Source organism: Leptothrix mechoopdaensis (SeqCode) (assembly GCF_053893855.1).
On the sequence record NZ_CM132699.1, the window covers coordinates 4,422,153 to 4,649,846 of the forward strand.

Genomic DNA, 227,694 nt, shown 5'->3' on the forward strand with positions numbered 1-227,694 from the left:
CCGTAGTCCTTCGAGCCCGGCGCGCTGGCCATGCGGTCGACGACTTCCTTCTGCAGCATGAAATGCTGGTCCTCGATCGCGTCGACGTGTTCGAGCAGGTGGAACAGGATCGGGCTGGAGATGTTGTAAGGCAGGTTGCCGATCACGCGCAGCTTCTGGCCGGGGGCGCACAGCTGCGTGGCCAGGGCGCCGAAGTCGACCCGCAACACGTCGGATTCGACCACCGTCAGCTCCGGGCGCTTGCGCAGCCGGGCCGCCAGGTCGCGGTCCAGCTCGACCACCGTCAGCTTCTCGCAGCGCGCCACCACCGGGTCGGTCATCGCGCCCAGGCCCGGGCCGATCTCGACCAGCGCCTCGCCGGGCCGCGGATCGATGCTGCGCACGATGCGGTCGAGCAGGGCGGTGTCGACCAGGAAATGCTGGCCGAAGCGTTTGCGGGCGATGTGTTTCAAGCGGCGGTCCGGTGGACGTGCAGGGGGTCGGCAGGGCGGTTCACTGGCCGGGCGGTTCGCGCAGTTCGACGTAGGCGCGGGCGCGCACCTCGCGGGCCCATTCGAGGTAGGTCTCCTCGTACTTCTGCTCGCGCAGCGCCGCACGGGCGGCCTCGCGCTGCTGGCGCACGTCCAGGCTGACCTGACGGCGCTCCAGCACCTGGATCAGGTGCACGCCGAAGCGCGAGACCAGCGGTTCGGAGACCTCGTTGATGTCCAGCGACTGCATCACCTGCTCGAACTCGGGCACGAACTGGCCCGGCGAGGCCCAGCCGAGGTCGCCGCCGTTCGGCGCGCTGCCGTCTTCGGAGAACTGGCGCGCCAGTTCGTCGAAGCGGGCACGGCCCGCCGTGATGCGCCGGCGGAAGTCCTCCAGCCGGCGGATCACGGCCGACTCGTCCGCGCCCGGAGCCGGTCGCAGCAGGATGTGGCGCGCGCGGGTCTGAGTGACCGCCAGCGCGGCGTCGCGTCGCTCGACCAGCCGCAGGATGTGGAAACCGGCGCCCGAGCGCACCACCTGCGGCGCGACCTCGCCCGCCAGCAGCGGCCGGACGGCCTCGACGAACAGGTCGGGCAGGGCGTCGCCGCGCTTCAGTCCGAGCTCGCCGTTGTTGGCCTTCGAGGCGTCGGAGGTCGACTTGACCAGCGCGCCGAACTCCTCGCCCGCCTTCAGGCGCTGCAGCACGGTCACGGCCAGGGCGCGTCGCGCGGCGGTCTCGGCCGGCGTGGCGTTCTCGGGCACGGCGATCAGGATCTGGGCGATGTTGTATTCGTTGACCGCGCCGGCCTTCTCGCGTTCGCGGGCCAGCCAGTTCTCGATGTCGGCGTCAACGATGCGCATGCGGGCCTGGACGTCGCGCTCGCGAACGCGCTCCAGCACCATCCGGTCGCGCACCGTGTCGCGGAAGCGGGCGTAGTCCTGGCCTTCGGCGCGCAGCCGGTTGCGCAGTTCGGCCACGCTCAGCGAGTTCTGCGCCGCCACGCTGGCGACGGTCCGGTCGAGCTCGGCCTCGTCGATGCGCAGGCCGCTGTCGGCGGCGTGCGTCAGCTGGGCGCGTTCGTCGATGAGCTGGTCCAGGACATCGCGCAGCAGCACGTCGCGGGCCGGCAGGCGGTTGCCCGAGCGGGCCGCCTCGGCCTCGATGCGCTGCAGCCGGGCCTGCACCTCGCTGTTGGTGACCAGCTCGCGGTTGACGATGGCGACGATGTAGTCGGCACTCTGGCGCGAGGTCTCCTGGGCCGTGGCAGGCGGATTCGCGGCCTGTGCGGCGGCGCCGGTGCCCAGGCACAGGCTGGCGGCCAGCAGGGCTGCGAGCGGGATCGCCAGGGCGAGCCGGCGCGCGCCGGTGCGGGGGGTCGAGCGGTCAGGGGAGGTCATGCGCAAGGTCGTTCAGGTCGGCCGCGTCGGCGGGCTGTCGATCGGACGTCAGGGGATCGGGCTGGCGGACGTGATGGCGGAGCCGGCGCCCGGCATCAGCCCGGTGTCGGACTTCGGGTCGCGCAGCAGCGTGTAGCCGGGCACATTGTCTTTCAAGACCCCGAGCGGGTTGGTGCCCAGGCGGGACAGGCCGACCAGCTCCAGCTGCAGCATCAGCCGGGTCGTCGCCGCGCTGGCGCCGGTCGACTGGCGCAGCGCGACGACCCGGCCGATCCAGCAGCCGGCGTCGTATTCGAAGCCGACCACCGCGCCGGAGACGCGCCGGTCGGTGACGCTGTAGTCCAGCCGGCCGACACCATAGAGCGTGCCCGTGCAGCTGGACGCCGACGTGCTGCTGGCCGCCGCGCTGGCGCGTGCCTGCGCCACCGCGTTCTGGGCCGGCGTCGGTCCCTGGATCGGCCACTGCCAACCCAGCGCGACCTGTTCGCTGGCGCCGCGTTGCAGCCGGTAGCTCAGCGTCGCGGTGCGGAACGGCCCCGGCGAGTAGCTGACGCTGTTGATGCTGCGCTGCACCTGGCGCGACTCGGGGCTGTACTGCGCCGCCGATTCGAACGACCAGTTCGGGACCGTGTTCAGGCTGCCGAGCAGGTAGAGGTCCGAGTAGCCCTTGGCGACCTGGCGCGCGTCCGGCGCGGCCTTCGGTTCGCTGAGCACGTAGCGCTGGGCGATGCCCACGCTCGCCAGCTGTGCGCCGCTGCCGGCATCGAGGTAGCGCGAGCTCAGGCCGGCGGTGATCTGGTCGGCCTCCGAGACCCAGTCCACGCCGGAGAAGGCGTTCGGCGAGAACAGGCTGTGGGCGTTCAGGTCGAGCCGGGCACTGTCGAAGTTCGGCATGCCGGCCAGGTCGCGCCAGGGCGTGTGGACGTAGAGCAGACGGGGTTCGAGCGTCTGCGTCATGTCGCGCTCGAACAGCCGGGTCGACCGTTCGAAGGTCCAGGCGCTGTCCAGGCTGAAGGTCGGGATGGTCCGGCCGGCATGGCGGGTGCCGCTGGCCAGCGGATCGTCGGTCTGGTAGTGAACCGAGTTCAGGCTGGCGCGCGGCGTCAGCAGCCAGCCGTCCTCGCCGATCGCCCAGGCGAGGTCGCCGACGAGGTGGGCGCGCGACCCTGAGCGCGAGCTGTCCTGCACGCGGGTGAAGCGGTTGGCCTCGGTCTGCAGCGAGCCGCTCAGCCCGCCGTGCTGCGCCCGCCACAGCGCACCGACCTGCGGTTCGCGCTGGTAGGGCGCGACGATGGTGTCGCTCGCGGTGGTGCTTTGCAGGACCTGCCAGTGCTGGACGCGGGCGTAGAGCCACTGGTCGATCTCGGCCGCGTCGTCGGATCGCAGCGAACGGCGCTGGCGGATCTGCCCGGTCGAGCCCAGCAGCCGCGGCGTCAGCGAGTCGATGCCGCGCAGGCCGTCCTTCCAGTAGTTGTCGTCGGAGACCCGCAGCGTGCGCCAGTCGTAGGTCCAGCCGGGATCGGTCGGCGCGTCTTCGCCGCTGCCACCGCCGAGGACGCCCGCATGCCGCCAGCCGAACGACCAGCGCTGCGTGCGCGTGTCGCGGTCGTTGGGCAGCCAGGAGGACGACATCGAACCGCCTTCCCGGTCGCCCAGGTAGCGGAACTCGCTGTCGAGCGCGAAGCCACGCTTGAGCGACAGGTAGGGCGTGATCGTCGCGTCGTGCGACGGCGTCATGTTCCAGTAGTACGGCACCCCGAGTTCGAGGCTGCTGGTGCTGGCCAGGTTGATGTGGGGCGGCAGCAGGCCCGACTTGCGCGCATCGGTGACCGGGAAGCTCAGCACTGGCCAGGCCAGGATCGGCACGTCGAAGAAACGCAGCACGGCGCCGTCGGCCAGGCCCTCGTTGGCCTCGAAGTCCAGCCGGACCCGGCTGGCGCTGAGCTGCCAGGGAACGGTCTGGCCGGGCTCGGCCTCGCAGCTGCTGTAGGTGGCGCCGAGCACGACCATGCGGTCGCGGCCGAGGAAGTCGATCCGGTCGGCGCCGCCGCCGGCCTGGGTGCGGGCGAAACGGAAGGTCGGCTTGAGGAACCAGCCTTCGGACTCGCGCGTGTCGATGTCGATCTCGCTGCCGCTGTAGTAGTCCTGCCCGCGCCACATCTCGATCGAGCCGATCGCGCGCAGGCGGTCGGTCGGGTAGCGGTATTCGAGCTCGTCGGCCTGCACGGTCAGGTCGCCGCGCTGCAGCCGGACGTCCCCGCGCGCCTGCAGGCTCTGGCCGGTCTCGCCGGACAGGCGGTCGGCCTCGACCACGATGCGGTCGGCCTCGGTCGGCTGGCCGCCCGACGGTGCCGCCGTGACCGGCCGCAGTCCGCCGCGCGAGGCGCGGCGCCAGTTGACGATCCGGCAGGCCTGGGCCGGGGTGACGGCGCTGCGGGCCTCGACCGGCGCGGCGGCCTCGTCGGCTTGCGCGGGCAAGGTCGACAGCGTGGCCAGGGCGGCAGCCAGGGTGGTCAGACGGGGGAGGCGACGGCGGCAGGCAGGCACAGGGGACGGGCGCAATCCAGGGTGAAGCGCCGACGCGGACGGGCCCGGTGGAGGGCACAAGGTCCGCGAGCCCGGCTCGCTAAAATCGCTCGATTATCCCATGCGGGTCCTGATCGGCTGGTGCCTGCGCGGGGCCGTCGGAGGGGGGCTCGCCGATGCCGAGAGCCACGTCCCGATGCCCGATTCCCAGCCGTCCCCGATCGCCACGGCCGCCGCCGTCACCTGGGCCGATCCGGCCCGTCAGACCGCCTTCGAGGCCTGGTTCGGCACGCTGACCCCGCGTTACGCGCTGCAGCCGCAGACCCTTGCGCCGGCCAGCGCCGACGCCAGCTTCCGGCGCTACTTCCGCGTCCAGGGCGAGGCGGCCGGCCAGCCCGCCACCTTCATCGTGATGGACGCGCCGCCGGCGGTCGAGGACAACCGCGCCTTCGTCGACATCGGCGCGCTGCTGCGCGGCGCCGGGCTGAACGTGCCGCAGGTGCTGGACTGGCAGGTCGAACACGGCTTCCTGCTGCTGACCGACCTGGGCCGGCGAACCTACCAGGCCGAGCTGCTGTCGCTGGATCTCGAACAGGGCGCCCACCAGCGCCGCGCCGACGGGCTCTACCGCGACGCGATCGGCGCGCTGGTGACGCTTCAAGGCATCGCCGTGCCCGACACGCTGCCGCGCTACGACGCCGCGATGGTGCGGCGCGAGCTGGACATCTTTCCCGAGTGGTACATCGCCCGCCACCAGGGCATGACGCTGGACGACCGCCAGCGCGCCGGCCTCGAACGGGCCTTCGAGCAGATCACCCAGGTCTTCACCAGCCAGGCCCAGGTGCTGGTGCACCGCGACTTCCACAGCCGCAACCTGATGGTCTGCGCACCGGTCGAGACCGAAGGCGCCGGCCCCGCGCCCAACCCGGGCGTGCTGGACTTCCAGGGCGCGGTGCTCGGCCCGGTCGCCTATGACCTCGTCTCGTTGCTGCGCGATGCCTACCTCGACTGGGACGAGGCCCAGCAGATCGACTGGGCGGCGCGTTACTGGGAGCGCGCCCGCAAGGCGGGCGTGCCGGTGCCCGACGACTTCGGCACCTATTGGCGCGACCTCGAATGGACCGGCCTGCAGCGCCACCTGAAGGTGCTGGGCATCTTCGCCCGCCTGTCGCACCGCGACGGCAAGCACGCCTACCTCGACGACCTGCCGCGGGTCTGGCGCCAGGCCCATCACGTGGCCATGCGCTATTCGGTGCTGACGCCGCTGGCGCGCCTGCTGGAGGCGCTGGCCAAGGTGGAAGCCCGTGACGGCTACACCTTCTGACGCGGTGAGCGAACGCCGCCATTTCTTCGCCGACCTGTCGCTGCCGGCCGTCGTCGCCGGTTTCGTCGCGGTGCTGGTGGGCTACACCAGCTCGGTCGTGATCGTGTTCCAGGCCGCCCGCGCGCTGGGCGCGACGCCGGCCGAACTGACCTCGTGGCTGTGGGCGCTGGGCCTGGGCATGGGGCTGACCAGCATCGGCCTGAGCCTGCGCTGGCGCAAGCCGGTGCTGACGGCCTGGTCGACGCCCGGCGCCGCATTGATCGCCTCGGCCGCCGCCGGCATGGACGGCGTCACGATGGCCGAAGGCATCGGCGCCTTCATGGCCTGTGCCGCGCTGATCGCGCTGGCCGGCTGGACGGGCGTGTTCGAGCGCGTGATGGACCGCCTGCCGCAACCCATCGCCGCCGCGCTGCTGGCGGGCGTGCTGACCCGCTTCGCGCTCGACGCCTTCGCCGCGCTGCGCACCGATCTGGCGCTGGTCGCCGGCATGTTGCTGGCCTACCTGCTCGGGCGCCGGCTCTGGCCGCGCTACGCCGTGCCGGTCGTGCTGCTGGCCGGGCTGGCGATTGCCGCGACGCAGGGTCAGCTGCACCTGGGGGATGTCACCGCGCAACCCGCCTGGCCGGTCTGGACCCCGCCCGAGTTCACCTGGCGTGCGCTGGTCGGGCTGGCGCTGCCGCTGTTCGTCGTGACGATGGCCTCGCAGAACCTGCCCGGCGTGGCGGCGCAGCGCGCGGCCGGCTACGACACGCCGGTCTCGCCGGTGATCGGCACGACCGGGCTGGTCAGCCTGCTGCTGGCGCCGTTCGGCGGCTACAGCTTCAACCTGGCCGCGATCACCGCCGCGATCTGCATGGGCCGCGAGGCCCACGAGGACCCGGCGCGGCGCTACACCGCCGCCGTCATGGCCGGCGTGTTCTACCTGCTGATGGCGCTGGCCGGCGGCGCGGTCGTCGGCCTGCTCGCGGCCTTCCCGAAGGCGCTGGTGCTGGCGGTTGCCGGGCTGGCGCTGCTGGGCACGATCGGCGGCGGACTGGCCACGGCGCTGGGCGAGACGCGCTGGCGCGAACCGGCGCTGATCACCTTCCTCGTGACGCTCAGCGGCGTCAGCCTGGCCGGCATCGGCGCGGCCTTCTGGGGCGTGGTCGCCGGCACGCTCGCGGTCGCTGTGCAAAACTGGCGCGCCCGGTGAGGCCGCGCCCGCGCCGCCCGGCCTTCCCGATCCCTCCGACCTTCTTCCGATCGCACCCCCATGGACCTGCTCTTCGTCGCCGACCCGATCGAGACCTTCAAGACCTACAAGGACTCGACCTTCGCGATGATGCGGGAGGCCGCCCGGCGCGGTCACGGCATCCTGGCCTGCGAGCCGCGTGACCTGGTCTGGCAGCACGGCGGCCGGGTCGTCGCCCGCAACACCCGCACGCTGGCGCTGACCGGTGACGCCGACGACTGGTTCCGCGTCACCGAGACCGACACCGTCGCGCTCGCCGATGTCGGCGCAGTGCTGATGCGCAAGGACCCGCCGTTCGATGCCGAGTACATCTACGCCACCCACCTGCTGCAGCAGGCCGAACGCGAGGGCGCGCGGGTCTTCAACCGGCCGCAGGCGCTGCGCGACCACCCGGAGAAGCTGGCGATCCTGGAGTTCCCGCAGTACACCGCGCCGACGCTGGTCACGCGTGACGCGAACGCGATCCGCGAGTTCCACGCCGAACACCGCGACGTGATCCTCAAGCCGCTCGACGGCATGGGCGGCATGGGCATCTTCCGGGTCGGGCCGGACGGCCTGAACCTCGGCTCGATCATCGAGACGCTCAACCGCGACGGCGCGCAGACCGTGATGGTCCAGCGCTACCTGCCGGCGATCGTCGACGGCGACAAGCGCGTGCTGCTGATCGGCGGCGTACCGGTGCCGTTCTGCCTGGCGCGCATCCCGCAGGGCAGCGAGATCCGCGGCAACCTGGCCGCCGGCGGCAAGGGCGTCGCCCGGCCGCTGAGCCCGCGCGACCGCGAGATCGCCGAGGCGCTGGGCCCCGTGCTGCTCGCGCGCGGCCTGCTGCTGGTCGGCCTGGACGTGATCGGCGACAGCCTGACCGAGATCAACGTCACCAGCCCGACCTGCTTCCAGGAGATCACCGACCAGACCGGCTGCGATGTCGCGGCGCTCTACGTCGACGCGCTGGAAGCGGCCTTGCGCGGCTGAGCATCCCGATCTGAAACCCCGACGCTCATGTCGGGGGTGTGACGTGGCCCGGCTTCCACAGCGACCGGCCGCCCGCGTAGTTCCGCATTGACGCCACGGGAGCGTCGTCCGAGTATCACGGAGTCGGGCCCTGGGGCCAGTCCCGGGGCAGTTCGCGCAGGTGTCACGACGGCGTGATCGACTCGCGAACCCAACCAGGAGCTCCCCGCTGTGCAAGCCTTCCCCTATGCGGCGCCTCGCTACCAGATCCGCCTGACGCGGGTGGACGATCCTTCCCTCTCCGATCCTGCCGACCCGATGGGCCTGGCGCGTGGCCGTGTCGTCGGTCTGCGCACCGCCACGGTGTTCCTCGAACCGCAGGAAGCCGACCAGGTCCTGAGCGAATGGCTGGCCGGCGGCGACGGTGAACGGGCCGGTCGCTGGCGCGGCGACGTCGTCCCGATGTTCGAGAGCCCGGCCATCGCCACTGCGGTGACCACCTGAGCCTGAACGACACCCTGCCGTCGCTCGGGTTTCCTGCCTGACGGCGCCAGGGGCCGCCGTGTACACTTCCGCGCCTTCCGGGACATCCAAGGTCCGGAAGCCCTACCCCCACCGTTTTGCCTCGCGTGTCTGCCTTTCGGCGCGCATGACGTCCGCCCCAGGGCGCTCATGCGAGATCGATCTGACCGTCGCGTCTGCCGCACAGCGTCGATCCACAGACGGTCCGGTCCCAGATCCGTCCCAGCGAGGAGCCCCGTTGCCGGGTTACCAGGTCAAGTTCGAACAGGTCGAGGTCACAGGCGTGGCCGATCTGCACATCCGGTCGCTGAGCGACCGCCAGCAGTACGCCGATCCCGACGGTGCCGCCGAAGCCATCGGCATCTCCTCGGCGGCATGGCCGCTGTTCGGACTGGTCTGGCCGTCGTCGCAGGAACTGGCGTCCGTCGTGGCACGGCGTCCGGTGCAGGCCGACGAAGGCATCCTCGAGATCGGCTGCGGGCTGGCGCTGGCCAGCCTGGTCTGCCACCGGCGCGGCGCCCGCGTCACGGCAAGCGACTGCCACCCGCTGGCGCAGCAGTTCCTCGACGAGAACGTGCGCCTGAACGGCATGGCGCCGATGCGCTACCGGCACGGCGACTGGGCCGCGCCGCAGGAAGCCGACCTGGACCCGCAGTGCGCCCAGGGCGCGCGCCTGCAGGGCCGCTATGAACTGATCATGGGCAGCGACGTGCTGTACGAACGCGACGAAGGCGGCGTGCTCGCTGCCTTCATCGAGCGCCACGCGTCGTCGACCGGCGAGGTGCTGATCGTCGACCCGAACCGCAGCAATCGCAGCCCCTTCCACCGCCGCATGGACGCGCTGGGCTACGACCTCGACGAGACCGTGCTGCACGGTGGCGCCGATGTCCGCGCCGGCTACCGCGGCCGCCTGCTTCATTACCGCCGCAGCCTGCCGTCCTGATCGACGCCCGCTGCACACCCTCACACCTCGACACGAAGGAGCCTCATTTGGCCAAGGAAGAACTCATCGAAATGCACGGCCAGGTCACCGAAGTCCTGCCCGACTCGCGCTACCGCGTCACGCTGGACAACGGCCACATCCTGGTCGCCTACACCTCCGGCAAGATGCGCAAGCACCACATCCGCATCCTGGCCGGCGACGCGGTGTCGCTGGAACTGTCGCCCTACGACCTGAGCAAGGGCCGCATCACCTTCCGCCACATCGAGCGCCGCGCGCCTGGTACCGGTGGTCCGCAAGGTGGTTCGGGCGCCCGTCGCTCGCGCTGATCCGGTCCCTGAACCGGCGTCCTGATCGCAGGGCGTCGCACCGATCCCCCGGCCCCCCGGACCCATGACCGCCGCCGACGCGCTCCTGCTGCTGACGGCCGCCTTCGGCGCCGGTGTGCTCAACGCCATTGCCGGGGGAGGCAGCTTCCTGACCTTTCCCGCCCTGGTCCTGACCGGCGTGGCGCCCATCGCCGCCAACGCGACCAGCGCGGTGGCGGTGTCGCCGGGATACCTGGGCAGTGCCCTCGGCTTCCGGGCCGAACTGTCGGCCCTGCCGCGCGCCCTGCTGTGGCGAGAAGGCCTGATCTGCAGCGCCGGTGGTGTTGCCGGCGCGCTGCTGCTGCTGGTCACGCCCGCCAAGGTCTTCTCGGCGCTGGTGCCGTGGCTGCTGCTGTTCGCGACGCTGGTGTTCGCCTTCGGCCCGAGGCTGATGGCCGCCTGGCGGGCCCGCAGCCCGGGCGCCGAGCCGTCGCCGACCGCCTGGCCGCGCACGGCCGGCCTGCTGGTCGTGGCGGTCTACGGCGGCTACTTCAACGGCGGCCTGGGCATCCTGCTGATGGCGCTCTACACGCTGGCGGGCGAGTCGCGCATCCACACCGCCAACGCGCTGAAGAACCTCAACTCGCTGCTGCTGTCGCTGCTCAGCGTCGCGGCCTTCGCCTGGGCCGGTGCCGTGCACTGGCCGCAGGCGCTGCTGATGGCTGCGGCGGCCACCGCTGGCGGCTTTGGCGGTGCGCGCATCGCCCGCCGCTTGCCGGCGGCCTGGGTGCGCGGCATCGTCATCGTGACCGGCGTGGTGATGTCGGTCCTGTTCTTCCTGCGCTGACGCTTCAGGCGGCGCGCCAGCGCACCAGCGCCGCGTTCCAGCGTTCGCGCACCGCCGCCAGGTTCTTCGCCTTGACGTGACCGTAGCCGCGGATGCCGTCCGGCAGCTGCGCGATCTCCACCGCCAGCGCCAGCCGGTCAGCCGTCAGCCCGGCGATCAGCTGCTCGACCGTTTCGCGGTACTCGCCGACCAGCGCGCGCTCGGTGCGGCGATCCTCGGTCCGGCCGAACGGGTCGAAGGCGGTGCCGCGCAGGAACTTCAGCTTCGCCAGCCACGGCATCACGCGGTGCATCCACGGGCCGAAGGCCGACTTGACCGGCTGGCCGTTCGCGTCGGTGCGGCCCAGCAGCGGCGGCGCGAGGTGGTGGACGATGCGCACGTCGCCCTCGAACATCGCCGCGATGCGGGCGTCGAAGGCCGGATCGGCATGCAGCCGGGCGACCTCGTATTCGTCCTTGTAGGCCATCAGCTTGTGCAGGTTGCGGGCCACCGCCTCGGTCAGCCGGGTGCTGCCCAGTGGGGCCTCGGCCGCGCGAACGCGTTCGACCAGCTCGGCGTAGGCGCGGGCATAGCCGGCGTCCTGGTAGGCGGTCAGGGCCTGGACCCGGGTGGTGATCAGCTCGTCCAGCGACGGCCGCTTGACGAACTGGATCACCTGCGCGCCGCTGCTGCCGCCGGCCCTGGCGGTGACATCGGCCAGGTCGACGGCGCAGCGCCGGCCCCATTCGAAGGCCGCCAGGTTGTTGGCGACCTGCGTGCCGTTCAGCTCGATCGCCCGGCGCAGCGCGGCGCGGCTCAGCGGGATGCGGCCGTGCTGCCAGGCGTGACCCAGCAGCAGCGGGTTGGTGTAGATCGAGTCGCCCAGCAGCTGGGTGGCGAGCGTCTCGGCATCGAAGGCGACCAGCGCGTCGGTGCCGACCGTGGCGCGCAGCGCGCGTTCGCAGGACTCGGCCGGGAAGGCCCAGTCGCGGTCGTGCACCAGCGAGGCGGTCGGCGTGCGGTGCGTGTTGAGCGTCACCCAGGTGCGGCCCTCGGCCATCACCGAGACGGTCTCCTTCTTGGCCGCGACGATGCCGTCGCAGGCGATCACCAGATCGGCCTTGGCGGTGTCGACCTTGGTGGTGTGCAGCGCACCGGCGTGTTCGGCGATCTGGATGTGGCTCCAGGTCGCGCCGCCCTTCTGCGCCAGGCCGGCCGAGTCCTGCGTGACGACGCCCTTGCCGTCCAGGTGCGCGGCCATGCCCAGCAGCTGGCCGATCGTGATGACGCCGGTGCCGCCGACGCCGGCCACCACGATGCCCCAGGCCTCGCGCGCCACCGGCAGGCGCGGCTCGGCCAGCGGCGGCAACGTGTCCGGGTCGACGCGGGTGTCCTTTTTCGGCTTGCGCAGCTGGCCGCCCTCGACCGTCACGAAGCTCGGGCAGAAGCCCTTCACGCAGGAGAAGTCCTTGTTGCAGGTGCTCTGGTTGATCCGGCGCTTGCGGCCGAAGGCCGTTTCCACCGGCTCGATCGACAGGCAGTTGCTCTGCGTCGAGCAGTCGCCGCAGCCTTCGCAGACGGCCTCGTTGATGACGACGCGGCGGGCCGGATCGACCATCGTGCCGCGCTTGCGGCGACGTCTCTTTTCGGTCGCGCAGGTCTGGTCGTAGATCAGCACGGTGCAGCCGGCGGTCTCGCGCAGCTCGCGCTGCACGGCGTCGAGCGCGTCGCGGTGGCGGATCGTCACGCCGGGTGCCAGCCGTGCCTTGATGGCCGCGTCATCGGTGTAGCGGGCCGGCTCGTCGGTCACGATGACGATGCGGCGCACGCCCTCGGCGTCCAGCTCGCGGCTCATCTCAGGCACCTTCAGCGTGCCGTCGACCGGCTGGCCGCCGGTCATCGCCACCGCGTCGTTGAACAGGATCTTGTAGGTGATGTTGACGCCCGCGGCGATGCTCTGGCGCACCGCCAGCAGGCCCGAGTGGTAGTAGGTGCCGTCGCCGAGGTTGGCGAACACGTGCGGCTCGGTCGTGAACGGCGCCTGCCCGACCCAGGGCACGCCCTCGCCGCCCATCTGCGTGTAGGTGTGGGTCTGGCGGTCCATCCACAGCGCCATGAAGTGGCAGCCGATGCCGGCCAGCGCGCGCGAGCCTTCGGGCACGCGGGTGCTGGTGTTGTGCGGGCAGCCGCTGCAGAACCAGGGCGTGCGCTCGCCGGTGGTGATGTCGTGGGTCTGCAGCGCGCGGTCCTTGGCCTCGATGACGGCCAGGCGCTGGCGCATCCGGGCGGCGACGTCCTCGGGCACGCCCAGGCGCATCAGCCGCTTGGCGACGGCCTTGGCGATCAGCGCCGGCGTCAGGTCCAGCGTCGCGCGCAGCAGGCCGTTGGCGCTGGGGTTCGGGCGGCTCCACTCGCCGCCGCTGTGGTCGCCCTCGACCTCGTCGAACTTGCCGACCACGTCCGGGCGCACGTCGGCGCGCCAGTTGTAGAGCTCTTCCTTGAGCTGGTACTCGATGACCTGGCGCTTCTCCTCGACCACCAGGATCTCCTGCAGGCCGGTGGCGAAGGCACGCGTGACGGTCGCCTCCAGCGGCCAGACCACGCCGACCTTGTGCAGCCGGATGCCCACGCGCCGGCAGGTCGCCTCGTCCAGCCCCAGGTCCGCCAGCGCCTGGCGGGTGTCGTTGTAGGCCTTGCCGCTGGCCATGATGCCGAGCCGGGCGTCGGGCGAGTCGATCACGGTGTGGTTGAGCCGGTTGGCCCGCACGTAGGCCAGCGCGGCGTACCACTTGTGGTTCATCAGCCGGGCTTCCTGCTCGATGCGGTCATCGGGCCAGCGGATGTGCAGGCCGCCCGGCGGCATCGCGAAGTCTTCGGGCAGGACGATGCGCACGCGGTCCGGGTCGACCGTGACGGTGGTGGCGCTCTCGACCACTTCCTGGATCGTCTTCATCGCCGACCAGACGCCGGCATAGCGGCTCATCGCGATCGCGTGCAGGCCCATGTCCAGGATCTCCTGCACGCTGGCCGGGAAGAACACCGGCAGGCCGCAGGCCTTGAAGATGTGGTCGCTCTGGTGCGCGGCGGTGCTGCTCTTGGCGACGTGGTCGTCGCCGGCAATCGCCAGCACGCCGCCGTGGCGGGCCGTTCCGGCCATGTTGGCGTGCTTGAAGACGTCGCTGCAGCGGTCGACGCCCGGCCCCTTGCCGTACCAGATGCCGAACACGCCGTCGTGCTTGCGCCGGCCCGGGTCCAGGTCCAGCTGCTGGCTGCCCCAGACGGCGGTGGCGGCGAGTTCCTCGTTGACGCCCGGCTGGAAGACGATGTTCTGCCTGGCCAGATGGGCCTTGGCCTGCCACAGCGCCTGGTCGTAGCCGCCCAGCGGGCTGCCCCGGTAGCCGCTGATGAAGCCGGCGGTGTCCAGCCCGGCGCGGGCGTCGCGCAGCTGCTGGAGCATCGGCAGGCGCACGAGCGCATGGGTGCCGCTCATGAAGGCGCTGCCGCTCGCGAGCGTGTACTTGTCGTCGAGCGTGACGGCTTCCAGGGCACGGCGGATGGCGTCGGGCAGGGGGGCGTTCATGGCGGGCTCCAGAAGGGGCGGAAGGCACAGCGGGAAGGCTCAAAGTCTAGGCAGACTGGCCCGACAGGTGTTTTCCTTCTTTGCGCCGATCGGCTGTCAGCCAGCAAGAAATAAGATCCGAATGGCCGACCGGAGAATCAGCCTTGCCAGAATCGAACATTCAAGGGAAAACCCGCAACTCGCTGGCCGAACCCTCGACCGCGTCCGTCGAGCCGGCCGAGCCTTCCCACGCGACCGGGCTGGACCGCTACGACATCGCCATCCTGGGGGAGCTGCAGCGCGATGCGCGGCTGTCGAACGCCGAGCTGGCCTCGCGCATCGGCCTGTCGGCCGCGCCGACCTGGCGGCGCGTGCGCTGGCTGGAGCAGCAGGGCTACATCACCGGCTACCGGGCCGAGATCGACCGGCGCCGGATCGGGCTGGGCGTGCTGGCCTTCGTGCGCATCGACGCCGACCGCAACGACGCCGAGGCGACCCAGGCGCTGGAGGCGGCGATCCGCGCGCTGCCCGAGGTGCTGTCATGCCACTTCATCAGCGGCACCGGCACCTTCGAGGCCCAGGTCGTCGCCACCGACATCGACGCCTATTCGCGCTGGGTGCGCGAGACGCTGTTCAAGCTGCCGCACGTCAAGGACATGCACACCAGCTTCTCGCTCGGCGAGGTCAAGGCCGGGCAGGTGCTGCCGCTCGGGCACCTTCTCGGACCCATGCGCGGGGCCGGCTGACGGGGATCAGCGCGGCCAGAGCGCCCACAGCCGCAGCGGCTGCTTGGTGCGGCCGGCGCGGTCTTCGGCGCCATCGCCCCAGCCCCAGTAGTAGTCGGCCCGGACCGCGCCGACGATCGCGCTGCCGGTGTCCTGCGCCATCACCAGGCGCTGCAGCGGCCGGGCCGGCGGCGGGTTCAGCGACCAGGGCTGCGGCTCGGTCGAGGCCAGCCAGACGGGGGTGCCGTAGGGAATGCTGTCCTTGTCGACCGCGATCGAGCGGCCCGGCGTCAGCGGCACGCCCTGCGCGCCGACCGCGCCGATCGACGGATCGGGCAGCGCTTCCTCCCGGAAGAAGACGTAGCGCGGGTTGACGTTGACCAGCTCTCGCACCCGCTGCGGGTTGGCGCGGGCCCAGTCGCGGATCGCCGGCCAGCTGGCCTGTTCGAGCGTGAAGGCACCTTGCTGGACCAGCCAGCGGCTCAGCGGCATGAAGGGGTGGTCGTTGTTGGCGGCATAGGCCAGCCGGACCATGCGCTTGCGGCCGTCCGGCTCGGTCAGCATCAGCCGGCCGGAGCCCTGCACCTGCAGCAGCGTGGCGTCGAGCGGATCGGCGACCCAGGCAATCGCCTTGCCCTTCAGCGCGTCGAGCGCGGCCGGCAGGGTGTCGATCTGGGCCCGCGTGTACCAGGGCTTGCGCGTGGCCAGGTCGGCCGGCGGCGCGTACAGCGGCACGGTCTGACGGGGGGTGCGCACGCGGCTGGCCTCGACCAGCGGCTCGAAATAGCCGGTCATCAGGCCGTCGACCTGACCGGTCGGGCCCTCGACGCGCCAGGGTTGCAGGCGGGTCGACAGGAACTGGCGGATGCGGGTTTCGTCGGCGGCCGGGCCGATCGCGCGGGCGGCGTCGCAGACGGGGGTCCAGACGGGTGTCGTCAACCGTTCGCAGCTGCGCAGCAGCGCCGGCCAGGCCAGCGTCAGGCTGTCGTCGTTCCAGCCGGGCAGGGCGCTCCAGTCGCTGCGGACCCAGCGGCCGCGGGCGGTCGTGCGGATCGTCTCGGTGCCGGTTGCCGGTTCGGGGCTGACGACCGGCGGCGGCAGCGAGCCCGGGCCTTCGACCGGTGCTGGTGCGGGTGGCGTCATCGGCGTGGGCGTCGTGCAGGCCGACAGGGCCAGTGCCAGGCACAGGGCGAGGTGTGGAGCGAGGTGTGGGGCGAGGCGCGGGAGCCGCCTGCCTAGAATCGCGCCGCCTTCGGCCGGAGCGGGCAAGTCGACCCGCTCGGGGACGGGTTGCGAAACAGGTTGCGGGTAGCGGACAAGGCGAACGGAGCGAACAGGCATGTGGATCATTTTGCTGGAAGCCCTCGGGGCGGGCGCCCTGCTGGTGGGCATCGTCTGGTGGACGATGTTCTCCGGCCGCAAGGGCGGCGAGCGGGTCGAGGACGACCAGCAGCCCTGAGCGCCAGGGGCCGCGCCGGCCGGGGCTTCAGTCGCCGGAGACGATGGTCGGCGGCTGGGTCGTCAGGTGTTCCGGCGCCGGCCCGGCGGGCGGGCGCAGGAAGGTCATCGGCTGGCTGCGCAGCCGCGACACCAGGGCCGACTGCAGCCGGCCGCGATCCTGCAGGCGCAGGCCGCGCGAACGCATCGCCACCCGGAAGGCAAGCGCGAAGCTCACCAGCAGGTTCAGCGTGCCCACCAGCGGCACCGCCGCGACGCACCACCAGAACGCCGGCTCGCGCAGCACCGCCCAGCCCAGCGCACCGGCCGCCGCCGCGATCTGGCCGGCGCCGAGCGTGACGTGGCGGACCTCCAGCGGCAGGCCGAAGAACAGCGCCAGCGCCGGTACCAGGCCCAGCATCAGGCCCAGCGACACGTTGGCCGCCAGGCCGGAGATGTGGCCGCGCCACCAGGTCGCCCAGCGTTGCGCGCGCGACTGGCCCAGCAGCTGCACGATGCGCGGGTTCCAGGCGATGGCGCTGTCGATCCGGTGCAGCACGAAGGCGTTCTCGACCCAGCCGGCGATCAGGCTGGAGCCGAACAGCAGCACGCCGGTGAAGGCGGCGAACAGCAGCGTCGGACCGAGCAGCGTCAGGTGGGCCAGGATGGACCGTGCCTCGTCGACACCGATGGCGGCGCGGCCGAACACCGCATGCGCGGCCAGCTGCAGCGCCAGCACCACCGGCACGACGGCGGCCAGGTTGCCGACGATGCCGGCCATCTGGCTGCGGATCAGGTGCGTGACCTCGTCGACGAAGGACTCGACCTGCTCGTCGTCCAGGCTGCCGCCTTCGAGCTTGGCGGCCATCGCCGGTGCGGTCATGGCCGGCTGCTTGGTCGCCAGCGTCCAGCCCATCAGCTGGATCAGCACGAAGCTGCCGGCGTAGTTGATGCCGGCCCAGAAGCCGCCCCAGAAGGCCGAGAAGCCGAGCGCGCCCAGCGCCGACTTCATCAGCGTGGTGCCCGCCACGACCACGCCGCCGCCACAGGCCCGCCACAGCATGCGGCGGTACTCGTCGCGGTTGCGGGTGATGTAGTGCTCGCCGGTCTCGGCGCTGCGTTCGGTGACCTTGCGCGCCAGCAGCGAGTAGTGGCGCGCGAACAGCCGCCGCAGCCCGCGCCGGTCCTGCACCGCCTGCGCCAGCTCGACGACCAGGCCGGGCCAGTCGCGCTCGGGTTGCGGGCTGGTCAGCAGCGTCAGCAGGATCTCGATGCGGCGCACGCGCTCGCGCAACTGCGCGACCTCGAACACCACGTCGACCGAGACGCCGCTTTCCTCCAGATGCGCGCGCACCGAATCGGCCGCACGCCGGCAGGCCTGCAGCTGGATGCGCAGCGCGTCGGCCTGGTGCTGCAGCCGGTCGGGCGCGGCATGGCCGTCCAGGTCGGCCACGTCGGCCAGGTGCTGGGCACTCTGCGCGAGGTGATGGAAGGGCCGCTGCGCCAGCAGGCGCTCGTCCATGCGCGGGCGCAGCGTGCCCGACAGGCCGGAGGCGCGCACCTGCGCGGCCAGCAGCTGGATCGAGTCGAGCACCGCGCCGCGCCAATGCGCCGACAGGTCCTCGTCGACCAGCAGCCGGGCCAGCCGGCGCCAGGTCACCGCGTCGACCTGGGCCAGCCAACGGGCGTCGTCGCGATGGCGGAAAACCAGCTGGAACAGTTCGCCGAGGTCGGCCGTGTCGGGCGTGCCGGGCAGCAGTGCGCGGCGCAGGCGCTGGCCGAGTTCGCTGGTCAGCGAAGCCCGCGGCGCGAAGCCGAAGTCGGCCAGCAGCGCGGCGACGTCGGTGCCGGTCAGGGCCGAACGCAGCAGCTGGCGGACCGGTTCGGCGTGGTGCGGATGGCGCTCCAGCACGTTCAGCAGGTGGCGCAGCCGGCGCAGCGGCCAGGGGCTGGCTTCGCCGTTGGCCGGCTCGACGGCGCCGGGCTGGGCGCGGATGTCGGTGCGCAGCTCGTTGCGTGCGCCCGGCTGCGGCGGCGCGCTGCGCAGCCACTCGACCAGGCGGATCAGCCAGAGGTGCCGTTCAGGCCGGCTGGCGCGGGCATCGGCGGCGTTGAGCAGTGCGGTCAGGTCCCACACCCGCAGGGACCAGCGCCGTCGAAGGAGCCCGATCAATGCAGCGCGTGCGCCTGACCCAGCTCGAAGGCCGGAATGGCGGCCTCGAACCAGTGGGCGTCTTCGGTGATGCAGAAGTAGGTGCCGCGCATGCGCCCGTGCGGCGTCGCCAGGCGGGTCCAGCTGGTGTATTCGAAGCGCTCGCCGGGCCGCAGCAGCGGCTGGTGTCCCACGACGCCGAGGCCGCGGACTTCCTCGGTGTGGCCGGCGGCGTCGCTGATGAGCCAGTGGCGCCCGATCAGCTGCGCCGGGACGTCGCCGGTGTTGCTGATCACGATCGTGTACGCGTAGGCGTAGACGCCGCGCGCCGGGTCGGATTGTTCGACGAGGAATTCCGTCTTCACCGAACAGCTGAAGGAGGGTGCGCTCATGCTTCGGATCATAGACCGGTGACATTCTGGAACACCCGTCGTGTGCAATTGCTCACGTTCCTGTCGACCCGTCGGAGGCCGGCCCTGTCTCCCTAGAATTGGCGGATGCCTGCCCACACCGCCGCCCACGCGCGCATCGCGCCCTCCATCCTCTCGGCCGATTTCGCCCGCCTGGGCGACGAGGTCCGCAACGTCCTCGCTGCGGGCGCCGACTGGATCCACTTCGACGTGATGGACAACCACTACGTCCCCAACCTGACCTTCGGCCCGATGGTCTGCCAGGCGCTGAAGAAACACAGCGTCAAGCCCGACGGCACGCCCGCGCCGATCGACGTCCACCTGATGGTCAGCCCGGTCGACGAGCTGGCGCTGGCCTTCGCCAAGGCCGGCGCGAACCTGGTCAGCTTCCACCCGGACGCCAGCACGCACGTCGACCGCACGCTGCAGCTGATCAAGGGCGCCGGCTGCCAGGCCGGGCTGGTGTTCAACCCGGCCGCCAGCCTCGACGTGCTCGAGTACGTGCTCGACAAGGTCGACCTGATCCTGATCATGAGCGTCAACCCCGGCTTCGGCGGCCAGAGCTTCATCGACAGCGCGCTGCGCAAGATCGAGCGGGCCCGCCGGCTGATCGACGCCAGCGGGCGCGACATCCGCCTGGAAGTCGACGGCGGCATCAAGGTCGACAACATCCGCCGCGTCGCCGACGCCGGTGCCGACACCTTCGTGGCCGGCAGCGCGATCTTCAACGCCCCCGACTACAAGGCCGTCATCGACGCGATGCGCGCCGAGCTGGCGGCGTGACGCCCGTCGTGAGCCGGATGTTCCCGACGCTGCAGGGCCGGCCGATCGAGGCCGCCATCGTCGACCTCGACGGCACGATGGTCGACACCCAGGGCGACTTCGTCGTCGCGCTCGGGCTGATGCTGGCCGAGCTGGGCTTGCCGGGCGTCGACCGCGCCTTCGTCTCGCGCACGGTCGGCAAGGGCAGCGAGCACCTGATCCGCCGCACGCTGGCGCAGGTCGGCGCGGCCGATGTCGACGCGCTCTACGAGCCGGCCTGGGCCGCCTACCAGCGCCACTACCTGGCGATCAACGGCCGGCATTCGGACGTCTACCCGGGCGTCGCCGAAGGCCTGGCGCGACTGCGCGCACTCGGTCTGCCGCTGGCCTGCCTGACCAACAAGCCTGGCGACTTCGCCCGGCCGCTGCTGGCGCTGAAGGGACTGGACGGCCACTTCGTGCAGGTCTTCGGCGGCGACGCCTTCGCGCGCAAGAAGCCCGATCCGCTGCCGCTGATCGAGACCTGCCGGGCGCTGGGCACCGAGCCGTCGCGCACGTTGATGGTCGGCGACTCGCGCAACGACGCCGAGGCCGCCCACGCGGCCGGCTGTCCGGTCGTGCTGGTGCGCCACGGCTACAACCACGGCGAGCCGATCGACGCGGTGCCCGCGCTGGCCCACCTGGACCGGCTCGACGCGCTGGCCTTCGACTAGACTTCGCGCCCATGTTCCGCTCACGGAAACGGACCCTCGTCCGTCACCTCATCACGCTGCCCGGGTCGCATGACCGGGGAGCCTGGCCCTGGCGCCGCTGAGCCGCGCCGGCCACGTGGCCGCCTGCTGAAGGCGCCGCGCCACGTCGATCCGCACCGAGCCGTGTCCTCATGGCGCCGCGTCCGGATCCGCACCCCCGGCGGTGCAGTCCCCGAGCTTCATCCGCATCAACCGACCGCCCGGCAACGTCCCGCCCGATCGGCCTTCCAGGGCCGCGATGCGCGTGCCGATGGCGTGTCCCAGGAGCCGACACGTGATCACCGAACTTGAATTCCAGAGCCTGGCCCGCGAGGGCTACAACCGCATCCCGCTGGTCAGCGAGGCCTTCGCCGACCTCGAGACGCCCCTGTCGCTTTACCTGAAGCTGGCCGGTGGCCGGCCGCTGAGCTTCCTGCTCGAATCGGTCGTCGGCGGCGAGCGCTTCGGCCGCTACTCCTTCATCGGCCTGCCGGCGCGCACGCTGCTGCGCACCCGCGAGGGCGTCACCGAGGTCGTCACCGACGGCGTCGTGGTCGAACGCCACGAGGGCAACCCGCTCGACTTCATCGAGTCCTACCAGCAGCGCTTCAAGGTCGCGCTGCGCCCGGGCATGCCGCGTTTCTGCGGCGGCCTGGCCGGCTACTTCGGCTACGACACGGTGCGCTACATCGAGAAGAAGCTGGCCGACACGCGCCTGCCCGGCGGCATCGGCACGCCCGAGATCCAGCTGCTGCAGACCGAGGAGCTGGCCGTCATCGACAACCTCTCGGGCCGCCTCTACCTGATCGTCTACGCCGACCCGCGCCAGTCCGAGGCCTACTTCAAGGCCAAGCGCCGGCTGTCCGAGCTGGCCGACCAGCTGCGCTACAGCGTGGCGGCGCCGCAGGTCCGGCGCGGCGCGGCGCATCCGGTCGAACACGAGACCCGCCAGGCCGACTTCGAGGCCGCCGTGCGCAAGGCCAAGGAATACATCGCCGCCGGCGACTGCATGCAGATCGTGCTGGGGCACCGCGTCCACAAGCGCTACACCGAGAGCCCGCTGTCGCTCTACCGGGCGCTGCGTTCGCTCAACCCCAGCCCCTACATGTACTACTACGACATGGGCGACTTCCAGATCGTCGGTTCGTCGCCCGAGATCCTGGTGCGCCAGGAGGCCCGCGAGGTCGACGGCCGAACGCAGAAGATCGTCACCATCCGCCCGATCGCCGGCACCCGACCGCGCGGTGCGACGCCCGAGCTGGACGCGCGCCACGAGACCGAGCTGCTGGCCGACGCCAAGGAACGCGCCGAGCACCTGATGCTGATCGACCTGGCGCGCAACGACATCGGCCGCATCGCCAAGACCGGCACCGTCAAGGTCACCGAGGCCTTCGGCATCGAGCGTTATTCGCACGTCATGCACATCGTCAGCAACGTCGAGGGCGTGCTCAAGGACGGCATGAGCAGCCTGGACGTGCTGCGCGCCAGCTTCCCCGCCGGCACGCTCAGCGGCGCGCCCAAGATCCACGCGATGGAGATCATCGACGAGCTGGAGGTCAGCGAGCGCGGCATCTACGGCGGCGCCTGCGGCTACCTCAGCTATGCCGGCGACATGGACGTGGCCATCGCGATCCGCACCGGCGTCATCAAGGACCAGACGCTCTACGTGCAGGCCGGCGCCGGCGTGGTCGCCGACTCGGTTCCCGAGCTGGAATGGAAGGAGACCGAGGCCAAGATGCGCGCGGTCATCCGCGCGGCCGAGCTGGTCGAAGAAGGCTTCTGAGCGCGAAGGGGAACGACATGCTGCTGATGATCGACAACTACGACTCCTTCACCTTCAACCTCGTGCAGTACTTCGCCGAGCTGGGCGAGGACGTGCGGGTGCACCGCAACGACGAGATCACGCTGGCCGAGATCGAGGCCCTGCAGCCCGACCGCCTGGTGCTGTCGCCGGGCCCGTGTTCGCCGGCCGAGGCGGGCATCTGCATCGACAGCATCCGGCACTTCGCCGGCAAGCTGCCGATCCTGGGCGTCTGCCTGGGCCACCAGAGCATCGGCGCCGCGCTGGGCGGCAACATCGTGCGCGCGCAGGTCCAGATGCACGGCAAGACCGAGACGATCACGACCGACCGCCAAGGCGTGTTCGCCGGCCTGCCCGAGCGTTTCAACGTCGTGCGCTACCACTCGCTGGCGATCGAGCGGGCGACGCTGCCGGCCGAGCTGGTCGTCACCGCCACCAGCGCCGACGGCGAGATCATGGGCGTGCGCCACCGCACCCTGCCGATCGAGGGCGTGCAGTTCCACCCCGAGTCCATCCTGAGCGAACACGGCCACGCGATGCTGCGCAACTTCCTGGAACAAGGCCGGGTGAGCGCATGACCGGCACCACCACGATCGACCTGCGCAGCGACACCGTCACGCGCCCGACCGCCGCGATGCGCGCGGCGATGGCGCGTGCGGACGTCGGCGACGACGTCTTCGGCGACGACCCGAGCGTCAACGCGCTGCAGGCCCGCATGGCCGCGCTGGCCGGCTTCGAGGCGGCGCTGTTCATGCCCTCGGGCACGCAGAGCAACTTCTGCGCGCTGCTGGCGCATTGCCAGCGCGGCGACGAGTACCTGGTCGGCCAGCTCGCCCACACCTACCGCTACGAAGGCGGCGGCGCGGCGGTGCTGGGCAGCATCCAGCCGCAGCCGCTGACCCAGGACGCGCAGGGCCGGATGTCGCTGGCCGACATCGCCGCAGCCATCAAGCCCGACGACGCGCACTTCGCCCGCAGCCGCCTGCTGTGCCTGGAGAACACCTGGAACGGCCACGTCATGCCGGCCGACTACCTCGCCGAGGCGACCGCGCTGGCGCGTTCGCGCGGCCTGGCCTGCCACCTCGACGGCGCGCGGGTGTTCAACGCGGCGGCCGCCAATGCCGGGCCGGGCGGCGACATCACCGCCGCGCTGCGCGACATCACGCGGCACTTCGACAGCGTCTCGATCTGCTGTTCGAAGGGGCTGGGCGCACCGATCGGCTCGGTGCTGTGCGGCACGCGCGAGCTGATCGCGCGGGCCCACCGCATCCGCAAGATGGCCGGCGGCGGCCTGCGCCAGGCTGGCCTGCTGGCCGCCGCGATCGACCATGCGCTGGACCACCACGTCGAACGCCTGCACGACGACCACCGGCTGGCGCGCCGGCTGGCCGACGGGCTGGCCGGCATCGACGGTCTGGGCGTGCGCAGCGCCGCCACCAACATCGTCTTCGTCGACGTGGCCGACGGCCGCGGCCCGGCGCTGCTGGCCTGGCTGGCCGAGCGCCGCATCCTGGCCACCGGCCTGATCGGGCTGCGCTTCGTCACCCACCTGGACGTCGACGCCGCCGGCATCGACGCCACCGTGGCGGCCGTGCGCGCCTTCTTCGCGGCAGGTGCCGAGGCCGGATCCGATCCGGCCGCCGCGCGCACCGCCTCTCCTTACTGACCCCCACGAACCGAGCCCGCCATGCCCATCACCGACCATGAGGCGCTGACCCGCGTCATCGAGCACCGCGAGATCTTCCACGACGAGATGCTGGCCCTGGTGCGCCGCATCATGAGCGGCGAGATGAGCGCGCCGATGATGGCCGCGATCCTGATCGGCCTGCGCGTCAAGAAGGAGACGATCGGCGAGATCACCGCCGCCGCGCAGGTCATGCGCGAGTTCTCCGTCAAGGTCCCGGTGAGCGACCGCGCGCACCTGGTCGACATCGTCGGCACCGGCGGCGACGGCTCGCACACCTTCAACATCTCGACCTGCAGCATGTTCGTGGCGGCCGCCTGCGGTGCCCGCGTCAGCAAGCACGGCAACCGCAGCGTCTCCAGCAAGTCGGGCAGCGCGGACGTGCTGGAGGCGCTCGGCGTCAGCCTGTCGCTGCCGCCGGCGGCGATCGCCCGCTGCATCGAGGACGTCGGCATCGGCTTCATGTTCGCGCCCAACCACCACCCGGCGATGAAGAACGTCGCCCCGGTGCGACGCGAACTGGGCGTGCGCACCATCTTCAACATCCTCGGCCCGCTGACCAATCCGGCCGATGCGCCCCACATCCTGATGGGCGTGTTCCACCCCGACCTGGTCGGCATCCAGGCCCGCGCGCTGCAGCGCCTGGGCGCCGAACACGCGGTGGTCGTCTACGGCCGCGACGGCATGGACGAGGTCTCGCTGGGCGCGTCCACGCTGGTCGGCGAGCTGATCGACGGCGGCATCCGCGAGTACGAGATCCACCCCGAGGACTACGGCCTGCGCATGGCCAGCAGCCGGGCGCTGAAGGTCGAGACGCCGGCCGAATCGATGGCGCTGCTCAAGGCGGTGCTGGACAACCAGCCCGGCGCGGCGCGTGACATCGTCGTGCTCAACGCGGGCGTGGCGCTGTACGCGGCCAACGTCGTGCGCAGCATCGCCGACGGCATCGAGGCGGCCGACGCGGCCATCAGCGAAGGCCGGGCGGGCGCGAAGCTCGACGCGTTCGTGCGGCTGACCCAGTCGCTGAACCAGCCGACCCAGCCGGCCGCCTGAGGAGCGCGACATGAGTGACATCCTGCAGAAGATCGTCGCCACCAAGCACGAGGAGATCGCCGCCGGCCGTCGCCTGCGCAGCGAGGCGTCCTGGCGCGACGAGGCCGAGGCGCGCGGCGCCGACACGCGCGGCTTCGTCGCCGCGATGCGCGCCAAGGTCGCGGCCGGCCAGGCGGCGGTGATCGCCGAGATCAAGAAGGCCAGCCCCAGCAAGGGCGTGATCCGGGCCGACTTCCGCCCGGCCGAGATCGCCGCCAGCTACGCCCGCCACGGCGCGGCCTGCCTGAGCGTGCTGACCGACGTGTCCTACTTCCAGGGCTCGTCCGACTACCTGCGCGAGGCCCGTGCGGCCTGCGCGCTGCCGGTCCTGCGCAAGGACTTCATGGTCGACGCCTACCAGGTCCATGAGGCCCGGGCGATGGGCGCGGACTGCATCCTGCTGATCGCCGCCTGTCTGGACGACGCGCAGATGGCCGACCTCGAGGCGGTCGCGATGGCGCACGGCATGGACGTGCTGGTCGAGGTCCACGACGGCGCCGAGCTGCAGCGCGCGCTGCGCCTGAAGACGCCGCTCGTGGGCATCAACAACCGCAACCTGCGCACCTTCGAGGTCACGCTCGACACCACGCTGGGCCTGCTGGCCGATGTGCCGGCGGATCGCCTGCTGGTGACCGAGTCCGGCATCCTCGGGCCCGCCGACGTGCAGCGCATGCGCGCGGCGGACGTCCACGCCTTCCTCGTCGGCGAGGCCTTCATGCGCGCCGACGACCCGGGCGTGGCGCTGGCGGCGCTGTTCGCCTGAACGGGCGGGACGCGGATCAGATGCTCGACAACCGGCTGGAGGCGCCGTTGCGCGACACGTTTGCGGGCGTCTCGCCCGGCTGGCGCGGCGTGACCGATGCCTGGCTGGCCACGCCCGCTGGTGCGGCCTTGTGCGCGGCGGTCGATGCGCGGGTGGCGGCCGGTGCGGTCGTCTACCCGGCCCGGCCGCTGCGGGCGCTGGAGACCGGCGGGCCGGGCGAGGTCCAGGTCGTCATCCTCGGGCAGGACCCGTACCACGGCCCGGGCGAGGCCGAAGGGCTGGCCTTCTCGGTCGCACCGGGCGTGCGCATCCCGCCCAGCCTGCGCAACATCCACGCCGAACTGCAGCGCGAACTCGGCCATGCACCGCCGGGGCATGGCAGTCTCGCGAGCTGGATCGGGCAGGGCGTGCTGCTGCTCAACACCTGTCTCACGGTCGAGGCGGACCGCCCCGCCAGTCACGCGAAGCTGGGCTGGCAGGGGCTGACGGATGCGCTGATCGCCGCGCTGGCGGCGGATGTCGCCCCGAAGGTCTTCCTGCTGTGGGGCGCCCATGCGCAGGGCAAGCAGGCGCTGGTTGAGGAACGGGGTGGCGGGCGGCACGCGGTGCTGACGTCCAACCACCCGTCGCCGCTGTCGGCCCGCCGTCCGCCCGTGCCCTTCGTCGGCAGCGCCCCGTTCGGCCGCGCCGATGCGTGGCTGCGGGCGCAGGGTCGCCAGGGCGTCGATTGGCGGCTGCGTTGAGCGCGGCGGACCGACATCGTCCTGTCGCAGGACGGCGTCATCATCACGATCTGTCGGCGGGGTATTGCGCGAACTGAATCGCGTGATAAACTCGCGGGCTCGCTCCGGAGGGGTGCCCGAGTGGCTAAAGGGGGCAGACTGTAAATCTGTTGGCTTACGCCTACGCTGGTTCGAATCCAGCCTCCTCCACCAGAGCGGACCTCATTCGACGGGTTGTCCGGTTGACCTTGGCCAGTGCGCGGGGTTGATCGGAGGGCCTGCAGGAAGAGGTTGCGGACCGGATCGTTTGGGTCGGGCGGGAGTAGTTCAATGGTAGAACCTCAGCCTTCCAAGCTGATGGCACGGGTTCGATTCCCGTCTCCCGCTCCAGCACCTTCGGGTGGTCTGCGGTGGGTTGAAGAGTGGTGATGCCGTCGGCATCGGTTTGTGCGTCCTGCGTGCAAACCTGTGTCGATGCCCATGTGGCTCAGTGGTAGAGCACTCCCTTGGTAAGGGAGAGGTCGCGCGTTCGATCCGCGCCATGGGCACCACTTTCTTTCCTTCTCTTCTTTCTTGCTCGATCGCGTGATCGGCGCAATCAGGAGTCTGAGCATGTCCAAAGAAAAGTTTGAACGGACCAAGCCGCACGTCAACGTTGGCACCATCGGCCACGTCGACCACGGCAAGACCACGCTGACGGCGGCGATCACGACCGTTCTGTCGAAGAAGTTCGGCGGCACGGCCAAGGCCTACGACCAGATCGATGCGGCGCCCGAAGAGAAGGCTCGCGGCATCACGATCAACACCGCGCACGTCGAGTACGAGACGGCCAACCGTCACTACGCGCACGTGGACTGCCCGGGACACGCCGACTACGTCAAGAACATGATCACGGGCGCCGCGCAGATGGACGGCGCGATCCTGGTGTGCTCGGCCGCTGACGGCCCGATGCCCCAGACCCGCGAGCACATCCTGCTGAGCCGCCAGGTGGGCGTGCCCTACATCATCGTCTTCCTGAACAAGGCCGACATGGTGGACGACGCCGAGCTGCTGGAGCTGGTGGAAATGGAAGTCCGCGAGCTGCTGAGCAAGTACGACTTCCCCGGCGACGACACCCCGATCGTCAAGGGCTCGGCCAAGCTGGCGCTGGAAGGCGACACGGGCGAGCTGGGCGAGCAGGCCATCATGAAGCTGGCGGATGCGCTGGACAGCTACATCCCGACGCCCGAGCGCGCCGTGGACGGCGCCTTCCTGATGCCGGTTGAAGACGTGTTCTCGATCTCGGGCCGCGGCACCGTGGTGACCGGCCGTATCGAGCGCGGCATCATCAAGGTCGGCGAGGAAATCGAGATCGTCGGTATCCGCGACACCCAGAAGACCACCTGCACCGGCGTGGAAATGTTCCGCAAGCTGCTGGACCAGGGCCAGGCTGGCGACAACGTGGGCATCCTGCTGCGCGGCACCAAGCGCGAAGACGTGCAGCGCGGCCAGGTGCTGTGCAAGCCGGCTTCGATCAAGCCGCACACGCACTTCACCGGCGAGGTGTACGTGCTGTCGAAGGAAGAAGGCGGCCGCCACACGCCGTTCTTCAACAACTACCGTCCGCAGTTCTATTTCCGCACGACCGACGTGACCGGCTCGATCGAGCTGCCGAAGGACAAGGAAATGGTCATGCCGGGCGACAACGTGTCGATCACCGTCAAGCTGATCGCCCCGATCGCGATGGAAGAAGGCCTGCGCTTCGCCATCCGTGAAGGCGGCCGCACCGTCGGCGCCGGCGTCGTTGCCAAGATCATCGAGTAATCAGAGTCGGCCGCAGGGGTATAGCTCAATTGGCAGAGCGTCGGTCTCCAAAACCGAAGGTTGGGGGTTCGATTCCCTCTGCCCCTGCCACACCCGCCGATTGATCTGGCGGGTTGCCACCCGACTCGAACGAGGCCCGCGGGACGTCTACGCCCCGGCGGGCTTTGCTGCTGATGGCCGCGATCCCGGTGATCGTGTTGCCTGACCGTTGGAATCACATGTCCAGTCAAGAAGTCGAAACCGTCTCCACCGGCGCTGACAAGGCCAAGCTGGCCGTCGCGGCGGTGCTGGTCGTCGGCGCGATCGTGGCGTTCTACGCGCTGAGCAAGCAGGGCTCGCTGGCCCAGTGGGCTGCGTTGCTGGTGCTGTTGGCCGGCGCGGTGGCCACGTTCTTCACGGCCGAGCAGGGCAAGGCGCTGATCGCCTATGGCCGCGAGTCCGTGCGCGAGCTGCGCAAGGTGGTCTGGCCTGCGCGCAAGGAGGCCGGTCAGATGACGGCCTACGTGTTCGCGTTCGTCGTCGTGATGGCGTTGTTCCTGTGGTTGACGGACAAGACGCTGGAGTGGCTGTTCTACGACCTGATCCTCGGCTGGAAGCACTGATCGGCGCCCTTGCCGATCCAGACGCCCACCGCCACCACCAAAGACCAGGGACTCCGCGATGACCGACTCCACTTCCAGCGCTCCGACCGCTCCTGCCGCCAGCCCGATGCGCTGGTTCGTCGTGCATGCCTATTCGGGCATGGAGAAGGCTGTCGAGCGCAACCTGCGCGAGCGCATCGAGCGTTCGGGCATGCAGTCGAAGTTCGGCCGCATCCTCGTGCCGACCGAAGAGGTCGTCGAGATGAAGAACGGCAAGAAGGCCGTCACCGAGCGCCGCTTCTTCCCGGGCTATGTCCTGGTCGAGATGCTGATGGACGACGAGTCGTGGCACCTGGTCAAGAACACCAGCAAGGTCACCGGTTTCGTCGGTGGTGCCAAGAATCGTCCGACGCCGATCTCGGAGGACGAGGTCATGAAGATCGTCAACCAGATGCAGGAAGGCATCGAGAAGCCCCGGCCGAAGGTCGAGTGGGAGGTTGGCGAGGTCGTCCGGGTCAAGGAAGGTCCGTTCACCGACTTCAATGCCTCGATCGAAGAGGTCAACTACGACAAGAACAAGCTGCGCGTCTCGGTGACCATCTTCGGTCGCGCGACGCCGGTCGAGCTCGACTTCCACCAGGTCGAGAAGGTCTGAGCAGGACCTGAGTTTTCTCGGCTCCAGGCGTGAAGGACCCGTCGCCTGGGGTTGATCCACACAACGGGTCCATGACGAGGAGCTGGCGCTGCCTCGGTCCGGTCGCCGCGTTCCACGCGGAGGGCAGGTCTGAAGGGCGCGGGCGTTCGAACTCGAGGAGCCATCATGGCAAAGAAAATCGTCGGCTACATCAAGCTGCAAGTGCCGGCCGGCAAGGCCAACCCGTCGCCCCCGATCGGCCCGGCGCTGGGCCAGCGCGGTCTGAACATCATGGAGTTCTGCAAGTCGTTCAACGCGCAGACCCAGGGCATGGAACCCGGCCTCAAGCTGCCGGTGATCATCACCGCCTACGCCGACAAGTCGTTCACCTTCATCCTCAAGAGCCCGCCGGCAACGGTGCTGCTCAAGAAGGCCGCCAAGATCGAGAAGGGCTCGTCGCGCCCCCACGTCGAGAAGGTCGCCAAGCTGACCCGCGCTCAGCTGGAAGAGATCGCCAAGATCAAGGTGAAGGACCTGACGGCCGCCAACATGGACGCCGCCGTCAAGACCATCGCGGGCTCGGCCCGTTCGATGGGCATCAACGTGGAAGGGGTCTGACATGGCCAAGTTGACGAAGCGCCAGAAGGCGCAGCAGGGCAAGATCGAGACGACCAAGCTCTACGCCATCGACGACGCGATCACGCTGGTCAAGGAATTCGCCGCCGCCAAGTTCGACGAGTCGATCGACGTGGCCGTGCAGCTCGGCGTGGACGCCAAGAAGTCGGACCAGGTGGTGCGTGGCGCCGTCGTGATGCCCAACGGCACCGGCAAGACCAAGCGCGTGGCCGTGTTCGCCCAGGGCGCCAAGGCTGAAGAAGCCAAGGCCGCCGGTGCCGACATCGTCGGCATGGACGACCTGGCTGCCGAGGTCAAGAACGGCGTCATCAACTTCGACGTCGTGATCGCCTCGCCGGACGCGATGCGCGTGGTCGGCCAGCTCGGCCAGATCCTGGGCCCGCGCGGCCTGATGCCGAACCCGAAGGTCGGCACCGTGACCCCGGACGTCGCCACCGCCGTCAAGAACGCCAAGGCTGGCCAAGTCCAGTACCGCGTCGACAAGGCCGGCATCATCCACGGCACGATCGGCCGTCGCTCGTTCGACAGCGACAAGCTCAAGGGCAACCTGCAGGCTCTGCTGGACGCCCTGAACAAGTCCAAGCCGGCGACCAGCAAGGGTGTCTACCTGCGCAAGGTCGCGGTGTCGTCGACGATGGGTGTGGGCGTCCGCGTGGACGTCGGCAGCATCACGTCGGGCATGGCCGCACAGAACTGATCCTCTGATCGGATCACGGGGCGGCGCGAGTCTGGTGCGGTCCCGAAACAGATTGGTGGGCTGTCGGCCCGGCGTCTCGCGACGTGGTTCGACAGGCCATCCAAGACCGCTGGTGCAGGGCGACGGCCCCGCTTAATCGAACGCCGATCGGGGGCATGCCTCCGGGGTGCGGCAACCAGCGCAGATGGCGGTCCCGCCGCAAGGGTTTTCGTGTGAGGGTCTCGACCCTCTCGGGTGCCTGAACGGCAAGGTCGCTGAAACCGGTGCGGACCGGCCGGGGATGAAAGTCCCCGACGGCCCGCGTTTTGAAGGAGTGGACCTTGAGTCTCAATCGCAACGAGAAAGCTGCCGTTGTCGAGGAAGTGCAGGCCCAGGCGGCCAAGGCACAGACCTTGACGGTGGCCGAGTACCGTGGCCTCACCGTCGCTCATCTGGATGCCCTGCGCAAGACCGCGCGCGAGAAGGGTGTGTATCTTCACGTGCTGAAGAACACGCTGGCTCGCCGTGCTGTTGCCGGCACCCAGTTTGAAGTGGCCGAGGCCCAATTCGTCGGTCCGCTGATCTACGGCTTCTCCGAAGACGCCGTGGCGGCGGCCAAAGTCATCTCCGACTTTGCCAAGACGAACGACAAGCTGGTGATCAAGGGTGGTGCATTCGGCGGCAAGGTGCTGGACGTCAATGGCGTCAAGGCCCTGGCCAACGTGCCCAGCAAGGAAGTGCTGCTGTCCCAGCTGCTCGGCCTGCTGCAGACCCCCGTCTCCGGCCTGGCACGCGTGCTCGCCGAAGTGGCCAAGAAGCAGGGTGGCGGCGCCGAAGAGCCCGCTGCCGAAGCTGCGACGGCCTGACCCCCTCACACACGAATCAACTGCATTTAGGAGCCCAACATGGCTTTCGACAAAGACGCTTTCCTGGCTGCCCTGGACACCATGACCGTCCTGGAACTCAACGACCTGGTCAAGGCCGTTGAAGAGAAGTTCGGCGTGTCCGCCGCTGCCGTCGCCGTCGCCGGCGGTGGCGCTGCGGGTGGCGCTGCCGCCCCGGCCGCCGAAGAGAAGACCGAATTCAACGTCGTGCTGCTCGAAGCCGGCGCCAACAAGGTCTCGGTCATCAAGGCCGTGCGCGAACTGACGGGCCTGGGCCTGAAGGAAGCCAAGGACCTGGTCGACGGCGCTCCGAAGCCCGTCAAGGAAGGCATCGCCAAGGCCGACGCCGAAGCCGCCAAGAAGAAGCTCGAAGAAGCTGGCGCCAAGGCCGAACTCAAGTAATCCGGCGTGCGCGACTCGTCGCTGCGCTGAATGGCTTGAAAGGCTGGTCCTCCGGGGCCAGCCTTTTCGTGCTTGTCGGCACGAATTCCGGGGCTTTGCCCCGGAGAGCACCTGAAAACATCGCCGAGGCTATCCTCGACGGTCTTTTCAAGTGTTCTCTGAACCGACTGCGGAGAACCGGTTTGGTCGAGGTGGCGTGCAATGCGCCGTCTGTCCGCCAGCGGCTGGTAGTGGCCAGCCACCAAGCAACGGGCCGTCCCCCCAATCCACCCGGGGACGTGCGCCCGCCCAGGCCAGTCGCCGAACGATGCACCGTCCTGGCCCGATGGTGGTGTTCGACACGGAGTGATAGATGGCGCAAGCTACCCCTTACAGCTACACCGAGCGCAAGCGTATCCGCAAGAGCTTCGGCAAGCGCGCGAGCGTGCTGAACGTTCCCTATCTGCTGACCATGCAGAAGGACAGCTACGTCGCTTTCCTGCAGAAGGACGTGCCCCCGAAGCAGCGCAAGCCTGAAGGCCTGCAGGCTGCGTTCCTCTCGGCGTTCCCGATCGTCTCGCACAACGGGTTTGTCGAGATGAAGTTCATCGAGTTCAACATCGCGAAGCCGCCGTTCGACGTGCGGGAGTGCCAGCAGCGTGGCCTCACCTTCGCGGCGGCGGTGCGGGCCCGCCTGCAGATGATCGTCTACGACCGCGAGGCTTCCACGAGCCAGTCCAAGGTCGTCAAGGAGATCAAGGAGCAGGAGGTCTACATGGGCGAAGTGCCGCTCATGACCGACTACGGCTCGTTCATCGTCAACGGCACCGAGCGTGTCATCGTCTCGCAGCTGCACCGCTCGCCGGGCGTGTTCTTCGAGCACGACAAGGGCAAGACCCACAGCTCGGGCAAGCTGCTGTTCAGCGCCCGGATCATCCCGTACCGCGGCTCCTGGCTGGACTTCGAGTTCGACCCGAAGGACATCCTCTACTTCCGCGTCGACCGCCGTCGCAAGATGCCGGTCACGATCCTGCTGAAGGCCATCGGCCTGAACCCCGAGCAGATCCTGGCGAACTTCTTCAAGTTCGACAATTTCCGCCTGATGGACAGCGGTGCCCAGATGGAGTTCGTCGCCGAACGCCTGAAGGGTGAAGTCGCCCGCTTCGACATCACCGACAAGAACGGCAACGTCGTCGTCGAGAAGGACAAGCGGATCACGGCCAAGCACATCCGCCAGCTCGATGCCTCCGAGACCCAGCACGTCAGCGTGCCGGAAGACTTCCTGATCGGCCGCGTGGTGGCCCGCAACATCGTCGATGCGGACACCGGCGAGATCGTGGCCAAGGCCAACGAGGAAGTCACCGAGACGCTGCTGAAGAAGCTGCGTTCGGCTGGCATCAAGGACCTGCCGACGCTGTTCACGAACGAGCTGAACCAGGGCGCCTTCATCAGCCAGACCCTGGCCAGCGACGAGACGGCCGACCAGCTGGCCGCGCGCGTGGCGATCTACCGCATGATGCGCCCCGGCGAGCCGCCGACCGAGGACGCGGTCGAGGCCCTGTTCAACCGCCTGTTCTACAGCGCCGACACGTACGACCTGTCGCGCGTGGGCCGCATGAAGTTCAACGCCCGCGTGGGCCGCGAAGGCTCCGAAGGCGCGATGACGCTGTCCAACGCGGACATCCTCGACGTCGTCAAGATCCTCGTCGACCTGCGCAACGGCAACGGCGAGGTCGATGACATCGACCACCTCGGCAACCGTCGCGTGCGTTGCGTGGGCGAACTGGCCGAGAACCAGTACCGCTCGGGTCTTGCCCGCATCGAGAAGGCCGTCAAGGAGCGTCTGGGCCAGGCCGAGACCGAAGCCCTGATGCCGCACGACCTGATCAACTCCAAGCCGATCAGCGCGGCGCTCAAGGAGTTCTTCGGTGCGTCGCAGCTGTCGCAGTTCATGGACCAGACCAACCCGCTGTCCGAGATCACGCACAAGCGTCGTGTCTCGGCCCTGGGCCCGGGCGGTCTGACCCGCGAGCGCGCCGGCTTCGAGGTCCGCGACGTGCACCCGACCCACTACGGTCGTGTCTGCCCGATCGAGACCCCGGAAGGTCCGAACATCGGCCTGATCAACTCGCTGGCGCTGTTCGCGCGCCTGAACGAGTACGGCTTCCTGGAGACCCCGTACCGCCGCGTGGTGGACGGCCAGGCGACCTCGCAGATCGACTACCTGTCGGCCATCGAGGAAGGCAAGTACGTGATCGCGCAGGCCAACGCCAAGCTCGATGCGGACAACAAGCTGATCGACGAGCTGGTGTCGGCCCGCGAGATGGGCGAATCGGTGCTGACGCAGCCTGAGCGCATCCAGTACATGGACGTGGCGCCGACGCAGATCGTGTCGGTGGCGGCCTCGCTGGTGCCCTTCCTGGAGCACGACGACGCGAACCGCGCGCTGATGGGCGCCAACATGCAGCGCCAGGCCGTGCCGGTGCTGCGTCCCGAGAAGGCCTTCGTCGGCACCGGTGTCGAGCGCGTCGCCGCGGTCGACTCGGGCACCGTCGTGACGGCCCGCCGGGGTGGCGTGGTGGACTATGTCGACACCAACCGCATCGTGATCCGCGTCAATGACGCGGAGACCGTCGCGGGCGAGGTGGGCGTCGACATCTACAACCTCATCAAGTACCACCGCTCGAACCAGAACACGAACATCCACCAGCGTCCGATCGTCAGCCGCGGCCACCAGGTCGGTGCCGGCGACGTGATCGCCGACGGTGCGTCGACCGACCTGGGCGAGCTCGCGCTCGGCCAGAACATGCTGGTCGCGTTCATGCCCTGGAACGGCTACAACTTCGAGGACTCGATCCTCATCAGCGAACGTGTCGTCGCCGAAGACCGCTACACCTCGATCCACATCGAGGAACTGGTGGTCATGGCCCGCGACACCAAGCTGGGCCCCGAGGACATCACCCGCGACATCCCGAACCTCAGCGAGCAGCAGCTGGCTCGTCTGGACGAGTCGGGCATCGTCTACATCGGCGCCGAGGTCAACCCCGGCGACGTGCTGGTGGGCAAGGTCACGCCGAAGGGCGAGACCACGCTGACGCCGGAAGAGAAGCTGCTGCGCGCGATCTTCGGCGAGAAGGCGTCCGACGTGAAGGACACCTCGCTGCGCGTCGACCAGGGCACCAGCGGCACCGTCATCGACGTGCAGGTCTTCACCCGTGAAGGCATCACCCGTGACAAGCGCGCCCAGCAGATCATCGACGACGAGCTGAAGCGCTTCCGCCTGGACCTCAACGACCAGCTGCGCATCGTCGAGGCCGACGCCTTCGACCGGATCGAGAAGCTGCTCAACGGCAAGGTCGCCAACGGCGGTCCGCGCAAGATCGCCAAGGGCACGGTGATCGACAAGGCCTACCTGGCCGACGTCGAGAAGTACCACTGGTTCGACATCCGCCCGGCCGAGGACGAGGTCGCCAACCAGCTCGAGTCGATCAAGAACTCGCTCGAGCAGACCCGCCACAGCTTCGACCTCGCCTTCGAGGAGAAGCGCAAGAAGCTGACGCAGGGCGACGAGCTGCCCGCCGGCGTGCTGAAGATGGTCAAGGTCTACCTGGCCGTCAAGCGCCGCCTGCAACCCGGCGACAAGATGGCCGGCCGTCACGGCAACAAGGGCGTCGTCTCCAAGATCACCCCGATCGAGGACATGCCCTACATGGCCGACGGCACGCCTGCCGACATCGTGCTGAACCCGCTGGGCGTGCCCTCGCGGATGAACGTCGGACAGGTGCTGGAAGTCCACCTGGGCTGGGCCGGCAAGGGCATCGGCCAGCGCATCGGCGACATGCTGCAGGAACAGGCCCGCGTGGCCGAGATCCGCAAGTTCCTGGACGAGCTCTACAACCAGTCCGGTGGCAAGCCCGAGACGCTCGACGACCTGACCGACACGGAAGTGCTCGAGATGGCCTCGAACCTCGCCAAGGGCGTGCCGTTCGCGACGCCGGTCTTCGACGGTGCCAAGGAAGAAGAGATCCGCGGCATGCTGAAGCTGGCCTACCCGGACGACATCGCCGCGCGCAAGGGCCTGACGCCCACGCGCACCCAGGCCTGGCTGTGCGACGGCCGCACCGGCGAGCAGTTCGAGCGCCCGGTCACGGTCGGCTACATGCACGTGCTGAAGCTGCACCACCTGGTCGACGACAAGATGCACGCCCGTTCGACCGGCCCGTACTCGCTCGTCACCCAGCAGCCGCTGGGCGGCAAGGCGCAGTTCGGTGGTCAGCGCTTCGGTGAGATGGAAGTGTGGGCGCTCGAGGCCTACGGCGCAGCCTACGTGCTGCAGGAAATGCTCACCGTGAAGTCCGACGACGTGAACGGCCGCACGAAGGTGTACGAGAACATCGTCAAGGGCGAGCACTCGATCGACGCGGGCATGCCCGAGTCGTTCAACGTGCTGGTGAAGGAAATCCGTTCGCTCGGCATCGACATCGAGCTCGAGCGCAACTAAGCACAGGGAATAGGAGAGCCCCATGAAAGGTTTGCTGGACCTGTTCAAGCAGTTCACCCCGGACGAACACTTCGACGCGATCAAGATCGGGCTGGCTTCGCCCGAGAAGATCCGTTCGTGGTCGTTCGGTGAGGTGAAGAAGCCCGAGACCATCAACTACCGGACGTTCAAGCCCGAACGCGACGGCCTGTTCTGCGCCAAGATCTTCGGCCCGATCAAGGACTACGAGTGCCTGTGCGGCAAGTACAAGCGCCTGAAGCACCGTGGCGTGATCTGCGAGAAGTGCGGCGTCGAAGTGACCCAGACCAAGGTCCGCCGTGACCGCATGGGCCACATCGACCTGGCCGCGCCGTGTGCGCACATCTGGTTCCTGAAGTCGCTGCCGTCGCGTCTGGGCCTGGTGCTCGACATGACGCTGCGCGACATCGAGCGCGTGCTGTATTTCGAAGCCTACGTGGTGACCGACCCCGGCATGACCCCGCTGAAGAAGTTCAGCATCATGTCCGAGGACGACTACGACACGAAGCGCCGCGAATACGGTGACGAGTTCGTCGCGATGATGGGTGCCGAAGGCGTGCAGCAACTGCTCGCCGAGATGGACCTCGACGTCGAGATCGACAAGCTGCGCAACGACATGACCGGCAGCGAGCTGAAGGTCAAGAAGAACTCCAAGCGCCTCAAGGTGATGGAGGCCTTCAAGAAGTCGGGCATCAAGCCGAGCTGGATGGTCATGGACGTGCTGCCGGTGCTGCCGCCGGACCTGCGTCCGCTGGTGCCGCTGGACGGCGGTCGTTTCGCGACCTCCGACCTGAACGACCTCTACCGTCGCGTCATCAACCGGAACAACCGTCTGGCTCGACTGCTTGAGCTGAAGGCGCCGGAAATCATCGTGCGCAATGAGAAGCGCATGCTGCAGGAAGCCGTCGACTCGCTGCTCGACAACGGCCGCCGCGGCAAGGCCATGACCGGTGCGAACAAGCGCGCGCTGAAGTCGCTGGCCGACATGATCAAGGGCAAGAGCGGCCGCTTCCGCCAGAACCTGCTTGGCAAGCGCGTCGACTACTCGGGCCGTTCGGTCATCACCGTGGGCCCGACCCTCAAGCTGCACCAGTGCGGTCTGCCCAAGCTGATGGCGCTGGAGCTGTTCAAGCCCTTCATCTTCTCGCGCCTGGAAGCGATGGGCATCGCCAGCACGATCAAGCAGGCGAAGAAGGAAGTCGAGTCCGGCACGCCGGTGGTCTGGGACATCCTTGAGGAAGTCATCAAGGAACACCCGATCCTGCTGAACCGCGCCCCGACGCTGCACCGCCTGGGCATCCAGGCGTTCGAGCCGGTGCTGATCGAAGGCAAGGCGATCCAGCTGCACCCGCTGGTCTGCGCAGCCTTCAACGCCGACTTCGACGGTGACCAGATGGCCGTCCACGTGCCGCTGTCGATCGAGGCGCAGATGGAAGCGCGCGCCCTGATGCTGGCGTCGAACAACGTGCTGTTCCCGGCCTCGGGCGAGCCGTCGATCGTGCCGTCGCAGGACGTCGTGCTGGGTCTGTACTACGCGACCCGAGAGCGCACCAACGGCAAGGGCGAAGGCCTGATCTTCTCGGACACGGTCGAGGTCCAGCGCGCGCTGGACAACAGCGTGGTCGAGCTGACCACGCGCATCAGCGTGCGCCTGACCGAGTGGCTGCGCAACGAGGACGGCGAAGGCTTCACGCCCAAGACGACCCTGACGCACACCACCGTCGGCCGCGCCCTGCTCAGCGAGATCCTGCCCAAGGGCCTGCCCTTCAGCGTCATGAACAAGGCGCTGAAGAAGAAGGAGATCTCACGGCTGATCAACACCGCCTTCCGAAAGTGCGGCCTGAAGGAGACCGTCGTCTTCGCCGACAAGCTGCTGCAGAGCGGCTTCCGGCTGGCCACCCGCGCGGGCATCTCGATCGCCATCGACGACATGCTCGTGCCCAAGCAGAAGGTCGAGCTGATCGAGCGCGCCGAGAACGAGGTCAAGGAGATCGAGCAGCAGTACGTCTCGGGCCTGGTGACCGCCGGCGAGCGCTACAACAAGGTCGTGGACATCTGGGGCAAAACCGGCGACGAGGTCGGCAAGGTCATGATGTCGCAGCTCTCGAAGGAGAAGGTGCTCGACCGCAACGGCAAGACGGTGGACCAGGAGTCGTTCAACTCCATCTACATGATGGCCGACTCGGGCGCCCGCGGTTCTGCCGCCCAGATCCGCCAGCTGGCCGGCATGCGCGGCCTGATGGCCAAGCCTGACGGCTCGATCATCGAGACGCCGATCACCGCGAACTTCCGCGAGGGTCTGAACGTTCTGCAGTACTTCATCTCCACTCACGGCGCCCGCAAGGGTCTGGCGGACACGGCGCTGAAGACGGCGAACTCGGGCTACCTGACGCGTCGCCTGGTCGACGTGACCCAGGATCTGGTCGTCATCGAGGACGACTGCGGCACCGACCACGGCATCAACATGCGTGCGCTGGTCGAAGGCGGCGAGGTCATCGAGTCGCTGCGCGACCGCATCCTCGGCCGCGTGACCGCGATCGACGTCATCCATCCCGAGACGCAGGAAACCCTGATCGTCGCGGGCAAGATGCTCGACGAGGACGCGATGGACGTGCTCGAGGCGGCTGGCGTCGACGAGGTCAAGGTCCGCACCCCGCTGACCTGCGAGACCCGCTTCGGCCTGTGCGCCAAGTGCTACGGCCGTGACCTGGGTCGCGGCGGCGTGGTCAACACCGGCGAAGCCGTCGGCGTGATCGCGGCGCAGTCGATCGGCGAGCCGGGCACGCAGCTGACGATGCGGACCTTCCACATCGGCGGCGCGGCCTCGCGTGCGGCGGTGGCGTCGAGCGTCGACGCCAAGTCGGACGGCATCATCGGCTTCAACAGCACGATGCGTTACGTGACCAACGCCAAGGGCGAACTGGTGGTCATCTCGCGTTCCGGCGAGATCGTCATCACCGACCCGCACGGCCGCGAGCGCGAGCGCCACAAGGTGCCGTACGGCGCGACCCTGAACGTCAAGCCCGACCAGACCATCAAGGCTGGCACGGTGCTGGGCAACTGGGATCCGCTGACCCGCCCGATCATCACGGAGTTCGCCGGTCACCTGACCTTCGAGAACGTGGAAGAGGGTGTCACCGTCGCCAAGCAGGTCGACGAGGTGACGGGTCTGTCGACGCTGGTGGTCATCGACCCGAAGCGCCGCGGCGCCGCCAAGGTGGTCCGTCCGCAGGTCAAGCTGCTGGACCCGAGCGGCCAGGAGATCAAGATCCCCGGCACCGACCACTCGGTGACGATCGGCTTCCCGATCGGCTCGCTGATCCAGGTCCGCGACGGCCAGGACGTGATGCCCGGCGAGGTGCTGGCGCGTATCCCGGTCGAAGGCCAGAAGACGCGCGACATCACCGGCGGTCTGCCGCGTGTGGCCGAGCTGTTCGAGGCCCGTTCGCCCAAGGACAAGGGCATCCTGGCCGAGATGACCGGCACGGTGTCGTTCGGCAAGGAGACCAAGGGCAAGGTTCGCCTGCAGATCACCGACCCGGACGGCAAGGTCTACGAGGAACTCGTGCCCAAGGAGAAGAACATCCTGGTGCACGAAGGCCAGGTGGTGAACAAGGGCGAATCGATCGTCGACGGCCCGGCCGATCCGCAGGACATCCTGCGCCTGCTGGGTGTCGAGGAACTGGCGCGCTACATCGTCGACGAGGTCCAGGACGTCTACCGTCTGCAGGGCGTGAAGATCAACGACAAGCACATCGAGGTGATCGTTCGCCAGATGCTGCGTCGCGTGCAGATCACGAACTCGGGCGACTCGACCTACATCGTCGGCGAGCAGGTCGAACGTTCGGAGCTGTTCGACACCAACGACCGCCTGCGTGGCGAAGGCAAGCTGCCGGCGACCTACGCCGACGTGCTGCTGGGCATCACCAAGGCGTCGCTGTCGACCGACTCGTTCATCTCGGCCGCTTCCTTCCAGGAAACGACCCGGGTGCTGACCGAGGCCGCGATCATGGGCAAGCGCGACGAGCTGCGCGGCCTGAAGGAAAACGTGATCGTCGGTCGCCTGATCCCCGCCGGCACCGGCCTGGCCTACCACCAGGCCCGCAAGGCGAAGGACGAGATGGACGACCAGGAACGCCGCCTGATCGCCATGCAGGAAGCGCAGGACGCGCTGGCTGCGGTCGACGCCGCGACCCTGGGCGACGCCGCCGAATAAGCGATGCCACCCCTGCCGCCGATCCCCCGATCGGCGGCTCCCGAAGGGCCGCAACAGCGGCCCTTTTTCTTTTCTTGAAGCAATGCTTGCGTGATGCGGCGCAGCAAGCCATAATGGCTGTCTCAGTCGCGGAGTGGAGCAGTCTGGTAGCTCGTTGGGCTCATAACCCAAAGGTCGCAGGTTCAAATCCTGCCTCCGCAACCAAGAACACAAGTCAGATGCCGGTTCAACCGGTGTCCGCCGCAAGAGAGCCACCCGCGAGGTGGCTTTTTTGCGTCCATTCCTTGCGTCTTTCTTGGCGGCCACGTCCGATGTGGCGGACGCCATTTCCCGGGACACGACATGAACCAGCCCGATCCGAGTCCGGTCCGCCTCGTGGATTGCACCTTCGAGCGCCATGCCGAAGCCATTCTTGCGATCCTGAACGATGCGATCGTGAACTCGACGGCGCTGTACGACTACCGGCCGCGCACGATGGCCAACATGGTCACGTGGTTCGACGTCAAGCGGCAGGGCGGCTTCCCGGTGATCGGTGTCGAGGACGCCGCCGGCGTGCTGCTCGCCTTCGGCAGCTACGGCACCTTCCGCGCGTTCCCGGCTTTCAAGTACACGGTCGAACACTCGGTCTACGTGCACACCGACCATCGCGGCCGGGGCCTGGGCGGGACGGTGATGCGCGCGCTGATCGAGGCGGCCCGGGCGCGCGACGTCCACGCGATGGTCGGCGCGATCGACGCCAGCAACGCCGGCAGCATCGCGCTGCACGAGCGACTGGGCTTCCGCCTCATCGGCACCTTGCCGCAGGTCGGCTTCAAGTTCGGTCGCTGGCTGGACCTCGCGCTCTACCAGCTGCTGCTGGAGACGCCCGCCGAGCCGGTTGACGGCTGAACGCGCAGGCTCAGGACAGCACCGGCCAGCTCAGGCCGTCTTCGTCCGTCTTCGGATGGGGCTCGGTCACCAGCATGCGGCTGGCGTCCGACAGCAGCAGGCGGCGGCACAGCTCGCGCGAGAGGTTCATCTGGATCTCGATGAACTGGTCGACGTCACGTTCGCGCAGCTGCTGCAGGTTCAGCGGCGAGATCTCGATCGCGCGGCAGTCGGTCACCGCCCGGATCGATGCGCTGCGCCCGGAGGTCGAGATCAGCGCGACCTCGCCGAAGCAGTCACCCGGCAGCAGCAGGCCGACTTCCAGCTCGCGGTCCGACCAGCTCTTGCGCACGCTCGCCTCACCGGACACCAGCACGTACATGTAGAGCGCTTCGTCGCCCTGCAGGAAGAAGTGGTCACCGGCCGGGACGTCGATCGTCCGGGCCTCCGACAGCACCACCGCCAGCGCGGCATCCGAGATCCGGTCGAAGACCGGCATGTTCTTCAGCAGGGCAATGGGGTCGGTCGTCATCGGGCAGCTCGTGGCAACTCTCGGGAGCCGTCGCGGCAGAGGCGCCGGCTGCGTGATGGTGAACACGACGCAACGGTCGGTGAGCCCCTCAGGCTCCGCCGAAGATGATAAACCCAAGCCTCGCTGATACCATTTCCCAGATGGGGCATGGCCGTCCGGCGCCTGCAGCATCGCCCCCCGCCTGACCCTCGCTTCGCGCCTCGACGCGACCCCCCTGCGCCCTACACCCGTGGATGAAATTCCGTCATGGCTTGCATTGCAATCGTCGGCGCGGGTCCATCGGGTGCGGCGGCCGGACGCCATCTGGCGCTGCGCGGCCATGCGGTCACGCTGATCGATCGGGCGCGTTTCCCGCGTGACAAGACCTGCGGTGACTGGCTGACGCCGATCGCCTTGCGTGAACTGGCCGCGCTGGGCCTGGATGCCGATGCGCTGGAAGCCAGGGTGCCGGGCCACGCGCAGGTGCTGCGCAGCACGCTGGTGTCGCCCGACGGCCACCGCAGCGAGCAGCCGGCGAGCCAGCCCGGGCGCTGCATCCGGCGTGAACACCTCGATGCCCTGCTGGTCACGCAGGCGCTGCAAGCCGGTTGCCGACTGGAACAGCGCACCGTCCGCCGGATCGACCGGCGTGATCCGGAATGGGCCGGCTACGACCACGTCATCGACGCGCGCGGCGCCGGCTCGGCCCGCGCCAACGCGGTCGGCCTGCGGACCTACTGGACCGTGCGCCGCCACCCCGAGACGCTGGCACTCGCCGACGAGGTCGGGCTGCACACCGACGCCCGCCACCGGCGCGGCTACGGCTGGATCTTCCCGGTCGAGGTCGACGCGCAGATGCTGACCTTCAACATCGGCGTCGGACTCTGGCAGCGCGACAGCCGACCGGGCGCGACCGTGCACGACTACCTGGCCCGCTTCCTCGAACACAACCCGGTGACACGCCGGCTCGCGCCGCACCGGCTGGGCGAGACGCGCCGGCACGGCTACCCGGTCGCGCTGGGCGGCTGGTGGCAGGACGTGGTCGACGACGGCGTCTTGCGCATCGGCGACGCGGCCGGTCTGGCCGACCCGCTGACCGGCGACGGCATCGGCAACGCGCTGACCAGCGGTCGCCTGGTCGCCGAGGCGATCGACGCGGCCCGGGCGGGCGCCTCAGGAAACGGACCGGACGCCGCCGCGCTCTGGCGGCGCCGCCATGCCGAACACCTCGCGCCGGAACTGCGGCGTGCGCTGCTGCTGCGCCATCTGCTCGTCAGCACGACGGCGAAGAACCTGGCCACCGCCGTGCTCGACCGCGGTCCGGCGAGCTGGCGGGAGCGACTGCATGGCGCCGTGTTCGGCAGCTCCAGCTACCGGGCGCTGATGTCGACCGGAGCCGCCCGCGCCGCGCGGGGTGTCGTCGCATGACCAGCGGGACACCGGTCGCCAGCCTGCCGGCGCGTGCGCCTCGGGCCCTGCGTCGAGCCCGCGTCGACGATCCGGCGCGCCACTACCTGCGCGCGACGCTGGGCTGGACGCTGGCGCTTTATGCCGTGCTGGCGCTGGCGTTGACCGGCTGGCTGGCGCCGGTGTGGCTGCTGCCGGCGGTGCCGCTGGTCTATGTCCGGCTGGCGCTGGCGCTGCATGAGCTGATGCACCTGCGCGGCGCCGGTCGCGTGCCGGCCTTCCACCGGCTGGCGATGATCTTCGACACGCCCTTCGGCCTGGGCTACCGCGAACACCGCGCCATCCACCTGGCCCATCACCGCCACAACGCCGGCCCGGACGATCCGGAGTGGTTCCAGATCGCCGGCGGCCACGTGCGGGCGCTGCTGCAGGCGATGGTGGTGCCGGAACGTTCGGCCTGGCGCTGGATCGCCCGGCACGGCCTGAGCCGGCCGCTGGCCCGCCAGGCGGCGCTGCGCAGCGTCGCCTTCGTGGCCGTGGCGGCGCTGAATCCGCCGGTCTTCCTGGCCTACTGGCTGGTGCTGCGGCTGAGCATCGGCGTGTCCGGTTTCATCTTCCACCACCTGCTGCACCAGCGCGACGGCCGGCACGGCACCTACGCGCTGCCGGCGCCACGCTGGCTGGTGACGCTGGGCCGGCAGGTCTTCGGCCACGAGCCGATGCAGATCCTGCTGCGCCACCGCGAGCATCATCTCTGGCCCGGCCTGCGGGTCTGGGAACTGCCTGAACTGCCGCCGGCCTACGTGTTGCCCTGCCGGGCGGCGGCGTCCGAAACCCGTCTGGAGAGCTCCCCTTGAAGTGCGTCAAGTGCCACGCCCTGCTGGCCGACGGTGCCCGGTTCTGCTCGGACTGCGGCGCGCCGCAATCCCAGGAGTGCCCCGCCTGCTCGACGCCCGTCCAGGCCCACGCGCGCTTCTGCCATGCCTGCGGGCTGGCGCTGACCCCGGCGGCGGCCGCCACCCGACCGGCGCCGCTGGCGACCGCACCGGCCCCGCTGACCGACCTGACCGCGCCCGCGCCGCTGTCGACGCTGACCCAGCCCGGCGCGCTGGCCCCGGCCCCCGCCGGACGCACACCCTGGCCGCGCCGCCAGGAGTCCGACGAGGTCGGCGAGCGGCGCCACATGTCGGTCATGTTCTGCGACCTGGTCGGCTCGGTGGAGATGGCACGCCGCCTGGATCCGGAGGACCTGCGCGAGCTGGTGCGCGCCTACCGCGAGACCTGCGCCGAGGTGATCGAGCGCCACGGCGGCACGATGGCGCAGTTCCACGGCGACGGCATCGTCGTGTACTTCGGCTACCCGGTCGCGCACGAGGGCGACGTGCGCCGCGCCGTGCAGGCCGGTCTGGACATCGTGCAGGCGCTGACCGCGCTCGCGCCGGAGGTGAGGCTGCGCCACGGCGTCGACCTGGCGGTGCGCATCGCGGTCAACACCGGCCTGACGCTGGTCGGCGACCCGGACGCCAGCGCCGGCATCGGCCGGCTGGCGCTGGGCGACACGCCCAACGTCGCGGCCCGGCTGCAGCAGGTGGCCGAGCCCGGCACGGTGGTCGTCAGCGAGGTCACGCAACGCCTCGTGGCCGGTTTCTTCCAGATGACCAGCCTGGGCCGACAGGTGCTCAAGGGCATCGCCGAGCCGATCGAGGCCTTCCGCGTCGAAGGGGCCAGCGGCGCGCGCCATCGGCTCGAAGCGGCGGCCAAGCAGCACCGGGCGCCCTATGTCGGCCGGGCCGGCGCGATTGCCGCGCTGGCGCGGTCCTGGGTGGCGGCGCAGGAAAGCCCGGGCCATGCCGTGCTGCTGACGGGTGACCCGGGCGTCGGCAAGTCGCGCCTGCTGTCGGAGTTCCGCGAGTCGATCGTCGACAGCGGCTGCGACGTGGTCGAGTGCTACTGCTCGCCCGACTACGCCCACACCGCGCTCTACCCGCTGGTGGCCGCCATGCGCGAGCGCCTGGGCATCGAGCAGGCCCGCACGCCCGAGGCGGCGCAGCAGGCCCTGCACGACGAGCTGCAGCGCCACGGCTGCGAGATCGAGACGGCGCTGCCGCTGCTGGCGCGCCTGTTCGGCCTGGCGCCGCAGCCGGGTCAGGAGCCGCTCACGCTGCACCCGCTGACGCAGAAGCAGAAGACGCTGGTCGCGCTGGTCACGCTGCTGACCTCGCGCGCGTCGCTGCGGCCGACGCTGATGGTGGTCGAGGACCTGCATTGGGTCGACAGCACCACGCTGGAGCTGCTGGGCAACCTGCTGCGCGAGCTGCCGTCCAGTCGTGTGCTGCTGCTGATGACCTCGCGGCCCGGCTTCTCGCCGCCGTGGCTCTATGGCGAGCACCTGACGCTGATCCCCGTCAACGTGCTGTCGGCGTCCGACACCGAGACGCTGATCCACCGCGTCGTCGGCAACAAGCGGCTGCCGCCCAAGGTCCTGTCGCTGCTGGTCGACAAGACCGACGGCAACCCGCTCTACGTCGAGGAGATGACGCGCATGTTCCTGGACTCGGGGGCGCTGCGCGAATCGGCCGGCGGCTACGAGATCGACGGCCCGCTGCCCGAGTCGATGGTGCCGGCGTCGCTGCAGGACCTGCTGATGGCCCGGCTCGACCGCATCCAGCCGGAAGCGCGCCGCGTGCTGCAGCTGGGCGCGTGCATCGGCCGCGAATGGACCTTCGAGCTGCTGCTGGCCGTGCTGCCCGACGAGGAGCGGCTGCTGACGCTGGGCGTCGAGCAGCTGATCGGCGACGGCATCGTGTTCGCGACCGACGGCGGCTTCACGATCAAGCACGCGCTGATCCAGGACGCCGCCTACGACTCGCTGCTGCGCCGCACCCGCCAGACCTACCACGAGCGCATCGCGCTGGCGCTGCAGGCGGGGGTCGGCGGCGCGGCCTTCCCCGAGCGCATCGCCCAGCACTGGACCAAGGCCGGCCAGCCGGCGCGCGCCTTGCCGCACTGGCTGCAGGCCGGCCAGCTCGCCGTGGCGTCATCGGCGACGACCGAGGCCGAAAGCCACCTGCGCCACGGGCTGGAGGCGATCGAGCACCTGCCGGCGTCCGACGAACGTGATCGTCAGGAACTCGCGCTGCTGTCGCCGCTGGGCGTCGCGCTGACGATCCAGCAGGGCTGGGCCGCACCGGCCGTCGCGGCGGTCTACCAGCGCGCCAAGCTGCTGTCCGAGCGGGTCGGCCCGAACCCGCAGCTGTTCTGGGTCCTGTGGGGCCTGTGGGCCTTCTACCTGGTCAAGGGCGAGCAGCACCGCGCGATCGAGTTCGCCGAGCGCATGGCCGGCATGGCCGACAGCATGGACAGCGCCTCGCTGCGGCTGGAGGCCGACTTCGCGCTCGGCCTGAGCCACTACTACATGGGCCGGCTCGACAGCGCGCAGCAGCTGCTGGCCGCGTCGATCGCGCAGTACGTGCCCGAACGTCATCGGAGCCAGGCCCACCTGACCGGCCAGGACGTCGGCGTGACCGCCCGCGCCGTCGCCGCGATGGTCCTGTTCCTGCGCGGCGAGACCCGCGCCGGCCTGAGCCAGACGCGCCAGGCCGTCACGTTGGCTTCCGAGCTCAAGCACCCGTTCAGCCACGCCTACGCGCTGGGTTGCGCGACCTGGCTGGATGCCTTGCGGCGCGACCCGGAGGCGATGGCCGACCACGCCACCGCGACGATCGAGCTGTCGAGCGCGCAGTCGCTCGGCTTCTGGACCGTCTGGGGCTCGATCTTTGCCGGCCGCGCGCTGGTCGACGAGGGCCAGGCGGAGGCCGGCGCGCGCCACATGGACCAGGCGCTGGCGACCTACCGCAGCATCGGCAGCGGCATGGTCGTGCCGCACTTCCTCGTCCTGCAGGCCGAGGTCGAGGCCGGCATCGGCGAGGTCGACCGCGCGCTCGAACGGCTGGACGAGGCCCGCCGCGTGATCAGCGCCGGCGGCGAGTCCTTCATGTCGGCCGAGATCGAGCGGCTGGAAGCCCAGGTGCGGCTCGACCGCCTGCGAGCCGGTGCGCCGATCGACGCCTCCACGCTGGCCGACATCGAGCAGCGCTACCGCCGTGCGCTGGCGATCGCGCTGCAGCAGGGCAACCGCGTCTTCGCGCTGCGCGCCGCCTGCGGGCTGGCGCCGCTGCTGGCCGCCCAGGGCGACCTGGCCGCCGCACGCGGGCTGATCGACGGCGCCATCGCCGCCTTCCCCGATCCGACGCCGACCCACGACCTCGAACAGGCCCGCAGCCTGCTGCAGGCGCTCGCGTCCTCCTCGTCGCGCTGACACGCACCTTCCACACCCGAAACCTCTCCGAGCGAGCCATGAGCCAAGAACGCTGGACCGACGATCAACTCCAGGCGATGCGCCAGGTGGCCGACCCGCTGGCCGATGCGGTGGTCGCGCGCATCTACGAGACCGACTCGGTCAGCGGCGTCAACCGCCTGCTGGCCAACCTGTCGCGGCCGGACCGCCCGCTGGCGCCGGCCATCCAGGCGCTGGTCGACCAGTACATGGCCGAGACGGCGGTGCTGCCGAGCTGGGCCGATCCGGCGCTGATCGAGGCCTGCGAGGGCTTCTTCTCCAGCCACGGCACGCTGTCGTCGACCATCCTGTGCTGCGCCAGCCTGCCCGAGTGTTACCTCGACGCGATGGACGCGCCGGTGCTGGCGTCGACCACGCAGCTGCTGCAGCACGTCGAACGCCGCATCTTCGAGACCGCCTACATGGTCGTCACCGTGATGCAGCCCGGCGGCATGCGCGACGGCGGGCTCGGCCTGCGCTGCGCCCAGCGGGTCCGGCTGATGCACGCGGCGGTGCGCCACCTGCTGCGCGCCGACTACGCCGCCGCCCAGGCCGCGACCGCGGCCGGCACGCCGCGCCGGCCGCGCTGGGACATGGCCCACGGCGAGCCGATCAACCAGGAGGCGATGGCCTTCGTGATCCTGACCTTCTCCTACGTCGGCCTGCGCTCGCTCGAACGGCTGGGCTACCACCCGGCGCCGGAGCTGCGCCGCGCCTACATGCACACGTGGAGCGTGATCGGCCATGTCATGGGCGTGCGCGAGGACCTGCTGGCCCACACCTACGAGGAAGGTCAGGACCTGTTCGAGCGCATCAAGCGGCGCCGCCGCGGCGCGTCGCCCGAAGGTCAGGCGCTTACCGCCGCGATGCTCGACTGGATGGTCAAGACGCTGCCCGGCCCGCTCGACCCGCTGCCCAAGATGCTGCTGTGCCAGCTGATGGGCGACGAGGACGCCGCGCTGCTGGGCATCGTCCAGACCGCGCACGAGAACGAGGAAGAGAAGGTCTTCGCCAAGATCGCCAACGCGGTGATCGACGTCGTCGAGGCGCTGAAGGAACTGCCGGTGGTGCGGCGCTTCTCGGAGCTGCTGTTCCGCTACTTCACCCGCGCGATCTGGAGAGAACACCCGGAGTGGGGCCAGGAAGCCTTCGGCTTGCCACCCGCGCTGCAGGAAGCCTGGCGTGTCAACGAGGGCTGACCGCCCGCGGCTGCGTGCCGTGGCCCTCGACCTCGACGGCACCCTGCTCGACGAGCGCATGCAGATCCTGCCGGAGAACGTCGCCGTGCTGCAGGCCGCACGCCAGCGCGGCATCGAGGTCGTGCTGGTCACCGGTCGGCACCACATCGCCACCCGCGCCTTCCACCAGCAGCTCGGGCTGGACACGCCGGCGGTCTGCTGCAACGGCATCTACCTGCACGATTTCGCCCGCGACACGCCGGTGCGTGGCGAGCCGCTGCCGGTCGCCGACCGGCTGGCGCTGCTGGCGCTGGTGCGCCGCCACGGCCTGCATGCGCTGGCCTACCTGGGTGACCGCTTCTGCTTCGAGACCGGCGAGCCGGTGCTCGACGAGGTGATCGCCTGGGCCGCGACCCTGCCCGAGCCGGTGCGCCCGCGCTTCGAGCAGGTCGACGACCTCGAACCGGTGCTGGCGCAGGCGCCGCGCGTCTGGAAGATGGCCGTCAGCCTGCAGGACCCGGCGACGCTGCCGGCCGTCGCACGCGCCGTCGAGGACGAACTCGGCCTGGGCACCGTCCAGACCGGCCCGCTGCGGCTGGACATCGGCCGGCCCGGCCACAGCAAGGCCAGCGGCCTGCTGCACTGGCTGGCCACGAAGGGCATCGCGGCCGAACACGTCGTTGCCTTCGGCGACAACCACAACGACATCTCGATGCTGCAGGCCGTCGGCCACGGCGTCGCGATGGCCGGTGCGCCCGAGGCCGTGCAGGCCAGCGCCGACGAGGTCTGCGGCAGCAACGAGGCGCCGTCGATCGCCGCCGTGCTGCAGCGCCTGCAGGCCGAAGGCCGGCTCGGCTGAGCCGGCTTCCCGCGCCGGCCCTGCCGTACCCTCCCGACCGATCCTTCCACCCGATTCCGACATGAGCACCGATCTCCCCACGTCCGACGACCCCTGGGCGCCCGCCCGCCTGTACACGCTGGAGAACGCCGCCGGCCTGCGCATCCAGGTGCTCGACCACGGCGCGACCTGGGTCTCCTGCAGCGTGCCGATGATGGAAGGCAGCCGCCGCGAGCTGCTGATCGGCTGCGCCAGCCTGGCCGACTACGTGGCACAGAAGGCCTACCTCGGCGCGACCGTCGGCCGCTACGCCAACCGGATCCGCGACAGCCGCTGCACCGTCGACGGCCAGGTCTTCCCGCTCGCGCCCAACGAAGGCCCGAACCAGCTGCACGGCGGGCCGGACGGCTTCGACCGCCGCACCTGGACGGTCGAGTCGCACACGCCGCAGCGGCTGGTGCTGAGCCTCGTCTCGCCCGACGGCGACCAGGGCTGGCCCGGCGAGGTGCTGGCCCGCGTCAGCTACACGCTCGGCGCCGATCTGGCGCTGGAGATCGCCTTCGAGACCACCACCACGCGCGCCTGCCCGGTCAACCTGACCCACCACGCCTACTTCAACCTCGACGGCGATGCCGGCGCGTCGACCCGCAACGTGCTGCAGCACCACCTGCAGATCCTGGCGCCGTCCTGGCTGCCGGTCGGCGCCGACCTGCTGCCGGCCGGCGAGCTGGAGCCGGTCGACGACACCGGCTTCGACCTGCGCGAACTGCGCCGCCTCGACCAGGCCATCGCCGCCGAACCGGCGCTGCAGGTCGGCAAGGGCTTTGACCACGCGTACGCGCTGGACCCGGCCTGCGCCGACGCGCTGCGGGCGGCCGTGCGCCTGCTGTCGTCCGACGGCCGCGTGGCGATGTCGCTGGCGACCGACCTGCCGGCGCTGCAGGTCTACAGCGGCCAGGGCCTCGCCGGTCACCCGGCCCGCGACGGCAGCGCCTACCCGGCCTATGCCGGCATCGCGCTGGAGCCGCAGTACCTGCCCGACAGCCCCAACCACCCGGTCGCCCCGCCGCACTGGCCGGACGTCGTCCAGCGCCCCGGCGAGCGGCGCCGGCACGTCAGCCGGCTGTTCTTCGACGTCGGCTGAGCCGGGTTCACGGGATCACGGGCTCACGGGCCCGACGCGCTGACCTCGACATCCTCGGCCAGCAGCGGATCCAGCCGAGCCAGCGCCGCCACCACGTCCGACTCGGTCACGATGCCGACCAGCCGGTTGTCGGCGTCGACGATCGGCAGGTGGTGGTGCCCGGCGCTGCGGAACAGCGGGATCAGGTCGACCAGCGAACGGTCGATGCGCGCCACCCGGACCCGCCGCGTCATGATGTCGGCGACCTGACCGGGCGGCTGGCCGGTGTCGGCGCCGCCGCCCAGGGCGCGCATCGCCGACACCCGCGCCTCCAGCCCCGGCCCGTCGCGCGCCTCGGCCGCCCGCATGAAGTCGGCCTGCGTGACGATGCCGACCACCGCGCCATGCAGGTCCACCACCGGCAACGCCTTGATGCGGTGATGGCGCAGCAGCGCCCAGGCCTCCGGCAGCGGCGTGCGCCAGCCGACCGTCACGGGGTCGCGCGACATCACCTCGGCGCAGCTCAGCCGGGCCAGCCGGCGCTGGTAGCCCAGCAGGCGGGCGTCGTGCAGCAGCGCCTTCAGGTCCTCGCGGTCGATGTCCAGCACCTGGTTGCCGCGCGCCAGCAGCGTGTCGATGTCATCGGCCTCGGCACGTGCTTCGGCGCGGGCCTCGGGCGTGGCCGGCTCCGGCGCGGTGCGGGCTGGCGGGCGGTGCGGGTAGGGCCGGCCGGTCGCGTGGTTCCAGGCGATGCCGGCCAGCACCAGCAGCAGCGAGTTCAGCGCCACCGGCTGCAGCGCGAAGGACGGGTCGGTCACGCCCGTCAGCGACACCAGCAGCGCCGACGCGCCGCCCGGCGGGTGCAGGCAGCGCAGCGCGAACATCAGCCCGATCGCCCCGGCGACGGCCAGCGCCACCCGCAGCTCGACCGGCGCGACCAGGTGCACGCAGGCGATGCCCACCAGCGCCGACAGCGTGTTGCCGCCGAGCACCGGCCACGGCTGCGCCAGTGGGCTGGTCGGCACGCCGAACACCAGCACGGCCGTGGCGCCCAGCGGCGCGACCAGCCACGCCACCGCCGGGCCGCCGACGCGGTGCGACAGCCAGGCCGTCAGCAGGATGCCCAGGAAGGCGCCGGCCACCACGCGCAGCCGCTCGATCACGTCGGGGCCGTGGATCGGGTTGGGTGTCTTCATGTGGCGGGCAGGGCGTTCTCGACCGCATCGGCGTCGCGCCGCAGGCGAACCGCCAGCGCCACGGCCAGGGCCAGCCGGCGCAGCGCCCACGGGTTCAGGTCGGCCTCGGGCGGGGCGGTCAGCGCGACATCGTCCAGCCAGGGCTCGGGGGCCTCGTCGTCCGCGCCGGCCGCCGGTGCGGTCGGCGCCAGCAGGATCGCCTCGATGCGTTCCGTGGCCGCTTGCAGGGCCGGCTGCATGCGCACCGGATCGAGCCGCTCGGCGCGTTGCAGCAGCAGCGTCTTGACGGCGGTCAGCTGGGCCTGCAGCTGGAAGCTGTGCGCCAGCATCCGGCCGAGTGCGACGAGCGGCGGGCGCACCGCGCGGGGTTCGGCGAGCGAGCGTTCGGTCGCCTGCACCAGCGCCGACAGGCTGTCATGCGCCTCGCGGCGGGCCAGCCGCCACGCCAGCTCCGGCTGGTCGTCGACCGCCTGCGCGAGTTGCCAAGGCCCCAGCCCGAGCGCCAGACGGGCGTGGCGCGCCTGCGCCTTGCGCGTGCGCCGCACCAGCGCCGCCAGCTGGCCACGTTCCCACGACGGCAACACGTAGCTGAACAGCCAGGCCAGCGCCGCGCCGATCAGCGTGTCGGCGATGCGCTCGGCCAGGTCGAAGGCCAGGCTTCCGCCGCCCAGCAGATGGGCCTGCACCAGACCGAGCACCGTCGCGGCCACGGCGGTGACCCGGTAGCGCCGCACCGCGAAGGCGTGCGCGACGGCCTGCGCCAGCGTCACCACGCCGACCAGCGCCCAGGGCGGCACGCGGGCCCACAGCAGCGCGGCGGCCAGCACGCAGCCCAGCAGCGTCCCGGCGACGCGGTGGTTGCGGCGCTCCAGCGTCTGCGCCAGGCTGCCGCGCAGCACCACGACGATCGTCAGCAGGATCCAGTAGTCGTGCGAGCCCCAGGGCAGCACCAGCGCCAGCAGGCTGCCGGTGCCGATCGCCAGCGTCGCCCGGATCGCGTGGCGCAGGGGCGGCGCGTCCCAGCGCCAGGCCGCCACCAGCGGCTGCCACGACCAGGTCGTCGGGCTGACGAAGGTGCGCCAGGCGGTCCGCACGATGGTCAGGTCCGGGGCGGTGTCGCCACGCGCCAGCAGCACCATCGCCCGCACCTCGTCGCCCAGGTGGCCGACCCGGTTGGACAGGCTGTGCGCCAGCAGGTCGACCGGTGCCGTCCAGAGCGGGCCGCCGGGCCGGATCGGGTCGACCCACGCCGAAGGCTGGCGCCCCAGCAGCAGCGCGTCGGCCACGTCGTCGATCACATCGGCCAGGCCGGCCAGCCGCTCTCCCAGCTGGCCGAGCGACGGCGCCACGTCGGGCCGCGAGCGCAGCGTGTCCAGGTCCAGCTCGCAGGCCAGCAGGTGGTCGCGCATCTCCAGCGCCTGCAGCAGCAGCGCGGCCAGCTGCTGGCGGCGCGGCGTGCGGGGTGATTCCAGCAGCAGGTCACGGGCGGCCTGCAGCTGGTCGGTCAGGGCCGACTGGCCGCGCAGCAGCTCGCCGATCAGCGGCCGGCGTGGCGGCCGTGCCGTGTCGTCAGGGGGGCCGAACTGGCGCGCCTGCGTGCGCACCAGCGCCGCCAGCGTCAGCAGCGTGTCGGCCAGCACCCGTTCGCGGTAGAGCCCGTTGAGCAGCGCGTTGGCCAGCGTCGCCCAGACCAGGAACAGCGCCGCGCCGAGCCCGAACGACAGGCTGGTCGCCAGCAGCGTATGGCTCTCCGGGTGACGCGGCACCGCCATCGAGAAGATCGCCGCGAACATGATCGACACGACGATCGGCAGGCCGCGTCGCCCCCAGGCGCCGGCCAGGAAGGCGATGAAGGTCACCGTCATCAGCAACGCCGTCAACGCCAGCGGCTGTTCGTGCAGCGCCTGCACGGCGGTGAACACCGGCCAGCCGATCAGCGCGGCCGGCAGCAGGTGCCAGAACTTCCCCCGCTTCGGCGCCGCCTGGTCCGGTGGCGTGCAGACGATCACCCCGACCGACGCCACCGACGCCGCAAACGCCCCGGCCAGCAGGTGCACCAGCGTCGAGATCACCAGCAAGCCCAGCGCCGCCGACACCCCGTTGAGCACCAGATGCCCCAGGACCACCCGCGCCACCGCCCGCAGCCGCGGACGTTCCCGCCACCCCTCCGGCATCGGACGTGTCATCGGCGGCAGGGCAGCGGTCATCGGGCAGGCGGAATGGCGTCATGACGACGGGTCGGAGACGGTAGCACCGGCCTTTTCCGATGTGCCGCGTGGCCCGGCACGTCGTGGCCGGGATGCCATCAGTGAATCGTGTTGATGGGCAACGATGCCGATGGAGCGTTGGCCACCAACCCGTCGGACACCGGAGGTGTCCGACCTACCGAAAACGTCGAACGCCGTGGCCGTTGGACGCATCGCGTTGTGGGTTTCATCTGAGCGGCGATGTGAACGGCGTCGCATGTCGTGCCGTCGCCATCGGGTGAATCGTGTTGATGGACAACGGCGCACGGCATTTGGGCGGGGTCGTATCGGACGATCAGGTCGAAAGGGCAATGGGGACGTCGAATGGCAATGCCGATGGGGCGTTGGCCACCAACCCGTCGGACACCGGAGGTGTCCGACCTGCCGAAAACGTCGAACGCCGTTGCCGGCGGGCGCGTCGCGATGTTGGTTTCGACCGATCGGCGATATGAACGGCGTCGCATGTCGTGCCGTCGCCATCGGGTGAATCGTGTTGATGGACAACGGCGCACGGCATTCGGGCCGGGGTCGTGTCGGACGAACGGGGCGACGCGCAACGATGCCGATGAACGACGTTGCCGATGGGGCATGGGCCGCCGACAGGTCGGACACCGGAGGTGTCCGACCTGTCGGGAACACGTCGAACGCCGTTGCCACCGGGCGAATCGCGGCGATGGGCGGCGGGTCATGTCCTTCGGTAGGTCGGACACCTCCGGTGTCCGACGGGCTGGTGCCGATGGGGCTGTGCCGGGGGGACGTCGGGCGCGCGGGATGCCTGTCAGGTTCGGTCGCGGCGGACCATCGTGATGGCGTCGAAGGGGCAGCGGACGGCGCACTTGGCGCAGCCGGTGCAGTCCTGCGGGTCGTGCAGCGTGGAGGTCTTGCGGGCGTCGGGGCCGTGGACCTGCAGGGTCAGCAGGTGGGCGTGGCAGGTCGGCACGCACCAGCCGCAGCCGGTGCAGCGGCTCGCGTCGATGACCGGGAGGGCGATCGACGCGGGGCGGGGGGGTGCGGGTGGGGTGGGCATCGGGCAGGACGGGGCCGGAGCGGCGATTCTGGGCCGCCCCGACCGTGCCGGATGCCGGCGTCAGTCCTGCATCGAGCCGGGCATGCGCAGCGGGGTGGCGGCGCCTTCGGGGTCGAGGTTGACGCGCAGGTAGACCGCCCCGCTCATCTGCGTGAACTGCGAGGCGTTGTCCAGCGCCAGCCGGCTGCCGAGCGCCAGCTGCGGGCCGAGGCGGTATTCGGCCGCGCCCTGCAGCGCGATCGTCAGGCCGATGGCGCTGCGGCCCGGGTGCACCGCCTGGGTCGCCTGGCCGAGCGTGACCGCGTTGGTCAGCTGCTGCTGGGCGGCGCCGTCGAGCGGGTAGTAGGGGGCGCTGTCCTCGCGCCAGGCCTGCAGGCCGGGGGCGACGTTCAGGCCCCAGCGCAGCCCCGCACGCTGGCCGACCATCGAGATCGGCGCGGTCAGCGACACGCTCTGCTGCGGGCTGAAGTAGCCGCCGTGGCCGAGCGTGAAGTGGCGCAGGTTGTAGGCGTGGTGGGCATAGGCGAGGTCGAGACCCCAGTCGAGCTGGTGTCCGGGTTCGTCGATGCCGCGCCAGCGGGTGCCGGCGCCCAGCTCCAGGCGGGTGTTGTCGCGCACGCCCCGGCCGGACAGCAGGTGCAGGCCGGCGCGTGCCTGCAGCTGCAGGCCGTCGTCGCCGCGCCAGTTCAGCGAACCCTGCACGCCGGTGGCCGTGACGCCGCCCCAGGTCTGGCCGCTGCGCGGGTCGCGCACGCCGGCCCAGGACAGCACGCTGTCGGTGACGGCACGGCGCGACAGCTCGCCGCCGTAGCCGAGCCGCGCGCCCCACTGGCCGCCGACCCGGATGCCGCCGACCGCGTTGACGACCGGGAAGCCCAGCGGCGTGACGCCGATGTCACCGGAGACGTGGCGGCCGGCCAGCCCGACGCTCAGGCCGACGCCCGACGCCGAGACCGATTCGCCGCTGCGGGTGCCGCCCAGCGCCTGGCTGCCGAACTGGGCCGATTCGCTGTCGCCCAGGCCGGGTGATCCGGCTTCGAGCAGCGTGGGGACGGCCTTCAGCGTCAGCAGGCCGATGTCGCCGACCGGCAGCTGGAAGCCCACCGGCGCGCGCAGCTCGACCAGCTGCGAGGTGCCGCTGTCGCCGCTGCGCCAGCGCAGCGCGGCGCCGCCTTCGAAGGCACGGGTGCCGCGTTCGGCCAGCACCTCGGCCAGTTCGTCGTTCAGGCCCTTGGGCAGGGACTGGCGTGGCGTGACGACCAGCGGTGTCGCGACCGGGGCGGCAGAAACGGCTGCGGCGGGAGCCGCTTCGACCCCGCCCGCGCCGGGCGCTGGCAGGTCGGCCAGCAGGTCGCCCTGGGCCGCGACACGGGCCGGGCGCGGGCCGGCGTCCCAGGCGCCAGCGGCGTCGCGTGGTGCGCCGACCGGCGAGCCGGACGGCGCACCGGCCGCCGCTTCGGCGCTGTCACCGCGCAGCCAGGCGTCGGTGCTGGCGGCGCCGGCCGAGGCGGGCACCGGGGCGGCGGCCAGGGTGGCCGGCGGCGTGGCGCGCAGCGGGCGGGCGCCGGTGCTGCCCAGCGACTGCGCGGTGGTCGTCGTGCCGCTGGCGGCGGTCGGGGCGGACAGCAGCGGATCCAGCGCCGGCATCGTCGGCGGCAGCGCGTTGCCGAGCGGCCGGCCCCAGGCCGCATCCGGGTCGACCGGCCGTTCGGTCGTGCCACGTCGCGCCGGAGCCCGGCCGCCGGCCGCGCCAGACGACGTGGCCGGACGCTGTGCCGCGATGGCCGCGCGCAGGTAGTCGGCGGCCAGCCGCAGCTCGCCCCGGGCGCGGTGGTGGCGGGCGTACTCCGCCAGCACGCGCGGGTTGTTCGGCGACAGGCGCGCGGCCTCGTCCAGCGAGGCCAGCGCCAGCGGCGCATCGTCGGCGGCGGTCGCGGCGCTGGCGCGGGCCAGCCAAGCGTCGAGGCTGGCAGGTTCGACGGCCAGCACGGCGTCGATCACGTCCAGCGCCTGACCGGGTTCGCCGACGGCGACGTGCAGCCGCGCCAGTGCCAGCGCCAGCCGGGTGTCGCCGGGCCGTTCCTGCAGCATCGGGTCGAGCTGCTCGTAGGCGGCGGCGGTGTCGCCGGCCTCGCGCAGGCGGTCGACCTGACGCAGCGTGTAGGCCACGCGCAGGCCGTCGAGCTGGTCGCGCTGGGCCGGGCTCAGGCGCTGGCTGGCCAGTCCGGGCAGCAGGCTGGCGAGTTCGGCGTCCTGCCGGGCGCTGTCGAGCAGCTGGGCGTATTGCAGCCGGGCGCCCGGGTCACGCGAGCCGGCCTGGCCGCGGTCCTGGGCCAGCGCGCTGCGCAGCAGCTGCAGGCCGCGCGCGGTCTGGCCGGCGTCGCCGTAGGCCTTGCCGACACGGGCCATCAGCTCCGGGTCGCGGCCGGCATCGTTCTGGGCCCGCTGCAGCGCCGCCAGCGCGGCCACGCCCTGGCCTTGCGCGCCCAGTTCGGCCGCCTGTGCCAGGCCGAGCTGGACCCGCAGCTGGCGGTGCAGCCGGGCCATCTCCGGGCGACGCTCGGCCGGCGCGATGCGGTCCAGCGCCTGCAGGCCGGCGACCGGCTTCTGCTGGTCGGCATGCCATTGCGCCAGCGCCCACCAGGCATCGGCGCGGGTCGGGTTCTGCGCGGCCAGGTCGTCCATCAGCCAGCGCGCGTCGTCGACGCGGCCCTGGGCCGACTGCAGCTGCGCCAGGCTCAGGCGCAGCCACGGGTCCTGCGGGTTCAGGCGCAGCGCCTCGTCAAGCTGCGATTCGGCCCGCGCCAGGTCACCTTCCTGACGCGACACCGCCGCGTCCTGCTGCAGCAGCAGCGCCAGCAGCGGCTCGCGTCCGCCGACCGCCTTGGCGCGCGGCTCCGCCAGCGCGCCGATCGCCACGCGGGCCTCGTCGCCACGGCCCTGGGCGTGCATCGCCCGGACCCAGCCACGCCAGGCATCGGCCTGCGGCGGATCGAGCGCCAGGGCGGTCCGGTAGTGGCCCTCGGCGGCGGCCCAGTGGCCGAGTTCGGCCTGGACGTCGCCGGCCTCGACCCACGGCAGCGGGTCGCGGGCGTCGAGCGCGGTGGCCTGCCGCAACGTGTCCAGCGCGTTCTGGTGACGGCCGGCGGCGCGCGCGGTCTCGGCCTGCTGCAGCAGCACGCGGACCTGGGCGGTGACGTAGGGGCGCTGCCACGGGCTGCGGGCCTCGCCGCTCAGTGCGACGGCCTGCCCGAGCAGCTCGCGGGCCTCGCCGTAGCGGGCCTGCCGCAGCCGCACGACGCCCAGACCGCCGAGCGCGTCGCTGTCCTTCGGGCGGGCCTGCAGCAGCTGGGTGAAGCGGTTGGCGGCGGCGTCCAGGTCACCGCCCTGCAGCGCGTCGAAGCCTTGCCGGCGGCTGCGCACCAGCGGGTCGCGCTCGCGTGCCTCGGCCAGGCGGCGGGCCTCGTCGCTGCCCTTGAGCAGATCGTCCAGGCGACCGCGCACGGCGCTGTCCTCGCCGGCCTGTTCCAGGTGTTCGCGCAGCAGCGCCGAGTCGGCCGGCTTGAGGGTCAGCCACAGCAGCGCCTGTCGCCAGGCCTCGCGGGCTTCCTGGCGCTGGGCCGGGTTGGGCGTCGAGGCCGAGACCACGCCGCCGGCATCGGGCGCCTGGCTCAGTGCGGCCAGCCGGGTGATGGCGTCGCGGCGGGTCGGCTCGCGATAGCTCAGCACCTTGGCCAGCGCCAGGCGGGTGCGCACGTCGTCCGGTTCGGCCTGGGCCAGCCGTTCGAGGCCGCGCCGGGCGTCGTCCCAGCGGGCGGTGCCGGCCAGCGTCTGGTAGTACTCGACCGCCAGCGCGCCCTGCGGGTTCGGGTCCGCCAGCAGCAGCTCGTACTGGCGGACGGCGGCGTCGTACTGGCCGGCGCTGGCGAGCTGGCGGGCCTTCTGCAGCTGGGTGCCGTCGGCCGCCTTGCCGTCGCGCTGGCGGGCCTCCAGGCGGCGCAGGCCGGGGTGGTCCGGATGGGCGCGGCGCAGGCTCGCCAGCGTGTCGCGGGCGGCCTCGTCCTGACCCAGCTCGACCTGGGCCTGGGCCAGCCCGACCAGGGCCTCGGCGTGCTGCGGCTCGAAGGCCAGCAGCTTGCGCCAGGCGGCGGCGGCGAGGTCGGCGCGTCCGCGTTCCTGCCAGCCACGGGCCTGGGCGATCAGGGTGCGGACGGCCGGGCTGTCGGCCGGCGCGGCCGATGTGGATGGCGCCGTCGGCGTGGCCGGCGCAGCGGCCAGGCTCAGCGGCGAGAACAGGCCTGCCAGGGCCAGGGCGGAAGCCAGGGCGTTGAGTCGCGGGGTCATGGGCGGGGCTCCGGGGCGGGGCGCATCAAGGGCGGGCAGGGGTCGGTTCGGGCATCGGCGCTTCGGCGGCGGCCAGCCGGCGGGCGGCCAGGCGGCGCAGCATCGAGGCACCCAGCAGCGCCAGCAGCACGGCCAGCAGCAGGCTCAGCGCGGCCAGCAGCAGCGGCTGCAGTGCCAGCGCATAGCGCAGCCGGTCGAACAGGCCGACGTTGCCGACGTGGTAGGTCGTGCCGGCGTCCAGGCTGCGCAGGCCGTCGGACTCGATCAGCGTGGCGCTGCCGTGGGTCCGGGCGATCAGCGACGGCTCGATGAACAGGCTGGTGACGCTGCGCAGCCGCGTGCTGTCGGTGCCGGTCAGCACGACCACGCTGCGACCGCTCGACAGCGGCGATTCCAGCCCCATCAGCGCGGCACCGCCGGCGGCGCTGCGCCAGGTTGGCAGCGGGCCGTTGTCCTGACCGGGCAGCAGACCGACCAGCCGGCGCCACAGGCCGGGCGGTGGCGGCTCGGTCGTGGTGTCCAGGTGCATCGGCAGGTGCTCGGCCCAGTGACGCAGCAGCGGCTGGCGGGCCGGCGTGCCGATCACGACCAGGTCGCGGTCCTGCAGGGACAGCGTGTCCAGGCCCTGCACCACCTGCACCGCGACGCTGGCCAGGCCGGTGCTGCGGCCGGCATGGCCCATCAGGTCGAGGTAGACGTCGATCTCGGTGGCATCCGGCGCATCCGGCAGCAGCACGGTGGTGCCGGCCAGGTCAGCCAGGCGGCTGAACGGGAAGGCGCTGTTGGCGAAGGCCGCCAGGTCGGGCATCGCGAGGAAGTGCGGCACGGCCGAGAAGTCGATCGTCGAACCGCCGTCGACGCCGGTGCGCTGCTGGCCGCTGGCCTGGGTCGACGCGCAGGGGTCGTCGACCGGCGAGTCGTAGTCGAACTGCAGCCGCAGGCGGCTTTCCGGCAGGCCGGCGACCAGTCCGCCCGGGATGGCGACGCGGCTGTGGCGCTGCTCCAGCGCGTCCACGCCGGCACCGCTGCTGCGTCGGCCGATGCCGTCGGGCAGCGCGTAGCGGCCGGCCGGTTCGAGCGCGAAGCTGCGCACCGGCACGTCGTTGAAGGCCACGTTCAGGGCCGAACGGTCGGCCTGGGGCGGCGGCGTGTGGTGCCAGCGCAGGTCCACCGGCACGCTGGCCTGACGCGGGAAGTGCAGGTCCGGCGGCAGGCGCAGCGTCAGGTCCAGCGGCGCCGGGTGCGGGCCGACGCGGGTCAGGCGGGCGCCCGACTCGATCTCGTCGAAACGCACCGCCCGGTCGGTCGGCAGCCAGCGCGGCGCGTCGTAGGGCTTGCGTGCGGCCAGCAGCTGGGGCGGGCCGACGCGCAGGCGCTCGCCCTTGACGTCGCCCGGCCGGCCGAGCTGGCCGAGGCTCAGCGCATCGGCGGCCCACTTCAGCTCGTCGGCGTCGCGGCCCAGCACCAGCAGCAGCTTGGCGCCGGGCTGGCCCGGGTGTTCGACCACGCTCAGCGTCGGGCCGTCGATCGGCGGCAGCGTCACGCCGGGCACCCCTGTCTGCGAGGTCGCCAGCACGACCGCATGCGAGGCCGGCAGCGCGCCGCCGAGCTGGCTGTGGAAGGCGGCGCCCCGGTAGCTCGCCTGCGCGCCGAACCACGACGCCAGCACGCCGGCGGCCTGCAGCAGGCGCGGACCCGGCCGCTCGGGCAGGACCATCGCCAGGTCGAGCCGGCGGTTGTCGCGGTCGTCGAAGAACGGCGCCGGCAGCAGCGCCAGGTCGGCGGCGACCGGCAGCGGCGCGACCGTCATCGTCAGCACCGACTCGGGTTGCAGCTGCGCCCACAGGCGGTCACGGTCGAGCCGGTTGCACAGCCGCTCGCGCGGCATCACCAGCGCCAGGCCGATGCGGTTGTGGTCGCTCAGCAGGCGCGGGTCGATCTCGATGTCGCGGCTCATGCGGGCGAGGTTGCCGTCGCGCTCGACCGGCAGTTCGGCGACCGGTTCGTCGTTGACCGTCACGTTCAGCATCGCGCGCTGCAGCGCCAGCTCGCTGGACAGGCCCAGCTCCAGGCGCAGCACCAGCCGGGTCACGACCTCGTCGGCGCGGACCGAGAACGGCACCGTCTGGCCGCCGTCGAGCGGCTGCAGCCGGCGCGGCTCGGTCTGGCCGAGCTGGCGCAGCGTCAGCGCGACCGGCCGGGCGGCGACCAGGTTGCGGCCCGGCTGGGCAAGGCCGGGCGGGGCGACCGACAGCAGCAGCGCGAGCGCGGTGGCGGCCAGGGCGGCCGGAAGGGTCTTGGACGTGATCGTCATGGTGCGGTCCTGCGGGGTCACTCAGGCGTCCGGGCCTTCGGCGGAGGCCGGGCGGTCCTGGCGACGCCAGGGCAGCAGCTGGGCGCAGCCGCGCAGGCCGTGGGCCATGACGCGGAACATCGAGATGAAGGGGCGGTCGTCGGTGCGCTGCGGCGGGCGCGTCAGCCAGGCGTCGGCGCGCGCGAAGGTGCACTGCACCAGCATCGATTCCTGGGCCAGCGACATCGGCCCGAAGCGCAGCCGCAGCTGGCCGCCCTGGGCGTCGATCACCCGGGCGTCAAAGGCCGAGGCCACGCCGCGCCGGTACAGCACCACCTGCACGGCGTGGTCGGGCGCCAGCTCGACGGCCTCGTCCGGCCGCAGCCGCAGGCCGCCTTCGGAGACGTCCGAGGTGCGCGCCGCCAGCTCGCGGCCGTCGGCCAGGCGCAGCGTCGCGGGGATGTCGAGCGGCACGCGGTGCGAGCCGCGCACCTGCCGCGCCTCAGCGGCGGCGGCCAGTGCCGAGCCGAGGATGACGATGTTGTAGACCGTCCAGACCAGGTTCAGCACGATGGTCTCGATCTCCGGCTCCGGCCACCAGAACAACCTCAGCAGGCCGACCACCATGCCGGCCAGGTTCAGCAGCAGCAGGAACAGGTAGGGCCGGGCGATCTGCCAGTCGACATAGCGCGAGGCCACCAGGCCGCCCTTGGGCGTGACGTTGAACGAGCCGGCCTTCGGGTTGATCAGCGCCAGCGTGGTCGGCCGCAGGATGTACCAGGCCAGCACGGTCTCGTAGACCTCGGCCCAGAAGCTGTGGCGCCAGCGGCCCTGCACCCGCGAGTTGGTCATGTTGGCGTGCACCAGGTGCGGCAGCGCCATCGCCGCGATCATCAGCGCCGAGGCGTTGATGACGTGGGCCTGCACGAACAGGTAGGCCAGCGGCGCGGTCAGGAAGACCAGGCGCGGCAGGCCGTAGAAGAAGTGCAGCATCGCGTTCACGTAACAGAGCCGCTGCGCCAGGCTCAGGCCGCGTCCGAGCAGCGGGTTGTCGATGCGGAAGATCTGCGCCATGCCGCGGGCCCAGCGGATGCGCTGGCCGACGTGGGCCGACAGGCTCTCGGTGGCCAGGCCGGCCGCCTGCGGCAGGTTCAGGTAGGCGGTGGTCCAGCCGGCGCGGTGCAGCTTCAGGGCGGTGTGGGCGTCCTCGGTGACGGTCTCGACGGCGATGCCGCCGATCTTCAGCAGCGCCTCGCGGCGCAGCACCGCGCAGGAGCCGCAGAAGAACGCGGCGTCCCACAGGTCATTGCCGTCCTGCACCAGGCCGTAGAACAGCTCGCCCTCGTTGGGCACGCGGCGGTGGGTGCCCAGGTTGCGCTCGAACGGGTCGGGCGAGAAGAAGTGGTGCGGGGTCTGCAGCATCGCCAGCTTGCGGTCCTTCAGGAACCAGCCGACCGTCATCTGCAGGAAGGAGCGGGTGGGGATGTGGTCGCAGTCGAAGATCGCGATCAGCTCGCCCGAGGTCTGCTTCAGCGCCGCGTTGATGTTGCCGGCCTTGGCGTGGCGGTTGTCGGCCCGGGTGATCCAGCGCACGCCGGCCTGTTCGGCGAACTCGCGGAACTCCTCGCGCCGGCCGTCGTCGAGGATGCAGACGTTGATCTTGTCGCGCGGCCAGTCCAGCGCCAGCGCCGCCAGCACGGTCGGCTTCACGACCTTCAGCGGCTCGTTGTAGGTCGGGATCAGCACGTCGAGGGTCGGCCACAGGTCCAGGTCGGCCGGCATCGCGACCGGCTTGCGGCCGAGCGGCCAGATGGTCTGGAAGTAGCCCAGCACCAGCACCACCCAGGCGTAGATCTCGGCGGCGATCAGGCCGTAGCTGAAGAAGGTGTCGAGGCCGGCGCGGTAGTCGATCGTCTCGGCCAGCCGCCAGTACAGGTAGCGGCTGGACATCACCAGCGACAGGCAGGTCAGCGCCAGCGTCGCGGTCCGGCCGGGCCAGCGCTTGATGACCATCGCGATCAGCAGCGTCGCGACCGCGAAGACGGCCTGCTCGATCAGGTTCAGCGGCGCGGCCGTCACCACCAGCAGCAGGAACACCGCCACCAGCAGCAGCGGCAGCAGCCACAGCGGGCGCAGCCCGGCGGGCGACCGGTCGCGGGGGACGCGGGCTGGACGAACCTTTGCGGCCGGCGGATGGGAGTCGGAACCGTGGTGGGACATGGCGGCAGGCGGCTGGCGGCGGCGGTTGCGACGACACGGGCGGGGCGGCTCGCGCGTCGGGTCAGGAAAAGACGGCCGCACCCGTCCGTCACGGCGTGCGCGTGGCACGGCCGTGTCGGGCGCGATGGGCGTGGTGGGCGGTGGTGTCCGGGCTCGGCGCAGGGCCGGGCCGGTGTCGATCAGCCCAGGCTGCCGTCGGGCAGGCCGTAACGGGCCGTCGCGACCCGGGCGAAGGCTTCGCCTCGGGTGGCGGGCACGCGCACGGTGTCGGGTGTGCGGACGACGGCTGGCGTGGCTGGCAGCGGGGCCGCGTCGGGCAGGTCGGGTGCCGCGAACTCGCGGTAAGCCTCGCGGATCGCACCGACCTGTCGGAACAGGTGGTTCAGGTCATCGTGAGCATCCATCAGGAAATCCTTCGCATCAGAGGCCTGCGGGCCGTGTCCAAGCGCCCGGCCTTGTGGTCGGGCAGCCCCTTCGATGCGGACAGGGCCTGGAGGCTCGCCTTGATCGGTCGCGCATGGCGCGCCGGCCCGAACGGCCTCTCTGGTCCCGGTGTTTCCGGGCAACCCTGCCTCACGGGATTCGTGATGCCGCAACTGCGATATCCGATCCCTATTTGAAACAGTCTGTTAACAAATGTGAGTTTATCGCCCCGAACCCAGGCGACGAGGAACGGAATGCAATCGATCGTGTAACGAGGGGGGGTCGATCCGCTCAGGGTTCCCTGAGGTTTCGGATTTCTCAGATTCGGCCGAAATCCTGTTGCATTTCGTGCCGTGAATGCAACAGCCGGTTGGATGTGAAAACCCGAATCGCCAGCAGGGATGTCACGGCGCGCTCAGCCGCGCCAGCCGATCCGCCGCGAGATCGCCTGCGCCGCGTCGCGCAGCGGGGCCAGCAGCGGGCTGGCGGCGTCGGCCGGCAAGGCGGCGCTCGGGCCGATGGCGACCAGCGCCAGCACCATCGCGCCGAAGCCGTCGAACACCGGCGTGGCGACGGCGCTGACGCCCGGCATCGAGCCGTCGACGCGCGCGGCCCAGCCCTGGTCCCGGACCTGCGCCAGCGTCGTGGCGAAGGCGGCATCAGGCGTGCGGCCGTTCTCGGCGTGCAGCACGGCGGCGACCTCGGCGGGCGGCCGGTGCGCCGCGAACAGGAGGCCCGAGGCCGTGCCGTCGAGCGACACCACCGTGCCGTGGCGCATGTTGACGTGCACGGCGGTCGGGCCTTCCTCCAGCCGGACGATGGTCGGCCCCCGGTTGCCCCAGACGGCGATCGCGACCGTGTGGCCGACCTGCTGCGCCAGCGCCGGCAGTTCCGCGCTGGCCAGCCGCACCGGGTCGAACTGCTGCAGGCTGATCAGCCCGAGCTGCAGCGCCAGCGGCCCCAGGCCGTAGTGGCCGCTGCCGGCGTCCTGCACCACCAGCCCGAGCTTGCCGAAGCTCACCAGGTACGGGTGCGCCTTGGCCGGGACCATGCCGGCCTCGCGCGCCAGGTCCTTCAGCGCCATCGGCCGGCCGACGTGCGCCAGCGCGATCAGCAGCTGGCCGCCGACCTCGACGCTCTGGATGCCGCGCGGGCCTTTCGACCCGCTCGGGCTGCCGCCCTCGGGGTCCGGCTCGGCGTTTCCGGGGGCTTCGAGGGGCAGGGCGGGGTCGGTCACGGGGAGGCTCGGGTTTTCACGTAGACGAATCAGTTAGACATTAGCAAACGACTTGCCTAAGATCAAGCCTTGTTCGGTAAAGGCGAACTCGTTAGACATCAACGAACTCCGCCGCCGCCCCTCTCATCCAACCCGACGCCCCCACCATGAGCACCAAAGCCTTCGCCAGCCAGGCCGACCTCGTCGAGAAGCAGGTCAGCTTCACCCGCCTGTCCGAGAACGCCTACGCCTACACAGCCGAGGGCGATCCGAACACCGGCGTGATCGTCGGCGACGACGCGGTGATGGTGCTGGACACCCAGGCCACGCCGGTGATGGCGCAGGACGTGATCCGCCGCATCCGCGAGGTCACCGACAAGCCGATCAAGTACGTCGTGCTGAGCCACTACCACGCGGTCCGCGTGCTGGGCGCTTCGGCCTATCAGCCCGAGCACATCGTCGCCAGCCGCGACACCTACGACCTGATCGTCGAACGCGGCGAGCAGGACAAGGCCAGCGAGATCGGCCGCTTCCCGCGCCTGTTCCGCAACGTCGAGAGCGTGCCGGCCGGCCTGACCTGGCCGACCATCACGTTCACCGGCCGCATGAGCATCTGGCTGGGCAAGCTGGAAGTGCAGCTGATCCAGCTGGGACGCGGCCACACCAAGGGCGACACGGTGGCGTGGCTGCCCGAGCAGAAGATCCTGTTCTCGGGCGACCTGGTCGAGTTCGACGCCACGCCCTATGCCGGCGACGCCTACTTCCAGGACTGGCCGAAGACGCTCGACAACATCGCCGCACTGCAACCCAACGCGCTGGTGCCCGGCCGCGGTGCCGCGCTGACGACGCCCGCGCAGGTCCAGGCCGGCCTGCAGGGCACGCGCGACTTCATCTCCGACGTCTGGACGAACGTGAAGGCCGGCGTCGAAGCCGGCAAGACGCTCAACGCCGTCTACAAGGACACCTACGCGGCGCTCAAGCCGAAGTACGGCCACTGGGTCATCTTCGACCACTGCATGCCCTTCGACGTAACGCGCTGCTACGACGAGGCCACCGCCCACGCCGACCCGCGCATCTGGACGGCCGACCGCGACCGCCAGATGTGGGAAACGCTGGAGGGCTGAGCCGTGCTCTCGACCTACACCTACCCGAAGTTCAGCTCGCCCCGCGCGCCGGAACTCGACCAGCCCGCCATCACGCGCCGGCCGGTGGTGGTGATCGGCGCCGGCCCGGTGGGCATCTCGGCGGCGATCGAGCTGGCGCAGCAGGGCCAGCCGGTGCTGCTGCTGGACGACGACGACACCGTCAGCATCGGCTCGCGCGGGCTGTGTTACGCCCAGCGCACGCTGGAGATCCTCGACCGCCAGGGCTGCGGCCAGGCGGTCGTCGACAAGGGCGTGACGTGGAACGTGGGCCGCACCTTCCTCGACACCGAGGAGGTGTTCCGCTTCGACCTCGTGCCCGAGCCCGGCCATGAGCGGCCCGGCATGGTCAACCTGCAGCAGTACTACCTGGAGGAATACCTCCTGCGGCGCGCCGCCGAACTGCCGGCGATCGAGCTGCGCTGGAAGCACAAGGTGGTGGCGGTGACGCCGGACGGGTCATCGAACGGGCAGGGCCCCGGCGCACGCCTGCAGGTCGAGACGCCCGATGGCGCCTTCACGATCGACGCCGACTGGCTGGTCGTGGCCGACGGCGCGCGCAGCCCGATCCGCCGCATGCTGGGGCTGGAGATCGAGGGCCAGGTCTTCAAGGACCGCTTCCTGATCGCCGACGTCGTGATGAAGGCCGACTTCCCGGCCGAGCGCTGGTTCTGGTTCGACCCGCCCTTCCATCGCGGCCAGAGCGTGCTGCTGCACCGCGAGGCCGACAACGTCTGGCGCATCGACTTCCAGCTCGGCTGGGACGCCGATCCGGAAGAGGAGAAGAAGCCCGAACGTGTCATCCCGCGGATCCGCCAGATGCTGGGCGACGGCCCCGAATTCGAGCTGGAGTGGGTCAGCGTCTACACCTTCCAGTGCCGTCGCATGCCGCGTTTCCGGCATGGCCGCGTGCTGTTCGCGGGCGACGCGGCGCACCAGGTCTCACCCTTCGGTGCGCGGGGCGCGAACTCGGGCATCCAGGACGTCGACAACCTCGGCTGGAAGCTCAAGGCGGTGATCGACGGCCGGGCGCCCGAGGCGCTGCTCGACAGCTATTGCCACGAGCGTGGCACGGCGGCCGACGAGAACATCCGCAACAGCACCCGCTCGACCGACTTCATCACGCCCAAGAGCCGCGTCTCGAAGACCTTCCGCAACGCCGTGCTGGGGCTGGCGCGCCAGCACCCGTTTGCCCGCGCGCTGGTCAATTCCGGCCGCCTGAGCGTGCCCACGCTGCTGGTGGATTCGCCGCTGAACACGCCCGATGCCGAGCCCTTCGACGGCTGGATGGTGCCGGGCGCACCGCTCAGCGACGCACCGGTGATCCGCAACGGCCAGGCCGACTGGCTGCTGCGCCAGGTCGGTGGCGGCTTCACGCTGCTGGTCTTCGGCGATGCAGGGATCGAGCTGCCGGCGACGCCGGTCCCGCTCGCGCTGCGGCGCATCCGCCAGCCCGGCTCGCCGGTGCTGGCCGGTGACCTGATCGACAGCGAGGGGCTGGTCAGCCGCCGCTGCGACGCCCGCCCCGGCACCGTCTACCTGATCCGCCCGGACCAGCACGTGGCCGCCCGCTGGCGTGGCTACGACGCTGCCGCGCTGCAGGCCGCGCTGGCGCGTGCCTTGTGTCTGCACTGAGCCTGCACCGAGCCGAAGGAACACCGCCATGAACGCCGCAACACCCCACCTCGTCACCACGCCGAACTTCGGCATCCCCGGTGAACGGTTCGTCCGCGCCTACACGCCCGGCGACGACTTCTACGAGGCCCTGATCGACAGCCACCGCGACCTCAGCGACGAGCAGAGCGAGATGCTCAACGCCCGCCTCGTGCTGCTGCTCGCCAACCACATCGGCGACCTGCGCGTGCTGCGCGAGGCGCTGGCCGCCGCGCGCGACGGCGTCGTCTGAACCGACTGGAGCAACCCATGAAGATCGATCGCATCCACCACGTCGCCTACCGCTGCCGCGACGCCAAGGAAACCGTCGAGTGGTACGGCCGCATGCTGAAGATGGACTTCCTGCTGGCCATCGCCGAGGACCTGGTGCCCAGCACCAAGGCGCCGGACCCGTACATGCACGTCTTCCTCGATGCCGGCGCCGGCAACGTGCTGGCCTTCTTCGAGCTGCCGACCCAGCCGCCGATGGGCCGTGACCCGAACACGCCGACCTGGGTCCAGCACATCGCCTTCCGGGTCCAGGACCGCGAGGAACTGCTCGCCTTCAAGGCCCATCTGGAGGCCGAGGGCGTCGACGTGCTCGGCGTGACCGACCACGGCGCCTTCCACTCGATCTACTTCTTCGACCCGAACGGCCACCGCGTTGAGCTGGCCTGCCCGGATCCGGACGAGGCCGAGATGCTGCGCCGCATGGACGAGGTCAAGTGGCAGATGCTGGAGGACTGGAGCAAGACCAAGCGCGCACCCAAGCACGCCGCCTTCTTCCACCAGCGGGAGTTCAAGCAGTGAGCGACTTGCACACGACGCCCGTCGATGCGCTGGACGAGAGCCACGATGCGGCGCTGGCCAGCTGGGTCGATTCGGCCAACGCGGCCGACACCGACTTCCCGATCCAGAACCTGCCGTTCGGCCGCTTCCGCCGGCCCGGCGATGCGGCCTTGCGCGTCGGCGTGGCGATCGGCGACCAGGTGCTGGACCTGCGCCTGGCCGCGTCCGCGCCGGGCTGGTCGGCCGATGTCCAGCCGGCGCTGGCGCTGCTGGGTGCGGGCGACCTGAACGCGTTCATGGCGCTGGGCCGCGCGCCGCAACGCGCCGTCCGGCTGGCGCTGAGCCGCGCCTTGCGGGCCGGCTCGCCGATGCAGCCGGCGCTGACGGCTGCACTGCTGCCGCAGTCGCAGGCCGCGATGGCGCTGCCGTGCGAGATCGGCGACTACACCGACTTCTACACCGGCATCCACCACGCCACCACGGTCGGCACGCTTTTCCGGCCCGACAACCCGCTGCTGCCGAACTACAAGTGGGTGCCGATCGGCTACCACGGCCGCAGCTCGTCGATCGTCGTCAGCGGCACGCCGGTGCGCCGGCCGCAGGGCCAGATCAAGGGGCCGGACCATGCCGAGCCCATCCTCAGCCCGAGCCGCCGGCTCGACCACGAGCTGGAACTCGGTGCGGTGATCGGGCGCGGCAACGCGCAGGGCGAGTCCATCCCGATCGGCGAGGCCGAAGGTCACCTGTTCGGCATCGTGCTGCTCAACGACTGGTCCGCCCGCGACGTGCAGGCCTGGGAGTACCAGCCGCTCGGCCCCTTCCTGGCCAAGAACTTCGCCAGCACGGTCTCGCCGTGGATCGTCACGATGGACGCGCTGGCGCCGTTCCGCGCGCCCTTCGTGCGGTCGGCCGACGACCCGCAGCCGCTGGCCTACCTCGACTCGCCGGCCAACCGCGCGGCCGGGCAACTCGACCTCGTGCTGGAGGTGCTGATCCAGACCGCCGCGATGCGCGCCGCCGGTCTGGCGCCGCACCGGCTGTCGATCGGCCGCACCGTGGAGGCCGCCTACTGGACCTTCGCGCAGCTGGTCACCCACCACGCGATCGGCGGCTGCAACCTGCGCAGCGGCGACCTGCTGGGCAGCGGCACGCTGTCGGGCCCGTCGCCCGAGCAGGGCGGCTCGATGCTGGAGCTGAGCGCCGGCGGCAAGCGCGCGCTGACGCTCCCCGGCGGCGAGACCCGCACCTTCCTGCTGGACGGCGACACGGTGATCCTGCGGGCCTGGGGCGAACGGCCGGGCGCCCGCCGCATCGGCCTGGGCGAGTGCGCGGGCACGATCCTCCAGGTGACAGCGTGAACGGCGCGGCGGTGTCAACATTGCGCGGATGACGTCCTCTGCGCCCCTCGACCGCCGCGTTCCTTCCGAGACCACCGGCATCCTTCTCCTCGTGGCCGCCGTGGTCTGCTTCGGCGGGCTCGACACGACCGGCAAGATCGCCGCCGCATCCGTGCCGGTGGCGATGGCGATCTGGGTCCGTTACGTGGTCCAGAACATCCTGTCGCTGGCCGTCATGTGGCCGCGCCACGGCCGCGAGCTGTTCCGCACCGCCCAGCCCGGCGGCCAGCTGCTGCGCGCCTTGCTGCTGGTGGGCTGTAACGGCCTGGCCTTCCTGTGCCTGCGCACGATGCACGTCGGCGAGTTCACCGCCGTGATGATGCTGACGCCGCTGCTGATGACCGTCGTTGCGGCCCGCGGCCTCGGCGAGCACGTGTCGATCTGGCGCTGGCTGTGCCTGCTCGGCGGCTTCACCGGCACGCTGCTGGTGATCCGCCCGAGCCGCGAGCTGCTGCACCTGAGCACGCTGCTGCCGCTGGTGCTGGTGGTGATCAGCGCGGCCTTCCAGATCCTCACCCGCACACTCGCCCGCACCGACCTGGCGGCCACCACGCACGTCTGGTCCGGCCTGGGCGGGCTGGCGCTGACCTCGCTGGTGCTGCCCTGGGCCTGGCAATCGCAGCCGCTGTCGATGTGGCTGCTGATGGGCCTGATGGGCGTCTTCGGCGGTGTCGGCCACTACCTGCTGGCGCTGGCCTACACGCGGGCCGGCGTCGCGACGCTGACGCCTTTCCTGTACCTGCAGGTGCCCATCGCCACCTTCGGCGGCTGGCTGGTGTTTCACCACCTGCCCGACGGCATCGCGATGACCGGCATCCTGATCGTCTGCGCCTGCGGCGTGTTCGGCACCTGGCTGGTCGCCCGCGAACAGCGGGCGGCGGCCAGCCGCAAGGCCGAAGACCCGGCCGCGCTGGTGCCGGCCGGCGAAGCCGGCTGAGTCGCCCGCCGCTCTTCCCGCGTTCCCCGTTCTCTGTCCCCGACTCCTGCGAAAGACAGCCCATGCGCTACCTGCACACCATGGTCCGCGTGACCGACCTCGAGACCTCCCTGCGCTTCTACCGCGACGCCCTCGGCCTGGACGTGATCCGCACCCACGAGGCCCCGGCCGGCCGCTTCACGCTGGTCTATCTGGCCGCACCGGGCCAGCCCGATGCCCAGGTCGAGCTGACCTTCAACTGGGACCCGGAGGTCTACACCGGCGGCCGCAACTTCGGCCACATCGCCTACGAGGTCGAGGACATCCACGCCACCTGCCAGCGCCTGGTCGACCACGGCGTGACGATCCTCCGCCCACCCCGCGACGGCCGCATGGCCTTCGTGCGCTCGCCCGACAACATCTCGATCGAACTCCTGCAGTCCGGCCCGGCCCTGCCCCCGGCCGAGCCGTGGGTGTCGATGCCGAACGTCGGGACGTGGTGAGGCGTGCGTCGCCGAAGGGCGACGGGGAATGAACCCCTCACCCTACCCTCTCCCGCAAGGGGAGAGGGGTTCTTGCAGCGTGTTGATCGGGGTTCTTGAAAGTGGCTCAGTCGATGAGCCAGTCCAGGCACCGGGACGACCCGTTAGCGCGACGCCCTTGCAAAGTGGTCATCCCTCTCCCCTTGCGGGAGAGGGACCGAGGGTGAGGGGTCTCGCGCCAGGCGCGCCAGCCTTCCGGCCAGCAAGTGCGTCGCCGGAGGGCGACGGGGGATGGACCCCTCACCCTACCCTCTCCCGCAAGGGGAGAGGGGTTCTTGCCTCGTGTTGATCGGGGTTCTTGGCGGTGGCTCAGTCGATGAGCCAGCCTAGACGCCACGACGCCCCGTTAGCGCGACACCCTTGCAAAGTGGTCATCCCTCTCCCCTTGCGGGAGAGGGACCGAGGGTGAGGGGTCTCGCGCCAGACGCGCCAGCCTTCCGGCCAGCAAGTGCGTCGCCGGAGGGCGACGGGGGATGGACCCCTCACCCTACCCTCTCCCGCAAGGGGAGAGGGGTTCTTGCTTCGTGTTGATCGGGGTTCTTGAAAGTGGCTCAGTCGATGAGCCAGTCAAGAGACCACGACGCATCTTCAGCGCGACGACCTTGCAAAGTGGTCATCCCTCTCCCCCTGCGGGAGAGGGAACGAGGGTGAGGGGTCTCTCGCCAGACGCGCCAGCCTTCCGGCCAGCAAGTGCGTCGCCGGAGGGCGACGGGGGATGGACCCCTCACCCTACCCTCTCCCGCAAGGGGAGAGGGGTTCTTGCTTCGTGTTGATCGTGGTTCTTGAAAGTGGCTCAGTCGATGAGCCAGTCAAGACGCCACGACGCCCCGTTAGCGCGACGACCTTGCAAAGTGGTCATCCCTCTCCCCTTGCGGGAGAGGGAATGAGGGTGAGGGGTCTCTCGCCGCCCGCTCTCACTCCGGATCCACGAACCGCCGGGCGATCTCGACGAAGTGGTCCTGCACGGCCAGGAAGGCGTCGACCAGTGACGGGTCGAAGTGCGAGCCGCGGCCGTCGCGGATGATCTGGACGGCCTGTTCGTGCGAGTACGGCGGCTTGTAGATGCGGCGGTTGATCAGCGCGTCGTAGACGTCGGCCAGTGCCATCAGGCGGGCCGACAGAGGGATGGCCTCGCCGGCCAGGCCTTGCGGGTAGCCGCTGCCGTCCCATTTCTCCTGGTGCGACAGCGTGATCTCCTTGGCGAAGCGCAGGAACGCCAGTTCGGTGCCCAGGCTCTGCTCGGCCGTCACCAGGGCCTCGTGGCCCAGCGTGGTGTGCGACTTCATGACCTCGAACTCTTCCGGCGTCAGCTTGCCCGGCTTGAGCAGGATGCGGTCGGGGATGCCGACCTTGCCGATGTCGTGCAGCGGCGCAGACTTGTAGAGCAGCTCGATGTTGCGTTCGGTCAGCAGCGCGGTGCTGGCCGGGTAGCGGTCCGGGTGGTCGCGCAGGTGTTCGGCCAGGCACTTGACGTAGTGCTGGGTGCGGCGGATGTGGTTGCCGGTCTCGTTGTCGCGGGTCTCGGCCAGCGAGGCGATGGCCTGCACCGTGACGTCCTGGGTCAGGCCGATCTCGCGGGTGCGTCGCGCCACCTCGTCCTCCAGCCGGGCGTTCTGCTGGCGCAGCGCGTCGGCGGCGGCCTTGAGCTGCAGGTGGGTGCGCACGCGGGCCAGCACGATCGGCGGGCTGATCGGCTTGGTGATGTAGTCGGCCGCGCCGAGCGCCAGGCCGCGTGTCTCGTCCTCGATCTCGACCTTGGCGGTCAGGAAGATCACCGGGATCAGCGCGGTGTCCGGGTCGGCCTTGAGCGCCTGGCAGACCTCGTAGCCGTCGATGCCCGGCATCATGATGTCCAGCAGGATCAGGTCGGGCCGCTGCGCCCGCGCCAGTGCCAGCGCCCGTTCGCCGTTGTGAGCCACCCGCACGCGGTACTTCTCGTGCGACAGCAGCGCGGCCATCAGCTCCAGGTTCTCGGGCGTGTCGTCGACCACCAGGATGGTCGAGTGGGCGTGCGGGATCAGGGTGTCGATCGGCATGTCGGGTGTCCGGGCCTCGGGCCGTCAGGACGGCGTGTCCAGGTCGGGGCCGAGCTGCTCGCGCAGCATCGTGCGGGCCTCGTCGAAGGCATAGCGGCTGATCGCGTGGGTGAAGCGGTGGTGCTGTTCGCCCAGCGCGGCCGACAGCAGCGCGGCGTGGTGCGCGGCGGTGTCCTGGGCCTCGGCGTCGCCCTCGTCGAGCTGGCGGTCGAGCAGCCGCGCGACCTCGCGCAGACGGGCCCGGTCGATCGCTGCGGCGGGCGTAGGCGGTTCGGCCGGATCGTCGGGCAGCTGGCGGGCCAGGCCGTCGAGCAGCGCGGCCAGCGCGCCGGCCAGCCGCTCGCGCAGCGGCTCGATCGTGGCCAGCGGCACGCCGGTTGTCAGCGCCTGTTCGAGTTCGGTCGCGTGTTGCTGCAGGGCCGTCGCGCCCAGGTTGCCGGCCACGCCCTTGAGCGCATGGGCGAGCCGCTGCGCCTCGTCGCGCCCGGCCTTGTCGCCCTGCGCGGCGCGGTCGAGCTGCGCGCCCAGGCGCTCGGCGACATCGGCATGGCTGGCGATGAACTTGCGCAGCAGCGACCGGTAGAGCGCCTTCTTGCCGCCGCTGCGGCGCAGGCCGACGGTGGCGTCCAGGCCCGGCACGTCCAGTACCGCCGCGTCGTCATCGTCGCGTGGCGGACGCGGCGCGCTGGCGATCGGGCGCGACGGCGCGGCGCGCGGGGCGCGGGCGATGCCCGGTGCGATGTGGGCCAGCAGCACCTGGGCCAGCTTGTCGGGCTCGATCGGCTTGGCGAGGAAGTCGTTCATGCCGGCATCCAGGCAACGCTGGCGGTCCTCGGCCATCGCGCTGGCGGTCATCGCGACGATGCACAGCTGGCCTCGATCGGGCATCGCGCGGATGGCGCGGGTCGCGGCCAGGCCGTCCATCACCGGCATGTCCAGGTCCATCAGCACCAGGTCGTAGTCGTGCAGTCGGACCTGCTCGGTCGCCTTCAGGCCGTTGTCGACCACGTCGACGCGCAGCCCGGCATCGACCAGCAGCTCGCGCGCGACCTGCTGGTTGATCTCGTGGTCCTCGACCAGCAGCACCGAGGCGCCGCGAATCGCCAGCAGCATCTGGTCCAGCGGGGCCGGTGACGGCGCCACGTTCGGGCCGACCGCACCGGGCGCACGCCGCATCACCTGCATCAGCGCGTCGAACAGCATCGAGCCGTTGACCGGCTTGACCAGCACACCGGCGAAGCCCTCGGCCTCGGCCTGAACGTGGATCTCCTCGCGGCCGAAGGCGGTCACCAGCAGGCGCTGCGGCTGGGTCGACAGCCCCAGCCGTTCCACGCGGCGGGCGGTCTCCAGGCCGTCCATGCCGGGCATCTGCCAGTCGATCAGCGCCAGGTCGTAGGGATCGCCCTCGGCGTCGGCGCTGGCGAGCGCCTGCAGGGCGGCCGCACCGCTGTCGACCGCGCTGGCCTGCAGGCCGATGGCCTCCAGCAGGTCGCACAAGGTCAGCCGCGCGGTGGCGTTGTCGTCGACCACCAGCGCGCGGCGGTTGCGCACGTCGGGTTCGGACATCTGCCAGGCCTGGCGGTTCTGGCTCAGGCCGAAGCGGGCGGTCAGCCAGAAGGTCGAGCCGACGCCGGGTTCGCTGTCGACGCCGACCTCGCCGCCCATCAGCTCGGCCAGCCGGCTGACGATCGCCAGGCCCAGTCCCGTGCCGCCATAGCGCCGGCTGGTCGAGCTGTCGGCCTGGTGGAAGCTCTGGAACAGGCCGGCGCGCTGTTCGGGTGTCAGGCCGATGCCGGTGTCGCGCAGCTCGAAGCGCAGCATGACGTGCCCGGCGGAATCGTCTTCGCCTTCACCCTCGGTTCTGGTCGACGGCAGCCGGCTGACCTTCAGCTCGATCTCGCCCTGCTCGGTGAACTTGACCGCGTTGTTGCCGTAGTTCAGCAGCATCTGGCTGAGCCGCAGCGGGTCGCCGACGAGGTGGTCGGGCACGTCGCGGCCGACGGTGAAGACGAGTTCCAGCCCCTTGGTGGCGGCACGTTGCGCGATCAGCGTCGAGAAGTCGTCCAGCACGCGCGAGAGCTGGAAGTCGATCTGCTCGATGTCGAGCTTGTTGGCCTCGATCTTCGAGAAGTCGAGGATGTCGTTGATCAGCCCGAGCAGCTGCTGGCTGGACTGGCCGATCTTGCGCAGGTAGTCGCGCTGGCGCTCGTCGCTGGCGGCCTTCAGCGCCAGGTGGCCCAGGCCGATCACGGCGTTCAGCGGGGTGCGGATCTCGTGGCTCATGTTGGCCAGGAAGTCGGCCTTCAGGCGGGCCGAGTTCTCGGCCGCGGCCTTGGCCTCGCGCAGCTCGGTCTCCTGTTCGAGCAGCCGCGCATTGGCCTGCGACAGCGCGGCGGTGCGGCTGGCGACGCGTTCCTCCAGCGTCGTGTTGAGCGCGCGGATCTCCTGTTCGGCCATCACCCGCGCGGTGACGTCGCGCAGGATGGCGGTGTAGAAGACCTCGCCGTCGACCTGCAGGCAGGCGATCGAGGCCTCGACCGGGAACTCCTCGCCGTTGCGGCGCAGGCCGTACACGACGGCGTTGCGGCTCATCGCGCGGGCGGTCTCGCCACTGTCGCGGAAGCGTTCGAGGTGCTCGACGTGGTGACGCCGGAAGCGCGACGGCAGCAGCTGTTCGAGCGGCTGGCCCATCGCCTCGTCGATCGGCCAGCCGAACATCGCCGAGGCGGCGCGGTTGAAGCCGACGATGCGCTGCTGGCTGTCGACGGTGATGATCCCGTCCATCGCCGCGTGGATCATCCCTTCCAGCCGGGCATTGCTGTTGCGCAGCGCCTGCTGGCCGTGTGTCAGCCGCGCGCCCATGCGGTTGAAGCTGCGGGCCAGGTCGCGCAGCTCGGCCGGGCCACGTTCGGGCACCGGCTCACCGGCGTGTTCCGAGGCGCTGATGCGGCCGACCGCGTCCTGCAGCGCCCGCAGCGGCCGGGTGAAGGCCAGCCGGATCAGCCGCGACAGCAACCCGACGACCAGCACCAGCACCAGCAGTCGCAGGCCCAGCGTGCGGGCCGAGCGGTGGTCGACCAGGCGGTCCTGCAAGGTCAGGTCATGGGTCAGGTAGACGACGCCGCCGCTCTCGCTGCGCAGCCGGCGCTCGTCGCCGGCGATCTCGAAGGGCAGCATCAGCGACAGGCGGCGGCCGTCCTCGTTGACCTGCAGGTCGAACATCCGGCCACGCGAGACGCGCTCGAAGCGCACCGGGTCATAGCCTTCCAGCACGGCCATCGCCGGCTGGCCGTTCCAGGCCAGGCGCTGGCCCACGGCGACCCGGCCGCCCGGGTCCACCAGCGCGACGGTGGCCACGCGCTCGTCGGTCGACACCGCCGCGACCTCGGCCGCCACGCGCGTCGGGTGATCCTCCAGGCTGTTCTGGGCGACCAGCGCGAGCCGTTCGGCGTCCCGCACGATGGCGACGCGGGCATCGTCGAGCACGTCCTCATGGCCGTGCTGGCGTTCCTCGACCCACGCCGCCCACAGCATCAGCAGCAGCACGGCGGCCAGGCCCAGCGGCAGGGCGACCGAGGCGGAGTAGGTGCGTTTCATGCCGGTGTCGCCAGCGAGGCCGGCAGGAAACGGGCATCGAGCAGCGGTCCGAGCGTCATCGGCCGGCCAGGGCGTGACCCCGCCGCGCCCAGCCGCAGCAGGCCGTGGGCCTGCATGCGGCGCATCAGGTCGGCCGCCGAATGCTGGAGCGCCCCGCCGGGCGCCAGCAGCTCGCGGTTCTCGGCCAGTCCGGGGATGCGCAGGCCCATGAAGACCTCGGGGACGTCGGCGGCGGCCATCTGCAGACGCGGGGCCATGCGCATGGCCGCGTCGACTGGCTGCGCGGCCTGGTGCTGGCGTGCCCCAAGCAAGGCCGAGACGACCTGGCGCAGCGACTCGGCTTGCGGGTCCAGCACCTCGCGCCGGACCGCCAGCACGTCGACGATCAGGTTCGGGATCGCCCGCGAATCGAACAGGCGCACGCCGCCCATGGCCTCGATCCGGCTCGACCAGGGCTGGGCGCTGACGACCAGATCGGCCTCGCCTTGCTGGTACGCCTCGGCGCTGCGGTCGAGGGTGATCGGCAGGGTCCGGATCGCCGCGAGGTCCAGGCCGGCGGCCTCCAGCAGGCCGTCGAGCATCAGCGCGCCGGTGGCGCCGGTCTCGACCGCGATGCGCTTGCCCTTGATCTCGGCCAGCGCCATCGGCCGGCGGGCGTAGACCGCGTCGGCGCCGGCGGAGATGTCCAGCACCATCACGACGGCCAGGTCGATGCCGGCCTCGCGGGCGGTCAGGACCTCGTCGAGCGTCAGCTGGCAGGCGTCGAGCTGGTGGGCGGCCAGGGCGCGCAGGCTGTAGGTGTTGGCCGGCAGCTCGATCAGCCGGACCTTCCGGTCGTCGAGCCAGCCCAGCTCGCGCGCCAGGAAGGCGTATTCGTAGGTCGGGAAGACGATGCTGCCCAGGCGCAGCGGCCCGATCGGCTCGCTGCACGCCGTCAGCCAGCCCGCGCAACCCAGGCCCCATGCGCCGGCCAGCAGCCGGCGTCGACCGATGCGGGTGGCGGCGGTCGGAGCGGTCGGCGGGGCGGCGTTCATCAAGTCGGTGGACGGGTCGGGCCGAGGGAGTCTATCCAGCTTGGGTTCTTTCGTGGCTCGTGCCGACCGGCAGAATCTGACGATGTCCACACGCCACGATCCACCTCAAGCCGACGCCCCCTGGGAGCATCACCACCGCTTCGATGCCGGCAACGATGCGGCCGAACGCTGCACCCGCCAGGTGGTCGTCATCACGCTGCTGATGATGCTGGCCGAGATCGTCGCCGGGCTGGTCTACGGCTCGATGGCGCTGCTGGCCGACGGCATCCACATGAGCTCGCACGCGCTGGCGATCGGGCTGAGCGCGCTGGCCTACGCGAGCGCGCGACGCCTGGCCGACGACCCGCGCTATGCCTTCGGCACGTGGAAGATCGAGGTGCTGGCGGGCTACACCAGCGCGGTGCTGCTGGTGGTCGTCGCGCTGATGATGGCGGTCGGCTCGGTCGAGCGCCTGCTGTCGCCGGAACCGATCCGCTACGTCGAGGCGATGGTCGTCGCGGCGGTCGGGCTGGCGGTCAACCTGGTGTGTGCGCTGATCCTGGGTGGGGCGCATGGGCACACGCACGGGCATGCGCACGGTCATCCGCATGACCACGGTCATGCCCACGGCCACGCACATGGCCATGACCACGGCCCGGCACCCGACCTCAACCTGCGCTCGGCCTACGTCCACGTGCTGACCGATGCCGCGACCAGCGTGCTGGCGCTGGCCGCGCTGGCGGCGGGCTGGTTGTGGGGCTGGTCATGGCTGGATCCGGTGCTGGGGCTGGTCGGGTCGGTCGTCGTGCTGCACTGGGCCCGGGGCCTGCTGGCCGATGCCAGCCGGGTCCTGCTGGACCGCGAGATGGATCACCCGGTCGTCGACGAGATCCGCGAGGTCATCGCGGCGCATGGCGGCGACGGCGTCACGCGGCTGACCGACCTGCACGTCTGGCGCATCGGCCGCGCCGCACACGCCTGTGCGCTGGTGCTCGTCACCGACGACCCGGCGCTGACCGCCGCCGAGGTCCGGCGCTGGCTCGCGGTGCACGAGGAGATCGTGCACGCGACCATCGAGATCCACCGCGCGCGACACCGGCACTGACCCGGCGGCAGACAAAAAAATGGCCTCTCGACGAATCGTGAGGCCATGCACCCAATCGAAGGGAACTGCCAGGTGCAAAAAACCGTGCCCATCGCGACGGCCGGACGGTGGCCTTCGGTGGGAAATGAACCCATTATCCGGGGCGAACCTCGGCGTCTTCGTGACGATGTTGGCGATCTGGCCGCTGCCACGGCCGGCCGGAATGGCTCTCCTTCTCGGCGGCGGCGTCCGCAAGATTGACGTTCATCAATCTGGAAGAGATGGTTTTCAGCGGTGCCGGACGCGCCACCACCTGATCCGGGGGTGATATTTGCCGGATCGGGTCATCGGTTGCTCGCCTGTTGGGCGATTTGTTCAGTTCCGGCGATTGACCGGCAGGTCCGAAGGCGGTGCTGTTTTCACCGTCGCGGGCGTGTTCCAGCGCGTTCGGCGTGAAGGATGTCACGAACGACATCCCCCAATTCTGAACTCAAGCTTGATGAGTCCGCGATGTCGGCCGGTGCCACGCGGTTGCTGCACCACAGGCGGGCTCGGTTGTCGGTCGGATCGTCCGGCGGCGCGATGTCGGAGACGGCGAGTCGGTCAGGTTCGGGTGTGGACGCCCGAAGTCTGGATGGTGGGTCTTAAGGCCCACATCATGACGGCGCACCTCAGGCGTGGCAGGTGCCGTCGTGCGAGGGCGCCGCGAACAGGTGGCCCTGGCCAAGGTCGCAGCCGATGGCCTCCAGAACCGCGCGCTGGGCGGGCGTCTCGACGCCGTCCGCAACCGCCCGCAGGCCCAGCTGATGGGCCTGCTCGACCAGACCTTCGCAGCGCGCCAGCGCCTGGGCGTCGTGTTCGATCCCGGCGAGCACGCTGCGGTCGATCTTCAGGATGTCGGCCGCCAGTCCGTGGCCTGGCATCCCGCCCATGAGCGCACCGACGTGGTCGACGGCCAGCAGCAGCTGGTGACGGGTCAGGCCGAGCCGGTCCAGCGTCGCCCGCCATCGCATCAGGCTGTCCGGAGCGGCCAGGAACCGGCTTGCCGACACCGTGATCGCCAAGCGCTGCGGGGTGGCGCCGGCGCTGTCGGCGGCCCAGCGTTGCAACTGCTCGGCGGCACGTTCGAAGAGCCAGTCGTCGAGCGGGTGCATCAGGCCGGCCTGCCCGGCCAGCGGGAACAGGTCGTCGACCCGCCGCACGCCCCGGCTCGGGTGGCGCCAGCGCAGCACGACCTCGTGGTGCTGGACCCGCCCGTCGCCCAGTCCGATGACCGGCAGGAAGGCGAGCCCGCACGTGTCCTGATCGATTGCCTGGCGCAGGTCATCGATCAAGGGCGGTCGCGCGGTCAAGGCGTGTGAACGGGAGAGGTTCATGACACCGGCCAGTGTCGAACGTGGCACACGTCACGGTCGCTGCATCAGCCCGGATTTGCCACCGCTGTTCACCCCATGTGGGCGTCGCGCCCGGGCATCGGCCCGACGGCTGCGGGCGGCAGGTTGGGCGCAGGCAGGGATGGTCCTGCTGCTGATGGCGAGTGGCGGGCGCAGCATCGGGGGTTCACCACCTGAACGTCCTCAACCCGTCAACGATTGGAGCCAGACGATGAAGTTCGAGACCCTCGCCGTGCACGCGGGCTACCAGCCCGACCCGACCACCAAGGCGGTGGCCGTGCCGATCTACCAGACGGCGGCCTATGCCTTCGACAGCGCGCAGCATGGCGCCGACCTGTTCGACCTGAAGGTGGCGGGCAACATCTACACGCGCATCATGAACCCGACCCAGGGCGTGCTGGAGGCGCGTGTGGCGGCGCTGGAGGGCGGCATCGCGGCGCTGGCGCTGGCCTCGGGCCAGGCGGCGGTGACCTATGCGATCCAGACCATCGCCGAGGCCGGCGACAACATCGTCTCGTCGACGGCGCTGTACGGCGGCACCTACAACCTGTTCGCGCACACGCTGCCGCAGTACGGCATCCAGACGCGCTTCGCCGACCACCGCGACCCGGCCAGCTTCGAGCCGCTGATCGACGCGCGCACCAAGGCGATCTACGTCGAGTCGCTCGGCAACCCGCAGGGCAACGTGACCGACATCGCCGCGCTGGCCGACATCGCGCACCGCCACGGCGTGCCGCTGATCGTCGACAACACGGTGCCCAGCCCCTACCTGTGCCGGCCGTTCGAACACGGCGCGGACATCGTCGTGCATTCGCTGACCAAGTACCTGGGTGGCCACGGCAACTCGATCGGCGGCGTCATCGTCGACTCGGGCAAGTTCCCGTGGGCCCAGCACAAGGAACGCTTCAAGCGCCTGAACGAGCCGGACGTCAGCTACCACGGCGTCGTCTACACCGAGGCGCTCGGCCCGGCCGCCTACATCGGCCGCGCCCGGGTGGTCCCGCTGCGCAACATGGGCGCGGCGATCTCGCCGTTCAACGCCTTCCTGATCCTGCAGGGCATCGAGACGCTGCCGCTGCGCATGGACCGCATCTGCGACAACGCGCTGGCGGTGGCGCGGCACCTGCAGGGTCATGCGCAGGTCGGCTGGGTCAACTTCGCCGGCCTGCCCGATCACCCGGACCATGAACTGGCCCGCACGCTGATGGGCGGTCGCGCATCGGGCCTGCTGACCTTCGGCGTCAAGGGTGGGCGGGCAGCCGGCGAGCGCTTCCTCGATGCCCTGCAGCTGTTCACGCGGCTGGTCAACATCGGCGACTGCAAGTCGCTGGCGACGCATCCGGCCTCGACCACGCACCGCCAGCTCTCGCCCGAGGAGCTGGCGCGTTCGGGCGTCGGCGAGGACACGGTGCGGCTGTGCGTGGGCATCGAGCACATCGACGACCTGATCGAGGACCTCGACCGCGCGCTGGCCGCATCGGCCTGATCGCGCCATGAAAAAACCCCCGCCAGGTTCGCACCTGGCGGGGGTTCCGGGTTCGGGCCGGCCCGGTGTTCACCGGGGCCGGCGCGGCTGCATCACTGCAGCTTGATCTCGACGTCCACGCCGGCCGGCAGGTCCAGCTTCATCAGCGCGTCGACGGTCTTGTCCGTCGGGTCGACGATGTCCATCAGGCGCTGGTGGGTGCGGATCTCGAACTGGTCGCGCGAGGTCTTGTTGACGTGCGGCGAACGCAGGATGTCGAAGCGCTGCATGCGGGTCGGCAGGGGCACGGGGCCCTTGACGATCGCGCCGGTGCGCTTGGCCGTGTCGACGATTTCCAGAGCCGATTGGTCGATCAGCTTGTAATCGAAGGCCTTCAGGCGGATGCGGATCTTTTGCTTTTGCATGGTGATTCCTTAAAGAGCAGGGTGGCCTTGCGGCCTCCGGTACAGGTCGCCGGACAACCCCATCGGGATCGCCCGGCAGCCATGCAAAGACTTACTCGATGATCTTGGCAACGACGCCGGCGCCGACGGTGCGGCCGCCTTCGCGGATGGCGAAGCGCAGGCCTTCTTCCATCGCGATCGGGGCGATCAGCTTGACGGTGATCGACACGTTGTCGCCCGGCATGACCATTTCCTTGTCCTTCGGCAGCTCGATCGAGCCGGTCACGTCGGTCGTGCGGAAATAGAACTGCGGACGGTAGTTGTTGAAGAACGGCGTGTGGCGGCCGCCTTCTTCCTTCGACAGCACGTACACCTCGCCGGTGAAGTGCGTGTGCGGCTTGATCGAAGCCGGCTTGCACAGCACCTGGCCGCGCTGCACGTCTTCGCGCTTGGTGCCGCGCAGCAGGATGCCCACGTTGTCGCCGGCCTGGCCCTGGTCCAGCAGCTTGCGGAACATTTCCACGCCGGTGCAGGTGGTCTTCTGGGTGTCGCGGATACCGACGATCTCGATTTCCTCGCCGACCTTCACCACGCCGCGCTCGATACGGCCGGTCACCACGGTGCCGCGACCCGAGATCGAGAACACGTCTTCGACCGGCATCAGGAAGGCGCCGTCCACGGCGCGCTCGGGCGTCGGGATGTAGCTGTCCAGCGCGTCAGCCAGCTTCATGATGGCCTGCTCGCCCAGCTCGCCCGTGTCGCCTTCCAGCGCCAGCTTGGCCGAGCCCTTGACGATCGGGGTGTCGTCGCCGGGGAAGTCGTACTTGCTCAGCAGCTCGCGGACTTCCATTTCCACCAGCTCCAGCAGCTCGGCGTCGTCCACCATGTCGGCCTTGTTCAGGAAGACGATGATGTAGGGCACGCCCACCTGGCGGCTCAGCAGGATGTGCTCGCGGGTCTGGGGCATCGGGCCGTCAGCGGCCGAGCACACCAGGATCGCGCCGTCCATCTGCGCGGCGCCCGTGATCATGTTCTTGACGTAGTCGGCGTGTCCCGGGCAGTCCACGTGCGCGTAGTGACGGTTGGCCGTCTCGTACTCGACGTGCGCGGTGTTGATCGTGATGCCGCGAGCCTTCTCTTCCGGCGCCGCATCGATCTGGTCGTAGGCCTTGGCCGTGCCGCCGAACTTCTTCGACAGAACGGTCGTGATCGCCGCCGTCAGCGTGGTCTTGCCGTGGTCGACGTGGCCGATGGTGCCGACGTTGACGTGCGGCTTGGTCCGTTCAAACTTTTCTTTAGACATGTCAGATTCCTGATCAAAGAACAATGCCCGTGGGCGGTTTTAGGTCTCTCGCGGCGCTGTGGATCCCCCGGGCACGGGCAATCGGGGGCAGACGCTGCGGAGACCGCACGAGGTGCGGCCGCCCGTGAAGGCGGCCGCAGGAACTGCTTACTTGGCGCGCGCGGTGATGATCGCGTCAGCCACGTTGCGGGGAGCTTCGCTGTAGTGCTTGAACTCCATCGTGTACGTGGCGCGGCCCTGGGTGGCCGAGCGCAGCGAGGTCGAGTAGCCGAACATTTCCGACAGCGGGACTTCGGCCTTGATGACCTTGCCACCGCCCGGGATGTCGTCCATGCCCTGGACCATGCCGCGACGGCTGGACAGGTCGCCCATCACCGTGCCGGCGTAGTCTTCCGGGGTCTCGACTTCCACGGCCATCATCGGCTCGAGGATGACCGGGCTGGCCTTGCGGCAGCCGTCCTTGAAGCCGATCGAAGCCGCCATCTTGAAGGCGTTTTCGTTCGAGTCCACGTCGTGGTACGAACCGAAGGTCAGCGTCACCTTGACGTCGACCACCGGGAAGCCGGCCAGCACGCCGTTGGGCAGCGTGTCGATCAGGCCCTTCTCGACCGCGGGGATGAACTCGCGCGGCACCACGCCGCCCTTGATCGCGTCGACGAACTCGAAGCCCTTGCCGGCTTCCTGCGGCTCGACGGTCAGCACGACGTGGCCGTACTGGCCCTTGCCGCCCGACTGGCGAACGAACTTGCCTTCGACGTCGGTGACCTTCGAGCGGATGGTCTCGCGGTACGCGACCTGCGGCTTGCCGACGTTGGCTTCCACGCCGAACTCGCGCTTCATGCGGTCGACGATGATTTCCAGGTGCAGCTCGCCCATGCCCGAGATGATGGTCTGGCCCGATTCCTCGTCGGTGCGCACGCGGAACGACGGATCTTCCGCAGCCAGGCGACCCAGCGCGATGCCCATCTTTTCCTGGTCGGCCTTGGTCTTCGGCTCGACGGCCTGCGAGATCACCGGCTCCGGGAAGACCATCTTTTCCAGCGTGATGATGGCGTCCGGATCGCACAGGGTCTCGCCCGTGGTGACGTCCTTCAGGCCCACGCAGGCGGCGATGTCACCGGCCAGGATCTCCTTGATTTCCTCGCGCTGGTTGGCGTGCATCTGCAGGATGCGGCCGATGCGTTCCTTCTTGCCCTTGATCGGGTTGTAGACGGAAGCGCCCGAGGCCAGAACGCCCGAGTACACGCGCACGAAGGTCAGCTGGCCGACGAACGGGTCGGTCATCAGCTTGAAGGCCAGCGCAGCGAACTTCTCGCTGTCATCGGCCTTGCGGCTGGTTTCCTGCTCGTCGTCATCCGTGCCCTTGACCGGGGGGATGTCCACCGGCGAGGGCAGGAAGTCGATGACGGCGTCGAGCATGCGCTGCACGCCCTTGTTCTTGAACGCGGTGCCGCAGAGCATCGGCTGGATCTCGGTCGCGATCGTGCGCTGACGGATCGCCAGCTTGATCTCGTCCTCGGTCAGCTCGCCGGTCTCGAGGTACTTGTTCATCAGCTCTTCGCTGGACTCGGCGGCGGCCTCAATCATGCTTTCGCGCCACTTCTGCGCGTCAGCCACGAGTTCGGCGGGGATGTCCTGGTAGTCGAACTTCATGCCCTGGGACGCCTCGTCCCAGATGATGGCCTTCATCTTGATCAGGTCCACGACGCCCTTGAAGTTCTCTTCGGCACCGATGGGGATCACGATGGGCACGGGGTTCGCCTTCAGGCGCGTCTTCATCTGGTCGACGACCTTGAAGAAGTTCGCGCCGGTGCGGTCCATCTTGTTGACGAACGCGAGGCGGGGCACCTTGTACTTGTTGGCCTGGCGCCAGACGGTTTCCGACTGGGGCTGCACGCCACCCACGGCGCAATAGACCATGCACGCGCCGTCGAGCACGCGCATCGAGCGCTCGACCTCGATCGTGAAGTCCACGTGTCCGGGGGTGTCGATGATGTTGAAGCGGTGCTCGGGGTAGGACAGGTCCATGCCCTTCCAGAAGCAGGTCGTCGCGGCCGACGTGATCGTGATGCCGCGTTCCTGTTCCTGCTCCATCCAGTCCATCGTGGCCGCGCCATCGTGGACTTCACCGATCTTGTGGTTCACACCCGTGTAGAACAGGATGCGCTCGGTGGTGGTGGTCTTGCCGGCGTCGATGTGAGCCGAGATACCGATGTTGCGGTACCGCTCGATGGGGGTCTGGCGAGCCATGGTGTCACTCCAAATACGAAGGCCGCCCGTGCCGGTCGATCGGACCGGGTGGGGCAGCCGGGGGGTTCAAGGTCGGGTCGACCGGATCAGAAACGGAAGTGCGAGAACGCCTTGTTGGCTTCAGCCATGCGGTGCACTTCGTCGCGCTTCTTCATCGCGCCGCCACGGCCTTCGCAGGCTTCCAGCAGCTCGTTGGCGAGGCGCTGGGCCATCGACTTCTCGCTGCGCTTGCGGGCCGATTCCTTCAGCCAGCGCATGGCCAGGGCCATCCGGCGGATGGGGCGAACTTCCACGGGAACTTGGTAGTTCGCACCACCGACACGGCGGGACTTCACTTCGACCATGGGCTTCACGTTGTTCAGCGCGGTCAGGAAGATCTCCATCGGATCCTTGCCTGCCTTCTTCTCGACCTGCTCCAGCGCACCGTAGATGATGCGTTCGGCGACGGCCTTCTTGCCCGATTCCATGATCACGTTCATGAACTTGGACAGGTCCACCGAACCGAACTTCGGGTCCGGGAGGATCTCGCGCTTGGGTACTTCGCGACGACGTGGCATTTCAATTCCTTTCGAGGCTTCAGCGGGTTGCGGCGTTGCGCGTCTTGCGCCTTCGCTGCCACCGAGATGTCACTCACAAGCCTGGACATCCGCTTACTCGACAGACACGCCCCACACGGGTCGGCTGCCGCTGGTTCCGTCGGACGCGCATCGTGACGATGTCGCGTGACGGGCTGATGATCAGTCGATCACTTCTTCGGGCGCTTGGCGCCGTACTTCGAACGCGACTGCTTGCGATCCTTGACGCCTTGCAGGTCAAGCGAACCGCGCACGATGTGGTAACGCACACCCGGCAGGTCCTTCACACGGCCGCCGCGCACGAGCACGACGCTGTGTTCCTGCAGGTTGTGGCCTTCACCGCCGATGTACGAGATGACCTCGAAACCGTTGGTCAGGCGCACCTTGGCGACCTTCCGCAGCGCCGAGTTCGGCTTCTTCGGGGTCGTGGTGTACACGCGGGTGCAGACGCCGCGTCGCTGCGGGCAGTTCTGCATCGCAGGCGACTTGGATTTCGTGGGCTCGACCTCACGGCCGTGGCGCACGAGCTGATTGATGGTTGGCATGGGTAACTTGTTCCCGTTTGAAGTTACGTGGTGGTTCTTCTCGTCCGGTGCCAGGGGCCTGACCAGCAGAAAAGCCTGCAGGCGGCGCGTGGCCGTCGCAGGCTTCGGGGCAAGGCCCTGACTTCTGTTGCCGGCGCCCTTGGGGGTGGCTGGATGTGCATCCAGCTGTCGTCCATGGACCGAGCGAAAAGCTCGCGATTATAGGGGGCTGCTCAAAAACGTGGCAAGGCGGGGCGTCCGGAGCGGCCGGGTGGCGGGGCGTCCTCTAGAGTGCGGACATGAACGAGCCCGTGCTGCCACCGTCCGCCGACCTGCGTTTCCCGTCGATCGAGGCGTTGCGAGCCTTCGAGGCCGCCGCCCGGCTGGGCAGTTTCGAGCGCGCGGCCGACGAGCTGGCCGTCACCGCCAGCGCCGTCGGCAAGCGCATCGCGACGCTGGAGGACCTGCTCGGCGCGGCCTTGCTGGCGCGTGGTGGGCGAGCGCTCACCCTGACGGCGCTGGGCAAGGAGTACCTCGGCCAGGTCCGCGCCGCGCTCGGGCTGCTGGCCGCCGTGCCGCTGCACCAGAGGGCGCGACAGCGCCGTCGCACCTTGCGGGTCAGCGCGCCGCCGACGTTCTCGCGCCACGTGCTGGTGCCGGCGCTGCCGGGCTACACGGCCGCGCATCCGGAGGTCGAGCTGGAGGTCGTGCTGTCGATCCCCTTCCTGCAGGACGGCGCGGCGGTCGAGGCCGACGTCGAGGTCCGCCACGGCCCGCCGGGCTCGCCCGGCATGGCGTTGCTGATGGACGAGGCGGTGCTGCCTGCGGCCAGCCCGGCGCTGATCGAGCGTCACGGCCGGCCGCGCCTGCCGGGCGACCTGGCGGGCTGGCCGCTGCTGCGCACGCCGGTCGAGCCGTGGCAGCCGTGGTTTCGCGCCGCCGGGCTGGACTGGCCCGAGCCGGCCGAGGGCCCGCGCCTGGTCGACCTGGGCCTGACGCTGGAGGCGGCGCTGGCCGGGCAGGGCGTCGCGCTGGTGCGGCCCTCGCTGGCGCGCGGCTGGTTGCGGCGCGGTGAACTGCGGGTGCTGTTCGACCTGCCGGCGCATCCGGCCCAGCAGTACCAGGTGCGGGTCCGGCCGGGCGATCTGGCGGCGGCGGCCTTTGCCGACTGGCTGGCGGCAGCCTGCGCCGCGGCGGTGGCCGAGGGCCGCGCCGCGCTTTCCGGTCCGGCCTGAATTTCTTTCCGGCGAGCAGGACAGGGCGCTCGCTAGCATCGCGGCGCTCGCCCTACCCACATCGACAAACCCCCGAGGAGACCCGCCATGCCCGTGATCACCAACATCGAGGACCTGCGCGTGCTGGCCGAGAAACGCGTGCCGCGCATGTTCTACGACTACGCCGATTCGGGCTCGTGGACCGAGGGCACCTACCGCGACAACGAGAGCGCCTTCGCCCGCATCAAGCTGCGCCAGCGCGTGGCGGTGAACATGGAGAACCGCAGCACCGCCGTCGAGATGATCGGCCAGGCCGCGAAGATGCCCGTGGCGATCGCGCCGGTCGGCCTGACCGGCATGCAGCACGCCGACGGCGAGATCCACGCCGCGCGCGCGGCCGAGAAGTTCGGCATCCCGTTCACGCTGTCGACGATGAGCATCTGCTCGATCGAGGACATCGCCGAACACACCACCGCGCCGTTCTGGTTCCAGCTCTACATGATGCGGGACCGCGAGGCGATGGCCCGCATGATCGACCGCTGCAAGGCCGCCAGGTGCAGCGCGCTGGTGCTGACGCTGGACCTGCAGGTGATCGGCCAGCGCCACAAGGACCTGAAGAACGGCCTGACCGCCCCGCCGCGTCCGACGCTGGCCAACATCGTCAACCTGATGACCAAGCCGCGCTGGTGCCTGGGCATGGCCGGCACGCGCCGCCACACCTTCCGCAACCTGGTCGGCCACGTGAAGGGTGTCAGCGACATGCGCTCGCTGTCGGCCTGGACCAACGAGCAGTTCGACCCGCGCCTGTCCTGGGCCGACGTGGCCTGGGTCAAGGAACGCTGGGGCGGCAAGCTGATCCTCAAGGGGATCATGGAGGTCGAGGACGCCGTGCTGGCCGCGCAGGCCGGGGCCGACGCGATCGTGGTCAGCAACCATGGCGGCCGTCAGCTTGACGGCGCACCGGCCAGCATCGACGCGCTGCCGGCGATCGTCGAGGCGGTCGGCTCGAAGATCGAGGTCTGGATGGACGGCGGCATCCGCAGCGGCCAGGACGTGCTCAAGGCCTGGGCCCTGGGCGCGCGCGGCACGATGATCGGCCGCGCGATGGTCTACGGCCTGGGCGCGATGGGCGAGGCCGGCGTCACCAAGGCGCTGCAGATCCTGCACAAGGAACTCGACGTGACGATGGCCTTCTGCGGCCACACGCAGCTCACCAACGTCGACCGGACGATCCTGGTGCCGGGCACCTATCCGGTGGCGCCGCGCGACTGACGCGCGACGGAGTCCGGCCCCTGCCCGGAGCGCCCGCTCAGAGCGTCGGTGCCGCCCCGAAGACGCGGCCCGAGTGCTCGCGCATGGCGTGGAACTGGATGTCGGGCACGCGTTCCTGCGTGACCCGCAGGTCCGAGCTGTACTGCACCAGGAAGGCCGGCGCGCCGACCACGTCGTAGGCGATGCGCAGCGGTTCGGACTCGATGAAGCGCTTGAGCTTGGCCTCGTCCGCGCAGGTGATCCAGCGCGCCAGCGTGAAGCGGCAGGGGTCCAGCCGGGCCTCGACGCCGTATTCGCTCTTCAGGCGGTGCAGCACCACCTCGAACTGCAGCTGGCCGATCGCGCCGAGCATCAGCGAGCCGCCCGAGACCGGGTTGAAGACCTGGATCGCGCCTTCCTCGCCCAGCTGCTGCAGGCCCTGGCGCAGCTGCTTGCTGCGCAGCGGGTCCTTGATCTCGACGGTGCGGAAGCTCTCCGGCGCGAAGAAGGGCAGGCCGGTGTAGTGCAGCGCCTCGCCCTCGGTCAGCGTGTCGCCCAGCTGCAGCACGCCGTGGTTGGGGATGCCGATGATGTCGCCGGCCACCGCCTCGTCGACCAGCTCGCGGCGCTGCGACAGGAAGCTCACCACCGTCTGCGGGCGCATCTCCTTGCCGTTGCGCACGACCTTCAGGCGCATGCCACGGGTGAACTTGCCCGATGACACGCGCACGAAGGCGATGCGGTCGCGGTGGGCCGGGTCCATGTTGGCCTGCACCTTGAAGACGACGCCGCTGAACTTCGCCTCGTCGGGCTCGACGGTGCGCTCGATCGCGGTGCGCGCGCCGGGCGGCGGGGCGAGTTCGACCAGCGCGTCCAGCACCTCGCGCACACCGAAGTTGTTGATCGCCGAGCCGAAGAACATCGGCGTCTGGCGGCCCGACAGGAACTCGGCGTGGTCGAAGGCGGGCGCGGCGTCGCGCACCAGTTCCATCTCGCCGAGCGCCTGTTCGTAGGGCGCGCCGAACCGCTCGGCATGGACGGGGTCCTGCAGGCCGTGCAGGGTTTCCTCGTCGCCGCCGACGCGGTCCTCGCCCGGCGCGAACAGCCGCATCTGGTCGGCGCGCAGGTCCATCACGCCGCGGAAGACCTTGCCCATGCCGACCGGCCAGGTGAAGGGCACGACGGTCATGCCCAGCTCCTGCTCGATCTCGTCCATCAGCGCGAGCGGGTCCTTGACCTCGCGGTCCATCTTGTTGATGAAGGTCAGGATCGGCGTGTTGCGGGCCCGGCAGACCTGCAGCAGCCGGCGGGTCTGCGGCTCCACGCCGTTGGCCGCGTCGATCACCATCAGCGCCGCGTCGACGGCGGTCAGCACGCGATAGGTGTCTTCCGAGAAGTCCTGGTGGCCGGGGGTGTCGAGCAGGTTGATGACGCAGTCGCCGTATTCCATCTGCATGACCGACGAGGCCACCGAGATGCCGCGCTGCTTCTCAATCTCCATCCAGTCGGACGTGGCGTGGCGGCTGGCCTTGCGGGCCTTGACCGAGCCCGCGATCTGGATCGCGCCCGAGAACAGCAGCAGCTTCTCGGTCAGCGTGGTCTTGCCGGCATCGGGGTGCGAAATGATCGCGAAGGTGCGGCGGCGGCGGATCTCGCGGGCCAGCGGATCGGTCAGGGCGTCGGAGGTCTCGGTGGTCATGGCGGCGCGCGGGCTCGTGGCCTGCTGGGTCGGGTGTCGGGGGTCGTCGGGGCGAACCCGCGATTCTCGCAAAGCGCCCGCCGGGCGCGCACGGGTCAGGCGGGCGGCGCCTGCCAGTGGTCGAGCGACAGCTCGGCGCTGCCCTTGGCGGTGCTGACGAGGATGTGGCCGTCCTGGATCGTGGCCGACAGCCGCATCGAGCGGTCGGCCAGGGCGGTCAGGGCGTCGCAGGCGGCTTCGTTCAGGAAGTCGACCGTCAGGTTGCGGTGGCGCGCCAGCGTGTTCTTGTTGTCGGCCCACCAGGCCTCGGCCTTGCGCGCGCCGTAGGTCAGCACGGTGACGCGGTCGGCGCGGCCGCAGGCCTTGCGGATGACGCGCTCGTCGGGCAGGCCGACCTCGATCCAGTGCAGGATCGCGCCGGTGTCGTCGCGGGCCCAGAGCGCGGGCTCGTCGTCGGTCGAGATGTCGCCGGCCAGCGCCAGGCGCTCGTCGGCGTTGAGCATGAAGGCGAGGATGCGCACCATCAGGCGCTCCTCGGTCTCCGACGGATGCCGTGCGATCGTCAGCGCGTGGTCGGCGTAGTAGCCGCGGTCGATGTCGGCGATGGCCAGTTCGGCCTTGTGGATGGTGGAGCGGATGGCCATCGGCGGATTCTAGGTGGGGGGTCCGAGGTGACAGCCCGGGAAGCCCGGCGCCGCTACGATGCCGGCCCGACCGCCATCCAACGACCGCCAACCCCGCATCCGGAGCCCGCCATGATTCTCGAAGTCGCCGACATCCGCATCCAGCCCGGCCGCCAGGCCGAGTTCGACGCCGCCATCCAGCATGGTCTGGCCACCGTCATCGCCCATGCGAAGGGCTTCCACGGCTTCAAGGTCCACAAGGGCATCGAGTCGCCCGAGCGTTACCTGCTGACGATCTGGTGGGCCACGCTGGAGGACCACACCGTCGGCTTCCGCGAGTCGCCGGCCTTCGCGCAGTGGCGCGCCATCGTCGGCCCGTTCTTCGCGCAGCCGCCGGTGGTCGAGCACTTCGACCTGCTGGCGAAGTCGGTCGACTGACGACCGGCCGACCCGCAGCGGCGCCTTCCGCCGCACCATGAAAAAGGGGCCCGAAGGCCCCTTTGTCGTGTCAGCCAGATGCGATCACAGGCGCTCGAAGATCGCCGCGATGCCCTGGCCGCCGCCGATGCACATCGTCACCAGCGCGTAACGCTGCTGGGTGCGCTGCAGTTCGTACAGGGCCTTGACGGCCAGGAAGGCGCCCGAGCAGCCGACCGGGTGACCCAGGGCGATGGCGCCGCCGTTGGGGTTGACCTTGGCCATGTTGAACTCGAGGCCGCGCGCCACGGCGATGGCCTGGGCGGCGAAGGCTTCGTTGGACTCGATGACGTCGATCTGGTCGAGCGTCAGGCCGGCCTTCTTCAGGGCGATCTTGGTGGCCGGGATCGGGCCTTCGCCCATCACGTCGTTGGGCACGCCGGCGACGGCGTAGGACACCAGGCGGGCCAGCGGCTTGTGGCCGTCGGCCGAGGCGCGGGCGGCGTCGCCCAGCACCAGGAAGGCGGCGCCGTCGTTGATGCCCGAGGCGTTGCCGGCGGTGACCGTGCCGTCCTTCTTGAACGCCGGCTTCATCTTGGCCAGCGACTCCATCGTGGTGCCGGCCTTGACGTGCTCGTCGGTGTCGAAGGTGACCTCGCCCTTGCGGGTCTGCTTGACGATCGGGACGATCTGGCTCTTGAAGCGGCCTTCGGCGATGGCCAGCGCGGCGCGGCGGTGCGACTCGACGGCCACGGCGTCCTGCTCCTCGCGGCTGATGCCCCACTTGGTCACCAGGTTCTCGGCGGTGATGCCCATGTGGCCGACGCCGAACGGGTCGGTCAGCACGGCGACCATCGCGTCGATCATCTTGGCGTCACCCATGCGGGCGCCCGAGCGCATCTGCGGCGACAGGTAGGCGCCGCGGCTCATGACCTCGACGCCACCGCCGACGCCGTAGTCGCAGTCCGACAGCAGGATGTTCTGCGCCGTCGTGACGATGCCCTGCAGGCCCGACGAGCACAGGCGGTTGACGGCCATGGCGACCGAGTCCATCGGCAGGCCGGCCTGGATCGAGGCGACGCGGGCGACGTAGGCGTAGCGGCTTTCGGTCGGGATGCAGTTGCCGACGGTGACGTAGTTGATCGACTTCGGGTCGACGCCCGAACGCTCGACCGTGGCCTTCATGACCGCGCCGGCCAGATCGGCCGGTTCCATGTCGGCGAGCGATCCGCCGAAAGTGCCGATGGCGGAACGGGCTGCGCCCAGAACGACGACGTCGCGCTTGCTCATGTGAGTCTCCTGCAGGGGAACGGGAACGGGGGATGGGACGGGGACGGGTACGGTTGAACCGGTGTCGGCACCTTACGTCGGCCCGGGTACAGCGACCTGACGAAGGGCAACATCATGCCGCAAGGGATGCGCGTCCCGGGTCACGTACCGGTGACGAAAACGATATGGGCCCGGCTCATGTTGCGGCGCAGCGACCATGCGGGGCGTGACTGGGCATCTCGTTCGCCGCAGGCCCCTCCCGTATGCTTTTGGCATGAACCCGACCGACCGGCCTTCGCTCGTCTCCCGCCTGCTGCCCGCGCTGCCCCCTGCGCTGCCGGCCTGGAGCGTGTTGCTGCCCGCCGTGGCGTTGCTGCTGCTGGTGACCCTGCAGCTCGCCGGCGCCCAGGCCTGGTGGGGCGTGCTGCTGGCCTCGCTGGGGCTGGTCGCGGCGGTGCTGTCGGCGGTCCACCATGCCGAGGTGGTGGCCCACCGGGTCGGCGAGCCGTTCGGCACGCTGGTGCTGGCGCTGGCGGTGACCGTCATCGAGGTGGCGCTGATCGTCTCGCTGATGCTGGCCGGCGGTGCCTCGGCCAGCGCGCTGGCGCGCGACACGGTGTTCGCCGCGGTCATGATCGTCTGCAACGGCGTCGTCGGCCTGTGCCTGCTGGTGGGCGGCATCCGCCACGGCGTGCTGGCGTTCCGGGTCGAGGGCACCAGCCCGTCGCTGGCGGTGCTGGCCGCGCTGTGCACGCTGACGCTGGTCCTGCCGGTGTTCACCACCAGCACGCCGGGGCCGACGTTCTCCGGGCCGCAGCTGGCCTTCGCCGGGATCGTCTCGCTGGCGCTCTACGGGGTGTTCGTGTTCGTCCAGACCGTGCGGCACCGCGACTACTTCCTGCCCGCCGATGCCGACGACCTGGCCGACGCCAGCGCCCATGCCGAGCCGCCGTCCACCAGCGTCGCCTGGGTGGCGCTCGGGCTGCTGATGGTCTGCCTGATCGGCGTCGTGGGGCTGGCCAAGACGCTGGCGCCGAGCCTGGAGGCCGGCGTCAAGGCCCTGGGCGCGCCGCCGTCGCTGGTGGGCGTGCTGGTGGCCCTGCTGGTGCTGCTGCCCGAGACCTGGGCGGCCGTGCGCGCGGCGGCCCACAACCGGCTGCAGACCAGCCTGAACCTGGCGATTGGCTCGGCGCTGGCCAGCATCGGCCTGACCATCCCGGCGGTCGCCGTGCTGTCGCTGTTCTACCCGCACCCGCTGGTGCTGGGCCTCGCGCCCAGCGCGATCGTGATGCTGGTGCTGACCTTCCTGGTCGGCACGCTCACGCTCGGACGCGGCCGCGCCACCGTGCTGCAGGGCGCCGTCCACCTGGTGCTGTTCGCGGTGTTCCTGTTCCTGGCGGTCTTTCCCTGAGCGCTCTCAGGGCATCAGCCCGTGGGCGCGTGCGTAGTGCAGCAGCTCGACCGCGTTGCCGACGCCCAGCTTCTGGCGGATCTGCGTCTGGTGGTTGGAGACCGTCTTCTCGCTCATGCCGAGCTGGCCGGCGATCTCGTCGAAGGGCATGCCGGTCAGCAGGCGGCGCAGCACCTCCAGCTCGCGGGCGGTCAGGTCATGGTGCGGCGGGCGCAAGGTCGGCTCGCCGTGGCCCGGCGGCATCACCAGCTCGCCGCGCAGCACCCGGCGCAGGGCGTCGATCAGGGCCTGCGGGTCGGCGCTCTTGGAGACGAAGCCGCGGGCGCCGGCCTGCAGGCACTGGCTCACCAGCGCGGCGCTGTCGTGCATCGACACCACCAGCACCTGCAGCGGCAGGCCGGCGCGCACGATGTGGCGCAGCAGCTCCAGCCCGCTGCGACCGGGCATCGACAGGTCCAGCACCAGCGCGTCGATGCGCCCGCGCAGCGGCCCGGCCAGCGCGGCCAGGGCCTGTTCGGCGTCACCGAACTCGGCGGCGACCGACAGGTCGTCCTCCAGCTCGATCAGGCGGGCATAGCCGGCCCGGACGATGGCGTGGTCGTCGACCAGCGCGAGGCGGGCGGGCTGTGGCGTCGGGAGCAGGGGCGTGTTCATCGGGAGCGTCAGGTTGGCGGTTTCCAGCCCAGGCGGGCCGACAGGCGCAGGCCGGGTCGTGCGGCATCCGGCGTGTTCTCGGCCGGTTCGAGGCGCCACTGCCCGCCGAGGGCCCAGACGCGCTCCTGCATGCCGCCCAGGCCGTTGCCGCGCTGGCGGGCGCCGCCGAGGTCGACCAGGCCGATGCCGTCGTCGCGGACCGACCAGTCCAGCGTCGGCTCGGTGTCGTGCGGGTGCAGCGTCAGCGTCAGCTCGACCTCGCGGGCCTGCGCGTGTCGGGCGGCGTTGGTCAGGGCCTCCTGGCTCAGGCGGTAGACGGCCAGCACCAGCTCGCGCGGCAGGCGCGTGGCCTCGGCCAGCGCCGGGTCCAGCGGCCGATCGGTGGGGCGGGCGTCGGCGCCTGACTGCCGCAGGCGCAGCGTCCAGCGTGTCGATGCGGCCGCACCGTCGCGTGTGCTGCTGGCTTGCCAGCCGGCGACCAGGCCTTCGAGCAATTGCACCAGCCGGGCCAGCGGCAGACGGGCGTCCGTCCCTTCGCCATCGCCGTCGTCGTCGGCGGCGGCCGGACCGAGCGGGCGCAGGCGCACCAGCAGGTCGCGGATGTCGCGCTGGACCTCGGCGCAGCGTTCGGCCATGCCGGCGACGACCTCGTGCAGATCCGGCTGGTCGTCCAGCCGGCGTCCGAGCCAGGCGGCGTCCAGCCGCAAGGCCGTCAGGCGCTGGCCGAACTCGTCGTGCAGCTCGCGCGCCAGGTGCTGGCGCTCGTCCTCCTGCAGCGTCAGCACCTGCTGGCTCAGCAGCCGGCGTTCGGTCTCGGCGGCATCGAGGGCGCGCACCAGCTCGCGCAAGGCGGTGGCGATCGACTCCAGCTCGCGGATCGGCATGCGCGGCAGCTCGCGCACGCCGGCGGCGTCCTGGTGTTCGAGCCGGCCGATGGCGGCCAGCAGCCCGGTCAGCGGCGCGAAGGCGCGGCGCACGTTCCAGGCCATCGCCAGCAGCAGCGCGCCGATGCAGCCCAGCAGCAGCGCCAGCGCGCCGGCCAGGTTGTTGAGCGCCTCGACCCGCTCGCTCTCGTGCGAGGCCGCCAGCGACACCACCCAGCGGGTGCCGTCGGGCCGCGCCACGGCCCAGGTCGCGCGGCGGCCGTCGGGCGCCGACAGCATCTGGCGGTGCAACTGGTAGAGCCAGCCCAGCGGCGCCGGATCGGGCGGTGCCGGCAAGGGCCGCAGGATCACCCGGCCGTGGCCGTCGACGATGTGCAGCGTCAGGTGACGCAGGCCCTCGGCGGCCAGCGTCTCGCGCAAGGCGGCCAGCGCGCTGCGGTCGTCGACCTGATCAAGCGAGCCGAGTCGCGCCATCACGCTGGCCAGCGACATCGCGGCGTCGACCTCTTCCTCGATGTTCTGGTTGACGCGTGCCAGCCCCAGCACCGCTGCCAGCAGCAGCGCCGCCAGGCCGGCCGCGAAGACGCGCCGCATCACCAGGCGGGGCAGGTCGAAGGGGGGCGTCCAGCTCATCGGCGGCGATGGTGCCCGAGCCGGTCGCGCGCTGTCGCGCCGGGATAATCCCGGGCTGCTCCTTGCACCGAGAGTTCCCATGCCCACCCTGGACGATCCCCGCCACGACCGCGAAGCCGGCACCCGAGAGGCCACGCTCGACACCACCCGCATCGACGACGTGCGCATCCGCGCGGTGCGCCCGCTGATCAACCCGGCGCTCTTGCAGGAACGCCTGCCAGTGCCCGAGGCCACGCTGGCGCTGGTCGAACGCAGCCGCGCCGGGCTGGCCGACATCCTGCACGGCCGCGACGACCGGCTGATCGTGGTGGTCGGCCCCTGCTCGATCCACGACCACGACCAGGCCATCGCCTACGCCCGCTTCCTCAAGCACGAGGTGCCGCAGCTGAGCGACGCGCTGGCCGTCGTCATGCGGGTCTACTTCGAGAAGCCGCGCACGACGGTCGGCTGGAAGGGCTACATCAACGATCCGCACCTGGACGGCAGCTTCGCGATCAACGAGGGTCTCGAACGGGCCCGCCGGCTGCTGCTGGAGATCGGCGAGCTGGGCCTGCCCACCGGCACCGAGTTCCTCGACCTGCTGAGCCCGCAGTACATCGCCGACCTGATCAGCTGGGGCGCCATCGGCGCGCGCACGACCGAGAGCCAGACCCATCGCCAGCTGGCCTCGGGCCTGTCCTGCCCGGTCGGCTTTAAGAACGGCACCGACGGCAACCTGAAGGTCGCCAGCGACGCCATCCTGTCGGCCAGCGCGCCGCATGCCTTCATGGGCATGACCAAGATGGGCCAGGCCGCGATCTTCGAGACCCGCGGCAATGCCGACTGCCACGTCATCCTGCGCGGCGGCAAGACGCCCAACTACGGCGCCGAACACGTGGCAGCCGCCTGCGACACGCTGCGTGCATCGGGCCTGCGCGAGCAGGTCATGGTCGACTGCTCGCACGCCAACAGCAGCAAGCAGCACCGCCGCCAGATCGACGTCGCGGCCGACATCGCCGCGCAGATCACGGCCGGCGAACGCCGCATCACCGGCGTGATGATCGAGAGTCACCTGCAGGAAGGCCGGCAGGACCTGGTCACCGGCCAGCCGCTGTCGCACGGCGTGTCGATCACCGATGCCTGCATCAGCTGGGCCCAGACCCAGCCGGTGCTGCACCAGCTGGCGCAGGCGGTGCGGGCGCGCCGGGCGCGCGGCTGATCAGGCCCGCAGGCCGAGGAGGTCCGCCGCGACCGACTCGGCCACCTCGATGCCGTCGACGCCGGCCGACATGATCCCGCCGGCGTAGCCCGCGCCCTCGCCGGCCGGGTAGAGGCCGCGGGTGTTGAGGCTCTGGTGGTCGCGGCCGCGGTTGATGCGCAGCGGCGACGACGTGCGCGTCTCGACGCCGGTCAGCACCGCGTCGTGCATCGAGAAGCCGCGGATCTGGCGTTCGAAGGCGGGCAACGCCTCGCGGATCGCCTCCAGCACGTAGGGCGGCAGGCTCTCGCGGCCGGGCTCGCTCAGGTCGGTCAGGTTCACGCCCGGCTTGTAGGACGGCAGCACGTCGCCGAAGTCCTGGCCGCGACGGCCCTGGCGCCGGTTGGCGATGAAGTCGCCCACCAGCTGGCCCGGTGCGATGTAGCCGCCGCCGCCCAGCTCGTAGGCGCGCGACTCCCAGATGCGCTGGAAGGCCATGCCGTCCAGCGGGTTCACGGGGCCGTCGTGGCGGCCGTCTTGCCGGTAGTCCTGCGGGTCGATGCCCACGACGATGCCGGCGTTGGCGTTGCGCTCGTTGCGCGAGTACTGGCTCATGCCGTTGGTGACCACCCGCATCGGCTCGGACGTCGCCGCCACCACCGTGCCGCCCGGACACATGCAGAAGCTGTAGACCGAGCGGCCGTTGCCGGCGTGGTGGACCAGCTTGTAGTCGGCCGCGCCGAGGATCGGGTTGCCGGCGTTCGGGCCGAAGCGCGCACGGTCGATCACGCCCTGCGGATGCTCGATGCGGAAGCCCACCGAGAACGGCTTGGCCTCCATCGCCACGCCCCGGCCGTGCAGCATCGTGAAGGTGTCGCGGGCGCTGTGGCCGAGCGCCAGCACGACGTGGTCGGCGCGAATCTGCTCGCCCGATTCCAGCGTCACGCCGCGCACCTGGCGCATGCCCTTCGCGTCGGTCTCGACCTGGAGGTCGACCACCTTCTGGCGGAAGCGGATCTCGCCGCCCAGCAACTCGATCTCGGCGCGCATCTTCTCGATCATGCTGACCAGCCGGAAGGTGCCGATGTGGGGCTTGCTGACGTAGAGGATCTCGTCGGGCGCGCCGGCCTTGACGAACTCGGTCAGCACCTTGCGCGTCAGGTGGCGCGGGTCGCTGATCTGGCTCCAGAGCTTGCCGTCGCTGAAGGTGCCGGCGCCGCCTTCGCCGAACTGAACGTTCGATTCCGGCTCCAGCTGCTGACGCCGCCACAGGCCCCAGGTGTCCTGGGTGCGTTCGCGCACGACCTTGCCGCGTTCCAGCACGATCGGCCGCAGGCCCATCTGCGCCAGGATCAGCGCGGCGAACAGCCCGCACGGTCCGAAGCCGATCACCAGCGGGCGCAGCCGGCCGTCAGCGCTGCCGAAGTCGGCCGGCGCATGGCCGATGAAGCGATATCGCGTGTCCGGGCTGGCCTTGACGTGCGGATCGGCCGCGAAGCGCGCCAGCGTCGCCGCTTCGTCCAGGCCGTCGGCCAGCGTGCAGTCGACCGTGTAGATCAGCAGGATCGCCGTCTTCTTGCGCGCGTCATAGGCCCGCTTGAAGACGCTGAAGTCCGCCAGGTCCGCATCCCGCGCCAGCCCCAGGCGCGCGACGACGGCGGCGCGCAGCTCCGGCTCGGCGTGGTTCAGCGGCAGGCGCAGTTCGGTGATGCGGATCATGGCGATGTGAAGGCTGGGGCTCAGAAACGACAAGACGGCCATGAGGCCGTCCTGATGCATCGAGGGATGCGTGGCGCGTCAGCGCCGCCGCATCAACCGCCCTTCTTCGGACGCTTGCCCGGGTTCTTCTTCGAGCGGGTGTGCGCACCACGCTCCAGGCTCACCTTCTGGCCGTGCGGCGCCGTGAAGGCGACACCGGTCGGGGCTGCGGGACGGGGGGTGGCCTTGCGGTCGGCTTCGGTGATGATCTTGTTGCCCATGACTGGCTCCGGGGGTCTGTTGAGGTGAAAAGAGCGAGTGCTGCAGACCCGCGAACCCTCGATTAGGCCACAAATCCGCATGGGCCCGCCGCCAGACGGGCCAACGGGGCTCATTTCATCCGGTACGCCCGCACGATCCGCGGCTGGTCGACCGGGGCGCTGAACTCGCCGCTGCTGCTGTTGACGACCGCGACGCTGCGCAGCGCCTGCACCGTGGTGTCCATGCCCTCCAGCACGCGGCCGAACACCGCGTAGCCATCGGCGGTGGACGTGGCGTTCAGCGTCGAGGAGTTGTCGACCACGTTGATGAAGAACTGGCTGGTCGCCGAGTCGGCGGCGGTCGAGCGGGCCAGCGCCAGCGTGCCGCGGGTGTGCGACAGCGTCGTCAGCGTGGTGCGTTCGAGCGTGATCGCGGCATTGGTCGTCTTGGCGCCCGTCAGGGTGTTGCCGCCGCCCTGGACCATGAAGCCGTACATCACGCGATGGAACAGCGTGTCGGTGTAGAAGCCGCCGTCGACATAGGCGAGGAAGTTGGTCGACGACCTCGGCGCCTTGTTCGATTCGAGCTCCAGCGCGATGTCGCCCAGCGTGGTCTGCAGGCAGACGATCGGCAACGTTCCGCCGACGCTGGTGGGCAGCGCCGTGGCGGTGCAGATCGTGCGCAGCAGCGGCAGGCTGACGTGGCCGGCGGCGTCCTTGGCGTAGAGGCGCACGGTCGTCGTGGCCGTCGTGGGCGGCGACGGCAGCGTGAACGCGAGGGCGGGCGATGCCTGGAAGCAGGCGTCGCCGTCCAGCGGCGTGCTGGTGTCGGTGGCCGGGCGCAGGCAGTAGCCGGTGATGCCGACGCTGTCGACCGCCTGGGCCGTCACGGTGACCACGCCGGCCGCCGCTGCGCTGACGCTGGCCGACACCACCGACGGCGTGCCCAGGTCGATCGTGTGGACGTAGGCCGCGCTGACGTTGCCGGCGTCGTCGCGGGCATGGGCCTCGTAGCGGCCCACGTCGCTGGACGGCGAGGTCACGCTGATCTGCGGATTGGCGGTGAAGCAGGCATCGGTCGAGGCCGGCGGCGTTGGCGACACCGTCGTCGCCCCGGACGAGACCGCGCGCAGGCACCAGCCGGTCACGCCGACGTTGTCGGTGCCGGCAATCTGCAGCGAGATCTTGCCGGCGCTGTTCGCGACCACGCTGACACCGCTGACGACCGGAGGCTTCAGGTCCAGCAGGAAGGGGCGGGCGACGCTGACCTTGCCGGCCGCGTCGCGGGCATGGACGCGGTAGGCCTGCTGGTCCGTCGGCTCGTCGACGACGAGTTCGTTCGAGGCCTGGAAACACGCATCGGTGGCCGCCGGTGCGGTCGTCGACGTGCTGGTGCTGAAGCAGGTGCCGGTGACACCCTGGTCGTCGGCGACCGTGGCGACCAGCTTCACCTTGCCGCCGCCCATCACCGTGCGGGTGACGGCGCTGACGACCGGCGCGCCGGTGTCGAGCGCGTAGGCGTCGATCGTCTGTTCGAACGAGGCGCTGACGTTGCCCGCCGCGTCGCGGGCATAGCCCCGGTAGGCCACGACGCCGGTCACGGCCGTCACCGTGGCGATGTCGCCGCTGCCGAAGCAGGCGTCCGTCGCGGCAGGCCGCACCGTGTCGCTGCGCAGGCAGACCGCCGTGGCGTCATCGCCGGACACCGTGCTGATGCGCACGCTGACCTTGCCCATCGACAGCGAGACGGCACTCAGACCGGTGACGGTCGGCGCCTGGGTGTCGGTCTTGGGCGTGACGATCGGCGTGGGCGTGGGCACGACCGACGGCGGCGTCGAGGTGCTGGTGCTGTTGCCGCCGCCGCAGGCGCCCAGCAGCAGGGTCAGCAGGCTGGCGGTGCAGACCCGCAGGTGAGCGGAGCGGGTTTTCGGGAGGTGTCGCGGCTGTGCGGTCATGGCGGATTCGAAGAGGTGTCAAACCCGCAGAAGATGCAGGTTTGACGGCCTTTCCACCATGCCGGCTAGATGTGCGTCACCTACCGGTTTGAGCCGATGACAACGGCCTTGCCGGGCCTCACATGCTGCGCCGGTACTGGCCACCGACCTCGAACAGCGCGTTCGTGATCTGGCCCAGCGAGCAGCAGCGCACGGCATCCATCAGGACCTCGAAGACGTTGCGGTTCTCGATCACGGCCTGCTGCAGCCGCGCCAGCTGCGCCGGTGCCTCGGCCGCGTGGCGGGCGTGGAAGTCGGCCAGGCGCTGCAGCTGGGACTGCTTCTCTTCCTCGGTCGAGCGGGCCAGCTCGATGTGCTCGGGCACCGGCTCGCCATGCGGGTTGCGGAAGGTGTTCACGCCGATGATGGGGTACTCGCCGGTGTGCTTGAGCATCTCGTAATGCATCGACTCTTCCTGGATCTTGCTGCGCTGGTAGCCCGTCTCCATCGCACCCAGGACACCGCCGCGCTCGGCGATCTTCTCGAACTCGGCCAGCACGGCTTCCTCGACCAGCTCGGTCAGCTCGTCGATCACGAAGGCACCCTGGTTCGGGTTCTCGTTCTTCGCCAGGCCCCACTCGCGGTTGATGATCAGCTGGATCGCCATGGCCCGGCGCACGCTCTCCTCGGTCGGCGTGGTGATGGCCTCGTCGAAGGCGTTGGTGTGCAGCGAGTTGCAGTTGTCGTAGATCGCGATCAGCGCCTGCAGCGTCGTGCGGATGTCGTTGAACTGGATCTCCTGCGCGTGCAGGCTGCGGCCGCTGGTCTGGATGTGGTACTTCAGCTTCTGGCTGCGTTCGTTGGCGCCGTACTTCTCCTTCATCGCGACGGCCCAGATGCGCCGCGCGACCCGGCCCAGCACGGTGTATTCCGGGTCCATGCCGTTGGAGAAGAAGAAGCTCAGGTTGGGCGCGAAGTCGTCGATGTGCATGCCGCGCGCGAGGTACGCCTCCACGAAGGTGAAGCCGTTGCTGAGCGTGAAGGCGAGCTGGCTGATCGGGTTCGCGCCGGCCTCGGCGATGTGATAGCCGCTGATCGAGACCGAGTAGAAGTTGCGCACGTCGTGGTGCACGAAGTACTCGGCGATGTCGCCCATCACCTTCAGGCTGAACTCGGTCGAGAAGATGCAGGTGTTCTGGCCCTGGTCTTCCTTGAGGATGTCGGCCTGCACCGTGCCGCGCACGTTGGCCAGCACCCAGGCGCGGATCTTGGCCGCCTCGGTGTCGGTCGGCTCGCGGCCGTTGTCGGCCTTGAACCTGGCGAGCTGCTGGTCGATCGCCGTGTTCATGAACATCGCCAGGATCGACGGCGCCGGGCCGTTGATCGTCATGCTGACGCTGGTCGTCGGCGAGCACAGGTCGAAGCCGTCGTAGAGCACCTTCAGGTCGTCCAGCGTCGCGATGCTGACGCCCGAGTTGCCGACCTTGCCGTAGATGTCCGGGCGCGGATCCGGGTCGTTGCCGTAGAGCGTGACCGAGTCGAACGCGGTCGACAGGCGCTTGGCCGGCATGCCCTCGCTGACCAGCTTGAAGCGCCGGTTGGTGCGGAAGGCGTCGCCCTCGCCGGCGAACATGCGGGTCGGGTCCTCGCCCTCGCGCTTGAAGGCGAACACGCCGGCGGTGTAGGGGTAGCTGCCGGGCACGTTCTCCAGCATCAGCCACTTCAGGATCTCGCCGTGGTCCTCGTAGGTCGGCAGCACGACCTTGCGGACCTTGTTGCCGCTCAGCGTGGTGTGGGTCAGCTGCGTGCGGATCTCCTTGTCGCGGATCTTCACGACGTACTCGTCGCCCGCGTAGGCGGCCTGCATCTGCGGCCATTGCACCAGCAGCTTGCGGGCGTCGGCATCGAGCCGGGCCTCGCGCTGATCGGCCAGATCGGCGACGGCGTCGCGGGCGCGGTGCTTCTCGGGGATCGCCTCGAACAGCATGCGCGCGCTCTCGCGCAGCTGCTGCACCTCGCGGGCCAGCCGGGCCTGCGCGCGGGCGCGGGCCTTGTAGCCGCGCACGGTGTCGCTGATCTCGGCCAGATAGCGCACCCGCGCACCCGGCACCACCGGCGTCTGGTGCGTGCTGTGGCGGGTGTCGACGAGCGGCAGGCGGCCGTCGTCCATCGCCAGGCGGGCGTCGATCAGGCGCGCCTTCAGTGCCTGGTAGAGCGCCGTCACGCCGTCGTCGTTGAAGCGGCTGGCCATGGTGCCGAAGACCGGCATCTGCTCGGGCCGCACGCCGAAGGCCTCGCGGTTGCGCTGCACCTGCTTGGCGACATCGCGCAGCGCGTCGGCCGCGCCCTTGCGGTCGAACTTGTTGATGGCGACGAACTCGGCGAAGTCGAGCATGTCGATCTTCTCGAGCTGGCTGGCCGCGCCGAACTCGGGCGTCATCACGTAGACCGGCACGTCGACCAGCGGCACGATCGCCGCGTCGCCCTGGCCGATGCCGGAGGTCTCGACCACGATCAGGTCGAAGCCCGCCACCTGGCAGGCGGCCAGCACGTCGGGCAGCGCCGCGCTGATCTCGCTGCCGGTGTCGCGCGTGGCCAGCGACCGCATGTAGACACGCGGGCCGTTGCGCCACGGCCCGGTCGCGTTCATGCGGATGCGGTCACCCAGCAACGCGCCGCCGCTCTTGCGCCGCGACGGGTCGATGCTGATGACGGCGATGCGCAGGCGGTCGTCCTGATCGAGCCGGAAACGCCGGATCAGCTCGTCGGTCAGGCTGGACTTGCCCGCGCCGCCGGTGCCGGTGATGCCGATGACCGGCGCCTTGTCGGCCTGGGCGGCCTCGCGCACGGCGGCGGCCAGCGCCGGATCGGCCCGGCCGTTCTCGAGCGCGGTGATCAGCTGCGCCAGCGCGCGCCAGGCCTGTTCGGTGTGGCCCTGCAGCGCGTCCACCGAGGCCGGCGCGTGCGGCGACAGGTCGACGTCGCAGCGCATGACCATCTCGCCGATCATCCCTTGCAGGCCCATGCGCTGGCCGTCCTCGGGGCTGAAGATGCGCACGCCGTGGTCGGCCAGGTCGCGGATCTCGGCCGGCACGATGACGCCGCCGCCGCCGCCGAAGACCTGGATGTGGGCGCCGCCGCGCGCGCGCAGCAGCTCGACCATGTACTTGAAGTACTCGACGTGGCCGCCCTGGTAGGAACTGACCGCGATGCCCTGCGCGTCTTCCTGCAGCGCAGCCGTGACGACCTCGTCGACGCTGCGGTTGTGGCCCAGGTGGATCACCTCGGCGCCCATGCCCTGCAGGATGCGCCGCATGATGTTGATGGCCGCGTCGTGGCCGTCGAACAGGCTGGCCGCCGTCACGAAGCGCACCTTCTGGGTCGGGCGATAGGCCGCGAGGGCCTGGTAGTCGGCGCTGAGCTGGGTCATGCGGAAAGTCTCCTGGGTAGGGTCCGGGGCGGGCGCACTGTGCCGGCGAAAACTGATTCTAAGTTGACGTTTACGTAAACGTCATGCGAAGCGCGGGATAGTCCGGGGGGCCAGGCGGATGGCGGGGGGGCTGCACGCTTCTGGTGCGCATGCTGCGGTTCCGGGCTGCGGCGCGATGCGCTTCGGTGCGTGCGGCCGGCGGCGGGCAGGTCGGGCGTGACATCCGTCATGCCGCGCCCGCTGCCATCGCCCGGGACGGCCTGGCACGGCTCCTGCAACGTTCAGCAGGAGTCCGCCTCCGGGCGGCCTCGTTAGGTGGGACATTTTTTGGACAACGGCGTCCGATCGTCCCGGCCGGGTGGCGCAAGCCTCCCGATCGGACCAACGATCGCGACGCCGCCTTTTTTTGGAGTCGCCAGCGCCGCCGTCTGGCTGATGAAACTGAACCATGCGTGGCGTCCAGGCATCGGTCCGTGCCGGGGTGACACCTCGCTCGCTTGGGTAGTTCAAAACGGCGCAGAATCCGGCCGCCGCCTGTACCAGCCTGGCAACGGTGGCACACAGCGCGAGGGGACACCTTGGGGATTCCGTGCAAGACGGCAGCCGGTCACGCCGAGCTCGTGGCGAGTCAGCGCCACCTGTCGCAGCGCCATCGGGCGATGCTGCTGCTGGTCGATGGCCACCGTGACGTCGACGAGGTCCTGCGCCTGGCACGGCAGCAAGGCGTGTCCCGGGGCTACCTCGATGAACTGCAGGCGCTCGGCCTGATCGTCGTCTGCGCACCCCTGCCGCAAGTCGCCGAGGAACCACTCGGCTGGCCCCATCCCAGCACCAACTTCCAGTCGGACGTGTCCGGCCCCGACGGCCTCGACACCATCGGCCTGGCTCCCCCGCCAACCCGCACCCGCCACGCCGAACTGGTCGAGCAGGACGCCAGCCTGTCGCAGGCCCGCAGCCTGATCCAGCAGGCGCTGCTGTCGCAGGCACCGGTCAGCGGCGCGGTGACGCTGCTGCGCGTGCGCCGCGCCCGCCACCGGCGTGACCTGATGGCGCTGTTGCCGGAAGTGCAGGCGCGCCTGTCGCGGCCGCATCGGCTGGCCGAGGCACGCCAGCTGATCTCGCAGGTCGAACGGCTGCTGGCAGGCTGACCTAACACGGCCGGCGCGCGGCCGGCAGCGGGGCAGCCCCGCAGCAGGCGCTCACCGACCGGCCGTTACGATCGGCCCCCCCGCCGATCACCCGACAGTCCTTGCGCCGCGGCCTTCCATGAGTTTTCTCGCCCTCGACATCGGCAACACCCGCCTCAAGTGGGGCCTGTACGACGCGGCCTTGCCGGGCGCCACGTTGCGCGCCCACGGCGCCGTCTTCCTCGAGACCATCGACCAGCTGGCCGAGACCGACTGGGCCCGCCTGCCGCACCCGACGACGATGCTGGGCTGCGTCGTCGCCGGTGACGCGGTGCGCCGGCGGGTCGAGGAACAGCTCGAACTCTGGGACCTGACGCCGCAGTGGGTCGTCCCGCAGGCCACCGGCGGCGGCATCCTCAACCGCTACGAACACCCGACCCGGCTCGGCAGCGACCGCTGGGTCGCGATGGTCGGCGCCCGCGCCCGCCTGCAGGCCGCCACGCCTGCCGGCCAGCCGGTGCCGCCGGCCGTCGTCGTGATGGTCGGCACGGCGGTGACGGTCGACGCGCTCGACCCGGCCGGCAGCTTCCTCGGCGGCCTGATCCTGCCGGGCTTCGGCCTGATGCTGAAGGCGCTCGAATCCGGCACCGCCGGCCTTCGCGTGCCGACCGGCGAGGTGCAGGACTTCCCGACCAACACCAGCGACGCGCTGATGAGCGGCGGCGCCAGCGCGATCGCCGGCGCGGTCGAACGCATGCACCGGCAGCTCGCGCTGCGCAGCGGCGTCACGCCCCGCATCCTGATGAGCGGCGGCGCCGCCGTGAAGCTCGCGCAGCTGCTGCACGACCTCGAGATCGAGGTCATCGACACGCTGGTGTTCGAGGGCCTGCTGCGCCTGGCGCAGGAACGCGGGCTGGCGCTGGTCGGGTGATCCGGTCGAGCTGAGGCCCGGTCAGCCGTCCGCGCTCGCCCGGACCGCCGCCACCAGATCCACCTCCACCGCCGCATCCTTGGGCAGCTGGTAGACGCCGACCGACGTGCGGGTGTGGCGGCCGGCGTCGCCGAGGACCTCGTGCAGCAGGTCGGAGGCGCCATCGGCGACCTCGCTGTGCTGCGTGAAGTCGGGCGCGCACTGGACGTACACCGTCAGCCGCAGCACCTGGGCGACGCGGTCGAGCGAGCCGAGTTCGCGCCGCAGCAGCGTCAGCGCGCGCAGCACGCCGATGCGGGCGGCCAGGCGCGCCTGGTCGAGCGTGACGCCCGCGCCGACCCGGCCGCAGACGAGCACACGGTCGCCGACCCGGGGCACCTGGCCGCTGATCCAGACCTGGTCGGCGTGGCGCAGCAGCGAGACGTAGTGGCCGCCGATGCGCAGCTCGGCCTGCGGGTCGAGGCCGACCTCGGCGGCCCGGCGCTCGAACCGTTGATCGGGCGTTTCGTTCGTGTTCATCGGGTGTTCCAGCCGTTCTGGAAACGGCGCGTCAGGGCGGCCGGTGCGCGAACCAGCTGCGCGCCAGGTGCGTGGCCGCGACCAGCAGCGCCAGCAGCACGAAGGTCCAGCGCCAGGCCGGGCCGATCGGGCGCGGGGATTCGTCCGGCGGGGCGGCTTCGTCCGGGCCTGACCCGGTGGCGTCGTCCGGCAAGGCCAGCGCGCCGCCGTCGAAGTCGGCCAGCGCGCGCCGGGCGGCATCGACCTCCTCGGCCGGCACCAGCACCCGCACGCCGCCGGTGGCCTGGGTCATCCACGGGTCGGCCTGGATGAAGTTGGCATCGGCCACGCGCGGGCTCAGGCCGATCGAGGCCAGCATGCCCTGCATCAGGTGCGCCTCGGTCGGCGTGGCACAGGTGGCGATGCGGACGAAGTCGCCACCTTCGCCCGGACGACCGGCGCGGTCGGCCTCGTGAGCGCTCATGGCCGGCGCCGCCGGGTCGCGCGCTCGGCGTGCTGTTGCGTGTCCTGCGCCAGCCGCAGCCGCGTCAGGCGCTCGATCAGGTCGAGCGGCAGCGGCTGGTCGAGCGGGAAGCGCAGGTTGCCCTTCTCGCCGGCATACCGGGCGGCTTCCTGCACCAGCGCGTCGTCACCGCGCACCGGCGGGTAGAAGCCGATGTGGCGCTGGAAGGCGGCGAAGTAGACCAGCACGCCATGCTGGCGCAGCGCCGGGATGCGGTAGCTGATGACCTCGGCGGCGTCCGGCGCGGCACGGCGGGCGGCGGCGCGGACCTGTTCGAGCAGTGGCCGCACGGCGGCCGGCTGCGCGGCGATGTAGTCGTCGATCGGGGTGGCTGTCGCGGGTGTCGACATGGGCCGCCCGCGCGCCTCAGGGCGTGGCCTTGGCGGCCGAGGGCATCAGCGTCGCGCTGAGGGCGGCGCTCATGTCGCGGTCCAGCGTGCTGACGCCCTTGATGACCCAGCGCCCGCCGTTGCGCCACAGCGTCTGGGTGTTGGCCAGGCGGGTCGACGTGCGGGTGTCGACCACGCGTACCTCGATGCTCGCCTCGGTGCCACCTTCGATGACCCAGGGCAGGCCGATCTCCAGGCGTGGCCCGAGTTCGCGCACGACCACCAGCAGCAGCAGCGCCGGGGCGTCCGGACCGTAGCCCGGCAGGCGCTGCAGGTCGGCGTCGTTGGACAGCGCCTGCGTGGCGGCCAGGCGGCGGATGCTGCTGACCGCCAGGCAGTCGGTGCGATCGGCGAAGTCCCGGATGCCGCGCAGCGCGGCGGCTTCGCGCCGGGCCGGTTCCTTCTGGTCGCTGCGCCACTGCGGCGCCCAGTAGATGACGGTTGACACCGGCGGCGAACCCGGCTGGCACAGCGGCCCGCGCAGCAGTTCACCGCTGGACTGGACCTGCGTGGCGGCGCAGCCGGTCAACGAGGCCGTGGCCAACGCGAGCATGGCGGTGGCGGCCAGCGAGATGAGGCGGGCCGTCATGCCGTCGGCTCCAGCAGTTCCAGCACCTCGTCGCCGGCGGCGTCCACGGTGCCGGTCGAGCGCCAGCCCAGGTGCCGGTAGAAGCCGTGCGAACGCGTCGCCGGATCGGACGAACAACCCAGGAACAGCCGGCGATGTCCCTCGTGGCGCAGCTCGGTCACCATCAGGTCGAGCAGGTGCCGACCCAGGCCGCGGCCTTCCCAGTCGGGCAGCAGGGCCAGCACGACGATCTCGCCACTGTCGGGCGCGCCGAAGCAGTAGCCGACCAGCCGCTCGCCGTCGAAGGCGAGGTGACCGGGAAGACTGCCATCGGCGATGCCGTCGCCCCAGGTCGTCTCGGTCACGCCGATCGCGGCCAGCTGGGCCATGGAAAAGCGGTTTTCGCGGGTGCGACCACGCAGGTCGACGCAGGCCGGTGCGTCTTCGGGCCGGGCCACCCGGAAGGTCAGGGATTCAAGGGTCATGCCGCGATTCCAGCAGACCCCCGTGACAGCCGCATCGGGGCAAGCCACACGACTCGAATGTGTGAGTCGTGCCTTCGGTTCAGGTGACGGGCGCTGTCGCGTGCGTTCAGCGGGCCTGGTCCTGGGCCTGGATGAAGGCGCGCCGGAAGGCCATCGGGTCGGAGATGCCGGCGATCGGGGCCTGCGGGCTGCCGGCGCCGGCAATGATCAGCGTGCCGTGATTGAACAGGCGGCCCAGGATGTCCTGGTCGACCTGGATGCTCTCGACCTTGTTGATGTTGATCTCGACCGTGCTGCGCCGGATCAGCCCGAACTTGACGATCACGCGCCGGGTCGTGACGGCCAGTTCGGTGGTCTTGTAGCGGATCCAGGCCTTGATCAGGAAGATCAGGCCGATCCCGAAGACCGGCAGCAGCAGGACCCCCAGGGCCAGCAGGTGGGCCAGCGACCACAGGCTGATGCGGCCCATGTGGACGATGCGTTCGTCCTGGATCAGGGCACCTTCGACGTAGCTTGTCATGGAGAGGAATCGGGTTGGGGGATGGACGGGAGCCGGCCGAGCTGGCGGTCATGCAGCCGGGTCAGCAGCAGCAGGGCGCAGACCGAGCCGATCAGCGCGAAGAACATGTCGGACTGGGTGTCCCACGGGTCGCCTTGCGTGCCGAGGAACTCGTCGGCGCCCTGACCCAGCGCCAGCGCCGCAGCCCACTCGATCAGCTCGTAGGTCGCGCTGATGGCCAGCACGATGCAGACCACCAGGAAGACCAGCATCCGGCGGCCCTGCACATGGCGCCCGCGCAGCAGCACCTCGCGCGCGGCCAGCGCCGGCACGAAGCCCTGCATGAAGTGGCCGATCTTGTCGTAGGGGTTGCGGTGCAGCCCGAGCCAGTCGGCGATCTGGAAACCCAGCGGCACGCGTGCATAGGTGTAGGCGCCGCCCAGCATCAGCACGCAGGCGTGCAGGAAGATGCCGGCATACAGCAGCGTGGTCAGCGGGTGACGCGAGCGGGTGCTGACCAGCAGCGGCACGACGACGAACACCGGCGCCACCTCCATCCACCAGGTCGCCCGGTCGTAGGGCGAGGCCCCGGACCAGGCCAGCAGGCCGACCAGCGCGAACAGGGCGATCGACAGCGAGCGATCGGAAGGCGTGGCCGCGTTCAAGCTGTCAGCCCGGAATCTCGGCCTCGACCAGCTGGGCCAGCAAGGTCAGCGATTCCTGCCAGCCGAGGTAGCAGGCCTCCGGCGGGATCACGTCGGGAATGCCGGCCTGCGTGACCTCGAGTTCGGCGCCACAGAACACGGCCCGCAGCGTCACCGTCACGGTCATCGTGCCGGGCAGGTTGGCATCGTCGAAGACATCGGACCGCACGATGCGCTCGCCCGGCACCAGCTCGACGTAGGTGCCGCCGAACGAGTGGCTCTGGCCGTTCGAGAAGTTCGTGAACGACATCCGGTAGGCCCCGCCGACCTTCGCATCCAGCTCATGCACCTGCGCCGTGAACCCGTGCGGCGGCAACCACTTGACCAGCGCCCCGGCATCGAGAAACGCGCGATAGACCCGCTCGGGCGGTGCGCGCAGGACGCGGTGGAGGCGGATGGTGCTGGGCATGGTGAGGGCTCCGGTCAGGTCAGGACGAACTGGAGTCTAGGTGCCGCGCGGGGCTTCGCGCGGCGTCAGCGGCAGGCCCTGCAGGCGGCCATCTCCCTGCACCCGCAGCACCTGCGAGATCACCACCTGGTAGCCCGCCAGCCATTCGGCTTGCCGACCCTTGGCCTGGCGGTGGACGGGGTGCTGCATCAGCTGCTGCAGGGCTTCGAGCGATTCCCAGTGGTAGACGTTGGCGACCAGGCCGGTGGCCGGGTTCTCCCAGGCTTCCTCGCCGAGGTAGCCGGGAATGGCCCGGGCCGCTTCGGCGATCTGGGCGTCGAGGCGGTGGAAGTCGTCGTCGAACTGGCGCTTGGCGAAGGTGAAGGTGGCCGTCCAGGTCATGACCGAGGTCTCACAGCACGTAGCGAGACAGGTCCTCGTTGGCGGCGAGGTCGGCCAGGCGGGCGTCGACCAGCGCGGCGTCGATCGTGACGGTCTGGCCGGCGCGCGCGGGGGCGTCGAAGCTGATCTCGTCGAGCAGGCGTTCGAGCACGGTCGACAGGCGGCGCGCGCCGATGTTCTCGGTGCGCTCGTTGACGTCGCAGGCGATCTGGGCGAGCCGGCGGATGGCGTCGGGGGCGATCTCCAGCGTCACGCCTTCGGTGGCCAGCAGGGCCTGGTACTGCTTGATCAGGCTGGCGTCGGTGCGGGTCAGGATGGCCTCGAAGTCCTCGACCGACAGGGCCTGCAGCTCGACCCGGATCGGGAAACGGCCTTGCAGTTCGGGGATCAGGTCGCTGGGCTTGGACAGGTGGAAGGCGCCCGAGGCGATGAACAGGATGTGGTCGGTGTGGACCAGCCCGTGCTTGGTCTGCACGGCGGTGCCTTCGACCAGCGGCAGCAGGTCGCGTTGAACGCCCTGGCGGCTGACCTCGGCGCCGCTGCCGCCGCCGTCGTGGTGGCGGCTCGCGACCTTGTCGATCTCGTCGAGGAAGACGATGCCGTTCTGCTCGGCATTGGCGACCGCGCGGCTGCGGATCTCGTCCTCGTTGACGAGCTTGCCGGCCTCCTCGTCGATCAGCAGCTGGCGGGCCTCGGCGATCCTGACCTTGCGGGTGGTGCGGCGGCCCTGGCCCATCTGCGCGAACAGGCCCTTGAGCTGATCGGCCATGCCGTCCATGCCGGCCGGCGCCATCACGTCGATCGTGGGCTTGGGGTCGGCCAGATCGATCTCGATCTCCTTGTCATCGAGCGTGCCCTCGCGCAGGCGCTTGCGCATGACCTGGCGCGCGGTGCTGTCCGGAGCGGGCGCGGGCGGCGGCGCGGGTTCGGCGGCGAAGCCGAACAGGCTGTCGGGTGCGCGTGCGGCGCTGCGCGGCGGCGGCACGAGGGCGTCGAGGATGCGGTCCTCGGCGGCGTCCTCGGCACGGCTGCGCAGCGCGACGACCTGGCGCTCGCGTTCCTGCTTGATCGCGCTCTCGACCAGGTCGCGCACGATGCTGTCGACGTCCTTGCCGACGTAGCCGACCTCGGTGAACTTGGTGGCCTCGACCTTGATGAAGGGCGCATCGGCCAGCCGAGCCAGGCGGCGCGCGATCTCGGTCTTGCCCACGCCCGTCGGGCCGATCATCAGGATGTTCTTCGGCGTGATCTCGGTGCGCAGCGCGCCTTCGACCTGCTGGCGCCGCCAGCGGTTGCGCAGCGCGATGGCGACGGCGCGCTTGGCACCGTGCTGGCCGACGATGTGGCGGTCCAGCTCGGCGACGATCTCTTGCGGGGTCAGGGCCATGGTGGGCTCGATGGGCTCGGTCAGTTCGGGCTCAGTCCAGCGTCTCGATGACGTGGGACTGGTTGGTGTAGATGCACAGGTCGCCGGCGATTTCCAGCGAGCGCTTGACGATCTCGGCCGGGCTCTGCTGCGTGTGCTCGTGCAGCGCGCGGGCGGCGGCCTGGGCGTAGGCGCCGCCCGAGCCGATCGCGACGATGCCGTGCTCGGGCTCCAGCACGTCGCCATTGCCGGTGATGATCAGCGAGGCGGTCCGGTCGGCCACGGCCAGCATGGCTTCGAGCTTGCGCAGCACCCGGTCGGTGCGCCAGTCGCGCGTCAGCTCGACGGCGGCTCGAACGAGGTGGCCCTGATGTTTCTCCAGCTTGGCCTCGAAGCGCTCGAACAGCGTGAAGGCATCGGCGGTCGCGCCGGCGAAGCCCGCGAGCACCTGGTCGCGGTAGAGCTTGCGGACCTTGCGCGCGCTGGACTTGACGACGATGTGGCCGAGCGTGACCTGGCCGTCGCCGCCCATCGCGACCTGGCTGCCGCGACGCACGCTGAGGATGGTGGTGCCGTGGAAGGATTCCATGGGAAGGGCGCCGGTGCGGCCGGCGCGGTGCGGGGGTTCGGGAAGGGCCGGCGGGGACAGACAGGCTGGGGCAGGCTGAGGCAAGCCAAGGCGGGCAGGGTGCCCGCCGGGTGCGCTCAGATGTTGCGCACCGTCACGCGGGCATGTTCGGTAATGCCCATCGCGCCGCAGAACAGCGCGACCAGCCGGTGCGCATCGATGAAGCTGACGCTGCGGTTCTCGGTGCGGCGTGCCAGCACCCAGTTCAGCAGGTCGCCGGCGGCGATGAAGTCGATGCGGATCAGTCGGGCGCAGGACACCTGGATCACCGAGGCCGTGCCGGCCTTGGCCTCCAGGCCCTTCAGCAGGCCGCCGATGTCGCCGACCAGCTGGCCGTTGAGCTCGACGGTCGACAGCATCGGCACGCTTTCCTCGGCTGCATCGACGTCGGAGAAGTTCAGGCTGCCGTCCGCCGGCTGGGTCGGCGGCGAGACCGTCACGCCGCTGCCGCCGGACACGCGCAGCGAGCAGCGGGCGTTCGACCAGGACGGCGGCGAGACCTCGTAGGTCAGGCAGTAGTCGATCGCGGCCTGATCGAAATCCGGTGCGCGATTGGCCAGGCGCAGCGACTCCAGGCGCAGCAGCCAGAAGGCCGGATCGGCGTTGCGGCTGTTCGGCGGCGCCAGTTCGGCCAGCAGGGCGAAGAACTTCTCGCCGCCGATCCAGCGCATCTCGATCGGTTCGTTGGACCAGTCCGTCAGCAGCTTGGTCAGCGCGGCGCTGGCCTGGGCATCGATGCGGCGCATCTGGCGCCAGTCCAGCACCCACGGCAGCGGCATGTGCAGCAGCTGGTTGCGCAGCTGGCCGACGGCGGCCACGTCGAGCACATCGGGGGCGATCCAGCCGATCGAGCCATCGATCTGCGACGGCTTGCGCGCGGTGCGCGGCGCGTCGTCTGCGGCGGCCTCGGCCACCATGCGCGGCAGCGAGAACCACTGCGGCGGCGACCAGCCGAAGCGCTGCACGTAGTCCATCGCCAGCGCGTCGAACTTGGCCTGCAGGCCGGTGGCGCGGTAGAGGTCGAACAGCGCGAACCAGGTCTCCGCGTGTTGCGAACGCTGTCCGCCGGGGGCGATCAGGTTCTGCAGCGTGCGCTCGCACTGTTCGAAGTCGGCATTGGCGAAGGCGATCACCGCCTCGTCGAGCTCGGGGTCGTGGGCCAGCTCGGTGACCTCGACGGCGAAGGCGTTGGACCCTTCACCCAGGCCCATCAGCGGCGACAGCGCGGAGACGCCCTTGCTCATCATCTGGGCCGGTGCGCCGGACTTCGCCTCGGGATCGGGCAGATGCAGCTGCAGCGAGCCTTCGAGCATCTCCATCGGGGTGGTCGGCTTGAAGGCATCGGCCACGTGGGCCGGCGTCATCACCTGCGGCGCCGTCGTGGCCGAGAAGAACGAGTCCGACATCGACGGCGTGGTCGAGCGCATCACCGCCGCACCACTGCGACGACCGCCGGACTCGCCGACCATCATGCGTTCGATCGCGTCGATCTTGTCCTTGACGTCGCCATCGGCGCGCGCACCGCTGTCCTGCGTGCGGACCTCGGAATCGTCCAGGTGCGACAGACCCTCCAGGCCGGCGATGCCTTCGCCGGTCAGGCCTTCGCGTCGGATCTTGCGCAGCATGTCGAACTCGCGCTTGCGCACGAAGTCGTTGCGGCGCTTGCGCTCGATCATGGCCTTGAGCTCGGTCTTGGCCTGATCGTCCTCTTTCTGCTCTTGCGGATTGCCGTTCAGGTCTGCCCAGTCGGTGGTCGGGTTGAGCGCGAACCGCACCACCTTGCGGAGGAAGCCGCTCTTCTGGGGTTCCTTGGGTTCAGACATGAGGGCTGTGCGATGCCGCGCGCGAAGGGCTGATCGGAGGGTGGCTGCGGCGGGTGCGGGGGATCAATCGCCGAAGAGTTTCTGCTTCAGCTCCCGGCGCTGTTGCGCTTCGAGAGAAAGTGTAGCGGTGGGTCGTGCGAGCAAGCGGCCGAGGCCGATGGGCTCACCTGTTTCATCGCAGTAACCGTAGTCACCAGATTCGATGCGCGACAGCGCCTGCGAGATCTTCTTGAGCAGCTTGCGCTCGCGATCGCGGGTGCGCAGCTCGAGGGCGTGTTCTTCCTCGATCGTGGCGCGGTCGGCCGGATCGGGAACGATCGAGGTGTCCTCGCGCAGGTGCTCGGTGGTCTCGCCCGCGTTGCTCAGCAGGTCGTTCTTCTGGGCTTCCAGGCGGACGCGGAAGAACTCGAGCTGCTTCTCGTTCATGTACTCGCTGTCGGGCATCGCGAGCAGCTCGGGCTCGCTCAGATCGCGACCCGCCTTGGTCTTCCAGGCATTGGCGAGTTTCGGGTCGGCTTTCTGGGCCGCACGGGTGGCTTCGTTCACGGGCATGGGACGACTCGAGGAGGTTGGCAGGTTGGAGGGCGCTGCGACCACCAGGGCGGTCGAACTGCGGACATCTCGGGCCGAGCCGGATGTGTTTCTGATGCTTGTGTCGAGCCGTCGGCGCCCCCGTCGTGGACGGGGCACCAACCGGTCTCAGGCGCCGGCATCGACGAGGGCCCAGGCGGGCCGTCGCGATGTTCCTGGCCCCTTCGGGCGCGCGGATTGTAGCCACGCAACCTAGGCGCGCTCCGGGAGTTCAGGGTGCGCGTCATGGCAACGTGGCGCCCATCACACCAGGCAGTGTTCCAGCCCTTGCTGGAACACCTCGCGAGGCAGGTCGATGCCGATGAAGACCATCTTGCTGCCGCGCTCCTCGCCGGCGGCCCACTTCGGGCCGAGGTCGCTGCCCATCAGCTGGTGCACACCCTGGAAGATCACCTTCCGGTCGGTGCCCTGCATCAGCAGAACGCCCTTGTAGCGCAGCATCTTCGGGCCGTAGATCTGCACGATCGAACCCAGGAAGTCTTCCAGCTTGGCGGGACTGAAGGCCCGGTTCGAGCGGAACACGAAGGACTTCACGTCGTCGTCGTGGTGGTGATGGTGCGGGTGGTCGCAGTGCTCGCCATGCACGTGGTCATGGTCATGGTCGTGATCGCCATGGGCGTGTCCATGACCGTCGCCGGACAGGAACTCCGGGTCGATCTCGAGCTTGGCGTTGAGGTTGAAGCCGCGCAGGTCGAACACCTCGGCGATCGGCACCTCGCCGAAGTGGACCCGGCGCTGCGGCGCCCGCGGGTTCATGTGCTTCAGGCGATGGGCCAGCGCGTCAACGGCGGCCGCATCGGCGATGTCGGTCTTGCTGATGAAGATCTGGTCGGCGAAACCGACCTGGCGGCGAGCCTCCTGGCGGTCGTCGAGCTGCTGCTGGGCATGCTTGGCGTCGACCAGCGTCAGCACCGAGTCGAGCAGGTAGCTCTCGGCGATCTCGTCGTCCATGAAGAAGGTCTGCGCGACCGGTCCCGGATCGGCCAGGCCGGTGGTCTCGATCACGACCCGGTCGAACTGCACCTCGCCCTTGCGGCGGCGCTGGGCCAGGTCGGTCAGCGTGGCGCGCAGGTCCTCGCGGATCGTGCAGCAGATGCAGCCGTTGCTCATCTGGATGATCTGCTCCTCGGTTTCGGCCACGAGGATGTCGTTGTCGATGTTCTCCTCGCCGAACTCGTTCTCGATCACCGCGATCTTCTGGCCGTGGGACTCGGACAGCACGCGCTTGAGCAGCGTGGTCTTGCCCGAGCCGAGGAAGCCCGTGAGGATGGTGGCGGGGATGAGGCCGGTGGACATGGAGACGACTTTCGCAGATGGGAACGGGGCCGGCGCGCTCTGGCGCGGATCGACCCCCTGACATGGGGATCATGCACTGTCTGTCAAGGGTTGGGTGTCGTCAAGGCGCCCACGAACGCCTGCCGGACGTCTGTCTTGTAACGACCATCGGGTATTCTTTACGGGTCTCCACTTCCGGCGCCGTGCCGTGTCCGAACCTCAGCCAGGTTCGCGCCATTCGCGCGAATCGGGGCGCTCCAGCCCCCAAGACCGGCGCTCGCTGTTCGAGCGCGTCCTCGAGTTCATCTCGCCCGGCCCGGACTCCACCGACGAGCTGATCGAGACCCTGGCCGAAGCCGAGCATCGCGAGCTGATCGACCCCGAGTCGCGCGCCATGCTCGAGGGCGTCATCCGCATGGCCGCCCTCACCGCCGGCGACGCGATGGTCGCCGCGCCGCGGATGGACCTGCTGGACATCGCCGCCCCCTACGACGAGCTGCTGGCCACCGTGATCGAGTGTGCGCACTCGCGCTTCCCGGTCTACGACGGCGAGCGCGAGAACATCATCGGCATCCTGCTGGCCAAGGACCTGCTCAAGCTGCAGCGGGCGCCCGAGCTGAACCTGCGCACGCTGCTGCGGCCGGCCGTGTTCGTGCCCGAGTCCAAGGGCCTCAACGAGCTTCTGCGCGACTTCCGCTCGAACCGCAACCACCTGGCGCTGGTGGTCGACGAGTTCGGCCGCGTTGCCGGCCTGATCACGATCGAGGACGTGCTCGAGGAGATCGTCGGCGAGATCGAGGACGAGTTCGACGACAAGGACGCCGAGTCCGGCATCTACACGCTGGCCGATGGCAGCCAGCGGGTCGCCGGCGATGCCGACATCCAGGCCGTCGCCGAGACCTTCGCCGTCACCTTGCCGGCCGACGGCTTCGAGACCATCGGCGGGCTCGTCGCGCACCAGCACGGACAGGTGCCGCGCCGGGGCGAATCGGTCGAGGTCGCCGGGCTGCTGTTCACCGTGATGCTGACCCGTGGCGGCGCGGTGCGCTGGTTCAAGGTGACGCGGGCGCCGTCCGGGGCCCGTGACGAAGCCGGTTGACCGGCGACGGCTCGCCTCTTCGTCCCGTTCCATCCCCCTTCCTCTTTCCGCATGAACCTGCGACCCGCCCCAGCGGCGCCCTGGCCGCTGCGCCTGACGATGCCTGCCGCGCTGCTGTGCGGCTGGGCCCAGGCGCTGGCACTGGCGCCGGCGAACCTGCCAGGCCTGCAACTGCTGGCACTGGCCGGTTGGCTGTTGCTGGTCGTGGCCGGCCGGGCCGGTGTCGGGCGGGCGGCGTTGCTGGGCCTGCTGGGCGGGACCGGCTGGATGGCCGGCAGCTTCTGGTGGCTCTACATCAGCATGCACGACTACGGCGGCCTGGCTGCGCCGCTGGCCGCCCTGGCCGTGCTGGCGCTGGCCGCCGCGCTGGCGCTGTTGCCGGCACTGGCGCTGGCGCTGTGGCGCCGCGGGCGGCGCGACCACCCGGGTCTGGATGCCGTCCTGTTTGCCGCGCTGTGGCTGACCATCGAGCTGGCGCGTGGCGAGTGGTTCACCGGCTTCCCGTGGGGCGCCACCGGCTATGTGCATGCCGACGGCCTGCTGGCGGTGCTGGCGCCGTGGCTGGGCGTCTACGGCATGGGCGCCTGCGCGGCCGGGCTGGCCGCCTGGCTGGCGGGCGAGGCCGCACGCTGGCTGGCGGGCCGACGTGATCGGCGCGTCTGGCTGGCGCTGTCCGCGCTGGCCGTCGCGGCGGCGGGCTGGGGGCCGGCCTGGCGCGGTCCCGACTTCACGCAGCCAGCCGGACGGCTCGGCGTCACGCTGCTGCAGGGCAACGTCAGCCAGGACGAGAAGTTCAGCGCCGAGCGCCTGCCCGAGGCGCTGGACTGGCACCTCCACGCGCTGCTGTCGGCCCGCACCGAGCTGGTCGTCGCACCGGAGACGGCGATCCCGCTGTTGCCCGACCAGCTGCCGGACGGCCTGTGGCGCCAGCTGACCGATCGGGTCGCGGCCGGCGAGCGGCATCTGCTGGTCGGTCTGCCGCTGGGCGACTTCGAACACGGCTACACCAACTCCGTCGCCGGGCTCGGACCCGCCGGCACGCCGGCCTACCGTTACGACAAGCACCACCTCGTGCCCTTCGGCGAGTTCGTGCCGCGCGGTTTCCGCTGGTTCGTCGACGCGATGAACATCCCCCTGGGCGACTTCAACCGGGGTCCGCTGGTGGCGCCGGCCTTCCATGTGCGTGGCGTCGCCGTGGCGCCCAACATCTGCTACGAGGACCTGTTCGGCGAGGAACTGGCCGCCCGCTTCGTCGGCGAGCCGGCCGAGGTGCCCGGCGTGCTGGCCAACGTCAGCAACATCGCCTGGTTCGGGCGCAGCGTCGCGGTGCCGCAGCATCTGCAGATCTCGCGGCTGCGCAGCCTCGAACTCCAGCGGCCGATGCTGCGCGCGACCAACACCGGCGCGACCGTCGTCATCGACCACCGCGGCGAGGTCCGCCACGCCCTGCCGCCGCACCAGCGCGGCGTGCTGGTCGGCGAGGTCGCGGCCCGCAGCGGCCTGACGCCGTTCGCCGCCTGGGCCGGTCGATTCGGCCTCTGGCCGGCGTGGCTGTTGGCCACCTTCACGGCCTTTGTATTGATGCGGGGAACTCTTCGCCGGGATCGGGTTCGACACGCATTGACGCGAACTGGTTGACAGGGCATGCCCTGAAGACTTGTCGTGCCGCTAAAATCTCGGGTTCCGTGTGTTCCGCATGCGGCTCGAACCAACCGCCGTCACCACCGCTGCCACCAGGACCAACAATGATCCGTCTGACCTCCGCCGCCCTCATCGCTCTGACGCTGGCTGCTTGCTCCAGCACCCCGCCGGCTCCGGCCCCCGCTCCCGCCCCGGCTCCGGCGGCGGCTCCGGCCCCCGCCCCGGCTCCTGCTCCGGCTGCCCCGGCTGCTGCCCCCGCCGCTCCGGCTGCCGCCGCGACCAGCAACAACGCCGCCGCCGCCCTGGCCCCGCACCTCGACCCGAACAGCGACCTGTCGAAGAAGCGCAGCATCTACTTCGACTTCGACCAGTTCGTGATCCGTGCCGAAGACCGCCCGGTCGTCGAGCTGCATGGCAAGTACCTGGCTTCCGCCTCGGCCGTCAAGGTCGTGATCGAAGGCAACGCCGACGAGCGCGGCAGCAGCGAATACAACCTGGCCCTGGGCAACAAGCGCGCCCAGGCCGTCGTCCAGTCGCTGAAGCTGCTGGGCGCCCGTGACGACCAGCTCGAAGCCGTCAGCTACGGCGAAGAGCGTCCGGTCGCCACCGGCCACGACGAAGCCTCGTGGGCCAAGAACCGCCGCGCCGACGTCAAGTACCGTTGATGCGGATGGTCGGGACCTGACGCCTCGCGCAGGTTCCGCCTCACTGCCCGAACGGCCGGCTCGTCCGGCCGTTTCCTTTGGTGCTCCGCCGCACGACACGTGACGCGCGGGGCCATGACCGGAAATCCGCGCGATGGCTTTGCTGACCCTGCTCGATGCCAGCCTGGCCTATGGCCACGTGGCGCTGCTCGACCACGCCGCGATGTCGGTGGAGACCGGCGAGCGCCTGGGCCTGATCGGCCGCAATGGCAGCGGCAAGTCGTCGCTGCTGAAGATCCTGGCCGGACTGGAACTGCCCGACGACGGCCTGCTGCAGGTCCAGCAGGGCCTGCGCCGCGTCTATGTCGCCCAGGAGCCGACCTTCGAGCCCGGCGCGACCGTGTTCCAGGCCGTCAGCGACGGCGTGGCCGAGGCCCGCGACCTGCGCGAGCGCTACGAGAACCCGGGGCCGGACGACGACCTCGACGCGCTGCAGAGCCGCATCGAGGCGGTCGATGGCTGGACCTGGGAGCAGCGCGTCGACGAGACCCTGCACCGCCTGCAGCTCGACCCGGATCGGCTGGTCGACGCGCTGTCGGGCGGCCTGCGCAAGCGCGTCGCGCTGGCCCGTGCGCTGGCGGCCGCGCCGGACGTGCTGCTGCTCGACGAGCCGACCAACCACCTCGATCTCGACGCCATCCTGTGGCTGCAGGAGCTGCTGACCAGCTTCCGCGGCGCGCTGGTCGTCATCACCCACGACCGCGCCTTCCTGGACGCCGTCTCGACCCGCATCGTCGAACTCGACCGGGGCGTGCTGCGCAGCTACCCGGGCCGCTTCTCGGCCTATGAGGCGACCAAGGCGCGCGAGCTGCAGGACGAGGCGCTGGCGCAGGCCCGCTTCGACAAGCTGCTGGCGCAGGAAGAGGTCTGGATCCGCAAGGGCGTCGAGGCCCGCCGCACCCGCAGCGTCGGCCGCGTGGCCCGGCTGGAGAAGCTGCGCGAACAGCGCGTCGCGCGCCGCGACGTCGTCGGCAAGGCCAAGCTCGAACTCGACGCCGGCATGCGCAGCGGCAAGATCGTGGCCGAGCTCGAAGGCGTCTCGAAGGCCTACGGCGAACGCACCATCGTGCGCGGCTTCGACTACACCGTGCTGCGCGGCGACAAGGTCGGCCTGATCGGGCCGAACGGCGCGGGCAAGACGACGCTGCTCAAGCTGATCCTCGGCCAGCTCGCGCCCGACAGCGGCACGGTCCGGCTCGGCACGCAGATCCAGGTCGCCTATTTCGACCAGATGCGCGAGGTGCTCAACCCCGAGGCCACGCTGGCCGACACCATCAGCCCGGGCAGCGAATGGGTCGAGATCGGCGGCACGCGCAAGCACGTCATGGGCTATCTCGGCGACTTCCTGTTCGCGCCCGCCCGGGCCAACTCGCCGGTCAAGAGCCTGTCGGGCGGCGAGCGCAACCGCCTGCTGCTGGCGCGCCTGTTCGCCCGGCCGGCCAACGTGCTGGTGCTCGACGAACCGACCAACGACCTCGACATCGAGACGCTCGAACTGCTGGAAGACCTGCTGCAGGACTACCCCGGCACCGTCTTCCTCGTCAGCCACGACCGGACCTTCCTGGACGCCGTCGTGACCAGCACGTTGGTCAGCGAGGGCGACGGCGCCTGGCGCGAGTACGAGGGCGGCGTGGAGGACTGGCTGCAGCAGTCGAAGCGGGCGGCGGCCCTGGCGGCCAAGGATGCTGCGAAGGACGCCGCCAAGGTGACGGCTTCAGCGCCCGCGCCTGCGCCCGTGGCGGCGCCGGCTACGGTCGTCGCCCGCCGCAAGCTCAGCTACAAGGAACAGCGCGAGCTGGACGAACTGCCCGGCCGCATCGCGGCGCTCGAGGCCGAACAGAAGGACCTGTCCGAGCAGCTCGCCGGCAGCGCCCTCTACACCGAGGCGCCGCAGCGCGTGGCCGAGGTGCACGCCCGTCACGCGCAGATCGACGACGAGCTGATGGCGCTGCTGGAGCGCTGGGAAGCCTTGTCGGCGCCGGCGCGCTGACCGTCAGGCGGTTTCGGCCAGCAGCAGCTTCAGGTCGGCGGCCAGGTCGGCCGCCGGCATGCCGTTGCGCACGTAGAGGCGGATCCGCCCGCGCGGGTCGAAGACGTAGGACGCGGCGGTGTGGTCCATCGTGTAGCTGTCCGGCGTCTTGCCCGGTGCCTTGCGGTAGGCGACCTTGAAGCGGCGGGCGGTCGCGAGCGTCTGCGCCGCGTCGCCGCGCAGCGCGACCCAGTCGGCGCCGAAGCTCGCGACGTAGGGGCGCAGCAGCTCGGGCGTGTCGCGTTCCGGGTCGATGGTGATCAGCACGGCGACCAGCCGATCGCCGCTGGCGCCCAGCAGCTGGCGCGTCTCGGCCAGCATCGCCAGCGTGGTCGGGCAGACGTCCGGACACTGCGTGTAGCCGAAGAACACGACCGGCAGGCGGCCCCGGAAGTCGGCCAGCGTGCGCATCCTGCCGTCGACGTCGGGCAGTTCGAAGCGGTCGGCGTAGTCCGCGCCGGTCAGGTCGACGGCCTTGAAGACCGGCCTGGGCGGGTCGTCGCATCCGGCCAGCCAGAACGGCAGCGTCGCCGCGCCGGCGAGCAGCTGGCGGCGATCGGCGTCAACAGCGTTCAGCGCTGCCACGGCAGCAGGTAGTGGTCCAGCAGCAGCGCGGCGAACAACAGCGAGAGGTGCCAGATCGAGAACCGGAAGGTCTCGCGCGCCAGCGCCTCGCTGTAGTGGCGCCAGAGTCGCCAGGCGTAGTGGATGAAGCGCAGGCCCAGCACCAGCGCGGCGGCCAGGTAGAGCCAGTGGCTCATGCCGTGCACGAAGGGCAGCAGCGTCGCGGCCAGCAGCACGAAGGTGTAGAGCAGGATCTGCAGCCGCGTGAAGTCGTTGCCGTGCGTGACCGGCAGCATCGGCAGGCCGGCGCGGGCGTAGTCCTCGGCGCGGTAGAGCGCCAGGGCCCAGAAGTGCGGCGGCGTCCACAGGAAGATGATCAGGCAAAGGATCATCGATTCCGGGCCGACGTCGCCGGTCAGCGCGGCCCAGCCCAGCACCGGTGGCATGGCGCCCGAGGCGCCGCCGATGACGATGTTCTGCGGCGTCAGCGGCTTGAGCACGACGGTGTAGATCACCGCGTAGCCCACGAAGGTGCCGAAGGTCAGCCAGGCGGTCAGCGGGTTGACCCATTCGTGCAGCACCAGCATGCCGGCGCCGCCGAGCAGGCCCGAGAACACCAGCGCCTGCCGGCGGCTCAGTTCGCCGCTGGCGGTCGGGCGCCAGGCGGTGCGCTTCATGCGCGCGTCGATGTGCTGCTCGATCAGGCAGTTGAACGCCGCCGCCGCGCTGGCGACCAGCCAGATGCCGACGGTGCCCCACAGCGCGAGGCGGGCCTGTTCCAGGTCGGGCAGGCCCGGGACGGCCAGCAGCATGCCGATGGCGGCGCAGAAGACGATCAGCTGGACGACCCGCGGCTTGGTCAGCGCGAGGTACTGTCGCCAGGGCGAGAGAGACGGCGCGGCGGCGCTCGGGGTGGCGTTCATGCGGATTCAGCGGTAGCCGCCGGCCAGCGGCCGACGGGTTCGGGGGAAAGGGTGCGAGGCGAGGCGGCCATCAGCGCCGCCAGCACGCCGACCAGCGCGGCAGCCCCGGCGGTGTGGGCCAGTGCGGCGATCAAGGGCCAGCCCAGCACGACGTTCGACAGGCCGCTGGCGAACTGCCAGGCCGCCAGGCCGAGCAGCCACGTGGCATAGGGGCGCGCCCGGCGGTCGTTGGCGCGCCGCAGCGCGACGGCCAGCGCCACCATCGCGGCCAGCACGACGAAGGCGGCCAACCGGTGCGTCACGTGGATGGCGGTCAGCGTCGCCAGCGACAGGTGGTGACCGTCGGCGTTCAGGCCCAGGGCCGGGCGCCAGGCAAAGGCATGGTCGAAGTCCATCTCCGGCCACCAGCTGCCTTGGCAGGTCGGGAATTCGGTACAGGCCAGCACGGCGTAGTGGGTGCTGACCCAGCCGCCGAGCGTGACCTGCGCGATCACCAGCAGCAGCACCGCCAGCACGGCACGCCGCAGCGGCGTCCCGAGGTCGACCTGACTGGGCCAGAGCCCGTCGCCCGGCAGGCGCGATTCCGGCGTCGCCAGTCCGGCCGTGTAGCGCTGCGCCTGCACGGCCAGCAGCGCCAGCAGGCCGATGCCGCCGAGCAGGTGCAGCGTGACGATGCCGGGGTTGAGCTTCATCGTCACCGTCAGCGCCCCGAAGGCGCCTTGCAGGCAGACCCAGAACAGGCTCAGCGTTGCCCACGCCGGCGAGATCGGCAAGCGGTCGCGCGCCGCGGCGGCCGTCCGACGGGCGGCCCACCAGGTCCAGGCGCACAGCACGATCAGCAGGGTGCCCACGCCGGTGGCGAGGTAGCGGTGGATCATCTCGACCCAGGCCTTGCCGCGGGTCACCGGGCCGGTCGGCATGGCGGTCTGCGCCGCGTGGATCTCGTCGCGGGCGCCGATCGGACTGACGCTGCCGTAGCAGCCCGGCCAGTCGGGGCAACCGAGACCGGAGTCCGACAGCCGGGTGTAGGCGCCGAAGACGATCAGGTCGAAGGTCAGGAACAGCGCCAGCAGCGTCAGCGCGCGCAGGCGCTGCGGCGTGCCGGCATGGCGCTGGCGGCGCAGCAGCCACAGCAACGGGCCGGCCGCCAGCGCCAGGCCGATGGCGGCCAGCGTCAGCACGGGGCTCAGGTCGACCAGCTGGGGATCCATGTCGATCGCCTCAGAGCGTGTCGCGGCCGGGGCGGTCCCACGACGCGGCGGCACGCAGCAGGCGGTCGAGGTCGCGGCGGACCTTGGCCGGGTCGAAGTCGACCGGCATGCGCATCATCCACTGGCCGTGCGGGTCGACCAGGTAGAGGTGCTCGCCGAGCTGGCGCCCGGCTTCCGGTTCGAGCCAGCTGGCCAGCTGGCCGTCGATGGCGCGCAGCACGGTGGCCTGGGCCATCGCGGGGAGCACCGCTTCGCGCGGTGCCTGACCCGTGACGAGCCAGACACGGTCGACCCGGTCCTTGTCGCGGCCCAGGCCCTCGCGCAGCTGGCGCTGGGCATAGAGCAGCTTCTCGCAGGTGGCGTCGCAGGCGCCGTCGGCGACGACCACCAGCAGCCATTGGCCCCGCAGCGAGCGCGGGTCGACCGGCTGGCCGGCGAGGTCCTGCAGGCTCAGCTGCGCCGGCGCCGGCAAGGCCCGCGGCGGCATGATCAGCGTGCTGTAGTTGGTGTGCGACTGCGGCCGGATCACGTAGTAGGTGAAGTAGGACGCGATCACCGGCGCGGCGCACATCAGCAGGATCAGCAGCATGCGCAGCCGGCCGCTGCGGGTGCGCTGGTCCGGATCGATCGGCTGGGCCGGCAGGCTGTGCACCGTCAGGCCGAGCGGCGCATCCTCGTCAGGCCGGGGCGCGGCGACGCTGCTGGAGTCGTGGACGGATGAGTTGGAACCAGACATAGAGTCCTGCGCACAGGGCGCTCAGGGCGAACCATTGGGCGGCATAGCCCAGGTGCTTGTGGATGTCGACGGCCGGCAGCGGCCAGTCGCGCAACAGCGGTGCCTCGTCGGCCGCGACCGGGTCGGTCTGCAGGATCGAGGCCGGCCGCAGCGGCAGGCCCAGCGCCGAGGCATGGGCGGCGAGGTCGAGATTCTGGCGGATGGCGCCTTGCCCGGCATCGCCGAAGTCGTACAGCTTGGACGGCGGCGGGGCAATCCGGCCTTGCAGCGTGACGTCACCGGCGGGCGTCGGCACCGGTGCCAGCCGCGTGCGGTCCTGCGCGTCGCGCGGGATCCAGCCGCGCACCACCATCACGGCGTCGTCCGGTCCGAGCAGCAGCGGCGTGACGACGTGGAAGCCGGGCCGGCCCTGCATCTGCCGGTTCTCCAGGTAGACCGTGCCGTCGTGACGCCAGCGCCCGTGCAGCGTGACCAGCCGGTCGTGGAAGGCCGGGTCTGCGGCGCGTCCGGCCGGCCATTCGGCCTGGGCCAGCGGCGGCAGGGCGTGGCGGCTGTCGATCTGCTGCTGCAGCCGCGTCTTCTGGTCCGCCCGGTCGAGCTGCCAGATGCCGAGCCGCGCCGTCACCGCGCAGACCGTGATCGCGGCGACCAGCACCACGAATCGGCGCCGTCGCTCCGCGCGCGACGGCTTCGGCGGAGGGGGGGTGGAATAATCTGGCGCCATGAAACTCATCATCGGACTGGCCTTCGTCGTCATTCTCGGAGCGCTGGCCTCGGCCGGTGTCTTCATGCTCAGGCGCCCTCGCGAGGACGCGGGTCAGGACGAGCGGGGCCGCATGGCACGCGCGCTGACGGTGCGCATCGCCGCGTCGGTGGCGATCTTCCTGTTCGTGCTGCTGAGCTGGTTCATGGGCTGGATCCATCCCACGGGCGTTCCGCTCAAGCCGATCTGATCCCTGATTCGCCAACGAAAAGAGCGCCCGCGAGGCGCTCTTTTCACATGTCCGGATGCTTCGCTGGCCGCAAGGCCAGCGTGGCCTCACAGCCAGTAGACGACGATGTACAGGCCGAGCCAGACGACGTCGACGAAGTGCCAGTACCAGGCCGCGCCTTCGAAGCCGAAGTGGCGCTTGGCGCTGAAGTGGCCCTTCTGCAGGCGCAGCGTGATGAACAGCAGCATCAGCATGCCGACGAACACGTGGAAGCCGTGGAAGCCGGTCAGCATGAAGAAGGTCGAGCCGAAGACGCCCGAGGACAGCTTCAGGTTCAGCTCGCTGTAGGCGTGCGAGTACTCGTAGCCCTGGAAGCCCAGGAAGACGATGCCCAGCAGCACGGTGACCCACATCCAGCGGATGCACTTGGCGCGCTGGTCGGCGATCAGCGCATGGTGGGCGATGGTCAGCGTCACGCCCGAGGTCAGCAGCAGCGCGGTGTTGATCGTCGGGATCGGCCACGGGCCCATCGTCGAGAAGGCATCGATCGTGCCGGCCGGCGAGGCCGTCGCACCCGCCGCGACGCTCGGCCACAGGGCCTTGAAGTCGGGCCACAGCAGCGAGTTCTCGAGGCTGCCCAGGCTCGGCACCGACTGCACGCGCAGCCAGTACAGCGCGCCGAAGAAGGCGGCGAAGAACATCACCTCGGAGAAGATGAACCAGGCCATGCTCCAGCGGAAGGAGACGTCGATGCGGTCGCTGTACAGGCCGCCTTCGCTCTCGCCGGCCGCCTGGCCGAACCACTGGCGCAGAACCACCGCGACCCAGACCAGGCCCAGCAGCAGGGAGTAGGCCCCCCAGCCGTGACCGTTGACCCACTGGCCCGCGCCGAGGATCACGAAGAACAGGCCGATGGCCATCATGACCGGGTGCCGCGAGGGTTCCGGGACGTAGTAGTAGGGCGTGGCGCCCTTGCTCGCTGCCGACATGTCTAGCTCCTGAAACTGGCTGATGTCTGTGGTTGTCTGTAGAGGCGAACCGGCGGGTTCGGTCGGATGTCGGTTCAGGTGGCCGCGCCGCTGGCGACGATCCACTTCACCAGCATGACCAGGCCCAGCACGAAGAGCAGGGCGGCGATCACGCCGGCGATGATGACGTGGACCGGGTTGAGCCGATTCACGTCGTTCTGGTAGTCACGGCCGCGGCGGATGCCGAGGAAGGACCAGGCCACGGCGGTGGCGGTCTGGCGGAACGACAGCTTGCGCTGTGCGGCCGCCTTGAGGTCGGCGCCGGGCGCGGCGGTGTCGTCGGGGGTGTTGCTCATCACGATCCCGGCGTCGCCACCGGGGCGATGGAAGGACTCACGGCGGCGCTGCTGCCGTTGGCGCCCTTCACCTTGGCCCCGACCTCGAAGAAGGTGTAGGACAGGGTGATGGTGGTCACGTCCTTGGGCAGCTTCGGGTCGATCACGAACACCACCGGCCACGACTTCGCTTCACCGGGCTTGAGCGTGTACTCGTTGAAGCAGAAGCACTCGAGCTTGTTGAAGTGCGGCGTCGCGTTCTGCGGTGCATAGCTCGGGATCGCCTGGGCCGCCATGGTCCGGTTCTGCACATTGCGGAACTCGTACAGGACGGTGGTGATCTCGCCCGGATGGACCTGCACCGAACGTTGTGCCGGCTTGAAGTCCCACGGGCCGCGGGCGTTGGCGTCGAACTCGACGGTGATGGTGCGGCTGCGATCGACCTGGGTGTTGCGCAGGGCCTCGTCGCGCGACGACCGGCCGGCCTGTCGCGTCTCGGCCAGCGACAGGACGTTGATGCCCATCGATTCGCAGATCGCGCGGTACAGCGGCACGAGCGCGTAGCCGAAGCCGAACATCAGGCAGGCGATCAACGCCAGCTTGCCCATCATCCGCACGTTGTCCAGCTGCAGGGCGTTCGAACGGCCCTGGGCGGTGGTGCGAGTCTCGCGCGTCATCAGGTTCACTTCCCCAGCAACATGACCTTGGCGAAGAAGCCAAGGAAGAACACCAGCGCGACGCTCGCCAGGATCAGGCCGAGCTTGCGGTTCTGGCGGCGCTTGTCGTCGGGCAGGTTGGACATGGTGCGGTACTGCGGTGGAAGTCGATGGGCGGGAGACACGCGTCACGCCGTAGCGTTCAGCCGATCACCTTGGTGGCGGTCGCGTCCAGCTTCGGCGGGGTCTCGAAGGTGTGGAACGGCGCCGGCGACGGGATTTCCCACTCGAGGCCTTCAGCGGCTTCCCAAGGCTTCTGCGGCGCCTTCGGACCCTGACCGCGCATCATCGGGATCACGACGAACACGAAGAAGTAGACCTGGCACAGACCGAAGCCCAGGCCACCGATCGACGCCACGGCGTTGAAGTCGGCGAACTGCAGCGGGTAGTCGGCGTAGCGGCGGGGCATGCCGGCCAGGCCGAGGAAGTGCATCGGGAAGAAGGTCAGGTTGAAGAAGATCATCGACAGCCAGAAGTGGATCTTGCCGCGCGTCTCCGAGTACATGACGCCGGTCCACTTCGGACCCCAGTAGTAGACGCCCGCGAACATCGCGAACAGCGAACCCGCCACCAGCACGTAGTGGAAGTGCGCCACGACGTAGTAGGTGTCCTGCAGCTGGATGTCGATCGGGGCCATCGACAGGATCAGGCCGGTGAAGCCGCCCATCGAGAACACGAAGATGAAGCCGACGGCCCACAGCATCGGGGTCTCGAAGGTCATCGAGCCGCGCCACATCGTGGCCACCCAGTTGAAGACCTTCACGCCGGTCGGCACCGAGATCAGCATCGTCGCGTACATGAAGAACAGCTGGCCGGTCAGCGGCATGCCGGTCGTGTACATGTGGTGGGCCCACACGATGAACGACAGGATCGCGATCGAGGCGGTCGCGTAGACCATCGAGGCGTAGCCGAACAGCTTCTTGCGGGCGAAGGCCGGGACGATCTGGCTGATGATGCCGAAGGCCGGCAGGATCATGATGTAGACCTCGGGGTGACCGAAGAACCAGAACACGTGCTGGTACAGGATCGGGTCACCGCCGCCGGCGGGGTTGAAGAACGTCGTGCCGAAGTGGCGGTCGGTCAGCGTCATCGTGATCGCGCCTGCCAGCACGGGCATCACCGCGATCAGCAGGTAGGCCGTGATCAGCCAGGTCCACGCGAACATCGGCATCTTCATCAGCGTCATGCCGGGGGCGCGCATGTTGAGGATGGTCACGATGATGTTGATCGAACCCATGATCGACGACGCGCCGAGGATGTGCATCGCGAAGATGCCGGCGTCCATCGAGGGGCCCATCTGCAGCGTCAGCGGCGCGTAGAGCGTCCAGCCGGCCGCCGGTGCGCCACCGGGCATGAAGAAGCTCGCCACCAGCATGATGGCCGCCGGGATCATCAGCCAGAAGCTGAAGTTGTTCATCCGGGCGAAGGCCATGTCGGAGGCGCCGATCTGCAGCGGCAGCATCCAGTTCGCGAAGCCGACGAAGGCCGGCATGATCGCGCCGAACACCATGATCAGCCCGTGCATCGTCGTGAACGAGTTGAACAGCTCGGGGTTCACGTACTGCAGGCCCGGCTGGAACAGCTCCAGGCGGATCAGCAGCGCGAGGATGCCGCCGACCATCAGCATGGCAAAGGCGAACAGCAGGTACAGCGTACCGATGTCCTTGTGGTTGGTCGCGAAGACCCAGCGACGCCAGCCATGCGGCGCGTGGTGGTGGTCGTCGTGTCCGTGTCCGTCGTCGTGGGCGTGGCCACCGGGGTGGAGAACTGCGCTCATGGGTCTGATACCTCTCGGTTGAGCCTGGATTACTTGCGAGCCGCGAGGACGTCGGCCGGCTGCACGATCTGACCGGTCTTGTTGGACCAGTTGTTCTTCGTGTAGGTGATCACGGCGGCGATCTCGGTGTCGGACAGGGCCTTCCACGACGGCATCGCGCCGTTGTTCTGGCCATTGAGCAGGACGGCGATCTGCTTGGTCTTGTCGGCGTCGAGCACGACAGCAGCAGCGTCCAGCGGCTTGATCGGGCCGGCGCCCTTGCCGTTGGCCTGGTGGCAGGCCTGGCAGTTGGCGGCATAGACCTTCTCGCCACGTGCGACCAGGTCGGGCAGGGCCCAGACCTTGGCGGGGTCATCGGCCTTGGCGGCCAGCTTCTTCTTCTCGCCGGCGACCCAGGCGGTGTAGTCCTCTTGCGAGAGCACCTTCACGTGGATCGGCATGTAGGCGTGTTCCTTGCCGCACAGCTCGACGCACTGGCCGTGGAAGTCGCCGACGACCTCGGCGCGGAACCAGGTGTCACGCACGAAGCCGGGGATGGCGTCCTGCTTGATGCCGAACTGCGGCACGGTGAACGAGTGGATGACGTCGTCGGCCGTGGTGATCAGGCGGATCTTCTTGCCCACCGGCACGACCAGCGGGTTGTCGACCTTCAGCAGGTAGTCGTCGATGTCGGCGGGCTTGCCCGAGTCCGACATCACGCGGTGGCTGACGTCCAGCGTCGACAGGAAGCCGATACCTTCGCCTTCGCCCTTCAGGTAGTCGTAGCCCCACTTCCACTGGTAGCCGGTGACCTTGACGGTCAGGTCGGCGTTGGTGGTGTCCTTCTGCGCGACCACCGTCTTGGTGGCCATCGCGCCCATGCCGATCACGATGATGAAGGGCACGACCGTCCAGGCGATCTCGACGGCGATGCTCTCGTGGAAGTTGGCCGGCTTGTGGCCCTTGGACTTGCGATGCTTGATGATCGAATAGAACATCACGCCGAAGACCGCGATGAAGATCACCGTGCAGATGATCATCATGATCCAGTGCAACTGGTGCAGGGTCTCGGACATCTTGCTCGCGCCGACCGGCAGGTCAAGCTGTCGGACGGCGGGGCCGCCGGGCAGGTCGTTCACCGCCCAGGTCGCGGGCGCGGCCATCGCGGCAAACGCGGCCAGGCTGGCATGGGCCAGGTGCCGTCGCAGAGCATTCATGGTCTTCATCGTCTTCACTTTCCGTTCATCACCCGGTGGGCGCCCGGACATCGCCGGGCCAGCCGCACTGCGCTTGAGAGTTGCCTGACCATCCACGCCGCCCCGACGGCCGGGGCGTTGCAGGATCACTGTGCCCCAGGCCTGGAGGCCGAGGCATCCAGATCGGTCCGGATGCCTTGGCAGGGCACTGGGTGCGCCTGGGGCACGCAACACCTCGCGCCGTGCCACCTCTGACACGAAGCGGCCCGCGACGATGCGCGGGCCTTGGTGGGGATCAAGTCAAGGGCATGCAGCACTTGATCAGGATCATTGCGTCGCCTTGCAGCTCAACCCGTGAATTCTACGAGGGGCCAACCGGCTCGCAAAGAATGTTCACAAGTCGAAGGGTCGTGTGGCGTCATGCACCGTCCGACAGGTTGCGTCGGCGCGTCATTTCGCGCATCGAATCGAGCGAGATCGCGGTCTCCGCACTGACTTTTGCCCGTGTCACAGGCCGGAAGGCGTGGCCATAGATGATTTCGAATGTCAGTGTCAGGCGGCCGTCAGGACCGGCCAATGCGCGACCCAGTTCGAGCAGCAGCGCCTCGCGCCAGCGACGCGTCCGCAGCCCCGGATGCCGTTGCGGATGGGTGTTGCGGCCGAGCGTGCGCAGTTCGGCGAGCATCGCTCCGGCGTCGGCCCAGGTCAGCTTCAGTGTCTCCATGTCCATGACCGGATCGGCGAACCCGGCCTTCACCAGCTCGTCGCCCAGGTCATGCATGTCGATGAACGGACTGGCCGGTTCGCCCCAGCCGGCGGCCGCCCAGATCGGCCGCAGCTCGCGCAGCGTGTCCGGGCCGAAGCACGAGAACATCAGGAAGCCGTCGACCCGGATCGCCCGGTGCCACTGCGCCAGCAAGGCTGGCAGCGGATCGGCCCAGTGCAACATCATGTTGGCCCACAGCAGGTCGACCGGCGGCGCGTCGGGCGCCTCGCGGCTGGCGACCTTGTCGATCAGGCCGCGCCACCAGGGCTTGCCGGGGGCCGTGACCGGGCGGGCGCGGACCGCCGCATCGTCCGCGTCGACCTGCCAGAACCGGGCCTGCGGGCAGGCGGCCCGCAGCGGGTCGTCGCCATCGGCGTGTTCGCGCCACCAGTCCAGGACCTCGCCCGGCGGCTGTCGGACCAGGCTGAGCCGGTCGGCCATGCGGCGCGCGATCTCGCCATGCAGCCACGGTTGCGGGGCACCGTCCCGACGGTGGCGGCGCAGGCGCCGGACGGCGGCGGCATCGAGCAGCGTCCTGCCGTCCTGACCATGCGGAACGGCCGCCTCCGCGGGTTGTGCAGGGGCCTGCGAGGGGGCCGGTTGGGGGGGCTGGACCATGGTGGCGCGGCAGTATAGTGAGCCGCTCCATGGCCCCGACACCCTTGCGGAACGCCCCGTTCCAGACGCGCTTTTCCGCTGCGATCGCATCGGCGCGGGGTTGGCTCGGCGGGCTCGCGGGGCATGCCTGCCTGCTCTGCGACGCGTGGACGTCCACGGTCTTCTGCCCCGATTGCCTCAGCCGCCACGCGGCGCCGCGCTGGCGTTGCGGTCGCTGCGCGATCGGCTTGTCGACCGGGCTCGCGGACCGGCTTTCGCAAGGCCGGGACGCGGGGCCGGTCACCGACGACGCGATCTGCGCCGATTGCCGGATCGAGCCGCCGCCCTTCGATGCGGCCTGGGCGGCGCTCGACTACGGGCCGCCCTGGGACCGCCTGATCGCCGCGTTCAAGTTCCACGCCTCGCCCGAACTGGCCCGGCCGCTGGCCGCGTTGATGCGCCGGTCGATGCCGGCCGGCGCCGAGCGTCCGGCCGAGCTGGTGCCGGTGCCGCTGACCGCCGAACGCTGGCGCGAGCGTGGCTACAACCAGGCCTGGGAACTGGCGCGGCGACTCGGTCCGGCGCTCGGCCTGCCGGTGCGCGACGGGCTGATCGAGCGGCTGGTCGGCGGCGAGCACCAGGCCGCGCTCGGCGGCGAGGCGCGACGGCGCCAGGTGCGCGGTGCCTATGCCGTGCCGCCCGATGCGCGCTCTGCGCTGGCCGGGGTCCATGTCGGGCTGGTCGACGACGTGATGACGACCGGCGCGACGCTGGCCGAATGCGCTCGCGTGCTGCGCCGCGCCGGCGCCGGGCGCGTCACCGTCTGGGCGCTCGCACGCACGCCCGATGATTGACCGGCTGACGGCTCGGCATACTGCGCGGCCGTTCCGATCGCCCCGTGCCCGCTCGGGTTGAAGCCATGTTCCACATCGTCCTCGTCCACCCCGAGATCCCGCCCAACACCGGCAACGTGATCCGGCTGGCAGCCAACACGGGTTGCACGCTGCACCTGATCGAGCCGCTCGGTTTCTCGATGGACGACAAGCTGCTCAAGCGCGCCGGGCTGGACTATCACGAGTACGCGCCGGTGCGTCGCCATGCCGACTGGGATGCCTTCCTGCGCGCCGAGGCGCCCGATCCGGCGGCGATGTTCGCCTTCACCACCCGGGGCAGCCGGCCTTTTGGCGAGGTGATGTGGCCGGTCGGTGCGTGGTTCGTGTTCGGCTGCGAGACCGCCGGTCTGCCCGAGGCCATCCGCGTGCGCTTCGAGCCGGCCCAGCGCGTGCGCCTGCCGATGCGGCCGGGGCAGCGCAGCCTCAACCTGAGCAACGCGGTGGCGGTGACGGTGTTCGAGGCCTGGCGCCAGCACGCTTACGCCGGCGCCGGCTGAGGCCGGATCGCCCCCGGCGGCCCTACTCGTTGCGGGCTTCGCGCTGCATCAGCAGGCCGACGGCGGCGCGCGGCGCCATGCGGCCCTGCAGCACCGCGACGACGGCCTCGGTGATCGGCATCTCGACGCCGCACTGGCGGGCGCGTTCGAGCACTGTGTGGGCGCTGTAGACGCCTTCGGCGACATGGCCGAGTTCGGCCAGGATCTGGTCGAGCGTCTGGTCCTGCGCCAGCAGCAGGCCGACGCGGCGGTTGCGCGACAGGTCGCCGGTGGCGGTCAGCACCAGGTCGCCCAGGCCCGACAGGCCCATGAAGGTCTCGGCCCGTGCGCCCAGCGCCAGCCCGAGCCGGGTCATCTCGGCCAGGCCCCGGGTGATCAGCGCGGCGCGCGCGTTCAGGCCCAGCGCCATGCCGTCGGCGATGCCGGTGGCGATCGCCAGGACGTTCTTGACGGCGCCGCCGACCTCGACACCGACGGGGTCGTCCGAACCGTAGACGCGCAGGCTGCCGCCGTGCAGCGCGGCCACGGCGGCCTCGCGCAAGGCGGCGTCCTGGGTGGCGGCGACCAGGGCGGTCGGTTGCTGGCGGGCGACCTCGAGCGCGAAGCTCGGGCCCGACAGCACGCCGCAGCGCAGGGCGGGCGCAACCTCGCGGGCGATCTCGTGACCGAGCCGGCCGGTGCCCGCCTCGAAGCCCTTGCTGAGCCAGAGCGTCGGCAGGTGTTCGGGGATGCGCGCGAGCATGCCGCGCAGGCCGGCCATCGGCGTCGCGACGATCACCAGCCCGCCGCCCGAGGCCGGATCGGCATGGGCCAGCGCGGCGGCCAGGTCGGCGCCGTGGCGCAGCGAGCCGGGCAGCTCGACGTCGGGCAGGTAGCGCTGGTTGCGCTGCGACCGCGCCATCTCGGCGACCTGGTCGGCGTCCCGGCCCCACAGCAGCGTGGGATGGTGGCGGGCGGCCTGGGCGGCCAGCGCCGTGCCCCAGGCACCGGCTCCGAGCACGGTGATCTGCATGCTGCGTGGAATCTTGGGGAGTGAAGGCGGAAGGGCGGGACGCCGGAGCGTCGTCACGCGGCGGTGGCGCGGCGCCACCGCCGGGGCGGCATCAGGCGTTGCCGGCGGCCTGGCCTTGCTGGGCCTCGTACATGGCCTGGAAGTTCACTTCGGCCAGGTGCACCGGCGGGAAGCCGGCGCGGCTGATGACGTCGGCGACGACGGCACGCAGGTAGGGGTAGACGATGCCGGGGCAGGCGATGCCCAGGATCGGCTGCATCTGCTCGGGGTCGATGTTGCGGATCTCGAAGATGCCGGCTTCCTTGGCCTCGCACAGGAACAGCGTGCGCTCGCCGAGGGTGGTCGTCACGGTGGCGGTGACGGCGACCTCGAACATGCCTTCGGCGATCGGGGCGACCTCGACCTGCAGGTTGATGTCGACGTTGGGCTGGCCCTGCTCGACCAGGATCTGCGGCGAGTTGGGCTGTTCGAGCGACAGGTCCTTGAGGTAGACGCGCTGGATCTGGAAGACGGGCGTGTCGCCCGCTGCGGCTTGTTCGTCGGCCATGGTGTGAGGTCTCGGTCGGTGGGACGGTCGTGAAGACGGGGCTTGCGCCCGGGGACCGGACGGGTCGCCTCGGACGGCGGCGGATTATGGCAGTCGCTCCCGGCCGGTCCGGCGGGCCCGCGACCGGCCTGCTGTCCGCCGGACGCGACAGGGCGGCGGGTGGCCCGAAATGGAAGCGTGATCCAGTTCACGAGATTCCTGTTCAGTTTTTCTGAACTGAAAAAACCGATTCGACAAAGCCGCGAGCCCCCAATCCTTATGAATACCTTCGGGCATTGGGTCAAAACTCGCTGTTTCTGCCGACTGCCGGCGATCCGAAAATTACGCGTCGTTAAGATAAGAAATCCCTAAGGTGGATTTCACGCCCGGCGACGACGCCTGTGCCGCGCTCCTTTAGCGAGCAATCCTTATATTCATCTGAACTCGCCGGCGATTCTGTCGCTGTCGGTCCGCGTGCGGCCCCCGGCTCAGGTATTTCTCATTGATGCAGCCGCACTTAATATCCTTTCACTGGCTGCCGATAACCCACCCGAGGGTCTCTTCGGCAAGCCTGGTGAGGGGCAGAACATGACATTGACGGATATCGGTTTCTGGAACGTGACGCGGACCGCGGCCCGGTTGCTGGCCGGTCTGGCGCTGACCTGCGGGTTGGCCAGCCAGGCGGGCGAGGCGCCGGTCGAGGTCTGCTCGCCGGCCCATGCGGTGACGATCGCGCCGGGCGTGACCCGGACGGTCGCCGCCTATCCGATGCCGGCGGTCTCGATGCAGCGCGCCGATGGTCAGCGGGTCCAGCTGGCGGACGTCCTCAACGACGGCCGGCCGGTGCTGCTGAACTTCATCTACACGTCGTGCAACACGGTGTGCCCGGTGACCAGCCAGGTGTTCCAGCAGACCCGCGAACTGCTGGGCAACCAGCGCGAGCAGGTCAACATGGTGTCGATCTCGATCGACCCCGAGCAGGACACGCCGCGCAAGCTGGCCGCCTACGCCCGTCGTTACGCGACGGCCGGATCGTGGACCCACCTGACCGGGACGGCGGCCGACGCCGTGGCGGTGCAGCGGGCCTTCGCGGCCTGGCGTGGCGACAAGATGAACCACCAGCCGGTGACCTTCCTGCGGATCTCGCCAGGCCAGCCCTGGATCCGCCTGGATGGTTTCGCCAGCCCGGAACAGCTCGTGGCGGAGTACCGCCGCGCTGCGGGTTCCGCATCCTGAGTTCCGTCGCGGCCGCCTGAGCCGCTTCCCTGCAGCCGCCGGCCTGTCGGCGGACTGCCCCTCCCGTTCCTGAAGTTCCAGCGTTCTCGAGCCAGCCAGCGCACCCGTTCCGGGTCGGCGCGAGGGTTCGTTCGTCCTGTCATTCTCCAAGGGGTCATCTGTGAAGAAGAGCAAGCAGTTTCATCCGACCGCGGTCCGCAAGGCCGTCGCCGTCCTGGCCACCCTGACGGCCGCCGCCAGCGTGCACGCCGGTCCGGGTTTCGGCGATGCGTACAACAAGAACAAGGTGCCCTTCATCATCGGCACCTACTTCGCCAACAGCCCCGCCGGCCAGCGCCTGTGGGTGCCGATGCTCGACGCCGCCGGCAATCCGGTGCTCGACGCGGCCGGCAAGCCCAAGCTGGCGCCGCAGGCCTATGACCCCGCCAACCAGGCGTCCTACGACGCGGCCGTCAAGGCGCTGTATCCGGCCGGCTACCCCGGCACCGGCAAGGCGCTGCGCAAGTTCGTCGACCCGCTGCCGCTGCCCGAAGGCCATGCGCTGACCCAGCTGGCCGGCAACGCGCCGCAGCTGAGCGACATCAGCCAGGGCGTCGTGGCCAAGTACCTGCCCGTTGCCAAGCCCGTGAAGTGGGTCAACCCGCAGGGCGTGGTCACCGGTGACGACTACTACGAGATCGCCTCGGTCGAATACAGCGAGAAGTTCCACTCCGACCTGAAGAAGGCCACCACGCTGCGTGGCTATGTCCAGATCGACCCGTTCGCGACCTATGGCTGGACCGCGCCGGCCGGCTGGACCAGCAAGGCCGTGCCGCTGACCTACCCGGACGGCAAGCCGATCCTGGTGGCCGCCGTCGACGCCAAGGGCAAGCTGATCCCCGGCGCCGCGAAGGTGCAGGCCAAGGCGGTCGACAACCCGCACTACCTCGGCCCGGTCATCCAGGCGACCCGCCATGTGCCCACCCGCGTCAAGTTCCTGAACCTGCTGCCGGTCGGCCGCGCCGAGACGATGGCCGGCTTCCGCAAGGAATGGAACGGTTCGGCCTGGGTCGACGTCGCCAACAAGGACATCAAGCTCGACGCCACCGGCCGCCCGCTGCGCCACGGCGACATCTTCCTGCCGCTGGATCCGTCGATCGCCGGCTCCGGCGTCGGCCCGGACGGCATCACCGAGTACACCCAGAACCGCGTCAACATCCACCTGCACGGCGGTGACAACCCGTGGATCAGCGACGGCACGCCGCACCAGTGGATCACCCCGGCCGGCGAGCTGGACGCGAACGATCCGTTGTCGATGATCGCCACGCTGGGTGGCACGGCGGCCGACCCGACGCTGGTCGACGAGTACACCCGCGGCCCCGGCGCCAAGAACGTGCCGGACATGAACGACCCGGGCCCGGGCGCCATGACCTACTACTTCCCGAACGGCCAGACGCCGCGCATGGAGTGGTACCACGATCACACCTACGGCGTGACCCGCCTGAACGTCTACGCCGGCCTGGCCTCGGCCTACCTGCTGACCGATGCCAGCGAGCAGGCGATGGTCGGCACCTCGCTGCCCGGCGCCGACGCGACCATTCCGCTGATCCTGCAGGACAAGACCTTCGTCCCCGACGACATCGCGCTGCAGGACGCGCGCTGGAACACCCGTGCCTGGGGCGAGCCCGGCGACATGTGGTTCCCGCACGTCTACGAGACCGTCCAGGACCCGAACCAGGACACCAACTTCAACGCGGTCGGCCGCTGGCACTGGGGCCCGTGGTTCTGGCCGTCGTTCCCGTCCGCCAACCAGCTGCCGTCCGGCGCCTTCGGTGATGTCTCGACGACGCCCGAGGCGTGGATGGACACGCCGGTCGTCAACGGCGTCGCCTACCCGACGCTGACCGTCGAGCCCAAGCCGTATCGCCTGCGCATACTGAACGCGTCGAACGACCGCAGCTTCACGTTCAACCTGTTCGTGGCCACCGACAAGCTGGCCGACGGCAGCACCAACCCGCTTGGCGCGACCGAAGTCTCGATGATCCCGGTGGGCTCGCGCGCGGTCTGTGCCGACCCGAACTCGACCCGCACCGACGCCTCCGGCTGCGTGCCCGCCAACTGGGCCCAGGACATCTACGGCCACAACGGCGGCGTGCCCGATCCGGCCACCCAGGGCCCGACCCTGATGCAGATCGCCAGCGAAGGCGGCTGGCTGCCCGGCGTGGCCTCCAAGGACCCGGCCCCCATCAGCTACCTGCTCGACAAGGGCCGCGCAGCCGTGCTGAACGTCGACTGGGGCACCAGCGGCCTGCACCTGGGCAACGGCGAACGCGCCGACGTGGTGGTCGACTTCTCGGCCTACTGCGGCAAGACGCTGATCGTCTACAACGACTCCGGCGCCCCGGTGCCGGCGGCCGACCCGCGCAACGAGTACTTCACCGGCTACGGCGACAACTCGAACACCGGCGGTGCCGAGGACACGCTGCCCGGCTACGGCCCGAACTCGCGCACGATGATGCAGATCAAGGTCGCGGCCTGCGGCTCGCCGATCACCGGCTCGAACGTCACGGCCGCCGCCGATCCGGCCCTGCTCGACCCGGCCATCAAGGCGGCCTACAAGGGTGTCCAGGAGACGCCCGTGGTGGCCCAGTCGGCCTACAACGCCGCCCTGCAGCCCAACCCGCTGTGGACCGACGACAAGGCCTTCGCGAACATCTACACCGGCTCGCTCAAGCAGCCGACCTTCGACTTCGTGCCCGGTTCGCCCGAGGTCTTCAACTCGGTCAACGTCGTCGACGCCGGCTCCGGCTACCTGACCCCGCCGGTCGTGTCGCTGAGCGCGCCGCAGACCGCCGGTGGCGTCCAGGCCACCGCGACCTCGTCGCTGAAGATCGACAAGCTGCACGTCATCAGCGGCGGCGCCGGCTACCGCGTCGCGCCGACCCTGACGATCACCTCGCTGGGCAAGGGCAGCGGCGCGGCCGCCAGCTCGCGCCTGAAGGTCAGCAACGTCCATGTCACCAGCGGTGGCAGCGGCTACGCGGCGGGCGGCCTGAGCGGCGTCGCCGTCAACAACGGCGGCAGGTATGCACCGGGCCTGGCCAGCGTGCCGGTCACCAACGGCGCCGGCACGACCGGCAACGCCTATGCGGCGGGCACGACCTTCCGCGTCGCCATCAGCGCCCCGGCGGCCGGTGGCGTGCAGGCCACCGCCGTCGTGCGCACCGGCTCGGTCCGCATCGGCCGCGTCAACTACCTGCAGGTCCAGGGCATCACGATCACCAACCCCGGCTCGGGCTATGTCACGCCGCCGACGGTGAGCGTGTCGGTCGTGACGGGCACGGCCGTCCGCGCGGCCACGCTGGGCACGCCGACGACCGCCATCGTGGCGCCGACGGTGACCTTCCCGGCCCCGGCCGGCGGCCTCGCCGCCACCGGCACGGTCGTGTTCGACGCGGTCAATGGCGTCGTCACCGGCGTGACCCTGAACTCGAACGGTTCGGGCTACTCGCAGGCCAACCCGCCGATCCCGCAGTTCAACGGCGGCTCCGTCGTCACGGCGGCATCGGCCACGACCACGGTCGGTGCGGGCACCACGGCGATCTTCGCCAAGCCCACCGGCACCGACGGCGCCGGCAACCCCGGCCGCCAGGCGACCGGCACCGCCGTCGTCGACGCGACCGGCGCCATCATCGGCGTGGCCATCACCGACGGCGGTTCGGGCTACACCTCGATGCCCAGCGTGACCTTCAGCCGTCCCGCCGGCACCACCGGCGCCAACGCGGTGGCGACGACCTACGGCAGCGTCAGCGAACTGGTGCTGGACGTGCCGGATCCGACCAACCCGTCGTCCTCGGGCGGCGGCGGCTACGACAACCTGTTGACGGCGGCGGCCGATCCGGCCGGCATCGCCGGTCTGACGATCACCTTCCAGACCCAGCCGGCGGTCGTGCCGGCGGCGGCGGGCTTCGCCTCGGCCATCGCCACGGCCGGTGCTACCGGCAAGGTCTTCGACATCACGCTGGGCAACCACGGCACGGGCTATGCCGCCTCGACCCCGACGGCGCCTTCCGCGACCGTGACCGTGGCCGCGCCGGGCCCCCTGCCGACGGCGCTGGCGGCGGCGACCACCTGGCCGCAGGCCGTCCCGGTGCAGGGCACGGCCGCCATCGACACCGCCAACGGCGGTGCCGCGACCGGCAAGTACCTGGTCAAGACCAAGGCGATCCAGGAGCTGTTCGACCCGACCTACGGCCGCCTGAACGCGACCTTCGGTGTCGAGATCCCGTACACCAGCGCGCTGACGCAGACCACGATCCCGCTCGGCTATGTCGACCCGGTGACCGAGGAGTTCGCCGACGGCGAGACGCAGATCTGGAAGATCACCCACAACGGCGTGGACACCCACCCGATCCACTTCCACCTGCTCAACGTGCAGCTGGTCAACCGCGTGGGCTGGGACAACTTCGTCACCCCGCCGGAAGCCAACGAGCTGGGCTGGAAGGAAGTGATCAAGATGAGCCCGCTGGAGGACGTGATCGTCGCCGTGCGTGCCAAGAAGCCGACCATCCGCACCGCCAGCGCGGACGGCACGTTCCGCCAGGGCGCCGGCTTCGGCCTGCCGCTGAGCATCCGTCGCCGCGACCCGTCGCAGCCGGACGGCGCGATGAGCGGCTTCACGCAGATCGATCCCAACACGGGCCTTCCGGCACCGGTGGCCAACGAGGTCAACAACTACGGCTGGGAATACGTGTGGCACTGCCACATCCTGGGCCACGAGGAAAACGACTTCATGCGGCCGATCAAGTTCAACGCCAACGAGGTGACGCCGCTGGCGCCCACCAGCGTGGCGCTGGACAGCAGCCGCACGCTGCTGACCTGGAACGATGTCTCCGACACCGAGACCGCCTACCGCGTCGAGCGGGCCACGAGCACCACGGGCGTCTTCACGCCGGTGGCCGCCGAGACCCAGCTGCTGCCGGCCAACAGCACCCAGGCCACGGTCGTGGCGCAGACCGGTGACGTGCGCTACCGCGTCACGGCGGTCGGCAATGCCGGCGGCACGCTGTCGGTGGCCGACGGCTTCAACGGCGAGGCCTCGACGGTCCTGGTGGTGGCCGCACCGCCCGCGGCCCCGAGCGGCGTCAGCGCGGTCTCGGCCGGCGCCACCAGCGTCACGCTGACGTGGACCGACAACGCGACCAACGAGTCCGGCTGGTCGGTCCAGCGCGCCACCGTGACCGGCGGCGTGACGGGCGCCTTCGCCAACGTGGGCGTCGCAGCGCCGGCGGGCACGGCTGGCACGGGCAGCGTCACGCTGACCGACACCGGCCTGACCACCGGCACGACCTACGTCTACCGCGTCGCGGCCCAGAACGCCGGCGGCCTGTCGGCCTACGTCCAGTCCGGCCAGGTCACGCCGACGGCACCTGCCGTGAACTTGCCGGGCAATGTGCTCAACCTGCAGAACGGCAGCGATGCGGCGGGCACGAACGGCAACAACAATGGCAACAACACGGCCAGCAGCAGCACCAACCTGAGCTGGACGGCACCGAACGTCACCGCCACCCGCGGTGCCGCGACGTCCTACCTGATCGAGTCGTGCAGCTACACCCGGGTGAGCCCTGCGTCCACCTGCACCAACTTCACGACCGTGGGCACGACGTCGAACCTGGTCTACCCGGTGACCATGAACGGCGCCGTCAACACCACCCGCTACATCTTCCGCGTCACGGCGGTGAACGGCGGTGGCACCAGCGCCCAGAGCAGGACGATCACCGTCAACCCGTGATCGACGCCGGGCGGGCAGGCTGCAAGGCCTGCCGCCCGGTGTGCCGGCCCGGCCCCGATGGGCCGGCCGGTCTCGCCTGACCAGGCCCGCGCGGGTCGCGTGCGTGGTCAGTCGAGCTACCCGTCATCCGATTCCCAGAAGGCCCACGACATGTCCACCCGTCAACGTTTTCCCGCCCTGAACCTGCTGGTGCGCGGCATGCGCGCCGCCCTGCTGGTCGGCGCCGCCGTCATCGCCCCGCTGGCCGATGCGGCCGACGCCACCGAAGCCGCCGTCGCCCCGCTCGCCACGCTCAAGGACAAGACCAGCTACGCCACCGGCGTGATGACGGCCCGCAACCTGCTGAAGAACGAGGTGCCCTTCGACGTCGAGCTGCTGGTCCAGGGCCTGCGCGACGCCATCGCCGGCGGCCCCATCCGAATGGACGAGAAGGAGCTGAAGGTCGTGCTGCAGTCGATGCAGGCCGACATGCAGCGCCACCTGTCCAACGACCTGCGCGTCAAGGCCAGCCTGAACCAGGAGAAGGGCAAGATCTTCCGCACCGACTACGCGAAGAAGGCCGGCGTCGTGCAACTGCCCGGCGAGCTGATGTACCGCGTCGTCGAGGCCGGCAAGGGCGACAAGCCGACCGAGCTGAGCAAGGTCGTCGTCAAGTACCGCGGCACGCTGATCGACGGCACCGAGTTCGATGCCACGCCCGAAGGCAAGACCGTCACGCTCAAGCTGACCGACGTCATCACCGGCTGGCGCGAGGCGCTCAAGCGCATGCCCGCCGGTTCGACCTGGGAGGTGGTGGTGCCGCCGACCATGGCCTACAGCAACCGCGGCGCCGGCCCGATCGGCCCGAACGAGACGCTGGTGTTCTCGATCACGCTGGTCGCGCTGGTTGAGTGAACGGCAACCGATCCCGAACCGCATCGTGAACCCCCTGCACACGCTCATGGCCACGCGGCCCGCGCCGTTGCGGCGCCTGGCCGCCGGCCTGCTGCGGCTGGCCGCCATCGCCGCGCTGGTCGCACCCGGCGCACCGCTGCGGGCGCAGGCCGCCGAGCCGGGCGCCACGGCCGCGCCGTCGACGCTGGCCCTGCCGGCCGCCAACCAGCGCGCCCGCGAGGAACGCCAGCGCCTGAGCGCGCGGGTCTGGCGCGCGGACGGATCGGCCGAGGCGCTGGCCGACCCGGTGCCCGGCCTGTCGAGCGATCCGGCCGTGATCGAGCAGGGGCGCCGCCTCTACCGCGATGGCCTGCGTGCCGACGGCCGGCCGCTGCAGGGCGTGCGGCTGGACGGCCAAGTGGCCCTGAGCGGTGCCGCCGCCGCCTGCGTGCTGTGCCATCGCGGCAGCGGCCTGGGCGCGGTCGAGGGCAGCAACCAGGTCCTGCCGATCACCGGCCGCTACCTGTTCGACCAGGACCGCCGTGCCGTCACCCAGATGAACCTGCGCGCCCGCAAGGCGATGAGCCCGCGCCACGAGCCCTACACGCTGGAGACGCTGGCCCGCGCGCTGCGCAGCGGCATCCACGAGAGCGGGCGCGAGCTCGACCCGCTGATGCCGCGCTACACGCTGTCCGATGCCGAGGTGCGCGCGCTGGCGAGCTACCTGCGCGGCCTGTCCAACCGCTGGTCGCCGGGTGTCACCGACCACCAGCTGCAGATCGCCACCGTCATCACGCCGGACGTCGACCCGCGTCGCCGCCGGATCTTCCTGGACACGCTCAACGCCATCGTCGAACAGAAGAACGGCAACATCGTCCACGGCCAGCGCAGCATGTCCAGCGGCGCCGAGATGGTGCTGCAGACCGATCGCCAATGGCGCCTGCACGTGTGGGAGCTGAGCGGCCCGGCCGAGACCTGGCAGGCCCAGCTCGACGCGCAGCTGCAGCGCCAGCCGGTCTTCGCGATCACCTCCGGCCTGGGCGCCGGCAGCTGGTCACCGGTCCACCGCTTCTGCGAACGCCAGCAACTGCCGTGCTGGTTCCCGAGCGTGGCGGCGGTGCCGCCCGAGAGCGAGAACGGCGGCTACAGCCTCTACTTCTCGCGCGGCGTGGGCCTGGAGGCCGATGCGCTGGCGCTGGCCCTCGCGGCCGAGGTGCGCCAGGGCCGTCGACCCGGCCAGGTGCTGCAGGTGCTGGCCGACGCCGACGTGCGGCACGCGGCCGGTGAGCCGCTGGCCGAACAGCTGGGCGCCGCCGGCATCGCCTCGCGCACCGTGAACACGGTGACGGCCGGCGGCGACACGGCGGTGCTGCGCGCGGCCCTGTCGACGCTGAAGTCCGGCGACCGGCTGGTGCTGTGGCTGGCGCCGCAGCAGCTCGCCGCGCTCGACGGCATCGCCCTGCCGGCCGGTGTCACCGTCTATGCCTCGGCAACGCTGGGCGGCGGCGAGCGCCCGCCCGTCCCGGCGGCCTGGCGCAGCGCGCTGCGCGTGATCTCGCCCTACCAGCTGCGCGAGCGCCGCGAGCGTGGCCTGACCTACTTCCGCGAGTGGTTCAACGTGCGCGGCGTGAAGGTCGAGGATGAGCTGCTGCAGTCCGAGATCTACTTCGCGATGAGCTACTTCAACGACACGGTCGTGGAGATGCTGGACAACGTCCACCGCGACTACCTGATCGAACGCGGCGAGAACATGCTCAGCCTGCGCGAGTCGGCCAAGGCCGAGGACGAGGCCCGCGAGCTGTCGCTGACACGCCAGCACGCCGTGCCCGCCAGCAGCCGCCCGCTGCGCCAGATGGCGTCGCGGCCGATGGTGCCGCGAGCCGGCGCCCGCGGTGCGCAGCCGATGGCGCCGGCGCCGGCCGAACCCGACGAGTCCCGCGCCGCTCCGGCGTCCGCGCCGGAAGGCACCTCCGTCTATCCCCGGCTCAGCCTCGGCCCGCAGCAGCGCCATGCCAGCAAGGGCGCCTACATCCTGCGGGTCGATGGCGCCGAACCGGTTGTCGAGACCGACTGGGTCGTGCCCTGAGGCGACGACCCGCCCGTAAAACCATTTTTTCCCCCTCCCGCACCCCACCCGCCGGCCCGTGTGCCGGCCCCACCCAGGAACCACCACCATGAAGAAGACCCTGCTGATCGCCGCCGTCCTGGCGCTGCCCCTGTCCGTGTTCGCCGCCGATGGCGGCAAGCGCGGCGAACGCGAGGAAGGCGTCAAGGCCGCCGCTGCGGCATCGGCCCCGGCCGAGGCGGCCCACCACAAGGCCAAGGACCCGGTCGCCGTGGCCCAGCACCGCGACGCGCAGATCAAGGAAGTGCGCAGCGCCAAGGAGCGCGGCAGCCGCATGGGCGCCTGCCGCAAGGAAGCGCAGGACCAGGGCCTGGGCGACGCCGACATGAAGCAGGCCATCGCGGACTGCCTCAAGCGCGGCCAGTGACCCTCAGGGCTCCGTTCGAGGCGTGTCCTCTGGCGTTCCGGGTGGCGGCAGTGGCTGCACGGAACCCGGCGCCAGAGGACGTGCGCCCCGCAGCGTGCGGGGCACCACGTTGGGCACGCCCGGCATCGCCGGGTTGAAGCCCTGCGGCGGCGCGGCCGGCCGGACGGCGGCGGCGCGGTTCTCCGGCCCGTCCACCTCGGCCAGCACCGCGTCGTCCGGCGCGGCGGGCGAGATGCCCCAGGGACGCGCATGGATGCGCGTGTCCGTGCCGCTGTCGAAGGCCCGTTCGCGCGCCGTCGACGGGTCTTCCCGACGCAGGATGTGCGGCGTCACCGACAGCATCAGCTCGGTGTCGCCGAGGTCCTCGTTGTCGTGACCGAACAGCCGCCCGGCCACCGGCAGCGTCGCCAGGCCCGGCAGGCCGGTGCTGGACGAGCGGTCGCGCCGGCTGATCAGGCCCGCGAGCCACTGCGTCTCGCCATCGCGCAGCCGCATGCTGGTCTGCGCGTTGCGCGTGCCGATCTGGTAGGCCTGGCCGCTCGCGGTCGCGATGGTCTGCGCGATCCGGCTGATCTCCAGGTCCAGCTTGAGCGAGACCTCGTCGTCGCCGTGGATGCGCGGCTCGACCTCGATCTTCAGGCCGACGTCGATGTACTGGACCGAGCCGGTCAGCGTCGCGGCGGACGCGGCCGTGTTGGTGCCGCCCGCGCCGCCATTGCCCGCTGGCGAGGCGGCCGCGACCAGCGTCGTCGTGATGCTCGGCACCTTGTCGCCCACCATCACGCGGCCCTTCTCGCGATCGCGCACGCGCACCCGGGGTGATGCCAGCACCGAGCCGTCGACGTCCTGCCAGCGCAGCTTCAGGCTGGCCGCCAGCGGCGTGAAGTTCCAGCTGTCGCGGCCGGCCGCACGCCAGCCGCCGACCGTGCCGGGGGCCAGGCTCAGTGACAGGCCTTCGGGCCAGGTGATGCCCAGGTCGCTCAGGCGCTGGCGGCTGACCTCGACGACCTCGAAGTCGACCATCACGTCGCCGCCGGAGCGGTCGTTGGTGCGGATCAGCTGCTCGGCCAGCGCCAGCCGCTCGGGCGTGTCGCGCAGCACCAGCGCGTTGCTGCGCACCTCGGCCACCATCGCCGGGTTCTTCAGCATCGTCTTGACCAGCGCGCCCATCGCGGCGGCATCGGCATGCCGGATCGGCACCACGCGCACCTGCAGCAGCTCGTACTCCATGCGCTTGGCGGGCGTGTCCGGGAACATCACCAGCGTGCGAGCGTCGATCGGGCGCATCGCCAGCTGCTGGGTCGCCATCACCAGGTCCAGCACCTCGCGCACGCTGGCCTGCTCGACGAACAGCGTCACCTTCAGCTCGCGGCCGACGGCGTTGTCCAGGTTCAGGCGCAGGCCGGTGCTGCGCTCCAGGCTGTCCAGCGCCAGGCGCAGTGGCACGTCGCGCAGGCGCAGCGTCAGGCGGCTGTCGAGGATGCGGGTGTCGAGCGCCTCGCCCCGGGCCGGTGCGCCCGCCAGCACCAGCAGGCCCGCCAGCGTCGCCAGCAGGCGGCCGCGCCAGCGCTGGCGTGGGGAGCGGGTCCGGTCGATCGGGGACATGGGCAGGGCGACGGCGCGAGTACGGGAACGGGACGGAAGCGGGATCGGCGATTGTCCGGGCAGGCCGCGATGCCGGAAGCGCCGGGCGGACTGCCTGCCCGCCCCTTCAAGGCAGTTTCACACGGGCCCCGCGACGGGTTGCAGGCTGGCCACCGGCTCGGGCGCCAGCAGCGTGCCGTCGCGCAGGCCGCGCCAGGTCGCCAGCAGCAGGCCCAGCACGACCAGCGAGGTCGCCGCCAGCATCAGCGGCCCGAACACCGCCATCGGGCTGCCCGGGCGGGCCAGCGTCAGCGTCAGCGCGGTGAAGGCTGCCAGCGGGAAGGACATGCCCCAGTGCGGCAGGCCGAAGGGCTGGGCCAGGATGCGCGCCGACTGCGTCAGCACCCACGCCAGCGTGAACAGGCTGACGCCCCAGCAGCCCCAGCCCAGCGCGGTCGGCGCGCCGGCCTGCAGCAGCACCAGGCCGATGACGGCCGGCGGCGTGATCAGGATCAGGTTGCTCGGCATCAGCCGGTCCGGCCACGGGCCGTGGACCGCCACGCGCACCAGCATCAGCGTCAGCAGCACCGGCCAGAACAGCACGCCGATGCCGAACTGCGCCATCGCCCAGTCGCCATGCCCCAGCCCGAGTCCGGCCAGCGGCGGCACCACGTTGCCGACCACCGGGATCAGCAGCGCCGGGGTGAAGACCGGCCAGTGCAGGCCGCCGGGCTGGTTGCCGCGCCACCAGCGCGTCAGCGTCCACAGCGTCGCCAGCCACAGGCCGATGCTGCCGGTCCACCAGGCCACGTCGATGACGGCGCGCAGCAGCGGCGCGTCCTCGCGGCCCGGGTGCAGCAGCGCCCAGGCCAGCGTCGCCAGCAGCAGCAGCGCGGCGGGCATCGCGGCCATGAAGACATGCCGCACGGGATGGGCCCGGTCGGCCGCCCAGGCCTGCGGATGGCGGCGCAGCCGCAGCACGCTGGCGACGGCCAGCACCGCGAAGACCACCAACGCCAGCACGCCGGCCAGCCCGGCGATCGGCCCGGTCAGCTCGCCCATCAGCGGCTCGGCGCGCAGCCAGGCCAGGCCCAGGCCGCACAGGCCCATGACGATCGAGAACCAGGCGGGGGCCAGGTGTTGAAGGGCGTTGGGGCGGGCGGTCATGGTCGGCGGGAAGGCGGTTTGGAGGCGGCGGAAAGGCGTCGGGAAGGCGAAAACCATAGCAGCAGAAAAATGTCGCCGTCCGATGGACTGAAACGCGGCGCGGCGGTGTTTCCCGCATGTCACCCTCGACACCTGGAGATCACCATGACCGCGATGAACCCGATCCGCCCGGCCCTGCGCCGCCTCGTCCTGTCCGCTGCCGTGCTGGCCGCCGCCGCGACGCTGGCCGCCTGCGGCTCGATGTCCGCGATGCACGCGGCGCATCACCCGGCACCCGCCACCAAGATGGACGGCATGCTGGTCGGCGCCAACCAGATGACGCTCTACACCTTCGACAAGGACGCCGTCGGCACCGGCAAGAGCGTCTGCAACGGCCCTTGCGCCAACAACTGGCCGCCGCTGATGGTCAGCGGCTCGGCCATGCCGATGGGCGACTGGAGCATCGTCACCCGCGACGACGGCGCCAAGCAGTGGGCCTACAAGGGCGCGCCGCTGTACTACTGGGTCAAGGACATGAAGCCGGGCGACAAGACCGGCGACGACTTCAACAAGGTCTGGCACGTCGCCCGGCCGTGATGCCGGCCTGACCTGCCACCGCGCGCCCGCCCGTCCCGATGTCCCTGCTCGACGACGCCCTGCCGCACCTGCCGCGCCTGCGCCGCCATGCGCGGCTGCTGTGCGGCGACGCGACCCGGGCGGACGATCTCGTGCAGGACACGCTCGAACGGGCCGCCCGGCAGGCCTCGCACTGGACGCCGACGGCCGACCGCGCCGGCTCGCTGCGGGCCTGGCTGCTGACGCTGATGCACCACCTCTACCTCAACCAGCTGCGCGCGCTGCGACCGCATCTGCACGAGGTCTACGACGCCGATCTGCACGATGCCGGCCATGAGCCGGCGGCGCTGTGGCAGACCCGGCTGGACCTCGAACGGGCGCTGGCGCAGCTGACGCCGGCCGCCCGCGAGGTGCTGCTGCTGGTCGGCGTCGAGGAGCTGTCCTACGAGGAATCCGCCGCCGTGCTGGGCGTGCCGGTCGGCACCGTGATGTCGCGGCTGGCGCGTGCGCGCGAGCGGCTGCGCAGCCTGATGGCCGAGCCCGACCGGCGCGGCCGACCCGCCACCGGCGGCGCCCCGGCGCTGCGCGTCATCAAGTGAACGACCGAAGCTGAAGCGATGGACAAGCGACCGCCCCCGATCGACGCCACGACGCTGCACGCCCTGGTCGACGGCCAGTTGCCGCCGGCCGAGGCCGAACACATCACCCGATTGCTGCAGGACCAGCCCGAGGCCGCCGCCGACGTGGCCGACTGGCGCGCCCAGCGCGACGGCCTGCGCGCGCTGCACGCCGGGCTGCTCGACGAGCCGGTGCCGGCGCGGCTGCTGGCGGCGCTGTCGCCTGCGGCCACCGAGGAGCCGCCCGCCACCCGGAAGCGGACGCCCGACGCGCCTGCCCATGCGCCTGCCCACACGCCCGGCCGCGCCGCGCTGGCGCTGGCCGCGTCGGTGCTGCTGGCGGTCGGCATCGGGCTGGGCTGGACCTGGCGCGGCGGCGTGCCTGCGACGCCCGATCGGCTGGCCCGCACCGAGCCGACGCCGGCCTTCGTGCGCGATGCCGGTGTCGCCCATGTGCTCTACGTGCCCGAGCAGCGCCACCCGGTCGAGGTCGGCGCCGAGCAGCAGCAGCACCTCGTGCAATGGCTCAGCAAGCGGCTCGGCCAGCCCTTGCGCGTGCCGGTGCTGGTCGAGCAGGGCTGGACCCTGGTCGGCGGCCGGCTGCTGCCCGCCGGCGAGGCGGATCCGGGTGACGGCAGCGGCGCGCTGGCCCGCGCCCAGTTCATGTACGAGGGGCCGGGCGGTGCGCGGCTGACGCTGTATGTCGCCGTCACGCCGGTGTCTGGCGGGTCGGACCGGGCCGGCGCCACCGCCTTCCGGCTCGGCGCGACGCCGGGCGCGCCGGCTGGCCAGGCGGTGCCGCGCAGCCTCTACTGGGTCGACGGCCAGCTGGGCTACGCGCTGACCGGCACGCTGTCGGCCGAGGCGCTGCTGACGCTGGCGCAACAGGTGCATCGCCAGCTGGCCGGCTGAAGCCGGCAGGGATGAACCCGGGGGCAGCCGGGAAGCCGGTCGATGGCAAACTCGCCGACCGTCCACGCGGTGCCGGTCGCCGTCGCTGGCGAAGTCCGGGACCCGCCGCGGTCCAACCCCGTCCCACCAGGAGTCTTCACGATGCAGACCCGTCGCGAGATGCTCGGCCGCAGCGCCGCCGTCGCCGCCATGCTCGGCAGCCTGGGCCTGTTGCCCGGCACCGCCCAGGCCGCCTGGGCCACCACCGCCTTCGAGGCGAAGAACCTGGCCGATGCGCTGAAGGCACTCGGTGCCGGCGCACCGGTCGAGAGCAAGGAAGTCACGCTGCAGGCGCCCGACATCGCCGAGAACGGCGCCGTCGTGCCGCTGGGCTGTTCGACCAACCTGCCGGGCGCACGCCGCCTGCTGCTGCTGGTCGAGAAGAACCCGGCCGCGCTGTGCGCGGTGTTCGACGTCAGCGAGTCGATCGACGCCAGCGTCAACACCCGCGTGAAGATGAGCCAGACCTCCAACGTCTACGCCGTCGCGCTGATGGCCGACGGCAAGGTGCTGTACGCGGCCAAGGAAGTGAAGGTCACGCTGGGCGGCTGCGGCGGCTGAGGCCGCTGAGCACACGTCCCACGCCCGCGCTCGCACCCGACAACACCGCATTCCAGGAGCATTCCCATGGCAGACCCGATGCGCATCCGCGCCCAGGCCACCGGCGACAAGGCCACCGTCCGGATCCTGATGAGCCACGAGATGGAGACCGGCCAGCGCAAGGACGCGGCCGGCAAGGTCATCCCGGCGTGGTTCATCCAGGAGGTCAGCGCCAGCCACAACGGCAAGGTCGTGCTGACGGCCCAGTGGGGCCCGTCGATCGCGAAGAACCCGTTCCTGCAGTTCAACATCAAGGGCGCCAAGAGCGGCGACAAGGTGTCCGTGACCTGGCTCGACAACCGGGGCGACCGTCGCACCGACGAGGCCCTGATCGTCTGAGGAGACTCGTGATGACGCATCCGATCCGCCTGGGCGCGTTCGCCCTGGCGCTGGCCGCTGCGGCGGGCGCCGCGATGGCGCAGAAGTCCACCGCCGACGGCATCGCCGAGTACCGCCGCATGCTGGAAGACGGCAACCCGGCCGACCTGTTCGAGGCCAAGGGCGAGGACCTCTGGACCCAGAAGCGCGGCCCGAAGAACGCCACGCTGGAAGCCTGCGACCTGGGCAAGGGTCCGGGTGTCGTCAAGGGCGCCTTCGTCGAGCTGCCGCGCTGGTTCGCCGACACCGGCCGGGTGCAGGACCTCGAATCGCGCCTGGTCACCTGCATGGCCACGCTGCAGGGCTTCAACGCCGACGAGATCGCGCGCACGCCGTTCGGTCGTGGCGAGATGGCCAACGTCACCGCGCTGGCGACCTGGGTGGCGGCCTCGTCGCGCGGCCTGCGCTTCAACCTGCCGACCGCCCACGCCGAGGAACGCCGCACCTACGAGCTGGGCAAGCGCGCGTTCTTCTACCGCGGCGGCTCGCACGACTTCGCCTGCGCGACCTGCCACGGCGTCGATGGCCAGCGCATCCGGCTGCAGGACCTGCCCAACCTGACGAAGAACCCCGGCGACGGCATCGGCTACGCGGCCTGGCCGGCCTACCGCGTCAGCAACGGCCAGATGTGGAGCATGCAGCTGCGCCTGAACGACTGCTTCCGCCAGCAGCGCTTCCCGTACCCGGGCTTCGGCTCGGAGGTGACGATCGCGCTGTCGTCCTACATGGGCGTCAACGCCCGCGGCGCGGTCTCGATCGCGCCGTCGATCAAGCGCTGAGGAGCGGACCCGATGTCGAAGCTGCCGACCAAGATGACGACGAACCTGGCGATCACGTGGCTGGCGATCACGTGGCTGGCATTGGCGGCTCTCGCTGGCTGCGCCACCGGCCCGAGCCCGGCCGAGCTGGACCGCCAGGCCGCCGCGATGATGAAGGCCTCGTTCCGCGACGAGGGCATCGCCCGGGTCGACCGGCTGGACCAGGACCTCGCCAACCAGGCCTGTACCGAAGCTGGCACCGGCACGCCGCCGCCGGCGGTCACGAAGGCGATCGAGGCGGCCGGTCTGGCGAGCGTCAAGCCACCGACCGATGGCCGCTACCTGGGCGACTGGAAGGCCGGTGAACGGCTCGCCCAGAGCGGTCGCGGCATGACCTGGACCGACGCCAGCGCGGCGGCCAAGGACAACGGCGGCAATTGCTACAACTGCCACCAGATCAGCCGCGAGGAGATCGCCCACGGCACGATCGGGCCGAGCCTGCTGAACTACGGCCGGCTGCGCGGCGTCAGCGATCCGACCAGCGCCGAGGCCCGTCCGGTGGTCGAGTACACCTGGGGCAAGCTGTGGAACGCGCGGGCCTACAACGCCTGCTCGCAGATGCCGCGCTTCGGGCACAAGGGCCTGCTCGACGAGCAGCAGCTCAAGGACCTGATGGCGCTGCTGCTCGACCCGAAATCGCCGGTCAACCAGTGAGCCTGCCCCGGCGCGACTTCCTGCAGGTGCTCGGCGCGGCCGCCGCCGCCGGGCTGCCGCTGGCACGCCATGCCGAGGCCGATGCGGCCACCGCGCAGCAGGGGCTGTACGACACGAAGCCGTTCGGCAACGTCAGCTTCCTGCACATGACCGACTGCCATGCGCAGCTGCTGCCGATCCACTTCCGCGAGCCCGGCGTCAACCTGGGCATCGGCTCGATGCAGGGCCAGCCGCCGCACCTGGTCGGCGAACAGCTGCTGCGCCGCATGGGCGTGCGGCCCGGCACCGCACTGGCTCACGGACTGAGCCACCTCGACTTCGAACGCGCCGCGCGCCGCTACGGCCGCGTCGGCGGCTTCGCGCAGCTGCGCACGCTGGTGCGGCAGCTGCGGGCCGAGCGACCGGGCGCGCTGCTGCTTGATGGCGGCGACACCTGGCAGGGTTCGGCGACCGCCCTGTGGACCCGCGGCCAGGACATGGTCGACGTCTGCAAGCTGCTGGGCGTCGACATCATGACCGGCCACTGGGAGTTCACGCAGGGCATGGCGCGGGTGCAGGAGATCGTCGAACGCGACTTCGCCGGCCAGGTCGACTTCATCGCCCAGAACGTCAGCACCGCCGATTTCGGCGACCCGGTCTTCAAGCCCTGGGTGATGCGCACGATCAACGGCGTGCCGTGCGCCATCGTCGGCCAGGCCTTCCCCTACACGCCGATCGCGAACCCGCGCTACCTCGTGGCCGACTGGCGCTTCGGCATCCAGGAGGAAAGCCTGCAGGCCAGCGTCGACGAGGCCCGCGCCCAGGGCGCGCAGGTGGTCGTGCTGCTGAGCCACAACGGCATGGACGTCGACCTGAAGCTGGCCAGCCGGGTGCGCGGCATCGACGCGATCTTCGGCGGCCACACGCACGACGGCGTGCCGCTGGCCATCCCGGTGAAGAACGGTGGCGGCACGACGCTGGTGACCAATGCCGGCTCGAACGGCAAGTTCCTCGGCGTGATGGACTTCGACGTCGGCGGCGGCCGGGTGCGCGACTTCCGCTACCGGCTGCTGCCGGTGTTCGCCGACCAGATCGTGCCGGACGCCGAGATGAGCGCGCTGATCGAGAAGATCCGCGCCCCGCATGCCGCGAAGCTGGCGCAGACGCTGGCCGTCAGCGACGGGCTGCTGTACCGGCGCGGCAACTTCAACGGCAGCTGGGACCAGCTGATCTGCGATGCGCTGATGGCCGTGCAGGACGCCGAGATCGCGTTCTCGCCGGGCTTTCGCTGGGGCACCACGCTGCTGCCCGGCCAGGCCATCACGCGCGAGCGGCTGATGGACCAGCTGGCGACGACCTACTCCTGGGCGACCGTCACGCCGATGACCGGCGAGGCCCTGAAGACGGTGCTCGAAGACGTCTGCGACAACCTCTTCAACCCCGACCCGTACTACCAGCAGGGCGGCGACATGGTCCGCGTCGGCGGGCTGACCTACAGCTGCAGCCCGAACGAGGCGATGGGCCGGCGCATCGGCGACCTGCGCCTGAACGGCAAGCCGATCGAGGCCGGCAAGACCTACCGCGTCGCCGGCTGGGCGCCCGTCGCCGAGGAGGCCCGCGACGCCGGCCTGCCGATGGTCTGGGACGTCGTCGAGACCTGGCTGAAGTCGCAGCGCGGGCGCGTCACGCCGCGCCGCATCAACACGCCGCGCCTGATCGGCGTGGACCGCAACCCGGGGCTCGGCTGAGGCCGCGCCCGACCACGAAGGACACGTCATGAACGCCATGCCGAACCTGATCCGCCACCTGCGGCACGTCGCCCTGACGCTGCTGCTGGCCGTCTCGGCCGGCGGCGCCTGGGCGCAGGACCTCGTCGTCTATCACATCGCCGATGCGGCGGCGCAGGCGCTCGGCGGGCTGCGCAACGTCAAGAACCACCTCGACACCGACCCGAGCGCGAAGATCACCGTGGTCACGCACGGCCTGGGCGTCGACTTCCTGATGCAGGACGCGATGGACCGCAACGGCAACCCCTACGAGATCGCGGTGCAGCAGCTGGTCGCGCGCGGCGTGACCTTCGAGGTCTGCGAGATCACGCTGCAGAACCGCAACCTCAAGCGCAGCCAGTTCATCGCCGAGGCCGGCTTCACGCCGTCCGGCGTCGTGCGGCTGGCCAAGCTGCAGAAACAGGGCTACGCCTACATCCGGCCATGAGGCGGCCCGGGTCGATGCTGGCCGCCGCGCTGGCGGCCCTGACCGCCCTGACGGGCCTGGGCGCGGCGACGTCGTCCCGTGCCGCCGGCAACGCCGCTGCCGTGCCGTCGGCCCCGTGGCGCGATTGCGAGGCCGTGCATTGCCCCTGGCTGGTGACCCTGCCGGCCGGCAGCTTCCTGATGGGCTCGCCCGAGAAGGAACCGGCGCGGCTGGTCGACGAAGGTCCGCAGCGCCGCGTCACGGTGGCGCCGGTCGCGATCGGCCAGCATGAGGTGACCTTCGCGCAATGGGACGCCTGCGTCGCGGCCGGCGGCTGTCCGGCTCAGCCGCGCGACCAGGGCTGGGGGCGCGGCGACCGGCCCGTCATCCACATCGACTTCGAGCGCGCGCAGCGTTTCGTCGCCTGGCTGTCGGGTGTCACCGGCCAGCGCTACCGCCTGCCCAGCGAGGCCGAGTGGGAATACGCCGCCCGCGCCGGCACCACCACGCCGTTCGGGCTGGGCGAACGCATCGACCCGTCGATCGTCAACATGGCCGGCGGCTTCACCTACAACGGCAGCGTGCGCGGCATCGACCGCCAGCGCACCGTGCCGGTCGGCAGCCTGCCGGCCAACGCATGGGGCCTGCACGAGATGCATGGCAACGTGCTGGAGTGGACGGCCGACTGCTGGCACGACGACTACCGCGGCGCCCCGAAGGACGCGCGGGCCTGGCTGAAGGGCTGCAGCCAGCCCGACCGCCACGTGCTGCGCGGCGGCAGCTGGTACGACCGCGCCAGCGACCTGCGTTCGGCCTTCCGGGGCGGCATCTACCCCGGCAACGAACCGGCGACCGGCCTGCGCGTGGCGCGCGAACTCAAGCCCTGAGCGGCGCCGGCGCGGTCTCCGATCCGGCCGGCGTGATGGCCTGCAGCCAGCGCCGGTCGTGATCGGCGAGGTAGTTCTCGGCGTGTTCGATCATGAAGTAGCGGAACGCCTCGGCCGCCGGTGACAGCACCTTGCTCTGCAGGTGCACCACGTTCCAGGTCCGGATGATGGGAGTGCCGACCGCCGCGACCAGCTCCAGCAGACCCGCCTGCAGCTCCAGGTGCAGCGTGTGCAGCGACAGGAAGCTCAGGCCCATGCCGGCCATCACGGCCTGCTTGATGGTCTCGTTGCTGGGCATCTCCATGGCGATGCGCGGCTCGACGCGCTGCTCGGCGAAGTAGCGGTCCATCAGCGCGCGCGTGCCCGAGGCGCCTTCGCGCGCGATCAGCACATGGCTGGCCAGCGCGGCGGCCGGCGGGTGGCCGACACGCAGGATCGGGTGGCCGGGCGGCGCCACGAACACGTGCGGATGGGCCGCGAACGGCTCGGCCCGCGTCGCCAGCTCGCGCGGCGGGCGACCCATGATGGCCAGGTCGCATTCACCGTTCTCCAGCAGCGTCACCAGCGCGTCGCGCGTGGGCGTGACCTGCAGGCGCAGGTCGACACCCGGGTGCTCCAGCCGGAAGTCCGCCAGCAGGCGCGGCACGAAGTACTTGGCGGTGCTGACCATGCCGACCGTCAGCAGGCCGTCCTCCAGCCGGCGCAGCCGCGCCATCGCGTCCTCGGCCTCCTTCAGCACCGCCAGCAGGCGGCGGGCGTAGACCAGGAAGTACTCGCCGGAGGTCGTCAGCACGACCTTGCGGCCCTGCCGGTCGAACACGGGCAGGCCGAGCATGTCCTCCATCTCCCGGATCTGCTGGGTCACGGCCGGCGGGGTGACGTGCAGCTCTTCGGCAGCGCGGGCGAAGCTGCCGAGCCGGGTCACGGCGACGAAGGCGCGCAGCTGTCGGATCGAGACGTTGAGCAAAGTTTTCCTTAGTCGACCGCAAACAATTCGCGAATTTACTGAAGTGTGACGCATCCCTAACCTGCGGTCTCGCCTTGTCCAACCGCTGTCCAGCAGCTGGAACAAGGGCCCCGGACACCACAGACCAGGAGACCGTCACCGTGAACACTGCAGTCGACACCGGCGTCATCACCGACGCGAAGAAGCGCTACAGCGCAGGCGTCCTCAAGTACCGCCAGATGGGCTACTGGGATGCCGACTACGTGCCCAAGGACACCGACACGTTGTGCCTGTTCCGCATCACCCCGCAAGATGGGGTCGACCCGATCGAGGCGGCTGCGGCGGTGGCCGGCGAGTCGTCGACGGCGACGTGGACCGTGGTCTGGACCGACCGCCTGACGGCCTGCGACAGCTACCGCGCCAAGGCCTACAAGGTCGAGCCGGTGCCCAACAACCCGGGCCAGTTCTTCGCCTGGGTGGCCTACGACATCATCCTGTTCGAGGAAGGCTCGATCGCCAACATCACCGCCAGCCTGATCGGCAACGTCTTCAGCTTCAAGCCGCTGAAGGCCGCCCGGCTGGAGGACATCCGCATGCCGGTGGCGCTGGTCAAGACCTTCAAGGGCCCGCCGACCGGGCTGGTGGTCGAACGCGAGCGGCTCGACAAGTTCGGCCGCCCGCTGCTGGGCGCGACGACCAAGCCGAAGCTGGGCCTGTCGGGCCGCAACTACGGCCGCGTGATCTACGAGGGCCTCAAGGGCGGTCTCGACTTCATGAAGGACGACGAGAACATCAACTCGCAGCCCTTCATGCACTGGCGTGACCGTTTCCTCTACGTGATGGATGGCGTCAACAAGGCCAGCGCCGCGACCGGCGAGGTCAAGGGCAGCTACCTGAACGTGACCGGCGCGACGATGGAAGACATCTACGAGCGCGCCGAGTTCGCCAAGGAGCTGGGCTCGGTCGTGATCATGGTCGACCTGATCATCGGCTGGAGCGCGATCCAGTCGATCGGCAACTGGGCCCGCAAGCACGACATGATCGTGCACATGCACCGCGCCGGGCACGGCACCTACACGCGGCAGAAGAACCACGGCGTGTCCTTCCGCGTCATGGCCAAGTGGCTGCGCCTGGCCGGCGTCGACCACCTGCACACCGGCACGGCGGTCGGCAAGCTCGAAGGCGATCCGATGACGGTGCAGGGCTACTACAACGTCTGCCGCGACAGCCACACGAAGCAGGACCTGCCGCGCGGCCTGTTCTTCGACCAGGACTGGTGCGACATGAAGAAGGTCATGCCGGTGGCCTCCGGCGGCATCCACGCCGGCCAGATGCACCAGCTGATCGACCTGTTCGGCGACGACGTGATCCTGCAGTTCGGCGGCGGCACGATCGGCCACCCGGCCGGCATCCAGGCCGGTGCGGTCGCCAACCGCGTCGCGCTCGAATGCATGGTCAAGGCCCGCAACGAGGGTCGCAACATCCAGGTCGAAGGCCCCGAGATCCTCCGCAAGGCGGCCCAGTTCTGCACGCCGCTGAAGCAGGCGCTCGATACCTGGGGCGAGATCAGCTTCAACTACGCCAGCACCGATACCAGCGACTACGCGGTCACGCCGTCGACGTCCGCCTGATCACCGAGCCGAAGGAGACAAGCCATGCTCACGAACCCCACCGGCCGCATCACGCAAGGCCAGTTCAGCTTCCTGCCCGAGCTCACCGACGACGAGATCGCGATGCAGATCCAGTACGGCCTCGACAAGGGCTATGCCTGGAGCGTCGAGTACACCGACGACCCGCACCCTCGCAACACCTACTGGGAGATGTTCGGCATGCCGATGTTCGACCTGCAGGACGCGGCCGGCGTGATGCTGGAACTGCAGCAGTGCCGGGCCACCTTCCCGAAGCACTACATCCGGCTGATGGCCTTCGACTCGACCCGCGGCATCGAGTCGATCACGATGAGCTTCATCGTCAACCGCCCGCCGGAAGAAGCCGGCTTCGGCCTGGTGCGGCAGGAAATCGGTGGCCGCTCGATGCGCTACACCGTCCACAGCTACGCCACCGACCGCCCCGAAGGCCAGCGGTACTGAAACCGTCTGACGTCCGGAGCAGCCGATGAACACGCCTCTCTACGCGATCCCGGGTCAGCGCGCCGCGCTGGCCGAGACGTCTGCGGTGACGTCCGCCGCGCCCGCGACGGCGGTCGACACCGACCCGCTGTCGCGCGCCCGCAGCGTTGCCGAGGTGCTGGCGCACAGCCAGGTCGAGTCGGTCATGGACATGCTCGACCGCGACCTGGTGGGGCTTGCGCCGGTCAAGCAGCGCATCCGCGACATCGCCGCGCTGCTGGTGATCGACCGGCTGCGGCGCAACCTCGGGTTGGCGGCGCAGGCGCCCAGCCTGCACATGTGCTTCACCGGCAACCCGGGCACCGGCAAGACGACCGTGGCCATGCGCATGGCGGAGATCCTTCACCGGCTCGGCCACTGCCGCAAGGGCCATCTGGTCGCGGTGACGCGAGACGACCTGGTCGGCCAGTACATCGGCCACACGGCGCCCAAGACCAAGGAAGTGCTGAAGAAGGCGATGGGCGGCGTGCTGTTCATCGACGAGGCGTATTACCTCTACCGGCCCGAGAACGAGCGCGACTACGGGCAGGAGGCGATCGAGATCCTGCTGCAGGTGATGGAGAACCAGCGCGACGACCTGGTCGTGATCCTGGCGGGCTACCAGGACCGCATGGACACCTTCTTCCAGTCCAACCCGGGCCTGAGCTCGCGCATCGCGCACCACCTCGACTTCCCCGACTACAGCGTGCCCGAGCTGCTCGACATCAGCGGCCACATGCTGGCGGCGCAGCACTACCGCTGGGGCGACGGCGCGCGCGAGGCCTTCGACGACTACCTGCAGCGGCGCAGCCGCCAGCCGCATTTCGCCAATGCCCGCAGCGTGCGCAACGCGCTCGACCGGGCCCGGCTGCGCCAGGCCAGCCGCCTGTTCGCGCAACGCGACCGGGTGCTCGGCGAGGCCGACCTGTGCACGCTGGACGTGGCCGACATCCGCGCCAGCCGGGTGTTCCAGGCCGGCAGCTGAATCGACAACGACAACGACACGAGGAGACCGACATGACCCTGTCCAACCGCAGCACGCTGACGCAGTACCTGATCGAGCAGCGCCGCCGCTTCCCGTCCGCCAGCGGCGACCTCAACGCGCTGGTGCTGGAGGTGGCGCTGGCCTGCAAGTCGATCGCCCGTTCGGTGGCCTTCGGCGAGCTGGGCGGGGTGATGGGCGACGCATCGGTCGACGCGGCGCAGGGCGGGGCGGTCAACGTCCAGGGCGAGGTGCAGAAGAAGCTCGACGTGCTCAGCAACGAGGTCTTCGTGCGCATGAACGAATGGGCCGGGCATCTCGCCGGCATGGCCTCCGAGGAGATGGAGGCGCCGTGCCAGATCCCGGCGCAGTACCCGCGTGGCAAGTACCTGCTGGTGTTCGACCCGCTGGACGGCTCCAGCAACATCGACGTCAACGTGTCGGTCGGCAGCGTGTTCTCGATCCTGCGCGCGCCCGAGGACGTCATCGCCTCCGGCCGCGACGTGGTCGAGGCCGACTTCCTGCAGCCCGGCGCCGCGCAGGTCGCCGCCGGCTACGCGATCTACGGCCCGACGACGATGCTGGTGCTCAGCGTGGGCAACGGCGTGGCCGGCTTCACGCTGCATCCGAACCTGGGCGAGTTCGTGCTGACGCACCCGGACATCCAGGTGCCGCCGGACACGCGCGAGTTCGCGATCAACGCGTCCAACAGCCGCTTCTGGGAACCACCGGTCAAGCGCTACGTCGACGAGTGCCTGGCCGGCGCGACGGGGCCGCGCGGCAAGGACTTCAACATGCGCTGGATCGCCAGCATGGTCGCCGAGGCGCACCGCATCCTGATGCGCGGCGGCGTCTTCCTGTACCCGCGCGACACCAAGGATCCGAGCAAGCCGGGCCGGCTGCGCCTGCTCTACGAGGCCAATCCGATCGGCTTCATCATGGAACAGGCGGGTGGACGTGCGTCGACCGGCCGCCAGCCGGTGCTGGGCGTCAAGCCCACGGGCCTGCACCAGCGCATCGGGCTGGTGTTCGGCTCGCGCCACGAGGTCGAGCGCATCGAGCGCTACCACCACGAGCCGGTCAAGAACGACTTCAACACGCCGCTGTTCGCCGAGCGGTCCCTCTTCAGGGACTGACGAGGGACACAGGCCGGCCATCGCGCCGCCGCACCACAGAACCACAAGACCCAGACAGGACCCAGGAGACACCATGTCCGAGCGCCATCCGATCATCGCCATCACCGGTTCGTCCGGCGCCGGCACCACGTCCGTGACACGGACCTTCGAGAACATCTTCCGGCGCGAGAACGTCACCGCCGCCGTCATCGAGGGCGACAGCTTCCACCGCTACGACCGGCTCGAGATGAAGAAGCGCCAGGCCGAGGCCGAGCGCGACGGCAACCGCAACTTCAGCCACTTCGGCCCCGAGAACAACCTGTTCGCCGAGCTGGAGCAGCTGTTCCGCTCGTATGGCGAGACCGGCACCGGCATGCGTCGCAAGTACCTGCACAACGCCGAGGAAGCCGCCCCGTACCGGCAGGATCCGGGCACCTTCACGGCCTGGGAGGAGATCCCCGGCGGCACCGACCTGCTGTTCTACGAGGGTCTGCACGGCGCGGTCGTGACGCCCGAGGTCGACATCGCCCGCCACCCGGACCTGCTGATCGGCGTGGTGCCGGTCATCAACCTGGAGTGGATCCAGAAGCTCTGGCGCGACAAGAAGCAGCGTGGCTACAGCACCGAGGCGGTGACCGACACGATCCTGCGGCGCATGCCCGACTACGTGAACTACATCTGCCCGCAGTTCACCCACACCCACGTGAACTTCCAGCGCGTGCCCTGCGTGGACACCAGCAACCCGTTCGTGGCCCGCGACATCCCGTCGGCCGACGAGAGCATCTGCGTGATCCGCTTCGCCAACCCGAAGGGCATCGACTTCCCCTACCTGCTCAACATGATCAACGACAGCTTCATGTCGCGCGCCAACACCGTCGTGGTGCCGGGCGGAAAGATGGAGCTGGCGATGCAGCTGATCTTCACGCCCTTCATCTGGCGAATGATGGAGCGGCAGCGCAAGCACAGGCTCATGGACTGAGCCACCGCCCACCGACTTCACCTACCGACGCCACCCTTCGTCTTCCTCCTTCTCGACCGGGAACCCGCTGCATGAACGCCCCGCTGAACCTCACCACCGACATGGCCAACGCGTTGCGCGCGCTGGCGATGGATGCCGTCCAGAAGGCCAACTCCGGCCACCCCGGTGCGCCGATGGGCATGGCCGAGATGGCCGTCGCGCTGTGGGGCCGGCACCTGCGCGTCAACCCGGCCGATCCGGGCTGGCCGGACCGCGACCGCTTCGTGCTGTCCAACGGCCATGCGTCGATGCTGCTGTACGCGCTGCTGCACCTGAGCGGCCATGCCCTGACGATCGACGACCTGAAGGCCTTCCGCCAGCTGCACAGCCGCACGCCAGGGCACCCGGAGGTCGGCATCACCCCGGGCGTCGAGACCACCACCGGCCCGCTCGGCCAGGGGCTGGCCAACGCGGTCGGCATGGCGCTGGCCGAGAAGCTGCTGGCGCAGGCCTTCAACCGGCCCGGCCACGCCATCGTCGACCACCGCACCTATGTCTTCCTCGGCGACGGCTGCCTGATGGAGGGCATCAGCCAGGAGGCGATCTCGCTGGCCGGCGTCTGGGGCCTGAACAAGCTGATCGCGCTGTACGACGACAACGGCATCTCGATCGACGGCCCCGTGCAGGGCTGGTTCGCCGACGACACCGCGCTGCGCTTCAAGGCCTGCGGCTGGAACGTCATCGGCACGGTCGACGGCCATGACGTGGCCGCCGTCGATGCGGCCATCGCCCAGGCCCGCCAGAGCGCCGAGCGGCCGACGCTGATCATCTGCAAGACCCGCATCGGCCAGGGTTCCCCGAAGCGCGCCAACACCGCCAAGGCCCACGGCGAGCCGCTGGGCGCCGACGAGATCGCCGCCACGCGCGCGGCGATCGGCTGGCCGCATGCGCCGTTCGAGATCCCCGAGCCGGTGCGCAGCGCCTGGGACCTGCGCGGTCGCGGCGCCGCGCTGCAGCGCGACTGGACCGCCCGGCTGGCGGCCTACCGCGAGGCCCATCCGGCACTGGCCGCCGAGCTGGAACGGCGCCTGTCGGGTCGTCGCCCGATCGACTTCGAGGACGTCGTCTTCAGGACCATCACGGACTTCGCGCGCGGCGCAGAGACGGTCGCCAGCCGCAAGGCCTCGCAGCAGGTGCTGGCCGCGCTGGGCCCGGCCCTGCCCGAGCTGATCGGCGGCAGCGCCGACCTGACCGGCTCCAACCTGACCGACTTCCCCGGCAGCGGCGCGGTCAAGGGCGGCAGCTTCGAGGGTCGCCATGTCCACTACGGCGTGCGCGAGTTCGGCATGGCCGCCGCGATGAACGGCCTGGCGCTGCACGGCGGCTTCATCCCGTATGGCGGCACCTTCCTGACCTTCAGCGACTACAGCCGCAACGCCATCCGCATGGCCGCGCTGATGAAGCAGCAGGTCATCCACGTCTTCACGCACGACTCGATCGGGCTGGGCGAGGACGGCCCCACACACCAGCCGGTCGAACACGCGGCCAGCCTGCGGCTGATCCCGAACCTGGACGTCTGGCGGCCGGGCGATGCGGCCGAGACCGCCGTGGCATGGGCTCATGCGCTGAGCCAGCGCGACCGGCCGAGCGCGCTGCTGCTGAGCCGCCAGAACCTGGCGCCGCAGACCCGAACGCCCGAGCAGGTGGCCGAGGCGCATCGCGGCGCCTACGTGCTGAGCGACCGGGCCGGCGCCCGCGCCGTGCTGATCGCCAGCGGCTCCGAGCTGGGTCTGGCGATGACCGCGCAGCAGCACCTCGACGCGATGGGCCTGCCGGTGCGCGTCGTCTCGATGCCGTCCAGCAGCGTGTTCGACCGCCAGGACCTGCGCTGGCAGCAGGCCGTGCTGGGCGATCCGCGCCTGCCGCGCTTCGGCATCGAGGCCGGCATCTCGCGCTTCTGGCGCCAGTACGGCTGCGTCGACGCGCTGGGCGTGGACAGCTTCGGCGAGTCCGGCCCCGGTCCTTCCGTCTATGCCCACTTCGGCCTGACCGTGCCGGCGCTGGTGGCACGTGTCCAGGCCTGGCTGGATCAGGAGAGCACCCATGAACACGCCTGAATGGCCGGTCGAGGCGGTCAGCTTCGATCTGGACGGCACGCTGATCGACACCGCCGGCGAGATCGCGGCGGCGGTCAACGCGACGCTGGCCGAGTTCGACGTCGCGCCGCGCACCCAGGCCGAGGTCACCGCGCTGATCGGCGACGGCCTGCGCGCGCTGATGCTCAAGCTGATGGCCCGCCTGCTGCTGGACCAGCCGGCGCTGGCCGACCGGCTGCGGCCCGAGGCCGCACTCGCCAGCCTGGAACGTCACTATGCGCTGCGGGTCGGCTGCAGCGCACGCGCCTACCCCGGCGCGGCCAGCGCGCTGCAGGCGCTGCGCTCGGCCGGCGTGCGCACCGCCTGCGTCACCAACAAGGACGGTCGCCACGCCCGCATGCTGCTGGAGGCCACCGGCCTGATCGAGCACCTCGACCTGGTCGTCGCCGGTGACACCCTGCCGCACCGCAAGCCGCACCCCAGCGTGCTGCGCAGCGCGGCCGCCTGGCTGGGCGTGGCGCCGCACCGGCTGGCCCATGTCGGCGACTCGGTCACCGACCTGCAGGCCGCCCGCAATGCCGGCGCATCCGACTGGGCCGTGCCGCATGGCTACAACGGCGGCGAGCCGATCGCGGCCGCGTCGCCGGGCCGGCTGTTCGACGACCTGCCCGCCGTCGCGACCTTCGTGCTGGCCGGGCATGCGAGCGACAGGCTCGCGGCCTGAGCCACTGCCGGCCCCACGCACACACCTCAACCTGTTTCCGGAGTGCCCCGCATGGCCCTGATCTCGCTGCGACAACTGCTCGACCACGCCGCCGAACGCGGCTACGGCGTGCCCGCCTTCAACGTCAACAACATGGAGCAGATCCACTCGATCATGCAAGCCGCGCAGGCCACGCGCAGCCCGGTGATCCTGCAGGCCTCGGCCGGGGCGCGGAAGTACGCCGGCGAGGCCTACCTTCGGCACCTCGTGCTGGCCGCGATCGAGACGCACCCGGACATCCCCGTCGTGCTGCACCAGGACCACGGCGCGTCGGCGGCGGTCTGCGTGCAGGCGATCCGCTCGGGCTTCTCCAGCGTGATGATGGACGGCTCGCTGCGCGAGGACGCCAAGACGCCCGCCAGCTACGACTACAACGTGCAGGTCACGGCCGATGTCTGCCGCATCGCCCATGCGGTGGGCGTGTCGGTCGAGGGCGAACTGGGTTGCCTGGGCTCGCTGGAGACCGGCACGGCTGGCGAGGAGGACGGCGTCGGCGCCGAGGGCCAGCTGAGCCATGCGCAGATGCTGACCGACCCGGCCGAGGCACGCGACTTCGTCGCCCGCACCGGCGTCGACGCGCTGGCCATCGCGATCGGCACCAGCCACGGTGCCTACAAGTTCACCCGCCAGCCGACCGGCGACATCCTGGCGATCGACCGCATCGCCGCCATTCACGCGGCGGTGCCCGACACCCACCTCGTGATGCACGGCTCGTCGAGCGTGCCGCAGGAATGGCTGGCGCTGATCCGCGAGTACGGCGGCGACATCGGCGAGACCTACGGCGTGCCGGTCGAGGAGATCGTGCGCGGCATCCGCAGCGGCGTGCGCAAGGTCAACATCGACACCGACATCCGACTGGCGATGACCGGCGCGATGCGGCGCAGCTTCGCGCAGCAGCCGTCGGAGTTCGACCCGCGCAAGGCGCTGCAGGCGGCGACCCAGGCCGCGCGCGGCATCTGCGAGGCGCGCTTCCAGGCCTTCGGTTGCGAAGGCCAGGCCGACCTGATCAAGCCGGTGTCGCTCGACCGCATGGTCGTGCGCTACCGCTGAGCCCGGCGCGGCACGGGGCCCATCGCATGGCCGGCAAGGACGGGCTGCGCGCGCTGCTGTGGGACGTCGACGGCACGCTGGCCGAGACCGAGCGCGACGGCCATCTCGTCGCCTTCAACGCGGCCTTCGTCGAACTCGGCCTGCCGTGGCGCTGGGACGAGCGGCGGTATGCCGCGCTGCTGCGCATCACCGGCGGGCGCGAGCGGCTGCTGCACGACATGGCCGATCGGGACGACGCGCCCGCCGATCCGGCCGAGCGGGACGCGCTGGCGCGTGCGCTGCACACGATCAAGAACCGGCGCTATGCCGAACAGGTCGACGCCGGCCTGGTGCAGCCGCGCCCCGGCGTGCTGCGGCTGATCACCGAGGCGCGCGAGGCCGGCGCGCTGCAGGCCATCGTCACGACGACCAGCCGGGCGAACGTCGACTCGCTGCTCGGCCGCATGCTGGGCCCGGGCTGGCACGACACCTTCGCGGCCTGCGTCTGCGGCGAGGACGTCGAACGCAAGAAGCCCGATCCGCAGGCGCACCGGCTGGCGCTGGCGCGGCTGGGCTTGCCGGCTCGGCAGGGGCGTCAGGGGGTTCAGGGGATTCAGGGGATTCAGGCGCTGGCGCTGGAGGACAGCGAGGTCGGCCTGCAGGCCGCGCGCGCTGCGGGCGTCGACGTGCTGCTGACGCCGAGCGTCTTCTTTCCGGCCACGCCTGCCAGCCGGGCGGCGGCCTGGGCCACCTGCGTCGACCTCGACCAGGGCGGCCCGATGTTTTCGGGGGCAGTGAGCTGGGCGGGCCTGTGCGAGCAGGCCGGCTGCAGAACACTGCCGGGACGCGCCTGAAGCCGGGGGGACCGGCGCGGCGACGTTCCGTTGGCACGGCAGGGCGCCCGGGTGGCGTCCTGCCGTTTTTTTGCTCAGCGCACCTTGCCGAGCAGCGTCTGCATGTCGTCGAGCATGCTTTCGAGCACCGGCGTCTGCTCGTCGTTCATGCCCAGGCGCTGGGTCAGTTCCTGCTGCATGAAGCAGACGGTCATGCGCACGTAGGCGCTGTCGAGCGCCTTGCGCACCGCCGCCATCTGGCTGGCGATGTCCATGCACGACTCGCCGCCTTCGATCATCCGCTGGATGCCGCGCAGCTGGCCTTCGGCCCGCTTCAGGCGGTTGAGCAGGTCGGTCCTGGCGCTTTCGTCCTGCAGTTGGGCCATGGCGCGGTCCTCCAGTTCGTTCAGTCCGTGTTCAAGGTTGGGCATTTTCCATGCTCCGTCGCGTCCCGCGAACGTTTGCGTGTGTCACCCGTCTCGAACCGGTGGCTCCCCGTTCACGCCGACCGGGTTGGCGTGTCACATGCCACGTCCGGCACGCCCGCCCGGCGCAGCAACCAGCCCAGCGGGCAGACGTTGGTGAACCCGAACTGCAGCAGGTTGGCGCCGACGAAGGCGGTGAAGGCCAGCGCCCAGCGGCTGAGGAACAGCGGGCTGCCCTCGATGCCCAGCGCGAGCGAGATCAGGATGAAGCTGCCCGCGAAGATGCGGATCAGGCGGTCGACGGTCATGGTGTGCTCCGGGGTTGGAAGACGCTGAAGTAGAGGACGGGGATCACGACCAGCGTCAGCAGCGTGGACACCGCGATGCCGAAGATCAGCGTGATCGCCAGCCCGTTGAAGATCGGGTCGTCGAGGATGAAGAAGGCCCCGACCATCGCGGCCAGGCCGGTCAGCACGATGGGCTGCGCCCGCACCGCCGCCGACTGCACGACCGCCTCGGCGAGGTCGACGCCGCGGGCGAGCTGCAGCTCGATGAAGTCGACCAGCAGGATCGAGTTGCGCACGATGATCCCGGCCAGCGCGATCATCCCGATCATGCTGGTGGCCGTGAACTGCGCCCCCAGCAGGGCATGGCCGGGCATCACGCCGACAAGGGTCAGGGGGATCGGCGCCATGATCACCAGCGGCGTCAGGTAGCTCCTGAACTGGGCCACCACCAGCAGGTAGATCAACACCAGGCCGACGCCATAGGCCGCGCCCATGTCGCGGAAGGTCTCGTAGGTGACCTGCCACTCGCCGTCCCACTTGATGGCGTACTGGCGGTACGGGTCGGCCGGCTGGCGGATCCACCACTCGCCGAGCGCGCCGGTGCCGGGCAGGGCGGCTTCGGCCAGGCGGCTGCGGATGGCGGCCAGGCCGTACAGCGGCGAGTCGAGCCGGCCGGCCATGTCGCCGACCACGTAGCTGACGCCCTGGAGATCCTTCGTGAACAGCGGCCGGTCGATCGTGCCGCGTTCGACCCGCACCAGCGCCGACAGCGGCACCAGCTGGCCGTTGGCCGCGCGCAGCGGCAGGCGCAGCAGGGCGTCCAGGCCGACCTGGGCCGACAGCGGCAGCTGCAGCCGCACGGGCACCGCGCGGTGGCTGCGGCCGTCGTGCAGGAAGGCCGCGTCGACGCCCGACAGCGCGCCTTGCACCGTCTGCGCGATGGCCGCCACCGGGATGCCCAGCGACTCGGCGCGGCTGCGGTCGATGCGCAGGAAGGCGCGGGGCGACTGCCCGGCGGCGTCCGCCACGGAGGTGTCGACGCCGACGATGTCCGGCGTGGCGCGGAAGGCCTCGGCCAGCCGCAGCGCGAGCTGCTGGCGGCCGGCCTCGTCCGGGCCGTAGACCTCGGCCACCAGCGGGCTTTGCACCGGCGGGCCGGGCGGCACCTCGACCACCTGGACGCGCGCGCCCCAGCTTGCGCCGATGCGTTCCAGCGCCGGCCGCAGGCGCTGCGCGATGGCGTGGCTCTGCTCGTGGCGATGGGCCTTGTCGACCAGGTTGACCTGCAGGTCGCCCTGTTCGGCATCGGCGCGCAGGTCGTACTGGCGCACCAGGCCGTTGAAGGTGATCGGGCTGGCGGTGCCGGCGTAGCCCTGCAGGTCGCGCACCTCGGGCTGTCGCGCCAGGAAGGCGCCCATCGCCTGCAGCGCGGCGGCGGTGTCCTCGCGCGGCGTGCCGGCGGGCATCTCGACGACGACCTGGAACTCGCTCTTGTTGTCGAACGGCAGCATCTTCAGCACGACCCATTGCAGGCCGGCCAGGCCGATGCTCAGGGCCAGCGCCGCCGCGATGCCGCCGGCCAGCAGCCAGCGCTTGCGGGCGCTGGCCAGGAAGGGCGCCAGCACGCGGGTGAAGGCGGCCGGCAGCTTCGCGGCCAGACCGGTGGGCGCGGCGTGAACGGGGCCGTGCGCCTTCATCAGGCGCGCGGCCAGCCACGGCGTCACGCTGAAGGCGATGGCCAGCGAGATCGCCATGCCCAGGCTCGCGTTGATCGGGATGGGCGCCATGTACGGGCCCATCAGGCCGGTCACGAAGGCCATCGGCAGCAGTGCGGCGATGACGGTCAGCGTGGCCAGGATGGTCGGCCCGCCGACCTCGTCGACCGCGCCGGGGATGAGCTGCAGCAGCGAACGATCCGGGTGCAGCTGCTGGTGGCGGTGGATGTTCTCGACCACCACGATCGCGTCGTCGACCAGGATGCCGATCGAGAAGATCAGCGCGAACAGCGACACCCGGTTCAGCGTGTAGCCCCAGGCCCAGCTGGCGAACAGCGTGGCGGTCAGCGTCAGGATCACCGCCGCGCCGACGATCACCGCCTCGCGCCGGCCCAGCGCCAGGCCGACCAGCGCGATCACCGAGCCGGTCGCGAAGGCCAGTTTCTGGATCAGCTTGGCGGCCTTCTCGCCGGCCGTGATGCCGTAGTCCCGCGTGATGTCCAGCCGCACCTCCGCCGGCACCAGCGTGCCGTGCAACGCGGCCAGCCGCTCGCGCGCGGCGGCGGCCACCTCGACCGCGTTGGCGCCGGGCTTCTTGGTCAGCGTCAGCGTCAAGGCCGGATGGACCGATCCGGTCGCCAGGTCGGAGGCCGATCCGGTCGCCGCGCCCGGCGTCATCCAGACCTGCCGCGACGTCTGCGCCGGGCCGGCCGTGACCTCGGCCACCTCGCGCAGGTAGACCGGCTTGCCGGCGTGTACGCCGACGACCAGGTCGCCGACGTCATCGGCCGAACGCAGGAACTCGCCGGTCTCGACCGTCAGCCGCTTCGAGCCGCCACCGGGCTGCGGCTCCAGCACCGCGCCGGCCGGCATCGACAGGCTGGCGGCCGACAGGGTCTCGCGCAGGCGCAGCAGGTCGACGCCACGTTCGCGCATCCGGTCCGGGTCCAGTGCCACCTGCACGGCCTGGCCGGGGCCGCCGATCAGCTGCACCTCGCGACTGCCGGGCACCCGCTTCAGCTCGGTCTCCAGGCCGTGGGCGATGCGCTCCAGCTCGAACGCCGAGCCGCTGCCGTCGACCGGCGCGTCCGGGCGCCACAGCGTCACCGCCAGCACCGGCACGTCGTCGATGCCCTTGGGCTTGACGATCGGCGGCAAGGTGCCCAGGCCGGCGGGCAGCCAGTCCTGGTGGGCGTTGAGCACGTCGTAGAGCCGCACCAGCGCCTCGGTGCGTGGCACGCCGACGGCGAACTGCACCGTCAGCAGCGCCAGGCCCGGGCGCGAGACGCTGCGGGTGTGCTCGATGCCGGCGATCTGGCCCAGCACCTGTTCGGCCGGCCGCGCCACCAGCGCCTGCACGTCGGCCGCGCTGGCGCCCGGGAACGGGATCAGCACGTTGGCCATCGTCACGTTGATCTGCGGCTCTTCCTCGCGTGGCGTCACCAGCACCGCGAACAGGCCCAGCAGCAGCGCCACCAGCGCCAGCAGCGGGGTGATCGCGTTGTCCTGGAAGGCGGCGGCCAGGCGGCCGGCCACGCCCAGGCGCGGCGCGGCCTCGGTCGGAGCGGCGGCAGCGGCGGCAGCGGCAAGGGAGGGGGTCGGGGTATCCATCGCGCGCTTTCAGTTCGACGGCCGGGCACCGGCCAGGCCGGCCTTGACCGCATCGGCGGCGATGCGTTCACCGGCGCGCACGCCGCTCAGCAGCGTCACCCGGTCGCCTTCGACGCGGCCGGTGCGCACGGCGCGCAGCACGTAGCGGTCACCGTCGGCGACGTAGACGGCATCCAGCTCGCCACGTTGCAGCACCGCCGTGCGAGGGGCGCTGAGGTGGGCGGCGGTGGCCGGATCGGCGGTTGTGGCTGGATCGGCCGGGGCGTCGAAGCGCACCCGCACGCTCTGTCCCGGGGGCAGGCCGGCGGCGTCGGCCGAGGCGAGGTCCAGCCGCCATTCGACGGTCTGCGTCACCACGTCGGTGCCCGGCAATTCGCTGCGACGCAGCGGCTTCAGACGCCGGCCATCGGACAGCTCGACCTCGACGCGGCCGGCCGCACGGGCCTGCGCCGCCAGCGAGGCCGGCAACGCGATGACCGCCCGCAGCGCGCCGGGGGCGTAGAGGGTCGCCACCGGCCGGCCCGGCGCGGCCAGGTCGCCGGCGTCCAGATGCGTGGCCAGCACGATGCCGTCGAACGGTGCGACGACGCTGGCGTGGCCGCGCGCCAAGGCGGCCTGACCGCGCCCGGCCTGGGCCTGGGCGAGCGCGGCATCGGCGGCGCGCGACTGGGTCTCGGCCTGGTCCAGCGCCGCCTGGCTGACGAAGCCCTGCGCGCGCAGCTCGCGGCTGCGCGACAGCTCGATGCGGGCCAGCCGCGCCGCCGCGTCGGCCTGGTTCACGGCGGCGTCGCCCTGGGCCAGCGCGGCGTCGGTGCTGCGCTCGTCGATGCGCGCCAGCAGCTGGCCGGCGCGGACCCGGTCACCTGCCTTGACCGCCAGCACGACCACGTTGCCGCCGACCTGGGCCGCGACGGTCGCCTGCCGCACCGCCTGCAGGCTGGCGTCGAACACGAGCGATCCGGCCACGCGGCGGGATTGCATCGTCAGCGTCGGCACGTCGAACGTGACGGCGTCGGCAGCCTGCAGGGCGAACGGCGCCAGCAGCGCGGCGGCAAGGACAGTGGCTCGGAACATGGGTCATCTCCTGATACCCCATATCCTATCCGCATACGGTTATGGGTATCAAGCGAGAGGGTCATCCGAAGTCGCGGACGCGTGCCTTCGGGCACAGTACGTGCTCGTTCTCCAGCGGTTCTTCAGCCGACCACGACCACAACACCAGGAGCCCCGGCATGCCCGACATCCACACCCGCCCGCACCCGGACGCCGCCGTCGCCGCCGCCCTCGACCGCCTGCCGCGCGAGCGTCTGCCCGAGCTGCTGCGGCAGATCCCGAAGGCCGAGCTGCACATCCACATCGAGGGCTCGCTGGAGCCCGAACTGATCTTCGCGCTGGCCGAACGCAACGGCGTGACGCTGCCCTACCCGAGCGTCGAGGCGCTGCGCGCCGCCTACGCCTTCACCGACCTGCAGAGCTTCCTGGACATCTACTACGCCGGTGCCAGCGTGCTGCTGCACGAGGCCGACTTCCACGACATGGCCTGGGCCTACCTGCAGCGCGCGGCGGCCGACGGCGTGCGGCGCGCGGAGATCTTCTTCGACCCGCAGACCCACACCGAACGCGGCGTCGCGATCGGCACGGTCATCGCCGGCCTGAGCGCGGCGCTGACCCGCGCGCGCACCGAGCTGGGCGTCGACGGCGACCTGATCCTGTGTTTCCTGCGCCACCTGAGCGAGGAAGCCGCCTTCGAGACGCTCGAAGCCGCGCTGCCCTACCGCGCCCACTTCATCGGCGTCGGCCTGGACAGCAGCGAACGCGGCCACCCGCCGAGCAAGTTCGAGCGGGTCTTCGTACGCTGCCGCGAGCTCGGCCTGCACGTCGTCGCCCATGCCGGCGAGGAAGGTCCGCCGGCCTACATCGTCGAGGCGCTGGACCTGCTGAAGACCGAACGCATCGACCACGGCGTGCGCTGCGTCGAGGACCCGTCGCTGGTCGCCCGGCTGGCCGCCGAACGCATGCCGCTGACGGTCTGCCCGCTGTCCAACGTCAAGCTGTGCGTCTACCGCACGATGGCCGAACACAAGCTCCCGGCCCTGCTGGACGCCGGCCTGTGCGCCACGATCAACAGCGACGACCCGGCCTACTTCGGCGGCTACATGAACCAGAACTGGCTCGAAACCTTCGCCGCCCTGCCGCAACTCGGCGCCCGCGAGGCCTGGCAACTCGCCGCCAACAGCTTCGAGGCCGCCTTCGCCGACACCACCCGCAAGGCCGCCTGGCGCGCCGAGGTCGACCGGGTGGTGATCGGGTTGGCGGGGTGATGCTTGCGGCGCGTCAGCGCGGCGTCGCGATGCGCGCGCCGAGCTCGATGCCCAGGGCCTTCATCACCGCCAGCAGTGTCTTCAGCGTCGGGTTGCCATCGCCGCTGAACGATCGGTAGAGCTGCTCGCGCGACAGGCCCGTCTCGGCCGCCACCCGGGTCATGCCCCGAGCGCGCGCCGCCACCCCGAGCGCCTGCGCGATGTAGCCGGCGTCCTGGGTCTCGAACGCGTCTTCCAGGAAAGCGACCACGGCGGCATCGGATGTCAGCGCCTCGGCCGGATCGAAGGGGGTGGTGCGTTCGCTCATCTCAGATGACTCCTGTTTTCGGCAAGCTGCCGCGCGCGTTCGATGTCGCGCCGCTGGCTGGACTTGTCTCCGCCACACAGCAGCAGGATCAGCGTCTGGCCACGCTGGACGAAATACACCCGATAGCCCGGGCCGACGTGGATGCGCAGTTCGCTGATCCCATGGCCTACCGGCTGGACGTCGCCCGGCAGGCCGTGCGCGAGCCGGTGGATCCGACCGACGACGACACCCCGGGCGTTGTCGTCGCGCAGCCTGGCCAGCCAGAGGCGAAAGGTTCCGGTCTGTTCGACGGTGCGCATGGCAGTGTAGTCTTTGGACGACGATGGGTGAGGCACCCACGATCGTCAGGGCCACTGCCGGACCCGTCTTTCCCCCTTTGGGGCGTGCCGATGGGGGATCTCAGCCCTCCACCCTCAACCACACCGTGAACTCCGCCCCGCTGCGGCCGTCGCTGCGGTTGGCGGCGCGCAGGTCGCCGCCGTAGCGTTCGACCAGGCTGCGGCTGATCCACAGGCCCAGGCCGGTGCCGTCCTTCTTGCGGGTCACGAAGGGTTGGAAGAGCTGGTCCATCAGCTCGGCGTCCAGGCCGCCGCCGGTGTCGGCCACGGACAGGGTGACCCAGTCGGTCGGGCTGCCGGTGGCGTCGGGCTGGTGGACGTCGCGGCTGGCGAGGTTCAGCGTGCCGCCTTCGGGCATCGCGTGGATGGCGTTGACCATCAGGTTGATCAGCACCTGCTGCAGCTCGTTGCGGTTGACGGCCGGACGGCCGCGCGCGCGCAGGTCGCGTTCGACGGTGATGCGGGTGCGGCCGGCGAGGTGGCCGGTCAGCACGAGGCAGTCCTCGACCACCGCCGCCGTGTCCAGCGCCGTGACGTAGCCGGCGTATTCCGACGGCCGGGCGAACTGCAGCAGCTGCGTGACGATCAGGCGCATGCGCTCGATCTGGGCGTCGATCAGGCGCAGCTCGTCGTCCGAGGCCCGCGCGACCTCCGGCGGCAGCTGGCTGCGCAGCAGGTCCAGGTTGCCCTGGATCACCGCGATCGGGTTGTTCACCTCGTGCGCGATGCTGGCGGTGAGCTGGCCGATGGCGGCGAGCTTCTCGCTGCGCAGCAGCTGCTTCTGGGTCGCGGCCAGCTCGCGGTTGCTGGCCTCCAGCGCGGCGGTGCGCTGGGCCACCTTGGCGTCCAGCTCGGCGTTAAGGCCCTCCAGCGCGCGGGTCTTGTCGGCGATCAGGTCGAGCAGCGCGTCCAGGTGACGCGCCAGCCGGCCCAGCTCGTCGGTGCTGTCGACCGCGCCGACGCGGGCCTCGGCCGCGCCGGACTCGATGCGCCGCAGCGTCGCCTCCATCTGCTCGACCGGCCGGAAGATCGTGCCGGCCCAGCGCAGCGAGACGAAGGCGGCCACCACCATCACTGCGAAGAAGATGATGCCGATGCCGGCCAGCATCCCGTACTTGAGCCAGATGAAAGGCCGTTCGAGGTAGCCGACGTAGAGCATGCCGACGCGCCGCCCGCCGCCGTCGGTGATCGGCTGGTAGGCCGAGACGTACCAGTCGTTGACGACGAAGGCGCGGTCCAGCCAGGTCGAGCCGCGCACCAGCACGGCGTCGCGCACGGCCTGCGAGACGCGGGTGCCGATCGCACGTTCGTCCTGCGCCGGGCCGAACAGCCGGACGTTGGTGCTGACGCGCACGTCGTCCAGGAACAGCGTCGTGGTGCCGCGGCTGCCGAAGGGCAGGGAGCCTTCGGGGTAGACGATGGCGTTGATGTGGTCGATCAGCGGCAGGTTGCGGTTGAGCAGCCGGCCGGCCTGCACGTGGCCGAGCAGGCGGCCGTCCGGTGCCCGGACCGGGTGCGTGGCCAGCATGACCATCGCGCGGTCGATGCGCTGCTGCGGGCCGGGCGCGGCGTCACGGGTCGGCAGCACGTCGACGCCGACCCGTTCACCCAGGCGCGGCGCGATGGCGGCAAAGGCGGCGGCGTCCAGCACCTCGATGCGGGCCAGCGCGCGCACGTCACCGGCGCCGGGCCGGGCGCGGCTGTCGGCCGGTTCGTCCTGCTCGCGCGGGCCCTGGTCGGTCAGCAGCAGGCGGCCTTCGGCGTCGCGCAGGTTGACGAAGTCGAGCGACTGCGCATCGCGGACTTCCTGCAGCAGCGCGACCAGGCGTTCGCGGCCCGGGTCACGCGCGCCATCGGCCAGCGTCAGGTGCAGCGCATGCGAGCCGGCCACCGCGCCGGCACTCGCGGCCAGCTCGGCCTGCACGCGCTCGAAGTAGCCCTGGGCGACGGCCAGATCGGCGCGCACCTTGGTGATCAGCATCCGGTCGAACGCGACGTCGCCCCACCACAGCAGCAGCACGCCCAGCAGCGGCAGCACGCCGGCCAGCGGCAGCAGCACCAGCGCCAGCAGCTTGGTGCGGATCGAGCGCCGCAGCGCGGCCTTCCAGCGCGACGGCATGGTGGCGATCAGGGGGCGTCGGCGGCCGGTGCGGGCAGCGTGCCGTCGGCGGCCCATTCGGCCACCCGGCGTTCGAGCGTGCGGCGCGAGATGCCCAGCCGCTGCGCCGCCTCGGTCTTGTCATGGCCGACCGATTCGAGCACCGCCAGGATGTGGCGCTTCTCCAGCGTCTGCAGGTCCAGCGGGGCCTCGTCGACCGGGCTGGCGGCGCCCTCGTCGCGGCGCGGCGCGGGCGCCACCGCCGGTGCGCTGGCAGGCCGCGGGCGCGGCAGGCTCTGGTAGAGGGCGCTGACGTTGAGCGCGCCGACGATCAGCGAGCGCTCGATCAGGTTGCGCAGCTCGCGCACGTTGCCGGGCCAGTCGTACTGGCGCAGGTAGCGCATCTCGTCGTCGGTGACCTCGATCGGCGCGACGCCCAGGCGCGGCGCCAGCGTGTCGATGAAGTGCGCCACCAGGTCGGGGATGTCCTCCTTGTGCGCGCGCAGCGGTGGCAGGCGCAGCTCGACCACCTGCAGGCGGTAGTAGAGGTCGGCGCGGAAGCGGCCGTCGCGCACGTCGTCCAGCAGCGGCCGGTTGGTCGCCGCGACGATGCGCACGTCGACCGGCACGCTGCGCTCGCTGTCGGGCGCGCGCACGCGGCGGTCCTCCAGCACGCGCAGCAGCGTGGCCTGCAGCTCGGCGGGCAGCTCGCCGACCTCGTCGAGGAACAGCGTGCCGCCGTGGGCCATCACGAACAGGCCTTCGCGGCCGGGGCCCTGGCCGCCGTGGCCGAACAGCTCGGCCTCCAGCTGGGCCGGCGCGCTGGTCGCGCAGCTGACCGGCACGAAGGGCGCGACGGCGTGGGCGCTCAGGCGGTGCAGCGCGAGGGCGGCCAGTTCCTTGCCGGTGCCGGACTCGCCCGTCAGCAGCACGGTGGAATCGACCGTCGCGACCCGCCGCAACGCCGCCTGCAGGCCCTTGATGACGATCGACTGGCCGACCAGCCCGTCGGCCGGCGGCGTGCGCTGCGTCAGGTTGCGGCGCAGCACCCAGTTCTCGCGCCGCAGCTGGGCCCGTTCCAGGCCGTGCCGCACGGCGCCCAGCACCTGGGTCAGCCGGAAGGGCTTGAGCAGCATGTCGCCGGCACCGGCCCGCAGCGCCTCGATCGCGGTGTCCAGGTCGGCGAAGGCGGTGATCAGCACGACCTCGGCGGTGATGCCCTGCTCGCGCATGTCCTTGAGCAGGTCGATGCCGTTGCGGCCGGGCAGGGCGATGTCGAGCAGCACCAGGTCGTAGCGGTGGCTGCGCAGCAGTGTCTCGGCCTCCTCGGCCGAGCCGGCGCCCATGACCTCGCGCACGCGCGGGGCCAATGCCTTCTCGAGGAAGTGGCGCATGCCGGGTTCGTCGTCGACGACCAGGATGCTGGCGCGCGGCCAGTGGTCCGTGGTGTCCGGTTCAGTCGGGACCATGCAGGTCAGCCAGGGTGTTGAGGTTGTCGAAGGCGCCGATGTCGTCGAAGCGCACGAGAGTCAGGCGGCGGCTGGCGGCCCAGCGCAGCACGCGCCGTTCGCCGCCTTGCAGGGCGTCGGCCAGCGGCCCGGCCAGCTCGCGGCGCATCAGGCAGAAGACCGGTTGGGCGCGCAGCGGGGCGGTCGGTGCAGATGGGGGCCGCGCCTCGGGGTCGGGCGTCGCCGCCATCGCCAGCTCGGCGTCATCGGCCAGCATCGCGGCGGCCAGGCGCGCGGCCAGGTCGAGCGGGAAGGTCGGGCTGTCGCACGGCACCGTCAGCAGCCAGGGTGTGCGCGCCAGGGTCAGGCCGGTCAGCCAGCCGGCCAGCGGACCGGGCCGCCCGGTCACGCCATCGGGCAGCGCATCGGGCCAGACCGGCCAGCCCCAGGCGCGGTAGTCGTCGAGGTGGCGGTTGGCGTTCAGCGCCAGCGTGCCGACCTGCGGCGCCAGGCGTTGCGCCGCGCGTTGCGCCAGCGGTGTGCCGGCGTGGGCCTGCAGGCCCTTGTCGAGCCCACCCATGCGCCGGCCCTCGCCGCCGGACAGCACCAGGCCGGTGATCCGGTGGCGCAGGTCATCGGTCGGGGTGGCGTCGTTCATGGCCGCGCAGCATAGCGGCGCCCTGTGGCGCTTCCGGTCGCGCCGACCCGGGCCTTTCCCGGAGGCTCTGAGACAATCCGCGCCCCCCGAGCCGCCGGCGCGCCCACGCCGTCGGACTTCACCCTCCATCCCCGGGCCATGTCGAGGAACACCATGTACAAAAACCTCCCGGGCGCACGCCGTGCGTTCACCTCCCGCACGTTCGCCGTGCTCGCTGGCGTCGCCGCGTTCGCCGCCCTGTCGGCTCCGGTCGATGCGGCGATGGCAGCCGACGCGCCGCCGCTCAAGGTCGCCTTCGTCTACGTCAGCCCGGTCGGCAGCGCCGGCTGGACCTACCAGCACAACATGGGCCGGCTGGACATGGAACGCCGGCTCGGCGATGCGGTGCAGACCACCTATGTCGAGAACGTCGCCGAAGGCCCGGACTCCGAACGTGTCATGCGCGACCTGGCCGGGCAGGGCTACCAGCTGATCTTCGCGACCAGCTTCGGCTACCTCGAACCGGCGCTGCGCGTGGCGCAGGACTTCCCGCAGGTGAAGTTCGAGCACATGGGCGGCTACAAGACGGCGCCCAACGTCAACATCTACAACGCCCGTTTCCACGAGGGTCGCTGGCTGGCCGGCTACCTGGCCGGGAAGATGAGCAAGACCGGCATCAGCGGCTACGTCGCCGGTTTCCCGATCCCCGAAGTCGTGATGGGCATCAACGCCTACGCGCTGGGCATGCGCGCGGCCAACCCGAAGGCGCAGGTCAAGGTCAGCTGGCTCAACACCTGGTTCGACCCGGCGCGTGAGCGCGAGGCCGCGCAGGCGCTGATCGCCCAGGGCGCCGACACGCTGACGCACCACAGCGGCTCGACCGCCATCCCGCAGCTGGCCGAGGAGAAGGGCGTGATGCTGCTGGGCTACCAGAGCGACATGAGCGCGATCGCGCCGACGGCGCAGCTGACCAGCGTCACGCACGTCTGGGGCGAGCGCTACGCCAAGGTCGCCACCGACGTGCGCGCCGGCCGCTGGAAGCCGCAGCCCTACAACGGCGGGCTGCGCGAGGGCGTCATCAAGCTGGCACCGTTCAACAAGAAGATCCCCGCCGATGTCGTCCACCAGGTGCGCGAACGCGAGCGGGCCATCGCGATGGGCAAGCTGCAGCCCTTCGGCGGTCGCATCGTCGACCAGTCCGGCAAGGTCCGGCAGGCTGGCGGCACGATGAGCGACGCGGCGCTGTCGAAGATGGATTTCCTGGTCGACGGCGTCGTCGGCACGATTGCCAAGCCCTGACGAGGCGCAAGCCCGCGTCGAACAGCGCCCCGGCTGCTGGTTGACCCGGAGGCGTCGCCAGCGGGGGCGGGTATAGCGTCCGCCTTCTGGAGTGCCAGCATGAACGACGCTTCCGATCCGCCGGCTGCGGCCGCACACGATCCCGATCTCGCCCCGCGCCTGACCGACCTGCCCGCGATCGAGGCGGCGGTCTGGCGCGAGCTGGCCAACGCCGTCGTCAGCCGCGCCGGGCCCGGCCAGCCGGGGCATCCGTGGCGCCGCGCCGCCTTCGCGACGATCGGCCCGGACGGCCCGGAGGTGCGCAGCATCGTGCTGCGCGGCCTGCAGGCCGACCGCTGCGAACTGGTCTTCTATGCCGACGCACGTTCGCCCAAGGTCGCCCAGCTGCAGGCCGACCCGCGCGGCCAGATCCTGTGCTGGAGCGAGCCGCTCGGCTGGCAGGTGCGGCTGCGCTGCAGCGTCGACATCGCCACCGACGGGCTGGACGTCACCGCGCGCTGGGCCCGCATCCGCCACCGGCCTGCCGCCCACGACTACCTGTCGCCGCTCGCGCCCGGCTCGCCGCTGGACGCCCCGCAGGTGCCGCTGGCCCCTGAGCGGGTGCGCGAGTCCTTCGCCGTGCTGACCGCCCGGGTCGACGCGATCGACTGGCTGGAACTGCACGCCCAGGGCCATCGGCGGGCCCGTTTCGAGGACGGCTGCGCGCCGCAATGGCTGGTGCCCTGAGACAGGGATCGGCCGGGCCGGTGACAATTCGACACGCGGCATCCGCCGCTGCCCGAACGCCGTTTCCGGCGCCCGGCCCGAATCCTTGCAACGGCCTTCAACCGCCGCCCCGACCGTGTCCTCGTCTCCGTCCCTGACCTCGCTTCCGACCTCTTCCGGCCACGGCCCCAACCCCGTCGCGCTGCGGCTGGGCTACGCCGGCCTGGCGCCCTTCGTGCTGGGTGCGCTGCTGACGATGCTGATCCCCGCCGACCTGTACGAAGGCGCGGTGCTGGACTTCGTCTTCCACGGCCTGATGGCCTACGCCGCCGCGATCGTGTCCTTCCTGGGCGGCATCCACTGGGGCCTGGGCATGCGCTCGACGGTGCCGTCGCCGGTGCCGTTCGCCTGGGGCGTGGCGCCGTCGCTGCTGGCGTGGTTCGCGATGCTGCTGCCGGCCCACGCCGGGCTGGTCATCGCCGGGCTGTCGCTGGTCGCGTGTTACCTGGTCGACCGCCGCACCTACCCGGCGCACGGCCTGGGCCACTGGATGACGCTGCGCTTCCGGCTGACGCTGGTCGCCAGCCTGAGCTGCTTCCTGGCGGCGGCCAGCTACTGAACCCGGGCAAGCCACATGGTCCGCTACCACGTCGAACTCGCCGATCTGCATGCCCACCACTACCGCGTCACGCTGACGCTGGCGCAGCCCGCGCCACGCCAGCGCCTGACGCTTCCGGTGTGGATCCCCGGCAGCTACCTGGTGCGCGAGTTCTCGCGTCACCTGAGCGGCCTGGAAGCCCGGCAGGGCGGTGAGTCGCGGGCCCTGCGCCAGCTCGACAAGTGCAGCTGGGAGGTCGACTGCAGCGGCCGCGCCGCGCTGGTCGTGACTTGGCGGGTCTACGCCTTCGACGCCTCGGTGCGGACCGCCTGGCTGGACAGCCAGCGTGGCTTCTTCAACGGCACCAGCCTGTTCCTGAGCCCGGCCGGCCGCGAGGACGACCAACACGTCGTCACGCTGGGCCCGTTGCCGGACGGCTGGCAGGTCTCGACCGGCCTGAGCGGATCGGCCAAGAAGGGTTACGCCGCGCCCGGCTATGACGCGCTGGTCGATCACCCGTTCGAGCTGGGTCCGTTCTGGACCGGCCGCTTCGAGGCCTGCGGCGTGCCGCACGAGTTCGTCGTCGCCGGGGCCGCGCCGGGCTTCGACGGCGAGCGTCTGCTGGCCGACACCAAGCGGATCTGCGAGGCCCAGATCCGCTTCTGGCACGGTGACCAGCCGCCGCCGTTCGAGCGCTACGTCTTCCAGCTCGCCGTGGTCGACGACGGCTACGGCGGGCTCGAACACCGCAACAGCACCGCGCTGATCGCCGGCCGGCGCGACCTGCCGCGTCGCGGCCAGGGCAGCGGCGACCTGGGCGAGGGCTACGTGACGCTGCTCGGGCTGATCAGCCACGAGTACTTCCACACCTGGAACGTCAAGCGCCTGAAGCCGGCCGAGTTCGTGCCCTACGACCTGGGCCGCGAGAACCACACCGAGCTGCTGTGGTTCTTCGAGGGCTTCACCAGCTACTACGACGACCTGTTCCTGCTGCGCGCCGGGCTGATCGACGAGGCCCGCTACCTCAAGCTGCTGGCCAAGACGATCAACCAGGTGCTGGCGACACCCGGTCGGCACGTGCAGAGCGCGGCGCAGGCCAGCTTCGACGCCTGGCTGAAGTACTACCGCCCGGACGAGAACACCGCCAACGCGACCGTCAGCTACTACACCAAGGGCGCGCTGGTGGCGCTGGTGCTGGACCTGCGGCTGCGCGGCGAGGGCCGCGGCACGCTTGACCAGGTCATGCGCCGGCTGTGGCAGCGCAGCGGCGCGGCCGACGGCCATGACGGCCCGGTCACGCACGACGACATCGCCGAGGCGCTGCAGGCGGTCGGCAAGCGGCGCGATCCGCAGGCCTGGGCGCGCGAGCTGGACGCGCTGGTGCGCGGCACCGACGAACTGCCGCTGGCCAGCCTGCTGGCCGACGTGCTCGGCTACGCCTGGCGCCACGAGCCGCCCAGCGTCGCCCAGCGCCTGGGCGCCCGGGTGGCCGACGGCAGCCTGAAGGTCCAGGCGGTGCAGACCGGCAGCGCCGCCGAGCAGGCCGGCCTGGCGGCGGGTGACGAGCTGCTGGCGCTGGCCGGCTGGCGGCTGGCGCGGCTGGACGACCTGCTGCTCTACGGCGGCCTTGACCAGCCGCAGACGCTGCTGGTGGCACGCGACCGCCGCGTGCTGACGCTGACCCTGCCGGCGTCTCGCCCGGCCGGTCTGGTGGCGCTGTCGCCGCAGGACAAGCCGTCCGCGCCGACGCAGCGGCGCCGCAGCGCCTGGGCCGCGCCAAGCGTCGCCTGACCGCCGCATGAGCCGTCGCTGGCACCGTCTGACGCCCGCCCTGGCCGGCGCGCTGCTGCTGGCCCTGGCGGGCCATGCCTGGCTGCTGGCGGTGGTGCGCGAGTCGCTGCGGGCGGTCGACCTGCGCGCCCCGGCGATCCAGCGGGCGGAGGTCCGCTTCGACCGCGTGCTGGCGCCCGCCGCGCCGGTCGAGGTGCAGGCCGCCCGCGCCGCGCCGGCCCCGGTGCGGCGATCGGCAGAGGCCCGTCCGGCCCCGGTTGCGGCACCGGAGTCACCGGCGTCCGCGCCCGAACCCGCCCGGGCAGCGTCAGAGGCGCTGGCCGGCGTCGCCGAGCAGGTCCGCCAGGATGCCGAACGAGCCGCTCAGGCGGCGCTGGAAGCGCAGCTGGCGGCCTCTGCGGCCGAAGCCGCCGCGAGTGCCGCGCAGGTGGCCGCACAGGTGGCCTCACAGGCCGCTGCCCAGGCCGCTGAACGGGCGGCTTCGGCCGCCGCGCCGACCGCCCGGCCCGGCGTGCCCGAGTTCGTCTGGCCGGCCTCGACCCGCCTGAGCTACCGCCTGACCGGCTGGTATCGCGGCGAGGTCAGCGGCCGCGCCGAGGTCGAATGGCTGCGCGTCGATGCGCAGCGCTACCAGGTCCACCTGACGGTCTCGATCGGCCCGGCCTTCGCGCCGCTGATGACCCGGCGCATGAGCAGCGAGGGCCGCATCACGCCGGACGGGCTGGCGCCGCAGCGCTACGAGCAGCTGACCAAGCAGATCGTCGGCCGCGACCGCCAGGTCACGATGGCCTTCGACCCGGCCGGCATCCGGCTGGCGCGCGGCGAGTCGGTGCCGTGGCAGGCCGACGTGCAGGACACGGCGAGCCAGTTCATCCAGATCATCTGGCTGCTGCGCACGCGGCCCGAGCTGACCCGCACCGGCCAGGCGATGGCGTTTCCGCTGGCCTTGCCCAACCGGGTCGACGCCTGGGTCTACGAGGTCACCGAACGTGTCACCGAGCAGACGCCGGTCGGACCGCTCGAGACCCTGCACGTCAAGCCGCGCCGCCGCGCCGAGGGCGGCAACCTGACCGCGCAGATGTGGTACGCCCCGGCGCTGCAGATGCTGCCGGTGCGCATCCGCATCGAGCAGGACGCCGAAACCTGGGTGGACCTGAGGTTGGAGCGCGCGCCCGAGCAAGGAAGCTGAATCCTTCGCTGGCTATAGTCATCCGCTTCAAGCTGCACCCCCAGGAGACCCGTCCCCCATGAGCACCCCGACCTACGAGAACATCCTCGTCGAGACCCGTCCCGGCGCGGGCGAGATGCGCTACGGCTGGATCACGCTGAACCGGCCGAAGGCGCTCAACGCGCTGAACGATCCGCTGATGGACGAACTCGGCGCCGCGCTGCTGGCGCTCGACGCCGACGACAGCGTCGCCTGCATCATCCTGACCGGCAGCGAGAAGGCCTTCGCGGCCGGCGCCGACATCGCGCTGATGCACCCGTTCGACTTCCCGAACGCCTATCGCAAGGGCCTGATCTCGCGCAACTGGGACACCCTGCGCCAGGTCCGCAAGCCGGTGATCGCGGCGGTGGCCGGCTTCGCCCTGGGCGGTGGCTGCGAGGTGGCGATGGCCTGCGACCTGATCATCGCGGCCGACACCGCCAAGTTCGGCCAGCCCGAGATCAAGCTGGGCATCATCCCCGGCGCCGGTGGCACGCAGCGCCTGCCGCGCGCGGTGGGCAAGAGCAAGGCGATGGACCTGGCCCTGACCGGCCGGATGATGGACGCCACCGAAGCCGAACGCGCCGGCCTGGTCGCCCGCGTGGTGCCGGCCGCCGAACTGCACGCCGAGGCCGACAAGATCGGCCAGACCCTGTCGGGCTACTCGACGCTGGCGCTGATGGCGGTCAAGGAGAGCGTCAACCGCGCCTACGAGTCGCCGCTGACCGAAGGCCTGCTGTTCGAGCGCCGGCTGTTCCACGCGCTGTTCTCCAGCGCCGACCAGAAGGAAGGCATGGGCGCCTTCCTGGAGAAGCGCCCGCCGACGTTCACGCATCGCTGAACGGCGTCGCCACCATGAAGAACGCCCCGCAGTGCGGGGCGTTTTCGTTGGGGCAGGGCGTGGGCCGATCAGGACTTGGCCGCCGCCAGGATCCGCCGTTCGACCTCGGTCGCCGGGATCGCGCCCGGGGCGCGGGTGCCGTCCTCGAAGACGATCGCGGGCGTGCCGTTGACCTTGAACTTGCGCGCCATCGCGCTGTTGCGGTCGATCGCGGCGACGTCGCAGCCGGCGCCCATCGCCTTGGGGGCGCGCACGCCGTCGACCATCCAGTTGCGCCAGGCGCTGGTGTTGTCCTTGGCGCACCAGATGTCGCGCGACTTCTCGGGCGAGTCGCCGCCGAGGATCGGGATCACGAAGGTGTAGACCGTCACGTCCTTGACGTTGATGAGGTCCTTCTCCAGCTTCTTGCAATAGCCGCAGTTCGGGTCGGCGAACACGACGATCTTGCGCGTGCCCTTGCCGTTCTTCCAGACGATCGCGTCCTTCAGCGGCAGGCTGGCGAAGTCGACCGCGGTCAGCTTGGCGATGCGGTCCTCGGTCAGGTTGCGGCGCGTCGCCGTGTCGATGATCTCGCCCTGGATCAGGTAGGCGCCCTTGCCGTCGGTGTAGACGATGTCGGTGCCCAGGCGCAGCTCGAACAGGCCGGGGACCGGCGCGGCGCGGATCTCGTCGATCGGCGGCAGGCTGGGGTAGCGCTCGGCGAGGTTCTTGCGGATGTCGGCCTCGTCGGCCCGGACGGCGCTGGCCAGCAGCGCGCAGAACGACAGGGCGAGGGCGGCGTAGGTGCGCAGCTTCATGGAGGTGTCCTGGTGAGGTCGGGTCGAGACCGGGGGTCAGACTTCGATGGTAGTGGTGCGGTTCCGTCCCTGGCCAGGCCAGGGTGTGACGGGTGACCGCCGTTCAGGCGTCGAGCGCCCGTGCGGTCAGCCAGCGCTTGACCGGACCGAGCCGGTCGACGGCCGACATGCCGGCGTTGCGCAGGTTGCGCAGCGGTGCGTCGTGGGCCGCGAACAGGTGCAGCAGGCCGTCGGTCAGCGTGCCCATCGCCCGGGTCGGCGCCTGCCGGCGGCGCACGTAGCGGCGCAGCGTGCGTTCGTCGCCGGCGGCGCGCCAGGGCGTGTCGGCGCGGGCGGCGACCAGCACGTCGACCAGCGCGCGCACATCGCCCAGGCCCAGGTTCAGGCCCTGACCGGCAAGCGGATGGACGGCATGCGCCGCGTCGCCCAGCAGCACCCAGCCGGGGCCGCACCAGCGCTGCGCCTGCGCCAGCATCAGCGGCCAGGCGACACGCGGGCCGGCCAGCCGCAGGGTGCCGGCGGCACCGCCGCTGGCCTCGTTCAGCGCGGCCTCGAAGGCGGCGTCGTCGAGCGCCTGCAGCTCGGCCACGCGCGCATCGGGCAGCGACCAGACCAGCGCGTACGAACACGTCGGCTCAGGCCGGTCGAACGGCAGCAGCGCCAGGATGTCCGGGCTGCGGAACCACTGCCGCGCGACGCCCTGGTGCGGCGCATCGGCGACCAGCCGGGCGGCGATCGCCTGGTGGCCGTAGCCGTGTTTCTGCCAGTCGGCGCCGAGCGCCGCTCGGGTCAGCGAATCGCGGCCCTCGCAGACCGCCAGAAGCGGCCGGGTCGGGTCGGGCGTCGATCCGGCCGGCGCCGGCTGCACGCGCGGGTCCTCGGCCTTCAGGCGCTGGACATGCGGCGCGAAGTGCAGCGCCTGCGCCAGCGCCTCGTCCAGCGCGGCGGCGTCGACGATCCAGGCCAGCGCGTCGACGGCCTGGGTCCAGGCGTCGAAGCCGAGCCGGCCGCCGTCGTCGCCGCGCACGTCCATTGCCTCGACGGGGGTGACGGCATCGGCCGGCAGCGCGTCCCAGACCCGCAGCTCGCGCAGCAGCGCGGCCGACGCGGCGTTCAGCGCATAGGCCCGCACGTCCGGCCCGCGACGGGCGGCCGGCGAGCCCGCATCGAGCCCCGCCAGACCGACCTGCCAGCCCTGCCGGCTGAGCGCCAGCGCGAGGCAGGAACCGACCGCGCCCTGGCCGCGGATGCACACGTCGAGGGGGCGGGAAGCAGCGCTGTTCATGGCGCGGGATTGTAGGGAGCGATCCCGCCGCGGCCGGCCTGGCGACAGGCTGGCCACAATCGCCCGAGGCCGGCGCTTGCGCTGGATCAGCCCGCAGCCCGTGAACCCGGAAGGCCCATGAACACGCACGAAATCAACGATGACCACGACGACGACGGCAGCAGCGCCGCCCGCATCGCCAGCCTGCACGTCCACCCGCTGAAGTCCGGTGCCGCACTCGCCTTCGACGCCGTGCGGCTGTCGACCACCGGGTTCGAGCACGACCGGCGCTGGATGCTGGTCGATCCGTCCGGCGATTTCCACAGCCAGCGCACCCACCCGCAGATGGCGCTGCTGCGCGCGGTCGTCGCCGACGGCCGGCTGCAGGTCAGCGCGCCGGGCCGGCCGACGCTGTCGGTGCCGGTCGAACCCGCTGGCGACACCGCCGTGCCGGTGCAGGTCTGGGGCGACCGCTTCGACGCCCGATCCGTCGACATGGCCGCTGACCCTGTGGCTGAGCGCTGGTTCAGCGACTTCCTCGGCGAACCCGCCCGGCTGGTCGTCACCGACCCCGCCATGCACCGGCCGTCCAACCGCGCCCGCACCGGCGAGATCGAGGCGCTCAACGGCTTTGCCGACGGCTACCCGATCCTCGTGCTGTCGACCGGCTCGCTGGCCGAGCTGAACCGCCGGCTGGCCGACCAGGGCAAGCCGGCCGTCGAGATGGCGCGCTTCCGGCCGAACCTCGTGCTGGACGGGCTCGACGCTCATGCCGAGGACCACCTGCACGAGCTGCACATCACCACCGACGACGGCCCGGTCGTGCTGAGGCTGGTCAAGCCCTGCCCGCGTTGCCCGATGCCCGACGTCGACCCCGCCACCGGCGTGCGCGGCAGCGAACCCGGCCTGACGCTGGCCGGCTACCGCGCCGACGCGCGGCTGGACGGCGCCATCACCTTCGGCATGAACGCGGTGATCGTCGAGGGCATCGGCCGCACGCTGCGCGTGGGTCAGCCGGTGCGCGGGACGGTGCGGTTCTGAGCCCCGAGCCCTGAACCGGCTTCAGTCGCCCTTCTCGGCGCGTCGGCGCGGCTTGCGGTCCTTCGGCAGGCGCCGCTCCGGTCCGCCCAGCGCGTCTTCCAGCACCTCGGCCAGATGCCACGCCGCGATGTCCAGCTGCTCGACCAGCACGGGGTCCCAGCGCTGCGCGTAGGTCCGGCCGGCGCGGTCGTCGAGCTTGTGGGTCGGCGGGTAGAAGCCGTCCGAGCGGGCGATGCGGCAGGACGCCTCGGCCCAGTCGATCGGCGACGAGCCAGGCTCGGGCGGCGTGCGCGGTGCCGACACGTCGCGGCGCAGCGCCGCAGGGCCGCCGGGGCGTGTCTCGATCAGGCCGGAGTCCCAGAGCGCGTGCAGGTTGGTGCCGTGTTCCAGGCCCTTCCAGCTGATCTGGTAGCCGTTGCCGCCGCGGTCGTCGGCCCGTCCGGCGTGCAGCGGCTGGTGCAGGTCGGCCACCAGGTGGACCAGGTAGCGCAGCGCCTGCAGTCGCTCGTCGTCGTCCGGTTCCAGCGCCAGCACCTTCGTTTGCCGGTTGGTTGCCTCGACCGCGCAGCGGCCGTGCAGGCAGTGTTCGGCCGGCTTGTACTCGCAGGTCTCGGCCGGCAGGTTGACGTAGTGCCAGGGTGACGTCGCGGCGGTGCGGTGCTCATCAGCCCAGTTCGCGACCTCGGCCAGCCGCGTCGCGTCGACCCGCGCCAGCAGCCGGCGCGCCTCGGCATCGGCCGCCGGGCTCAGGCGCGACTGGGCCAGGCCGGCCACGAGTTCATGTCCGGCGCGGCCCCAGGCATGTGCGGCGGGCGTGGCGAACAGGGCAAGGGCGGTCAGGACGCCCGGCAATGCGGTGGACTTCATGCCCGCCAGTGTCGGTCCAGCCGTTCGGCGCCAGGGGCACAAACCTACAATCCGCGTCTTTGCCGTCGCCCGCCCGGGCGATGCCGACCCGAACACCCCGAGATCCCGACATGAGCCTCAAGTGCGGCATCGTGGGCCTGCCCAACGTGGGCAAGTCCACCCTCTTCAATGCGCTGACCAAGGCCGGCATCGCCGCCGAGAACTACCCGTTCTGCACCATCGAGCCCAACGTCGGCGTGGTCGAGGTGCCCGATCCGCGGCTGGGCAAGCTGGCCGAGATCATCTCGCCCGAGCGCATCGTCCCGGCCATCGTCGAGTTCGTCGACATCGCCGGCCTGGTCGCCGGTGCCAGCAAGGGTGAAGGCCTGGGCAACCAGTTCCTGAGCCACATCCGCGAGACCGACGCGATCGTCAATGTCGTGCGCTGCTTCGAGGACGACAACGTCATCCACGTCGCCGGCAAGGTCGACCCGATCGCCGACATCGAGGTCATCCAGACCGAACTCTGCCTGGCCGACCTCGGCACGGTCGAGAAGAGCCTGCACCGCTACAACAAGGCCGCCCGCTCCGGCAACGACAAGGAAGCCGCCGCGCTGGTGAAGGTGCTGGAGAAGTGCCAGGCCGCGCTGGACGAGGCCCGCCCGGTGCGCTCGATCGAGTTCAGCAAGGAAGAGCAGGCGATCGTCAAGCCGCTGTGCCTGATCACCGCCAAGCCGGCCATGTTCGTCGGCAACGTCTCCGAGACCGGCTTCGAGAACAACCCGCTGCTCGACCGCCTGAAGGCCTACGCGGCGGCCCAGAACGCGCCGGTGGTGGCGATCTGCGCCAAGACCGAGTCCGAGCTGTCCGAGATGGACGACGACGACCGCGCCATGTTCCTCGCCGAGATGGGCCAGGACGAGCCCGGCCTGAACCGCCTGATCCGCGCCGCCTTCAAGCTGCTGGGCCTGCAGACCTACTTCACCGCCGGCGTGAAGGAAGTGCGCGCCTGGACCATCCACATTGGCGACACCGCCCCCAACGCGGCCGGCGTGATCCACACCGACTTCGAACGCGGCTTCATCCGCGCCCAGACCATCGCCTACGACGATTTCATCGCCTACAAGGGCGAACAGGGCGCCAAGGACGCCGGCAAGATGCGCGCCGAAGGCAAGGAATACATCGTCAAGGACGGCGATGTCATGAACTTCCTGTTCAACGTCTGAGGCCGACGTCCGGCCCGGCCCGCCCTCATCGGGCCGCTGGCGACGGCGGCGGACACAGGATGTTCACGAGCCGTTCGAGGAAGACGTTTTCCTGCATCGCGTGCCGACGCATGCACACGCTCAGGTGGCGCATCGCCCAGTCCTCTTCAAGCCGGAGGATCGCGACCTGCTCGCGGTCGGGCTGTTCGATCGCCGTGCGCGGCACTATGCCCAGGCCGGCGCCTGAGGCGACCAGCCGGGCCACTGCCCGGTAGCCCGAGACCTGCACACGCACGTCCAGCCGGCCGCCCAGCGCCGCCGCGTGGTTCATCAGGAAGGTGTGCAGCGCAGCGCCCTGCTGCAGGCTGATGAAGGGCAGGCCGAGGCAATCGGTGAACGAGGCCGAGCGGCGACCCGCCAACGGACTGCTCAAGGGCGCCAGCAGCACCAGCTCATCCTCCCGGTAGGCCCGGGATTCGAGCTCGGGGTGGTTGACCTCGACGGCCACGACGCCCAGGTCGGCACGGCCGGCGGCCACGGCGGCGACGATGTCCGTGCTCAGGCGTTCCTCCAGCGTGACACGCACGGACGGGTGGGCGGCAAAGAAGCGCGCCAGGTCATCGGGCAGGTGCGAGCTGATCGCGTTGTTGTTGGCGAAACAGGTGACATGCCCCATCAGGCCCTGCGAGTAGGGCTGCAGGTCGGCATGCATCTGATCGAGTTGCGCCACGCAGCGCTGGGCATGTTCGAGCATCACCAGGCCGGCCCGGGTCAGCTCGACGCCGCGTGAACGGCGTTCGAACAACGGCGTGCCCAAGGCTTCCTCCAGGCCCTTGAGCCGCAGGCTGGCCGTCGACGGCGCCAGGTGACAACGCTGCGCGCCGCGCGACACGCTGCTGGTCCGGGCCACGGCCAGGAAGACCCGCAGATCGGTCAGGTCGTAGTGGCCCGGGGTGAGTCGAGGTTTTGTCATTCACGAAAGCATATCTTGTGAGTTCTCGCTGGGACAAAGTCTCCGTCGGGACGAACATGGCTGTACGGACCTGATCGGTCTGAGTTTTCGTGAATACCGAAACCTGGAGTGCTTCCATGATGTTCAAGTCCCTGGCCTCCGCCGCGCTGGTCTGCGCCGCGATCCTTCCCTTGTCCGCCTGTGGCGGCGCCAATGCCCAGACGTCGCCCCAGGCTTTCAGCCTGTCCAGCCCCGATCTCGCGGGCGGCGTGTTCCCGCCCATCCACCTGGCTGACGGCTTCGGCTGCACCGGTGGCAACCTGTCGCCCGAACTGGTCTGGCGCCATGCACCGGCCGGAACGCAGTCGTTCGCCCTGCAGGTTCACGATCCCGATGCCCCCACCGGCAGCGGCTTCTGGCACTGGACGGTCTACAACATCCCCGCGACCGCCACGGGCCTGGCGCGCGGTGCGGGTGGCTCGACCGGCAGCCTGCCGGCACCGGCCTTCGGCGGGCGCAACGATTTCCACGACACCGGCGTCGGCGGTGCCAACGGCAACTACGGCGGGCCGTGTCCGCCGGTGGGTGATGCACCGCATCGCTACGTCTTCACGCTGTACGCGCTGTCGGTGCCGGACCTGCACGCGGCGTCCGGCATCCCGCGCACCGGCACGGCGGCCCTGCACGGCTTCGTGCTGAACCGCGGTCTGGGCGACAAGATCCTGGGCAAGGCCAGCTTCACCGCCAGCCATGGCCGCTGAAGCCTTGCCTTCGGCCGCGTCGATGCGGCCTCTGGACGGCGTGCTGGTGGTCTCGATCGAGCAGGCGCTGGCCGCCCCGATCTGCACCAGCCGGCTGGTCCAGATGGGCGCGCGTGTCATCAAGGTCGAGCGCGCCGAGGGCGACTTCGCGCGCGGCTATGACCGGGTGGCCAACGGCGAGTCGTCCTACTTCGTGTGGACCAACCACGGCAAGGAGTCGCTGGTTCTCGACTTCAAGCGGCCCGAGGACGCCGCCCTGCTGGAGCAGCTGCTCTCGCGTGCCGACGTGTTCGTGCAGAACCTGGCGCCGGGGGCGCTGACACGGGCGGGCTTCGACAGCGAGGCGCTGCGCCAGCGCCATCCGAGGCTGGTCACCTGCGACATCTCGGGCTATGGCCTGGACGGCCCGGCCAGCGGGCTCAAGGCCTACGACCTGCTGGTCCAGTGCGAGAGCGGACTCGCCGGGATCAGCGGTTCTCCCGAGGCCTGCGGCCGCGTGGGCGTGTCGATCTGCGACATCGGCGCAGGACTCAACGCCACCATCGGCGTGCTGTCGGCGCTGGCGCAGCGCCAGCGCAGCGGTGTCGGCTCGGGTGTGTCGGTGTCGCTGTTCGACGCCGCCGCCGACTGGATGACGGTGCCCTACCTGCACGAGGTCCACGGCGCGGGCGCGCCGACCCGGCAGGGCCTGAGGCATCCGTCGATCGCCCCTTATGGCGCCTTCGTCACGGCCGAAGGCCGGCAGGTCGTCATCGGCATCCAGAATGAACGCGAGTGGCGGTCCTTCTGCGCGGTGTTCCTGCAACAGCCTGCGCTGGCCGATGACGTGCGGTTCATCGGCAACGACGCGCGTGTCCGCAACCGGGCTGCCCTCGACGCCCTGGTGGGCGAGGTGTTCGGGCGGCTCGGCATCGCCGAGGTCCTGACGCGGCTGGTGGACGCCGGCACGGCCCACGGGCAGGTTCGCTCGGTGGCCGAGCTGGCGACACACCCGGCCTTGCGGACCTGGCCGATGCAGGTCGGCGATGTCGAGATCCAGGTGATCGCGCCGCCGGTCCGCACCGCCTGGGACACCCCGCGCTTCGGGCCGATCCCGTCGATCGGCCAGCACGGCGCCGCGCTGCGCCGCGAGTTCTCGCCCCTGACTCAGGAGACCACACATGAGTGACATCGACATCGACACGTTGCGGCAGTGGGTCGGACGCGGATCGGTCATCACCGACACCCTGTCGCCACGCCAGGCCGGCCTGATGTGCGCCACGCTCGGGCTGTCGCCCGGCCACGCCGGGTCCGGCATGCCGCTGCCGCCGCTCTGGCACTGGATCTACTTCCTCGAAGGCCAGCCCGCTTCGGCACTGGGGCCCGATGGACACCCCGCGCGCGGCGGCTTCCTGCCGCCGGTGCCGCTGCCGAACCGGATGTGGGCGGGCGGCGACATCGTCTTCCATGCCGTCCTGACGCTGGGTTCGACGGTCGAGAAACGTTCCTGCATCGAGTCGGTCGAGCACAAGCGCGGCCGCAGCGGCGAACTGGTCTTCGTCACCGTGCGCCACGAGTTGTGGCAACTCGGGCAGCTTGCCCTGACGGAGCGGCATCACATCGTCTACCGGGAGCGTGTCGCGGCCGGCGATGGCACTGGTGTGAGCGCGGGCCACCCGCCGCCGGACCTGCCCGAGGCGACGGCGATCGGCGAGCCTTTCACGCCGGACTCGACCCTGCTGTTCCGGTACTCGGCGCTGACCTTCAACGGCCATCGCATCCACTACGACGCCGACTACTGCCGCGAGGTGGAGGGCTATGCCGGGCTGGTCGTGCACGGGCCGTTGATCGCCACCCGACTGGCCGCTCATGCCCGTCAGACGGGTCGACGGGCGCTCAAGCGCTTTCGCTACCGGGGCCTGAGTCCGGCCGTCCTCGGCCAGCCGCTGCTGCCCCACGCCGGACCGGGCGACGACGGTGGCTTGACCGTCTGGATGACCTTGCCCGACGGCACCGTGGTCATGCGCGCCCACGCCACGTTCTGAAACCCTGATGACGGGAGACCTGTCCATGCACGTCAACTCACGTGACCCCTTGCGCCGCTGGCTGGCGGGCCTGGCCCTGCTGGCCGTGATCGGACCGGCTGCCGCGCAGCCGGTCGCCTATCCCGCCAGACCCATCACGCTGGTCGTGCCCTTCGTGGCCGGCGGCACCACCGACATCGTCGGCCGCATCGTCGCCGAGGGCCTGGGGCAGCGGCTGGGTCAGACCGTCGTGGTGGACAACCGCGGCGGGGCCGGCGGCAACATCGGTGCGGCCGTCGTCGCGCAGGCGCGGCCCGACGGCTACACGCTGCTGATGGGCTACAACGGCACCAACGCGATCAATCCGGCGCTCTACCCGAAGCTGTCGTGGGACCCGGTGACGAGCTTCGAACCGGTCTCGATGGTGGCCCGGGTCAACAACGTCGTCGTCGTCCATCCCGGCCTGCCGGTGGCCACGCTGCCCGAGCTGATCGCCCATGCGAAGGCGCACCCGGGCGACCTGAACTACGGCTCGGCCGGGTCGGGTTCGGTCTTCCACCTGGCCGGCGAGATGCTGGAGCAACAGGCCGGTGTCCGCCTCGTCCACGTGCCCTACAAGGGCGCGGCGCCCGCCCTGACCGACACGATGGGCGGACAGGTCCAGCTGATGTTCGCCTCGATCCCGGCGGCTCTTCCGTTCATCCGGTCCGGCCGGCTGAAGGCCATCGCGGTGACGGGCGCACGTCGCTCGCCGCTGTTCCCGCAACTGCCCAGCGCGAGCGAATCCGGCTACCCGGGGATGGTGGTCGACTCGTGGTTCGGCGTCTTCGCGCCCAAGGGCCTGCCGGTCGATGTGCGTGACCGGCTCGTCAGCGCGCTGCACGCCGTCCTGTCGGATCGGGCCACCGTGGCGCGGCTGCAGGAGCAGGGCGCCGACCCGGTGTCCTCGACGCCGCGTGAGCTGGCCGAGCTTCTGGCGGCCGACCTGAAACGCTGGAAGCAGGTCGTGGCCACGGCCGGTGTCGTGCTGGACTGAGCGGCGCTGGCATGATGCGGCGCCTCGGAACCCTGCCAAGCGCACCCCCGGCCATGGCCACCAAGAAGATCACCCGCATCGAAGTCCAGCGCTGGAAGTCGGCCAGCAACTCGCACGGCCTCGTCGACATCGGCTTCGACGGCCTGTTCATCCAGCAATTTCCGCCCGACGACCGCGAGCCGATGCACGTGCTGAGCATGAGCGAGCCCGACGCCCGTGCGCTGTTCATGTTGCTCAAGGCCCAGCTGGCCGAGTTCGACGGGCGCAAGGCGCGCAGCCAGCGCTGATCACGGAAAGCGGCGGGGACGGCGGGGCCGCGTGCCTCAGCCGACCCGATACGTCTGCAGGTGGATGCTGGTCTCGGTTGCGCCGATGCCCTTGATCAGCCGGACGCGCTCCAGCACGGCGGCGAGTTCCTGCAGGTTGGCCGCGCGCAGCTCGGCCAGCAGGTCCCAGCGGCCGTTGGTGTCGTGCAGCGCCGCCACGCCGGGCTCGCCCAGCAGCGTGGCGATCACCGCGCGGGTCTGGTTGCCCTCGATGGCGATGCTGGTCCAGGCGCTGATCTGGGTGGTCTCGACATCGGGCTTGAGCCGCACCGTGTAGCCGACGATCACGCCGGCGTCCTCCAGCCGCGCGAGGCGGTTGCTGACCGTGCCGCGCGAGACGCCGAGCCGGTGCGCGAGGTTGGCGATGCTCTCGCGGGCGTTGGCGCGCAACAGGCCGATCAGCTGCAGGTCGACGGTGTCCATGCGGCACCTCCTTTGTGCAGATTGTCAGCGGCGCCTGTCGTTCTGCCAAATTCCTGTCGAAAACGCAGCGTTCTGCCGTCTGGCGGCTGGCACGCCAGCCTCGAAGAATCGTCTCCAACCGTTCGACCCGCTGTCGAACCCCCTTCCGGAGACACCCATGACCCCCTTCCTCACGCCCGGCGACGTCGCCCGCATCGTCGCCGCCCAAGGCATCGCCGGCACCTTCGAGCGCCTGGCCGGCTACCTGGAGGCCGACTACCGCCGCTGGGCCGACTTCGACAAGACGCCGCGCGTGGCGGCCCATTCGCGCGACGGCGTGATCGAGCTGATGCCGATCGCCGACGACACGCTCTACAGCTTCAAGTACGTCAACGGCCACCCGGCCAACACCCGCGCCGGCCTGCCGACCGTGATGGCCTTCGGCGTGCTGGCCGAGGTCGCCACCGGCCTGCCGCTGCTGCTGTCGGAGCTGACGCTGACGACGGCGCTGCGCACCGCCGCGATGTCGGCGCTGGCCGCCCGCACGCTGGCGCGGCCCGGCAGCCGGCGCATGGCGCTGATCGGCAACGGCGCGCAAAGCGAGTTCCAGGCGCTGGCCTTCCATCACCTCGTGGGCATCGGCGAGATCGCGCTGTTCGACGTCGACCGCGCCGCCACCGCCCGGCTGCAGCGCGCGCTGGCCGGCGTGCCGGGGCTGCGGCTGATCGCCTGCGACAGCGTCGACCGGGCGGTGCAGGGCGCCGACATCGTCACCACCGTCACGGCCGACAAGACCCGCGCGACCATCCTGCGCCCCGGCCACATCGCGCCGGGCATGCACCTGAACGCGGTCGGCGGCGACTGCCCCGGCAAGACCGAGCTGGACGCGGCGATCCTCGAACGCGCCAGCGTGTTCGTCGAATACGAGCCGCAGAGCCGCATCGAGGGCGAGATCCAGCAGATGCCGGCCGATTTCGCGGTGACCGAGTTCTGGCGCGTGCTGACCCGCCAGGCGCCGGGCCGGCGGCGCGACGACGAGGTGACGGTGTTCGACTCGGTCGGCTTCGCGCTGGAAGACCACTCGGCGCTGCGCTGGCTGCGCGACAGCGCCCGCGAACTCGGCCTGGGCGAGCCGCTGGCGCTGGTGCCCGAGCAGCAGGACCCGAAGGACCTGTTCGGCGTGCTGGGCCTGGACCTCGGCGCGGCCGGCCACCGCGCCGCCTGACACCGGCGCTCACGGTTCGTTCCGACGGGTGCTTGGGATAGCCGTTACGCTGTCGGGCCACGTCCCGCCTGTCGTTCACAGATGCCCACACCCGCGCCCACGCCCGATTCGACCGCCGCCACGCCCTCGTTCCGCCTCGGCCGCAACGGCCGACGCCTGTTGATCGGTGTCGCCAGCCTGGCTGGCCTGGCGCTGCTGTGGACGCTGCTGATCGGCGTCTGGCTGCCCGGCTTCGTCAAGACCCGGGCCGAGGCCGCCGCCAGCGACGCGCTGGGCGTGCCGGTGACGATCGAGCGCATCGAGATCGCGCCGTGGCAGGTCGCGCTGACGGTGCAGGGCCTGCGCATCGGGGCGGCCGACGCGCCGCTCGCGACGCTGGGCCGGCTGCATGCCGACGTCGCGCTGCGCCAGAGCCTGTGGCTGCGCGCGCCGGTGGTCGAGCGCCTGTCGGTCGAGGCCCCGGCGCTGAACGTCGAGCGGCTGGACGCGCAACGTTTCAACTTCAGCCCGATCGTCGACCGCCTGCGCGAACGCGCCGCCGCCGAGCCGCCCAAGCCGGCCGGCGAACCCGCCCGCTTCGCGCTGCACAACCTGCAGCTGAGCGAAGGGGCGCTGCATTACCGGGATGGCCGCGACGGGGCCCGCGTCATCGAACACCGTGTCGAGTCGCTGCGGCTGGCGCTGCCGATGTTGTCCAACCTGCCGGCCGATGTGGCGACCGAGGTGCAGCCGCTGCTTGAGGCCCGCATCGACGGCAGCGACTTCAAGCTGGGCGGCCACGCGCGCCCGTTCGCGGCCGAACGCCCGGCCGACCTGAAGCTGGCCTGGCGCGACGTGAAGCTGGCCGACTGGCTGAGCCTGCTGCAGGCGGTGTTGCCGCCGTCCTTGGCACCGACCCGGCTGGAAGGCGCCGTCTCCACCGACCTGGACGTGGCCTTCGAGACCCGCCCCGCGCCGCAACCGCCCGAGCTGCGCGTGCGCGGTCAGCTGGCGATCGACGGCTTCGCGCTGGCCTTGCCCGGACTGGGCGTGGATGCGGCCTGGCAGCAGCTGCGCATCGAGGCCATCGACACCCAGCCGCTGGCCGCCCAGCACACGGTCGGCCGCATCGCCTTCGACGGCCTGAAGCTCGACCTGGTGCGCCAGCCGGCCGAGGCCCAGGCGGCTGTGGCGCCTGCGCCCGCTGCGGCGTCGGCGCCCGAAGGCCAGCCACCCGCGCCCGCGCTGGCCTGGAAGCTCGACGAGTTCGCCTGCCGCGACTGCGCCGTCCACCTGCGCGACGACACGCTGCAGCCGCCCCTGCGGCTGGCGCTGGACGAACTCGGCCTGACGCTGAAGCAGCTGGCCCAGCCGGCCCAGGCGCCGTGGGCGTTCGAGCTGGTGACCCGCGTGCTGGCCAGCACGGGCAATGCGACCAACGCGACCAACGCGGCAAGCGCCAAGGGCGCGCCGCCGGCCGGCCGCCTGACCCTGACGGGCGAGCTGAGCGGCCTGTTGCCGCCGGCCGAGCCGCTGAAGCTGCAGGCCACCATCGGCGTCGACGCGCTGGACCTGCGGGTGCTGCAGGCCTGGCTGGACCCGGTCGTGAACCTGAAGCTGGTCGGCGCCCAGGTGTCGACCCAGGGCGAGCTGACGCTGTCGGCGCCGGCCTCGCCGCTGGTCGACGCGGCGGCGATGAAGGCGGTCGACGTCCGTTACGCCGGCCGCTTCAGCCTGGACGGCCTGCAGACCCAGGACAGCGTCACCGGCGCCGACTTCGTGCGCTGGCGGCGGGTCGGGCTGGACGGCCTGGACGCGCGCTGGCAAGGCGCCGGTGCGGCCGGACGTGGCCAGCTCGACGCCGACTTCGGCCGCATCGCGCTGGACGGCCTGCAGGCCCGCGTGATCCTGCACCCGGACGCCCACCTGAACCTGGCCGACATCACCCGGCGTGAACGCGGCGCGGCGCCGCAGTCGATCACGACGCCGCAGCCGGCGGCCTTGGCGGCACAGCCCAGGCCCGAGCCGGTCGGCCCGTCCAACGGCCCGGTGCTGAACCTGCGCTGGCAGGGCGTGGCGCTGCGCGACGGCAGCGTCTTCTTCACCGACAACTTCATCAAGCCCAACTACTCGGCCCGGCTGACGCAGCTCAAGGGCGAGCTGTCGGCGCTCAGCTCGGCCGCGCCCGAGCCGGCCCGGCTGTCGCTGACCGGTGCGCTCGACGACGGCGCGCCGCTGCGCATCGCCGGCCGGGTTCACCCGCTGGGCGCGCGGCTGTCGACCGACATCGAGGCCTCGGCGCGCGGCATCGCGCTGACCCGCATGAGCACCTATGCCGAGCGTTACGCCGGCTACGCGATCGAGAAGGGTTCGATGTCGGTCAACGTGCGCTACCAGATCGAGCAGGGCAAGCTGCAGGCCGAGAACCAGCTCTTCCTCGACCAGCTGACCTTCGGCGACAAGGTCGACAGCCCCGACGCGACCTCGCTGCCGGTGCGCCTGGCGGTCTCGCTGCTGAAGGACCGCAACGGCGTCATCGACATCCGCATGCCGGTCTCGGGCACGCTCGACGACCCGCAGTTCTCGGTCGGCGGCGTGATCTGGAAGGTGGTCGTCAACCTGATCGAGAAGGCCGTCACCGCGCCCTTCGCGATGCTGTTCGGCGGCGACAGCAACGAGGCCAGCGCGCTGGCCTTCGCGCCCGGATCGGCCGAACTCGACGACGCCGGCCGCGAGCGGCTGGACGCGCTGGCGCAGCGCCTGATCGACAAGCCGCAGCTGAAGCTCGAAGCGACCGGCCGGGCCGATCCGGCGCTGGACGGCGCGGCGATCCAGGCGGCGCATGCCGAGGCGATGAAGGCCACGGCGGCCGCTCCGGCGGCATCGGCTGCTGCATCGGCCACCGCATCAGCCGCAGCCGCTGCATCCGCTGCATCCGCCCCGATCCCCGCGCTCGAACCCGCCGCGCTGGAGCGCGCGTTGCGTTCGCTGGCCGATGCCCGCGGAGACCGCGTGCTGGCCTACCTGGCCGCGAAGCTGCCGGCCGAGCGGGTCTTGCTGAACCGCTCGCAGATCACCGCCGAGCGGCCGTCCGGCGACACCGTCGCGACCTCGCGGGTGCAGTTCGAGCTGCGCTGATCAACGGCCGCTGAAGGGTGTCAGGTCCGGGCGTCAGCCCGGACGCCGCACCGGCACGCACAGCTCGAAGCTGAAGCGGCCGGTCTGCGGGTCGTAGGTCGAGTCCTTGCCCATGTACTCGAACGGCGAGCCGGCGATGGTCAGGCCGCTGGCGGGCAAGGTGCGCGAGAACATCGTCGACCAGGCTTCGCCGATGCTCGACGGGTCGGCCTCGAAGCGCTGCACCAGGTGCAGGCCACCGGGCAGCGTGAAGGCGAAGACGCCGTCACCGGCCGGCACCGGCGTGTCGGCGTCGACCTCGACCGCCGCGTCGTAGCGGCAATCCTCCGGCGGGGTGGTCGACGGGTCGCTGCGGCCGATGCCGACCATCGGCCGCCCGGCCAGCCCGCTGGCGATCAGCCAGGGCCGGAAGGTCTCCTGCCAGAAGCGGCCGACGCCCTCGCCGTAGGGGCCGATGTGGCGCATCGCCAGCAGCCGTGCCGGGGCGCGTTCGATCACGCGGATGTCATGGCTGAAGTCGGCGCGGATGTCGTCGCTCATGGCGTTCTCCTGCGGGCCCGGGGGACTCACTGCGGCTTGAAGCCGCTGGCCGTGATGACGCGGCTCCAGACCTTGGCGTAGGCCGCCTCGCGCTCGCCGAGCTGGCTGGCGCTCATCAGGCCGACGCTCAGGCCCATCGCGGTCAGGCGCTCGCGCACGTCCGGCTGGGCCAGCACCTTGCCGAGGGCGGACGAGAAGCCGTCGATGGCGGCGCGCGGCGTGCCGGCCGGCGCGAAGACGCCGTAGTACGGCACGTCCTCGAAGCCGGCCAGACCGAGTTCGGCGAAGGTCGGCACGTCCGGCAGTGCGGCCTGCCGGGCGCCGCCGAGCACGGCCACGACGCGGATCTTGCCGGCCTTGTGGTTCTCGATGAAGTCGGGAATCGAGCCGACGCCGGCCGCGATCTGGTTGCCCAGCATGTCCGTCATCATCGGCGCGCTGCCGCGGTAGGGCGCGGCGACGAGGTCGAGCTCGTACTTGCGGCCGATCACCTGCACCAGGAACTCGGGCACCGAGGCCGGTGCCGGCACGCCGATGGCGCCCTTGCCCTGACCCTGCGTGCGCACCCAGGCGACGTACTCGGCCAGGCTGCGCGCAGGCGTGCCGCCGGACAGCGCGAGTGCGTTGACGAAGGTCGCGAAGCCGGCCACCGGCACGAAGTCGCGCGCCGGCTCATAGCCCGGGTTGCGCACCACCAGCGGCAGGATCGAGATGGTGTGGTCGTGGCTCAGGAACAGCGTCGTGCCATCGGCCGGTGCGGCCTTCAGCGCCTGCGCGGCCAGCTGGCCGCCGGCACCGGGCTTGTTCTCGACGATGACGGTGACGCCGAGCTGATCCTTCAACCGCTCGGCCAGCAGCCTCGCAATCGCGTCGGTGCCGCCACCGGCAGGAAAGCCGACCAGCAGGCGCACGGTCTTGCCGTCCTGTGCGCGGACAACGCCCGGCAGGGCGGCGCCGGCCAGCGTCGCGCCCGCCAGCGCGAGCAGGTCACGGCGGCGGGAAAGTGAAGACTTGCGCGTGTCCATCGGCATCTCCGTCGATCAGCCTTCGCGCCGCAGCGCCGGGAACAGCACCACGTCGCGGATGCTGGGCGAGTCGGTCAGCAGCATCATCAGGCGGTCGATGCCGATGCCGCAGCCGCCCGTCGGGGGCATGCCGTATTCGAGCGCGCGGATGAAGTCGGCGTCGAAGAACATCGCCTCCTCGTCGCCGGCGTCCTTGTTGGCGACCTGGGCGTGGAAACGCGCGGCCTGGTCTTCGGCGTCGTTCAGCTCGGAGAAGCCGTTGCCGAACTCGCGGCCGGTGATGAACAGCTCGAAGCGTTCGGTGATGGCCGGGTTGGCGTCGCTGGCACGCGCCAGCGGCGAGACCTCGACGGGGTAGTCGATGATGAAGGTCGGCTGCCAGAGCTTCTCCTCGACCACCGCCTCGAACAGGCCGAACTGCAGCTGCGCGAGCTTCCAGTGCGCCGGCGGTTCCTCGCCCAGGGACTTCAGGCGGGCGTGGATCGCGTCGGCGTCATCGGCCTCGGAGGGGCTCAGGCCGGCATGCACGACCAGCGAATCGCGCACCGACAGCCGCGCGAACGGCTCGTCCAGGTGTACCGGCTTGCCCGCATAGCTGACCCGCGCCGAGCCGGTGGCCTGCTGCGCGGCGTGGCGCAGCAGCTGCTCGGTGAAGTCCATCAGGTCGTGGTGGTTCCAGTAGGCCGCATAGAACTCCATCATCGTGAACTCCGGGTTGTGCCGGACGCTGATGCCTTCGTTGCGGAAGTTGCGGTTGATCTCGAACACGCGCTCGAAGCCGCCGACCACCAGGCGCTTGAGGTAGAGCTCGGGCGCGATGCGCAGGAACATCTCCTGGTCCAGCGCGTTGTGGTGGGTGATGAAGGGCTTGGCGTTCGCGCCGCCGGGGATCGGATGCAGCATCGGCGTCTCGACCTCCAGGAACTGGTGCTGGAGCATGAAGCCGCGGATGCTGGCGACCGCGTTGCTGCGGGCGCGGAAGCGGGCCCGCGCGCCGTCGTCGGTCATCAGGTCGACGTAGCGCTGGCGGTACTTCTGTTCCTGGTCGGTCATGCCGTGGAACTTGTCGGGCAGCGGGCGCAGGCTCTTGGTCAGCAGGCGCAGCGTCGTGACCTTGATCGACAGCTCGCCGGTCTTGGTGCGGAACAGCGTGCCCTCGGCGCCGAGGATGTCGCCCAGGTCCCAGTGCTTGAAGGCGGCCAGCAGCTCGGGGCCGACGTTGTCCTGGGTGATGTAGAGCTGGATGCGCGGGTTGCCGTCGGTCGAGCCGTCCTGCAGCGTCGCGAAGCAGGCCTTGCCCATCACGCGCTTGAGCATCATCCGGCCGGCAACGCAGGCGGTGACGGGGTTGGCCTCCAGCACGTCGTTGTCCTGGCCCTCGTGACGCACGTGCAGCGCGGCGGCGTGGTCGCGCGGCTTGAAGTCGTTCGGGAAGACCGCTGCGCCGGAAGCCCGGGCCTGCTCGCGCAGCGCGGCGAGTTTCTCGCGGCGTTCGGCAATCAGCTGGTTGTCGTCGGCGGCGGGCGCGGGGTGCGGGCTGTTCGGTGCGGGCGTGGAATGGGGGTTCGAAGCGGTCATGGCTAACTCGTTGTGGCGTCTGCAATTTTAGGGTTGCGACGAGGCCGCTTCGGGTGGCTTCCTAGAATCGCGCGTCCTGCCGGCCCGTTCCTCGCCTACGTCGCCTACGTCGTCTTCCTCACCTTTCGCGTCTTCCGCTCCTTGCGCCTCTCCCGCCCATGCCCACCCACCCGGTCGCCCTGCCGCGCGCCACGCTGACGCTGCTGGCCGGCGCGTTGCTGGCGCAGGCCTTGCCGCTGCTGCTGGGACCGTGGCTGGCGCGGCTCTACAGCCCGCAGGACTACGGGCTCTACACGACCTTCGCGGCGGTGGCGGCCAACCTCGCGGTGGTCGCCTGTGCGCGCTACGAATACGCCCTGCCGATGGCCCGCGACGAGGCCGAGGCCGAGGCCCTGCTGGCGCTCGCGATGCGCGTGCTGATCGGCGTTTGCGCGCTGTCGGGCCTGCTCGGCGCGCTGGCCGCGCTGGGCGGCTGGCTGCCCCATGCGGGCTGGCTGGCGCTGGCCGTTGGCGCGGCCGGAGCGGCCCAGCTCGGCACGATGTGGGCGACGCGCCGGCAGCGCTACACGCCGCTGGCGGTCAGCCGGGTGGTGCAGCACGGCGGCGGCGCGCTGGTGCAGCTCGGATGCGCGCTGGCGTGGCTGGGCGCGGCGGGTTCGCTGGGCCTGGTGATCGGGCCGGTCGTCGGCGCCGTCGCCGGTGCCGCCTTGCTGGCGCTGTGGGGCGGTGGCATCGCCTGGCGGCGCGTCGTCGCCGTCGATGTCACGACGCTGCGCGCCGTCGCGCACCGGCACCGCGAGTTCCCGCTGCTGAACACGCCGCATGCCTTTCTCGGGGCCTTGCAGGACACCGTCACGGTCGCGCTGATCGGCGCCTGGGCGGGCGATCCGGCGGTCGGCCTGTGGGGGCTGTCGCTGCGCTACCTGAAGGCGCCGGCCTCGCTGGTCGGCGGGGCCGTGTCGCAGGCCCTGTACCCGCGCTTGACCCGCGCGGCCAGCGGCGCCGAGGCCCGCCAGGCGGTCCGCCAGGTCATCGCCGTGCTCGGCGCGATCGCCGCTTTCATCGCGCTGGTGCTGCTGCTGGCCGGGCCGGCGCTGTTCGCCTGGGCCTTCGGCGAACGCTGGCGCGAAGGCGGCGAGCTGGCGCGGGCGCTCGGGCCCTACATCGGCCTGCACTTCATCGCCTCGCCGATGGCGGTCGTCACGATGGCCTGGCAGGCGCAGGCCTGGGCGCTGCGGCTGGCGCTGGTCGGACAGCTGCTGTTCGTGCTGGCGCTGGGCATCGGCCTGTGGCTGGGCGGGCTGCGCGGTGCGGGCTGGTGCCTGTCGGCGACGATGTGCGGTTACTTCGGCTACTACCTTCACGCGCTGTGCACCTGGCCCGACCCGCCGGTCGGGGCCGCCGCAGCGTCCAACCCGGTTCCCGCATCGGTCCCCGCATGAGCCTGCCCGACCTGTCCCGCATCCCGCCCGGCCGGGCCCTGCTGATCTTCGGCGACGCCTCCAGCGTTCACACGCAGCGCTGGGCGCGCGAGATGGTCGCGCGCGGTCATGTCGTCGTCGTGGGCACGCGCCTGCCGGCCGAGATCGAGGGCGTCGCCGCCGTCGTGCCGCTGCAGCCCGGCCGCGACGGCGCCGGCTGGTTCCGCGCGCTGCCGACTGTGCGCCGGCTGGCCCGCACGCTGCAGCCGCGCATCGTGCACGGCCACTACGTCACCGGCTACGGCCTGTGGGCGGCGGCCTGCGGCTGGGGGCCGGTGGTGCAGACGGCCTGGGGCTCGGATGTCCTGGTGACGCCGCGCGAGAGCGCGCTGATGCGCCGCATCGTCGGCTGGTCCTTGCGCCGGGCCGACCTGATGACGGCCGACTCGCAGGACGCGCTCGACGCGATGGGCCTGTATGGCGACGGTGCCGTCGCGCCGCGCCACGAGATCCTGTGGGGCGCCGACACCGACCGGTTCGTGCCGCCGGACCGGCCGACGGCCGGCAAGGCCGATGGCCACGGGCCTTTCCGCATCCTCAGCCTGCGCAGCTGGGAGCCGAACTACAACCTCGACGTGCTGATCGACGCGCTGGCGCAGGTGCGGGCGGCGCGGCCGGGCCGGGCGATCGTGCTGGAGCTGCTCGGCGGCGGCCCCGACGGCGCGGCGCTGCAGGCCCGCGCGGCAGCCGCCGGCCTGGGCGCCGAGGCGGTCCGCTTCACCGGCCGGGTCGGCGATGCGGCGATGGTCGTGGCGATGCAGGCGTCCGACGTGTCGGTGACGGTGCCGAGCAGCGACGCGACCTCGGTCTCGCTGCTGGAGTCGCTGTCCTGCGGCCTGCCGATCATCGCCAGCGACCTGCCGGCCAACCGCCGCTGGGTCACGCCGCAGGCCGGCGTGCTGGTGCCGCCGCGCGACGTGGCCGCGCTGGCGGCGGCGCTGCTGGCGCTGGTCGACGACCCGGTGGCCTGCCGCGTGATGGCGCGCCACAACCGCGAACTGGCGCTGCGCGAGGCGTCCCGGCGGGTCCAGATGGACCACATGGACGCGCTGTACCGCCGCCTGCCGCCGAGCGGCCCGCGCGGCCTGCTGGAGACCGTGCGATGACGACCGAGATGACCGATCCCCACGTGGCCGCCGCGCCGCCGCGCATCGTCAGCGTCATCGCGCCGTGCCGCAACGAACGTGGCCACATCGTCGACTTCTGCCGCGCGCTGACGACCCAGCACCTGCCCGACGGCCATGCGCTGGAGGTGCTCATCGCCGACGGCCAGAGCGACGACGGCACGCGCGAGCTGCTGGCCGACTGGTGCCGCGGCGACCCGCGCTTCCACCTGGTCGACAACCCGGGCCGGATCGTCTCGACCGGCCTGAACCGCTGCCTGGCGCAGGCCCGCGGCGAGGTCATCGTGCGCATGGACATCCACACCCGCTACGCCAGCGACTACATCGCGCAGTGCCTGGCGGCGCTGGCGCGCAGCGGCGCGGACAACGTCGGCGGCCCCTGGGTGGCGCAGCCGCCGACGCCCGAAGGCTGGCCGGCCGCCATCGCGGCGGCGTTCCAGTCGCGCTGGGTGGCCGGCGGCGCCCGCTCGCGCGACCGGTCCTACGAAGGCGAGGTCGACACCGTCTACCTGGGCTGCTGGCCACGCGCCAGCTTCGATCGCCACGGCGGCTTCGACGAGCAGCTGGTGCGCAACCAGGACGACGAGCACAACCTGCGCATCCGGCGCGGCGGCGGAAGGGTCTGGCAGAGCGGGCGGATCCGCTCGGTCTACCAGTCGCGCAGCACGCCCGGCCAGCTGGCGCGGCAGTGGCGCCAGTACGGCTACTGGAAGCCGTTCGTGATGCGCAAGCACGGCCAGGCGGCCTCGTGGCGACACCTCGCGCCGGGCCTGTTCGTCGGCGTCGAAGGGCTGCTGCTGCTGGCCTCGGCGCTGTCGGACGTCGCGCTGCTGGCCTTCGTGGCGCTGGCCGTCCTCTACCTGCTGGCGGTCGGCGCGACCTCGCTGCTGGTCGCGCGCGAGGCCGGCTGGGCGCTGCTGCCGCGCCTGCCGGTCGTCATCGGCCTGTACCACCTGGCCTATGGCGCGGGTTCGATCCGGGGCTGGGCCGACGTGCTGCGTGGCCGTCAGCCCGACCCGTCGTTTGGCACGCTGACGCGCTAGAAGGCCGATGAACACGAACATCCCGCCGGACCGCTCCGGCGCACCCGAGCTCAGCGAGCCCCAGGCCGTCGCCGAACGCTACGCCCGCCGCCCGTCGCACGACCCGCGCTACAGCCTGCTCGACCGCGCCGCGCTGGCCGAGCAGCAGGGCCGCGTCCGCGCCTGGGCCGGCCTGTGGGCGGACCATCTCGCCGAGCTGCCCGACTGGCCGATCACCGAGGTCGGTTGCGGCGACGGCGGCAACCTGCTCGACGCGATCCGGCTGGGCGCGCAGCCGGCCCGCCTGCGCGGGCTGGAACTGCTGAGCGAGCGTGTCGCGCTGGCCCGCGCACGCCTGCCGGCCGCCGTCCGCATCGACGCGGGTGACGCGCTGGCCGCCGACATCGCGCCGGCCAGCCAGCAGGCGGTGCTGCAGTTCACCGTCTTCTCGTCGCTGCTCGACGATGCCTTCCAGCAGCGCCTGGCCGACACGATGTGGCGCTGGGTCCGGCCGGGCGGTGGCGTGCTCTGGTACGACTTCGCGTTCGACAACCCGCGCAACCCGGACGTGCGCGGCGTGCCGATGCGGCGCGTGCGCGCGCTGTTCCCGCAGGCCGACATCACCGTCCGCCGCGTCACGCTGGCCCCGCCGCTGGCGCGCGCCGCCTGCCGCATCCACCCCGTCCTGCACGGCCTGCTCGATGCCGTGCCGCTGCTGCGCACGCACCGGCTGGCGTGGCTGCGCAAGCCGGCGTGAGCGGTCGAGAATCCGACGCCGACATGAACATCTCCTTCCCGACCGGAGCCGCACGATGAGCCGCTGGCGTGGCCACCTGAACCGCTGGCGTCGCCGCCTGCTGCGCGCGCTGCATTTCCGCATCGTGTTCGGCGAGTTCTCGCGCGGGCGCTGGCTGCCGAACACGCGCATCTCGCCGTCGACCTGCATCGAGCACGAGGACCGCCTGGTGCTGGGCGACCACGTCTACATCGGCCACTTCAACCTGATCGAGGCCAGCGCGGGCGTGGTGATCGAGGAGGGCGTGCAGATCACCAACCACGTCAGCATCGTCACGCACAGCTCGCACCGCAGCCAGCGCCTGCTCGGCCGCGCCTTCGTGAACTGGCCCGACGGCGTGCCGGCGCCGGTGGAGGCGCCGCCCGAGCCCGAGCGCGACTGGATCTCCGGCAAGCCGCTCGACCGCCCGCGCCAGCCGCCTGGCTGGATCGGCGGCTCGGTCCACATCGGCCCCTACTGCTTCATCGGCCCGCACAGCCTGATCGAGGCCAACTCGCGCCTCGGCCGCGGCTGCATCGTCTGCGCCGGCAGCCAGGTGCGCGGCGACTTCGCCGAGTTCTCCGTCCTCGAAGGCGCCCCGGCCCGCGTCATCGGCGACAGCCGCCGCGCCGACAAGCGCCTGCTGATGCGGCATCCGGAGCTGCAGGACCTGTATGCGGCGTGGGCGGGGGATGAGGTCTGACAGCGACGGCACTTCCGCCAGCGGCACGCCGGGGGTCCCCGCCATCGGCGAGCGACTGTCAGTGGGCACCGCCAACTACCAGGACGTCGCGGTCGACGCGGTGCAGGGTGCCGTGCAGTTCGCGAGCCAGTCGTCGGTGGCGACGCTGGTGGGCGCGCTGGCGAACGGCACCGTGCTGTGCGCCGGTGGCGGGTCGGTGGACGTGAGCCTGGGAGCGGGTGGCAATCGGATCCTCGACCAGGTCGGCGAGAACGCCACGCTGGTGTTCCGCCAGTGCGTGCAGTCGGGCTACACCTTCGACGGCCGGCTGGTGCTGGGCCTCAACGCCGTGCCGACCGGCAGCGTGGCGAGTGGCAGCTACACGATTGACGCGACCTTGCTGATGACCGACTTCTCGGCCGATGACGGTCGGGTCCGCCTGCAGGCCAACGGCCTGCTCAGCCTGCGGTCGACCCGTCGCAGTGCCGGCACCGGCAACGACACGGTCAGCACGTCGGCCCTCGCGCTGAGCGTGACGCCGTCCGGCAGCAGCACCAAGGTCTACGCGCTGCACGGTTATCGCGCCGACCTGGTGCTCACGGCCGGAGACCTGTTGGCGACCTACGGCGGCACGCTGACCTCGTCTCGGCTGGGCAACCGCTCGGTGGTCTTCAGCACGACGACGCCGTTCCTGACCGTCGCTGGTGGACTGTTCCCGTCGGCCGGCGTGGCCATCGCGCTGGGCAGCAACGGCAGCAAGGCGACGTTGACGGTCCTGGACGCGACACGGGTCCGGCTGGACGTCGACACGACCGGCGACGGCACGGTCGAGTCGACCGTCACCCGCAACTGGGCCGGCATCCTCTGACCCCCGGTCGGTCGGCGGATCTGCGCACGGGGTGCGCTCGATAAAATCGACCGATGCCCGCCGCCCCCCAGAACTTCCTGCCCTTCGCCCTGCCCGAGATCGGGGACGAGGAGATCGCCGAGGTCATCGACACGCTGAAGTCCGGCTGGGTCACGACCGGGCCGAAGGCGCGGCGCTTCGAGCAGGACTTCGCCGCCTTCCTGGCCGCCGGGGACCGGGGTGGCGATGCGCGCGAGATCCACTGCATCGCCGTCAACAGCGCGACCGCCGGCCTGCACCTGGCGCTGGAGGCGATGGGCATCGGCCCGGGCGACGAGGTCATCACGACCACCCACACCTTCACCGCGACGGCCGAGGTGGTGCGTTACCTGGGTGCCGACGTGAAGCTGGTCGACATCGACCCCGCCACGCTGAACATCGACGTGGCCGCGATCGAGGCGGCGATCACGCCGCGCACCAAGGCGCTGATCCCCGTCCACTACGCCGGCCTGGCCGCCGACATGCCGGCCTTGCTGGCACTGGCGCAACGTCATGGCCTGAAAGTGCTGGAAGACGCCGCCCATGCCCTGCCGACGACGGTCGGCGGCGCGCTGGTCGGCACGCTGGCCAGCGACGCGACGGTGTTCAGCTTCTACGCCAACAAGACCATCACGACCGGCGAGGGCGGCATGCTGGTCACGCGCGATCCGGCCATCGCGGCGCGGGCCCGGGTCATGCGCCTGCACGGCATCAATCGCGATGCCTTCGACCGCTTCACCGCCAAGGTGCCGAGCTGGTACTACGAGATCGTCGCGCCGGGCTTCAAGTACAACCTGACGGACATCGCCGCCGCGCTGGGCCTGCACCAGCTCCAGCGGGCCCACGGCTTCCAGCAGCGCCGCACCGTGCTGGCGGCGCAGTACGACGCGCTGCTGGCCGACCTGCCGATCGTGCGGCCGCCGCAGCCGGCCGCCGGCGAGCTGCACTCGTGGCACCTCTACGTCGTGCGGCTGGCCGATGACGCGCCGATCGGCCGCGATGCGCTGATCGAGGCGCTCTACGCCGACGGCATCGGCTGCAGCGTCCACTACATCCCCCTGCACCTGCACCCCTACTGGCGCGAGCGCTACGACCTGAAGGCGGCCGACTTCCCGCACAGCCAGCACGCCTACGAACGCATGCTGAGCCTGCCGCTCTACACCCGCATGGGCGAGGCCGACGTCGACCGCGTGGTGCGCTCGCTGCGCCGGGCCTTCGAGCGTTGAGCCCCCTCTGGCCGCGCCTGCTCAAGCGGGCCTTCGACCTGTGCGTGGCCAGCGCCGCGCTGCTGCTGCTGTCGCCGCTGCTGCTGGGCGTGGCCGTGGCCGTGCGGCTCGATTCGCCCGGGCCGGTCTTCTACCGGCAGGAACGGGTCGGACGCGGCGGGCGCATCTTCCGCATCCACAAGTTCCGCACGATGGCGGATGCGCCGCCAGGCAGCGGCCTGCCGCTGACCGTTGGCGACGACGCCCGCATCACCCGCGTGGGCCGCTTCCTGCGCCACAGCAAGTGGGACGAGCTGGCGCAGCTGATCGACGTCTGGCGCGGCGACATGAGCCTCGTCGGCCCGCGTCCGGAGGTGCCGCGCTACGTCGCGCGCTACCCCGAGGCGCTGCGCGCGAAGGTGCTGTCGGTCAAGCCGGGCATCACCGACGACTGCTCGCTCGACTTCCGCGACGAGTCCGACTGGCTGGCGCGTTCGGCCGATCCGGAGCGCACCTATGTCGACGAGATCCTGCCGATCAAGCTGGCGCTGCAGGCCCGCTACGTCGACCATGCCGGGCTGCTGACGGACCTGCGCATCATCGGCCGCACCGCCGCGATCCTGCTCGGCCGGATCGGCCGACGCCGCGCCGCACCACCGCCGCTGGCCGCCCGCCCAGCCGACCCTTCCCCGACTGCCGCCGATGATCTGGAACGCCCTCGATGAGCTGCTGAGCCGCCTGCGCCCGCACCGCGAGGCGCTGGTGCTGGCCTGCGACGCCGCCGTCGTCGCGGTCTGCTGGCATGTCACCTACCTGTTCCGGCTCGGCTTCGAGCGCTGGCACAGCGCCCGGCCCGCGTACGACGTGTGGGTGCTGCTCGCCCTGGTGGCGCTCTACGCGGCGGTGTTCCTGCTGCTGCGCGTGCCCAAGGGCATGTGGCGCTTCTCGGGCTTCGGCGAGATCCAGCGCCTGACGCTGGCCTGCGGCATCGCCGGCCTGATCGGCGCGACCGCCGTGCTGATGGCGCAGCTGGTCGAGGTGCCGCGCGCGGTGCTGGCCCTGCACCCGGTCGTCACGCTGATGGGGCTGGCGATGCTGCGCATCGGCTACCGCATGGTCTACGAGCACCTGCGCTCGCGCTTGAACGGCCGCGACGTCGAACATCGTCGCGCGCTGGTGATGGGCGCGGGCGATGCGGCGCGGCTGCTGATCGCGGGCATCCAGCACCAGGGCTGGCGCGTGGTCGGCCTGCTGGACGACGACCCGGCGCGGCTCGGCACGCGGGTCGGCAACGTGCCGGTGCTGGGGCCGCTGGACAGCGCCGACCGCTGGGCCCAGCGCCACGACATCACCCACCTGATCGTCGCGATGCCATCGGCCACGCCGGGCGAACGCCGCCGCGCGCTGGACCTGGCATCGGCCACCCGCCTGCCGGTCGTCACGGTGCCGAGCGCGGCCGAGCTGCGCGAGGGCCGCACGCTGAGCTCGGTGCGCGACATCGAGCCCGAGGACCTGCTCGGCCGCGAGCCGGTGCAGCTCGACGAGGGCGGCATCTCCGAGGCGCTGTCCGGCAAGGTCGTGCTGATCACCGGCGCGGGCGGCTCGATCGGCTCGGAGCTGTGCCGCCAGGTCGCGCGCTACGGTCCGCGCCGTCTCGTGCTCTACGAGCTGAGCGAGTTCGCGCTCTACCGCATCGAGCAGGAACTGGGCGAGCAGTTCGGCCACATCCCGCTGGTGCGGCTGGTCGGCGACGTGCGCGATGCCGACCATCTGCGCGAGACCTTCGCGCGGCATCGCCCGCAGGTCGTCTTCCATGCGGCGGCCTACAAGCACGTGCCGCTGATGGAGGAGGAGAACGCCTTCTCGGCGCTGCGCAACAACCTGCTCGGCACCTGGCGCGCGGCGCAGGCGGCGTGCGAGGCGGGCGCCGAACGTTTCGTGCTGATCTCGACCGACAAGGCCGTCAACCCGGCCAACGTGATGGGCGCGACCAAGCGCGCGGCCGAGATGGTGGTGTCGCGGCTGGCGGCGCAGGCGGCCTCGCACGGCTGGCGCACGCGGCTGATGGCGGTGCGCTTCGGCAACGTGCTGGGCTCGTCGGGCAGCGTGATCCCGAAGTTCAAGGAGCAGATCGCGCGCGGCGGGCCGGTGACGGTCACACACCCGGACATCACGCGCTTCTTCATGACGATCCCGGAAGCCGCGCGGCTGGTGGTGCAGGCCGCCGCGATCGCCGAAGGCGGGCAGGTGTTCGTGCTCGACATGGGCGAGCCGGTGCGCATCGTCGACCTGGCGCGCGACCTGATCCGCATGAGCGGCCACGCGCCCGAGGACATCCCGATCGCCTTCAGCGGCCTGCGCCCGGGCGAGAAGCTCTACGAGGAACTGCTGGCCGATGCCGACGCGACCCTGCCCACGCGCTTCGAGCGCCTGCGCATCGCCCGGCTGGACGCCCAGCGCGGCGACGACGTCCAGGCCCTGATCGACTGGGCGGCGGGCCGCAGCACGGCGCCCGACGACGAGGTGCGGGCGCGGCTCGCGCAGGTCGTCACCGAGTTCCGGCCGGGCGGGCACTGAGCCTGCCCCGTTCCCGCCTCAACGCCGTTCGAGCAGCGGCTTCAGGAAACGCCCGGTGTGGCTTTCCGCGCAGGCCGCGATGGCCTCGGGCGGGCCGGCGCACAGCAGGCGTCCACCGCCGGAGCCGCCTTCCGGGCCCATGTCGAGCAGCCAGTCGGCGGTCTTGATGACATCGAGGTTGTGCTCGATCACGACGATCGTGTTGCCCGCGTCGCGCAGCTGGTGCAGCACCTTCAGCAGCAGCTGGATGTCGTGGAAGTGCAGGCCGGTGGTCGGCTCGTCCAGGATGTAGAGCGTGCGGCCGGTGTCGCGCTTGCTGAGTTCGAGCGCGAGCTTGACGCGCTGCGCCTCGCCGCCCGACAGCGTGGTCGCCGCCTGGCCGAGCTGGATGTAGCCCAGGCCCACGTCCAGCAGTGTCTGCAGCTTGCGGGCGATGGCGGGCACGGCGCTGAAGTAGGCGTGTGCGTCCTCGACCGTCAGGGCCAGCACCTCGGTGATGTTCTTGCCCTTGTAGAGGACCTCGAGCGTCTCGCGGTTGTAGCGCTTGCCGTGGCAGACGTCGCAGGGCACGTAGACGTCGGGCAGGAAGTGCATCTCGACCTTCAGCACGCCGTCGCCCTGGCAGGACTCGCAGCGCCCGCCCGAGACGTTGAAGCTGAAGCGGCCCGGGCCGTAGCCGCGTTCGCGCGCGGTCGGCACCTCGGCGAACAGCTCGCGGATCGGCGTGAACAGGCCGGTGTAGGTCGCCGGGTTGCTGCGCGGCGTGCGGCCGATCGGGCTCTGGTCGACGTTGATGACCTTGTCGAAGGCCTCGATGCCCTCGATGGCGTCGTGCGCCTCGGGCTCGGCATGGCTCTGGTAGATCTTGCGCGCCACGGCGGCGTAGATCGTGTCGTTGACCAGCGTGCTCTTGCCCGAGCCCGACACGCCGGTGATGCAGGTGAACAGGCCGACGGGAATCGCCGCGTCGACGCCCTTGAGGTTGTTGCCGCGTGCGTTGCGCACCTTCAGCCAGCCGCCCTCGACATCGGCCGGCGGCGGCGCGCGGCGCGCCGGAACCTCGATGCGCAGCACCTGCGCCAGGTAACGCCCGGTCAGCGAGGCCGGGTCGTCGGTGACCTGCTGCGGCGTGCCTTGCGCCATCACCTGTCCGCCATGCACGCCGGCGCCCGGGCCCATGTCGACGACGTGGTCGGCGGCGCGGATCATGTCCTCGTCATGTTCGACCACCAGCACGCTGTTGCCCAGGTCGCGCAGGTGCTTGAGCGTGCCGATCAGGCGTTCGTTGTCGCGCTGGTGCAGGCCGATGCTGGGCTCGTCCAGCACGTACATGACGCCCGACAGGCCCGAGCCGATCTGGCTGGCCAGGCGGATGCGCTGGGCCTCGCCGCCCGACAGCGTGTCGGCGCTGCGGTCCAGGCTCAGGTAGTTCAGTCCGACGTCGTTGAGAAAGCGCAGCCGCGAGCGGATCTCGCGCACGACCTTGTCGGCGATCTCGGCCTTGGCGCCCTTGAGCCGCAGGCCCTCGAAGTAGGCCAGGCACTCGGCCAGCGTCGCATGCTCGACCTCGTAGATGGCGCGGTGCGGCGTGCCGGCCGCCGTCTCGGCCGCGTCGACCAGCACGACGTGGCGGGCCTCGCGCCGCAGACGCGCGCCGCCGCAGTCCGGGCAGGGCTTGTTGGCCTGGTAGCGGGCCAGGTCCTCGCGCACGGCGGCCGAGTCGGTCTCCTTGTAGCGCCGGGCCAGGCTGGGCAGGATGCCCTCGAAGGGGTGCGCACGCTTGACGCTGCGCTTGCGGCCGTTGGTGCCTTCGGCCTCGTAGGTGAAGGTGATCTCGTCCTCGCCCGAGCCGTGCAGCAGGATCTGGCGGTGACGCGCATCCAGGTCCTCGAAGGGCGTGTCGATGTCGAAGCCGTAGTGGGCGGCGACGGTCTCCAGCAAGGAGAAGGTGTAGCCGTTGCGGCGGTCCCAGCCCTTGACGGCGCCCGAGGCCAGGCTGAGCGACGGGAAGGCGACGACGCGGTCCGGGTCGAACACGGTGACGTGGCCGATGCCGTCGCAGCTCGGGCAGGCGCCGACCGGCGAGTTGAACGAGAACAGTCGCGGCTCCAGTTCCGACAGCGAATAGCTGCAGACCGGGCAGGCGAACTTGTTCGAATAGAGGTGCTCGCGGCTGGCGTCGAGATCCAGCGCGATCGCGCGGCCCTCGGCGATGCGCAAGGCGGCCTCGAAGCTCTCGGCCAGGCGTTGCTGCGCGTCGGGACGGGCCTTGAGGCGGTCGATCACGACGTCGATGTCGTGTTTCTCCGCCTTCTTCAGCTTGGGCAGGTCGGCCGCCTCGTGGATCTGGCCGTCGATGCGGAAGCGCACGTAGCCCTGCGCCTGCATGCTCTCGAACAGCTCGGTGAACTCGCCCTTGCGGTCGCGCACGACCGGGGCGAGCACCATCAGGCGCGTCTCGGCCGGGAAGGCGAGCACGGCGTCGACCATCTGGCTGACGTTCTGGGCTTCCAGCGGCAGACCGTGGTCAGGGCAGTGCGGCGTGCCGGCGCGGGCATAGAGCAGGCGCAGGTAGTCGTGGATCTCGGTGATCGTGCCGACCGTCGAGCGCGGGTTGTGGCTGGTCGCCTTCTGTTCAATGGAGATGGCGGGGCTGAGGCCGTCGATCACGTCGACGTCCGGCTTGTCCATCAATTGAAGGAACTGGCGCGCGTAGGCTGACAGGCTCTCGACGTAGCGGCGTTGGCCCTCTGCATACAAGGTGTCGAAGGCCAGACTGGACTTGCCCGACCCGGACAGCCCGGTGATCACCACCAGCGCATGCTTGGGCAGATCGAGGTCGATGTTCTTCAGGTTGTGCGTGCGCGCACCCCGCACGCTGATGGTGGGCGAGAGCGCGCCACGCGTGCCACGGAGCGCAGGGGCTGCGGCCGTATCGGATCTGTCTGCGGAAGTCATGGAAGGCACTGCACCCAGCGTTCGAAAGGCAACCGGCCATGATACCGAGGGGGCGGCAGGCGGCGAGGCTCTACTGGCAGGCTGGCCGGCAGAGGGCTCGCGCATGTGCTGTGGGGGCCTTTCGCAGGGCGCCGCAGACGTCCTCGAACATTTTTCGGCGAGGGGCTTGCGCGCCACGGAAGATCCATTGCATAATTGCTGTCTTCGCTGATCGCGACAACTTCTGAGTTGCAGCAGTCAGCGGGCGAAGCGAGAGCTTCGGTGCTCAGAGTGCCGTCCGATGCCGCAAGGCTCGTGAGTGCTTAGGGTTCCGAGGGTGGTCTTCGAGTCAGTCGACAAAAACTTCAAACGAAGCTGTTGACAGGATCGAAAAGACGACAGATACTTCCGCTTCTGCGCTGCAAACAGCGGTTTGCAGCAAACAACGCAAGTTGACCGACGCGAAAGCGAAGTTGATGAGTCGTTGAGCTCTTTAAAAATTTACAGCCGATAAGCGTGGGCGTTTGAAGGCGAATGCCAAGTCCTGGGTAAAACTGGGATGTCAAACGCTCACGGAAGAAGTGAATGTTAAGTCACTTCAATTCCGTTGAGTGAAATCAAGATCGAACTGAAGAGTTTGATCCTGGCTCAGATTGAACGCTGGCGGCATGCTTTACACATGCAAGTCGAACGGTAGAGGGGCAACCCTTGAGAGTGGCGAACGGGTGAGTAATGCATCGGAACGTGCCCAGTAGTGGGGGATAGCCCGGCGAAAGCCGGATTAATACCGCATGAGACCTGAGGGTGAAAGCGGGGGATCGCAAGACCTCGCGCTATTGGAGCGGCCGATGTCAGATTAGCTAGTTGGTGGGGTAAAGGCCTACCAAGGCGACGATCTGTAGCTGGTCTGAGAGGACGACCAGCCACACTGGGACTGAGACACGGCCCAGACTCCTACGGGAGGCAGCAGTGGGGAATTTTGGACAATGGGCGCAAGCCTGATCCAGCCATGCCGCGTGCGGGAAGAAGGCCTTCGGGTTGTAAACCGCTTTTGTCAGGGAAGAAATCTTCTGGGCTAATACCCTGGGAGGATGACGGTACCTGAAGAATAAGCACCGGCTAACTACGTGCCAGCAGCCGCGGTAATACGTAGGGTGCAAGCGTTAATCGGAATTACTGGGCGTAAAGCGTGCGCAGGCGGTTATATAAGACAGATGTGAAATCCCCGGGCTCAACCTGGGAACTGCATTTGTGACTGTATAGCTAGAGTACGGTAGAGGGGGATGGAATTCCGCGTGTAGCAGTGAAATGCGTAGATATGCGGAGGAACACCGATGGCGAAGGCAGTCCCCTGGACCTGTACTGACGCTCATGCACGAAAGCGTGGGGAGCAAACAGGATTAGATACCCTGGTAGTCCACGCCCTAAACGATGTCAACTGGTTGTTGGGAGGGTTTCTTCTCAGTAACGTAGCTAACGCGTGAAGTTGACCGCCTGGGGAGTACGGCCGCAAGGTTGAAACTCAAAGGAATTGACGGGGACCCGCACAAGCGGTGGATGATGTGGTTTAATTCGATGCAACGCGAAAAACCTTACCTACCCTTGACATGCTAGGAATCCTGCAGAGATGTGGGAGTGCTCGAAAGAGAACCTAGACACAGGTGCTGCATGGCCGTCGTCAGCTCGTGTCGTGAGATGTTGGGTTAAGTCCCGCAACGAGCGCAACCCTTGTCATTAGTTGCTACGAAAGGGCACTCTAATGAGACTGCCGGTGACAAACCGGAGGAAGGTGGGGATGACGTCAGGTCCTCATGGCCCTTATGGGTAGGGCTACACACGTCATACAATGGCCGGTACAGAGGGCTGCCAACCCGCGAGGGGGAGCCAATCCCAGAAAACCGGTCGTAGTCCGGATCGCAGTCTGCAACTCGACTGCGTGAAGTCGGAATCGCTAGTAATCGCGGATCAGCTTGCCGCGGTGAATACGTTCCCGGGTCTTGTACACACCGCCCGTCACACCATGGGAGCGGGTTCTGCCAGAAGTAGTTAGCCTAACCGCAAGGAGGGCGATTACCACGGCAGGGTTCGTGACTGGGGTGAAGTCGTAACAAGGTAGCCGTATCGGAAGGTGCGGCTGGATCACCTCCTTTCTGGAAAATGCATTCAAATTCATGCGCCCACACTTATCGGCTGTAGATACGACAGTGTAAGAAGATTGGGGTCTGTAGCTCAGTCGGTTAGAGCACCGTCTTGATAAGGCGGGGGTCGTTGGTTCGAATCCAACCAGACCCACCACTCATTCGAACGGGGGATTAGCTCAGCTGGGAGAGCACCTGCTTTGCAAGCAGGGGGTCGTCGGTTCGATCCCGTCATCCTCCACCAAAATCTTCTTCATGATCGGTGCAGACCTAAGCGTCGACCAGGCAGCGCGAGCTGAAACTGGGGTGTTTAGGTCTGCCATCGAAAGTTGGCTGTTGTTCTTTAACAATTCGTAGAGTCGAATCAGCGTCAGTAGCGGAAAGCTGCAACCGGTAAAGGGGTTGCAGCACCGTGCCGCTACTGACTATTGATTGCGTCACCAGACATCAATGAAGCGACGTAAGTCGTGAGAGTTGAAAGTACGGCAAACGTAAATACTCAAACACATGCCTCGATAGTCGATCGAGGTGGTGTAGTCCTTGACGACGTTCACGAGGTGGATGTCAAAGTTATAGGGTCAAGTGACTAAGTGCATGTGGTGGATGCCTTGGCGATTACAGGCGATGAAGGACGTGATAGCCTGCGAAAAGCTTCGGGGAGCTGGCAAATGAGCTTTGATCCGGAGATATCCGAATGGGGAAACCCACCCGCAAGGGTATCAACATCTGAATACATAGGGTGTTGAGGCGAACCCGGCGAACTGAAACATCTCAGTAGCTGGAGGAATAGACATCAACCGAGATTCCGAAAGTAGTGGCGAGCGAAATTGGAAGAGCCTGCATGATTTAGCAACCGACTTATCAGAACGGAATGGAAAGTCCGGCCATAGCGGGTGATAGCCCCGTATGAAAAAAGTTGGTTGTGGAACTGGGCATGCGACAAGTAGGGCGGGACACGTGAAATCCTGTCTGAAGATGGGGGGACCATCCTCCAAGGCTAAATACTCGTAATCGACCGATAGTGAACAAGTACCGTGAGGGAAAGGCGAAAAGAACCCCGGGAGGGGAGTGAAATAGATCCTGAAACCGCATGCATACAAAAAGTCGGAGCCTCGAAAGGGGTGACGGCGTACCTTTTGTATAATGGGTCAGCGACTTACATTCAGTGGCAAGCTTAACCGTGTAGGGAAGGCGAAGGGAAACCGAGTCCGAATAGGGCGATTGAGTCGCTGGGTGTAGACCCGAAACCAGGTGATCTATCCATGGCCAGGATGAAGGTGCGGTAACACGCACTGGAGGTCCGAACCGACTAGTGTTGCAAAACTAGCGGATGAGCTGTGGATAGGGGTGAAAGGCTAAACAAACCTGGAGATAGCTGGTTCTCTCCGAAAACTATTTAGGTAGTGCCTCAAGTATTACCATCGGGGGTAGAGCACTGTTATGGCTAGGGGGTCATGGCGACTTACCAAACCATTGCAAACTCCGAATACCGATGAGTACAGCTTGGGAGACAGAGCACCGGGTGCTAACGTCCGGACTCAAGAGGGAAACAACCCAGACCGCCAGCTAAGGTCCCTAAAATTGGCTAAGTGGGAAACGAAGTGGGAAGGCTAAAACAGTCAGGATGTTGGCTTAGAAGCAGCCATCATTTAAAGAAAGCGTAATAGCTCACTGATCGAGTCGTCCTGCGCGGAAGATGTAACGGGGCTCAAGCCAGTTACCGAAGCTGCGGATCACAGCAATGTGATGGTAGGAGAGCGTTCTGTAAGCCTGTGAAGGTGGCTTGTAAAGGCTGCTGGAGGTATCAGAAGTGCGAATGCTGACATGAGTAGCGTTAAAGGGGGTGAAAAGCCCCCTCGCCGTAAGCGCAAGGTTTTCTACGCAACGTTCATCGGCGTAGAGTGAGTCGGCCCCTAAGGCGAGGCAGAGATGCGTAGCTGATGGGAAACAGGTGAATATTCCTGTACCGATGTGCAATGCGATGTGGGGACGGAGAAGGTTAGCTCAGCCAAGTGTTGGATATCTTGGTTCAAGCCTGTAGTCATGGCCCTTAGGCAAATCCGGGGGTCTAAGATGAGGGGTGATAACGAGACGGCTTGCCGTCGAAGTGAGTGATACCCTGCTTCCAGGAAAAGCCACTAAGCTTCAGTTGCACACGACCGTACCGCAAACCGACACTGGTGCGCGTGATGAGTATTCTCAGGCGCTTGAGAGAACTCTGGAGAAGGAACTCGGCAAATTGACACCGTAACTTCGGAAGAAGGTGTGCCTTGAGTCAGTGAAGTTGAACAAACGGAGCTAAAAGAGGCCGCAGAGAATCGGTGGCTGCGACTGTTTATTAAAAACACAGCACTCTGCAAAGACGAAAGTCGACGTATAGGGTGTGACGCCTGCCCGGTGCTGGAAGATTAAATGATGGGGTGCAAGCTCTTGACTGAAGTCCCAGTAAACGGCGGCCGTAACTATAACGGTCCTAAGGTAGCGAAATTCCTTGTCGGGTAAGTTCCGACCTGCACGAATGGCGTAACGATGGCCACACTGTCTCCTCCAGAGACTCAGCGAAGTTGAAATGTTTGTGATGATGCAATCTCCCCGCGGAAAGACGGAAAGACCCCATGAACCTTTACTGTAGCTTTGCATTGGACTTTGAACAGATCTGTGTAGGATAGGTGGGAGGCTTTGAAGTACGGTCGCTAGACTGTATGGAGCCGACCTTGAAATACCACCCTGGTGTGTTTGAGGTTCTAACCTTGGCCCGTTATCCGGGTTGGGGACAGTGCATGGTGGGCAGTTTGACTGGGGCGGTCTCCTCCTAAAGTGTAACGGAGGAGTTCGAAGGTACGCTAAGCACGGTCGGAAATCGTGCTGATAGTGCATAGGCATAAGCGTGCTTGACTGCGAGACTGACAAGTCGAGCAGGTACGAAAGTAGGACTAAGTGATCCGGTGGTTCTGTATGGAAGGGCCATCGCTCAACGGATAAAAGGTACTCTGGGGATAACAGGCTGATACCGCCCAAGAGTTCATATCGACGGCGGTGTTTGGCACCTCGATGTCGGCTCATCTCATCCTGGGGCTGTAGCCGGTCCCAAGGGTATGGCTGTTCGCCATTTAAAGAGGTACGTGAGCTGGGTTTAAAACGTCGTGAGACAGTTTGGTCCCTATCTTCCGTGGGCGCTGCAGATTTGAGGAAGCCTGCTCCTAGTACGAGAGGACCGGAGTGGACGCACCTCTGGTGTACCGGTTGTCACGCCAGTGGCATCGCCGGGTAGCTAAGTGCGGAAGAGATAACCGCTGAAAGCATCTAAGCGGGAAACTCGTTCCAAGATAAGATCTGCCGGGGCCTTGAGCCCCCTGAAGAGTCGTTCAAGACCAGGACGTTGATAGGCTGGGTGTGGAAGCGCAGTAATGCGTTAAGCTAACCAGTACTAATTGCTCGTGAGGCTTGACCCTATAACTTTGAGATCGCTTCGATCGTCAAAGCAGTAAATACGTTCCGTACTCTCTGGTACGCAATCAATATCGATTCGACTCTATGAATTGGCTGAAGCACCTCGCATCCCTTCGATGCGATAAACGCTCCAGCAACAAGTTATGCCTGACGACCATAGCGAGGTGGTCCCACTCCTTCCCATCCCGAACAGGACAGTGAAACGCCTCAGCGCCGATGATAGTGCGCATTCGCGTGTGAAAGTAGGTCATCGTCAGGCTACTATCCCCCAAACCCCCTCAGTGCAAACTGCAGGGGGTTTGTTCTTTTGGGGAATGGATTGCAAGATCGCGGCAGATACAGCTCTGCGTCGGCCTGAACAGGCCGGCCGCCTTGACGCCATGACGCTGCCCGACGAACTCCGACGCCTTCAGATCGCCTTGCCGGCCTGCCCTCGGGCGTTGCTGGCGTTGCAGGTTCTTCTCCAGGACGAACACGCACACGCCCAGGCTTGCGCCGACGTGATCGCGTCCGACATGGCCTTGGCCGCCGAAGTGGTGAAGACGGTCAATTCGGCCATGTTCGGCCTGCTGCGACGTGTCGATCACGTGGGCGAGGCCTTGCGCTATCTCGGAACCGCCCAGGTTGCCGCCATCACCTTGCAGACCGCCCTGCGCCGCGCCTTTCCGCCGAACCCCTTGATCGACCGGATCTGGGACCACGCCGCGCGGATGAGTTGGACCATGGGGCAGGCCGCCCGACAACTCGACGTCGACCCGTGGCTGGCTCACAGCTCGGGCCTCTTTGCCTGGACCGGTGCCGCCGTCTTCGCGTCTCGTTCCGACCTGTTTCCGGCCGGCTATGCCCCGCTCCATCAGGCGATGGCCAACGATCCGCCCGCCCTGGCGGCTGCAGAAGTGGATGCGATCGGCGTGGGCCACCACGCCGTCGGGTCGGCCCTCTGCGCGCAATGGGGCTTGTCGAACCAGGTCGTGCGTTACGTGCGCGCCCGTGCCACGGCGCCGGGAGACTGGGCAGGTCAGGAGATCCCCGTTCGCCGCCTGCTGGTGCTGGGGCGCGCGGTCGAAGAGGAACTGCTCTCCGGCAAACCCTCCGAGCCTCCCGGCGAATGGCTGGACCTTTGCGGCTGGACTCCCGATCAGTTGGGCACGCAACTGCTGGCTGCGCGCACGCTGCGACAGGCGCGGTCGGGCATGACACCCTGAACGGGCGGGTTCACAGGAAGTCCGGCACGGACATTGCGCTGGACGAGGCACAGACCTTCTGCGACAAGTGGAAGCCCCAACGTCCCTCGGAGCCTTGCCATGCCGAGCGAAGTCCCGCCGCTCTCCCACATCCGCCTGACCTCGCACCCTGGCCAGTCCGCCAGCGACACTCCGGTGATCCACTGGGGCGAGGCTGACCCTCAGAGGCGCGGACCGGTGATCGGCACCACCACCCACCGCAGCCATCGCAACGTCATCGGGACGCACAGCGGCAGCTATGGCGTCTACCGGGCGCTCGCCGTCGCGGCCGGCAACCTCAGCAAGGGTCATCGGGCCGACCTGACCAACACGGCGCCAACCTCGCCTGTCGGGCCGCACCCGCAATGGGCTGACCCGCAGAAGATCGTCTCGATCGATCCCTGGGGCGCCTCGGTGGCACACGTCTATGCGGACCAGATCGCGCAGGGCTGGGACATCCGCCCGTCGATCGCGATCACCCAGGCGCACATCGACTTGCCCGAGATCCGCCAGGCCATGGCCTTCCAACGGCTCAGGGCCGACGGCGCGGTGCTGCTCGACAACGGCTCGGCCGTCGTCACCAAGGTGGCCGTCGAACCGGTCTGGTGGCTGCCGGGTGTGGCGGCCCGCTTCAACGTCAGCGAGGCCGACCTGCGCCGCACGCTGTTCGAGGAAACCGGCGGCATGTACCCCGAGCTGGTGACACGCAGCGACATTGAGGTGTTCCTGCCGCCGATCGGGGGTCAGACGCTCTACATCTTCGGCCGCATCCAGGATCTGGCCGATCCGTCCGTGACGCTGACCGCCCGTGTCCACGACGAGTGCAACGGCTCGGACGTGTTCGGCTCGGACATCTGCACCTGCCGCCCCTATCTGACCCACGCGATCGAGGAATGCATCCTCGGCGCCCAGTCGCAGGCCCACGGCGGGCTCGGCGGCGTCGGCCTGATCGCCTACAGCCGCAAGGAGGGCCGTGCGCTCGGCGAGGTCACGAAGTTCCTGGTCTACAACGCCCGCAAGCGGCAGGTCGGCGGAGACTCGGCCGACAAGTACTTCCTGCGCACCGAATGTGTCGCCGGCGTGCAGGACATGCGCTTCCAGGAGCTGATGCCCGATGTGCTGCACTGGCTCGGCATCCGCAAGATCCACCGGCTGGTCAGCATGAGCAACGACAAGTACGACGCGATCACCGGCAGCGGCATCGAGGTCGGCGAGCGCGTGAAGATCCCCGACGCCCTGGTGCCGGCCGACGCGCGTGTCGAGATCGAGGCGAAGATCGCCGCCGGCTACTACACGACGGGCGATGTGCCCGACGAGGCGGCACTCGCCTCGGTCAAGGGGCGCGATCTGCGTTGATGTCATGACGTATGCCAACCCTGTCCCGCCGGACGCCGACACCGCACGAGCCCTGGATCACCTGCGTGACCCGGCCGAGATCCGGCGCCGATGCCACGCGATCGCCGGACATGTCGAGGCGGGACGGTCCGGGCACTTCACGCTCGACCCGTCGCGCCTGGATGCGGTGGCGCGCCGCATCGCGAACCTGAGCCTCGCGCGCTTCCCGACCCTGCAGATCCCGTATCACAGCCGCTGGCGGCACTTCGAGGCCGGAGGCGTCGACCGCAAGAGCCGTCTCGACGAACGACTGGCCGGCCTGAGCGCCCGGGATGCCGCCCGTGCGCGGGTGGACCTCACGGTGATCAGCGTGTTGCTCGATGCCGGTGCCGGCCCGGCCTGGCGCTACCAGGAGCCGGCGACCGACGCGATCCTGACCCGCAGCGAAGGGCTCGCGGTGGCCAGCTTCGACGCCTTCCTGGCGGGCCAGTTCTCGTCCGATCCGGACCAGCCGTGCCGTGTCGACGCCGAGGCCTTGATGGCCTTGCAGCCCTGGCACCTCGCCACCGTCTTTCAGGTTCACGACGACAACCCGCTGGTCGGGCTGGACGGACGCACCGCCCTGCTGCACCGCCTCGGTGCGACGTTGCACCGGATCGCACAAGCCGAGGGCGGCGACGCCCGGCCCGGTCGCCTGTTCGACGCATTGACCGCCGGCAAGTCCGACGGCGACCGCAGCGTCGCGGCGGCCGACATCCTGCGGGCGCTGCTGGACATGACCAGCGCCATCTGGCCAAGCGGCCAGTGGCTCGGCCTGCGCGACGGTGGCACGCCGGCCGACCAGCCGCTCGGCGATGTCTGGCCACACGAGGCGGCCGGCGGCAGCGGGCTGGATGCCGGGCGGGTGCCCTTCCACAAGCTGTCCCAGTGGCTGAGCTACTCGCTGCTGGAGCCGCTCGAATGGGCCGGCTGCACCGTCACCGGGCTGGATGCGCTGACAGGCCTGCCCGAGTACCGCAACGGCGGCCTGCTGCTGGACGGCGGCGTGATCGTGCCGCGCGACCCCGCCGCGCTCGGGCGGCTGCACACGCCCGCCGACCCGTGGGTGATCGAATGGCGGGCCCTGACCGTCGCCCTGCTGGACCGCCTCGCGCCCCTCGTCCGTGCCGAACTGGGCGTCAGCGCCGAGCAGTTGCCGCTGGCCTGCATGCTCGAAGGCGGCAGCTGGGCCGCCGGTCGGCAGATCGCCGCCGAACGCCGCCTGGGCGGACCGCCGCCGGTGCTGATCGACAGCGACGGCACCCTGTTCTGAACGCCCCGACGGACCCGATCGAACCTTCCCTGGAGACCCCCGTGAGCACCACCGCCCCGACCCCGCAGGTCCACGTCATCGATCACCCGCTGATCCAGCACAAGCTGACGCTGATGCGCCAGAAGGACCGCTCGACCAGCAGCTTCCGGCGCCTGCTGGGCGAGATCAGCATGTTGATGGCCTACGAGGTCACGCGCGACATGCCGACCCGGCTGATCGAGATCGAGACCCCGCTCGAAACCATGATGAGCCCGGTCATCGAGGGCCGGAAGACCGTGTTCGTCGTCGTGATGCGCGCGGGCAGCGGCTTTCTCGACGGCATGCTGGAAGTGGTGCCTGGCGCGCGGGTCGGCCACATCGGCCTGTACCGCGACCCGAAGACGCTCGGCGC

General features: G+C 70.3%; 192 protein-coding genes, 7 tRNA genes and 3 rRNA genes (2 of these 202 running past the window's edge). 118 read left to right on the forward strand and 84 right to left on the reverse strand.

Going from position 1 to position 227,694, the window contains the following annotated elements:
* The 3 genes in view from rsmA to ACWA7K_RS19335 are tightly spaced (at most 48 nt apart) and all read right to left on the reverse strand, a layout consistent with a single transcriptional unit that may run on beyond the window.
* Positions 1–452 carry the 5' portion of a 16S rRNA (adenine(1518)-N(6)/adenine(1519)-N(6))-dimethyltransferase RsmA gene (gene rsmA / locus ACWA7K_RS19325; protein WP_456163363.1) on the reverse strand. It extends 331 nt beyond the left edge of the window, so only the first 452 of its 783 coding nucleotides appear in the window; its start codon is at positions 450–452; its stop codon lies off the left edge, out of view.
* A 40-nt stretch (positions 453–492) separates the two neighbouring features.
* Positions 493–1,869 carry a peptidylprolyl isomerase gene (locus ACWA7K_RS19330; RefSeq protein WP_456163365.1) on the reverse strand — a complete coding sequence of 459 codons (1,377 nt, stop codon included), beginning with the start codon at positions 1,867–1,869 and terminating at the stop codon, positions 493–495.
* Between the two features lie 48 nt (positions 1,870–1,917).
* Positions 1,918–4,347, reverse strand: a complete 2,430-nt coding sequence (locus ACWA7K_RS19335; protein WP_456163367.1) for an LPS-assembly protein LptD — start codon at positions 4,345–4,347, stop codon at positions 1,918–1,920.
* Positions 4,348–4,591: 244 nt separating this feature from the next.
* Here ACWA7K_RS19335 and ACWA7K_RS19340 point away from each other — a divergent pair, with 244 nt between their 5' ends.
* From ACWA7K_RS19340 to ACWA7K_RS19370, 7 genes are all read left to right on the forward strand, one after another.
* The gene (locus ACWA7K_RS19340; RefSeq protein ID WP_456168877.1) at positions 4,592–5,719 is read left to right on the forward strand and encodes an aminoglycoside phosphotransferase family protein; all 1,128 of its coding nucleotides are present in this window, start codon (positions 4,592–4,594) and stop codon (positions 5,717–5,719) included.
* A 4-nt stretch (positions 5,720–5,723) separates the two neighbouring features.
* Positions 5,724–6,911 carry a benzoate/H(+) symporter BenE family transporter gene (locus ACWA7K_RS19345; RefSeq protein ID WP_456163369.1) on the forward strand — a complete coding sequence of 396 codons (1,188 nt, stop codon included), beginning with the start codon at positions 5,724–5,726 and terminating at the stop codon, positions 6,909–6,911.
* 60 nt (positions 6,912–6,971) lie between these two features.
* Positions 6,972–7,922 (forward strand): glutathione synthase, encoded by a 951-nt coding sequence (gene gshB, locus ACWA7K_RS19350; protein ID WP_456163371.1) that lies wholly within the window; start codon positions 6,972–6,974, stop codon positions 7,920–7,922.
* Between the two features lie 210 nt (positions 7,923–8,132).
* Positions 8,133–8,405, forward strand: a complete 273-nt coding sequence (locus ACWA7K_RS19355) for a hypothetical protein (RefSeq protein ID WP_456163373.1) — start codon at positions 8,133–8,135, stop codon at positions 8,403–8,405.
* 256 nt (positions 8,406–8,661) lie between these two features.
* Entirely contained in the window at positions 8,662–9,366 is a 705-nt protein-coding gene (locus tag ACWA7K_RS19360; RefSeq protein WP_456163375.1) for a class I SAM-dependent methyltransferase, read from the forward strand.
* 47 nt (positions 9,367–9,413) lie between these two features.
* Positions 9,414–9,692: a translation initiation factor IF-1 gene (gene infA, locus ACWA7K_RS19365; protein ID WP_456163377.1), complete on the forward strand. Its 279-nt coding sequence runs from the start codon at positions 9,414–9,416 to the stop codon at positions 9,690–9,692.
* A 64-nt stretch (positions 9,693–9,756) separates the two neighbouring features.
* Positions 9,757–10,518 carry a sulfite exporter TauE/SafE family protein gene (locus ACWA7K_RS19370; protein ID WP_456163379.1) on the forward strand — a complete coding sequence of 254 codons (762 nt, stop codon included), beginning with the start codon at positions 9,757–9,759 and terminating at the stop codon, positions 10,516–10,518.
* Positions 10,519–10,522: 4 nt separating this feature from the next.
* Here ACWA7K_RS19370 and ACWA7K_RS19375 read toward each other — a convergent pair whose 3' ends face one another.
* Positions 10,523–14,077 (reverse strand): indolepyruvate ferredoxin oxidoreductase family protein, encoded by a 3,555-nt coding sequence (locus ACWA7K_RS19375; RefSeq protein ID WP_456163381.1) that lies wholly within the window; start codon positions 14,075–14,077, stop codon positions 10,523–10,525.
* A 143-nt stretch (positions 14,078–14,220) separates the two neighbouring features.
* Between ACWA7K_RS19375 and ACWA7K_RS19380 the strand changes: the two genes are divergently transcribed.
* Positions 14,221–14,802 carry an Lrp/AsnC family transcriptional regulator gene (locus ACWA7K_RS19380; protein WP_456163383.1) on the forward strand — a complete coding sequence of 194 codons (582 nt, stop codon included), beginning with the start codon at positions 14,221–14,223 and terminating at the stop codon, positions 14,800–14,802.
* 6 nt (positions 14,803–14,808) lie between these two features.
* Here ACWA7K_RS19380 and mltA read toward each other — a convergent pair whose 3' ends face one another.
* From mltA to apaG, 3 genes are all read right to left on the reverse strand, one after another.
* On the reverse strand, positions 14,809–15,924 hold the full coding sequence (gene mltA / locus ACWA7K_RS19385) for a murein transglycosylase A (protein ID WP_456163385.1): 1,116 nt from the start codon (positions 15,922–15,924) through the stop codon (positions 14,809–14,811).
* A gap of 343 nt (positions 15,925–16,267) precedes the next feature.
* A complete protein-coding gene (locus tag ACWA7K_RS19390) occupies positions 16,268–18,355 on the reverse strand; it encodes a site-specific recombinase (RefSeq protein ID WP_456163387.1) in 2,088 nt (695 codons plus the stop codon).
* A 32-nt stretch (positions 18,356–18,387) separates the two neighbouring features.
* Entirely contained in the window at positions 18,388–18,762 is a 375-nt protein-coding gene (apaG, locus tag ACWA7K_RS19395; RefSeq protein ID WP_456163389.1) for a Co2+/Mg2+ efflux protein ApaG, read from the reverse strand.
* Positions 18,763–18,867: 105 nt separating this feature from the next.
* On the opposite strand from apaG, the gene rpe reads away from it, so the two are divergent.
* From rpe to ACWA7K_RS19510, 23 genes are all read left to right on the forward strand, one after another.
* Positions 18,868–19,563 carry a ribulose-phosphate 3-epimerase gene (gene rpe, locus ACWA7K_RS19400; RefSeq protein ID WP_456163391.1) on the forward strand — a complete coding sequence of 232 codons (696 nt, stop codon included), beginning with the start codon at positions 18,868–18,870 and terminating at the stop codon, positions 19,561–19,563.
* 17 nt (positions 19,564–19,580) lie between these two features.
* The gene (gene gph, locus ACWA7K_RS19405) at positions 19,581–20,255 is read left to right on the forward strand and encodes a phosphoglycolate phosphatase (RefSeq protein ID WP_456168879.1); all 675 of its coding nucleotides are present in this window, start codon (positions 19,581–19,583) and stop codon (positions 20,253–20,255) included.
* 313 nt (positions 20,256–20,568) lie between these two features.
* The gene (trpE, locus tag ACWA7K_RS19410; protein ID WP_456163393.1) at positions 20,569–22,056 is read left to right on the forward strand and encodes an anthranilate synthase component I; all 1,488 of its coding nucleotides are present in this window, start codon (positions 20,569–20,571) and stop codon (positions 22,054–22,056) included.
* 17 nt (positions 22,057–22,073) lie between these two features.
* Positions 22,074–22,652 carry an anthranilate synthase component II gene (locus ACWA7K_RS19415; protein WP_456163395.1) on the forward strand — a complete coding sequence of 193 codons (579 nt, stop codon included), beginning with the start codon at positions 22,074–22,076 and terminating at the stop codon, positions 22,650–22,652.
* Positions 22,649–23,740 carry a low-specificity L-threonine aldolase gene (gene ltaE, locus ACWA7K_RS19420; protein ID WP_456163397.1) on the forward strand — a complete coding sequence of 364 codons (1,092 nt, stop codon included), beginning with the start codon at positions 22,649–22,651 and terminating at the stop codon, positions 23,738–23,740. The genes ACWA7K_RS19415 and ltaE overlap by 4 nt, the downstream gene beginning before the upstream one ends.
* A gap of 21 nt (positions 23,741–23,761) precedes the next feature.
* Positions 23,762–24,811, forward strand: coding sequence for an anthranilate phosphoribosyltransferase (gene trpD / locus ACWA7K_RS19425; RefSeq protein ID WP_456163399.1), 1,050 nt, complete (start codon positions 23,762–23,764; stop codon positions 24,809–24,811).
* A 10-nt stretch (positions 24,812–24,821) separates the two neighbouring features.
* Complete coding sequence (trpC, locus tag ACWA7K_RS19430; protein WP_456163401.1) at positions 24,822–25,613, forward strand: indole-3-glycerol phosphate synthase TrpC; 792 nt, start codon at positions 24,822–24,824, stop codon at positions 25,611–25,613.
* Between the two features lie 20 nt (positions 25,614–25,633).
* Positions 25,634–26,356 carry a uracil-DNA glycosylase gene (locus tag ACWA7K_RS19435; RefSeq protein ID WP_456163403.1) on the forward strand — a complete coding sequence of 241 codons (723 nt, stop codon included), beginning with the start codon at positions 25,634–25,636 and terminating at the stop codon, positions 26,354–26,356.
* A 106-nt stretch (positions 26,357–26,462) separates the two neighbouring features.
* A tRNA-Tyr gene (locus tag ACWA7K_RS19440) sits at positions 26,463–26,548 on the forward strand.
* A gap of 103 nt (positions 26,549–26,651) precedes the next feature.
* A tRNA-Gly gene (locus ACWA7K_RS19445) sits at positions 26,652–26,725 on the forward strand.
* 86 nt (positions 26,726–26,811) lie between these two features.
* A tRNA-Thr gene (locus ACWA7K_RS19450) sits at positions 26,812–26,886 on the forward strand.
* A 61-nt stretch (positions 26,887–26,947) separates the two neighbouring features.
* Entirely contained in the window at positions 26,948–28,138 is a 1,191-nt protein-coding gene (gene tuf, locus ACWA7K_RS19455; protein ID WP_456163405.1) for an elongation factor Tu, read from the forward strand.
* Between the two features lie 14 nt (positions 28,139–28,152).
* A tRNA-Trp gene (locus tag ACWA7K_RS19460) sits at positions 28,153–28,228 on the forward strand.
* A 128-nt stretch (positions 28,229–28,356) separates the two neighbouring features.
* Positions 28,357–28,740, forward strand: coding sequence for a preprotein translocase subunit SecE (secE, locus tag ACWA7K_RS19465; RefSeq protein WP_456163407.1), 384 nt, complete (start codon positions 28,357–28,359; stop codon positions 28,738–28,740).
* Positions 28,741–28,798: 58 nt separating this feature from the next.
* Positions 28,799–29,374 (forward strand): transcription termination/antitermination protein NusG, encoded by a 576-nt coding sequence (gene nusG / locus ACWA7K_RS19470; RefSeq protein ID WP_456163409.1) that lies wholly within the window; start codon positions 28,799–28,801, stop codon positions 29,372–29,374.
* Positions 29,375–29,539: 165 nt separating this feature from the next.
* Positions 29,540–29,971 carry a 50S ribosomal protein L11 gene (gene rplK, locus ACWA7K_RS19475; protein WP_456163411.1) on the forward strand — a complete coding sequence of 144 codons (432 nt, stop codon included), beginning with the start codon at positions 29,540–29,542 and terminating at the stop codon, positions 29,969–29,971.
* A gap of 1 nt (position 29,972) precedes the next feature.
* Complete coding sequence (gene rplA, locus ACWA7K_RS19480; RefSeq protein WP_456163413.1) at positions 29,973–30,686, forward strand: 50S ribosomal protein L1; 714 nt, start codon at positions 29,973–29,975, stop codon at positions 30,684–30,686.
* 320 nt (positions 30,687–31,006) lie between these two features.
* Positions 31,007–31,531: a 50S ribosomal protein L10 gene (rplJ, locus tag ACWA7K_RS19485; RefSeq protein WP_305751394.1), complete on the forward strand. Its 525-nt coding sequence runs from the start codon at positions 31,007–31,009 to the stop codon at positions 31,529–31,531.
* A 39-nt stretch (positions 31,532–31,570) separates the two neighbouring features.
* Entirely contained in the window at positions 31,571–31,951 is a 381-nt protein-coding gene (gene rplL, locus ACWA7K_RS19490) for a 50S ribosomal protein L7/L12 (protein ID WP_305751393.1), read from the forward strand.
* A gap of 352 nt (positions 31,952–32,303) precedes the next feature.
* Positions 32,304–36,431, forward strand: a complete 4,128-nt coding sequence (rpoB, locus tag ACWA7K_RS19495; RefSeq protein ID WP_456210227.1) for a DNA-directed RNA polymerase subunit beta — start codon at positions 32,304–32,306, stop codon at positions 36,429–36,431.
* Between the two features lie 22 nt (positions 36,432–36,453).
* On the forward strand, positions 36,454–40,665 hold the full coding sequence (rpoC, locus tag ACWA7K_RS19500; RefSeq protein ID WP_456163417.1) for a DNA-directed RNA polymerase subunit beta': 4,212 nt from the start codon (positions 36,454–36,456) through the stop codon (positions 40,663–40,665).
* Positions 40,666–40,792: 127 nt separating this feature from the next.
* Positions 40,793–40,869 (forward strand) — tRNA-Met (locus ACWA7K_RS19505).
* A gap of 138 nt (positions 40,870–41,007) precedes the next feature.
* Complete coding sequence (locus ACWA7K_RS19510; protein WP_456163419.1) at positions 41,008–41,553, forward strand: N-acetyltransferase family protein; 546 nt, start codon at positions 41,008–41,010, stop codon at positions 41,551–41,553.
* A 10-nt stretch (positions 41,554–41,563) separates the two neighbouring features.
* Here the strand turns inward: ACWA7K_RS19510 and ACWA7K_RS19515 are convergent, their stop codons facing one another.
* Positions 41,564–42,064 carry a Crp/Fnr family transcriptional regulator gene (locus ACWA7K_RS19515; protein ID WP_456163420.1) on the reverse strand — a complete coding sequence of 167 codons (501 nt, stop codon included), beginning with the start codon at positions 42,062–42,064 and terminating at the stop codon, positions 41,564–41,566.
* Positions 42,065–42,310: 246 nt separating this feature from the next.
* On the opposite strand from ACWA7K_RS19515, the gene ACWA7K_RS19520 reads away from it, so the two are divergent.
* From ACWA7K_RS19520 to ACWA7K_RS19545, 6 genes are all read left to right on the forward strand, one after another.
* Positions 42,311–43,471 carry an NAD(P)/FAD-dependent oxidoreductase gene (locus ACWA7K_RS19520; RefSeq protein ID WP_456163422.1) on the forward strand — a complete coding sequence of 387 codons (1,161 nt, stop codon included), beginning with the start codon at positions 42,311–42,313 and terminating at the stop codon, positions 43,469–43,471.
* Positions 43,468–44,307 carry a fatty acid desaturase gene (locus tag ACWA7K_RS19525; protein ID WP_456163424.1) on the forward strand — a complete coding sequence of 280 codons (840 nt, stop codon included), beginning with the start codon at positions 43,468–43,470 and terminating at the stop codon, positions 44,305–44,307. The genes ACWA7K_RS19520 and ACWA7K_RS19525 overlap by 4 nt, the downstream gene beginning before the upstream one ends.
* Entirely contained in the window at positions 44,304–47,768 is a 3,465-nt protein-coding gene (locus ACWA7K_RS19530; protein ID WP_456163426.1) for an AAA family ATPase, read from the forward strand. The genes ACWA7K_RS19525 and ACWA7K_RS19530 overlap by 4 nt, the downstream gene beginning before the upstream one ends.
* A gap of 38 nt (positions 47,769–47,806) precedes the next feature.
* The gene (locus ACWA7K_RS19535; RefSeq protein WP_456163427.1) at positions 47,807–48,985 is read left to right on the forward strand and encodes an oxygenase MpaB family protein; all 1,179 of its coding nucleotides are present in this window, start codon (positions 47,807–47,809) and stop codon (positions 48,983–48,985) included.
* Positions 48,986–49,004: 19 nt separating this feature from the next.
* The gene (locus ACWA7K_RS19540) at positions 49,005–49,823 is read left to right on the forward strand and encodes a Cof-type HAD-IIB family hydrolase (protein ID WP_456163429.1); all 819 of its coding nucleotides are present in this window, start codon (positions 49,005–49,007) and stop codon (positions 49,821–49,823) included.
* A gap of 61 nt (positions 49,824–49,884) precedes the next feature.
* The gene (locus tag ACWA7K_RS19545; protein WP_456163431.1) at positions 49,885–50,946 is read left to right on the forward strand and encodes a galactose-1-epimerase; all 1,062 of its coding nucleotides are present in this window, start codon (positions 49,885–49,887) and stop codon (positions 50,944–50,946) included.
* A gap of 23 nt (positions 50,947–50,969) precedes the next feature.
* On the opposite strand, the gene ACWA7K_RS19550 is transcribed toward ACWA7K_RS19545, so the two are convergent.
* The 8 genes from ACWA7K_RS19550 to ACWA7K_RS19585 form a co-directional block, all read right to left on the reverse strand.
* Complete coding sequence (locus ACWA7K_RS19550) at positions 50,970–52,121, reverse strand: HPP family protein (RefSeq protein ID WP_456163433.1); 1,152 nt, start codon at positions 52,119–52,121, stop codon at positions 50,970–50,972.
* Positions 52,118–54,328, reverse strand: coding sequence for an FUSC family protein (locus tag ACWA7K_RS19555; RefSeq protein ID WP_456163435.1), 2,211 nt, complete (start codon positions 54,326–54,328; stop codon positions 52,118–52,120). The genes ACWA7K_RS19550 and ACWA7K_RS19555 overlap by 4 nt, the downstream gene beginning before the upstream one ends.
* A gap of 817 nt (positions 54,329–55,145) precedes the next feature.
* Complete coding sequence (locus ACWA7K_RS19560) at positions 55,146–55,394, reverse strand: ATP-binding protein (protein ID WP_456163437.1); 249 nt, start codon at positions 55,392–55,394, stop codon at positions 55,146–55,148.
* A 60-nt stretch (positions 55,395–55,454) separates the two neighbouring features.
* A complete protein-coding gene (locus ACWA7K_RS19565) occupies positions 55,455–59,738 on the reverse strand; it encodes a cellulose synthase subunit BcsC-related outer membrane protein (RefSeq protein ID WP_456163439.1) in 4,284 nt (1,427 codons plus the stop codon).
* A gap of 25 nt (positions 59,739–59,763) precedes the next feature.
* Positions 59,764–62,052, reverse strand: coding sequence for a cellulose biosynthesis cyclic di-GMP-binding regulatory protein BcsB (bcsB, locus tag ACWA7K_RS19570; protein ID WP_456163441.1), 2,289 nt, complete (start codon positions 62,050–62,052; stop codon positions 59,764–59,766).
* A 21-nt stretch (positions 62,053–62,073) separates the two neighbouring features.
* A complete protein-coding gene (bcsA, locus tag ACWA7K_RS19575; protein ID WP_456163443.1) occupies positions 62,074–64,251 on the reverse strand; it encodes a UDP-forming cellulose synthase catalytic subunit in 2,178 nt (725 codons plus the stop codon).
* Positions 64,252–64,430: 179 nt separating this feature from the next.
* Positions 64,431–64,655 carry a hypothetical protein gene (locus ACWA7K_RS19580; RefSeq protein WP_456163445.1) on the reverse strand — a complete coding sequence of 75 codons (225 nt, stop codon included), beginning with the start codon at positions 64,653–64,655 and terminating at the stop codon, positions 64,431–64,433.
* 434 nt (positions 64,656–65,089) lie between these two features.
* Positions 65,090–65,911: an IclR family transcriptional regulator gene (locus ACWA7K_RS19585; protein WP_456163447.1), complete on the reverse strand. Its 822-nt coding sequence runs from the start codon at positions 65,909–65,911 to the stop codon at positions 65,090–65,092.
* 146 nt (positions 65,912–66,057) lie between these two features.
* On the opposite strand from ACWA7K_RS19585, the gene ACWA7K_RS19590 reads away from it, so the two are divergent.
* From ACWA7K_RS19590 to ACWA7K_RS19620, 7 genes are all read left to right on the forward strand, one after another.
* Entirely contained in the window at positions 66,058–67,014 is a 957-nt protein-coding gene (locus tag ACWA7K_RS19590) for an MBL fold metallo-hydrolase (RefSeq protein WP_456163449.1), read from the forward strand.
* 3 nt (positions 67,015–67,017) lie between these two features.
* Positions 67,018–68,667 carry an FAD-dependent oxidoreductase gene (locus tag ACWA7K_RS19595; protein WP_456163451.1) on the forward strand — a complete coding sequence of 550 codons (1,650 nt, stop codon included), beginning with the start codon at positions 67,018–67,020 and terminating at the stop codon, positions 68,665–68,667.
* A 28-nt stretch (positions 68,668–68,695) separates the two neighbouring features.
* Entirely contained in the window at positions 68,696–68,938 is a 243-nt protein-coding gene (locus ACWA7K_RS19600) for a DUF2783 domain-containing protein (protein ID WP_456163453.1), read from the forward strand.
* A gap of 17 nt (positions 68,939–68,955) precedes the next feature.
* Positions 68,956–69,495 (forward strand): VOC family protein, encoded by a 540-nt coding sequence (locus ACWA7K_RS19605; RefSeq protein WP_456163455.1) that lies wholly within the window; start codon positions 68,956–68,958, stop codon positions 69,493–69,495.
* Entirely contained in the window at positions 69,492–70,832 is a 1,341-nt protein-coding gene (gene fahA / locus ACWA7K_RS19610; protein WP_456163457.1) for a fumarylacetoacetase, read from the forward strand. The genes ACWA7K_RS19605 and fahA overlap by 4 nt, the downstream gene beginning before the upstream one ends.
* Before the next feature lie 28 nt (positions 70,833–70,860).
* Positions 70,861–71,808: a DMT family transporter gene (locus ACWA7K_RS19615; RefSeq protein ID WP_456163459.1), complete on the forward strand. Its 948-nt coding sequence runs from the start codon at positions 70,861–70,863 to the stop codon at positions 71,806–71,808.
* Between the two features lie 62 nt (positions 71,809–71,870).
* The gene (locus ACWA7K_RS19620) at positions 71,871–72,290 is read left to right on the forward strand and encodes a VOC family protein (RefSeq protein WP_456163461.1); all 420 of its coding nucleotides are present in this window, start codon (positions 71,871–71,873) and stop codon (positions 72,288–72,290) included.
* Between the two features lie 953 nt (positions 72,291–73,243).
* Here the strand turns inward: ACWA7K_RS19620 and ACWA7K_RS19625 are convergent.
* Genes ACWA7K_RS19625 through ACWA7K_RS19635 form a run of 3 tightly spaced genes read right to left on the reverse strand, consistent with a single transcriptional unit; the run spans position 73,244 to position 78,996 of the window.
* Entirely contained in the window at positions 73,244–74,365 is a 1,122-nt protein-coding gene (locus ACWA7K_RS19625) for a response regulator (protein ID WP_456163463.1), read from the reverse strand.
* A gap of 24 nt (positions 74,366–74,389) precedes the next feature.
* On the reverse strand, positions 74,390–77,962 hold the full coding sequence (locus ACWA7K_RS19630; RefSeq protein WP_456163465.1) for a response regulator: 3,573 nt from the start codon (positions 77,960–77,962) through the stop codon (positions 74,390–74,392).
* On the reverse strand, positions 77,959–78,996 hold the full coding sequence (locus tag ACWA7K_RS19635; RefSeq protein ID WP_456163467.1) for an ABC transporter substrate-binding protein: 1,038 nt from the start codon (positions 78,994–78,996) through the stop codon (positions 77,959–77,961). The genes ACWA7K_RS19630 and ACWA7K_RS19635 overlap by 4 nt, the downstream gene beginning before the upstream one ends.
* Positions 78,997–79,078: 82 nt before the next feature.
* Here ACWA7K_RS19635 and dmeF point away from each other — a divergent pair, with 82 nt between their 5' ends.
* Positions 79,079–80,080: a CDF family Co(II)/Ni(II) efflux transporter DmeF gene (gene dmeF, locus ACWA7K_RS19640; RefSeq protein WP_456210229.1), complete on the forward strand. Its 1,002-nt coding sequence runs from the start codon at positions 79,079–79,081 to the stop codon at positions 80,078–80,080.
* Positions 80,081–80,213: 133 nt separating this feature from the next.
* Here dmeF and ACWA7K_RS19645 read toward each other — a convergent pair whose 3' ends face one another.
* Both ACWA7K_RS19645 and ACWA7K_RS19650 read right to left on the reverse strand, forming a co-directional pair.
* Entirely contained in the window at positions 80,214–80,534 is a 321-nt protein-coding gene (locus tag ACWA7K_RS19645; protein WP_456163471.1) for a hypothetical protein, read from the reverse strand.
* Between the two features lie 196 nt (positions 80,535–80,730).
* Positions 80,731–81,435: an EAL domain-containing protein gene (locus ACWA7K_RS19650; RefSeq protein WP_456163473.1), complete on the reverse strand. Its 705-nt coding sequence runs from the start codon at positions 81,433–81,435 to the stop codon at positions 80,731–80,733.
* A gap of 229 nt (positions 81,436–81,664) precedes the next feature.
* On the opposite strand from ACWA7K_RS19650, the gene ACWA7K_RS19655 reads away from it, so the two are divergent.
* The gene (locus ACWA7K_RS19655; RefSeq protein WP_456163475.1) at positions 81,665–82,939 is read left to right on the forward strand and encodes an O-acetylhomoserine aminocarboxypropyltransferase/cysteine synthase family protein; all 1,275 of its coding nucleotides are present in this window, start codon (positions 81,665–81,667) and stop codon (positions 82,937–82,939) included.
* Between the two features lie 92 nt (positions 82,940–83,031).
* Here the strand turns inward: ACWA7K_RS19655 and rpsJ are convergent, their stop codons facing one another.
* From rpsJ to rpsL, 5 genes are all read right to left on the reverse strand, one after another.
* The gene (gene rpsJ, locus ACWA7K_RS19660; protein WP_019561663.1) at positions 83,032–83,343 is read right to left on the reverse strand and encodes a 30S ribosomal protein S10; all 312 of its coding nucleotides are present in this window, start codon (positions 83,341–83,343) and stop codon (positions 83,032–83,034) included.
* A 91-nt stretch (positions 83,344–83,434) separates the two neighbouring features.
* Positions 83,435–84,625: an elongation factor Tu gene (gene tuf, locus ACWA7K_RS19665; protein ID WP_456163478.1), complete on the reverse strand. Its 1,191-nt coding sequence runs from the start codon at positions 84,623–84,625 to the stop codon at positions 83,435–83,437.
* Positions 84,626–84,772: 147 nt separating this feature from the next.
* Complete coding sequence (gene fusA, locus ACWA7K_RS19670) at positions 84,773–86,875, reverse strand: elongation factor G (protein WP_456163480.1); 2,103 nt, start codon at positions 86,873–86,875, stop codon at positions 84,773–84,775.
* 86 nt (positions 86,876–86,961) lie between these two features.
* Positions 86,962–87,432, reverse strand: a complete 471-nt coding sequence (rpsG, locus tag ACWA7K_RS19675; protein ID WP_130481885.1) for a 30S ribosomal protein S7 — start codon at positions 87,430–87,432, stop codon at positions 86,962–86,964.
* A 188-nt stretch (positions 87,433–87,620) separates the two neighbouring features.
* Positions 87,621–87,995 (reverse strand): 30S ribosomal protein S12, encoded by a 375-nt coding sequence (rpsL, locus tag ACWA7K_RS19680; protein ID WP_130482345.1) that lies wholly within the window; start codon positions 87,993–87,995, stop codon positions 87,621–87,623.
* A 278-nt stretch (positions 87,996–88,273) separates the two neighbouring features.
* Here rpsL and ACWA7K_RS19685 point away from each other — a divergent pair, with 278 nt between their 5' ends.
* Both ACWA7K_RS19685 and ACWA7K_RS19690 read left to right on the forward strand, forming a co-directional pair.
* On the forward strand, positions 88,274–89,209 hold the full coding sequence (locus ACWA7K_RS19685; RefSeq protein WP_456163483.1) for a LysR substrate-binding domain-containing protein: 936 nt from the start codon (positions 88,274–88,276) through the stop codon (positions 89,207–89,209).
* 87 nt (positions 89,210–89,296) lie between these two features.
* Positions 89,297–90,460: an alpha-hydroxy acid oxidase gene (locus ACWA7K_RS19690; RefSeq protein WP_456163485.1), complete on the forward strand. Its 1,164-nt coding sequence runs from the start codon at positions 89,297–89,299 to the stop codon at positions 90,458–90,460.
* A 37-nt stretch (positions 90,461–90,497) separates the two neighbouring features.
* On the opposite strand, the gene ACWA7K_RS19695 is transcribed toward ACWA7K_RS19690, so the two are convergent.
* Both ACWA7K_RS19695 and ACWA7K_RS19700 read right to left on the reverse strand, forming a co-directional pair.
* Positions 90,498–92,138, reverse strand: a complete 1,641-nt coding sequence (locus ACWA7K_RS19695; RefSeq protein WP_456163487.1) for a peptide chain release factor 3 — start codon at positions 92,136–92,138, stop codon at positions 90,498–90,500.
* 95 nt (positions 92,139–92,233) lie between these two features.
* Positions 92,234–92,782, reverse strand: coding sequence for a YaeQ family protein (locus ACWA7K_RS19700; RefSeq protein ID WP_456163489.1), 549 nt, complete (start codon positions 92,780–92,782; stop codon positions 92,234–92,236).
* Between the two features lie 111 nt (positions 92,783–92,893).
* Here ACWA7K_RS19700 and ACWA7K_RS19705 point away from each other — a divergent pair, with 111 nt between their 5' ends.
* A complete protein-coding gene (locus ACWA7K_RS19705; RefSeq protein WP_456163491.1) occupies positions 92,894–93,199 on the forward strand; it encodes an antibiotic biosynthesis monooxygenase family protein in 306 nt (101 codons plus the stop codon).
* Between the two features lie 84 nt (positions 93,200–93,283).
* On the opposite strand, the gene ACWA7K_RS19710 is transcribed toward ACWA7K_RS19705, so the two are convergent.
* On the reverse strand, positions 93,284–94,468 hold the full coding sequence (locus ACWA7K_RS19710) for an acetyl-CoA C-acyltransferase family protein (RefSeq protein ID WP_456163493.1): 1,185 nt from the start codon (positions 94,466–94,468) through the stop codon (positions 93,284–93,286).
* A 253-nt stretch (positions 94,469–94,721) separates the two neighbouring features.
* Here ACWA7K_RS19710 and ACWA7K_RS19715 point away from each other — a divergent pair, with 253 nt between their 5' ends.
* Complete coding sequence (locus tag ACWA7K_RS19715; protein WP_456163495.1) at positions 94,722–95,858, forward strand: calcium:proton antiporter; 1,137 nt, start codon at positions 94,722–94,724, stop codon at positions 95,856–95,858.
* A gap of 6 nt (positions 95,859–95,864) precedes the next feature.
* Here the strand turns inward: ACWA7K_RS19715 and ACWA7K_RS19720 are convergent, their stop codons facing one another.
* On the reverse strand, positions 95,865–96,512 hold the full coding sequence (locus ACWA7K_RS19720; protein ID WP_456163497.1) for a response regulator: 648 nt from the start codon (positions 96,510–96,512) through the stop codon (positions 95,865–95,867).
* Positions 96,513–96,520: 8 nt separating this feature from the next.
* Positions 96,521–98,029, reverse strand: coding sequence for a histidine kinase (locus ACWA7K_RS19725; protein ID WP_456210231.1), 1,509 nt, complete (start codon positions 98,027–98,029; stop codon positions 96,521–96,523).
* A gap of 79 nt (positions 98,030–98,108) precedes the next feature.
* Between ACWA7K_RS19725 and ACWA7K_RS19730 the strand changes: the two genes are divergently transcribed.
* Positions 98,109–99,227 (forward strand): 3-deoxy-7-phosphoheptulonate synthase, encoded by a 1,119-nt coding sequence (locus ACWA7K_RS19730; protein ID WP_456163501.1) that lies wholly within the window; start codon positions 98,109–98,111, stop codon positions 99,225–99,227.
* Here the strand turns inward: ACWA7K_RS19730 and ACWA7K_RS19735 are convergent, their stop codons facing one another.
* The 4 genes from ACWA7K_RS19735 to icmF all read right to left on the reverse strand — a co-directional run bounded on the left by ACWA7K_RS19735 (position 99,228) and on the right by icmF (position 106,528).
* On the reverse strand, positions 99,228–100,925 hold the full coding sequence (locus ACWA7K_RS19735; protein ID WP_456210233.1) for an NAD(P)/FAD-dependent oxidoreductase: 1,698 nt from the start codon (positions 100,923–100,925) through the stop codon (positions 99,228–99,230). It abuts the gene before it with no gap.
* A gap of 92 nt (positions 100,926–101,017) precedes the next feature.
* A complete protein-coding gene (locus ACWA7K_RS19740) occupies positions 101,018–101,185 on the reverse strand; it encodes a hypothetical protein (RefSeq protein WP_456163504.1) in 168 nt (55 codons plus the stop codon).
* Positions 101,186–101,295: 110 nt separating this feature from the next.
* A complete protein-coding gene (locus ACWA7K_RS19745) occupies positions 101,296–103,119 on the reverse strand; it encodes a peptidylprolyl isomerase (RefSeq protein WP_456163506.1) in 1,824 nt (607 codons plus the stop codon).
* A 118-nt stretch (positions 103,120–103,237) separates the two neighbouring features.
* Positions 103,238–106,528, reverse strand: a complete 3,291-nt coding sequence (icmF, locus tag ACWA7K_RS19750; RefSeq protein ID WP_456163508.1) for a fused isobutyryl-CoA mutase/GTPase IcmF — start codon at positions 106,526–106,528, stop codon at positions 103,238–103,240.
* Positions 106,529–107,148: 620 nt separating this feature from the next.
* Between icmF and ACWA7K_RS19755 the strand changes: the two genes are divergently transcribed.
* Complete coding sequence (locus tag ACWA7K_RS19755; protein ID WP_456163510.1) at positions 107,149–107,676, forward strand: hypothetical protein; 528 nt, start codon at positions 107,149–107,151, stop codon at positions 107,674–107,676.
* 118 nt (positions 107,677–107,794) lie between these two features.
* Complete coding sequence (locus tag ACWA7K_RS19760) at positions 107,795–108,586, forward strand: type III pantothenate kinase (RefSeq protein WP_456163512.1); 792 nt, start codon at positions 107,795–107,797, stop codon at positions 108,584–108,586.
* A 21-nt stretch (positions 108,587–108,607) separates the two neighbouring features.
* On the opposite strand, the gene ACWA7K_RS19765 is transcribed toward ACWA7K_RS19760, so the two are convergent.
* The 14 genes from ACWA7K_RS19765 to ACWA7K_RS19830 form a co-directional block, all read right to left on the reverse strand.
* Positions 108,608–109,105, reverse strand: a complete 498-nt coding sequence (locus tag ACWA7K_RS19765) for a RidA family protein (protein WP_456163514.1) — start codon at positions 109,103–109,105, stop codon at positions 108,608–108,610.
* Between the two features lie 31 nt (positions 109,106–109,136).
* Positions 109,137–109,568: a hypothetical protein gene (locus ACWA7K_RS19770; protein ID WP_456163516.1), complete on the reverse strand. Its 432-nt coding sequence runs from the start codon at positions 109,566–109,568 to the stop codon at positions 109,137–109,139.
* Positions 109,565–109,957, reverse strand: a complete 393-nt coding sequence (locus tag ACWA7K_RS19775; protein WP_456163518.1) for an iron chaperone — start codon at positions 109,955–109,957, stop codon at positions 109,565–109,567. The genes ACWA7K_RS19770 and ACWA7K_RS19775 overlap by 4 nt, the downstream gene beginning before the upstream one ends.
* Positions 109,958–109,973: 16 nt before the next feature.
* Entirely contained in the window at positions 109,974–110,585 is a 612-nt protein-coding gene (locus ACWA7K_RS19780) for a hypothetical protein (RefSeq protein WP_456163520.1), read from the reverse strand.
* A complete protein-coding gene (locus ACWA7K_RS19785; protein WP_456163522.1) occupies positions 110,582–111,049 on the reverse strand; it encodes an N-acetyltransferase family protein in 468 nt (155 codons plus the stop codon). The genes ACWA7K_RS19780 and ACWA7K_RS19785 overlap by 4 nt, the downstream gene beginning before the upstream one ends.
* 106 nt (positions 111,050–111,155) lie before the next feature.
* The gene (locus ACWA7K_RS19790) at positions 111,156–111,569 is read right to left on the reverse strand and encodes a PH domain-containing protein (RefSeq protein ID WP_456163524.1); all 414 of its coding nucleotides are present in this window, start codon (positions 111,567–111,569) and stop codon (positions 111,156–111,158) included.
* Positions 111,566–112,213, reverse strand: coding sequence for a DUF2238 domain-containing protein (locus ACWA7K_RS19795; protein WP_456163526.1), 648 nt, complete (start codon positions 112,211–112,213; stop codon positions 111,566–111,568). The genes ACWA7K_RS19790 and ACWA7K_RS19795 overlap by 4 nt, the downstream gene beginning before the upstream one ends.
* A 4-nt stretch (positions 112,214–112,217) precedes the next feature.
* Positions 112,218–112,661: an SRPBCC family protein gene (locus ACWA7K_RS19800; protein ID WP_456163528.1), complete on the reverse strand. Its 444-nt coding sequence runs from the start codon at positions 112,659–112,661 to the stop codon at positions 112,218–112,220.
* A gap of 36 nt (positions 112,662–112,697) precedes the next feature.
* Positions 112,698–113,042: an antibiotic biosynthesis monooxygenase family protein gene (locus tag ACWA7K_RS19805; protein ID WP_456163530.1), complete on the reverse strand. Its 345-nt coding sequence runs from the start codon at positions 113,040–113,042 to the stop codon at positions 112,698–112,700.
* Positions 113,043–113,052: 10 nt separating this feature from the next.
* Positions 113,053–114,429, reverse strand: coding sequence for an ATP-dependent protease ATPase subunit HslU (gene hslU, locus ACWA7K_RS19810; RefSeq protein WP_456163532.1), 1,377 nt, complete (start codon positions 114,427–114,429; stop codon positions 113,053–113,055).
* Positions 114,430–114,460: 31 nt separating this feature from the next.
* Complete coding sequence (gene hslV, locus ACWA7K_RS19815; protein ID WP_130481859.1) at positions 114,461–114,997, reverse strand: ATP-dependent protease subunit HslV; 537 nt, start codon at positions 114,995–114,997, stop codon at positions 114,461–114,463.
* Between the two features lie 116 nt (positions 114,998–115,113).
* Complete coding sequence (locus ACWA7K_RS19820) at positions 115,114–116,859, reverse strand: hypothetical protein (RefSeq protein WP_456163534.1); 1,746 nt, start codon at positions 116,857–116,859, stop codon at positions 115,114–115,116.
* 63 nt (positions 116,860–116,922) lie between these two features.
* On the reverse strand, positions 116,923–117,411 hold the full coding sequence (gene dksA, locus ACWA7K_RS19825) for an RNA polymerase-binding protein DksA (protein ID WP_456163536.1): 489 nt from the start codon (positions 117,409–117,411) through the stop codon (positions 116,923–116,925).
* A 282-nt stretch (positions 117,412–117,693) separates the two neighbouring features.
* Positions 117,694–118,746: a CobW family GTP-binding protein gene (locus ACWA7K_RS19830; protein ID WP_456163538.1), complete on the reverse strand. Its 1,053-nt coding sequence runs from the start codon at positions 118,744–118,746 to the stop codon at positions 117,694–117,696.
* 187 nt (positions 118,747–118,933) lie between these two features.
* Here ACWA7K_RS19830 and ACWA7K_RS19835 point away from each other — a divergent pair, with 187 nt between their 5' ends.
* The 4 genes from ACWA7K_RS19835 (at position 118,934) to ACWA7K_RS19850 (ending at position 124,159) form a co-directional block, all read left to right on the forward strand.
* Complete coding sequence (locus ACWA7K_RS19835; protein WP_456163540.1) at positions 118,934–119,824, forward strand: HlyC/CorC family transporter; 891 nt, start codon at positions 118,934–118,936, stop codon at positions 119,822–119,824.
* A gap of 51 nt (positions 119,825–119,875) precedes the next feature.
* Positions 119,876–121,462 (forward strand): apolipoprotein N-acyltransferase, encoded by a 1,587-nt coding sequence (gene lnt, locus ACWA7K_RS19840; RefSeq protein ID WP_456163542.1) that lies wholly within the window; start codon positions 119,876–119,878, stop codon positions 121,460–121,462.
* A gap of 107 nt (positions 121,463–121,569) precedes the next feature.
* Entirely contained in the window at positions 121,570–122,130 is a 561-nt protein-coding gene (gene pal, locus ACWA7K_RS19845) for a peptidoglycan-associated lipoprotein Pal (protein WP_456163544.1), read from the forward strand.
* Between the two features lie 133 nt (positions 122,131–122,263).
* Positions 122,264–124,159 carry an ATP-binding cassette domain-containing protein gene (locus ACWA7K_RS19850; RefSeq protein WP_456210235.1) on the forward strand — a complete coding sequence of 632 codons (1,896 nt, stop codon included), beginning with the start codon at positions 122,264–122,266 and terminating at the stop codon, positions 124,157–124,159.
* A 3-nt stretch (positions 124,160–124,162) separates the two neighbouring features.
* On the opposite strand, the gene ACWA7K_RS19855 is transcribed toward ACWA7K_RS19850, so the two are convergent.
* From ACWA7K_RS19855 to ACWA7K_RS19875, 5 genes are read right to left on the reverse strand one after another with little or no spacing between them, the layout of a single operon-like run.
* On the reverse strand, positions 124,163–124,783 hold the full coding sequence (locus ACWA7K_RS19855; protein ID WP_456210237.1) for an SCO family protein: 621 nt from the start codon (positions 124,781–124,783) through the stop codon (positions 124,163–124,165).
* A complete protein-coding gene (cyoE, locus tag ACWA7K_RS19860; protein WP_456163550.1) occupies positions 124,771–125,685 on the reverse strand; it encodes a heme o synthase in 915 nt (304 codons plus the stop codon). Before cyoE ends, ACWA7K_RS19855 begins: the two co-directional genes overlap by 13 nt.
* Entirely contained in the window at positions 125,682–126,896 is a 1,215-nt protein-coding gene (locus ACWA7K_RS19865; RefSeq protein ID WP_456163552.1) for a COX15/CtaA family protein, read from the reverse strand. Before ACWA7K_RS19865 ends, cyoE begins: the two co-directional genes overlap by 4 nt.
* A 10-nt stretch (positions 126,897–126,906) precedes the next feature.
* Positions 126,907–127,632, reverse strand: coding sequence for an SCO family protein (locus ACWA7K_RS19870; protein ID WP_456163554.1), 726 nt, complete (start codon positions 127,630–127,632; stop codon positions 126,907–126,909).
* Positions 127,574–128,290 carry an SURF1 family protein gene (locus tag ACWA7K_RS19875; RefSeq protein WP_456163556.1) on the reverse strand — a complete coding sequence of 239 codons (717 nt, stop codon included), beginning with the start codon at positions 128,288–128,290 and terminating at the stop codon, positions 127,574–127,576. The genes ACWA7K_RS19870 and ACWA7K_RS19875 overlap by 59 nt, the downstream gene beginning before the upstream one ends.
* 64 nt (positions 128,291–128,354) lie before the next feature.
* Between ACWA7K_RS19875 and ACWA7K_RS19880 the strand changes: the two genes are divergently transcribed.
* Positions 128,355–128,585 (forward strand): DUF2909 domain-containing protein, encoded by a 231-nt coding sequence (locus ACWA7K_RS19880; protein ID WP_456163558.1) that lies wholly within the window; start codon positions 128,355–128,357, stop codon positions 128,583–128,585.
* Between the two features lie 86 nt (positions 128,586–128,671).
* On the opposite strand, the gene ACWA7K_RS19885 is transcribed toward ACWA7K_RS19880, so the two are convergent.
* From ACWA7K_RS19885 to ACWA7K_RS19915, 7 genes are all read right to left on the reverse strand, one after another.
* On the reverse strand, positions 128,672–129,553 hold the full coding sequence (locus tag ACWA7K_RS19885) for a cytochrome c oxidase subunit 3 (protein ID WP_456163560.1): 882 nt from the start codon (positions 129,551–129,553) through the stop codon (positions 128,672–128,674).
* A gap of 74 nt (positions 129,554–129,627) precedes the next feature.
* On the reverse strand, positions 129,628–129,888 hold the full coding sequence (locus tag ACWA7K_RS19890; RefSeq protein ID WP_456163562.1) for a DUF2970 domain-containing protein: 261 nt from the start codon (positions 129,886–129,888) through the stop codon (positions 129,628–129,630).
* The gene (locus ACWA7K_RS19895; RefSeq protein ID WP_456163564.1) at positions 129,888–130,544 is read right to left on the reverse strand and encodes a cytochrome c oxidase assembly protein; all 657 of its coding nucleotides are present in this window, start codon (positions 130,542–130,544) and stop codon (positions 129,888–129,890) included. Before ACWA7K_RS19895 ends, ACWA7K_RS19890 begins: the two co-directional genes overlap by 1 nt.
* A 5-nt stretch (positions 130,545–130,549) precedes the next feature.
* Complete coding sequence (locus tag ACWA7K_RS19900) at positions 130,550–130,669, reverse strand: cytochrome oxidase small assembly protein (RefSeq protein WP_456163566.1); 120 nt, start codon at positions 130,667–130,669, stop codon at positions 130,550–130,552.
* Positions 130,670–130,725: 56 nt separating this feature from the next.
* On the reverse strand, positions 130,726–132,360 hold the full coding sequence (gene ctaD / locus ACWA7K_RS19905; protein ID WP_456163567.1) for a cytochrome c oxidase subunit I: 1,635 nt from the start codon (positions 132,358–132,360) through the stop codon (positions 130,726–130,728).
* Between the two features lie 29 nt (positions 132,361–132,389).
* Positions 132,390–133,565: a cytochrome c oxidase subunit II gene (coxB, locus tag ACWA7K_RS19910; RefSeq protein WP_456163569.1), complete on the reverse strand. Its 1,176-nt coding sequence runs from the start codon at positions 133,563–133,565 to the stop codon at positions 132,390–132,392.
* A gap of 388 nt (positions 133,566–133,953) precedes the next feature.
* Complete coding sequence (locus tag ACWA7K_RS19915; RefSeq protein ID WP_456163571.1) at positions 133,954–134,919, reverse strand: biotin synthase; 966 nt, start codon at positions 134,917–134,919, stop codon at positions 133,954–133,956.
* A gap of 227 nt (positions 134,920–135,146) precedes the next feature.
* On the opposite strand from ACWA7K_RS19915, the gene ACWA7K_RS19920 reads away from it, so the two are divergent.
* Positions 135,147–135,752 (forward strand): ComF family protein, encoded by a 606-nt coding sequence (locus tag ACWA7K_RS19920; protein ID WP_456163573.1) that lies wholly within the window; start codon positions 135,147–135,149, stop codon positions 135,750–135,752.
* 65 nt (positions 135,753–135,817) lie between these two features.
* On the forward strand, positions 135,818–136,288 hold the full coding sequence (locus ACWA7K_RS19925) for a tRNA (cytidine(34)-2'-O)-methyltransferase (protein WP_456163575.1): 471 nt from the start codon (positions 135,818–135,820) through the stop codon (positions 136,286–136,288).
* 22 nt (positions 136,289–136,310) lie between these two features.
* On the opposite strand, the gene ACWA7K_RS19930 is transcribed toward ACWA7K_RS19925, so the two are convergent.
* On the reverse strand, positions 136,311–137,300 hold the full coding sequence (locus ACWA7K_RS19930; protein WP_456163577.1) for an NAD(P)H-dependent glycerol-3-phosphate dehydrogenase: 990 nt from the start codon (positions 137,298–137,300) through the stop codon (positions 136,311–136,313).
* Positions 137,301–137,391: 91 nt separating this feature from the next.
* The gene (gene secB / locus ACWA7K_RS19935) at positions 137,392–137,847 is read right to left on the reverse strand and encodes a protein-export chaperone SecB (RefSeq protein WP_456163579.1); all 456 of its coding nucleotides are present in this window, start codon (positions 137,845–137,847) and stop codon (positions 137,392–137,394) included.
* Between the two features lie 567 nt (positions 137,848–138,414).
* On the opposite strand from secB, the gene ACWA7K_RS19940 reads away from it, so the two are divergent.
* The 5 genes from ACWA7K_RS19940 (at position 138,415) to ACWA7K_RS19960 (ending at position 148,197) form a co-directional block, all read left to right on the forward strand.
* Entirely contained in the window at positions 138,415–139,062 is a 648-nt protein-coding gene (locus ACWA7K_RS19940; protein ID WP_456163581.1) for an SCO family protein, read from the forward strand.
* Between the two features lie 160 nt (positions 139,063–139,222).
* Positions 139,223–144,832 carry a fibronectin type III domain-containing protein gene (locus ACWA7K_RS19945; RefSeq protein WP_456163583.1) on the forward strand — a complete coding sequence of 1,870 codons (5,610 nt, stop codon included), beginning with the start codon at positions 139,223–139,225 and terminating at the stop codon, positions 144,830–144,832.
* 150 nt (positions 144,833–144,982) lie between these two features.
* Entirely contained in the window at positions 144,983–145,726 is a 744-nt protein-coding gene (locus ACWA7K_RS19950) for an FKBP-type peptidyl-prolyl cis-trans isomerase (RefSeq protein ID WP_456163585.1), read from the forward strand.
* A gap of 25 nt (positions 145,727–145,751) precedes the next feature.
* A complete protein-coding gene (locus ACWA7K_RS19955; protein ID WP_456210239.1) occupies positions 145,752–147,791 on the forward strand; it encodes a cytochrome C in 2,040 nt (679 codons plus the stop codon).
* A gap of 88 nt (positions 147,792–147,879) precedes the next feature.
* On the forward strand, positions 147,880–148,197 hold the full coding sequence (locus ACWA7K_RS19960) for a hypothetical protein (protein ID WP_456163589.1): 318 nt from the start codon (positions 147,880–147,882) through the stop codon (positions 148,195–148,197).
* 3 nt (positions 148,198–148,200) lie between these two features.
* Here ACWA7K_RS19960 and ACWA7K_RS19965 read toward each other — a convergent pair whose 3' ends face one another.
* Complete coding sequence (locus ACWA7K_RS19965) at positions 148,201–149,802, reverse strand: type II secretion system protein GspD (RefSeq protein WP_456163591.1); 1,602 nt, start codon at positions 149,800–149,802, stop codon at positions 148,201–148,203.
* A 117-nt stretch (positions 149,803–149,919) separates the two neighbouring features.
* Entirely contained in the window at positions 149,920–150,948 is a 1,029-nt protein-coding gene (locus tag ACWA7K_RS19970) for an SLAC1 anion channel family protein (protein ID WP_456163593.1), read from the reverse strand.
* A 153-nt stretch (positions 150,949–151,101) separates the two neighbouring features.
* On the opposite strand from ACWA7K_RS19970, the gene ACWA7K_RS19975 reads away from it, so the two are divergent.
* The 10 genes from ACWA7K_RS19975 to ACWA7K_RS20020 all read left to right on the forward strand — a co-directional run bounded on the left by ACWA7K_RS19975 (position 151,102) and on the right by ACWA7K_RS20020 (position 158,580).
* Positions 151,102–151,524: a COG4315 family predicted lipoprotein gene (locus tag ACWA7K_RS19975; protein WP_456168881.1), complete on the forward strand. Its 423-nt coding sequence runs from the start codon at positions 151,102–151,104 to the stop codon at positions 151,522–151,524.
* Positions 151,525–151,562: 38 nt separating this feature from the next.
* A complete protein-coding gene (locus ACWA7K_RS19980) occupies positions 151,563–152,102 on the forward strand; it encodes an RNA polymerase sigma factor (protein WP_456163595.1) in 540 nt (179 codons plus the stop codon).
* Between the two features lie 18 nt (positions 152,103–152,120).
* Complete coding sequence (locus tag ACWA7K_RS19985; protein ID WP_456163597.1) at positions 152,121–153,032, forward strand: anti-sigma factor family protein; 912 nt, start codon at positions 152,121–152,123, stop codon at positions 153,030–153,032.
* 141 nt (positions 153,033–153,173) lie between these two features.
* The gene (gene soxY, locus ACWA7K_RS19990) at positions 153,174–153,632 is read left to right on the forward strand and encodes a thiosulfate oxidation carrier protein SoxY (protein WP_456163599.1); all 459 of its coding nucleotides are present in this window, start codon (positions 153,174–153,176) and stop codon (positions 153,630–153,632) included.
* A 66-nt stretch (positions 153,633–153,698) separates the two neighbouring features.
* On the forward strand, positions 153,699–154,010 hold the full coding sequence (soxZ, locus tag ACWA7K_RS19995; protein ID WP_456163601.1) for a thiosulfate oxidation carrier complex protein SoxZ: 312 nt from the start codon (positions 153,699–153,701) through the stop codon (positions 154,008–154,010).
* Positions 154,011–154,021: 11 nt separating this feature from the next.
* Positions 154,022–154,828 carry a sulfur oxidation c-type cytochrome SoxA gene (gene soxA, locus ACWA7K_RS20000; protein ID WP_456163603.1) on the forward strand — a complete coding sequence of 269 codons (807 nt, stop codon included), beginning with the start codon at positions 154,022–154,024 and terminating at the stop codon, positions 154,826–154,828.
* Positions 154,829–154,861: 33 nt separating this feature from the next.
* Positions 154,862–155,521, forward strand: coding sequence for a sulfur oxidation c-type cytochrome SoxX (soxX, locus tag ACWA7K_RS20005; protein ID WP_456168883.1), 660 nt, complete (start codon positions 154,862–154,864; stop codon positions 155,519–155,521).
* Entirely contained in the window at positions 155,518–157,248 is a 1,731-nt protein-coding gene (gene soxB, locus ACWA7K_RS20010; RefSeq protein WP_456163605.1) for a thiosulfohydrolase SoxB, read from the forward strand. The genes soxX and soxB overlap by 4 nt, the downstream gene beginning before the upstream one ends.
* A gap of 28 nt (positions 157,249–157,276) precedes the next feature.
* Entirely contained in the window at positions 157,277–157,714 is a 438-nt protein-coding gene (locus ACWA7K_RS20015) for a DsrE family protein (RefSeq protein ID WP_456163607.1), read from the forward strand.
* Positions 157,711–158,580, forward strand: a complete 870-nt coding sequence (locus ACWA7K_RS20020; RefSeq protein ID WP_456163609.1) for a formylglycine-generating enzyme family protein — start codon at positions 157,711–157,713, stop codon at positions 158,578–158,580. Before ACWA7K_RS20015 ends, ACWA7K_RS20020 begins: the two co-directional genes overlap by 4 nt.
* Here ACWA7K_RS20020 and ACWA7K_RS20025 read toward each other — a convergent pair.
* The gene (locus tag ACWA7K_RS20025) at positions 158,570–159,547 is read right to left on the reverse strand and encodes a LysR family transcriptional regulator (RefSeq protein ID WP_456163611.1); all 978 of its coding nucleotides are present in this window, start codon (positions 159,545–159,547) and stop codon (positions 158,570–158,572) included. The genes ACWA7K_RS20020 and ACWA7K_RS20025 overlap by 11 nt on opposite strands.
* 140 nt (positions 159,548–159,687) lie before the next feature.
* On the opposite strand from ACWA7K_RS20025, the gene ACWA7K_RS20030 reads away from it, so the two are divergent.
* From ACWA7K_RS20030 to ACWA7K_RS20070, 9 genes are all read left to right on the forward strand, one after another.
* The gene (locus tag ACWA7K_RS20030; protein ID WP_456163613.1) at positions 159,688–161,157 is read left to right on the forward strand and encodes a form I ribulose bisphosphate carboxylase large subunit; all 1,470 of its coding nucleotides are present in this window, start codon (positions 159,688–159,690) and stop codon (positions 161,155–161,157) included.
* A gap of 24 nt (positions 161,158–161,181) precedes the next feature.
* Complete coding sequence (locus ACWA7K_RS20035; RefSeq protein WP_456163615.1) at positions 161,182–161,616, forward strand: ribulose bisphosphate carboxylase small subunit; 435 nt, start codon at positions 161,182–161,184, stop codon at positions 161,614–161,616.
* 25 nt (positions 161,617–161,641) lie between these two features.
* Positions 161,642–162,619: a CbbX protein gene (gene cbbX / locus ACWA7K_RS20040; RefSeq protein ID WP_456163617.1), complete on the forward strand. Its 978-nt coding sequence runs from the start codon at positions 161,642–161,644 to the stop codon at positions 162,617–162,619.
* Positions 162,620–162,651: 32 nt separating this feature from the next.
* Positions 162,652–163,752 (forward strand): class 1 fructose-bisphosphatase, encoded by a 1,101-nt coding sequence (locus ACWA7K_RS20045; RefSeq protein WP_456163619.1) that lies wholly within the window; start codon positions 162,652–162,654, stop codon positions 163,750–163,752.
* A gap of 73 nt (positions 163,753–163,825) precedes the next feature.
* Positions 163,826–164,710: a phosphoribulokinase gene (locus ACWA7K_RS20050; protein WP_456163620.1), complete on the forward strand. Its 885-nt coding sequence runs from the start codon at positions 163,826–163,828 to the stop codon at positions 164,708–164,710.
* Positions 164,711–164,781: 71 nt separating this feature from the next.
* Positions 164,782–166,806 (forward strand): transketolase, encoded by a 2,025-nt coding sequence (gene tkt, locus ACWA7K_RS20055; RefSeq protein WP_456163622.1) that lies wholly within the window; start codon positions 164,782–164,784, stop codon positions 166,804–166,806.
* Positions 166,793–167,509: an HAD-IA family hydrolase gene (locus tag ACWA7K_RS20060; protein WP_456163624.1), complete on the forward strand. Its 717-nt coding sequence runs from the start codon at positions 166,793–166,795 to the stop codon at positions 167,507–167,509. The genes tkt and ACWA7K_RS20060 overlap by 14 nt, the downstream gene beginning before the upstream one ends.
* Before the next feature lie 51 nt (positions 167,510–167,560).
* Positions 167,561–168,598, forward strand: coding sequence for a class II fructose-bisphosphate aldolase (fba, locus tag ACWA7K_RS20065; RefSeq protein ID WP_456163626.1), 1,038 nt, complete (start codon positions 167,561–167,563; stop codon positions 168,596–168,598).
* A gap of 26 nt (positions 168,599–168,624) precedes the next feature.
* The gene (locus ACWA7K_RS20070) at positions 168,625–169,431 is read left to right on the forward strand and encodes an HAD family hydrolase (RefSeq protein ID WP_456163628.1); all 807 of its coding nucleotides are present in this window, start codon (positions 168,625–168,627) and stop codon (positions 169,429–169,431) included.
* Between the two features lie 74 nt (positions 169,432–169,505).
* On the opposite strand, the gene ACWA7K_RS20075 is transcribed toward ACWA7K_RS20070, so the two are convergent.
* From ACWA7K_RS20075 to ACWA7K_RS20090, 4 genes are all read right to left on the reverse strand, one after another.
* On the reverse strand, positions 169,506–169,796 hold the full coding sequence (locus ACWA7K_RS20075; RefSeq protein ID WP_456163630.1) for a metal-sensing transcriptional repressor: 291 nt from the start codon (positions 169,794–169,796) through the stop codon (positions 169,506–169,508).
* A gap of 113 nt (positions 169,797–169,909) precedes the next feature.
* Positions 169,910–170,143 (reverse strand): YgaP family membrane protein, encoded by a 234-nt coding sequence (locus tag ACWA7K_RS20080; protein ID WP_456163632.1) that lies wholly within the window; start codon positions 170,141–170,143, stop codon positions 169,910–169,912.
* The gene (locus ACWA7K_RS20085) at positions 170,140–173,448 is read right to left on the reverse strand and encodes an efflux RND transporter permease subunit (RefSeq protein ID WP_456163634.1); all 3,309 of its coding nucleotides are present in this window, start codon (positions 173,446–173,448) and stop codon (positions 170,140–170,142) included. The genes ACWA7K_RS20080 and ACWA7K_RS20085 overlap by 4 nt, the downstream gene beginning before the upstream one ends.
* A 9-nt stretch (positions 173,449–173,457) precedes the next feature.
* The gene (locus ACWA7K_RS20090) at positions 173,458–174,522 is read right to left on the reverse strand and encodes an efflux RND transporter periplasmic adaptor subunit (protein ID WP_456163636.1); all 1,065 of its coding nucleotides are present in this window, start codon (positions 174,520–174,522) and stop codon (positions 173,458–173,460) included.
* A gap of 158 nt (positions 174,523–174,680) precedes the next feature.
* Here ACWA7K_RS20090 and ACWA7K_RS20095 point away from each other — a divergent pair, with 158 nt between their 5' ends.
* Complete coding sequence (locus ACWA7K_RS20095; protein WP_456163638.1) at positions 174,681–175,769, forward strand: adenosine deaminase; 1,089 nt, start codon at positions 174,681–174,683, stop codon at positions 175,767–175,769.
* Between the two features lie 13 nt (positions 175,770–175,782).
* On the opposite strand, the gene ACWA7K_RS20100 is transcribed toward ACWA7K_RS20095, so the two are convergent.
* From ACWA7K_RS20100 to mobA, 5 genes are all read right to left on the reverse strand, one after another.
* Complete coding sequence (locus tag ACWA7K_RS20100) at positions 175,783–176,076, reverse strand: addiction module antidote protein (RefSeq protein WP_456163640.1); 294 nt, start codon at positions 176,074–176,076, stop codon at positions 175,783–175,785.
* A complete protein-coding gene (locus tag ACWA7K_RS20105; RefSeq protein ID WP_456163642.1) occupies positions 176,073–176,375 on the reverse strand; it encodes a type II toxin-antitoxin system RelE/ParE family toxin in 303 nt (100 codons plus the stop codon). Before ACWA7K_RS20105 ends, ACWA7K_RS20100 begins: the two co-directional genes overlap by 4 nt.
* A gap of 100 nt (positions 176,376–176,475) precedes the next feature.
* Positions 176,476–178,533 (reverse strand): sensor histidine kinase, encoded by a 2,058-nt coding sequence (locus tag ACWA7K_RS20110; RefSeq protein WP_456163644.1) that lies wholly within the window; start codon positions 178,531–178,533, stop codon positions 176,476–176,478.
* A gap of 8 nt (positions 178,534–178,541) precedes the next feature.
* A complete protein-coding gene (locus ACWA7K_RS20115) occupies positions 178,542–179,981 on the reverse strand; it encodes a sigma-54-dependent transcriptional regulator (RefSeq protein WP_456163646.1) in 1,440 nt (479 codons plus the stop codon).
* Positions 179,968–180,618, reverse strand: coding sequence for a molybdenum cofactor guanylyltransferase MobA (gene mobA, locus ACWA7K_RS20120; protein WP_456163648.1), 651 nt, complete (start codon positions 180,616–180,618; stop codon positions 179,968–179,970). Before mobA ends, ACWA7K_RS20115 begins: the two co-directional genes overlap by 14 nt.
* Positions 180,619–180,771: 153 nt before the next feature.
* On the opposite strand from mobA, the gene ACWA7K_RS20125 reads away from it, so the two are divergent.
* From ACWA7K_RS20125 to ACWA7K_RS20150, 6 genes are all read left to right on the forward strand, one after another.
* On the forward strand, positions 180,772–181,896 hold the full coding sequence (locus tag ACWA7K_RS20125; protein ID WP_456163650.1) for a BMP family ABC transporter substrate-binding protein: 1,125 nt from the start codon (positions 180,772–180,774) through the stop codon (positions 181,894–181,896).
* 99 nt (positions 181,897–181,995) lie between these two features.
* Entirely contained in the window at positions 181,996–182,622 is a 627-nt protein-coding gene (locus ACWA7K_RS20130) for a pyridoxamine 5'-phosphate oxidase family protein (protein ID WP_456163652.1), read from the forward strand.
* A gap of 115 nt (positions 182,623–182,737) precedes the next feature.
* A complete protein-coding gene (locus ACWA7K_RS20135; protein ID WP_456163654.1) occupies positions 182,738–183,220 on the forward strand; it encodes a DUF3429 domain-containing protein in 483 nt (160 codons plus the stop codon).
* 15 nt (positions 183,221–183,235) lie between these two features.
* Positions 183,236–184,990, forward strand: a complete 1,755-nt coding sequence (locus ACWA7K_RS20140; protein WP_456163656.1) for a M61 family metallopeptidase — start codon at positions 183,236–183,238, stop codon at positions 184,988–184,990.
* Positions 184,991–184,997: 7 nt separating this feature from the next.
* Entirely contained in the window at positions 184,998–186,179 is a 1,182-nt protein-coding gene (locus tag ACWA7K_RS20145; protein WP_456163658.1) for a DUF3108 domain-containing protein, read from the forward strand.
* Between the two features lie 58 nt (positions 186,180–186,237).
* Entirely contained in the window at positions 186,238–187,038 is an 801-nt protein-coding gene (locus ACWA7K_RS20150; protein WP_456163660.1) for an enoyl-CoA hydratase, read from the forward strand.
* A gap of 68 nt (positions 187,039–187,106) precedes the next feature.
* Here ACWA7K_RS20150 and ACWA7K_RS20155 read toward each other — a convergent pair whose 3' ends face one another.
* Together ACWA7K_RS20155 and ACWA7K_RS20160 are read right to left on the reverse strand one after the other, a co-directional pair.
* Positions 187,107–187,835, reverse strand: a complete 729-nt coding sequence (locus ACWA7K_RS20155; RefSeq protein ID WP_456163662.1) for a DsbC family protein — start codon at positions 187,833–187,835, stop codon at positions 187,107–187,109.
* A 103-nt stretch (positions 187,836–187,938) separates the two neighbouring features.
* Positions 187,939–189,120 (reverse strand): FAD-dependent monooxygenase, encoded by a 1,182-nt coding sequence (locus ACWA7K_RS20160; protein ID WP_456163664.1) that lies wholly within the window; start codon positions 189,118–189,120, stop codon positions 187,939–187,941.
* A 117-nt stretch (positions 189,121–189,237) separates the two neighbouring features.
* Here ACWA7K_RS20160 and ACWA7K_RS20165 point away from each other — a divergent pair, with 117 nt between their 5' ends.
* The gene (locus ACWA7K_RS20165; protein ID WP_456163666.1) at positions 189,238–190,140 is read left to right on the forward strand and encodes an MOSC domain-containing protein; all 903 of its coding nucleotides are present in this window, start codon (positions 189,238–189,240) and stop codon (positions 190,138–190,140) included.
* Between the two features lie 21 nt (positions 190,141–190,161).
* Here ACWA7K_RS20165 and ACWA7K_RS20170 read toward each other — a convergent pair whose 3' ends face one another.
* Entirely contained in the window at positions 190,162–191,007 is an 846-nt protein-coding gene (locus tag ACWA7K_RS20170) for a S1/P1 nuclease (RefSeq protein ID WP_456163668.1), read from the reverse strand.
* Between the two features lie 110 nt (positions 191,008–191,117).
* Here ACWA7K_RS20170 and ychF point away from each other — a divergent pair, with 110 nt between their 5' ends.
* Positions 191,118–192,212 carry a redox-regulated ATPase YchF gene (ychF, locus tag ACWA7K_RS20175; protein WP_456163670.1) on the forward strand — a complete coding sequence of 365 codons (1,095 nt, stop codon included), beginning with the start codon at positions 191,118–191,120 and terminating at the stop codon, positions 192,210–192,212.
* A gap of 25 nt (positions 192,213–192,237) precedes the next feature.
* Here ychF and ACWA7K_RS20180 read toward each other — a convergent pair whose 3' ends face one another.
* Complete coding sequence (locus ACWA7K_RS20180; protein WP_456163671.1) at positions 192,238–193,164, reverse strand: LysR family transcriptional regulator; 927 nt, start codon at positions 193,162–193,164, stop codon at positions 192,238–192,240.
* A gap of 116 nt (positions 193,165–193,280) precedes the next feature.
* On the opposite strand from ACWA7K_RS20180, the gene ACWA7K_RS20185 reads away from it, so the two are divergent.
* The 5 genes from ACWA7K_RS20185 to ACWA7K_RS20205 are packed head-to-tail and all read left to right on the forward strand — an operon-like array spanning position 193,281 to position 197,230.
* Entirely contained in the window at positions 193,281–193,904 is a 624-nt protein-coding gene (locus ACWA7K_RS20185; protein ID WP_456163673.1) for a YbhB/YbcL family Raf kinase inhibitor-like protein, read from the forward strand.
* On the forward strand, positions 193,894–195,072 hold the full coding sequence (locus ACWA7K_RS20190) for a CaiB/BaiF CoA transferase family protein (RefSeq protein WP_456163675.1): 1,179 nt from the start codon (positions 193,894–193,896) through the stop codon (positions 195,070–195,072). The genes ACWA7K_RS20185 and ACWA7K_RS20190 overlap by 11 nt, the downstream gene beginning before the upstream one ends.
* Positions 195,065–195,928 carry an FAS1-like dehydratase domain-containing protein gene (locus tag ACWA7K_RS20195; RefSeq protein ID WP_456163677.1) on the forward strand — a complete coding sequence of 288 codons (864 nt, stop codon included), beginning with the start codon at positions 195,065–195,067 and terminating at the stop codon, positions 195,926–195,928. The genes ACWA7K_RS20190 and ACWA7K_RS20195 overlap by 8 nt, the downstream gene beginning before the upstream one ends.
* 25 nt (positions 195,929–195,953) lie before the next feature.
* On the forward strand, positions 195,954–196,943 hold the full coding sequence (locus ACWA7K_RS20200; protein WP_456163679.1) for a Bug family tripartite tricarboxylate transporter substrate binding protein: 990 nt from the start codon (positions 195,954–195,956) through the stop codon (positions 196,941–196,943).
* A gap of 53 nt (positions 196,944–196,996) precedes the next feature.
* Complete coding sequence (locus ACWA7K_RS20205; RefSeq protein ID WP_456163681.1) at positions 196,997–197,230, forward strand: hypothetical protein; 234 nt, start codon at positions 196,997–196,999, stop codon at positions 197,228–197,230.
* Between the two features lie 36 nt (positions 197,231–197,266).
* Here ACWA7K_RS20205 and ACWA7K_RS20210 read toward each other — a convergent pair whose 3' ends face one another.
* Positions 197,267–197,692 carry an Lrp/AsnC family transcriptional regulator gene (locus tag ACWA7K_RS20210; protein WP_456163683.1) on the reverse strand — a complete coding sequence of 142 codons (426 nt, stop codon included), beginning with the start codon at positions 197,690–197,692 and terminating at the stop codon, positions 197,267–197,269.
* A gap of 157 nt (positions 197,693–197,849) precedes the next feature.
* Here ACWA7K_RS20210 and ACWA7K_RS20215 point away from each other — a divergent pair, with 157 nt between their 5' ends.
* Positions 197,850–198,896 carry an ornithine cyclodeaminase gene (locus ACWA7K_RS20215; protein ID WP_456163685.1) on the forward strand — a complete coding sequence of 349 codons (1,047 nt, stop codon included), beginning with the start codon at positions 197,850–197,852 and terminating at the stop codon, positions 198,894–198,896.
* Between the two features lie 81 nt (positions 198,897–198,977).
* Complete coding sequence (locus tag ACWA7K_RS20220) at positions 198,978–202,013, forward strand: DUF748 domain-containing protein (RefSeq protein ID WP_456163687.1); 3,036 nt, start codon at positions 198,978–198,980, stop codon at positions 202,011–202,013.
* A gap of 33 nt (positions 202,014–202,046) precedes the next feature.
* Here ACWA7K_RS20220 and ACWA7K_RS20225 read toward each other — a convergent pair whose 3' ends face one another.
* From ACWA7K_RS20225 to lysS, 3 genes are read right to left on the reverse strand one after another with little or no spacing between them, the layout of a single operon-like run.
* Complete coding sequence (locus tag ACWA7K_RS20225; RefSeq protein WP_456163689.1) at positions 202,047–202,553, reverse strand: AraC family transcriptional regulator; 507 nt, start codon at positions 202,551–202,553, stop codon at positions 202,047–202,049.
* A 26-nt stretch (positions 202,554–202,579) separates the two neighbouring features.
* Positions 202,580–203,584, reverse strand: coding sequence for a Bug family tripartite tricarboxylate transporter substrate binding protein (locus ACWA7K_RS20230; protein WP_456163691.1), 1,005 nt, complete (start codon positions 203,582–203,584; stop codon positions 202,580–202,582).
* 9 nt (positions 203,585–203,593) lie between these two features.
* Complete coding sequence (gene lysS, locus ACWA7K_RS20235) at positions 203,594–205,156, reverse strand: lysine--tRNA ligase (protein ID WP_456163693.1); 1,563 nt, start codon at positions 205,154–205,156, stop codon at positions 203,594–203,596.
* Positions 205,157–205,314: 158 nt separating this feature from the next.
* Between lysS and ACWA7K_RS20240 the strand changes: the two genes are divergently transcribed.
* The 9 genes from ACWA7K_RS20240 to ACWA7K_RS20280 are packed head-to-tail and all read left to right on the forward strand — an operon-like array spanning position 205,315 to position 214,908.
* Positions 205,315–206,598 (forward strand): lipopolysaccharide biosynthesis protein, encoded by a 1,284-nt coding sequence (locus ACWA7K_RS20240; protein ID WP_456163695.1) that lies wholly within the window; start codon positions 205,315–205,317, stop codon positions 206,596–206,598.
* On the forward strand, positions 206,595–207,743 hold the full coding sequence (locus tag ACWA7K_RS20245; RefSeq protein ID WP_456163697.1) for a glycosyltransferase: 1,149 nt from the start codon (positions 206,595–206,597) through the stop codon (positions 207,741–207,743). Before ACWA7K_RS20240 ends, ACWA7K_RS20245 begins: the two co-directional genes overlap by 4 nt.
* Positions 207,740–208,804, forward strand: coding sequence for a glycosyltransferase family 2 protein (locus ACWA7K_RS20250; protein WP_456163699.1), 1,065 nt, complete (start codon positions 207,740–207,742; stop codon positions 208,802–208,804). The genes ACWA7K_RS20245 and ACWA7K_RS20250 overlap by 4 nt, the downstream gene beginning before the upstream one ends.
* Before the next feature lie 7 nt (positions 208,805–208,811).
* Positions 208,812–209,540 (forward strand): class I SAM-dependent methyltransferase, encoded by a 729-nt coding sequence (locus tag ACWA7K_RS20255; protein ID WP_456163701.1) that lies wholly within the window; start codon positions 208,812–208,814, stop codon positions 209,538–209,540.
* Positions 209,541–209,595: 55 nt separating this feature from the next.
* The gene (locus tag ACWA7K_RS20260; protein ID WP_456163703.1) at positions 209,596–210,261 is read left to right on the forward strand and encodes an acyltransferase; all 666 of its coding nucleotides are present in this window, start codon (positions 209,596–209,598) and stop codon (positions 210,259–210,261) included.
* On the forward strand, positions 210,251–211,108 hold the full coding sequence (locus ACWA7K_RS20265; RefSeq protein ID WP_456163705.1) for a hypothetical protein: 858 nt from the start codon (positions 210,251–210,253) through the stop codon (positions 211,106–211,108). The genes ACWA7K_RS20260 and ACWA7K_RS20265 overlap by 11 nt, the downstream gene beginning before the upstream one ends.
* A 53-nt stretch (positions 211,109–211,161) precedes the next feature.
* Positions 211,162–212,352, forward strand: coding sequence for a DegT/DnrJ/EryC1/StrS family aminotransferase (locus ACWA7K_RS20270; protein ID WP_456163707.1), 1,191 nt, complete (start codon positions 211,162–211,164; stop codon positions 212,350–212,352).
* A 17-nt stretch (positions 212,353–212,369) separates the two neighbouring features.
* Positions 212,370–213,056: a sugar transferase gene (locus tag ACWA7K_RS20275; protein WP_456168885.1), complete on the forward strand. Its 687-nt coding sequence runs from the start codon at positions 212,370–212,372 to the stop codon at positions 213,054–213,056.
* Entirely contained in the window at positions 213,034–214,908 is a 1,875-nt protein-coding gene (locus tag ACWA7K_RS20280) for a polysaccharide biosynthesis protein (RefSeq protein WP_456163709.1), read from the forward strand. The genes ACWA7K_RS20275 and ACWA7K_RS20280 overlap by 23 nt, the downstream gene beginning before the upstream one ends.
* Positions 214,909–214,926: 18 nt before the next feature.
* Here ACWA7K_RS20280 and uvrA read toward each other — a convergent pair whose 3' ends face one another.
* Complete coding sequence (gene uvrA, locus ACWA7K_RS20285) at positions 214,927–217,866, reverse strand: excinuclease ABC subunit UvrA (protein ID WP_456163711.1); 2,940 nt, start codon at positions 217,864–217,866, stop codon at positions 214,927–214,929.
* Positions 217,867–218,470: 604 nt separating this feature from the next.
* On the opposite strand from uvrA, the gene ACWA7K_RS20290 reads away from it, so the two are divergent.
* From ACWA7K_RS20290 to upp, 9 genes are all read left to right on the forward strand, one after another.
* Positions 218,471–219,995: ribosomal RNA gene (locus ACWA7K_RS20290) — 16S ribosomal RNA — on the forward strand.
* Between the two features lie 68 nt (positions 219,996–220,063).
* Positions 220,064–220,140, forward strand: a tRNA-Ile gene (locus ACWA7K_RS20295).
* Positions 220,141–220,151: 11 nt separating this feature from the next.
* Positions 220,152–220,227: transfer RNA gene (locus ACWA7K_RS20300), tRNA-Ala, on the forward strand.
* A 332-nt stretch (positions 220,228–220,559) separates the two neighbouring features.
* A 23S ribosomal RNA gene (locus ACWA7K_RS20305) occupies positions 220,560–223,435 on the forward strand.
* 144 nt (positions 223,436–223,579) lie between these two features.
* Positions 223,580–223,692: ribosomal RNA gene (gene rrf, locus ACWA7K_RS20310) — 5S ribosomal RNA — on the forward strand.
* Together the 16S, 23S and 5S rRNA genes with 2 tRNA genes alongside form the textbook arrangement of a ribosomal RNA operon.
* 121 nt (positions 223,693–223,813) lie before the next feature.
* Positions 223,814–224,638, forward strand: a complete 825-nt coding sequence (locus ACWA7K_RS20315) for an HDOD domain-containing protein (RefSeq protein ID WP_456163713.1) — start codon at positions 223,814–223,816, stop codon at positions 224,636–224,638.
* 99 nt (positions 224,639–224,737) lie between these two features.
* Positions 224,738–226,012, forward strand: coding sequence for a GTP cyclohydrolase II (locus ACWA7K_RS20320; RefSeq protein ID WP_456163715.1), 1,275 nt, complete (start codon positions 224,738–224,740; stop codon positions 226,010–226,012).
* A gap of 4 nt (positions 226,013–226,016) precedes the next feature.
* The gene (locus ACWA7K_RS20325; RefSeq protein WP_456163717.1) at positions 226,017–227,303 is read left to right on the forward strand and encodes a URC4/urg3 family protein; all 1,287 of its coding nucleotides are present in this window, start codon (positions 226,017–226,019) and stop codon (positions 227,301–227,303) included.
* A gap of 113 nt (positions 227,304–227,416) precedes the next feature.
* Positions 227,417–227,694: the beginning of a uracil phosphoribosyltransferase gene (gene upp / locus ACWA7K_RS20330; protein WP_456168887.1), read on the forward strand. 298 nt of this gene lie beyond the right edge of the window; 278 of the gene's 576 nt are visible here — the first part of the coding sequence; its start codon is at positions 227,417–227,419; its stop codon lies off the right edge, out of view.

What these genes read in the sequence shown, in the direction of transcription:
- ACWA7K_RS19330 (WP_456163365.1), bottom strand. Translation starts at nt 1,869, where the DNA reads ATGACCTCCCCTGACCGCTCGACCCCCCGCACCGGCGCGCGCCGGCTC.
- ACWA7K_RS19340 (WP_456168877.1), top strand. Translation starts at nt 4,592, where the DNA reads ATGCCCGATTCCCAGCCGTCCCCGATCGCCACGGCCGCCGCCGTCACC.
- gshB (WP_456163371.1), top strand. Translation starts at nt 6,972, where the DNA reads ATGGACCTGCTCTTCGTCGCCGACCCGATCGAGACCTTCAAGACCTAC.
- ACWA7K_RS19370 (WP_456163379.1), top strand. Translation starts at nt 9,757, where the DNA reads ATGACCGCCGCCGACGCGCTCCTGCTGCTGACGGCCGCCTTCGGCGCC.
- ACWA7K_RS19375 (WP_456163381.1), bottom strand. Translation starts at nt 14,077, where the DNA reads ATGAACGCCCCCCTGCCCGACGCCATCCGCCGTGCCCTGGAAGCCGTC.
- mltA (WP_456163385.1), bottom strand. Translation starts at nt 15,924, where the DNA reads ATGACGCCACCCGCACCAGCACCGGTCGAAGGCCCGGGCTCGCTGCCG.
- apaG (WP_456163389.1), bottom strand. Translation starts at nt 18,762, where the DNA reads ATGAGCGCACCCTCCTTCAGCTGTTCGGTGAAGACGGAATTCCTCGTC.
- rpe (WP_456163391.1), top strand. Translation starts at nt 18,868, where the DNA reads ATGCCTGCCCACACCGCCGCCCACGCGCGCATCGCGCCCTCCATCCTC.
- gph (WP_456168879.1), top strand. Translation starts at nt 19,581, where the DNA reads ATGTTCCCGACGCTGCAGGGCCGGCCGATCGAGGCCGCCATCGTCGAC.
- ACWA7K_RS19415 (WP_456163395.1), top strand. Translation starts at nt 22,074, where the DNA reads ATGCTGCTGATGATCGACAACTACGACTCCTTCACCTTCAACCTCGTG.
- ltaE (WP_456163397.1), top strand. Translation starts at nt 22,649, where the DNA reads ATGACCGGCACCACCACGATCGACCTGCGCAGCGACACCGTCACGCGC.
- trpD (WP_456163399.1), top strand. Translation starts at nt 23,762, where the DNA reads ATGCCCATCACCGACCATGAGGCGCTGACCCGCGTCATCGAGCACCGC.
- trpC (WP_456163401.1), top strand. Translation starts at nt 24,822, where the DNA reads ATGAGTGACATCCTGCAGAAGATCGTCGCCACCAAGCACGAGGAGATC.
- ACWA7K_RS19435 (WP_456163403.1), top strand. Translation starts at nt 25,634, where the DNA reads ATGCTCGACAACCGGCTGGAGGCGCCGTTGCGCGACACGTTTGCGGGC.
- tuf (WP_456163405.1), top strand. Translation starts at nt 26,948, where the DNA reads ATGTCCAAAGAAAAGTTTGAACGGACCAAGCCGCACGTCAACGTTGGC.
- secE (WP_456163407.1), top strand. Translation starts at nt 28,357, where the DNA reads ATGTCCAGTCAAGAAGTCGAAACCGTCTCCACCGGCGCTGACAAGGCC.
- nusG (WP_456163409.1), top strand. Translation starts at nt 28,799, where the DNA reads ATGACCGACTCCACTTCCAGCGCTCCGACCGCTCCTGCCGCCAGCCCG.
- rplK (WP_456163411.1), top strand. Translation starts at nt 29,540, where the DNA reads ATGGCAAAGAAAATCGTCGGCTACATCAAGCTGCAAGTGCCGGCCGGC.
- rplA (WP_456163413.1), top strand. Translation starts at nt 29,973, where the DNA reads ATGGCCAAGTTGACGAAGCGCCAGAAGGCGCAGCAGGGCAAGATCGAG.
- rplL (WP_305751393.1), top strand. Translation starts at nt 31,571, where the DNA reads ATGGCTTTCGACAAAGACGCTTTCCTGGCTGCCCTGGACACCATGACC.
- rpoB (WP_456210227.1), top strand. Translation starts at nt 32,304, where the DNA reads ATGGCGCAAGCTACCCCTTACAGCTACACCGAGCGCAAGCGTATCCGC.
- rpoC (WP_456163417.1), top strand. Translation starts at nt 36,454, where the DNA reads ATGAAAGGTTTGCTGGACCTGTTCAAGCAGTTCACCCCGGACGAACAC.
- ACWA7K_RS19510 (WP_456163419.1), top strand. Translation starts at nt 41,008, where the DNA reads ATGAACCAGCCCGATCCGAGTCCGGTCCGCCTCGTGGATTGCACCTTC.
- ACWA7K_RS19515 (WP_456163420.1), bottom strand. Translation starts at nt 42,064, where the DNA reads ATGACGACCGACCCCATTGCCCTGCTGAAGAACATGCCGGTCTTCGAC.
- ACWA7K_RS19520 (WP_456163422.1), top strand. Translation starts at nt 42,311, where the DNA reads ATGGCTTGCATTGCAATCGTCGGCGCGGGTCCATCGGGTGCGGCGGCC.
- ACWA7K_RS19525 (WP_456163424.1), top strand. Translation starts at nt 43,468, where the DNA reads ATGACCAGCGGGACACCGGTCGCCAGCCTGCCGGCGCGTGCGCCTCGG.
- ACWA7K_RS19535 (WP_456163427.1), top strand. Translation starts at nt 47,807, where the DNA reads ATGAGCCAAGAACGCTGGACCGACGATCAACTCCAGGCGATGCGCCAG.
- ACWA7K_RS19545 (WP_456163431.1), top strand. Translation starts at nt 49,885, where the DNA reads ATGAGCACCGATCTCCCCACGTCCGACGACCCCTGGGCGCCCGCCCGC.
- ACWA7K_RS19550 (WP_456163433.1), bottom strand. Translation starts at nt 52,121, where the DNA reads ATGAAGACACCCAACCCGATCCACGGCCCCGACGTGATCGAGCGGCTG.
- ACWA7K_RS19555 (WP_456163435.1), bottom strand. Translation starts at nt 54,328, where the DNA reads ATGACCGCTGCCCTGCCGCCGATGACACGTCCGATGCCGGAGGGGTGG.
- ACWA7K_RS19560 (WP_456163437.1), bottom strand. Translation starts at nt 55,394, where the DNA reads ATGCCCACCCCACCCGCACCCCCCCGCCCCGCGTCGATCGCCCTCCCG.
- ACWA7K_RS19565 (WP_456163439.1), bottom strand. Translation starts at nt 59,738, where the DNA reads ATGACCCCGCGACTCAACGCCCTGGCTTCCGCCCTGGCCCTGGCAGGC.
- bcsB (WP_456163441.1), bottom strand. Translation starts at nt 62,052, where the DNA reads ATGACGATCACGTCCAAGACCCTTCCGGCCGCCCTGGCCGCCACCGCG.
- bcsA (WP_456163443.1), bottom strand. Translation starts at nt 64,251, where the DNA reads ATGTCCCACCACGGTTCCGACTCCCATCCGCCGGCCGCAAAGGTTCGT.
- ACWA7K_RS19580 (WP_456163445.1), bottom strand. Translation starts at nt 64,655, where the DNA reads ATGGATGCTCACGATGACCTGAACCACCTGTTCCGACAGGTCGGTGCG.
- ACWA7K_RS19590 (WP_456163449.1), top strand. Translation starts at nt 66,058, where the DNA reads ATGAGCACCAAAGCCTTCGCCAGCCAGGCCGACCTCGTCGAGAAGCAG.
- ACWA7K_RS19600 (WP_456163453.1), top strand. Translation starts at nt 68,696, where the DNA reads ATGAACGCCGCAACACCCCACCTCGTCACCACGCCGAACTTCGGCATC.
- ACWA7K_RS19605 (WP_456163455.1), top strand. Translation starts at nt 68,956, where the DNA reads ATGAAGATCGATCGCATCCACCACGTCGCCTACCGCTGCCGCGACGCC.
- ACWA7K_RS19615 (WP_456163459.1), top strand. Translation starts at nt 70,861, where the DNA reads ATGACGTCCTCTGCGCCCCTCGACCGCCGCGTTCCTTCCGAGACCACC.
- ACWA7K_RS19620 (WP_456163461.1), top strand. Translation starts at nt 71,871, where the DNA reads ATGCGCTACCTGCACACCATGGTCCGCGTGACCGACCTCGAGACCTCC.
- ACWA7K_RS19625 (WP_456163463.1), bottom strand. Translation starts at nt 74,365, where the DNA reads ATGCCGATCGACACCCTGATCCCGCACGCCCACTCGACCATCCTGGTG.
- ACWA7K_RS19630 (WP_456163465.1), bottom strand. Translation starts at nt 77,962, where the DNA reads ATGAAACGCACCTACTCCGCCTCGGTCGCCCTGCCGCTGGGCCTGGCC.
- ACWA7K_RS19635 (WP_456163467.1), bottom strand. Translation starts at nt 78,996, where the DNA reads ATGAACGCCGCCCCGCCGACCGCTCCGACCGCCGCCACCCGCATCGGT.
- dmeF (WP_456210229.1), top strand. Translation starts at nt 79,079, where the DNA reads ATGTCCACACGCCACGATCCACCTCAAGCCGACGCCCCCTGGGAGCAT.
- ACWA7K_RS19645 (WP_456163471.1), bottom strand. Translation starts at nt 80,534, where the DNA reads ATGTCGTTCGTGACATCCTTCACGCCGAACGCGCTGGAACACGCCCGC.
- ACWA7K_RS19650 (WP_456163473.1), bottom strand. Translation starts at nt 81,435, where the DNA reads ATGAACCTCTCCCGTTCACACGCCTTGACCGCGCGACCGCCCTTGATC.
- ACWA7K_RS19655 (WP_456163475.1), top strand. Translation starts at nt 81,665, where the DNA reads ATGAAGTTCGAGACCCTCGCCGTGCACGCGGGCTACCAGCCCGACCCG.
- rpsJ (WP_019561663.1), bottom strand. Translation starts at nt 83,343, where the DNA reads ATGCAAAAGCAAAAGATCCGCATCCGCCTGAAGGCCTTCGATTACAAG.
- tuf (WP_456163478.1), bottom strand. Translation starts at nt 84,625, where the DNA reads ATGTCTAAAGAAAAGTTTGAACGGACCAAGCCGCACGTCAACGTCGGC.
- fusA (WP_456163480.1), bottom strand. Translation starts at nt 86,875, where the DNA reads ATGGCTCGCCAGACCCCCATCGAGCGGTACCGCAACATCGGTATCTCG.
- rpsG (WP_130481885.1), bottom strand. Translation starts at nt 87,432, where the DNA reads ATGCCACGTCGTCGCGAAGTACCCAAGCGCGAGATCCTCCCGGACCCG.
- rpsL (WP_130482345.1), bottom strand. Translation starts at nt 87,995, where the DNA reads ATGCCAACCATCAATCAGCTCGTGCGCCACGGCCGTGAGGTCGAGCCC.
- ACWA7K_RS19685 (WP_456163483.1), top strand. Translation starts at nt 88,274, where the DNA reads ATGAACGAGCCCGTGCTGCCACCGTCCGCCGACCTGCGTTTCCCGTCG.
- ACWA7K_RS19690 (WP_456163485.1), top strand. Translation starts at nt 89,297, where the DNA reads ATGCCCGTGATCACCAACATCGAGGACCTGCGCGTGCTGGCCGAGAAA.
- ACWA7K_RS19695 (WP_456163487.1), bottom strand. Translation starts at nt 92,138, where the DNA reads ATGACCACCGAGACCTCCGACGCCCTGACCGATCCGCTGGCCCGCGAG.
- ACWA7K_RS19700 (WP_456163489.1), bottom strand. Translation starts at nt 92,782, where the DNA reads ATGGCCATCCGCTCCACCATCCACAAGGCCGAACTGGCCATCGCCGAC.
- ACWA7K_RS19705 (WP_456163491.1), top strand. Translation starts at nt 92,894, where the DNA reads ATGATTCTCGAAGTCGCCGACATCCGCATCCAGCCCGGCCGCCAGGCC.
- ACWA7K_RS19710 (WP_456163493.1), bottom strand. Translation starts at nt 94,468, where the DNA reads ATGAGCAAGCGCGACGTCGTCGTTCTGGGCGCAGCCCGTTCCGCCATC.
- ACWA7K_RS19715 (WP_456163495.1), top strand. Translation starts at nt 94,722, where the DNA reads ATGAACCCGACCGACCGGCCTTCGCTCGTCTCCCGCCTGCTGCCCGCG.
- ACWA7K_RS19720 (WP_456163497.1), bottom strand. Translation starts at nt 96,512, where the DNA reads ATGAACACGCCCCTGCTCCCGACGCCACAGCCCGCCCGCCTCGCGCTG.
- ACWA7K_RS19725 (WP_456210231.1), bottom strand. Translation starts at nt 98,029, where the DNA reads ATGAGCTGGACGCCCCCCTTCGACCTGCCCCGCCTGGTGATGCGGCGC.
- ACWA7K_RS19730 (WP_456163501.1), top strand. Translation starts at nt 98,109, where the DNA reads ATGCCCACCCTGGACGATCCCCGCCACGACCGCGAAGCCGGCACCCGA.
- ACWA7K_RS19735 (WP_456210233.1), bottom strand. Translation starts at nt 100,925, where the DNA reads ATGATCCGCATCACCGAACTGCGCCTGCCGCTGAACCACGCCGAGCCG.
- ACWA7K_RS19740 (WP_456163504.1), bottom strand. Translation starts at nt 101,185, where the DNA reads ATGGGCAACAAGATCATCACCGAAGCCGACCGCAAGGCCACCCCCCGT.
- ACWA7K_RS19745 (WP_456163506.1), bottom strand. Translation starts at nt 103,119, where the DNA reads ATGACCGCACAGCCGCGACACCTCCCGAAAACCCGCTCCGCTCACCTG.
- icmF (WP_456163508.1), bottom strand. Translation starts at nt 106,528, where the DNA reads ATGACCCAGCTCAGCGCCGACTACCAGGCCCTCGCGGCCTATCGCCCG.
- ACWA7K_RS19760 (WP_456163512.1), top strand. Translation starts at nt 107,795, where the DNA reads ATGAGTTTTCTCGCCCTCGACATCGGCAACACCCGCCTCAAGTGGGGC.
- ACWA7K_RS19765 (WP_456163514.1), bottom strand. Translation starts at nt 109,105, where the DNA reads ATGAACACGAACGAAACGCCCGATCAACGGTTCGAGCGCCGGGCCGCC.
- ACWA7K_RS19770 (WP_456163516.1), bottom strand. Translation starts at nt 109,568, where the DNA reads ATGAGCGCTCACGAGGCCGACCGCGCCGGTCGTCCGGGCGAAGGTGGC.
- ACWA7K_RS19775 (WP_456163518.1), bottom strand. Translation starts at nt 109,957, where the DNA reads ATGTCGACACCCGCGACAGCCACCCCGATCGACGACTACATCGCCGCG.
- ACWA7K_RS19780 (WP_456163520.1), bottom strand. Translation starts at nt 110,585, where the DNA reads ATGACGGCCCGCCTCATCTCGCTGGCCGCCACCGCCATGCTCGCGTTG.
- ACWA7K_RS19785 (WP_456163522.1), bottom strand. Translation starts at nt 111,049, where the DNA reads ATGACCCTTGAATCCCTGACCTTCCGGGTGGCCCGGCCCGAAGACGCA.
- ACWA7K_RS19790 (WP_456163524.1), bottom strand. Translation starts at nt 111,569, where the DNA reads ATGACAAGCTACGTCGAAGGTGCCCTGATCCAGGACGAACGCATCGTC.
- ACWA7K_RS19800 (WP_456163528.1), bottom strand. Translation starts at nt 112,661, where the DNA reads ATGCCCAGCACCATCCGCCTCCACCGCGTCCTGCGCGCACCGCCCGAG.
- ACWA7K_RS19805 (WP_456163530.1), bottom strand. Translation starts at nt 113,042, where the DNA reads ATGACCTGGACGGCCACCTTCACCTTCGCCAAGCGCCAGTTCGACGAC.
- hslU (WP_456163532.1), bottom strand. Translation starts at nt 114,429, where the DNA reads ATGGCCCTGACCCCGCAAGAGATCGTCGCCGAGCTGGACCGCCACATC.
- hslV (WP_130481859.1), bottom strand. Translation starts at nt 114,997, where the DNA reads ATGGAATCCTTCCACGGCACCACCATCCTCAGCGTGCGTCGCGGCAGC.
- ACWA7K_RS19820 (WP_456163534.1), bottom strand. Translation starts at nt 116,859, where the DNA reads ATGTCTGAACCCAAGGAACCCCAGAAGAGCGGCTTCCTCCGCAAGGTG.
- dksA (WP_456163536.1), bottom strand. Translation starts at nt 117,411, where the DNA reads ATGCCCGTGAACGAAGCCACCCGTGCGGCCCAGAAAGCCGACCCGAAA.
- ACWA7K_RS19830 (WP_456163538.1), bottom strand. Translation starts at nt 118,746, where the DNA reads ATGTCCACCGGCCTCATCCCCGCCACCATCCTCACGGGCTTCCTCGGC.
- lnt (WP_456163542.1), top strand. Translation starts at nt 119,876, where the DNA reads ATGAACCTGCGACCCGCCCCAGCGGCGCCCTGGCCGCTGCGCCTGACG.
- pal (WP_456163544.1), top strand. Translation starts at nt 121,570, where the DNA reads ATGATCCGTCTGACCTCCGCCGCCCTCATCGCTCTGACGCTGGCTGCT.
- ACWA7K_RS19850 (WP_456210235.1), top strand. Translation starts at nt 122,264, where the DNA reads ATGGCTTTGCTGACCCTGCTCGATGCCAGCCTGGCCTATGGCCACGTG.
- cyoE (WP_456163550.1), bottom strand. Translation starts at nt 125,685, where the DNA reads ATGAACGCCACCCCGAGCGCCGCCGCGCCGTCTCTCTCGCCCTGGCGA.
- ACWA7K_RS19865 (WP_456163552.1), bottom strand. Translation starts at nt 126,896, where the DNA reads ATGGATCCCCAGCTGGTCGACCTGAGCCCCGTGCTGACGCTGGCCGCC.
- ACWA7K_RS19870 (WP_456163554.1), bottom strand. Translation starts at nt 127,632, where the DNA reads ATGTCTGGTTCCAACTCATCCGTCCACGACTCCAGCAGCGTCGCCGCG.
- ACWA7K_RS19880 (WP_456163558.1), top strand. Translation starts at nt 128,355, where the DNA reads ATGAAACTCATCATCGGACTGGCCTTCGTCGTCATTCTCGGAGCGCTG.
- ACWA7K_RS19885 (WP_456163560.1), bottom strand. Translation starts at nt 129,553, where the DNA reads ATGTCGGCAGCGAGCAAGGGCGCCACGCCCTACTACTACGTCCCGGAA.
- ACWA7K_RS19890 (WP_456163562.1), bottom strand. Translation starts at nt 129,888, where the DNA reads ATGAGCAACACCCCCGACGACACCGCCGCGCCCGGCGCCGACCTCAAG.
- ACWA7K_RS19895 (WP_456163564.1), bottom strand. Translation starts at nt 130,544, where the DNA reads ATGACGCGCGAGACTCGCACCACCGCCCAGGGCCGTTCGAACGCCCTG.
- ACWA7K_RS19900 (WP_456163566.1), bottom strand. Translation starts at nt 130,669, where the DNA reads ATGTCCAACCTGCCCGACGACAAGCGCCGCCAGAACCGCAAGCTCGGC.
- ctaD (WP_456163567.1), bottom strand. Translation starts at nt 132,360, where the DNA reads ATGAGCGCAGTTCTCCACCCCGGTGGCCACGCCCACGACGACGGACAC.
- coxB (WP_456163569.1), bottom strand. Translation starts at nt 133,565, where the DNA reads ATGAAGACCATGAATGCTCTGCGACGGCACCTGGCCCATGCCAGCCTG.
- ACWA7K_RS19915 (WP_456163571.1), bottom strand. Translation starts at nt 134,919, where the DNA reads ATGGTCCAGCCCCCCCAACCGGCCCCCTCGCAGGCCCCTGCACAACCC.
- ACWA7K_RS19925 (WP_456163575.1), top strand. Translation starts at nt 135,818, where the DNA reads ATGTTCCACATCGTCCTCGTCCACCCCGAGATCCCGCCCAACACCGGC.
- ACWA7K_RS19930 (WP_456163577.1), bottom strand. Translation starts at nt 137,300, where the DNA reads ATGCAGATCACCGTGCTCGGAGCCGGTGCCTGGGGCACGGCGCTGGCC.
- secB (WP_456163579.1), bottom strand. Translation starts at nt 137,847, where the DNA reads ATGGCCGACGAACAAGCCGCAGCGGGCGACACGCCCGTCTTCCAGATC.
- ACWA7K_RS19940 (WP_456163581.1), top strand. Translation starts at nt 138,415, where the DNA reads ATGACATTGACGGATATCGGTTTCTGGAACGTGACGCGGACCGCGGCC.
- ACWA7K_RS19950 (WP_456163585.1), top strand. Translation starts at nt 144,983, where the DNA reads ATGTCCACCCGTCAACGTTTTCCCGCCCTGAACCTGCTGGTGCGCGGC.
- ACWA7K_RS19960 (WP_456163589.1), top strand. Translation starts at nt 147,880, where the DNA reads ATGAAGAAGACCCTGCTGATCGCCGCCGTCCTGGCGCTGCCCCTGTCC.
- ACWA7K_RS19965 (WP_456163591.1), bottom strand. Translation starts at nt 149,802, where the DNA reads ATGTCCCCGATCGACCGGACCCGCTCCCCACGCCAGCGCTGGCGCGGC.
- ACWA7K_RS19970 (WP_456163593.1), bottom strand. Translation starts at nt 150,948, where the DNA reads ATGACCGCCCGCCCCAACGCCCTTCAACACCTGGCCCCCGCCTGGTTC.
- ACWA7K_RS19975 (WP_456168881.1), top strand. Translation starts at nt 151,102, where the DNA reads ATGAACCCGATCCGCCCGGCCCTGCGCCGCCTCGTCCTGTCCGCTGCC.
- ACWA7K_RS19980 (WP_456163595.1), top strand. Translation starts at nt 151,563, where the DNA reads ATGTCCCTGCTCGACGACGCCCTGCCGCACCTGCCGCGCCTGCGCCGC.
- ACWA7K_RS19985 (WP_456163597.1), top strand. Translation starts at nt 152,121, where the DNA reads ATGGACAAGCGACCGCCCCCGATCGACGCCACGACGCTGCACGCCCTG.
- soxY (WP_456163599.1), top strand. Translation starts at nt 153,174, where the DNA reads ATGCAGACCCGTCGCGAGATGCTCGGCCGCAGCGCCGCCGTCGCCGCC.
- soxZ (WP_456163601.1), top strand. Translation starts at nt 153,699, where the DNA reads ATGGCAGACCCGATGCGCATCCGCGCCCAGGCCACCGGCGACAAGGCC.
- soxA (WP_456163603.1), top strand. Translation starts at nt 154,022, where the DNA reads ATGACGCATCCGATCCGCCTGGGCGCGTTCGCCCTGGCGCTGGCCGCT.
- soxX (WP_456168883.1), top strand. Translation starts at nt 154,862, where the DNA reads ATGACGACGAACCTGGCGATCACGTGGCTGGCGATCACGTGGCTGGCA.
- ACWA7K_RS20015 (WP_456163607.1), top strand. Translation starts at nt 157,277, where the DNA reads ATGAACGCCATGCCGAACCTGATCCGCCACCTGCGGCACGTCGCCCTG.
- ACWA7K_RS20020 (WP_456163609.1), top strand. Translation starts at nt 157,711, where the DNA reads ATGAGGCGGCCCGGGTCGATGCTGGCCGCCGCGCTGGCGGCCCTGACC.
- ACWA7K_RS20035 (WP_456163615.1), top strand. Translation starts at nt 161,182, where the DNA reads ATGCTCACGAACCCCACCGGCCGCATCACGCAAGGCCAGTTCAGCTTC.
- cbbX (WP_456163617.1), top strand. Translation starts at nt 161,642, where the DNA reads ATGAACACGCCTCTCTACGCGATCCCGGGTCAGCGCGCCGCGCTGGCC.
- ACWA7K_RS20045 (WP_456163619.1), top strand. Translation starts at nt 162,652, where the DNA reads ATGACCCTGTCCAACCGCAGCACGCTGACGCAGTACCTGATCGAGCAG.
- ACWA7K_RS20050 (WP_456163620.1), top strand. Translation starts at nt 163,826, where the DNA reads ATGTCCGAGCGCCATCCGATCATCGCCATCACCGGTTCGTCCGGCGCC.
- tkt (WP_456163622.1), top strand. Translation starts at nt 164,782, where the DNA reads ATGAACGCCCCGCTGAACCTCACCACCGACATGGCCAACGCGTTGCGC.
- ACWA7K_RS20060 (WP_456163624.1), top strand. Translation starts at nt 166,793, where the DNA reads ATGAACACGCCTGAATGGCCGGTCGAGGCGGTCAGCTTCGATCTGGAC.
- fba (WP_456163626.1), top strand. Translation starts at nt 167,561, where the DNA reads ATGGCCCTGATCTCGCTGCGACAACTGCTCGACCACGCCGCCGAACGC.
- ACWA7K_RS20070 (WP_456163628.1), top strand. Translation starts at nt 168,625, where the DNA reads ATGGCCGGCAAGGACGGGCTGCGCGCGCTGCTGTGGGACGTCGACGGC.
- ACWA7K_RS20075 (WP_456163630.1), bottom strand. Translation starts at nt 169,796, where the DNA reads ATGGCCCAACTGCAGGACGAAAGCGCCAGGACCGACCTGCTCAACCGC.
- ACWA7K_RS20080 (WP_456163632.1), bottom strand. Translation starts at nt 170,143, where the DNA reads ATGACCGTCGACCGCCTGATCCGCATCTTCGCGGGCAGCTTCATCCTG.
- ACWA7K_RS20085 (WP_456163634.1), bottom strand. Translation starts at nt 173,448, where the DNA reads ATGGATACCCCGACCCCCTCCCTTGCCGCTGCCGCCGCTGCCGCCGCT.
- ACWA7K_RS20090 (WP_456163636.1), bottom strand. Translation starts at nt 174,522, where the DNA reads ATGTTCCGAGCCACTGTCCTTGCCGCCGCGCTGCTGGCGCCGTTCGCC.
- ACWA7K_RS20095 (WP_456163638.1), top strand. Translation starts at nt 174,681, where the DNA reads ATGCCCGACATCCACACCCGCCCGCACCCGGACGCCGCCGTCGCCGCC.
- ACWA7K_RS20100 (WP_456163640.1), bottom strand. Translation starts at nt 176,076, where the DNA reads ATGAGCGAACGCACCACCCCCTTCGATCCGGCCGAGGCGCTGACATCC.
- ACWA7K_RS20105 (WP_456163642.1), bottom strand. Translation starts at nt 176,375, where the DNA reads ATGCGCACCGTCGAACAGACCGGAACCTTTCGCCTCTGGCTGGCCAGG.
- ACWA7K_RS20110 (WP_456163644.1), bottom strand. Translation starts at nt 178,533, where the DNA reads ATGCCGTCGCGCTGGAAGGCCGCGCTGCGGCGCTCGATCCGCACCAAG.
- ACWA7K_RS20115 (WP_456163646.1), bottom strand. Translation starts at nt 179,981, where the DNA reads ATGGTCCCGACTGAACCGGACACCACGGACCACTGGCCGCGCGCCAGC.
- mobA (WP_456163648.1), bottom strand. Translation starts at nt 180,618, where the DNA reads ATGAACGACGCCACCCCGACCGATGACCTGCGCCACCGGATCACCGGC.
- ACWA7K_RS20125 (WP_456163650.1), top strand. Translation starts at nt 180,772, where the DNA reads ATGTACAAAAACCTCCCGGGCGCACGCCGTGCGTTCACCTCCCGCACG.
- ACWA7K_RS20130 (WP_456163652.1), top strand. Translation starts at nt 181,996, where the DNA reads ATGAACGACGCTTCCGATCCGCCGGCTGCGGCCGCACACGATCCCGAT.
- ACWA7K_RS20140 (WP_456163656.1), top strand. Translation starts at nt 183,236, where the DNA reads ATGGTCCGCTACCACGTCGAACTCGCCGATCTGCATGCCCACCACTAC.
- ACWA7K_RS20145 (WP_456163658.1), top strand. Translation starts at nt 184,998, where the DNA reads ATGAGCCGTCGCTGGCACCGTCTGACGCCCGCCCTGGCCGGCGCGCTG.
- ACWA7K_RS20150 (WP_456163660.1), top strand. Translation starts at nt 186,238, where the DNA reads ATGAGCACCCCGACCTACGAGAACATCCTCGTCGAGACCCGTCCCGGC.
- ACWA7K_RS20155 (WP_456163662.1), bottom strand. Translation starts at nt 187,835, where the DNA reads ATGAAGCTGCGCACCTACGCCGCCCTCGCCCTGTCGTTCTGCGCGCTG.
- ACWA7K_RS20160 (WP_456163664.1), bottom strand. Translation starts at nt 189,120, where the DNA reads ATGAACAGCGCTGCTTCCCGCCCCCTCGACGTGTGCATCCGCGGCCAG.
- ACWA7K_RS20165 (WP_456163666.1), top strand. Translation starts at nt 189,238, where the DNA reads ATGAACACGCACGAAATCAACGATGACCACGACGACGACGGCAGCAGC.
- ACWA7K_RS20170 (WP_456163668.1), bottom strand. Translation starts at nt 191,007, where the DNA reads ATGAAGTCCACCGCATTGCCGGGCGTCCTGACCGCCCTTGCCCTGTTC.
- ychF (WP_456163670.1), top strand. Translation starts at nt 191,118, where the DNA reads ATGAGCCTCAAGTGCGGCATCGTGGGCCTGCCCAACGTGGGCAAGTCC.
- ACWA7K_RS20180 (WP_456163671.1), bottom strand. Translation starts at nt 193,164, where the DNA reads ATGACAAAACCTCGACTCACCCCGGGCCACTACGACCTGACCGATCTG.
- ACWA7K_RS20185 (WP_456163673.1), top strand. Translation starts at nt 193,281, where the DNA reads ATGATGTTCAAGTCCCTGGCCTCCGCCGCGCTGGTCTGCGCCGCGATC.
- ACWA7K_RS20190 (WP_456163675.1), top strand. Translation starts at nt 193,894, where the DNA reads ATGGCCGCTGAAGCCTTGCCTTCGGCCGCGTCGATGCGGCCTCTGGAC.
- ACWA7K_RS20195 (WP_456163677.1), top strand. Translation starts at nt 195,065, where the DNA reads ATGAGTGACATCGACATCGACACGTTGCGGCAGTGGGTCGGACGCGGA.
- ACWA7K_RS20200 (WP_456163679.1), top strand. Translation starts at nt 195,954, where the DNA reads ATGCACGTCAACTCACGTGACCCCTTGCGCCGCTGGCTGGCGGGCCTG.
- ACWA7K_RS20205 (WP_456163681.1), top strand. Translation starts at nt 196,997, where the DNA reads ATGGCCACCAAGAAGATCACCCGCATCGAAGTCCAGCGCTGGAAGTCG.
- ACWA7K_RS20210 (WP_456163683.1), bottom strand. Translation starts at nt 197,692, where the DNA reads ATGGACACCGTCGACCTGCAGCTGATCGGCCTGTTGCGCGCCAACGCC.
- ACWA7K_RS20215 (WP_456163685.1), top strand. Translation starts at nt 197,850, where the DNA reads ATGACCCCCTTCCTCACGCCCGGCGACGTCGCCCGCATCGTCGCCGCC.
- ACWA7K_RS20220 (WP_456163687.1), top strand. Translation starts at nt 198,978, where the DNA reads ATGCCCACACCCGCGCCCACGCCCGATTCGACCGCCGCCACGCCCTCG.
- ACWA7K_RS20225 (WP_456163689.1), bottom strand. Translation starts at nt 202,553, where the DNA reads ATGAGCGACGACATCCGCGCCGACTTCAGCCATGACATCCGCGTGATC.
- ACWA7K_RS20230 (WP_456163691.1), bottom strand. Translation starts at nt 203,584, where the DNA reads ATGCCGATGGACACGCGCAAGTCTTCACTTTCCCGCCGCCGTGACCTG.
- lysS (WP_456163693.1), bottom strand. Translation starts at nt 205,156, where the DNA reads ATGACCGCTTCGAACCCCCATTCCACGCCCGCACCGAACAGCCCGCAC.
- ACWA7K_RS20240 (WP_456163695.1), top strand. Translation starts at nt 205,315, where the DNA reads ATGCCCACCCACCCGGTCGCCCTGCCGCGCGCCACGCTGACGCTGCTG.
- ACWA7K_RS20245 (WP_456163697.1), top strand. Translation starts at nt 206,595, where the DNA reads ATGAGCCTGCCCGACCTGTCCCGCATCCCGCCCGGCCGGGCCCTGCTG.
- ACWA7K_RS20250 (WP_456163699.1), top strand. Translation starts at nt 207,740, where the DNA reads ATGACGACCGAGATGACCGATCCCCACGTGGCCGCCGCGCCGCCGCGC.
- ACWA7K_RS20255 (WP_456163701.1), top strand. Translation starts at nt 208,812, where the DNA reads ATGAACACGAACATCCCGCCGGACCGCTCCGGCGCACCCGAGCTCAGC.
- ACWA7K_RS20260 (WP_456163703.1), top strand. Translation starts at nt 209,596, where the DNA reads ATGAGCCGCTGGCGTGGCCACCTGAACCGCTGGCGTCGCCGCCTGCTG.
- ACWA7K_RS20265 (WP_456163705.1), top strand. Translation starts at nt 210,251, where the DNA reads ATGAGGTCTGACAGCGACGGCACTTCCGCCAGCGGCACGCCGGGGGTC.
- ACWA7K_RS20270 (WP_456163707.1), top strand. Translation starts at nt 211,162, where the DNA reads ATGCCCGCCGCCCCCCAGAACTTCCTGCCCTTCGCCCTGCCCGAGATC.
- ACWA7K_RS20280 (WP_456163709.1), top strand. Translation starts at nt 213,034, where the DNA reads ATGATCTGGAACGCCCTCGATGAGCTGCTGAGCCGCCTGCGCCCGCAC.
- uvrA (WP_456163711.1), bottom strand. Translation starts at nt 217,866, where the DNA reads ATGACTTCCGCAGACAGATCCGATACGGCCGCAGCCCCTGCGCTCCGT.
- ACWA7K_RS20315 (WP_456163713.1), top strand. Translation starts at nt 223,814, where the DNA reads ATGACGCTGCCCGACGAACTCCGACGCCTTCAGATCGCCTTGCCGGCC.
- ACWA7K_RS20320 (WP_456163715.1), top strand. Translation starts at nt 224,738, where the DNA reads ATGCCGAGCGAAGTCCCGCCGCTCTCCCACATCCGCCTGACCTCGCAC.
- ACWA7K_RS20325 (WP_456163717.1), top strand. Translation starts at nt 226,017, where the DNA reads ATGACGTATGCCAACCCTGTCCCGCCGGACGCCGACACCGCACGAGCC.